This is a genomic window from Anabaena sp. CCY 9613 (genome assembly GCF_963920895.1).
Lineage (GTDB): Bacteria > Cyanobacteriota > Cyanobacteriia > Cyanobacteriales > Nostocaceae > Cyanocohniella.
Genome location: NZ_CAWUDE010000007.1, coordinates 57,672 through 246,760, shown reverse-complemented (window position 1 = coordinate 246,760; position 189,089 = coordinate 57,672). Strand labels below are relative to the sequence as shown.

Genomic DNA, 189,089 nt, shown 5'->3' with positions numbered 1-189,089 from the left:
CACTTCTTTGTCAACTACTTTTTTCTCAATTTGCCATTTCTTTTTTAAAAGTCCTCTGAAACTCCCCACAGTGCTAGGTTGTAGGAAACAATGGTTTATGCACTTTGCTGATTAAGAGAGGGTAGAGCGTGAATTTTCAGTCTGTTATTACTTCATTGCATCAGTTTTGGGGTCAACGAGGTTGTTTAATTGCCCAACCATACGATATCGAGAAGGGTGCGGGTACTAAAAATCCCCATACATTTTTAAGGGCATTGGGGCCGGAACCGTGGTCTGTTGCTTATGTTGAACCATGTCGTCGTCCTACTGATGGGCGCTACGGCGAAAATCCTAATCGGTTTCAACACTATTATCAGTACCAAGTTCTGATTAAGCCGTCACCCGATAATATTCAAGAGATCTATCTTGATTCTTTAAGGGCTTTGGGTATTCGTCCTGAAGATCATGATGTCCGGTTTGTGGAAGATAACTGGGAAGATGCAACGGTGGGAGCTTGGGGTACTGGTTGGGAAGTTTGGTTAGATGGGATGGAAATTACTCAGTTTACCTACTTCCAACAGTGTGGGGGCATTGATTGCCGTCCCGTGTCGATTGAAATTACGTATGGGTTGGAACGACTGGTAATGTATCTCCAGCAAGTGGAAGCAATTACAAAAATTCAGTGGACGGACAACATTACTTATGGTGATGTCTTCTTGCAAAGTGAGATTGAGCAGTGTACTTACAACTTTGAAGCGTCAAATCCTGAGTTGCTGCTGACATTGTTTAACTTATATGAGCAAGAAGCTACCCAGTTGACAGAGCGAGGATTGGTTATACCCACCTTAGATTATGTAATGAAGTGTTCACACACCTTCAATTTGTTGGATGCCAGAGGTGTGATTTCGGTGACGGAGAGAACTCGTTACATTGCTAGGATTCGTCATTTGGCACGGAAGGTAGCTCATTTATATGTTGAGCAAAGGGAAAAATTGGGTTTTCCATTACTGGAGGGAGTTGCTATTTAAGTGGTTTTGGCAATGTACAACACTAAGACAGAATCTCTTGTCAGGGCATAAGGTGGGCACAGTATGACTCATGGGTGTCAACTTAACGTAAAATCTCAGCTAGAAAAAGTTTTATTGTTCCTAGATTCTGACTGGGAATGCTTCTTGGTAGGTTCTGACTTTCTTGATTAGCGGCAGATCTGCTCATAGTGCATTTCCAGGTTTTACCTAGAAACGAGAGTTTTTAGGGGTTTTATTGAAGTTGACACTAATGACTGCCCTAGCAGCTACATGAATGGGTACAGTCCCAATGCCAAAAATCATAAAAATTGAGCCACATCTGAACTGGGAAGAGTTGGATACAGGTTATGGCAAAGCCAAAGAACCAGTAAAGCGGACACATTACAAAATAATCCAGAATTTTGAAAGTCTTGACGAGGTTCCTGTATCGCATCACGACTCTGAATAAAATGTTAAAATTTTTCTCTGCTTGCAAAATTAACTGACGAGAAAAGTTATCACATGTCAATTCCCGAAATTACGCAACAGCTTTTAGAAGCCAAACAAGAGAAAGGATTGAGTTTTGCTAATTTAGAAAAAATTATCGGACGTGATGAAGTATGGATTGCTGCTGTATTTTACCGTCAAGCTAGCGCCTCTGAGGAAGAGGCAAAATTATTGGTAGAAGCATTGGACTTAGCTCCTATCTATATTCAAGAATTGACTGCATACCCAGTTAAAGGATTAGGGCCAATTGTCCCGACTGATCCCTTGATTTATCGTTTCTACGAGATTATGCAAGTCTATGGCTACCCTATTAAAGAGGTAATTCAGGAAAAGTTTAGTGACGGGATTATGAGCGCCATTGACTTTACCTTGGATGTCGAAAAAGAAGTAGACCCCAAAGGCGATCGCGTTAAAATCATTATGTCTGGCAAATTTCTCCCATACAAAAAGTGGTAGAGTTTCAGCTATGCAGAGGGTGGGCTTTTACCCATCCTTTATTAGCTGGTAAATTATATATAATTTACTTTAATAAATATAAATTTATCCAATTTCTAACTAGCTATAACTCTTGCCAGAAGAAACCAAAAACTCACCAAAAGAGATAATCTTAACCCCTTATTACACCCAAAAGTTTGGACAAGCATATTTGGGCGATAGTCTAGAAATTCTTAAATCAATTGATCAAAATAGCATTAATCTTATCCTGACATCGCCGCCATTTGCTCTCACACGTAAAAAAGCATATGGTAATGAAAGTGCTGAAAAATATACTGAGTGGTTTCTACCTTTTGCATACGAGTTCAAAAGAGTATTAGTAGATAATGGCTCATTTATTTTAGATCTAGGCGGTGCTTACTTACCTGGTAACCCCGTACGGAGTATATACCAATATGAACTTTTAGTCAGATTATGTAAAGAAGTCGGGTTTTTTCTCGCACAGGAATTCTATCATTATAACCCTGCGCGATTACCTACTCCAGCTCAGTGGGTGACCATCAAACGAATTCGTGTGAAAGATTCAGTAAATGTCGTTTGGTGGCTATCAAAAACCCCACAACCTAAAGCAGACAATAGAAAAGTATTGAAGCCTTATAGCCAAAGTATGCAGAAACTACTGAAGAATGGCTATAAAGCCCAACTTCGTCCGAGTGGACATGATATTTCTCAGAAATTTCAAAAAGATAACCAAGGTGCAATTCCACCGAATTTGCTAGAAATCCCTAATACTGAATCTAATAGTGTGTATCTACGGAGCTGTAAAGCAGCAGGAATTAAACCCCACCCAGCGAGGTTTCCTCAAGGTTTCGCTGAATTTTTCATCAAATTTTTAACTGATGAAGGTGATATAGTGTTAGACCCATTTTCAGGTTCCAATACAACCGGGTTTGTGGCTGAAAATTTACAGCGCCGATGGATATCTTTGGAAATTAATGAGGATTATGTTGTAGGAAGTCGTTATCGATTTAGTCGATAGGCAGATGAATTTAAGGGTGAGGAGTGGAAAGCTAAAGTTAATAACTCATAAATACTCACTCAAATCTCTCCATTCACTTGCATTTGATGAACTTGGTCGGCTAACTCTTGACGGCTTTGATCATCTAGCTTGTCAATAGCTAACATCCCCATAAGAATAACTTCTTTGAGGGTTAAACGTGTTGAATGTGCCTGTTTTTGCACAATCTCCTTAATGATTGGACTAACACCAATTGCTGTACTCGCTCTAGCCACAGAATAACCGGGAAACATTAATACTTCGCCTAAATCTTAGCACTTCTTACAAAGTTGTTATATACAACTAGAGCAAAGTTCAAATGTGCTATAAACTACATACATATGTTTAAGCGCATCTGGAAATCTGAGATATGGAAAGTGTAATCTTATTTATCCTAGTAGGTTTTATACTCTAAACCAAAAGTTATAAATGAATAAATCTAAACTTTGTCGCTAAAAAAATACTTTTAACCAAAGAATTTTAATAAATAAAACTAGCTGAAGTATTGAAAGATATGTCTTAAAGAGATTGTAAATTGTCAAACATAATCTTGTTAAGCTGGTTTACACAACTATACAATACAGTGTAAATAAAAATAATAACTAAATCTCAGTAAAATTTTCCTGAACACAGCTAATTGATACTGTCATAGGGAAAAGCAGTAAAAATGAGGAGAGACAAAGTGATAAGGGATTCATATCTGTTGGCAATAGGCTTGTTAACAGGATTGGTAATACCAGCATCTGCGCCTCCTCATCTGTCGATCATCCTGCCAGAAAGTTCTCAATTTATGTGGAATTTCATACAGGGGTTACAGGTAACAGTGGATGAAAAAAACATTGCTAGCTTTGACAGGTCATTATCAGAGTTCAGCAATTCAGTATTAACATCTAGTCAGGTTTCCCAGTCAAAAACAGGTGATAAAAACATTGCCAACCTTGATATCTCCTTACCGCAATTGAATAAGCAAGGATTACCAGAATCACCAGATTCATTCCTGAATCCTCATCCTCATCCATCTAACCACCCACTGATATCAGGCAAGCAACTTTATTACCAAAGGTTGGCAGCTTTAAAAACAGGTCAGATTTATACACGTGTGGATAATGAGACTTCGCAATTACTGTGGAATTCAGCGAAGAAGCATCAACTAACTTATGAAGATTGGAAAAAGTTATTAATTTTAGAAGCTAAAGCCATCAGCCAAGGTCAAGGCGCAAATTATTTAGGTATTTTAGTTGGTGATTCCTTGAGCATGTGGTTTCCTAAAGAAAAATTGCCTACTGGTAAATTGTGGCTGAATCAAGGCATATCTGGAGATACTTCTGGAGGAATTTCCAAAAGATTGCAGGCATTTGCCGCAACACGACCGAATGTGATTTATATCATGGCTGGAATTAACGATTTACGAAGAGGCAATAGTGATGAAGAAATTTTGCGTAATCATCGGCAGATTATCCGTAGCTTGCAACAGGCTCACCCAAATACTCAGATAATTGTGCAATCAATTTTGCCAACGCGCCTGTCATCAATTTCTAATAGCCGTATTCGTCAAATTAATACACAACTGGCCTTGATTGCTCAACAAGAAAAAGCTAATTATCTAAATATTTATGATTGGTTTACAGATTTTCAAGGCAATTTGCGCCAAGAGTTAACTACAGATGGTTTGCATCTATCTCAAGATGGATATGATGTTTGGCGTGAGGCACTGCAAGAAACAGAATTCAAGCTCACGCAGCAAAATAATTGAGCGATCGCTATTCTAAAACCTATTTTAAAACCTATGGAAATCACCGACAATGACGCTATTGCCATCCGTTCCATAATTGAAAACCAAATTCAAGCTTTTCAACAGGATGACGCTCAAGCTGCTTTTGCTTTTGCCAGTCCCGAAATTCAAGAGCAATATACCGCGGACAACTTTATCCAAATGGTAAGAAATAGCTACCCGGCTGTTTATCGTCCCCGTTCTGTATTTTTTGAGAAAATCACAACCATCAAAGGCAATATTACTCAGACAGTACTGTTACTGAGTCCTCATGGTGTTCCCCTGAGGGGTTTATATTTTATGGCAAAACAGCCGGATAATACCTGGAGGATCAACGGTTGTGTTTTGGTGTCTGTGGAAGCAGAAATTATTTAGAACTGGGGAAATAAACAATGACTAATTAGTCATGACAACAGGCTGATTTAAAACTTGATTTAATTTGCCGCTACGATAACCTTCTAAATCGAGGGTGACGTAAAGAAATCCCAACTCTTGAAATTTAGAAACTACTGCTTGTATATCTGTAGTTAAGACAAAATCTTTGATTTGTGTTGGCAGTAATTCGATCCGCGCTGTATCGCCTTGCGAACGTACGCGCAAATTCTGCCATCCTAATTTTCGGAGATAAATTTCTGCTCTACCGACCCTTTGCAATTTGGCAACAGTAATTTCCTCACCATAAGGAAACCGAGAACTGAGACAAGGTTGAGCGGGTTTATCCCACCAAGGTAAACTAAGTTCTTGCGAAAGTTGCCGGACTTCAGCTTTAGTTACGCCAACTTCAGCTAAAGGCGATCGCGCGCCTCTTTCTTTAGCTGCTTGAATCCCTGGGCGATAATCGTGCAAATCGTCGGCATTCACCCCATCTACTACATAGGGATAACCTAACTGCAACGCTAAAGGTTTAAGAGTGTCATGTAATTCACTTTTGCAAAAATAGCACCGATTGACAGGGTTAGAAGTGTAATTGGGATTGTCCATTTCGTGAGTGTGGACAATTTTATGGGGAATCCCCATAGTTGCGGCTTGAATTTTCGCATCTTCCAACTCTTCTGGTAACAGCGAAGGCGAAACAGCTGTCACAGCCAAAGCGCGATCGCCCAACACATCATAAGCAATCTTGGCAACCAAAGTACTATCAATACCCCCAGAGTAGGCAATCAAAGCCTGCTCCATATCTTTAAATAAGACTTTTAATTGCTCAAATTTTTCTGTCAACATCACTTCCCAATCCTGGCAAAAGCCTACAGCACCCAATCAATTCTATTGTAATCACTCATCCACTGAGATTTTGGGGTTGCTATACTTGGACACCAGATTAGCTAATAGAGGTAAATCCAGCGGTTTAGAAAGATAATCATTAGCCCCAGCGGCCAAACAAGTTTCGCGATCGCCTTTCATGGCCATTGCTGTTTGAACAATAACTGGAATCATCTGATACTCTGGTTTGGCTCGTAGCTGCTTAAGCAAATTTAAACCATTAGCATCAGAAAGTTGGATATCCATTAAAATTACCACCGGGTTGATCTGTGTGAGAACTGCCCACATTTCAGCAGCATTCTTGACCCAAGTCACCTGATATCCCCGTTTACCTAGATAAATTCGCATCAATTCGGCATTAGGAAAATCATTTTCCACCAACAAAATCTCTAAAGAGGAACTGGGATTAATGATTGTCGATTCTACCTTTTCATCTGCCTCATCTGCCTCATTTTCCCCCACTTCCTCAAGAGGTTTTAGGGGCAGGATAATCGTAAACCGCGAGCCTTGATCAACGGATGATTCCACTGTCACTCGACCACCATGAAGTTCAGCCAACTTACGAGTCACTGTTAATCCCAAACCTGTACCTTCATTACGACTAGTGACAGCGTTGGCAATTTGGAAATAAGGTTGAAATAGTAGAGCTTGATTTTCTGGAGAGATCCCAATTCCTGTATCCCAAACTGTAAAATGCACAAATTCATCTTTGGGTAAAACTTTTAAGCCAACAGTACCTGTGCTAGTAAACTTCAGGGCATTAAACAGCAAATTCAACAGCATTTGTTTCAATCTTAAGGGATCAGCAACCAGGCTGTTGACATCGGCGTCTATTTCTAGGCACAATTTCAAATTCTTATTAGCGGCTTTCTCCTTCAGCAATGCGAAAACATTGCGGCACATCTCTGGCACATTCACATTTTCCCATTCAACTTCCAGCTGGTTAGCTTCAATTTTGGAAAGGTCTAAAATATCATTGATGAGGGTGAGTAAGTGCTTCCCACTAGACTGAATAATATTTAAATACTCTTGATGGCGTTCCCTGGTTGGATCGTAGCCTTGAGCTAGAAGCAGGTGAGTGAAACCAATAATCGAACTTAGGGGCGTACGGATTTCGTGACTGGTATTAGCTAGAAACTGGTTTTTAAGTTGATTAGTGCGCTTGAGTTGCTCATTAGAACTACCAAGCTGTTGAGAGTTTTGCTGCAAAGAGGCTATTTTTTTCAGTTGTGTGAGTGCAGCCATACACTGCTGAATAGCTTGTGTGAGCAATTGCGATCGCAGTTGAGTTTGGGATGCTGTAAGTGATTTACCATCAGTCCTGGGGGTGGCTTTAGCGATAATTAGCCAGCCCATAATATTGCCAGCATCATCACTTAAGCGCCAGACATATTGTGGTTGTTGGCTTTCAAGTTGATGTAAATCTTCGAGTGCGATGGCTTCGTGCAATTTTAATTGCAGTCTTTTTTGGGAATGTTGTAAAAGTGGCTGCTGTGCAACTCGATACGGTGACCCAGAAACATAACAAACTTCAGCAATTTTTGCCTGGGGTTGAAATAAAGCGATCGCTACCGTAATACTATTCAAAGCAATGTCGAGATGGTTCACCACAGTTTGGAAAATTTCCGCCTCTGTGGTTCTGGCTTGTGAGACAACGCTACAAACACAAAGCAAGCGATCGTTAAGGAGATTTTGCAACTGGTTCAAGCTACGTTCCAGCCACAACTCCGCACGAAGTTGCTGAATTGTTTTCAAAAGTGTGGGCGTGACATCTAACGATGAGTTCTGTTCTGGTAAGCTTGAATACTGCTGCATGGTCAACTAGACCGCTGAACAAGTTTGACTTGGCACAAAAATACGAACAAGATTCTATGTATATTAACTCACAATTTTCGTTTGTTTATAACTTATAACTTGTAGTGTCGATTGTCACTGGTAAAACCAACATTTTTGTATGCAATTAATTTCCTAAAATTTTTGGGGATTAACTATTTTAGTAAAAACTGATGGATACACAAATTGCTCAACTCATCGTCAACGGCATTGCAGTAGGAAGTATTATTGCTCTAGCAGCAGTAGGACTCACACTTACCTACGGGATTTTACGGTTATCTAATTTTGCTCACGGTGATTTTCTGACTTTGGGAGCTTATCTCACTTTATTAGTAAATACAGCCGGAATCAATATTTGGTTGTCCATGATTCTGGCAACAGTCGGGACTGTAGGGGCAATGCTGTTATCAGAAAAATTATTGTGGTCAAGGATGCGTTCTATTCGTGCCACTTCCACCACACTGATTATTATCTCTATTGGACTGGCTCTATTTTTACGCAATGGGATTATTTTTCTTTGGGGTGGACAGAACCGAAACTACAATGTGCCTGTAACTGCGGCGTTGGATATCTTCGGTTTAAAGATACCGCAAAATCAACTTTTGGTATTGGGGTTAGCTGTGCTGGCCATTTTAGCGTTGCACTATCTGTTGCAAAATACCAAAATTGGTAAAGCAATGCGGGCTGTGGCAGACGATTTAGATTTAGCGAGAGTATCTGGCATCAACGTAGAGCAAGTAATCCTCTGGACTTGGCTGATTGCGGGTACATTTACCTCATTGGGTGGCAGTATGTACGGGTTAATTACGGCGGTACGCCCCAACATGGGATGGTTTCTAATTTTACCTTTGTTCGCTTCAGTAATATTAGGTGGTATCGGTAATCCCTACGGAGCGATCGCCGCAGCCTTAATCATTGGTGTAGCCCAAGAACTCAGCACCCTCTGGCTGGGTTCTCAGTATAAACAAGGTATAGCTTTGTTGATCATGATTTTGGTGCTGCTCATTCGCCCCAAAGGTTTATTCAAAGGAACGATTTAAGCAGCACCATTCCACTTCTAATTATTCAATGATGTGGAAGTAGAAGGCTGCAACCAAAAAGTTAACAGCTAATAACAGCAACGCCCAACCCACACGGAAAGTGTATGGGGGTTTAGCTCCACTGTTCGCAACTGGGGAACTTTGAACTTTAGCCATAAATGGTTCTCCTCATGTCATAACTTTTTAAGAAATACCAAACAGATGTACCCAATGCCCAAATTCTTTAAAAATATTTTTGTGTTTGGGTATTAGGGATTGGGAATTGGTCAATATCTTTCTCATTGCCCTCATTTCCCCACTCATTCTTCACCCGCATGGTAAGAACTACGCACCAGCGGCCCAGAACGGACATGGTTAAATCCCATTTGCCGTGCTATGTTGCCTAGTTCATCAAATTCTGCTGGTGTCCAGTATTTTTGTACTGGTAAATGTTCTAAAGAAGGACGCATGTACTGGCCAATTGTCAAGCGATCGCACCCCACAGATCTTAAGTCTGTCATAGTTTCCATGACTTCCTCTCTCGTTTCGCCATGTCCCAGCATTAAGCCTGATTTAGTGGGGATAGTCTGGTCGATTTCTTTTACTATAGCCAACACTCGCAACGAGCGATCGTACTTGGCTCCCCGACGCACAGGGCCAGTTAGCCGCCTAACTGTTTCCACGTTGTGATTAAAACAAGCTGGTTTAGCTGTCACAATGGCGGATATTCTTTGTCGTTGCCCTGATTCTCCAGAACCAATACCACCCCAAAAATCTGGTGTCAGTACTTCAATATGCGTATCTGGGTTTAACTGACGAATTGTATTTATTGTCTTGACAAACTGCCCTGCGCCCTGGTCTGGCAAATCATCACGGGCAACAGAAGTCAACACTACATAACGCAATCCCAAAAGCTGTACGGCTTCTGCTACTTTTTGCGGCTCCTCTGGGTCAATAGGCATTGGTGCATGACCTTTATCTACTTGACAAAAAGCGCAAGAGCGTGTGCAAACAGGGCCTAATAATAAAAAAGTTGCAGTTTTTTGGGCATAGCATTCCCCGCGATTAGGGCAACGTCCTTCTTCACAAATCGTGTGAATTTGGCGTTGCTTAATAATCCGTTGTACGGTAGAAAGCTCACTAGCTTTAGCAATGGGGCGACGTAACCAGCTAGGCATTGCCGTTATTTCTGACTTGAGTTGGGCTGGTTGTAACGAAGTCATAGACATCCAAGCAAGATTCAAAAGTATTTTGGGGCAAATTTCCTCTGCACTGAAGCAAGGTTTAAGCCTTAAATATCACCATGACATAGATTTTCCCGAATATAAGCACTAGTTTTTTAAAATACCTCCAACAATGACATTTATACCGAAATATACTATCCCCCAATCAATAAAGAATTTGGATATAGTGGGAGGATTCTCACGGTCAATCGGCAATGCCGTTATTTACACTTAAAATTTCTGCTAGAGCAATAAGTCGTGGCAAGTAACAAAATTTTAGTTATCGATGACACTACAGTTGTCAGGGTAAAAGTACGAGAAATGTTGCCTCCAGGCAATTTTGAGGTATTAGAAGCCAAAGACGGTTTAGAAGGACTGAATTTTATCCGTCAGGAAAAACTCAGCTTGATTATGTTGGACTTTTTACTGCCTAAAATGAGCGGATGGGAAGTTTTTCAGCAAGTGCAAGCACAGCCTGAATTGAGAAAAATCCCTTTGGTTATCATGTCTGGTCGTAAGGAGGAGGTAACGGAAAAACTTACCGAACCTTTTGAATACTTTGAATTTTTAGGAAAGCCTTTTGATCAGAAGCAATTAATCAATGCTATTAAGTTAGCAATGTCTAAGGCTAAAAAGCCTCGCCCAGAAGCAGTTCCAATATCACTCGTTGCTGCCAAAAATGGTACAGCAACGGCCGTTGCTACTAAAAATGGCACGGTAGTTACATCTGGTGTCACAACTACTGCAACAACTATTTCTGATATTGAGTCAGATGCTTCAGCCGAAATCAATGCATTAAATGAAAAAATGATCAAAATGCAGGCGGAAATCGACGGCTTGAAAAAACAGTTAGCACAGGTAGTGACCTTTATCAAACAAAAGATCAAGTAGTATTTGTACTTGCTATAGTAATCCAGTTTGATTGCTAAATTTAACTAATCTTCCCATAAGTGGAAAAATGTAAAGATGCGATCGCGCTGTGGCACGATCAATTTTTTAAGACAATACAGTGGAATTATCTATCCCATAGCCCTGCCAAAATATACTCTATTTAAGGGTAAAGGCAGGCTTTTTACTGTTTCAATCAATTAATAATGGCTGTAAATTGAAATACCCCGTTGTTCCATCAGGGGACTAAGCTTGTCTAAATCACAATTAATTCACATTAGATATAATCTGCGTTCACATACGTAGTAGTCTGCTTTGATTTTTCATAGCTTGTATAAGCAAGCAAAAAAAAATTAGTTAATAGGCTAACGATAATTAGTTTTCTGTACTGGGAATAATGAAATATAGAAAGCAATATGTGAGCATAGGCAAGAATGTCAGTAGTATTAGATCCGCTATATCCCATACTTGGTTATCGCATTACTGAGCAAATTTATTCAGGTAGTAAAACTTTAGTTTATCGGGGCATTAGAGAACAGGATCAACAACCCGTCATCCTCAAACTGATGCGGAATGAATATCCTACGTTTGCCGAAATTGCTCAGTTCCGTAATCAATACACTATTACCCAAAACATAGAACTATCTGGGATTGTCAAACCCCATAGCATAGAAACTTACCGCAACGGTTATGTCCTAGTTATGGAAGATTTTGGCTGTATCTCTCTCAAAGATTGGCAACGACAGCAGTTAGCAAACGGGAAGAAGTCTGTTTCTTTAAGCGAATTTTTCCACATCGCCATTGAAGTTGCTTCCAGCCTAGAAGAACTACATCGCCATCGCATCATTCACAAAGACATTAAACCCGGAAATATTCTTATTCACCCCACAACTAATGAAGTTAAAATCATCGACTTTAGTCTAGCTACCTTGTTACCAAAAGAAATTCAAGTCATTACAAATCCCAATGTTTTAGAAGGTACTCTAGCTTATATTTCTCCTGAACAAACGGGACGGATGAATCGAGGTATAGACTATCGCACTGACTTTTATTCTTTAGGTGTGACCTTTTTTGAACTCCTAACTGGGCAATTACCCTTCAGTAACAATGAACCAATGGAGTTAGTTTACTCTCATATTGCTAAAGAAGCACCTAAAGTCAGTCAAATTAATTCTCATATTCCTTTAATTTTATCTGAAATAATTAGCAAGTTGATGGCGAAAAATGCCGAAGACCGCTATCAAAGTGCTCATGGACTCAAGCATGATTTAGAGATATGCCAAAATCAGTGGCTAGAGAAAGGACAAATTACACCCTTTGAATTAGCAGGTCGAGACATATCTAACCGTTTTGTGATTCCTGAAAAACTATATGGTCGTCAACGTGAAGTTGAAAACCTACTTGCTACTTTTGACCGTGTGGCAAACGGTAACAATGAAATGATATTAGTCACGGGTTTCTCTGGAATTGGCAAAACTGCTGTAGTAAATGAAGTGCATAAACCAATTGCACGACAGCGTAGTTACTTCATTAAAGGTAAATTTGATCAGTTTCAACGTGATATTCCTTTATCAGCATTGATACAAGCATTTAGAGACTTGATTGGACAAATATTATCAGAAAATGATGCTCAAATTAATCAATGGCAGGAAAAAATATTATCTGTCTTGGGTACACAAGCTCAAGTAATTATTGATGTAATTCCCGAACTTGAAAAGATTATTGGCAAACAACCACCAGTAGTGAAAATTTCTGGTAGTGCTGTCTATAATCGGTTTAGTTTATTATTTCAAAAATTTATTCAAGTTTTTACAACTAAAGAACAACCTTTGGTAATTTTTCTCGATGATTTGCAATGGGCAGATACGGCTTCTTTGAAATTTATTCAATTATTAATGAGTGAAGCTACCTCTTCTACTCTGACTGGAGAAATCCAGAAAATATCCGAAAAGCAAGGTAACTTATTACTGATAGGGGCATACCGAGATAATGAAGTATCGGCTGCACATCCATTGACTTTGACTTTGCAAGAAATTGCCGACAAAAAAGCAACTATTAATACTATTAATCTGGCACCATTAAACCAATCAGATTTAAACAATTTGATTGCCGATACACTTCATTGTCGAGACTTAGTTGCTGTTCCTTTGACACAAATGGTATTTGCCAAAACCAAAGGTAATCCATTCTTCATCACTCAATTTCTCAAGTCTTTACATGATGATGGATTAATTACACTAAACTTTGATATTGGTCATTGGCAATATGATCTTGCAAAAATCAAAGCATTGTCACTCACAGATGATGTAGTAGAATTTATGGCAATTCAAATTGAAAAATTGCCAAAAAATACTAACAAATTATTAAAGTTTGCTGCTTGTGTCGGGAGTGAATTTGATTTAAAAACTCTGGCTATTATCCATGAAAAAACTGTTGTGGATACAGCAGCAGATCTTTGGCCTGCTTTACTAGATGGATTAATTTTACCTCAAAATGAAAATTCATTAGCAGAAACAAGTAATAAACAACAAGCAATTTGCCATCAAGGAGAATTGCACACAACATCCTCTAATACTAACCATCAACTAACAAAGTATAAATTTGTACATGATCGTGTACAACAAGCAGCATATTCTTTGATTCCTCTAGACCAAAAAAAACCAATTCACTTAAAAATTGGGCTACTTTTGTTGAAAAATACTTCCATTGAAGAACAGGAAGATAAGATTTTTGAATTAGTTAATCAGTTTAACATTGCAGTGGAATTCATCACTAATCCAGCGCAACGAGATGAATTAGCTGCAATGAACTTAACGGCTGGATGTAAAGCTGTAGCATCAACAGCTTACTCAATGGCTATGAAGTATTTAACTACTGGAATTGAACTGCTGGCAGGTAATTGTTGGGATCATCAATATGAATTAACCTTAGCTTTGTATGAAACTGCGGCAGAAGCAGCATATTTGAATGGAGACTTTGAGCAAACAGAAGAACTTGTCCAAGTTGTGTTGGCAAAGGCTAATACACTGCTAGAAAAAGTAAAAGTATATGAAGTTAAAATTCAGGCATATGGGGCGCAAGGGAAAGCACAAGAAGCAGTTAAAGCAGCACTGGTATTTTTGAAGTCATTGGGAGTAGAATTCCCAGAATATCCTATTCAGACTGATATTCAGCAAGAAATGGAGATAGTCACTGCAACTTTGGCTAACCGTAGCATTGAGGAATTAATTGATTTGCCAGAAATGATGGTAATAGAAGCAAAAGCAATAATGCGTATTTTATCTGGTGCAATTGCTTTTGCTTATCAAGCTATGCCTGAATTGATGCCTCTGATTTGCTTAAAACAAATTAACTTATCACTTAAATATGGAAATTCTCCCTTATCAGCTTTTGCCTATGTTACTTATGGTTTAATGCTTTGTGGGTCACCAGGAGGAATTGAACTTGGTTATCAGTTTGGCAAATTAGGTACTAGTTTATTATCAAAGTTCAATATTAAAGAAATTAAAGCGAAAGTTAACCAGACATTTAATGCCCATGTTAGACATTGGCAAGAACCTATTAGAGAAACTCTCCAACCTCTTTTAGAAGCTTATACTGCTGGGCTAGAAACAGGCGATTTAGAATTCGCGGCGTACTCTTTATATTCTTACTCCTACATTGCATATTTTAGCGGCAAGGAATTGACAACTCTCGAAAAGGAAATGGCAAACTACAGTTATACCGCTAACCAACTCAAACAAGATGCAGTCTTTTTATGGATTGAAATTTATCGACAGACAGTATTGAATTTGATGGGTGCTGTGCTAAATCCTTGTCAGTTAATTGGGGAAGCTTATGATGAAGTAAAAATATTGCCAGAGCAAATCAAGGTTAATGATGGAATTGCACTTTTGTATGTTTATGTATGCAAACTAAATTTATGTTATCTATTTGGCAATTATACTGAAGCCGTTAAAAATTCTGTCCTAGCAGAGCAATATTTAATGAGTGGAATAGGACAGTTTGTTGTTCCACAATTTTATTTTTATGATTCTCTAGCATTGTTGGCAACATATCATAATGCTACTCCGGTAAATCAAGCACAAATATTAAGTAAAGTGCTAAATAATCAAAAGAAAATGCGTATATGGGCAGAATATATTCCCAGTAATCATTTGCATAAAGTTTATTTAGTCGAAGCTGAAATATTTAGAATATCCAAAAATTATCTTGAGGCAATAGAATATTTTGATCGTGCAATTTCTCTTGCCAAAGAATATGATTATATCCATGAAGAAGCTCTTGCTAACGAAATTGCAAGTAAATTTTATCTAGAATGGGGCAAGCAGAAAATTGCCCAAACTTATTTAATTGATGCTTACTATGGTTATGTTCACTGGGGTGCATTAGCGAAAGTAAATGATTTACAAAAACGCTATCCTCAATTATTGTCTTCTATTATCCAACAAGAACAACTGAGTTTACATCCTAGTGAAAAAATTACATCTGAACTTAAGCTTACTGGATCTACGCCTAATACTCAATCTATTGTGAGTACAAATGAAACTGTTGTTGGCTCTAATACTAGTATGTCAGATATGCTAGATTTAGCCGCCGTGATTAAAGCATATCAAGCACTGTCTGGAGAAATTGAGTTGCCGGAACTACTTTCAACCTTAATGGAAGTTGTGATGGAAAATGTCGGAGCTTCTAAGTGTGTTCTAATCTTGAGTACTGGAAATGAATCAGAATTAACAGTTACATCTGTCAGTTCTAGTTCAACATTCGCTTCTACCCAGACACAGTTTCCCTCAATTAGTTTAGAGTCGAGCTATGATGTGCCAATTTCCTTAATTAACTACGTCAAACGAACTAGGGAAATATTGGTTATTGATGATGCCAAAAGCCAAACTTCCTTAGTGGCAGATATCTATATTAACCGTGAATCACCAAAAAGTTTGTTGTGTATCCCCATGATTAATCAAAGTAAGTTACTGGGGATTCTTTACCTAGAAAATAATTTGACTACGGGAGCATTTACACGCGATCGCCTAGAAGTTCTCAAGCTTTTAACTACTCAAGCTACTATTTCTTTAGAAAATGCCATGCTCTACACAAATTTGGCAAAAGCTAAAGAAAAGCTAGAAGAATATAACCATACTTTAGAAGAAAAAGTAGCAGAAAGAACAGCAGAGCTTAATAAAAACAACCAAAGTTTACAACAGGCATTACAAGAATTACAACGCACCCAAACCCAATTAATTCAAAGTGAAAAAATGTCATCTTTGGGGCAAATGGTAGCGGGAGTTGCCCATGAAATCAATAACCCTATTAACTTTATTCATGGCAACATTGCTCATACTAGTGAATATGTTCAAGATTTACTAGAATTAATTGCTATCTATCAACAAGAGTATCCCCAGCCTTCACAGTTAATTGCCGAAAAAGCTGAAAAAATTGATATAAATTTTCTCGCAGCCGACTTGCCAAAAACTGTGGATTCCATGAAAGTGGGAAGTACGCGTATCCGCAATATTGTTTTAGGTTTGCGTAACTTCTCACGCCTGGATGAGTCAGAAATGAAACCTGTAGATATTCATGAGGGATTAGATAACACTTTAATGATTTTGCAACATCGACTTAAAAAAACTAGTTTTGATAAACATCACCGAGAAATTGCCATCATTAAGCAATACGGACAAATCCCAGAAGTTACTTGTTATGCTAGCCAACTCAATCAAGTGTTTATGAATATTCTCAGTAATGCAATTGATGCTTTAGATATTTCAGAAGTTAGCCAAGAAAAAATTGCCAGTCCGACAATTTGGATTAGCACTGAATTAGTAGGCTCAAATATCCTAAAGATTCGGTTTGTTGATAATGGACTAGGTATGACAGCATCTGTACAACAGAAAATTTTTGATCCATTTTTTACTACTAAACCAGTGGGTAGTGGCACAGGGTTGGGTTTGTCAATTAGCTATCAGATTGTTGTGGATAAACATCAGGGTCAGCTAACCTGTAATTCTGAAGTGGGTAAGGGGAGTGAGTTTGTAATTGAAATACCGATATGCTAATTAATCTCTTTTTTGAGGACTAAAGTCCTGATTACAAACCTTGAGGATTTATGTTGTCTGACTGAATATCGTAATTATTTACGGATGTCAGCCTTTTTCTCTGCAACTGTTGGCGAATATATGTGTAAGCAGATGGATTGACTGGCATCATGATTTCAGTAAATCGCTGCCAAGGGTTTTGGTGATTGCTAACTTTCATATCTTGAATCAGTTGCTCAAGATGATGAAAATTAAACGGTGATATACATCCGCCATTCCCTCCACCTGTAGGCCACTGAGTCTTTCTCCAGTGCAAGTCTGTTTCCATCTCCTGAGTCATTTCGGAGGATGACGGTAAAACTAAATTACCTTTGACATACTCTGCTAACCACCACGTTCCTACTTCAGATGTTAATTGGGAAAAGAAACTAGAGTTGTAACCCACAAAACCTAGTTGTGGGATATGAGGGTGAATAAGATTGCGGTACAAGTGGAAGTAGCCTTGATCATCAATGAGAAGTTGACGATACTTCTGTTCGAGAAAGGGAACATCCTGGCGAAAGCCTGTCCCAAAGATAACTATGTCTGCGTACAACTGTTCTCCATTTTCTAGTTCTACGCCGTTGGAGACAAACCGTGCGATCGCAGTCTTTTTGGCCTTAAGCTTACCAGAAGATAAATACTTATAAAAACTGGTGGGAGCGATCGCACTAGAACAGTTAACTGATTTATACAATGGCTTATCAGGTATCATTCCACAAGCATCAAGACCAAACTGTAGGCGGAGAATAATTTCATTAATCTTCCAAAAAGACCATACCAAGGGTTTTCCTATAGTATGTAGCCCCCATTCTATGCCTTGCAATTGGCGGTAGGGAAGCCAAGCTTCTGCAAAGCGAGTTAACAAAATATATTTTAAGTTAACCAAACCTAAGAAAAATTTCGGTATTTTCCACAGGGTGTGACGGAAAATAATCGTGCATTCTTTGGCTAAAGGAACAGCGTAGTTAGCTATATCAGTGGCAGACCTACCAAAGCCTACAATGATTATCTGCTGATCTTTCAATAGAGAACTGTCATTAAACTCTGTAGAATGTAGCACCTGCCCTCCAGATGCGATGAAATCCTCTTTACCAGGTAATAAAGGCATCTTGGGAATATTAAAAATACCGTTGCACACGACAACAAAATCAAACTCATGCTGCTCATATTTTGCCTTACCGTTAGCATCATCCTGGGAGTTGATATTAACTATCCATCCTGGTTGTATCCCGGTTTTTTTCTTTAGCTGAGTGACTTCTGTTTGAAAGCGAATTTTCGAGACAATGCCGAAGTGCTGTGCATAAGATTCCAAGTAATCCCGCATCTGCTCAGATGTAGGCCATTCGGGGTAGGATGCAGGCATGGGATAATCAGAGAAAGCATAAGTATCACGAGGATTCTGGGTAGTTAGTCCCACATAAGTCCGAGAAGCTTCCCACACCCCACCGAGTTGCTTCTGTTTCTCGAACACCGTGACTTCGTAACCTTCTTCTATAAATGTCTTAGCTGCGGCTAGACCACTAATACCAGCACCAATAATACAAATATGCTGAATTTCCATCTTTGTTTGAAGCTTTTTCAAAACGTAGTCAGCGCCATAGTACTCTGTAAAGTTTGAATTGAGAGATAAAGTCAGGGAAAATAATCTAAAAGTAATAGCCTCAAAAGACACTAAGCACTGATGCCGAAGAAAAAGTACATTGTCACCTTGACAACCGAAGAAAGCTACTTACGGTAAGCTGCGCTAACGCAACAAGAGGAATTAACTAATTTATGGGAAAGTTGATGAGGCTAATATCGGTATCACTACTTTGCTTGATAGCTGATTTTGCAAAAATTCTAGCAATGGCTGAACATGTACATCTTCCAACCATTCGCTGGCTATATCTTCAATCACATGGTGTTCACAAATCAAAGTAGAACCAGAGTAGCGACGAATAATTGGGTGAAGACTAGGGCTTTGAGCAGCATTATTAACATCATCTTTGTGGACACGTTCGATGGCAAACGGGTCTGGACTTGCATTGATAATATCTAGCCCAAATTCTAAAGTAATTATGTAATAGTGTTCATGCTGGCCTAAATCACTGTCATGTACGTAATCAGTCGGTATATCTTCATGGTATTTTGCTATCTTGTCATCAGAATTAATTACAAGTAAGTCACAGAGGAAACCAGTTTGTTGCCATAAACCGGAACTGATATTTATCCTCTTAATGATAGAATCTGTTAATTTCTCTGGAGTACAGTCTACTACTTGAAATGGTAACTCTTGATGATCATACTTATTAACTAAAATTTGATATAAAGCCTGGATATTGTAGCGAAATCCATGAATAAAGCCAGATTGCTTTTTCTTGTAATCCCGCATGTGCATAAGTACTCCAGCAAAATACAAGTCTTTGATGTTGGTTGATTCCCATGAACTGGTTTGTTCGGGAAAGCGATTATTGATAGTTAACTGGGGTTTACATAATTCGTCAAAAATAGAATCATCAAAACGAAATCCGGTACAAGCTATTACACGATCATAAACTAAATCTTCTTCTTCACCGTAGGCATGAGTATAAATCACAGAAACTACAAATTTATTATTTTGGCGCTCTATCTTTGTAATAGTTGCATCCAAAATTAGATTTTGTGATTTCAATTGATATGTATCTAAAAGGTTATTATTAACCGCCCGTAAATGTCCCACATATCTTGTCTTCCAAGCTAACGATACTGGGTTGGGACTAGCTATATGAATTAATGCTGCTGTAGCAACTAGATTATCAGCAGTTTCAAATCCTGAATTACCTTTACCGATAATTAATACTTTTTGATTGGCAAAATCTTCGGGGTTTATAGAGACATTAGTGTATTTTTCTACTAACTCGATACCAGGAATTGGTGGCAAATATAATTGAGAAAAACCTGTAGCGATGATGAGACGATCTGCTGAATAAACATTATCATTACTATCTACAACAATAAATTTTTCACTTTTAGCAATTTTGGACACTTGGCAATTATATTGAATTTTGAGCTTAAAGTGTGAGGCAAAATCACCAAGATATCTCACAAGGTCATCTGTATGAGGAAAGTACTGTCTACTGTAATTCTTAAACTTCATTTCCTCGCTATTACTTAAGAGAGAGTTCCAATCCCATCTGAGGTTAATCTCTGGGTTTTCATAACCTGTATGAACTTTATTAATCGAAATCAACTTTTTATGTCTGGGAAAATTTTTAAAGTAAGTTCCAGGAGTATTACCTGCTTCTAATATCAAGTAATTACGATTGGATTGTTCTAGAAAATAGCCTAACTGTAATCCAGCAGGACCAGCACCGATAATTAAGTATTCAATGTTTGCAACTACGTTCATGGTTTTACCTTTTTAATTCTGTTAGGTACGTTTGTACAATTAATTGACTAAATTTTTATTTTTTGCTTCATGCAATCTTTTTCTGCATAAACCAAAAGGTTGTCTGTGAATTTAGTGAAAACATCAAATACTGTTTCAACTAGTTCAAACGCTTCTTGACGAGTAGTTTCTGTTAGTTGAATTTCTTTAATAAATTCTTCTCCTCCAGGTGAGCCGGTAGTATGCCCAGTTTCTACATTTAAATGGAAATTAGCAAAATATAACAACTCTTTATGAGTAATTAACTGAATTTCTTTACCAACCTCAGATCCAATGGAAAACATAACATTACCTGTGGCTTCAATCACTTCAATTACTATTAGTTTTTGGATGGGTTTGGCTTGTAAAGTATATTTATAAAGTTGATAAACTAACCAGCGAGAGGGTTCTGTTTCTTCGCTCCAAAGAAATTTCAAGGCATCACTAAATTTTAATGATTGGTCAACACCTAAATTTTTAATATCTTCGATAAACCATCGCCAATGATGGTCATCTTCGTAAGTATGTTTGTTAATTATTGCCTGAATAGGATCAAGGCTTCCTTCTTCTCGGAAAACATATTTGTTCATTTCCCCAAAATTCATGATAAAAGGAGCGGCGTATGGTGCCCAAGCTAGTCTTTTTCTGGGATCTATGCTTTGATTTCGCATAAATTCAAATAAAGGTGCATTGGCAAATTCTTGCTTTTTATTTTCAATGAATGCAAGGACTTCTTTCATATTGATTACTTCCTCTGAATAATTACATTGACGAAATTAACTATTAAACTATGCTGCCTATGAGCAAAATGCACTAACATAATCTGCAACTATGGTAAATTAATCCTGTAAGTCAGATAGTTAATATGGTGAAATAATTGAATAATTACGTATATCTAGCCATAGAGAGTCAATATTGACTAGATTCGTTTAATTAGTTCGTCAGTAATGTCAGCAGGTTAAGGTTTATCTTCACATTACTTCTCTTTAGACTTTCAAGTGTGATTGCTATTTCACAAGTAAACATATTAACTATTGTTTATTTTTTTTATGAAAATGATATCCGTAAAAATTCTATAATTTTGATTATTGTCTTCAAGTTCCGAAAGTTATTAATAGTAAGTCATGAATAAGTGATTTCACGCATTTTTTATATAAAAAAATATTTTTATCTTTTATCGAAATCATCGATAAATCACATGAAACTATTCCTTTGCCAGTAGTTATTTGAATTATTATATGTCTATATATCATTCTTAAAGGGGATGACAAATCAGAAAATTAAAAAATACAGGATTAGGGAAAGATGTGGTAGATAGAATATCTGAGCTTGTTTCCTGTATTTCTTGAAAGAATCAATATATTTTTGGGAAAACTGATGAAGAAGGGTAGGCACTACCTAAGTGACTTCTCTCGATAAAACTCACAGAAGGTTGCCAAGTCCATCGGTGCGGACTTATTGGCAATCTAATGGTGTGAGAATTTGCCCGCGGGCTATGTAATCTAGCCTTACCAAATGATTTTAGATGCTCAAACATTTGACGGTTATTAGCATTCAGGAAAACTCAAGATGATAAACATCTCCATTTACCTACCGGGCTATCGCATCATTGAATGGATGCAGGGAAATCCTCTGGATATGAGTGAGTTTCTCTATATTGCTGAGAACATTGTTTCAATCATTGATCAACTACATCGTCAGCACGTTGTAGGAATGCGGGATATGTGCGATCGCTTCGTGATTCCCGAAAAACTGTATGGTAGAAAAGCCGAAGTTGCCAGTTTACTAGCTGCATTTGCCCGTGTCACCGAAGGAAACACGGAAATGATGTTAGTGGCGGGGTTTTCTGGTATTGGTAAAACAGTTGTTGTCAACGAAGTGCATAAACCCATCGTGCAGCAACGGGGTTATTTTATCAAAGGGAAATTTGACCAATTCCAGCGTAATATCCCCTTTTCGGCATTGGTGCAGGCCTTGCGGGATTTGATGGGGCAATTGTTACGTGAAAGGGATGCACAAATTGCCCAATGGAAAGCTGATATTTTAACAGCATTAGGGGAAAATGGTCAGGCGATCGCTGATGTTATACCCGAACTTGAATGTATCATTGGTAAGCAGCCTGCTTTGCCTGAATTATCTGGTAGTGCTGCTCAAAATCGCTTCAACTTATTATTTCAAAAGTGTATTCAGATTTTTACCACTCCTCATCATCCCTTAGTTATCTTTTTTAGGATTATCCATCACCAGGCAAATTATTTTAGAAAAACATGGAGGACTGCTAGAAATAAATGCAGTGTTGGGACAAGGTTCAGAATTTCTCATTACTATTCCCGTTCAAGCTGAAATATTAATTTAATATAGGCACAATATTTGATTTTTTTTGGCGTGGCGCACGCACTTATATTCAAATATAAATACACCATTAAAACTAAAATATCCTTACAATAAACCAAAAAAATGTCTAATTCCCCAGAAGACAGCTTAATTCTAATCGTTGATGATACTCATACAAATCTCGAATTTATCTCCGAAGTATTAATAGAAGCCGGATTTAAAGTTACTACTGCTTTAGATGGAGAAATAGCACTGAAGCAAATTAAAAATAAATTGCCCGACTTGATTTTATTAGATGTCATGATGCCGAAAATAGATGGCTTAGAAACATGTAAAAAAATCAAAGAAAATCTAGCAACTTGTGATATACCGATAATTTTTATGACGGCTGTTTCGGATATAGATACTAAAATCAGAGGTTTAGGTTTAGGAGCAGTTGACTATATCATCAAACCCTTTCACGAAGAAGAAGTATTAGCAAGAATTCATACCCATTTACAATTACGAAACCTCACCAAAACATTAGAACAACGCGTAAACGAAAGAACAGCAGCACTTTCCCAAGCCTTAAAAGACCTACAAGAATCACAAATCCAACTGGTACATAAAGAAAAAATGTCTGCTCTTGGTCAATTAGTCGCAGGAATTGCCCATGAAATTAATAATCCAGTTGGTTGCATTTATGGCAATCTTGGCCATGCTTCTCTATATTTCCAAGATATGATTAAGCTGGTTAACCTTTATCAGCAACACTATCCTCAACCAGTTGCAGAAATTCAACAGGAAATGGCAACTATAGATTTAGATTATATGCGTTCTGATTTACCTAACTTAATTGGCTCTATGAAAGAGAGTATTCAGCGCATTCGTAACATTAGTACCAGCTTACGCACCTTTTCTAGAGAAGATAGCGATCGCAAAGTTTCTTGTAATATTCATGATGGTATTGATAGCACCATCATGATTCTCAAACACCGCTTAAAATTATCAGAGGGTCGTCCTGACATTGAAGTAATTCAAGATTACGATAATTTACCTGAAGTAAAATGCTTTAGTGGGCAAATGAATCAAGTTTTCATGAATTTATTAGCCAATGCTATTGATGCTTTAGAAGAGTCTAACATCGGGCGTAGCTATAGTGAAATTGAAGCAAATCCCAATCAAATTAAGATTCAAACTAGGCTGACTGAAGACCAAAATCATGTCTTAATTCGCATTAAAGATAATGGTGTGGGCATGTCGGCTGATGTTCAGCAGAACATGTTTGATTATTTATTTACAACTAAACCTATAGGCAAAGGCACAGGCTTAGGCTTATCAATCGCCCGCCAAATTATTGTAGAAAAACATCAAGGAACTTTAGTAGTGAATTCATTACTAGGACAAGGATCGGAATTTGTCATCACGATTCCCATTTGTTAGAGTAATTAACATAAATTTTATGAACAAATGTATTCTTGTAGATAAGTAATAGTTATTTTGATGAATTTTTAGGGAAATATAATTATATCCTTAAAAAAATTTATTTATGCATCATACTGTTAGCCAATCAATGGAAACACTCAAATTACCTTTGGAGCGCGACGTATTTTTACGTACATTGATTCGAGAATTATCTGGTACTCTACAAGATATAGTTGGGTTAGAAGAAGCATCGGGATTTATTAGTGTAGTCGGTGAACGCATGGCTAGGGAGATGAACCAAGAGTATAAATCTGCCTTGGAAATATCAAAACTTTCCCGTGAACAAGTGGCTGATGTCTTGGTTGATTTAAAAAGACGCATTCAAGGCGATTTTTACGTGATTGAGCAGAATGATGAAAAAATTATCTTTGGCAACCGTGTCTGTCCATTTGCCGAAAAAGTGATTGGTCGTCCTGCTATGTGTATGATGACTTCAAATGTATTTGGAACCATAGCCGCTAACAATTTAGACTATGCCAAAGTTGAACTGCAAGAAACCATAGCAGAGGGTGCTTCCGGATGCAGAGTCATTATTTACTTAAAATCCACAGCCGAAACAGAAGACGTAGAAGGTAGAGAATATTTTGGGGGACTAGAACCTGAAGTCGGATCAAATCCTCACTTGTAGAGTGGGCACTTTCTGCAAGGTAAAAATAAGGGTTTGGCGCTGAGTATAAAGAGTACCCACCTGAGCAAATTTATCATACAGCCACCAGTGCAAGATGTCAGTTTATTAACTATAGTCAAACTCTGAAATTGGAAGCCTCATGACTCCTGAACAATTTCTTGAACTTGCCAAAGTTTTGCCAGAACCTTTACTTTTGGTAAATAGTGAGGGTAAGTTACTAGCTGCCAATCAACCAATGGCAAATATGCTAGGTTTACGCTGTCAAGAAATAAGAGAAAATATACTCTTTAATATCGTCACTGAGTCTTCCAATGAAATCACAAAGTACCTGCAAGCTTGTGCAAGCAGCAGAGCAATGGTTATTGGCACTTTGACTTTACGCAAACAAGATGGACAAATGTTAATCTGTCGTAGTCAGGGAGCAGTTATTCAACCTTGGTCTACTGAATCTCCCGCTTTAATTCTCCTCCGTTTAGAAAGTAGGGCTACAGCCAGTAATAATTTTGTCTTACTCAACAAAAAAATAGATGAATTAGCCAAAGAAATCCAGAAACGTAAACAAGCAGAAGCAGCCATCTTAAAAGCGAATGAAGAGCTAGAAATCCGCGTTGAAGAACGGACAATTGCTGTTAAAGAAACATTAAATAAACTGCAAATTACCCAAACTCAACTTATTCAAGCTGAAAAGATGTCTAGTTTAGGTCAAATGGTTGCTGGTGTTGCCCATGAAATTAATAATCCTATAAATTTTATTTATGGGAACCTGCATTATGCCCAGAAATATACTGAAGATTTACTAAAATTATTACAACTTTATCAACAGCATAGCCTGAATATTTCTCCAGAAATTCAAGAGCAAGTAGAAGTCATAGATTTAGAGTTTCTCATCCAAGATATGACTAAAATTTTCCAATCTATGAAAATAGGAGCAGAGAGAATTCAGAAAATTGTTAAATCTTTACGCAACTTCTCCAGACTAGATGAAGCAGAACTCAAACAAGTTAATATCCACGAAGGAATTGACAGTACTTTAATGATTTTGCAACACCGCTTGCAAGCTAAATATCCATATCCTGAAATTGCAGTCAACCGGAAATATGGAAAACTTCCTCATATCACCTGCTATCCTTCTCAACTGAATCAGGTGTTAATGAATATTCTTGTTAATGCCATTGATGCATTAGAAGATTCACCAGTTAATGGTCTGTTAAAGAATAGCCCTGAAATTCAAATTAAAACTGAAATAATTGATGAAAAATGGGTGTGTATAACTATTGCCGATAATGGTTTAGGAATAGATGAACAAGTACAATCAAAATTATTTGATCCTTTTTTCACCACTAAACCTGTAGGTAAAGGCACAGGTTTAGGATTATTTGTCAGCTATCAGATAGTAGAAAAACATGGCGGACAACTTAGTTGTTTTTCTACTCCCGGACAAGGGGCAGAATTTGTCATTAAGATTCCTATGAGTAGGGGCGCAACTTTTTGCACCCCTACAACATCAGCAATGAGTTAATCAGAATCTAATCTACAACTTTTTGGGTTGCTGTGTGACAATTGCACTTACCTGATTTCTCTCAGCAATTGTTGCATCTAGCATTGCAGTATGAGAAATGGAATTGTTAGCCAATGTAAATAGCGGATTGGACAAAATTCCGGCAATGGTCGTGGCAATTAAAGTTACTACCAATCCCACTTGCAAAGGTCTAAATCCAGGCAAATTCCACTGAATTTCTGGATAATTCTTCACGACTTCGGACATTTCTTGGGGTTCTTTGACTACCATCATCTTGACTACACGAATGTAGTAGTAGATGGAGACAACACTGGTTACTAAACCCAGCAAAACTAACCAATAAAGACCAGCTTGCCAACCAGCCCAAAACAAGTAAATTTTCCCAAAAAAGCCAGCTAAGGGCGGAATCCCACCCAAGGAAAGCAAAGAGATACTCAGTCCTAGTGTGAGCAGTGGGTCTTTTTGATACAACCCAGAATATTCGGCAATTTGGTCGGTTCCTGTCCGTAGGGAGAAGAGAATAATGCAGGTAAAACCGCACAGGTTCATGAACAGGTAAACCATCAGGTAAAACACCATACTGGCGTATCCGGCTTCAGTACCTGCAATCATGCCAATCATCACAAATCCAGCTTGAGCAATGGATGAATAAGCTAGCATCCGTTTCATACTGGTTTGGGCGAGGGCGACTACGTTACCCAACACCATACTGAGGACTGCAAGGGCAGTGAAGACAAATCTCCATTCGTTAGCAACGAGGGGGAAGACGACTGTCAACAAGCGAATAGCTAGGGCAAAACCTGCGGCTTTGGAACCCACAGATAAAAAGGCAATTACCGGGGTAGGAGCGCCCTCGTAAACGTCTGGTGTCCATTGGTGGAAGGGTGCAGCAGAAATTTTAAAGCCGATACCTGCAATGACGAAAATCAGCGCAATTACCAAACCTAAGGATTGACCAACGTTAGCTGCGGCAATACCGTTAGCGATCGCATCTAATTCTGTTTGTCCACCGGATAGACCGTACAGCAGCGAAACGCCGTATAAAAATATCGCTGTACTGGACGCACCAATTAACAGGTATTTCAGCGCTGCTTCGTTGGAGCGGGGGTCACGCTTAGTATACCCTGTGAGCAAGTAAGAGGAAATACTGAGGGTTTCTAGTGAGATGAAAATCATCACCAACTCACTAGCACCCGATAAAAACATTCCTCCCAAGGTTGCACTCAGCAAAATGGCGATGAATTCTGCTAAAGCAGTACCACTCTGCTCAACGTAGCGAATTGACATCAATATAGTGACAACCGCAGACAAGGCCACAATACCGCGAAACACGATACTGAGGTCATCACCCACAAAACCACCACTAAAGGAGATGGGATTAGTCGCATCCCATTGAAGATAAAGGGCGCCCACCGCAGCCATTAAACCTGCGATCGCCAGATATCCAATCCAGCGTGAAGATGTACGCCCCAAAATCAAATCCACAATCAAAACCCCCAAAAGGGTGACAATTACAATCCCCTCTGGCAAGATTGTTCCAGCATTGAGCTGGGATGTAAGATTAGCAAAATCCATGAGATATATAGGTTTTGGCGATTAGACATTAAGGCTAGTTGAGTTTATTTTATCTATTGTTCTTCACCAACGTTGCATTTATCTTTATTTCTACGTGTTTGGGAGTGGGGATATGGGGAAGTGAAGCACTTTTGCTGTTCTCTTTTAATAATGACCAATGACTAAAAAACAAGCAGCCCAGCGATTTACTGAACTGCTCATTTAAAAAAATTTTTAACTGGCAAATCTTTGTACGTCTGCCTTGATGGATAAACTTAAGACTTAATAGCGTTGTGAGTATCCACCACCAGAGCGGCTACCTTTGTCCTCCCGTGGTCTAGCTTTATTAACTTTCATTGCACGACCCATCCATTCGGCACCGTCTAGAGCCTCAATCGCAGCATCTTCTGCGGCATCTGATTCCATTTCTACGAAACCAAAGCCCCGTGCGCGTCCTGTTTCCCTGTCGGTGGGTAACTGAACTCGCTTGACAGAACCGTAATCGGAAAATACTTTGCTGAGGTCGTCTTCTGTGACGCTGTAGGATAGGTTCCCTACGTAGATTGACATGAAACTCTCCAGAATCCATTGATGCAGAGATGTTTATCCGGAGAGCCGCTTGCAATTATTACTAAAAACAAGATCCGTATCACCGAAATTAACTTCTCCGAAATTATCCTAACATAACTTTTATCGAGAAAAAGCTTAAATCTTTTAATTTATGCCAAATATATGGTATTATTTATCAAATTTAACTATATTATTAATTTTCCTAGCTTATTATCCAATTAAAAAATTTTGTCTAGCTCATACCTCTGGATAAATTCCCCCATTGACTCAGGTAATGTTCTGCGTTCCTAAATAATTTCTGTCAGCAAACCGCTTCACATTATTATCAATTCTTAACTTAACACAATATTTTGAGATAATCTTTTGTTTTTCTTCCTTAGAGGTGATTCCTCTAACACGTCTGCAACGGTGATATTTACCAAAAGATAAGGTTTAAAGCCGAGTGGAATTGTGGGCGATAGCTCCCCTGCTTTTTCACTCATGGAGAGACACTGCATTGGGCGGGTTAACTGACTTGTGGTAAATAATGTGGAAATCCCCAAGACCACAGTGATTCAGCTACACTCGACACCTTCTACCTCTGCCCTATCTTGTTGCTTCCTATCTCCAGTTGAATATAAAGGAGTTAAGGTAAGGTATCAACGTATTCACTTCAGGGGCATTTTGAAAACTCTATTCGCCAATCATGCCTGAGATAAGTTAAAGATTGAAGTAGCTGGCAATTCAGTTACAGAGTTCGTCTGACCTATCATCTAGGAAAGACTACGCTATTGATTTAGCGTATTTTCGCCCTAACAGGTAATTTGTGTGAGGATTAAATCACAGCCCTAAGCGTGACGTTTTATCTTGACATTTCACCGAAATTACTTCAATTTGACTGTTTAGCTTAGCAGCTACTTTTTTTCTTGAAATTTCCATGTCAACTCTCGTCATCGTCGAATCTCCGACCAAAGCTCGTACCATTCGCAACTACCTGCCAAAAGACTATCGGGTGGAAGCGTCTATGGGTCACGTCCGTGACCTACCCCAATCAGCTAGTGAAATTCCCGCCGCTGTGAAAGCGGAACGGTGGGCGCAGCTAGGGGTAAATGTAGACGCCGACTTTGAACCGGTGTATGTTGTCCCCAAAGACAAAAAGAAGGTTGTCACCCAGCTCAAAGATGCCCTCAAAGAGGCAGATGAACTGATTCTGGCAACTGACGAAGACCGGGAAGGTGAAAGCATTAGTTGGCATTTATACCAGCTGCTCAAGCCAAAAGTTCCCACCAAGCGAATGGTGTTTCACGAAATTACCCAAGACGCTATCAAGAAAGCTTTGAAAAACTGCCGCAATATTGACGAGCAGTTAGTTCGGGCCCAAGAAACGCGGCGGATATTGGATCGATTAGTTGGCTATACCCTGTCTCCCTTGCTGTGGAAAAAAATCGCCTGGGGGTTATCTGCTGGGCGAGTACAATCTGTAGCTGTACGACTTTTAGTGAAAAAGGAACGCCTACGTCGGGCCTTTCATGAAGGTACGTACTGGGATTTAAAAGCTAGCTTGTTACAGGAAAAAACTCCCTTTGGTGCCCAGTTGATTACATTGGGAGGAACTAAAATAGCGACTGGCAGCGATTTCGACCCAGCTACGGGACAAATTACCGCAGGTCGTAATGTTTTGTTACTCAACGAAGAACAAGCGGTAGCCCTCAAAGAACGCCTCACGGGAAAAACCTGGAATGTTGCCGACATTGATGAGCGTCCAGTAACGCGCAAACCTGCACCACCGTTTACCACTTCGACGCTGCAACAAGAATCCAACCGGAAACTGCGCCTTTCGGCCAGAGACACCATGCGGATTGCCCAGAATTTGTATGAGCAAGGGTATATTACCTACATGCGGACAGATTCGGTGCATTTGTCAGATCAGGCAATTACTGCGGCGCGCAGCTGTGTTGAACAACTGTACGGCAAAAACTATCTCAGCCCCCAACCCCGGCAATACACCACCAAATCCAAAGGCGCACAAGAAGCCCACGAAGCTATTCGTCCAGCGGGTAGCACCTTCCGCACTCCCCAAGAAACTGGTTTAAGCGGTCGGGAATTGGCTGTTTACGACTTGATTTGGAAACGTACCGTGGCTAGCCAAATGGCTGATTGTCGGCAAACCCAAATTAGTGTGCATTTGGAAGTTGAAGACGCTGGCTTTCGCTCTTCTGGTAAACGCATTGACTTTCCAGGATTTTTACGTGCTTATGTCGAAGGTTCAGACGACCCAGATGCCGCATTGGAAGATCAGGAAGTGATTTTGCCCAGTATGAAAGTTGGTGATCATCCGGATTGTACCGATTTGTCCGCCGTGGGTCATGAAACTCAACCACCAGCGAGGTACACCGAAGCTACTTTGGTGAAAACCTTAGAAAGTGAAGGCATTGGTCGGCCGAGTACCTATGCCAGCATCATTGGCACAATCATCGATAAAGGTTATGCCCAATTGGTGAGTAACGCTCTGATACCTACTTTTACCGCCTTTGCTGTCACCAACCTGTTAGAAAAGCATTTCCCGGATGTCGTAGATCCTAGTTTCACCTCCAAGATGGAACAAACTCTAGATGACATTGCCACAGGCGAGGCGAAGTGGTTACCCTATTTACGGGAATTTTATTTGGGAGATCAAGGCTTAGAAACTTTAGTCAAAGAACAGGAAAGTCAAATCGATGCCAGCCAAGCCCGAACTGTATTACTGGAAAATTTAGATGCCAAAGTCCGGATTGGCAAATATGGCCCCTACATCGAAGTTGACAATGATGGCACTGTTGTTACGGCCTCAATTCCCAAAGATCTCACACCATCTGACCTCGACCCCAAACAGGTAGAAGTACTACTGCGGCAAAAAACTGTAGGGCCTGACCAGGTAGGTCGGCATCCCGAAACTGGCGAACCGATTTATGTGAAAATTGGTGCTTATGGCCCCTACGTTCAATTGGGCGACAAGACCGAAGAAAATCCCAAACCTAAACAAGCTTCATTACCCAAAGGTGTCACCCCAGAAAATGTCACCTTGGAAATGTCTGTGGGTCTTTTAGCTTTACCCAGGACATTGGGAATGCACCCGGTAACCAACGGTAAAATCCAAGCTAGTTTGGGACGTTTTGGCCCTTACGTCGTTCATGACCAAGGCAAAGAAGGAAAAGACTATCGCTCGCTCAAAGCTGGTGATGATGTGCTGACAGTTTCTCTAGAACGGGCATTAGAATTGTTATCTGAACCTAAAAAAGGACGTGGTTCTAGTAGCAGCAAGTCTAAAGCAGCGTTACGAGAACTAGGCGCGCATCCTGAAGATGGTACGCCAGTGAATATTTATGATGGCCCCTATGGCCCTTATATTAAGCACGGCAAAACTAATGTCAGTATCCCAGAAGGGCAGTCAGTGGAGGATGTGACGCTAGCTACGGCGTTGCCATTATTAGCAGCCAAAACATCGACAAAGAAATCTACTCGCAAAACGAGTAAATCAACAACTTCTCGATCCAAGTCAACTGCTAAATCAACCAAGACTGGGGCGAAAAAAAATGATGCAGAAGTTTAATTAACGTCTAAAATCAAAAGTCCATAGTTAGTTGTGGTAAAACTTTCTACCTATGGACTCTTGACTCGGGATCAAGAATATCCATCATGCTTTACAAGCAGCTTGGTCGGTTTGTAATGTGATACTCTAATAAAGTAAGGGAGACCACAACACCAATTTTTCCCAGTAGCTCACTCCCGAAATGCGGAAGTTCGTATTAGCCCAGTTTCCAACTAGAGGTGCAAAAGTACGCCAGTTCTGCGTAACTGTTAGTCAAAAAATTGAGGTAGTATCTCAGGAGCCGTCAGTTCAATGGACTATATAGAAAAGGTACTAGAAAGACTGAAGGAGATGGCAGGCAAGCTCATTGAAGCTTTGCTAGGGCCCGAAGGTGAGCGGGAGCCGGAATTGATTCCGATTCCTGTAAATGAGCGATCGCGTCGTCGTTAAAAGCCTGAAGGTATTGAAGTTGTCGTCTCCTATAAGTATTTTAGTCCTGCACGGGCCAAACCTAAATTTACTAGGACAAAGAGAACCAGGTATTTATGGTTCCTTGACTTTGGCTGAAATTAATCACTTGTTAGCAGCAGAAGCTGTCAAGTTTCAGGCGAAGATTACCCCCGTGCAGTCAAATCATGAAGGGGTTTTAGTAGATGCTATTCATGGCGCCTTAGGAAAACATCAGGGAATCTTGATTAATGCCGGAGCTTACACCCATACAAGTATAGCTTTGCGTGATGCCATCGCTGGTGTTAACCTACCTACAGTAGAAGTGCATTTAAGCAATATTTACCGCCGGGAAGACTTTCGCCATCATTCTTATATAGCAGCCGTAGTTATCGGGCAAATAAGTGGTTTTGGCGTCCACAGTTATTTGTTGGGCCTACAGGCTCTAGTGCATCATTTAAGAAATAACGAATAGTTTTTTCTGAATATGCATTATTCACTAAATCATCGGTTTAGAGCTACTTTTGTCGGGACATTGCTGGGTAAAATTATTGCCCAGAATACTTATAAGCAATCACCAATTGACTCAGAAGTCGGCAAAATAGCCATTCTGGGTACTAAAAGTTTAATTGAGCTAGGTAAATTAGATGTAGATAACTGGCTAGAACGTTATCATCAAAAATCTCCTCATTTAGATATAACTGATCAAACCTCGCCAGCAGCTATTATTGCCACGTTACCAGTGGCTCTTTTTTTTCATGAAAATACAAGTAAACTGCGACAAAATTTATTACATGTATTGCAAATATGGCATGATGACCCAGTGGTAAGGGATGGGGCCCTAGCAGTAGGATATGCGATCGCTCAATCTCTCACAGAAAAACTTCACCCCCCCACCCTGATTCCCGAAATCATTGCTTTTATTGACGAAACACCGACACCCATAACACAAAAATTACTAAAAGTTCATGAATTGTTGCATGGAGGTTTTGGGTTAGCAACAGCGCAAGCAGAATTTTGTCGCGCAGCAGAGCCGAGTAATGTGATAGCGATGGCATTTTACTGCTTTCTCAGCACCAGAGAAGATTTTCGTCTGGCAGTTTTGCGGGCTAATCACAAGGACAATTTTGGGCGACAAACAACTAGGACTTTACATGATTCACAAATGATCAGTGCCATTACAGGTGCTTTGTCAGGAGCTGATAACAGCACTGCGGGAATTCCCATCAAGTGGCGCATTTTATTGTCTCCGGAAAACTTAGCAACTTGGGAATTAGCCAGTTTTTCCCAAATGCTAAAATTATCTGATGCACTTGTTGCGGTGTGGTCAGGAGTGTATGATATTGCCCTACATCCTAGGGAGTTTCCAGAGGAAGGATGTGTCAAGTCTGACGAACAGTCTGGGCTTTGCGTCTTTGCGGCTCCCCATGTCATCCGGTTGCGTTAATGCCATTGTCACTGTTCAACGTGTCAGTGTAAAACACCAGCTAAAAACTAGAAAATTTAGTAGTTTTGACTCTGTAACTTCCTCATCAACACATAACTTTAATCTGTAGGTAGCTATTGTGGCCCATCGGCTTCAACCAGATCCCACTGCTGGAACTTTTCTCAGGATTGTCTTGTTTTGAGTTATCAAAGTAAGCAACTGGGGTCATGAACAAGCAAAGGTTTTTTTGGTCTTTGACCAAGCAACTAACTCGCTGGCGACGACGCTACAAAGCACGACGCCGTAAAAGATATTGGCTAGGGACAGTAAGAAGTCAAAGCTGTATCAGGCAATCTGATGAACTTCAAAGTAAAATCCGCAGTCGTTTACAACTATATTTATCAAAAATCAACAATAAAAGCGAACACCAACAACAAGAATTAGCACTCAGAACAATGGCAAAATCGGTCAGAATTCAACGTAGGATTGATGCAGTAAGTCTAGGCTGGGTGCATGAAAAGCGTTCCTCTGTTGTTGTAGCGATCGCTGTAGTTTCCCTAACAGGGGTAATGGGGCATAAACTATATAATCAACCCCAGCTGACAGTAGGAACTCCTGCACCTCAAACAATCAGAGCGCCTTACACTGCTAGCATTGAGAATCAAGAAGAAACAGCAGCACAACGCCAAGCCGCCAGTAGAAGTTCTATCCCAGTTTTGATGATCGATGTCCAAAAGACTGAAAAAATCGACAAAACTTTACAGCAACTTTTAGACGAAGGCAATAAAATTCGCGCTATTGCTGGATCTTTTCCTTTTTTTGATACATCAGTTTTATCCATTCCGACCCAGCATTATCTTCGCTCTTGTTCTGTTTCAGAATGGCAAACGCTGCTGATAACTTTAGAAAATCATCCTACTAGCCAAAAACGATCCGGGTTTTTAGCTGCTAGGCAAAAAACTAATTCGAGTAGACATCAAAGTAGTACAGCACAGCCAGTACCCGCTGCTGCTTATTTGCCTTTATTTCCCACATCCACAGGTTCACCCCATGCAGAACAACAATCGCTATCCACTTTTATTAACTCCGGTAATTTACCTCTGTATCTGTCTCCTTTAGAAGTCCAACCGGTGAGTGTGGCTCCAACAACTTTCTTTACTCAAGCGGTAGAAGAACTCAAAGCTTATCGTGCCACAACTTCAGAGCCAAGCTTATCTGCACTCATTACCCAAACGGCCCAAGTCCGCAAAACATACGCCCAAGCCCAGCTACAATTGTTATCTAGAGAAAATCCCCTCTCTAAAAAAATTTACAGTGAAACAGCCCTCCTGGAATTATCAGATAACGAGTGGACAACCACAAAAAGCGGAATTCGTCGCAGCGCCGAGAGGATTTTGACACAGGGGATTCCCCCAGGATTACCATCAAGTATTTTACAGAGTGCGGTGAGCCTACAAGTACAAGCATTTGTACCCCAGAATGCTGAACCCTTGGCAAATAGGGTATTAATAGCTGTGTTGCAACCGAATTTAAAGCAAGATGAGGAAGAAACGCAACAACGCGTACAGCAAGCATCAGCTGGAGTCTCACCTGTGATGGTGGAAGTGCCTCAAGGTGAAGTAATTGTGATTAAGGGAGAGAATATTACGCAATGGCACTTTGATGTTCTAGAGCATTATCAATTAATCCGCCGGGAAAATAATTGGCTGGGGTTAACGAAATTAGCCAGTGTTGTCACAGCCGCCATTGGCATTTTTGTGCTGGTAGAAAGGCAGATGAAGTGTAAATTGCGACAACGTGATTACTTCTTAGTTCTACTACTGACCCTGAGTACGCCGGGAGTGCTAGCCTTTGGCATACCCTATACAACTTGGAGTGCTGTTGGTTTATTGTTGGGCAGCTTTTATGCGCCTGCTTTGGGTGTAACAGTAGTGGGACTATTGTTACTAATTTTACCCATGACTACAGAAATCAGCATCATTGCCCTTTTAGCTGGTGGGGCGGCGGGAATATTGGGCAGTAGTATGGCGAAAAGATTGCGATCGCGTGAAGAACTAGCATTATTAGGTGTTGCTATTGCCTTAACTCAAGGTGGTACGTACCTAATTATGAAGCTCCTCATTGGTGCTGTGTTTAGCGCAGGTTGGTATATGGTTCTGCAAAGCGCAGGCTTATTCGCTTTATCCGGTTTAGCCTGGAGTATTGTAGCGTTGGGCTTGAGTCCTTATTTAGAAAAATTCTTTGATTTAGTCACCCCCATTCGGTTAGCTGAATTGGCTAATCCAAATCGCCCTTTATTAAAACGACTAGCTACAGAAACCCCTGGTACTTTTCAACATACACTGTTTGTCTCTACCCTGGCTGAAGCTGCTGCCAAAAAACTCGCCTGTAATGTCGAACTCGTTAGGGCTGGCACATTATATCATGATATCGGCAAAATGCATGACCCCCTAGGCTTTATTGAAAATCAAATGGGGGGGCCGAATAAACACGAAACAGAAATTAATGATCCGTGGAAGAGTGCAGAAATTATCAAAAAGCATGTCAGCCAAGGGGTAATGATGGCGCGAAAACAGCTTTTACCCACAGCAATTCAAGCTTTTATTCCTGAACATCAAGGAACCATGCTGATTGCTTATTTTTATCATCAAGCCCAGGAAATGGCCCAAGAAGACCCTAGCTTAACAGTCGATGAGGCTGATTTTCGCTATGACGGCCCCATTCCCCAATCACGGGAAACCGGAATAGTCATGTTAGCCGATTCTTGTGAAGCCGCACTGCGATCGCTTAAAGATGCCACACCCGAACAAGCCTTAACAATGTTGAATAATATTCTCCGTGCTAGATGGCAAGATAATCAATTAGTAGATTCAGGGCTGACACGGGAAGAAATGACAGAAATTGCTCAAATATTTGTGGAAGTTTGGCAGCAATTCCACCATAAACGGATTGCTTATCCTAAATTAAAGGCAAGTAAGCATGGTAAGTAAAAATTTTGATGTAGTTACCTATGTTGAGCAAATGGCATTATTGTTGGATTTGCAGTTAACAGATGCCGAACATGATGGCGTGGTAGAAAATTTTGCGAAAATACAAGCGATCGCTCAACTGGTAAATGAGTTTCCTTTACCAGAAGATATCGAAGCTGCACCCGTATTTAAACCATGATCACAGAGGATAAGTGGTTGGTTACGTAAGTCCTGATAATATTAGCAAAATTACTGAGCATTATAAATTTTTCATGAAGCTTGCGTAATATTACATAAAATAGTATTAGGCTGTTATAGTGTTACTTGTTAAACTTTATATAAAGTACATTAAATATTTACAGTTTTATCAAAGAGTATTTACAGAGAAAAGGTTAAGTATATGGATCAAATTGCCTGAGTGGGAGATTTGTAGTCAAGAGATAAATACTGAGATCCTGTAGTTAAAGAGTTTGCCATAGGTCAAGCGATCGCGTCTTTTAAATAGGACGGCGTAAATAATTAAAGGTTTGTAGTGAGGACTTTAGTCTTCTGACTACGAAATGAATTTTAATTATTTTACATTGCTTAACATAGTTTGATTTTTTCTCGCCGACTTACTTAAATTATTTTCATTTATTTATTAGCAAAAATAGAAAGATTATCAGTATTTAAAAAATGGTTGAAACTACAATAAATAATATTAGTGATTTTTCATTTTTAAATGTAATTTTTGTAAATATCCTCAAAATAGAAAACCGTAGATAAATCATCGCTAACATCATCGATATTACCAAGGAAGGGCAAAAATATGAAACTGCTTTATTACCGAGAAAAGAATTTTGGTGATCAACTTAATCCTTGGTTATGGGACAAATTAATTCCTGGTGTCATCGATGATAACCAAACAACTACCTTTGTTGGTATAGGTACTCTCATTAATGATAGATTACCTCTCAAAACCAAAAATTCTCGCTTAAGAGCGATATTTGGTACAGGTGTAGGTTATGGAAAAGGAATACCACAGCTAAATGATACTTATAAAATTTATTGTCTGCGTGGCCCACTATCAGCCCAAGCATTAGGTGTTTCAGATAAATTAGCCGTAACAGATGGAGCGGTACTAGTTAGAAATTTATTTGATAATTATAGCCATAAAAAGGTATATAAATTTTCTTATATGCCTCACTTCGAGCTAGCCGGTACCAGTTGGAGTTTAGTCTGTGAAAGTCTAGGATTTGGATATATTGATCCACGCTGGTCAATAGAAAAAGTTTTATCATCTATTAACGAAACAGAAGTTTTACTAGCAGAAGCTATGCATGGTGCTATTATTGCCGATGCCCTGCGTGTACCTTGGGTTCCTATAATTACTAACCCTACTATTCTACAATTTAAGTGGCAAGACTGGTGCCAATCTGTAGGTGTAAACTATCAACCATCACATATAAAGCGTTTACATCATCCTAATCAAAAACGAGATATCTTATCTCCAATTCGTTTAGTTCGTGATTGGGCAAGACAACAAGAATCTAAATCACAATTAATGCATATTGCCAAGAATGCACAACCTACTTTAAGCAGTGATACATGTATAAAAAATCTGACTCAGGAAATGAACGCCAGACTTGATGCATTTAAACAGGATTTTGCACAAGGAATATATTCATAAAAGTTGACTTTTAGTTTTAATAATGAATATTCACTCAGCTGATGCTGTATCAATAGCTGCTGCTGTGCGTATAGGCCAAGTTAGCGCAGTGGAAGTTACCCAGAGTGCCTTAGCAGAAATTAATGCTCGCAATCATCAATTCAACTGTTTTACGGCAATAACTGCGGAAACCGCATTGGTAGATGCTGCCAAAATTGACGAAGAAATTGCCCAAGGTAATAACTCTGGTGCTTTGGCTGGCGTACCTTTTGCTGTCAAAAATCTTTACGATATTGCTGGATTAATAACTTTGGCAGGTTCAAAAATTAACGCCGAAAATCTCCCAGCTACCCAAGATGCCACCGCAGTAGCCAAGTTAAAAAAAGCCGGTGCAATATTGGTTGGCGCGTTAAATATGGATGAGTATGCCTATGGGTTTGTCACAGAAAATTCCCATTATGGTGCTACCCACAATCCCCATGATGTGCAACGAATTGCCGGTGGTTCTTCTGGTGGTTCGGCGGCGGCGGTGGCGGCTGGGTTAGTTCCCCTGACACTGGGTTCTGATACTAACGGTTCTATTCGCGTCCCGGCGGCTTTGTGTGGCGTGTTTGGTTTTAAACCAACTTATGGGCGCTTGTCTAGGGCTGGGGTAGTATTATTTTCTAGCAGTTTTGACCATATTGGCCCATTTGCGCGCTCGGTACAAGATATTGCTACAGCCTTTGATGTGCTTCAGGGAGAAGATCAGCGTGATCCGATTTGTACCCAGCATCCACCGCAATTATGTGTCTCACAACTCAATCAAGGTATATCTGGTATCAAAATTGCCATTGCTGGAGATTACTTTACTCAAGGTGTAGCATCGGAAGCCTTGGCAGCCGTGCAAAAGGTAGCTGAGGCTTTAAATGTAACTGAGTATGTAATGATACCTGAAGCCCAGCGTGCTAGGGCAGCAGCATTTGTAATTACAGCTAGCGAAGGGGCAAATCTGCATTTAAACAAATTACAGTCGCGTTCCCAGGATTTTGACCCCGCTACACGCGATCGCTTTTTGGCTGGCGCATTAATACCGAGTAGCTGGTACTTACAAGCACAACGTTTTCGGAGATGGTATGGCGATCGCCTGCGGGAAATATTTCAAAATGTCGATATAATTCTTGCTCCCACCACACCTATTTCTGCACCATTAATTGGTCAACAAACCATGATTTTAGATGGTGACGAAATTTTGGTGCGTCCTCATTTGGGGTTATTCACACAACCATTATCTTTCATCGGCTTACCTGTTTTATCAGTACCCATTCAGCGTCCTCATGACTTACCTTTAGGTGTGCAATTAATCGCTGCACCCCACAACGAAGCTTTAATTTTACGAGTTGCGGCTGTGTTGGAATCCCAAGGTGTAATTTCGGCAAAACTAGCTGGTGACTCATAAAATTCTGCCAATTTGAGGTTTGAGCAGCTATTCGCACCATTTAACTGTTCCTGATTAAGAATTGCTTGAATGATTTTTTCCTTTCGCTTCTTGGTCAGAATCCAGCCGAGTGTGGCTACAACAATGTGACTTAGACTCTGGAACCGGATCATAACCACCAGGATGAAAGGGATGACAACGCAAAATCCGTCGAATCGCCATCCACCCACCGCGCCAGACACCAAATTTCTCAATGGCTTGCATGGCATACATCGAACAAGTGGGTTGAAAGCGACAAGTCGGGGGGAACAAAGGCGAAATAAACATTCTGTAACCTTTAATCAACCAAATGAATAATAGTTTCATCACAATTACCCAGATCCTATAGATTAGTAATAAACCTAAAAATCTTATCTTGTAGATTCTTTGTTATCTTTAATTGTCGATTTAACATCTGTTTCATCTTCGTGGCTGCAAATTACTATAGTTGCAGTTTGGATGTCATGCATCCTGTTGATCGCATGGGTAGTACATCGCTTTGCTAAAGGCGATCCAGAAATAGTCAGAAAAATAGTTCACATTGGCACTGGCAACGTAATTTTGCTAGCTTGGTGGCTTAATATACCCGCCATTGTAGGCATTACAGCTTCAGTTGTTGCAAGTGCCATCACCTTATTATCATACCGATTTCCCATTCTTCCCGGTATCAATAGCGTGGGACGGCAAAGTTTAGGGACATTCTTTTATGCTGTTAGTGTGGGTATTTTAATAGCCTGGTTTTGGCATATTCAACAGCCCCAATACGCAGCTATCGGTATTATGGTCATGGCATGGGGCGATGGGCTAGCGGCATTGATTGGGCAACGCTTTGGGCAGCATAAGTATAAAGTTTTGGGAGCGCAAAAAAGCTGGGAAGGTTCGTTAACGATGGCCTTAGTCAGCTATTTTATCAGTAGTATGATTTTGCTGGGTGTCCAAGGTAACACGTGGACAACTTGGGTAGTATCACTAGCGATCGCTTTCGTTGCTACAAGTTTAGAAGCTATTTCATTTTTGGGGATTGATAATTTGACCGTTCCTTTAGGTAGTGCGGCCCTAGCATTTATGTTAATTGAGTTATTACCTTACAAATAAATAGGACTTACGCGCTTTGAGATTGCTTCCCTACGGTCACAATGACGAAAATATGTAGTTGGTTACGTAATTCCTGATAAATTTAAAATTATTCATCAATGGCAATTATTTACGCATATTTGTATCTCTAAAACCCTGAATATTTTTCAATTACGGATGAGCGATACCTACGGTAAGGTACGCTAACGCCGGGAACAAATCGAGTATTTGATGAGATACCTGCAAAAACATCTAATATTGACTATTTATTCTCTTGAGATATTAGTATATCTAGAAAAAATAAAAGATTTTGTATCTACTTTGAGGAGTAGATATATAATATCGATTTCTATCTAGAGATTTATGAATTCCTCACAAACAGTGCTTATAGTTGAGGTCTTAGGTAGTCACAGACCTATGTACGTAAGTGAGGCTAACAATCATGTCACATCAAATATTTGCTTGCGAATTGTTAATCACATTATCAGATGAGCAACAGGAGCTTTTAGCAGGCGGTGCCGATTTTGAATTAGCTGGTAGCAATTTCTCCCGCAGACAGGCAAACTTGCAGGGTACCACTAATGCCGGGCCAGATGGCAGTAATGCCAATTCTACAGGTGATGTTACCGCGATCAATACTGCGGCACAAGACTTGTTGGGATTGGGTGCAGACAGCGTTCCTTCGGTTGACCCCTTGGGCGCTGCGCCAGTTCTCAATGGCGTAGATACGGAATGAATGGTAACAATAATGGCGAATAGTCAACCAGTCCAACGTTTGACTTATGCCTAAAGTTTACCCAAAAATTTTTGATGCTTTTCTTAGTAAAAATCTGCAATTGTTACCCCGAATAACTTTCTCCATTGTAGAGGTCACTTAGGCATGGGAAGTAGGCTTGGATTCCAGAATTTTGTTACCAATTTGCTGTTTACCAAATCTAATGATCAAATTAAATACTTGGTAAAACGAAATTTACAAGTTAATTTCTGGAATCCTTTCTGGAAGAATTACGCAGATGAGGCTCAGAATCATGTTGTATCAAACTATTGAATCAAAATTTTTAGTCGCGTTATCTGATGATCAACAAGAACTTGTATCTGGTGGTGTTGATTTTGAACTAGCTGGGAGCAATTTTGCTAACAGAATTGCTAACCTACAAGGTTCAGCGACTTCTGGGCCAGATGGTAGCACTGCCAACTCCACAGGTCAATTGACAGTTGTCAACACTGCGGCACAAGACCTCTTAGGATTGGGTGCAGAAAGTATACCTTCGGTTGACGCTCTAGGTACAGCACCAGTTCTCAATGGTAGTGGTAATAATGATGAATGACCGCATAATTTGTCAGGGAAGGAAAAACAAATAATCTTGATCAGTTTAGGCGATAAGTGCCAGTTTCTGCATCTTTAGCTTTCAGGTTTCGCAACAACGCAGATTTTCATAGGTGTGAGGTAAGGATGAGATATCAGCCTGAAGCAGACAATTAAAATGTTCAACCAGGAAATAAATTTGCAATTGCAGAATTTGACTTAGTAATAGTAAATTTGGGTAACCCTCGTTGTCCGAATTAGCTAGATTTAGCTTTCCCAGACAAATTTTGAGTTGTTCCGGTAAGTGAGGCTAACAATCATGTCACATCAAATAATTACATTGGATTGGTTTGTCGAGTTAGAATTATCCACTAGACAGCAGCAGCTATTAGTTGGTGGTGCTAATTCTCACCGGAGTAATAATAATTTCACTCAAGGAATAGCAGCAACAAAAAAGACAAACAATAGTAGTCCCGAAGGAAATACTAGCGAATCTAATAGTCAAATTTCTGATGTAAATTCTGGGGCAACAGTGTTTTTATCTCGTGATGCGACAGAAATTCCTTTGCTTTCCAGCCTGGAATAACTAACATGCGATTTGTCAATGAAAAGGGGAGAGAGGAGTTAATTACAACTCACTCAACGTAAGTGAGGTCTTTGAGAGAGTTTGAGCTTACTCCTTTCTCGTTCCCCATCTCTAATTATAAAACATCATAAACCATGATGTGGGCTAACTTTAGCATCATAAACTACCATTTCACCTTTTATTCAGAAACAAAGCGATCGCTATGAATATTACTGACCATATTTATTCTGAATCAATGAGCTAAATACTTCTATTTACGAGCAAATTCTGAAAAATTGATCACACCAAGCAAAAATCTGGGTTTCACCACATTTTAATTATTTTCATTTAACACCAAGGTGTATTACCGTGAACTTCTTACCCCACCCAGAAAACCATTCGTGGCATAATTTCAATGAGCCTACGGCAGAAGAACTGCATCTAGTGGAGGCTAACGAGTTTTTGCCCCGTCTGAGTAAATGGACAAATATCGGAGCCTTATTTCTGCTGACTATATTTATAACCGGGGCTGGTCTGACATCTATTTTGAATTACAAAGTTACAGTTAAAGCACCAGCAAGTATCCGACCAAAAGGGGAACTGCGGGTTGTGCAATCTGCGGTGGTGGGAACCGTGCAAAAAATTACCGTGCGCGAAAATCAAGTGGTGAATCAAGGAGATCCGATTGCTTACGTTGATGATTCCCGACTCCAGACACAAAAAAGCCAACTAGAAAACAGTATTCAGCAGACTCAATTACAACTGAATCAAATTGATGCTCAATTCAGTGAAATTGGCAATCAAATTTTGGCGCAAAGAACCTTAGTTAACCGGACAATAATTGCGGCTCAAGCCGAACTGACTGCGACTGAGCGCCAATATGAAGATCAGCGAATTACAACTACAGCTGATCTGACACAAGCAGAAGCCGCCTGGAAGTTAGCGAAAGTACAACGCGATCGCTTGCAGCAAAATAATTTATTAACTGCAACTGTACAAGAAGCTGAATTAGCTTTGAATTTAGCCAAGGCCCAACGCGATCGCTTGCAGCAGGATAATTTGATAGCTGCGACTGTACAAGAAGCTGAAGTAGGTTTGAATTTAGCCAAGATACAACATGATCGATTACAGTCAGTAATGGCATCGGGAGCAATTTCCCGCAATCTATTTGAGGAAAAAAAACAAGCCGTTAAGTCTGCTCAAGCCAAGCTAGAACAAGCCAAAGCTAATGCGAAAAACTTAATGGAAGAAAGAGAACAAGCCGTTAAGTCTGCTCAAGCCAAGCTAGAACAAGCCAAAGCTAATGCCAAAGACTTAATGGAGGAAAAAGAACAAGCCTTACAAGTGGCGCAAATCAACCGAGAAAAAGCTAAAACCACTATCAATCCTAGTCAGGCTGCTGTCACCGTAGCATCTGAACGAATTAAGCAGGAACAAGCAAGTGGAGAAGCTACCTTAGCCAGTTTGAATCGAGAACGAGAAACCCTACTTCAGCAGCGTCTAGAACTGCAAAAGCAACTGAATCAGGCGCGCAAAGAACTACAACAGGTAGAAACTGACCTACATCAGAGTGTGATTCGCGCACCAATTACAGGTACTGTGTTGCAATTAAATCTGCGTAATCCTGGGCAAGTAGTGCAAAGTACTCAACCCATTGCTCAAATTGCCCCTTTCAATGCGCCATTACTGATTAGAACTTTTGTCCAAGCTCAAGATATCGACAAAGTAAAACCTGGTCAAAAAGTGCAAATGCAGGTTTCCGCTTGCCCTTATCCAGAATATGGTACTCTCCACGGGACAGTGAGAACCATTGCCCCAGATGCCTTACCAGTGGGTAACAATAGCGCCGAGCAAAAAACTACTCAGGTTGCCTATGAAGCAATTATTGAGCCAAAAACCACATATGTAGGTAGAGGCGATCGTCAATGTCATCTCAAAGCTGGTATGGAAGGTAGAGCTGATATTATTTCCCGTCAAGAAACGGTACTTCAATTCATTCTCCGCAAAGCTAGATTGCTTGTAGATGTTTAACTTTTAGGACTAGGGGCTAGGGATTAGGGACTGGGGACTGGGGACTGGGGACTACGAATTAAGAACATTTATCAGGTCTGGTGTCCATGTTTGGTCTATTCAAACCTCTTAATAATTACCCGTGCGTTTTACAGTTAAGTGAAGAAGACTGTGGTGCAGCCTGTCTAGCTTCAATCTGCAAACATTATGGACGGTTTTTAAGTATCAATCGCAGTCGAGAAGCAGTAGGAACTGGACAACTAGGAACAACTTTATTAGGTCTAAAACGTGGTTGTGAGAATCTGGGTTTTAGTGCCAGAGCAGTGAAAGCTTCGCCAGAAATCATAGACAGAATCAAAGAAGTACAGTTGCCAGCTATCATCCATTGGCAAGGCTATCATTGGGTGGTTTTATATAACCAACGAGGCAAAAAGTACGCCATTGCTGATCCGTCGGTGGGCATCCGTTATGTTACCCGCGACGAATTAACAGCTGCTTGGAATGGGGTGATGCTGTTACTGGAACCCGATCCAGAGCGCTTTTTTGATCAGCCCCAAGATAAACCAATGGGTGGTTTGGGACGCTTTATTAAGCGTATTCTGCCTTATCGTGGTTTACTAACTCAGGTTTTATTGATCAACATTGTCTTGGGTATACTCGCTTTGGGTACTCCCGTTTTAATTCAACTGCTGACAGATGATGTTCTGATTCGGGGAGATACTCAGTTACTAACTGTTGTGGTGGCAGCAGTTGTGGTAATGACTGTATTCGGCGGTACTCTACAATTCTTGCAATCTACGATGATTGCTCACTTTAGTCAAAGGCTGCAATTAGGATTAGTTTTGGAGTTTGGGCGAAAAATTCTCCAGTTGCCTTTAAATTACTATGAAGCCCGTCGTAGTGGTGAAATTACTAGTCGATTACGAGATATTAATGATATTAACCAGTTAGTATCGCAGATAGTAATTCTTTTACCTAGCCAGTTTTTTATTGCAGTGGTTTCTTTTTGCTTAATGTTGTTTTATAGCTGGCAGTTAACACTAGCAGTGATATTTTTTGGTGCTTTAATGACTTTATCCACCTTGCCTTTTTTGCCTATCCTCCAACAAAAAACCCGCAATCTTTTAGTTTTAGGAGCAGAAAATCAAGGCGTATTAGTGGAAACATTTAAGGGGGCACAAGTACTAAAAACTACAAATGCTGCACCTCAATTCTGGGAAGAATTTCAAAGTCGTTTTGGTCGCCTGGCTAATTTGACATTTAGTACTGTGCAAATCGGAATTATTAACAGTACTCTGGCAAGACTATTTTCGACAATAGGTGGTGTGGCTTTATTAGGACTAGGTAGTATTTTAGTAATTCGGGGCCAATTAACCATTGGTCAAATGCTGGCTTTTAATGCTTTGCAAATTAATGTTCTGAATTTGGTTAATTCAGTAGTTGGTTTAGTTGACGACTATTTTCGTTCTCAAACAGCCATTTCTCGCCTCTTAGAAGTAATCGATGCGACACCAGAAGTTGTGGGAGGTAGCCAAAAGCCTGTAGCGCAAATATCGGGGAGTGCAGATATTCATTGTTCCCACATGACATTTCATCATGCCGGTAGAATTGACTTACTAGAAGACTTTTCGATTAAGCTTCCCGGTGGACAGGCGATCGCTTTGATTGGTAAATCTGGTTGTGGCAAAAGTACTTTAGCCAAGCTGATAGCAGGCTTATATCAACCGACTTCTGGCAATATCCGCATTGGTTTGTATAATCTCCAAGATTTGGCCCTTGATTGTCTCAGACAACAAGTGGTGTATGTACCCCAAGAACCTCATTTCTGGAGTCGCTCAATTTTAGAGAATTTCCGCCTAGGAATGCCTCATATCCCCTTTGAGGAAATTGTCCACGCTTGCCATATCGCTGATGCAGACAGCTTTATTAGCCAATTACCCAATAAGTACCAAACGGTATTGGGCGAATTTGGGGCCAATCTTTCTGGTGGACAAAGACAACGATTAGCGATCGCAAGAGGCATTCTCACTAATCCACCTGTACTAATTTTAGACGAAGCCACCGCAGGGCTAGACCCAGTTAGTGAAGCTAGCGTCTTAGATCAGATATTAGAATATCGCAAAGGCAAAACTACAATCCTCATAACTCACCGTCCTAGTGTCATCCATCGAGCTGATTGGATTGTGATGTTAGAAAAAGGACAAGTTCAATTACAAGGGACTCAAGATACTTTTATATCGCATCAAGGAGAGCATTTAAAATTTTTAGCATTATGAAATTATTTTCGGTGTGATTAGGTGATGTCATGTCTAAAAATAACATTTACCATGATTCAGATTTCTTGCCATGTTTGTCTGAAGAAGAACAAGAAACTTTAGCTGGTGGACAGAGTATGAATGTATTGGGTAGCGCTGACTTTTTTTTGCAAAAAACTGACATTCAAACTGAAGCGGAGAATAACGTAAATCTTGCAGGTGGTGAATCTGGATCACAAACTACTAGATACAATTTATCACAGGTGACTATGGCATCTTCCATAACATTTGGCATTCCCAACTTTAGTGACACTAGTAATCGAGTTAATAACTTTGTTACTAATGTTTTGAGAGGATTATTTTCCCAAAATATTAATTCATGATTTTTAGATAATTTTTTTGGATTTTCACCAAGATGCTCATTTACATTAATCGAGATAAATGAGCAAAATAGGTTTCCGTACGAATTCAATATTAATAAAGTTAGGGAGTCACGATTGATGGCTCTCTATCGTGCTGAAAATGTTGAAAAATATATATAAAATATTATTATAAATCAAAAGAAATAGATCGTTTCTGTTATTTTCTATCTTGAGAGTAATTTAAATTATCAGAGAATAATTAATAATTAAAGCATAGGTAATTACACACCTATGTAAATAAGTGAGGTCAAGTATTTATGTTAAAACAAATCATCGCATCGGATTTACTAGAAGATTTATCCGCAGAAGAACAAGAACTTCTTTCTGGTGGACAAAATGAAATGGATGTGGAAAATGGGGAAGATGATGATGAGCTAAGTACAGAGTTTCCCTCAGGCGATCGCGTTCGTCGTTATCCCATCCGGCTTACTGGAATACTTGAAGTAGTTAAGCCAAAAAAAGATAAAGAAGACTAGTCACCTAGGTTAATATTTGCAAATTTTGGAGTGAGGAAAATAGCCATATAATTTTCTCCTAAATAAACCTTTTGTTAGGAGAATAGTGGCAGTTTCATTCTGTCTTTTCGAGGTATTAAAATACTAACTTAGAGAGAAAATAGAAACTACCAATATATGGCTACCATAAAAATACTTATCCTACACACTTTAATGCAAATAGTTGTGACTACTTAGCGACCACATTATTTACGGTATAACTGGAAGCCTTAGCCGTAAAACTGCACCTATTTAAGTTTTTTTCTAGCATAGGTGTTTTCTCATTTTATGTACGACATTGAGGCAATAAATTATGTCATCTTATATCATCAAATCCGATTTATTTGCGGAGTTATCCGCAGAAGAACAACAGAATTTATCTGGTGGAAGATTCTGGGGTGGTAAACCTCGACCTGATATTACCGTTGATGGTACCCTGACCGATTCTAGTGGTAACAGTTTCCCAGTTCGCATTTTAGGCTTCATTGCAGGACAACGTAGCAGAAGACCACAACCATACTCTTTTAATCGTTACTAAGAACATAGGCAAAGAATAGTCTTAGCGGTTGTTTAGTAATTATTCTACTAAACATTAAAGCCCTAGAAACATTATCATCTCATTCTTGCTTTATTAGACAAGAGTTAGAGCCAAAGCCTCTCTTCTACTAGGCTACGGTGTACACACCAGTCGTATCAAGTTGCCTAACAGCGTTTGTACCCCCCTAACCCTCTAAGCCCCTTTGGGGATGCGCCTTCGGCGTAGAAAAAGGGGGGAAAATTTCTTAAAGTCCCCCTTGATAAACGTGAGTTCGACGGAACCTAACCCCAACCCCTTCCCTACGAGGAAAGGGGCAAAAAATCTACAGTTTGGTACGAAAAAATAGTGTTTTTAAGCCTCTCCCCGCGTCGGGGAATGGAAGCGGGTTTTTTAAAGCCATCGAACTCACGTTGATAAGGGGAGCCACTGCTTTGGACAGGTTTCCCGACTTGTAGCAAGTGGCGTGGATTTGGGGTGATCAATCCAAATTTTGCACCGAGTACAGAGATGTGTGTACACGGTAGCTTCTACTAGGAGAGAGCTTTTTTTGCCTCTTACAATCTATTTGATGAGCTTGTTTTGAAATCACAGAAAATCAATAGATAAAAATATCAAATTATATTTACAGATGTTTTTCTTTAATAACAGCAACTTTAACTTGAATTAAATTTCAATTGATCATGAGTCAAAAGATAGAAATGTGGTTTATTTATTTATAGCTTTGGGATAATTTAATCTCCGGTAAATATGTTTAGAAATAAAAGTATAGGTAATACACACCCATATTCCTTTTTGCCTAAGTGTGTATGACTCACAAATAAAATTGAGGTGAAAAATTATGTCAAATCAAGTCATCCAATCTGATTCATTGGTGGATTTATCTACAGAAGAGCAAGAGAATGTGTCCGGAGGATATGGCTACTGGGGTGGTTACCGTGGTGGTGGTTACCGCAGAAGACCTTTCTGGCGTGGCGGCTTCTATGGCGGCAGACGCTTCCACGGTGGTTACCGCCGTGGTTGGTGGTAAATCAGCTAAGTCTACTTAATTCCATAGCTTCACCGTTAGCCACAAATCACAAGGTAACAAGAGCATATCAACTTTTTTTGGCACCTTAAAAGGTGCAGTTACAGTTACAAAACCTGATACAACAGGTTTTAAGGAACGAAGCCTCAACGGCTTCGTTTTTTAACTTGCTATCTCCCAAATCCAATCTTGTAAAATAGGATTGACTAATTCAGGTGCTTCATCTTGAGGGCAATGTCCCACGCCTTCTAAGGGAATGAATTTTAGCACTTGTGGGTAGTTGGCTAACTCTCTACCTAAGCTTATTGGTTCCCAAGGATCAGCTGTTCCCCATAAAATAATTGCCGGACAAGATAATAAAGGTAACAAATCCTCTGGTAATGGGCCTGTAGAATAAGCAGTAAAAGCGAGAAACACAGCTACAGCGCCTGGGTCTTTTGCCGGTGCGGTGAGAATATCCACTAACTCATCTGTTACTATCTCTGCATTCGCGTAGGCTTGCAGCAAAATCTTTCTGACTGTTTTCGGTTTAGCAACTTGATTGAAAAAAAAGTTACCCACTGGTTTGATAGATAATATTCGTTGGAGAATGGGCGCTCCGAAGCGACGAGACCATGGTAGTGTAGCCCGTTTGCGATCGTGTAACAACCGTAAGGAGCAGTTGAGTAAAGCCACTCCTAAAGCTATATCCGGGTTGCTCACTGCTGCTTGCATAACCACAATACAGCCAATGGAATTTCCTACTAAATAAGCAGGCCCACCCACTACTTCACGGCAAAAATCTGCTAACTGCTGTCCCCAATTTTCTAGTGTGTAAGCAATTTTTTCCCCCGGTTGAGGTTTAGCTGAAGCACCAAAGCCAATCAAATCAATAGCAAAGATACGACAATTTTCTGCTAAAACGGGGATATTTTTGCGCCAGTGCCACCAAGAAGCGCCAAAGCCATGTACTAAAACCACCGCAGGGCCATTATTTCCTTGACTCTGATAGCAAATGGGGAAGCCTTGCCACATCCAAGTTTTACTTGGGGTAAAAGTGTTTGTAGATGTCGTCATTGTTAATTATGTATATAAGGTTGGACTAAAAATTTATTACGAGACTTTACATTCCTTAATGTTAACGCGGTCTGGAACTAGTTATTACATGAACCTGATAACCGCTGGTTAGTACTTTAGGGAACAAGTCTTACCCTGACATCTTCTGTCAGTTTAGCCATTGCACTGCCAAAATAAACAGCTATCATTGCCAAATAATAAGGGCATACTTCTGTTATCTTTACTATTGAAGGCTCTCAAAAGCTATCCTCACCTCTGGAAAAAGGTTGATAATAAGTAGACAATCAATTTAACCAGCTGACATTAGCAGCATCAATGTGTACAGTAGTTGAAAGTCAAATAACTATTTTTTGTATTTAACGCATCCATCTATGGATAGAAAAACTAAACGCCTGTTACTGCTAGTTGTTTCCTGTAGTTTAACTGGTGTACTTCTCGGAGGTACATCAAGTTGGGCAGAAAGCAATATTTGCTTGCAATCTGATGAGGTTACAAGCGATTGTGTGACCAAAGATCCTGTACAAAAGACTGTACAAGGAATGAGTACTGGTTTATTAGCAGGGGCGGGCGCGGCTTGCTGTGTCGCCTGGAATGCACGTCACGAAAATTAAACAAATACATTTATTCCCACAAGCGGGCTACATTCAAACTGAGAGCTTGTGGGAATTTCTGTCTATTAAAAACGATAATTGCGATCGCGTACCCACAAACTCACCGGTACAGCGTTACCTTGAGGATCTACTCTGACTCTGACGGTAATGGGTCTAATTTGTCTACCTCTTGATCCTCTGATTTGCTGGGCAGATTCAAAGATATCGTTACTAATTTGCTGGCGTTCTTGTTCTGGTAGATAGTATGTTTCTACTCCATAAGTGATGGCATTATTTTGATACACACCCCTTAAGGCTACTTGATTACTAGGAAGAGACTGGGGTAAAGTACTATTTACTCGTACTGGTCTCCAAGCTCTAGGAACACCACCTTCTGAGAATTGTTGCTCTTGCAAAATCACGTACAAGTTGGTTCCTGGTAGTAATTGTCTATTTCTCCCTTGATTTCTCCTCAGTAAATCATCCCAACCGGGAAGCCTTCGCAAATTGTCCACACGAGATATGTTGTAATCCAGGTTGAGGGAAAAGTCTTGCACCACATTGTTAGGATTTTGAGGCAAGGTTTGCAAAATTACATCCCTACCGGCAATGTTGGTGTACATGGCTTGAGTGGGAACCGCCAAGATGATGCCTGTTTGAATTAATAGGGGAACTAATAGCCGCCAAATAGGTAGAGGCTTGTTCGCTTTTTGTTCAGTAGCAATCAAGTAATCTCGAAAAGTCAGCTTCTCTGAAAACTCGACTTCCGGAGGCAATGTTTTCTTTTTACTCGATTCAGAGGGATCACTTCTCATGAGCGTAGTCCTAAAATGAGGGGGTATTTTTCAAGATGTTGTCTGGGATTTCCAGAATTAGGACTGACGCAGAGATCCTCTAAACAGGATGAAGCAACGAGATTTTACAACCTAGTACAGTACGGCGTAAATATGGATAGCCTTTTAAACAGTTAAAAAGCCCAAAATAAAAGCTTTCTGACTTTTGGCTTCCGCGCAGCTGTACTAATACCGCTACAAAAAAGAAATTACGAATTACGAGATCCGGCAGGTAAGCGACGTTCAAACCACAGTCCAGCGCTAATTAATGCCGAACCGCAAAGAAAAAAGACCAAGGACTGAAAAAGGATATCAGTGTCGTATTCTATCACGCGGCTAATAATTTGCAGTGTTAGTAATAGCATACCTCCCCAAAAGGTGCGTCTGTCGTTTAATTTAATTCCTTCGCGAATTAATCCCGCAGCTAAAAACGCCAACAATACATTGAACATGAAACTGCCTAGTTCATCAATGCGGGTAATAGCTAGATGCCAGAAAGGTGTAATGATGATGAAAGCCAAAAACGTAGTCACAACTGCAATAGTGAAAATTACTTCCCGGCGAGGTGGGTTATTTCTCAACCGCAGCAGTGACAACCATTGTAATACTGCTAAACCACTCAAAATCCCTAAATCAATTACGGGCAGAGACATAAACAGGTTGCTTCTGTTTGTGGGTAGGAAAGAATTGAAACTTGGGGCTACCCATTGCCAACGAAAAGACAAGGCATAAAAAACAAGTCCGAAAAATATCAAAGCTAAGTTACGGGCTAGGGGTTGAAATAGCCTGTAATTTACTGTGGGAAAAAGCAGATCATCATAACTCCAGAATAATGCAGGTGGCAATGCTAAAGCAAAAGATGCCACCCAAGGAGCCATATCAGAGAAATTCAGCAGTGGTAGCGGATTGAGATTTAACTGCAATGTCACAGCAAAAACTACGGCTGCTAAGACAAATATCCAGCGTGAGCGACAAAAATATGCTAAGGGTACAAATAGCAACCATGACAATAAAGGCATATGTCGAACTGCCAACCGTACCCAATTCCAGTCGCTAGATGCATACCACAAGTCTCCTCTTCCTGTCCAATAACCAATTTGGATCAGGACAATGGCCATAATTCCCAGGGAATTTAAGGACAGAAAGTAAGCCATGACCAAAACACCAAATCCCCAAGCAAAAAACAGTTCGGGTATAGAACCGTTAATGTTGAAAATTTGTGCCATCAGCACTATATTTGTGCCAAAGATAAAAGCGCTGAGAATTAGCAATCCTTCTCCGAGTATGCGTCTGCCTTGTTGCTGTTTATTTCTTTCATTGTTGCTTTGTTTAACTGGTATCCATGTATAAAAACCAGTGATACTAGTTGACAGAAACAAACTCATCATGAGGATAAATTTGACTTCCCGTGACCAAACTTGCCAGTTGGCTGCAACAAAGGTAATTACACCTAGAAACAACAGGATACCACCTATAGATATCACCATCATGCCAAAGCGATCGCGTGCAGCAGCTTCCAAGTTATTAAATCGATAACGTTCTGCTAAGTCTTGGTACTGTGACGAACTAATCAATCCTTCATCTCGCCACAATTGTGCTTCTCGGCGTAATTTTTGCTGAAAATCATCTAACATTTATGACCATCTCCGGTGCAGTGGGTTAGCTTGGCAATCATTATTTAGAATGGGGTCATTATGTTTTCAGTATGCAGCCAATACCCTAGATAGCATTGTTCTTCTGTAACATTTTTACTAATGGAAAAACCATCAAATTTATTACTTAAACTCTCACGACGTTTGTTTGAAAACCCAGATAATCAAGAAAAATTCATCAATTCGTTAATTCATCCCCAATCTTTTGCATCTGCTATTATTTGGTGCCAAGACAAACCAGATATTTTGCCTTTTATGGCAGAAAAAACAACAATTTGGCAACCACAATTTGTAGACCGTTTAAGCATAGGCGAAAAACCCGGAAAAAATATCTTGCATGATCAAGGTTATTTCTATTGTTTAGATTTTTCTTCTGTTTTTGCAGCTTCGATTTTGTTAGCAATTCCTCAAGCTGTGCGGGTAGTTTTTGACATGTGTGCTTCCCCTGGTGGTAAAAGTATTTTCGCCTGGAAGGCTTTCCAGCCTGATTTACTAGTTAGTAATGAGGTGATTGGTAAGCGATTGGGGATGCTTATTTCTAATTTAAAGCGTTGTCAGATTAATCCTTGTACTGTGGTTAATCGAGATTCTAGTATTTTTGCTGAAAAAATACCATTGTCTAGTGATTTAGTCATGGTAGATGCGCCTTGTACTGGACAATCTTTACTGGCTAAGGGTGAAAAAGCACCTGGATGTTTTCATCCAACTGCTATTAATAAAAGTGCCAATCGGCAAAAAAGAATTATTGCTAATTCGGCTCAATTGGTGGCACCACAGGGTTACTTAGCTTATATGACTTGTACTTATTCCCCTGAAGAAAATGAGCAGATTTGTGAATGGTTTTTGTCAAGGTTTCCTCAATTCCGGGCCGTAGATGTGAGTTATTTAGAGAAGTATCAATCACATTTAAGTAATATTCCTTGTTATCGCCTGTTTCCTCAAGATCGGTTGGGTGCTGGTGCGTTTACAGTGCTATTTCAAAATACTGCTGAGGGGGAGAGGAATGAGTTAGATTTTGATACTTTGTCTGGGGTGTGGAAAAATACAAACTATAGAAACATAGAGGACAAAAAGGACACATATGACATTGCAGAAAAAATCACAGTAGAAACTTGAAAAATAGCTCATTTTTATCTCTTACTCTCTGCGCCTCTGGGTGAGATAAATTTATACTAATAATTGTACTGAAGTTAAAACTTGAATTACATTATTAAAATATACTTACTGGAGTTTAGACTAGTCTAAACTCCAGTAGTGACTCGATCATAAGTTTAAGTTAATGACCTTCGTTATCAGGAAAATCCTTAGCGAATAAGGCTTTTAAGCTTAACCCGATTTTCTGTTCTGATGATACTCATACCCCCATTCCAGAAAGCGTTTTAAGGGTGTTAACCCAAATATACCCAGTAATCGAACTGGGCGGACTAAATAATATAAACCAGAAAGCCAACTTGGTAGTGTCAAAAATACATAGTCTTTATCTTTTGGTGTCAGCGCAAATCGGAAAATAAACAGACACAATAAAACTCTCTGCCGGAAATTTTCCATAATTCGGAAATGAAAGGTTAAACGCCAAGACCAAAAAGACCTTTCAAAAACATCCGGGGATTCGTCAATTTGACTAAAAAGCCTTTCTTTAACTTCTGTGGCGAGTGAGTTGATAATTGGTGTTTTGTGAATTGCTTGCTCAATTTCTTCTGGCAGATTGGATGCTTGTATATCTTGTGCCAAAAATAACCCAAGTAATAACATTCGCTCACAATCTTGCTTTTTAGCCCGTTCTAAAATTGTTAGCCATTGCATTTGTGGATTAGCTTGAATCAATTGAGAAATATCACAAATCCAAGATAATCTTTGCCATAAATCCTTACATCCATGTACACACAAATACAAGACGGCATCTTCTGGAGATAGTTCAAGTATCTTTGTACCTGCCAGGGATACAGGCTGGAGACGTTTCCACAAACTATCAAAATCCGGCTTAAAAGGAAAGTAAGTTGGTGTTATTTCCCAATGCAAGTCTATACATACATTACCATCATTGCTTAAAAAGCTGTATTGGCAAAATACTTGTTGTAGTTCATTTTGTGTATCTGTTAAACATTCCTCTTGCTGGTATTGTTCAAAAATTAGTAATTCTTTGACTTTGGGAATATCATGCTTTTTCACTAAAATGTCTAAGTCGCTAAATTTCCGCAATGAAAGATTACCATAAGCTGACGTTGCTAAGACTGGCCCTTTAAATGGTATAACTGGTATGCCGTTAGATCCTAGTAAATGCAGGATATTAATCAGTTTATGAGACAAAAATAGGTTATTAAATGTGGTTTTTTGCCAATCGATATATAAATTATTAAGAATATTTTGAGGAACTTCATCTGGACAAGTATTTTTCAAACTCCAGTAAAGAAGTGGCTGAACTTTATGCCAATTTGCAATTTTGAGCAGGTAATTCCAGTCAATTTCTGCTTTTAATAATTCTCTAATTTTTGCTGCTGTTTCGGTGGAAATGTCCGTTCTAGCACAACAGAGCAATAATTCTATTTCTTTTGGTGTTTGGGCAGATATTTGGAGTGATGAGATCATTTTGTTGTCTCAAGATAAAAAATGTGCTTGTAGCTATCTTGTATGATTCTATAACTAAGTAGAGCGAGGTGAAAAAACCAAACTATGTAAAGATAAGTAAATACGTACAATGTGTCTACAAAGGTAACAGCGATATGGGCAATCGTTTAAGGGTATTTCTGACTAGAGAGCAAGATAAAACTCTGTTGAACCTGAGAATGGCAGATGTACCCCAGAAGGTGAAAGATAGAGCCGAAGTAATTAGATTGAGCGCACATGGTTGGTATGTAGAGAAGATAGCAGCACACTTTAACTGGACTGCCCAAACAGTGAGAGAAGTGTTGCATAGATGGGAAAAGTTAGGCGATAAGGGGCTTTGGGAGAAAGCAGGGCGGGGAGGAAAATCAAGATGGGTGGAAGCTGACATGATTTTCGCGCGAAGAATGTTTGAAGAAAGAGCCACGTACATATAACAGTGTTCAGTTAGCTCAAAAATTAGAACAAGAACGCTCCGTGAAATTGAGTCCTGACTGGTTAAGACAGGTACTTAAAAAAAGGGGGTCATTTGGAAACGAACCAGAAAAAGCCATAAGGGGAAATAAGACCCGGTAGTACAGCAAATCAAACAGGCAGACTTAGAAATGCTGGAATTATCTGCTGCTGTTGGCGAAATTGATTTAAAGTATGTGGATGAATCAGGGTTTTGTGCTTGGAGTGAACCGAGTTACAGTTATTACTTTCGAGGACAGCAAAAACGCTTGGAGCAAAGTAAACGCAGGGGGCGAAGGTTAAGTATTATTGGGTTCCTTCAACCCCTAGTTAGTTTTGTGTACGGTTTGGTGATTGGCGGCGTTTCACGCAAATCCTATATCCAAATGATGGAGCTTGAAGCAGCAGAAGCCAAACAATCAGGACGCATCAGAGTCATCGTGCAGGACAACGGCCCGATACATCGCTGTAAAGAGGTTCAGCAATTATGGTCAAAGTGGGAAGACATGGGTTTGTACATCTTCTTTTTACCCAAATATTGTTCAGAAATGAATCCCATTGAATTAGAGTGGCAACACCTCAAAAAAGATGAACTTGCCTCGAAAACTTTTGATGACGAGTTAGACCTTGCCTATGCTGTCATTGATGGAGTTCAAAGAAGAGGTGAAAAGAGAAACTACAGTACACAACGTGTAAAATTCAACTCTCATTCTTCTGCTTAATATTTTGTTACATACTTATAAATTTTCACCACGACTTACTTAATATTTTTTCCAATCAATGAATTTTCGTATCGGCTCCGGTAAGTGTAGCCCCGCTCCTCCAGCGGCGTACCGGGTCGATTCACTATCATATTATTCTCTCACGAGAGTGATAAAAGATGATGGATGATGGAGTGTTGAGTATTATTTTAGACAATAGAGCCTAAAAAAATCACACTATTTACTTCTTTCGATACATTTATAAATCAGTATGCGTAATGCATGATATTAACATCATTTTTTGGCATAGTTTTAGAAAACCTATTGAACGAAATTGGCAGATTTGTTTACATTCATCACGTCTGAACGCTGGTAAATAGCTGTGCTTGCATCTTGCATCCGCTCAATCTCCCGCCAAGAAATTAATTTCTTAGAGAATAACCCAAGTCCACTAAAGTGGACTGAAATTTATGGCATCAAGAGAGTTTATTCCTCTTGAGAAGACTTTTGTCATTAACCATAACGTGAGTTTGACAAGTTGAAAAAACCTCACTTCCATTCCTCTCCCCTGCAAAGAGAGAGGCTGCAAAAGCTTAATTTATCGTTGAGCTTTCAAGATATTTAAGCCCCTCTCCGACACGGATACTGTTGGGGACTGTTGGGGAGAGGTCATCAAAAATAACGATTTTGATACTCACACCAGCCAAAATCAAATAGACATGAGCATATGAACTCCAACAAACTAAAACACAAAATCTCAGAATCCTCAATAGTAGTAGCTGTTCCTGAACAAATCTCTTCAGATATTGGCGATGAAGTAGTGATTCTCAACTTCAAGTCTGGAGTCTATCAAAGTCTGAATGAAGTAGGAGCAAGGATATGGACTTTGATTAAGGAACCAAAAACTGTAAAAGATATCAAGCAGACTCTTTTACAAGAGTATAAGGTGACACCTGAAGAATGCGATCGCGATTTAATGGAATTGCTGTTACAGCTACAAGCCGCACAGTTAATTGAGATTAGTCATGAAAAGACTATATAAGCTACTACGTTTGACGAAGAATTTACCACTGCTGTTAAGAACTTTTATCATCATGACCATGATCAGGCTAGGGCTGAAGCTATTAGCTTGGAGAAATTTGCATAAACTTGTAGGAAAAATTGTTTCTGCATCTCCCAATATTCCAAAACCTGATGAAATAGTTTGGCGTAGAGTGGTTTGGGCAGTGGAGATTGTTAGCCAATATATGATTCCCAAACCTACGTGTCTCGCACGTGCTTTAGTAACTCATATATTACTGGCACAACAGGGTTATAGAACTGATCTGCGTATTGGAGTTGCTAAAACTCAACAAGAAAAGTTTGAAGCTCATGCTTGGGTAGAAATTCAAGGTCAAGTAATCATCGGCAACTCTAGAAATTTGTCATACTTTATTCCGCTTCCGCCTTTATACCAAAAAGTAGTTTGAGTTTAATCTTTTAAACGGGTATCAACTTGTGAGTGCAATTTTTGGAGTTTACTATCTAGACGGACAGCAAATAGACTCAGCCACTTTGGCAAAGATGGCTCAAGTTTTAGCTCATCGTGGTTCTGATGGTGCAGACATATGGATGCAGGAGTCTGTGGGGATGGGACACAGGATGCTGTGGACAACTCCCGAATCTTTGTTAGAAAAATTACCTTTAGTTCATCGCCCAGGAAATTTAGTTATTACAGCCGATGCTCGCATTGATAATCGAGATGAACTCATTTCTGCATTGCAGTTGAACGATCAGCCATCGGCAACAATTACTGATAGTCAACTCATTTTATCTGCCTATGAAAAATGGGGAGAACATTGCCCGCAGAAGCTATTAGGCGATTTTGCTTTTGTCATTTGGGATCAGCGCCAGCAGATACTTTTCTGCGCCAGAGATCCAATGGGTATCAGACCTTTTTACTACTATCGTTCGAGCCAGATTTTTGCCTTCGCTTCCGAAATTAAAGCTCTGCTGTGCTTACCAGAAGTACCTCGCCGACTCAATGAACTCAGAGTAGGACAATACTTATCTAGAGTGTTTGAAGACCGGGAGATTACCTTTTATGAAGATATTCTCCGACTTCCAGCAGCCCATAGTCTGATTGTTGGTTATGAAACTAAGCAAACCCGGCGTTATTGGTCGTTAGATCCATCACAAGAACTGCGATTAAGTTCAAATCAAGAGTATGCCGAAGCCTATCGAGAAATTTTTACTAAAGCGATAAGTTGCCGACTACGCAGCGCCTTTCCTGTAGGCTCAATGTTGAGCGGGGGGCTAGATTCTTCCTCTATTACCTGTGTTGCTCGTGATATCCTGACGCAACAGAAGTATGAAAAATTACACTCTTTTTCTGCTATTTTTCCCAACTTACAAGCAGAATACTTACGGCTGATTGATGAACGATTTTATGTTGACTTAGTTGTAGCTCAGGAGGGGATTATACCTCACTATATTGAGGCGGATGGGATTAGTCCTTTAACAGACCATGACAAAATTTTTTGGTATATGGATGAAGGTTTCTGTGCCCCTAATCTATACCTCAATTGGATAATTTATCAAAAAGTCCGAGAAAATAATGTTCGTATTGTCTTAGATGGTATAGATGGTGATACGACTATTTCTCATGGTCAGTACTATCTAACAGATTTAATCCGCACATTCAAGTTTAAGAGGTTTTTGAAAGAAACTAAAGCTTACGCATCCAGATTTCACCAGCCTTGGACGCAAGTAATTTGGCGATGGGGATTGCAACCTTTAATACCTGAATTTATTGGACGAATGGTTGATAAACCAATCTGGGCTGAAAAAGCAATTAATCCTGCATTCGCCAAACAGATAAACTTATCAGCATATTTTCAGGAACAGAAAAAAAGTATTGATATACCTGTGACAGCTAGAGAAATACATTGGCATAGTATTAACTCTGGCTTAATTCAATATGGGCTAGAAATAGCTGATAAATTATCTAGTGCTTTTGCTGTTTCTTTGGCGTTTCCCTTCTGCGATCGCAGGTTGATGGAATTTTGTTTAGCTATACCTCCTGACCAAAAATGTTCCTCTGGATGGACTAGGCTAATTGCTCGTCGTGCTATGGCAGGAATTTTACCGCCTGAACTGCAAACAAGAATTTCTAAAGCCAATTTAGGTGCGAGTTTTAAACCTAAGCTGATCGAATTTGAACAGAAAGTTTTAGAGGGAGTAATTATTAAGCAACCTGAAATTATTGAAAAGTATGTAGATATTGCAGAATTACGATCTACCTATTTTCGCTATTTGTCTAACCCTATGCACGAACAAGATGCTATGACAGTTTACACAGCAATTAACTTAGCAATTTGGTTGCAAAACACAACTTTTTTATAACTACAAAATTCGTTAAAGATTAGATGAAGTTGTTGCTTATGCATAGAGGAAATTGGAATTTTCAGTAATACTAATGATGTAGGTTTTCCTACTAATTAATCATTCAAAAAACTCTAAGGAGAAACAAAAATGCAAACACAAAAAGCCTGGTCTAAACCCGAATTAAATGTATACGGTTCCGTAGAAGATATCACTGAACAAACATTTAGTAAGGATGCCGGAACTAGCGATTCCATTGTTTTTATTATTGGTGGAGTTACCACTACTATTACTGCTGGTGAACAAGGAACACTGGCTCAAATTAGTTAATGTTTTGGTAAGCAGCAAATGCCTTACATGGTGAGTCATTTTTAGTATTTAGAATAGTTCAATAAATACGGAATTTGACTAAAAATGCGGATAAATATAACGAGCTTTAGTTGCATAAAGGACATTAGAAAAAGCTAATCTCCTGCCCATTGCCCCCATAAATATAGACTATATATTTATGGAAATACCAAGTTCTCTATTAATAAAGAGGTAGCAAGCATTCACTTAAGCTTGTCACAGAGGCATGGGTAAAAGCTTGAAATGTTTATCCATCCAATTGAAATCGCTATAGCTAAGAGTTGAGGTCAAAAAATAAGTTTATTTATCAATATAGACTTAATAATTTTGTTTACTCAACTCTAGCTATTTTTTCAATAGTTGATAAAGGTGAATTTTACAATTAACAAATATTAGACTCATTGACTAAATTATGTTTTCATACTTTGCTTATGGTCTGGCAATAAAATCTGAAATAGAGTTACTCGAATTTATTCCTGCACAATTACCTGGTGACATCACAATTCGATGGAATAGAAATGCTACCATCCCTGATGAAGTAAAAGGTAATCATACTTGCTTCATCAAAGTGACACTAGAAGAAGCGATTCTTTTTGATAAAAAGGCTGCTTTGTTTATCATTCGTAATGGATGCGAAATTATTGTTACTCCTTTAAATGATGATGAAAGATTAATTAGCCTTTACATCGTTGGCACTATCATGTCAATTTTGCTTTATCAACGAGGCTTGTTTGTATTACATGGGAGTGCAGTAGAGTTTGATGGTAGTGCTATTGCTTTTGTCGGTAAGTCAGGCTGGGGTAAGTCTACCATTGCCGCAGCACTCCATACCAAAGGACATCGCATTATTACAGATGATGTTGTCGCAATCAGTACAGAAACAGACACCATCACTGTATTTCCTGGTTATCCGCAGTTTAAACTGTTTCCCGAAGTAGCAGAAATCTTGGGTCACGACCAGTCTGAACTACTGCTGTTGCACTCTCAATTAAAAAAAGGTGGTTTCCGGGTGGCGAAAAACTTCTCTCAAACGGCCTTACCACTCAAGCGGATTTATATGCTGAGTAAAGACTCAACTGTGGGGATAAAACAACTGCGATCGCCTGAAAGTTTAACAGAATTAATGCGTAACTCACTGCCTACGCGATGGTATCAGGTTCACAACACAGCTCAATTCCTGCAATGCACCAAGATTGCCAAAAACATACCTAGCTACCGTCTGATTCGGTCTAGTGATTTGCGATCGCTACCTACTCTAGCTGAAATGGTAGAAGCACACCTGATTGGTAACCTCCAGTCATCCATAGCTTGAGAAAGTCATTGCTGAATACGAGTATGAAATGCCAAAATTCAAAAATTCAAACTCTCACTCTCCGCGTCTCTACGTAGCCCGACTAATTCATATTTTTATTCTGCAACGTCACAAATTTAATGAGCAAGTTACGTAATTCTCTAGCACAGTCATCCCATATCATGCAAACTTTGCATTTGATTTGGGCAACAGCTCCTATCTGGACTGTGGCTTGGTCATTCTTGCTGTTACTTCAAGGGTTACTACCAGGGGCAAATGTATATCTATCTAAACTGCTAGTAGATAGTTTAGTAGTTGCCATGAGGGCTGGTACCAGTGAAGAAAGTTTTAAAATAGTGCTGTTACCAGCAGGGTTGATGGCGACCGTTTTGTTACTGACACAACTATCAAATGCTGCCCTAATTTTCATCCGCAAGGTTCAGTCTGAACTCGTACTAGATAGTATTACAGCCTTAGTACACGAAAAATCTATTGCGGCTGATTTATCCTTCTACGAATTACCGGAGTACCACGACCGCTTACATCAAGCACGAAGTAATGCTAGTAGCCATTCTCTTGGTCTTTTGGAAAGTACTGGCAGTTTATTGCAGAATAGCATCACTTTACTAACAATGGTAGCTATTTTGCTGCCCTATGGAGTATGGTTACCTCTAGTGCTGCTTGCTAGTTCAATCCCTGCACTCTACATGGTAGTTCGCTTCAATAAATATTATCATCGCTGGTGGGAAAAAACGACACCACAACGTCGAAGGGCTGAATACTATGATTTTTTGCTCACTCAGGTGTATACTGCTGCGGAACTGCGGTTATTTGAGTTGGGCAATTATTTTCAACTATCTTATCAGGCTATACGCGATCGCCTGCGTACCGAAACCATCAAGTTAACTGGTGAACAAAGTTACACTCAGTTGGCTGGAGGTATCTCGGCTTTGTTGATTGCTGGTGGTGCGATGGTGTGGATGCTGTGGCGAGCATTACAAGGATTTTTGACCTTAGGAGACCTGGCTTTATTTTACCAGGCTTTTAATAGTGGCCAAAGTTTAATGCGTTCTGTACTGGCAAACATTGGTCAAATCTACAGCAATAGCTTGTTTTTGGGTAATCTCTTTGAATTTCTCCAATTAAAACCACAAATTCAAGATCCTCCTCAACCCTTACCCATTTCCCTACCTTTAAAACAAGGAATTTGCTTACGCCAAGTTACCTTTCGCTATCCTGGGAGCGATCGGGCGATTCTGCAAGATTTTAATCTCACCATCCCTGCTGGCAAGATTGTCGCCATTGTTGGGGAAAACGGTACTGGTAAAAGTACCTTGATTAAACTTTTGTGCCGTTTTTATGACCCTGAATCCGGCAGTATTGAATTAGATGGAATTGATATTAAAAAGTTTTCCCTGAGCGAATTCCGCCGTCTACTCACAGTTATGTTTCAGTTTCCTGCTACTTATCAAAAAACGGTAGCAGAAAACATTGCCATTAGTGATGTGTATTCAAAACCTAGCTTTGAGGAAATTCAGGCGGCTATTCAAGATGCTGGTGCTGAAGAAATTGTTGCTAGGCTACCGCAGGGTTACGATACACAACTAGGAAAAATGTTTTCTGGCGGTACTGATTTGAGTGGAGGTGAATGGCAGCGTATTGCCTTAGCTAGAGCTTTTTTACGGCAAGCACCGATTCTCATCCTAGATGAACCAACCAGCTTCATGGATTCTTGGGCTGAACATGACTGGCTAGATAGATTTCGCCGGATGGCAAAGAATCGTTCTGCTGTGGTCATCACTCACCGTTTTACTTTAGCAATGCGTGCTGATGTCATTCATGTCATGCAGGCTGGACAAATTGTAGAGTCAGGAAGTCATCACGAATTACTAGCTTTGGGTGGACTTTATGCCCAGTCTTGGCAAGCACAAACACAAGCTAATGTCAGTCTAACTATTAACGGCAGTAACCCTCTTCTGTCACTTTCCGAGTATTCTGATTGACATCCTCTCCCGCTAAATGCTGGTGCATTGTAACGGGATTCTTCTAGCTTGATTAGATAATAGGCAATTCAAAATTTTGAAAGTTATTCTTGGTAACTTTTTGAGATGAACTTGTGGAGGTATGAAGGATACTATCTTGGTACTGGAGGAGTTTAATATGGTAATTATGGACTTTGCCAAGCACAAAAAATTTCGTTTTGGCGAGGGGTTAGACAATGAATGATTTACAAACCCAGTTACCTACAGATATATGGATTTACACTTCTTGGGATGAGTATGAGCAAATAGTCGCCAACCTGCTCAATAATCAGGGAAAGAGTTACTACTACAAGGGATATATGAGGCTGGAGATGGCGCCAGTTAGTTTTGATCATGGTAAAGACCATGTTGTAATTATTTTTGCAGTAACTTTATTTACAGCACTTAAGGGAATTTTAGCCACAGGTTTAGATACCACTACTTTTCGGAAAACTGGCCTTCAGGATTGTCAGCCTGATGTGGCTTATTACCTCAGAGAACACGCCCAAACTATTCCAACTGGCACAGGGATTGTTAAACTTGATCAGTACCCTGCACCAGATTTGGTGATTGAGATTGCGAAAACCTCTTTGCTAGATGATTTGGGTACAAAGCGATCGCTCTATGAAGAGTTGGGTGTGGCTGAATATTGGGTAGTAGATGTCCAAAATGCCCAAATTATCGCTTATGCTATTGCCGATCAAGGTAGTAAACGCATTCAAGAATCACAGGTGTTACCTGGATTAGCGATCGCAATTTTAGAATCAGCTTTACGTCGTAGCCGTCAAATGAGTCAATCGGAAGTTGGAACTTGGTTATTAAGTGAGTTTCAGCAGATTTCCTAAATAGCTATAATTAAAAATTAATGGTGCATTGCCTTATACGACAACACACCATACAAATTTGATTTCCAGAAGTGGGAAGTTGTGTTTTTTACCTAATCAAATTTACTCAAAACATGACTGACATCAACGGCTAACTTTTGCCCTAACTTGAGTAATTGATGACATTGATTATTATCTTCCTGATTAGCTGATGCCGTAACACACAATGGCACAATTTCGCTGTGCAAACAGCTAAAGAATAGCTCTTGAGAACGGTGCAGAGAAATACCCAAATTTAACTGAGAAGCGACATCAATTAATCGTTCTAAACATTGGATTTCTATAGCAAAACTACCATTGGTATTGTGTAACAATTGCCAAAGTAATCGCATAACCAATTGCTCTAATATCTGCTTACCTTCGGGAATATTTAACTGACAATGCAGATGTTTAGCTTCAGTAGCGATCGCCTCTAATTCTCCAATGTGATTTAAGCTCAATCCCGATTCAGAGATATCTTGCTCAAGCGATCGCAATGTTGTCATACAACGAGATCCTAAAGCAATCTCGGCGGCTACCTGCAATTCTTGGGGAACCTCTAGTTCGTCCCGGTGAAAGGCCATGAGAATACCGTAATTATCTCGGTATGCTTGAGTGTAAAGCTGGTCTAAACGTGTTAAGGTTTCCTGACTCAGCAGCCGCATAATTCGATGACGTTCTTCAGCAAAGAGATTCTGCAAGCTGAATGTCTCTTCTTTAAATAGCTGTGTCATTACTAAGATCGCCTGAGCTGCACTCGCTTGTTGCAATGCCCCAAATAGCTTATCTTTCAATTGGCTGTAGTCACGTCTACCAGTAAACAATTGAGTACAGCAGTGGAAATCCCAGCCGCCCAAATGCAGAACAGCAAACACCAAACTTTCACTTTCCCAGGTAATTTCTGACACCAGTTGTAAATGTCCTACCGCCAGAGTCAATGATCCCATGCGTTGCATTTGGTAATCTATCTCATTGACGGTGTAACAATAAACACGCTTTTGGTGGGGATGCGGATATTTAGTAGCTTGTTCTCCTGTGAGGGGATTGAGTGTCTCGGCGGGTTTGTGATTGCCAAACAAAGAAGTAATCGCATAATGGGCAGCAACCTGCTTTACACTCACTTGGGCCGTTTGCACCATTTGCCGATAAATTTCTGCACCATGTTTGAAAAGATCCACATTACTGGGGGCTAATCCCAAGCGTTTGAGGAAACTTTTTTCTAACTGTACACCAGCCACATCTCCAGCCAATTCCAAAGCACGGGAGGCGTAGCGGAGAATTTGCGTACCTTCTGGACGAGAAATTTCTTCAAAAAACCACCCGCAACTGGTGAACATCAGTAAAGCATGACGCTGCATTTCCAATAAACGTAAAGCGTCTACTTGTTCTGCGGCTGTGAGTTTGTGGGTTTGATGGCGAGCTAGAAAACGGTTAACATTAGCAGGCGAGCGATCGCGCATCACTTGAATATATTCATCCCGTGCTAGCCAAGGCTCGCGGAATAACTGCCTAGCATTTTCTTCGTAGACATCAATTAATTGATCCCGCAGCCAATTTAAAGCATTTCGCAACGGGCGGCGCCATTTTTGATGCCAAACACCACCTTCACCACCACAACCACAGTCATCTTCCCATCTGCCGACACCATGGGCGCAACTCCAGGCTGTGACGGGTTTTAACTCTACTTCCCAAGTGGGAGTATTCAAACTCAGATAATGGGCAAAGTTGGTGACTGTCCAACCTTGCTTGGGAAACTCCTTTGTAAAAGCATAGGCTAAAGTTTTCTCTGTTCCCTTTTTATGGTGACCAAAGGTTTCGCCATCTGTCGCCACAGAAATTAGTTGCGCTGGACGGTGATCCCCACGTACCGCCGAACCAATGCGGCCAGCAAAGTGACTGGAATTATAAACCACATCACTAAAACCCATGTCCCGCGAAATCGGGCCATCGTAGAAGAAAATATCAATATAAGGACGGGAATCTGCATCATCCCCACTCCCTTCTGTAGTGCTGAGAGGTGAAGCAGCAGTACTCAATTGTGGCTTTAAATAACAACGATAAGGACGGGTGGGATCAATTTGACTACCGCCGACTTCTTGCCATTCATGATGATCCCCATCATGATTTGCTAGGGGACGACAACGTTGTGCTTGGGATGGTGCAAGGATAATGAAGCGAATGCCTTCAGCAACCAAAGCTTCTAAAGTTGCATAATCCACACCTGTTTCTGCTAGCCACATCCCTTCGGGATCACGACCGAAACGGGAACGGAAGTCTTCTTTACCCCAGCGAATTTGGGTGTATTTATCCCGTTCATTCGCCAAAGGCAGAATAATGTGATTGTATACTTGCGCGATCGCATTGCCATGACCTTGCAAGCGCTGACAACTTTTGGTGTCCGCCTCCAAAATCCGCTGATAAACCTCCAAATCGTAGCGTTCTAGCCACGACATCAGCGTCGGCCCAATATTAAAGCTGAAATATTCGTAATTATTGACGATCCCCACTATTTCGCCCCGGTCATTGAAGACTCTAGCAAAAGCATTTGGGCGATAGCATTCCCAATGAATGCGTTCATTCCAATCATGGAAAGGTGCAGCACTGGGTTGACGTTCAATGGCATCCAAATAAGGATTTTCCCGTGGGGGCTGGTAAAAATGACCATGCACCGTGACATACACACCAGTCGCCTGTTTTAGAGGATCAGTTTGATGCGTATCTTTGGGAGTGATATGTGATGTAAATGTTGAGCCAGAGCTAGCTGGCATTTCAGCAGCAGAAGTCATGTATATTTATCCAAACAAAAAACTTACAAGTGCGCCGAAAACTGTGTATTTAAACCTGACTACAGAGGTTTCAACACAAAATCCGGTATATATGAAAACTATGGGTATAGGATACAGTTAAATCTCCAAAAAAGCTGTCTGACTAGAGTGGGAAATCTGCGTTATCTCACAGCCATTTCCCTAAAGGCTGGAAGTCATCAGTCATTAAACAATGTTTTGATTAGGGTTTTTGTGTTGACTGCGCCAGTAAAAAATTTAATTGTCATTTAATCTATTAAACCCCATTTTTGGCGTCAAATCCTGGCTGCAATTGATAGTTTTGCTACGAAAGTTTGCAAAAACTCCATAAATTGCAACTTTATTTTACATATCTCATACAAACCGAGAAACAGTACAAACACAGAACAGAAGTATAGACAGTTGAGAGTATCCTAGAGTCTTGAAGTAGCTGGGCTTTAGGCCGTGCTGAGTGCTGAGAAAACACAACAGAGAAGATGGCATCATTTTGGTTGTTGTACTCTTCATGCAGAATGGAGAACTCAGGATCACCTTTTGTGAACAATAATCTTACCTTAAGGTAGCAAATGTCAGTTAAAAACGTTCTGTTTCTCGTTTTATTACTGTTTATTCCTGTTTCCCTAGCAGCACACTTTCTAGAATGGGGAGACTTAATAGTTTTTATCACAGCCGGTTTAGCAATTTTGCCCTTAGCCGCTTGGATGGGTACAGCCACAGAAGAAATAGCTGTTGTAGTTGGCCCGAGTTTGGGAGGATTACTTAACGCCACCTTTGGCAACGCTACAGAACTGATTATAGCTTTAGTGGCGCTGAATGCTGGGTTGGTGGATGTAGTCAAAGCCAGCATTACAGGTTCGATTATCAGTAACCTACTGTTGGTAATGGGTTTTTCGATGCTGTTGGGTGGACTGCGGTATAAGGAACAGACATTTCAGTCGGTTGTCGCGCGGGTGAATGCTTCGTCAATGAATTTGGCGGTGATTGCCATTTTGCTACCCACGGCGATGAATTATACATCTGTAGGCATTAACGAAAAGACTTTACAAAATTTTTCTTTAGCTGTGGCCATTGTGTTGATTCTGGTTTATGTCTTAACACTGCTATTTTCTATGAAAACCCATGCCTATTTATATGATGTGGGTGTAGCAGAGATAGAAGCCGAGGAAACTCCTGAAACCAAACCTAATGTTTGGCTATGGAGTGGCGTGCTGTTAGTATGTACGCTGCTGGTGGCATTAGAATCAGAAATGTTGGTAGATACTTTAGAAGTAGCTACATCTCAGTTAGGTTTGACATCACTGTTTACAGGGGTGATTTTAGTTCCCATCATTGGTAACGCTGCTGAACATGCTACTGCTGTCACCGTGGCCATGAAAGATAAGATGGATCTTTCTTTATCAGTGGCTGTGGGATCAAGTATGCAAATTGCCTTATTTGTCGCCCCCGTGTTAGTGATAGCCGGGTGGTTCCTCGATCAACCAATGGATTTGGACTTCAACCCTTTTGAATTAGTGGCTGTAGCGGTGTCAGTGTTGATTGCTAATAGCATTAGTTCTGATGGTAAGTCCAATTGGTTAGAAGGCACTTTACTGTTAGCAGCCTATACAGTCTTGGGCTTTGCCTTCTACTTTCATCCAGTCATCGATAGTGTTGGGTAGTTATAGTAGGGAACAGACTTGAAAGTACTTGAGGGTTAATAAAGTTATCTGTCGAGGTAACCAAGGAGCTACTGTGTACACACAAATGATCTAATCACCCCAAATCCTTCACAAGTAGAATGTTTGTTTTCCGGTGCGTTATAAAGTCCATAACACACTTCACTGGACTAACACAGCGCAACCAAACGCTGCCAATATGTTGGGTTTCCTGATGTCGATCCAAAATGGTCTAAGAGGGTGTTTGAAAAGTCCTCTTCTTGCTAGAAAAACGTTTTAGATCCCCCTAAATCCACGCCACTTGCTACAAGTCAGGAAACCCGCCCAACGCAGTGGCTCCCCTTAAAAAGGGGGACTTTGATTCCGGTTCCCCCCTTTTTCTACGCCGAAGGCGCATCCCCGAAGGGGTTTAGGGGGGTTAGGGGGGATTAATAAGTGCTTAAAATCACAACCAACCACTTTTCAAACATCCTCTAAGACGGTGGGTGATATTTTTTCCACTTTTGACAGGAATTAAGCTGACTCGCCGTCTTTTTGTGAGTTTTTGTACTGAGTTGAAACTCACAAATTTGTCTTTTATCAATTAATGTCTTGATTACGGTTAAAAATCGTACAAATTTTCATCATGTTTCTAATATTTAAATTGGTTACCAGGCATACAGTTTGGGATTAAACTTATCAGCTTTTTTAGTGATAAAGAGCTACTACATCAGCTTATTAAGCATCCATTAATTTACATCATTGTTTCAAATATTCTCAGTATCTAACACACGCTTACTGAATAAAATTTTTGATACCTATATTTATTTAACTTTTGAAATTACTGAGTATTTTGATGAGACTTTAGGAGGAAGAAAGTAAACAATAGGCTACTGTAAAGTTGACTTTCAGAAAATCAGATTGGGAAATTTTATTTATTAAATAATTCAAGGTGCCAACAAATAAAAAATGCTCAATTTTCTTGTGAAGCAGGAATTTTAAGCACTAATCAATGAGGCTAGACAAAATAAATATTCCATAAAATGTGGTAATTTATGCTGTTTATCTACTTCAGTAAGTAAAATTTTTATCAGGTAAATTGTATGTTTAATAACAAGATTAATGTTCAATTATCTATTTTTTCATAATTAAAAAAAATACTACATTGTTTTTTTACATTTTTCAGGAGCAACTATTCCGGACTAACAAGCAGTTTGTTTGTCAATAGAAATCAGGGTATTAGTAAAATGAATGACCATGAGTGAAATTGGCCTGCTGATGACGGGCATATTAATCACAAAACGACCATATTTGCCCAATAATTTACCGAAGCAGCAACCATTTCCAATGGAGAAAAGCTCGCAGAAGTTAATACAGCGCAAGTTAACTCAATTAGCTCCAAATCATCAAATCACACCACCTGAATTTATCCAGACAGATCAAGGTTACTCAGAAAACTTTAAAGACCGGAATTTTCAAATAAACACTACAAAAAGTTTATCCCCTGGTTCTTTTACCTTAGCTAAAGCTACAATCAAAGTTGCCAAAGTAGCAGCGCGACCCCAAAGGTTTAGGGCCCAATCTATGCCAACTTTGCGTTTTGGAAATTCTGGGACTTCAGTGAGAGTTTTGCAAAGACTGTTAGTGTCTAATGGCTATGCTATTGGAGTTGATGGGGCTTATGGGCCACTGACAGAAACAGCAGTCAAAGCTTTTCAAAATCAGCGGCGTTTGTCGGTAGATGGAATAGTGGGCCCAGTTACTTGGCTTGAGTTGACAATTTAGTCTGTTGTCAGTGGTCAGTTATTTTGGGGTTTAAAAAACAAATTTACAATCTGCCATCGCTTTGTGACAATTAATAACTAACACCTGACAACTGACTAATGATGATTTAGCGATGCTGATGCTGCTCTAATAGTTGTTGAGCTTTGGGTTTGTAAATTAAATAGAACAACGCTTCGAGATAGCGCAGCAAGTCTTCCCGATTTTCCTTGGAAGTAAAGTTCCAGAAGCCATAAATTCTCGCTAGGGATAACAGCTTAGTCGTATGAATTTTCCAAGTATATGTACTGTACACCCTGTCAATACCTTGCCGAGAAATTGCATCCCAATAATCAGGTTTTTGCTCACATTTCGTGACAAATTCGTAAATTTTGGTGGCTGTTTCTTCTAAATTCGTGGGGTTAATGTAAAAGCCATTTACCCTATCTTGAATAATTTCTAGCGGCCCACCGAATTGTGTAGCAAAAGTTGGTAGTCCCGAAATCATAGCTTCCAAGATTGTCAAACCGAAAGCTTCAAATAAAGCTGGTTGAACAAAGATACCTTTGCGGTCAGCAATTACGCGGTAAATTTCACCGGAATCAGACTTTGATAAACGTATACCTAGCCAGCGAATTTTGCCGTAGAGATTGTATTCTTCAATAATTTGATAGAGTTTAATAATTTCGTCGCGTTCTTCGTTGTCGCCTGACTCTTCAACACGCAATTTACCTGCGACTAAAATTAAGTTGCAATGCTCTTGTAGTTCTTTACTCTTACCAAAGCATTCTGCTAAACCTGTGAGGTTTTTAATGCGGTCAAGACGCGCTACTGAAAACAGCGGGCGCTTGCTGGGGTCGTCTAGTTTACCGAAGATTTGGTTAGGGTCTTCTAAATTAAAGAGTATTTCATCCAGGCGATCGCTATCAGTTTCTATGCGATCTTCTCTGCGGGTGTAAGGAAAATAGTAACTCTCGTTGACTCCCGGCGGTACCACGTTGAACTTGGGGCTAAATAGTTCAATGCCATTGACTACGTGATATAACTCTGGCATGGTGAAGCATTTGTAAGACTCATACTGGCCAATGCTGTCTGGTGTTCCCACAATTTCTTGGTAGGTGCTGCTGACAACGAAGTTAGCCGCATTCATGGCTATTAAATCGGCTGTAAATTGCAAAGAAAAATGATATTTCTCTTCCAAATCTTGCCAGTATAAGTTACTAAACAAGTATTTAGATTTTTCCAAAGCATGGGCGATGTTGCACTGGGTGACGTTCATCCGTCGTGCTAACAAAAAGGCTACCAAGTTACCATCAGAATAATTACCCACAATTAAGTCGGGTCTACCTTGAAATTCTGCGAGTAGTTCTCTTTCTGAGTCAATAGCAAAGGTTTCTAGATAAGGCCAAAACTCAAATCGGGAAATCCAGTTTTGCGTCATGTTGGGATTAAATTCCCGCAGGGGTACACGCAAAATCCAGGCATTTTCTGTACTATGGACTTTTTCTAGTCGTTGATTACACAAAGTGCCATCATTATTAGGAATTAAACGGGTGAGAATAATCACCTTTGGCTGGACGTTCAGCCCGTCTAAACCTGCTAAGTGGGCATCTTCTTGCAGCTGCTTTTCGAGATTTCTGGCTTGGTCGAGGACATACACTACCTGACCACCAGTATCAGGACGACCCAAAACACCTTCTTGGCCGAACCAACCATGAGCCGATACTAAGACGATTCTAAAAATCATCGGCACACGAGAGATAAAAGCTTCGAGCAATTGGGGGTCGGGAGAGTCAATTAAATCGTCAAGAACGTTGAGGCTATCTTGTACCCGCGAGGCTGTATTACCCCAACCAGGCTCAAAACCCATCATTTGTAAATCAAAGCGGAATTCTTCGTAGGATTCATCGCTGGGGCGTTCCTTAAGAAAGGAAAGGGCTTTTTTTACTTGGTCGGAAAGTTGCTGCTGTGATTTGATGCGCTCGTTAACTAGCAGCTGTACACCGTTGTATTGGTGTAGGCGTAAGAAATTCAATAATCTCTCCAGCAGCTGTTTAGAGTCTTGAAAGATTTTGCTGGAGAGATAACGGTTGAGAAACTGCACACCCTTACCAATATTTTTCGAGTCACGAATGACTGGGGTGTAGTCATAAAATGGGCCAAAATCTAACTCTAGCAGATCTCCTTCTTGGGGATGAAATTTATTTACCAGGCGATCGCGCAGATCCAGTAGTTCCTGTACTGTCATTGGCTCAACACTCAAATCCTCTGTTAGCCAGTAAACTTCTTGACTAGCAATCTTGGGACGGATGATAAAACAAAGGTTTGAGTCTTCTTGAATAATTTCCTGAGTATAGTAAATCAGTTTACCTAAGCGAGAAGACGCTGCAAAGGTAGAAGACTTTTCGTTCTTAAAGCAAAAGTTCACATATACACTCAAGATATCGTTACGCAGCAAGTATTTGCTTTCTTCCTGACGTAACAAACTAATGAAGGAACGCAAATCGCTCCTTTCTTCACTATCCAGGATTGCTTGGATCAATTCGGACATAATCACCCCTAACGTTGATTTTTTTTGTTTGACTTCCAGGGCAAAGCTAGCACCTCCCCTTTCATCTCATTGAGTACAAACACGAATAAACACAGAATAATTGTCTATCTGTGTTCTGAATCAGCCTTGATTTATCAGGCATCTAAATCCGTATTCCTCTTTACTCAAAATATCGACATCTCAGTATTTTTTCACTCTAACTAAAGGCGTACAATTTTTCATCCTGTTGATAGAGTTGATGTATGTAATGATTCTCTCACAAAGTTTGAGCCGGATTCTATTTTCAAAAAAATTGCATTTAATGCGCCATGAATCTGCTCTATATATCAGATTTTTTTGAGATAAAAGTAACTTTATTATCAAATCAATACTGAAATAAGTAAGCAGCACTATTGCTCATCATGTTCAAAAAATAAAATTTAGCTTTGAATGTGAGAAAATAACCTTAAATTCTGATATGTAACTAACTTTTGCAGCTTTTTTTCTGACGCATTCTAGCGTAAGTCCTTAAACGGAATGAACTACACAAAGTTATGGTGAATGACACAAATCTTTGGCAATAACTATAAATATTCTAGTAACTACAATAATTTTTTAATAGAATCAACAATCTATTTCAAAAAATTATCTGTAACACAATACTCAGAAATTACAAATAATTCCTGAGTATTCTAAATACAGTCGCTTAAACCACTAATAATTGTCGAAACCATAAGGGGCGAACGATGGGAATTGAACCCACGAATGGTGGTACCACAAACCACTGCCTTAACCACTTGGCTACGCTCGCCATCAACTTTACTCAATGCTCATTATAGCACTTGTTTTGTGAATTGATCCAAATTTTTTTTTCTGCCAGGAACGGACTTTGTAACTGGGCAGTCTTTGGAGTTCAATGATTATAGCAAATCTCAGTTAGGGAACATGAAAGTACTGAATATTGTGGCATATCTAGGAGCAGCCGGATTAGCAGTCTTAGGGGTGACTATGGCTAAAACTAATCCCAATCAGTCTGAATACGAAGAGTATGCTGTTGAAAGGCTCACACAATACTTAAAACAGGATGTTTGCCAGAAAACATCAAATTTCTTCGAGAATTTAATCAATTCCCAATGTGAAAGGCTGGTAGAACAAGCTAATCCGCAAATGAGGGAAATATTGTCACGGACTACGGAAAAGCAAAATCTGATTGTTTTTAGTGTTTACACTACGGATTTAAAACTGAGTTCCTTGTTACCTGCTTACCGATTTCAAACAGTGGGGGCATTTAATAACTTCTATACTTACACGGCTGAGGAGCAATAAGCCCAGAATTGGGAATACTACTTGTAAGCCCAAAACTCCACATTGTCATGAAACTCTGTCCCCACATTGGCTGTCTGTATTCACAAAATCCCGATACAGCGCAAATATGTACAAGATGTAGTGGCAATTTATTGCTGCAAGACCGCTATTACTTGCTTGGTTGTCTAGGACGCGGGGGCTTTGGCAGAACTTTTTTGGCTGTAGATGAACGCCTTCCCTCCAAACCCAGGTGTGTCATTAAACAATTCTGTTTTCCAGAGGAAGACAAAGAAAGCTTTCACAAGGCAGGGGAATTATTTCGTCAGGAAGCAATTCGTCTTCATGAGTTGCAGCATCACCAAATCCCCAAACTACTAGGATACTTTGAACAAGATCAACAGCTGTATTTGGTGGAAGAATTCATCGCTGGACAAACCTTGGCAGAGGAATTGCAACAGCAAGGAGTTTTTAACGCATCCCAAATTGGGGAATTACTCCAAAATTTGTTGCCAGTACTGCAATTTATTCATGAGCAAAAAGTAATCCATCGGGATATTAAGCCAGCAAATATTATGCGCCGCGTTCCCCAAGGGGATTTAGTGTTAATTGACTTTGGAGTGGCGAAACAGGTCACCGCTACAGCATTGCTACATACAGGTACAACCATAGGTAGCCCCGAATATATTGCTCCTGAACAAACACGGGGTAGAGCTATGCCAGCTAGTGATCTCTACAGTTTGGGTGTTACCTGCATTCATTTATTAACGGGGATTTCTCCTTTTGATTTGTTTGATGTGATTAGCGATCGCTGGGTATGGCGTGACTATATATTGCATGAAAATCGCTTAAGCCATGCACTCGGTCAAATTCTTGATAAACTCTTGCACAATGCCCTTTCCCAACGTTACCAATCAGCAGCGCAAGTGTTGCAAGCGCTAAATGTAGCTACTCAACAGCCGGATACTTTAGAAGTAGAAGTTGATTACAGCCAATTACGCGACTTACTGGCCTTCAAGAAATGGCAACAAGCAGACCAAGAAACGTGGGCGGTCATGTGTCAAGCACTCTCGAAGCCCATTGGTAGCTATCTGTTTTGTGGTGACTTGAAAAAATTACCGGATGAGATTTTACAGACAATTGACCAATTATGGATGCAGTATAGCCAAGGAAAGTTTGGGTTTAGCATCCAGAAGCAAATTTACGAAAGCGTTGAAGGTGATTATGGTCGGTTTTGCGCTGCCATTGGCTGGAATGTTCATAACTCCAGTCCTCGCTTCTTTTTTAATTGGTCAGCCCCTCTAGGACACCTACCTTCACGGATTTGGGCTGGTGGTACTCAGTGGTGGCAGCATACTCAGGTTTTAGTCTCCAAGTTGCCAACCTGTTACGCTAAAAATAGCTACTGAAAGTTACACATTTACTCATGACATCTGCATATTTACTGGTATCCCACGGCAGTCGTGACCCACGCCCAGAAGTTGCTATGCAGCAATTAGCAGGGTTGGTATCTCATAAACTGGGCAATACGAAACATTTGATAGGAATAGCTGCTCTGGAACTGAAACCTGAGCCTTTGCATCAGCAGATTAAATTATTTGCCCACAATAGTTTAGCTTTGGGGTGCGATCGCCTGAAAGTGATCCCGTTATTTCTCCTACCGGGTGTCCATGTGATGACAGACATTCCCGTGGAAATGGCCCTGGCACAACAAGCATTAGGTGAAGATATTATCCTTGACCTGCAACCACATTTAGGTATTCATCCTGGTTTGGTGACATTGTTGGCCCAGCAAATGGCTAATATGAAAGCTGAGACAACAATTTTATTAGCTCATGGTAGCCGTCGTCCTGGTTCTTTACAGCCAGTAGAAACCATCGCTACCAAATTGGGAGCCGTGACTGCTTATTGGGCTGTACCTCCTAGTTTAAAATCTCGAATCCAAGAGCTTGTAGCTGCTGGCAAGAGGGAAATGGCGATTTTGCCCTACTTTCTATTTACAGGCGGCATAACTGATGCGATCGCTCAGTCCGTAGAAACGCTAAAATTACAATTTCCCACTGTGACTTTCCAACTGGCATCACCTTTGGGAGCAAGTGCAGAATTAGCTGAGATAATTGGGGATTTGATACATACATGAGCCGCACAGATCAACAGGGGCAAGGGTGTTTGGGTAAGGTTTATTTAATAGGTGCGGGGCCAGGCGATCCAGGATTAATGACCCTCAAGGGTAAGGGTTTATTGGCATGTGCAGATGTAGTTATCTATGATGCCTTGGTGAGTCCAGCTATTTTGGAGATGATTAATCCCCAAGCTGAAAAAATCAATGCTGGTAAGCGCATGGGGCGACATTCATTATTACAAGAAGAAACCACCCACCTGTTAATTGAAAAGGCCCAGGATCATGCAATAGTGGTGCGACTCAAGGGTGGTGACCCGTTTATATTTGGTCGCGGTGGCGAAGAAATGGCAGATTTAGTCCAAGCTGGGATATCTGTAGAAGTTGTGCCAGGAATTACATCGGGTATTGCCGCTCCTGCCTATGCGGGTATACCTTTAACCCATCGATTGCATAGTTCTTCTGTGACTTTTGTCACTGGGCATGAGTCGGCAGGTAAGTATAGACCGAAGGTAAATTGGCAGGCGATCGCCCACGGTTCGGAAACCATTGTCATTTACATGGGCATTCACAATTTACCTTACATTGTGGAACAATTAAGTCAAGCTGGTTTGAGTGAAAAAACACCCATTGCCTTGGTGCGTTGGGGTACACGAGCCGAACAAGAAGAATTAATAGGGACATTGCAGACAATTATTCAGCAAGTCGCAGAAACAGGATTTAGTGCGCCTGCGATCGCAGTAATTGGTTCTGTCGTCAATATGCACAGTATTTTATCTGGTTGTCGTCCAGTGTAAGTTGTCTGGAAACTCCCCAGACCTTGACGGGTTTCGGCAGTTACTCCACTTGAGGAAACCCCCAAGACTGTACTGCCTCACCGCACTGATTCATCAATAACTGATAACTTACTCAAATAATCGGAAATAAGGGTAGCGCACAGGCACTCCAGGCTCTTTTTCCAAATCGAAATTAATCACTTCCCAACAGGGATCTTCTGAGGCGTCTGGACTAAACTCCACAGGTAAACCGTATAAACGTGCATAGCTAGCTTCTGGTTGTCCAGAACGCCAAGGTGTGCTGCGTTCTAAATAGCCACTCATTAATTCCTGATAACGTGCAGCAATAATTACCCGTGTTGCTCGGTAACCTTGAGTGTACAGCTTATCTAGTGCCTCGTGGATCTCAAATCGAATCCCATCGGGATGGGTATGCTGTCTATACCATTCATTATTCCATCTTCGCCAATGACGCCCTGACTGTAGATGAACTAACTCTCCATTTTTAGGATTAGCTTCAAAAGCGCCATGACGGGGACATAAATAGGTATCTGTAAGTGTCAACGCCGGAATAGTCTGGCGACAATGGGGACATTGAATGTCGGGGCCAAACATAGGGTACTGCAAGCCTGGATTCATCATGAAGTGCATACAAACATAATTTTGTCTTCACCAGCATCAAAGGGTTGGATTTTACACTTCGGCTCCTCCACTTTGAGGAACTTGCTCACTGCTGCAAGGACACAGTGTTGACGCAGGAACAACATCACTCATATCTTCCTCAGTCTAGAGACTTGACATCGTGATATCCTGGTTGTGCAACCAGCCTCAAAGTTAAGAGTTTCTCCAGTGTTCCTGGGTACCATATTTTTATTCTATCGTGTCTACCGCTTCTTACTGGCCATCTGTTGATTTTTCTCAAGCTGCCTTCGTCGCCGCTAACGCTGTTGTCATAGGTTCGGTAAATATTAAAGCCGGAGCCAGTATCTGGTATGGAGCAGTAGTTAGGGGAGACGTGGAACGTATTGAGATCGGTGAGTGTACAAATATTCAGGATGGAGCGATTCTACATGGTGACCCAGGTTTACCAACAATTTTAGAGGATCATGTCACCGTAGGTCATCGCGCTGTGGTACATTCTGCTTACATTGAACGTGGCAGCTTAATTGGCATTGGTGCAGTCATTTTAGATGGGGTCAGAGTCGGTGCTGGTAGCACTATTGGTGCGGGCGCAGTTGTGACTAAAGATATTCCCCCCTTGTCCCTTGTCGTCGGTGTGCCTGGTAAGGTGTTAAGACAAGTGACAGACCATGAAGCCACAGAACTTATCGAACACGCCGAACGTTACAAAAAGTTAGCATTAGTTCATGCTGGCAAAGATAGTGACATCGGCTTTCACTCCTAGGGACTGGGGAACTCGGTACCCCTCTAGGTATCAGGGGCAGTAATTGGGACTGGTGACTAGGGACTGGGAGAAATAACTATGACCAATAAAAACTAATAATTTAACGATTCTTTACAAATTGGTCTGGCAAAAATGACCAATTAAGCTAAAAATAAAAATGAGAGTAGTTGACAAAACTTTAATTTCTACTTAAAAGAGGGTTTCTAGATATGGATATCGATTACCGGATTGCGATCGTTTTTGCACCAGTAGCCATTGCTGCCGGCTGGGCTGCGTTTAACATTGGTGCTGCTGCTTTAAGACAAATTCAAGGCTTTTTAAACAAAGAAGCCTAAATTTAATTAACATCATCAATCATTAACCGGCTGTTTCCCTCATCAGAAGCAGTCGGTTTTGTTGATAATGAAACATCTCCCCCTCCTTATCCCCTTGTCCCCCTATCCCCTTCCACGCCCATTGGATATCAATTCTTTACTAAAACCCTTTCAACATTTCGGAGTTCATCTAGGGCTGTCGCGCATTGTCAAATTGTTGGCAAATCTGGGCAACCCCCATCACCAAGTGCCAGTAATTCACGTTGCTGGTACTAACGGGAAAGGTTCGGTTTGTGCCTATCTTTCCTCAGTACTTACCGAAGCTGGTTATCGTACAGGACGTTATACTTCTCCCCATTTAATCGACTGGACGGAACGCATTTGCATCAATGAACAGCCCATAGCCGCTGAGGACTTGGGTAAATTATTACAACAAGTCCAAGCAGCAATTCAAGCTGATGACGATTACCCGACTCAGTTTGAAGTCATTACCGCAGCGGCTTGGTTATATTTTGCCCAACAGCAAGTTGATGTAGCAATTATAGAAGTGGGACTGGGAGGGCGTTTAGATGCGACTAATGTCTGTGAACAGCCTTTAGTAACAATAATTACCTCTATTAGCCGTGAACATTGGCAGCAATTAGGCCCTACTGTGGCTGATATTGCCAGAGAAAAAGCAGGTATTCTCAAACCAGGGTGTCCGGCTGTGGTGGGACAATTGCCAGCAGATGCGAAAACAGTAGTGCGATCGCGCGCTCAAGAATTACAATGCCCACATATTACACCTCAACCTGCTCATCAAATCGCTCCAGGATGGGCTGAGTATGAATCAATTCAATATCCTTTGCCGTTGGCTGGACAAATTCAATTAACTAATTCAGCTTTGGCTTTAGCTGCTTTAGAAATTTTGCAACAACAAGGTTGGGTGATTTCTCCAGAGGCTATTGTTAACGGTATGGGGAAAACTCAATGGCCGGGGCGAATGCAATGGGTGACTTGGAAAGACCAAAAATTATTAATTGATGGCGCACATAACCCAGCCGCAGCTCAATCTCTCAGAAATTATGTAGATAGTTTAGATATCCAGAAGTTAACTTGGGTTATGGGGATGTTATCTACAAAAGAGCATACTGATATTTTTCAAGCTTTACTGCGACCAAATGATCAATTATATTTAGTTCCAGTCCCAGATCATAGTTCGGCTGACATAGGGGAATTGGCAAAGTTAGCTGGCGAAGTTTGTCCAGCATTGGGATCTGTCAGTACGTATTCAGATTTATCATCAGCGTTAGCAGCGGCTTTTGATTCTACAGATAATTTAGTAATTTTATGTGGTTCTTTATATTTAATTGGGTATTTTTTAGGCACTAAATAATCCGAGAGGCTCAGTTACCCAGGGCGAACACATCTTAATTGTTAATAATATTGAAAAATAAAATTCAATTATCTAGAGTTCAGAAATTCCTTTCATATCTATGATATGAAAGGAATTAGAAATGTATACCCAGATCCTTACTCTAATTCTTTATTGTTGGTGAAACGCTTGGGACAGGTAATGTTCGCTCTTGCTGAGAACTTGTTAATCCCAAGTATCCCAGGAGGAGAATCACTCCAATCAAGGCAACGATTTGAAGACTCCTTTCTATTTGAATGAAACTACGTACCAACTTATCCATTAGACTTTGCCTAACTTTCAATAACACTCCTATGATAGTTCATACCAATTCACACTCTTAGCCTACGGCACGCTTTTGCGTTAAGCGCAGCCATGCCCATCAGGGCTTTAAGCAATTAAAAAACTTAGATGCAGCAAGGCTTTTAGGGTTTACATTTCAATACCCTTGCCAAAATAAGAGCCTAGATGAATTTTGGCAAAAGTGGCAAAATCAAGCATACATAAGCGTTTTGATGAAAAGGTAGTTTGTCATCCCAAACCCTTATCCTGCTGTCAATACGTTAAAAAACAATTGTGGGAAATTTTAAAGGAATTTTTAGGACTGATTGTTTTTGTCAACCCTCAAAGAAATAGGAGTTAATGGTTAAAATATCATTATTTCACCCTCGTAAATTGGCAAAGGTATTGGTTTTAGTAACAGGCCATCTCTATCCATTGAAACTATGAAAACCTCTCTTTATTGGTATTCGGTGTGTGTTGTAGTGTTGTTTTTGAAAATGTTTGCTCTTTCAGCTTATCAAGGGTTTTACCGCATTGGCAGGCGTACATTTGTGAACCCTGAGGACGCGGAACTATTCAACAAGCCTCCCGCATTTGAGGAACTACCACAGGTTCAACGTGCAGCCAAAGCTTGGCTTAATGATTTGGAAAACATTCCTATATTTCTTGGTGTCGCCATAGCCTATGTGCTGACTGGAGCATCACCTATGGCAGCAAGTTGGTTATTTTCTACTTTTACAATCGCGCGAATACTTCATACATTAGCGTATCTTTTCGGTTGGCAGCCTTGGCGAACTATTACGTATGCAGTTGGAACCCTCTGTATATTAGTGATGAGTTGGAACATAGTTGTAGTCTTGTATAACAATAGTTAAATAAAATAGGTCGTTACACAAATGCCTGCTAAACACACAAATAGTAGAAGTCCACTCACATCTTGTGACTGGCCCATTGAGCAATTACCGGGATTAAGCCAGGAAGAAAAATCCCAATTCCAAAACTGTGGGATCAAAACCACCAAAGAGCTAATCAAACAAGCCCAGACTGCTGAAGCGAGGATGAACTTAGCAAATAAATTACAAGTAAATCTTCAGTATGTAAATAAATGGATGGCGTTAGCCGATTTAGCCCGGATTCCTAGCGTGGGAATGCAATATTGCGGTTTATTGCTCCATGCAGGAATTGGTTCTGTAGGACAATTAGCTCAAACTCCCACCCATAGATTGCATCAACAAATTATGCGCTTGCAAGTAGCAACAATGCAACGCCGAGATTTGTGTCCAGCTATTGAGCTAGTGCAACAATGGAGTCAACAAGCACAAAAAATCAATTAAAAAATAAAAATTAAATTAATTTCTCATTCTTTGACTAACACACCATTGAGAAATATATCAGCTAATCCTTCTGCCATCTGCTGCATTTCTTGAGGTGAAGCGTCTGGCGACATCAAGGTATTGTCAGAAAAACCGGCGATCGCAAACATTCCTAAGAAGACTTTAGCCACCAGTTTGGCATCGGTTTGGCGATAAATGCCTTTATCCATCGCCGTTTGGAAGAAAGCTTCGGCCACATCGGTCATTTTATTAATTACTTCGATTTGAATGCGATCGCGTAAGTCAGGATGAAACTGCACTTCCATAAAGCACACGCGCATTAAATCAACGTTTTTGTGTAGATTCCACATCCGGCGGCGCATTACCTGAGCAACAGCCTTATAGCTGCCCATTTCACTCAATTCTGTCAGCAAATCTGTTAAGATATCCACCCAACCACTAGTAGCGACTTCAACCAAAATTGATTTTTTATTGGGAAAATGACGAAATAAAGTACCCTCAGCAACTCCAGCTGCTTGGGCTAAATCACGGGTGGTAGTGCCATCAAATCCTTTAGAGGCAAACAAACGCTGTGCAGCCTGTAAAATGCGGGCGCGTGTTTGTGTCTCTGAGGGCGGGGGGGAATTAAAAACTCGCATAATAATTAGATGTGTGATCCTTAGAACACGACTTGTAACATGATTGTCTAACGTCAGGTACAAAAAACACAGAAAGCTTAATACAAGATTAACGCCCTATTTGCTAGTTAGCATGTTTCTCAGGTAGTGGAACTTTAGTTTTATCGTCGCTTATGCATCATTCCAACTGTTCAATTAGAAATTTGGGATTTTGGAGAAAGTCAGCCAACTTTCTGCAAAAAATTTCGCCTGGTTTTGCTCAAGTATTTATCAGGTTACGTCGGCTGTTAAGCATATTCATGGTGCTAGTAATTTTATCGTGGGGAGTAGCGCCAAAGGTCGCGCTGGCTCAGACTCAGACTGCACCGCCTCTGCAAAGAACCCTCCGTCCTCAAAAAACTGAAAGTTCGATTCAACCATATTTAGATCGGGTGATTGAGCAGTCAACGGAGTTTCGCCTTGACAATGGCATGAAGTTTATTGTTTTGGAACGCCATCAAGCTCCTACAGTATCGTTTGTTACATATGCTGATGTAGGTGGCGTAGATGAGCCAGATGGGCAAACTGGTGTCGCACATTTTCTAGAGCATTTGGCTTTTAAAGGCACAACGCGCATCGGGACAAAAGACTACAAGGCAGAAAAAGCCTTGCTAGACCAATTAGAGAAATTGGATACTCAAATCAGAGCAGCCAAAGCCAATAACCAACAAGATGATGTTGTCCGGTTGCAAACTGAGTTTCAGCAAGTAGAATCCCAAGCAGATCAATTAGTCACCCAAAACGAACTAGGGCAAATTGTCAGACAAGCCGGTGGTGTGGGTTTAAATGCCACAACTTCTGCTGAAGCTACCCGTTATTTTTACAGCTTTCCGGCTAACAAACTCAAACTGTGGATGTCACTGGAATCAGAGCGATTTCTGGAACCTGTAATTCGGCGTGAATTTTATAAAGAAAAAAATGTGATTTTAGAAGAACGCCGGATGCGGGTAGATAATTCGCCCATTGGGCAAATGATCGAAAAGTTTATTGATACTGCATTCACAGTTCATCCCTACAAGCGTCCAGTGATTGGCTATGAAGAAGATATCCGTAACCTGACACCAGAAAACGTCCAGAACTTTTTTGATACCCACTATCCACCAAGTAATTTAACCATTGCCATTGTCGGAGATGTGAATCCCGATGAAGTCAAAAGATTAGCAAACATTTATTTTGGCCGCTACAAAGCCAAAGAAAAAGCCCAAGCCAATATTCCCGCTGAACCACCGCAAAAACAAACACGGGAATTTAGTTTGGAATTACCTTCTCAACCTTGGTATTTAGAAGGCTATCACCGGCCAGCAATTACTCATCCTGATAATGCCGTGTATGACATCATTAGTAGTTTAATGAGTGACGGACGCACATCACGGTTGTATAAATCTTTAGTAGAACAAAAGCGCTTGGCGTTAAATGCTCAAGGTTTTAGTGGTTTTCCCGGTGATAAATATCCAAACCTAGTATTATTTTATGCTTTAACTGCTCCTGGTCATACAGCAGATGAAGTAGGAGTAGCTTTGCGTCAAGAAATCGAAAAATTGAAAACTGAACCTGTAGCAGCGACAGAGTTGGAACGGGTTAAAACCCAAGCACGGGCAGGTTTGTTACGTAGTCTCAATTCCAATATGGGCATGGCACAGCAATTATTGGAATATGAAGTCAAAACTGGCTCTTGGCGAAATTTGTTTCAACAACTAGATCAAATTGCTGCGGTAACAAATGCAGATATTCAGCGTGTAGCCAAGGCAACATTTACTACTGAGAATCGCACAATTGGCAAGCTGGTATCGAAACAAGGGTAAAAATGATGAAAGGCAAAGTCAGCAAAGGGCATGTTTGCCAAGGAAGGATACAAAGTGAAGAGTAAAGAACAGATGGCATTGAAAATCCCCAATTTTAAATTGACACTTCGTAAAAGCAAGCAACTATTTTATGCTGTGATGCTGGCTGTCACTTGTTTACTTGTAACTTTTAACTTTTCGTTAGCGGCGACAGCAGAAGCCCAGCATTACACTGAGTTAGAGTTGCCCCCACTGCCGGCAATTCAAGTACCCAAAAATGAAAGGTTTGTGCTGAAAAACGGCTTAGTTGTGTATTTGATGGAAGATCACGATTTGCCGTTGGTAAGTGGTATGGCTTTAGTGCGTACAGGAAGCCGCTTAGAACCAGCCGATAAAGTGGGGTTGGCTAGTTTGACAGGTGAGGTGTTACGTACTGGCGGGACAAAAAAGCATTCGGCAGATCAGCTCAATGATATGTTGGAACAACGCGCTGCATCTGTCGAAACTAGTATTGGTGAAGCTACAGGTAATGCTAGTTTTCAAGCACTGAGTGAAGATTTAGACACAGTATTCGGTTTGTTTGCTGAGGTGCTGCGATCGCCTGTGTTTGCTCAAGAAAAGTTAGATTTGGCCAAAACACAAGCGAAAGGTGGTATAGCGCGACGCAATGATGATCCCGATAGTATTGCGACGCGGGAATTTCAGAAATTGGTTTATGGGCAAGATAGCCCTTATGCCCGGACAACGGAGTATGCCACGCTGGAAAACATTAATCGGGAGGACTTGATCAAGTTTTACCAGCAATATTTTCATCCCAATAATATGATTTTGGGGATTGTAGGAGATTTTAACCCCCAGGAAATGCGATCGCTTGTGCAAGCAAAATTTGGTGACTGGCGGCGGAATTTTAATCTCACTAAACCCAAATTATCCGAGGTGAAACCCGCTCATACAGGTGGTGTGTTTTATGTGGATCAGCCACAGTTAACTCAAAGTAGTGTGTTGGTGGGACATCTAGGGGGCAAATTTGACAATCCTGATTATGCTGCTTTGGATGTGATGAACGGAGTGTTAAATGGATTTGGTGGCCGCTTATTTAATGAAGTGCGATCGCGCCAAGGTTTAGCTTACTCTGCATACGGCTACTGGAGTCCCCGCTTTGATTATCCAGGCATGTTTATTGCTGGTGGACAAACGCGATCGGATGCTACTGTGCAGTTTGTTAAGGCTTTGCAGACCGAAATTAAGCGTATCCAAGCTCAACCTGTCACAGAACAGGAACTAACCTTTGCTAAGGAATCTACACTCAACTCGTTTGTTTTCAACTTTCAAGATCCCAGCCAAACCTTATCACGGTTGATGCGATACGAATATTACGGCTATCCAGCTGATTTTCTGTTTCGCTATCAAAAAGCCGTAGCCGCTACCACAGAAGCTGATGTGCAACGGGTAGCCCGCCAATACCTCAAACCAGAAAATTTGGTAACTTTAGTAGTCGGGAATCAAAGCGCAATTAAACCACCATTGACGCAACTCGCTACCAAAGTAACGCCCATAGATGTCACAATTCCCGATGGGCGATCGCAGGCGAAGAGTTAAAAGATAGGGGAGATGGGGAGATCAGGAAGTATTTTGGTTCTTGTCCCCCTTCGGTTCGGGTATGCCTCCGGATGCCGCAGGCTGTACGCAGTCCCCTGGGAGTGGCTCACTCTCCAGCAGCGCTGTCTCACCTTCTCCCCTTCAGGAATTTAATTTTGCCCAATTGCTTAAGCTATATATAAAGATACTAAGAGACTGATATGTGACATATTGCGTCTCTAAATTTATGAAATCAAACCATATATCCCAGACTGATAATACTAGAAAGCAATCACATTTTAAGACATAAAAGCTTAGTTTTTGTCTATAAAATCTCGCAAAAATATTGACTTTTAAAAATTAAATTGCAAAATAGTAAGAGAGGTTTTGAAAATTTACATTGTATTCTTGTAGTTCGTATTAGTCAGGGAGCTTGTAAAATGGCAAACATCCAAATTATTGACCTCTATCTTAGAGATGAAAAATTTATTATTCATGAAATAGCGGATAGAGAAATAAAATCTGTTACAGGAGGCCAAATAACCAGAGGAGTATCAAATACGAATGACATGAATGAAGAATCTTTAGTCAATACATTTGCTCAAAATTTAGATGGTCTTCTTTGGAACTTGAGATCACAAATGAATGCAACAATTTCTACTGCCGGCAACCGAGTCGGTAGCAGCTTAGATTTTTTAATTTAATCTTATATTGATAATTATCGTGCATTTTGAGTCTAATTAGATTGAAAATGCACATTTTTTTTTGCGTAGCTTCCCGCAGGGAAGTCTTGCCTGCACCGGACGGGAGAAACTCCCATCCTACAAGATAAATTTAATGCAACATTTTAGCCTTGCCACGCCAGTAGAGTGGATTAAACTTTTTGCAGGGCATGGGTTAGAAGACATATAAGAATAATGACCAAGACTCTTAATCGTACAATCTATATTTGGTATGTTGAAATTATAAAAATATGTATTATTATCATTTAACAAAATTATTTAAATAATTAAAAGCTCTCTTCAATAAAGACAGAATTATTCAATATATGTCTTTTTTAACATGTTCTTATCATTGACTTACTAAGTTTTTCTAACTAACAATAGTAGTAACAGTTAAGCAAGAGATAGCTTGATTGTTCACCAATTTAATTTACAAGCAACAAATGCTTGAGGAGCAAACATATGGCGAATATCACTCTTTCTGAACTACACGTGGCTGGTTCTGAGTTGTTTCAAGATTCTGAAAGTTTTCTCAATGAACTCAGCGACGTAGATTCTATTAATGGTGGTAGCACCGACGGTTACGGCTACGGTGGCTACAGTGATATTTCAACCCTGACAAAGCTGGCTGAAGCATTTGTTACTGTTTATGCAATTGGTCACGTTACCTACCTAGCCAAGTCATTCAGTTCTGGATATTAATGACTTTAATGGCTTCAGGTAACTCCTGAGCCTGATGGTTCTTAGGGGTTTAAAGGTAAAACAAATCTCTGTGAAAAACACAAGATTTTTACTATTAATAACCTCTAAGATCCAAGCGGTTTGAACAATTTTTGGTGACTTGCTTAATTGCGATGAGACAAGTCTATTAGGAGTAAATTATGGCGAATATCACTCTTTCTGAACTACACATTGCTGGTTCTGAATTATTCCAAGATTCCGAAAGTTTTCTGAATGAACTCAGCGATATAGATGCTATCTCTGGTGGTCAAATTGGCAATGGCAATGGCAATGGCCAAGGTGCTGTCAGTGATCCTACAACACTGATGAAGTTGAGTGAGGCATTTGTGACAGTATATGCCATTGGTCACGTCACCGTGTTAGCTAAATCATTCAGTGCAAACTGAATTAATGGTTCTGGTTAACTACTGAGCTTCATATTGTCCAGGGATTAAATGAAAAAACTGATTTATGTGATCATCATGATCTTCTGTGATTACTAATAATCCCTGTGATATGGCTAATCTCAGCAATTTTCAATTTCATAGCACAAAGTCCTCACAAGTCTTTTAGGAGAAAATCATGGCTAAGATTACACTGTCTGAACTACATGCTGTTGGTACTGAATTGTTTCAAGATTCTGAAAGTTTTTTGAATGAATTCAGTGATGTAGATTCTATCTCTGGTGGTAACTACGGTGGCGGCGTCAGTGATCCTGCTATACTGACCAAGCTAGCTGGAGCTTTTGTCACTGTATATGCCATCGGTCACGTTACTGTATTAGCTAAGTCATTCAGCGCACCACAGTAATGAGTTTAGGTAATAGGTAACTACTGAAATAAACGGCTCTTTAGGGATGAACGGTAAACAGTTCTCTATGTGATTAACATAAGGTTCTGGAATTACCAAATCATCCCTAAGAGCCGAGTAGTCACCATCTTGATTTTCTACACAAAAAATAAGTCTCACAAGTCTTTTAGGAGTACATCATGGCTAATATCACTCTTTCTGAATTACACGCTGCTGGTTCTGAATTATTCCAAGATTCCGAAAGTTTTCTCAATGAATTCAGCGATGTAGATTCTATCTCTGGTGGTAACTACGGTGGCGGCGTCAGTGATCCTACCGCATTGACTAAGTTGGCTGGAGCTTTTGTGACTGTATATGCCATTGGTCATGTTACTGTTTTGGCTAAGTCATTCAGTCAGCCTCAGCCACCCCAGATAATTGAGCCTCCCGTTAAAGGTAAATTTTAGGTAATAGGTAACTGCTGCAATAAATGGCTCTTCAGGTATTAACTGTAAAAAGTCTCTATGTAATCGACATAAGTTGACTAAGTTACTCCTAATACCTAAGAGCCAGACAAATCAAGCAATATTGAGTTTAATTTCCACAAGTTTTGAGGAGCAAATCATGGCAACTATCAATCTTTTTCAACTATACGTTACTGGTTCTGAATTATTCCACGATTCCGAAAGTTTTTTGAATGAACTCAGTAATATTGACGCGATTTCTCAGGATCAAGATACTATAATCGGTGGGATATTTTCAATTAGTGCCTTGTCGGGAGCATTTGTTGGTACATTCGCTATTGGTCATGGTGGTTATGTAGCTAAATCATTCAGTCAGCCTAGGAGTAAATATAGTCATGGCTTTGGCTGGTAATAGCCTTTTTTAATGCTGCACTAGACGGCTATTTTGAGATTAAACATAAAAAGTAACTATAGCAATCCTATCTTCAGTGAAGACAGAGAGCGTAGATGCGAGCGAAACAAGAAAATTCATGAATGATTTAGGATTGCTATATTTAAAGGCTACTTTTTATTAATCAAAATCTCTGTTAACTAGGTGAAACAATATACAGTGTAAATTAACAAGTGATTTGTCAGTCAGTCAAGGTTATTACCGCAACATAATAGACTGAGATTGATTAATTATTCAATATTTCGTGAAAATCAAGCAAATGGCGGAAATCATAGTTTCTGATCTGTATTTTCCCGTCTCGGAAAGCTTTCTGATTGAAATAACTGATATGCATTTTCTGTCTGTATATGGTGGTGACAATTATGCATTTGACTACGCATTTCATCAAATGATTCACTTTGCTTATAGGCTTTTAGATTTTATGTTAACAGCATTTTCTATCTACAGCATTGTGTCCTTAACTAATTCATTTGGTGCTGCAAATATGTACTCTCCACCTTCTCCATTTATCCCTTTTTAATTAGTAAATTCCCATTGACATGATAACCAATAAGCTGTTGTGTGCAATCAATGCTTGGATAGCCTTTCTCTGGTTCTATAGTTTCTTGATTGACCAACAACAAGTTTTCACTTTACTGAGGAGCATTTAACGCCGTGCCATTTTTATTAAGCTATCAAAATGTTATTGATTACCTAATTCCGCTAGGATTGTGTACTGAAGAAGAACGTGCAGCGAGCAATATTGAGCTAAAACCTGCCAAAAACTTTAACTTATTACTCAGCTTACCCGATGGGCGGCAAATTTTAGTTAAGCAAGAGCGCCACAACAGAGAAGGGAAAACTGCCGGGGAATTTGTCAAAGAATGGCAAATTCACGGTTTTTTGCAAAAACAACCCGAAATTAGCTACCTGCGCTCTTCTATTTCCGAGGTAGTGCATTTTGATGCCGAGAATTCCATCATTATTTTCAATTATCTCAGTAACTATCGGGACTTATCAGACTTTTACGCAAATGAAAATATCTTTCCCACACAGATTGCAACCATAGTCGGAACTAATTTAGCATCCATTCATCGTGTCAGTATTCAACGTCCAGAATATCGGGAATTCTTTGAAGATTCCCCGGATGAATCGGGTGCAGATGCAGCAAAACTTAATCATCGCATTGATAGACTAACCCCGGAAATTTTTAGTACCGTTCCGGCTGACGGGTTAAAATTCTTTGCTCTTTATCAACGTTACGACAGTTTGGGTCAGGCGATCGCAGAATTAGGTAGCGCTTATACTCCCTACTGTTTGACTCATAATGACATGAAGTTGAACAATATCCTCATCTCCTTAAATTGGCAAGATGTGGTTTCTCATGGATATGTCCCAGACGAAAGCGTCATTAGATTGATTGACTGGGAACGTTGTTCTTGGGGAGATCCAGCTATTGATTTGGGAGCATTAATCGCTAGTTACCTGCAATTATGGCTTTACAGCGTAGTTGTTGGTAGAGGGATGGAAATCGAAGAATCTTTACGTCTAGCTACAATTCCTCTACAATCCCTACGTTCTTCCATGTCAGCCTTAATGACCGCTTATTTAGCGGAATTCCCCGAAGTTCTAGAGCATCGTCCCGATTTTGTCCGGCGAGTAGTACAATTTTCCGGTTTAGCCTTAATTCAAGCTATTCAAGCAACACTCCAGTACGAAAAAAGCTTTGGTAATCAAGGTATTTGTATGCTCCAGGTCGCCAAGAGTTTATTGTGTCGTCCAGAAGCATCTATCCCCACAATTTTCGGTATGGAGTCATCAGACCTCGCTCCCAAAAACTTATCTCGCGCTTAAAACACACTGAGGTGGCAAAGTTGGACAACATCCCAACGCCGGGAAATCTTTTCTTTCCCCCCACCTCCCCCATTCCTTATATATTCACAGGCAAAAGCTCTTATGCAACTATTAGATTCGCTACAAACTCAAATAGCAAGTATTCCTGAGCCATTGCAGACATCGCTAAAAGACATTATTCAGAAGGTTAAAATTGAGTCTCACCATTGTATTAAGCACTCAGACTATAAAACTTTAGACTTGACAGAGCAGGCAGTTTCCCGCTTTCAAAAATTGCCCTTGGATCTTCAAAATAAATATTTAAGTCTGCAATTGCGTAGTTTTCTCTATGGGATTTACTACAACGGTTCTTTGAAAGAGGAACTGACATTAAATGAAGAAACAACAAATTTAGCATTGAATCCCAATCTAGAAAATAACAGCTTTTTGGGTGTAGATATAGCTTTTTATGACCGCTTACATGAAAGCAATAGAGGTGGAGGTTATTGGAGCAATGATTGGCTGGTGGTGAACGAGGAAACAGATGGTGCGTTGGCTGTACATAAAACTGGGTTGACACTCCATATTGAACGCAATATTCACTTGCAACCAGAACATCAAGATGCCAATATCGGCAGTGTAGTTGCCATTAAAATGCCGAAAAATGTTGTACAACATGGATTTTATATGGCAGTTGCTAATGCAGGTTCTCATGGTGATGGTGAGATTGTGCGTATCTATTTCAATTTATCCCCAGATGGTGCCATAGCTGTCATGGATAGTTTGACTACTCAACTTAATGCGCTGCTCATTCCTTTCACTTTTAAAGCGCTATATAATCCTTCTGATTATGGACGTTGTGATTCAGCAGTACTTTATTTTGATAAACATAACTATCATACAGTTCACCCTGTACTAGAGAAGGTGTATACAGAACATCAATCTTTATTTGGTGATGCTGTTCCTTTGTTTACAAAATTATTAGCCCCAGGGTTAGCTCTAGCTGAAGAACCAAATAGCAAATTTACTGACAAAGAAAGTTTTGGTCTGAACCGTTGTCAAATAATTGCCAATGCTTTACTTGAGGTTTGGCATCAAGATAATGATACGCCAGAGACTCGGATGATATCAATTTTAAAGCATTTTTCTATGCATGAAATTGAATTGGAACGCCCATATCTTAATCCTCGTTCTGAAGATATTTATCCTTGTTTGAGGGTTTGAATTTCTATTTATTCCCTTTGAAAATAGGTATTTATTCAAGATATGAAATAGGGTAAAGGTTGAGAGTCAAAGTAAGACTAATTCCTTTTACCCTTTTTTAATGTTTATGTACAAACCTGAAAGAACGCAGTTATTTATCTGATAAGCTGCGTTCACTGTATTTTCTAGATACCAGGACTTACGCAAAATTATGGGAGAAAAAACCGCAAAGGATACAAAGAAATAAGAGTTTGAAAGAGTTCTGGCGTAAGTCCTACATACAGAATTTGTGCTAAAGAAAGTAAAGCTCACTGAAAAAAGAAACCTGTCAGCACAAGGGGTAAAAGTATTAAAACAGACACAATTAAAACCAGGGTTGCTGGATCAATTTTAATGTGATTTTTCTGTGGATCTCGCATTTGGCACCTTCCCACATGAGCTAAGTATATTAACTCAGCCTAAAGGATTTGTGCGCGTTTTTCCAAGTTCCATTCGGTTGAGATGTCGAAAATTTGCCGCTAGTTCCGTCTATAAGCTTATTTTTTCCCCGGAAGTTTAGTCCCCATTTCAGTCAAGGCTGAAAAAACCAGATAAATAATCAGGAACCCGACACCTGCAAAAAAAGCTAATAAATCGCTATCCATATAATTACCGCCGAGATCAAAATGCCTTTCTGTTTCTTGCATCTAAAAATTTCAATTGATGGTAAACACAGCTAATCTGTGGTAAATTTACCCCGACTGCTTGCGCTTTCCGTAAGGGGTTGCCGAAAATTGCTTCTACTTCTAAGGGACGATGTTCATCATAGTCAATTTTCATGCTAGTGCGGTAAGGTTTCATCTTCAGCGTGTAATTAAGCATGGTTTGAATAAAGCTATCAGGAATAACGCGACCCGAACTTTGCGCCCCAGTCGCCACTTCATTCATCAATTGTTCAACTAATGTGCGAGTGTCAATATCCGCCATTAATTCATCTGTTCTAGCGTTGAGAATCACAGATAGCCCATTGTAGGGAATGTTCCACACAAGTTTTTGCCAACGGGCGAAAAATAAGTCTGTGGCTAATTCGATGGGAATACCAGCATGGTTAAAGTCATCAGCAATTTCCTGCATTCTCGCTGTAATCCCGCTAGGATCATATTCAGGGTTATATTCCCCCAAAGTGATTTGTCCATAATCTAAGTGGCGAATATGTCCTGGCCCCACTTTATTGGAACACAGAAAACATAACCCACCGATAACTTTAGCGTTGCTGACAATTTGAGTAACTTCCTCTTCCATACCCAATCCATTCTGCAATACCAACACTATCCCCTGATCTTTAACTACAGGTGGTAACAATTTTGGCAGTAAATGGTTTTGTGTTGTTTTTAGTGCAACTACTACCACATCGCATTGTGGCATTTTGTCTACATTGTTATGGGCGTTAACCAGAGGAAGAGTAAAATCACCATCTTTCGATTCGACGAGTAAACCAAATTGGCTGACGTGTTCATAATCACTATTTAGCAAAAAGTGGACATCTAAACCAGCTTGTTGGAGCCTAGCACCATAAAATCCACCTAATGCACCAGTTCCGAGGATGGCGTACTTGCGATCGCACATTTGTTCAACACAGGAATTTTTTCAGGATTATCATAAAACGATGGCTGACAACAAGCTACCCTTGAGTCTATGTATACTTAATTTATCATTCTCATTTTTAATTAAATTTTTGTAATAAAACTTAAGTTTTTGATAAATATTTTAAGTAAAAAAGATAGCTGAAATGCCATATTTAATTCATTTGATAGATACAGTTTTTGCCTCCTTAATGTGTTTCCAGTGAGTAAACTGCCACCTGAATTTAAGAGTTTCTTATACTTACTATAGATAGTATGAGAAGTCAGTTTAAAAGTTTAATTTATGTTACATTAACGGAGTAATTACTTTAGGTATATGCTAATGTTATGTCAAATATCTAAAAATATGTTTACTTTACTTATTTTTAAGATGTTGACATTACCCCAACAAATTGATGCTTGATTTCAACGCCTTAGCTGAATTTTCTCGTGCCAATTGCGTAAGTATTTGTGCCTTTCTCATCCCAGCAAATTTGATTGCCTCATCACTTACAATCATTTTGACAATATTACATCGTCCGACACATCAAGTCTGGCCAGCTGCGGGAATAGCCAGCACTTTTGCTTCTGTGATGATATTGCATGTATATACTTGGTTTATCATTGGTGTGGTAATGGCCCCCACTTATATTTTGTTGTCTTTAGCAATCACTTGTTTGGTAACTAATTTGATTGCAGTTCTATTTCAAAGACGCCACATTAACAGCCATCATATTTGTGATTTAAAGCATAATATTGCCGCGCGTTAAGGCATAAACTTGCCGTTGACTAACCTCAAATGCTAATTCTTGTGTAAGCTTGTTTCCACCTAAAAGCACAGCTTTCAAGCATAATATTGCCGGAATTAAAATTTTAAATCGTAAGATTGCCGAAATTTGAACTATCTGATATTATAGCTGTTCTGTCAGGTGCAACAGTGCTACTAACGGATAGTTTGCCAACTATGCCAGAGTTTCCTTCGTCTGATGAGTTAGTAAAAATACTTGACCGTATCCTGGATGGTAGTCGAAATGAAAACGATATCAATTTACTACGGTACTTTCTGAGTACAGTTAATGGTAAAAGTCAGGTACAGTTAGCAAATTACATTGTTAACCTTCCTGAAGGAAATAATATTCATATTGGCGATCGCATCACCTACCAAGGTGGTATAGACGAAGAAGTAAAGGCAATTCTCCGGCAGTTACAACAAATCCTCCAGGAAAGCCAAGTTTCGATTTCGTCTAATTTTTCTCCTCAAACCCCAACTGAAAAGTTTTTAGTCAACACTAATTCTTATAAGCCAGTTAGCCCACCCCCCTCAGAGCTTAATATTTTCGAGTTTGAAGTGGTAACTGTAGATCATAAAGGAAAAGAAACAAAGCGTTACCATACACAAACTGAGTATTTTCTAGAAGACTTAGGAAATAGTGTTGTACTGGAAATGGTTTCTATTCCAGGTGGTAATTTTCCAATGGGTGCATCACGAGAGGAAGAAGCATCACAAGAAGATGAACGTCCTCAACATTTAGTTAATATAAAACCCTTTTTTATAGGTAGATATCCTATTACCCAAAGACAGTGGAGAGCTATTGCAAACCTCCCAAAAATAAACCACCACCTCAAACCTGACCCATCCTGTTTTAACGGCGATAATTTACCTATAGAACGAGTTTCTTGGTATGATGCACTAGAGTTTTGTGAGCGACTGTCGCAGGAAACAGGAAGGCAATATCGCTTGCCCAGTGAAGCTGAATGGGAATATGCTTGTCGTGCTAGAACTTCAACGCCATTCCATTTTGGTCAAATAATTACAGATAAATTAGCCAATTATTGCAGTAAAAACGACAATATAAATATCATTAATCGCCAATGTACAACAGAAGTTGGTAGTTTTCCAGCTAATACTTTTGGCTTATACGATATGCATGGGTTAGTTTGGGAGTGGTGCGCTGATTATGAACACGATGACTATCAAGACGCACCATTAGATGGCAGTGCATGGGTAGATGATGGAAATGAAGAATATAGAATTTTGCGTGGTGGTTCTTGGGGTCATCCTGCAAATTTATGTCGTTCTACATCTCGCTTTTCTGAAGCTGCAACCACAAAGGACAACCAAATTGGATTCCGGGTTGTCTGCTCTTTGATCTAAAAATTTTTGACTATTGTGAAATTAACTGATAAATTTTTGCTTTTATACTCTCAATAGACGATAAATCAGAAAATTGTACACTTGTTTCTTGGCGAATTTGAGGTTTAATATTTAACGATGTCCTGCCACATTGCGATCTGTAAGGGTGAGAAAGCCAATTCCAAGTTCCTATAATAGCCAGTTTCGTATCACGTACCAAAATTCTTTCATTTGTTCCTCTACTTTCTATATGTTTTTCTTCTCCTAAGCGAATTAATTGTGAACCAGGATATTGTGAGAATAAATGTCTCAGCTTATTCTCAATTGTGGGATCATTATTATCATTCTCCTCGTTACCTTTATTTCCGTAAACTACTGTTAATTTAGCTCCTCTTTCTAAAACTGAAACAACCTCTTTACTAAACAGTTTTGATTCACTTCCTCGAATCCAAGGAGTGACAATTATCAATTCTTCCTTTGCTTGATCGATAGCTTCTCTAAAAATTCTTAAATGATCGCAATCATAAACTGGAATAGTACCAGGTTCTGCTTTAGGAATTTCTGCTGCTGATTTATACTCTAATACAACTCCATACTCTCGAATATGTTCAACAAGTTGCCGAGTCAGGTTTCCTTTTTCTAGTCTGTAAAGATTACCAACTAAAATAAATAATTCTTTAGCTCTTGATACAGCAACATTTAAAAGATTTGGTCGTTTGTTAATCCAGTAAACATTATCTTGCGGTTGACATACTTTTGTAGATAGGATAATTACTTTCTTCTCAGAACCTTGAAAAGTGTGAACTGTGCCAACAGATTTTGAGTCTAATTGAGAGAATTTTTTTCTTAATTGTTCTCTCAACGCAGCAGCATGAACTTTAAAAGGTGAAATAACACCTATATCTTCTACTGAGTAACCTTGTTTAACTAAATGCTCAATTATCTCACATACAGCAGTAATTTCTTCCTCATTAACATTATTGCGGATCTTACCTTCAACATCATAAGCAATTAAGTGCGACTCTACTAAAGAATTGACTGGTTCTGTTTTGATTTCTAAATCATAGTCAGCAATATCATTGCAATATTGAATAATACTAGGCTGACAACGATAATGTTCTATCAGGCGAATTCCTTTACCTTTATCTTCTCCTTCTCCACTTGCTCCAGCAGCGCGGTGATAAGCCGTAGCACTATACTCCTCTTCTGGACTATAACGATGGTAATCAATGTCTGTTAATCCTCTATTAATAAACGCTGTTTGACGATAATCTTCACGTCTTTGATCGCCCAAAGTAATAATAGGTTCAATTTGTAGAGGATCACCAACAATAATAGCTTTGCGCGATCGCATTAATAACGGAAAAGCCTTATGCTGGTCAATCATTCCCGCTTCGTCTATGATTGTGCGGTCAACACATTCCTCAATCCAAGGAATCATTTTGCGGATTGAAAGCAATGTGCAAGTGATTACCGGAAAAATCAAGCTGAGATTTTTAATATGCTCATCTAGGTTTTCCACAATCTTATATTTCGACTTCCAATTTCCTGAAATAAGACTACAATAAATTTCTAGAGTTGGTTTGATGTTGTGTTTGTTGTAGAGTGCTTGTTGAATAAGAAACTCACGCGATAGCTTAAATAGGTCTTTGTACTTGTCATGAAATTTCTGGTGAAAGGATGTATAAAAATTTTCTGGTGGATTAGCCAAGCTAATCTCTAATAACTGCAATTCCTTAAAAGCATCTTCCCTTTGCTGATTTATCTGGTCTCTGTCTTTATATTTTCCCTCTAATCTTTTTTGTACATTTTTTAACTCACCTGCTTCATTTATTCTTTCTCTAACTAAGCCTGCTTTTTGAATTAAATCAGCGCGATTGGTAGGCGGTTCTATAGGAAAAATAGTTGTAGATGTTTGTTCTATAGCTGATTTACAAGCTGAATTTAGCTCACGCAAAATACGTTCTTCCGTTTTCCCAGTCAACCAACGCCAAAAGCGAACCCACCAATTTAATCTGCTTTCAGATAGAAGTGATTCAGCCTTGTTAAAATGCTTTTCTATGATATTATACGCTTGTATTGGTAGTTGATTGTACTGTGATAAATCTTTGGATCGTTGCTGAACAGGAATTAAGGTTGAGAGAATTTCGTCTAAATCCTGTTGCAGCGTTTGCATCTGTTGTGAAAGATGTTTATGCCTTTGTTTATCTATATCCCACTGTTGGCTTAATTTCAAATATCTAGACTCTTCTGCTAACAATTCTTCTTTAATTTGTTGAATTTTTCGTTTTAATGAATTATTTAGTTGCTCATTAAATTGATTCTTTTGTAAAAAATCAATAGCTTGCCGTAATTTTGCAATAGCTCCATTAGCTGATTCAATATTATCTTTGTTTCCACCTTTGAGATAAAATAACTCAGCTTGAAAAAATTCATCTAGCTTTTCAATGACGTTATCAACTGCTTTATTATTCGTGCTACTAACTACTGTTAAATTATCTATGTCCTGACCAATTTCAATTAAACTGAGTGCGCGTTTAACTACCTGTTGAGCAATAACATGAAGAATCAGAGTAGTTTTACCCGAACCAGGTGGGCCTTGTACAGCTGTTATCGGTTCACTTTGAGCGTGTTTGAGTGCTGTTGATTGTGAATTAGTCGGTGCGTGAGTTGGAAAAGCTCCCATGTAGATAACTTCTTCTTTTGCAGGCTTAGGTTCACCAAACAAATATTCAAACCCAGGATGTCCTTTTGAGCAATTTTTCGAGCCTGATTTAATCTCTTTTAAGTCTTGCCGGAGATTATAATTATATGCAGCCCCTGTAAACTCAAATAAATAAGGCTGACGTTGAATTTGTTCACGAGAGCGACGGGGAATAACAACCTGTTCCATCCAATTCTGATAGCTATCAAATGTTAGCTTAAAAGTAGTTTCTAGAAAACTTCGTAGCCCATCTTGAGTAATCAATTTTTCACACTGTTCATCATCTAATCCCAGAAAGGTGGCTAAGTTGTCTCCAGCTTCTATCAGTATTAAGCTATTTAAGTTCCACCCTTGTGCTTGATACTCCCCCTTGAGGATAGATGTAACGTCTAAGCTAAACAGAGGACAAAGATAAGATTTTCCCTTTTCTACATCTAAAACTTGGGGAAAGGATAAAACCCATACTGCTTCTTGTAGAGTATTTTGCCTTTGCTTAACTTTTTGCTGTAATTCTAAAAACGTGGCTTGCTCAATTAATAAATGGTCACGTACTAGCTTTACACCACGCTGTTTGACTTTATCGTTGTTGGTTTCAACCCTGGCTTTACTGTATTCATCTAAATTAATGTAGTCTAACCAAGCGTTGAGAATAGCATCTACCTTACTAGCTACGTTCAAAACTACCTCCAAGTTGCTGTACTGGCTTTAGCGTTGCATTATCCCTTTACTTAGATGCTAAGGTAATTTGTTACACAAAAAATGTTTAAACTTATACAATTTGGTTAAAATGCTTAAATCAGCAAGCAATGTTTACAACGGGCTACGCCTACGCACCTTTGAGCTAAAATCAAACTACTCATCGATTAACTTTCTGGCACTGCCATGAGCATCTCTCAGCCACCGAAACTATCCTGTCTGCCAACACAGCTACCCATTGATGGTGCAGTGCGGATTGATTTAGAGGAAGGTATTCCAGTTTTTCGAGCATCCAGCAGTGTCCAAGGTCGCATTGAAGAACTATTGGCAAAACAGCAAGAAACTTCACTGAGTACAGAAGAAGAACAAGAACTTGATTGCTACGAAGAAATTGATGATTATTTAAGCTTTGTCAATATAAATGTGATGCTCAACCCTCTTTTAATTTTGATTAACATTGAATTTTCGGTATAACACAAATTTTAAATACAAGATATAAGAGCATTTTTGATAAATTTTGGTTTATACTAAAATTTGTCAAAAATGCAGTTGCTGTAACTAAGGTAGTTCAGTATCCAAAACTTGGTAAACGCCGCTCAATTGTAACGAATGCAGAGCCTCATGTAGGGGCAGATGTAATTATTAATGTAGATATTAAAGATTTTTTTCATTCTATCTCTTATAGACGTGTAAAAGGTCTTTTTAGGTCTTTTGGATATTCAGAGTCAGCATCAACCATCTTTGCATTACTTTGTACTGTCACATTTGTAAACCATCGTAGTTATCTACCGCAGGGTGCGCCAACTAGCCCTATGATTACGAATCTAATATGTCGCCGTCTTGATCGAAGATTGACTGAGATGGCTGAACGCTTGGGATTTCGTTATACTCGCTACGCCGATGACTTAACCTTTTCTGCGTCTCATGAGAGTGTATGCAATATAGGAAAAGTTTTAAGGCATACAGAGGGAATTGTGAAGCATGAAGGGTTTGAAATTAATCCAGATAAAACCCGAATTATACGTAAATCTAATAGATTAGAGGTTACTGGCATTGTAGTCAACAGCAAACCTAGTATTTCAAGAGAAAAGCTGAAACGTTTTCGTGCAACTCTTTATCAAATTGAGAAAGATGGTTTAGAAGGTAAGTTCTGGGGTAACTCAACAGATGTTATGTCTTCAATTCAAGGTTTTGCAAATTTTGTTTACATGGTTGACCCCCAAAAAGGAGCTAAATTTCGAGACCAGATACGTATTATAAAAGAAAAATATGAATGTTGATTACTAAGCTTAAAGAAAAATTTTAAAAATTTTTAGTATGCTATGGTGCATCAATGAATTTGTTTTTTCGTGGGTAAAGTGGAATTAATTTATTATGCTCCTGGGTCATACTAACTCTAACTGCTAGTATTCTTGCCAACGTGTAAATATCAGGATCATCAAGGTCTATTGTAAAAGACTGAACAAGACTTTTTAGAACCTTTGAATTACCAATATGTTTGAGTGCTGCTATAGCTTCTTGTTGGACTGCTACATCTGGATGGCTTAGAGCTTGGATTAAAGCTGTAATCGATTTAGAACATCGAATTTTTCCCAAAGCTGCTGCTGCTCGTCCTCTAACATCACTATTTGGATCAACAAGCGATCTAATTAAGAATTTAACCGCTTCAGGACTACCTATTTCTCCCAATGCTGTTGCTGCCCTACATCTTATACTCTTGTCTGAAGGATCTAGCTTGCTGATTATGTCTGAAAATAATAGTACAGAGTCAGATTTTTTTAAATTAGAAAAATAAATTTTTTTAAAAATTAGCCTAATGATATGTATGTTCCATTGTATTTTTACTAGAATTGCAGCAGCAATCATTTTGAAATAGTTATCTGGAGACGTTAAGGCTGAAATTAAGGCTTTTGTAGCTCTCGGATCTCCAATTCTTTCTAAAGCTAATACTGCTTGTTCTCTAACTGAATTATCTTTATCTTGGATTTTACTAGCCAATGCCATGACGGCTGTAAAATGAGAGCTTCGACCTAATGCGATCGCCACATATTTTCTAACTGTAGCATCCGGATCATCTAAAGCAAGTATTAACGCTTTAACTGCATGAGGATGGCGAATCTTACCCAAGGCAACAGCAATCCATCGTCTAACATAACTGTCAGAATCATTAAGACTATCAATTAAGCTCTCAACTACTTCTAAATTCTTATAGTGCTTCAATTCTTGAGCAAACCATTTAATTTTTCCAAGTGCTGCTGCAACCCACTTTTTATCTTCATGCTTTTTTTGTTTAAGAGCATAAATTAAACACTCAATCACCTCTGGAGTGCTGATTTCTGCTAAAGCTGCAAAAGCTTCTCTTCTGACATCATTATCTGAATGGTTGAGATAGCCAATTAAAATTTTCACAGATTGAGAATTGCCAATTTCTCCAAGAGCAGTGACAGCACGCCATCGGATGTCCCTATCCTGATCTTCGATAAATTGAGTAAGTAACTCAATTGCCTGGGGTATATTCATCTTACCCAGAGCCATTATCACTGCCCTTTTAATGTTAGATGAATTATTGACAACTTGTTTTAATGTTTCAAAAGCTGGTAAACTGTTAATTTTTATTAAAGCTATAGCAGCTTCCACTCTGACTTCATCATCTAAATCATGAATGGCTTTATTCAATATATTTATTGCTTTTGCATGACCAATCTGCCCTAAAGAAATAATGGCTTTTTTCCTGACTTCAACACACCGCAAATAAATTTCTTTAATTGCCTGGTTAATTCTTTCCTGAGTATCAGTTTTCCTTAACTCTTGAATTATTTTTTGAGTTAATACATTGTATATTTCATCATCATAATAATGTTGATTATCTAGAAAAATCCCTAGTGAATCATTTCTGATTTCTAATATTTTTGATAACCATTGTTTAAATTTATCTTCTAATGGTTCTAATACTTGCATTAAGCAATCAACTACATCATTATCACCAATCTCTCCAAATAGAACTATAGTTTCTTTCATAAAAATACTATGTAAAAAACTAGAGCATTCTAGTAACAAATTAATAATGTTGAAATTATGGATTCTATAGAAATCATTTATATAAAATTCTCTATATTCGTAATTAATGCAACATTGTATAACATAATCTTGAAATTTCGATATAAATATTTGAAAACTTAATTCATTTATATATTTGAGGTATTTTTTAAGTATTTTTATGATTATTTTGGGACTTTGATTTATTTTAAAAGATGTAAAAATTGCTTTTATTACATTAGGATTATTTTCATTTATTGCTTGTATAATGCAAGCTTTGATTGCTGTTTCTTCTTCAATACATCCTAAACTTAAAGCACTCCAAAACCTGACAGAAATATCCTTATCATTAATGGTTTCCATAAAAGCTTCTACAACTTGTAAATTAGCTGTTTTTCCTAATATTTTTACTGCCTCACATCTGACCTCTGAGCAACTGTGCTTTAATGCTACATTTAATAATTTTTCTTGCATTATGTTGTTTGTATAAGCAATTCTTTCGACAACTACAGTAACAAAAACTATATGTGGACGAGATTGCCATAGTTCATAAATCTCTTCAATAATTTTTTGCATGAAGGGATAAGATTGCTCCCTGCATTCGGCAATACATTCACCTGATAGCAGTAGAAGACTATGAAAAATATCGTCTTTTTCTAGAGAGATAGCTTTGAGTAGAGGAATTGGATTATCTAATAATCCTGCTAATAGGCTTAATGTCTCATGCCATTCATATTTATACAAGTTTGTTTTTACTAGAGAAATACCTCTGTTAATGTCTGTTTCAATTAAATGCTTTAAGTGCAAAGCTGTGAAGTATTCTTGGAATGTTCGATGCAAAAAAAGATATTTTTTGTTATCCCCGCTCAGGTTTTGCAATATGCCATCTTGTTGAGATAGTTCTGCTATGAGTTGGGAAGTATTTTTATTTATAAAATCTGTTGATATAGAGGGATTTTTGAGATATTTTTCGATTTTACTGCGGAGGTCTTGTATCGTAAATATATCTTTCCTCTCAAAGCTAAATTGATAGGCAATTTCTCCTAATAAATCTTGTTTGGCTGCTATCCAACAACTATTAGGTATTTGTCTATTATTATGACTACACCAATTTCCCAGCATATATTCCACTACCATTTCATATATCTGGCAACGTCGTGTAGGAAGCTTTACACTTTTTTCTTGGTACAAACTACAAATCAACGATAACAACAGTGGATTTTGAGTTAAACTGCGAATTTGAGGTTTTTTGTACAACTCCCGCATCAATTCTGATGCAGTATTGCTATTGTTAAACCATTTTTTTAGATACTGCCCCGTATTTTGCAGGTCAAACGGAACAATTTCTACTTCTTTTACCCCATTTATAAACGTCCCACTGTGGTAGCCTACTATTCGGGAAGTGCCAACAATTTGACAAGGATAATTGTTAGCAAAACGATTTAGTTTCTATGAAAGAAAAATATGCTGTTCTACTAAAACTTCATCTAGTCCATCTAATAGCAATAGACATTGCCCCAGTTTCAACTTTTGCTGCAATAGCACTAAATTTATTGGTGCTGTATTGGGATAATCACGCTGTATAATTCGAGAAATACTGTCAAAAACTTCTTCATCTTTAGGACTATCGGCTAAATCTGCAAGCCTTAAATATAGTGGAAATACAATATTTTCTATATTCTGCCCATTTTCTATTTCCTGACGTGCTTGCTCGGCATTAGATATTGTTTCCATCCGCAATAGTGTAGACTTACCCATCCCTGGATTAGCCAACACCATGATAGTTTTATGCTGCTCTTTAAAAACCTGCCAGTCTACTTGTTCTTGCTGGGCTTCTTTGCTTTTATTTTTGTGCTTATAAAAAGATTTAAGATTATGGTCTAATTCTGCATATATATAAGTGCCTTCTACTTCATTTTGATAGTGGCGTTCCAAAGTTACTTGGACAGGAATATATTGGTCTTTGATAGAAATGGGTTGTTGTTTGTGAGATAGAGTAATGAATTTGAGGGAATTTTCTATCTCCTCTAGAAACTGTCTGATATTCTGCCTTTGAACTTCTGGACTAGGTGTTTGATTCTGATTTGCAAACCATTCATTATCAAGATGAAGGGTGTTGGTTATTCTCAGTGCTTTTAACGTTTCTTGGAAAAAAAGTTTAATAGCCTCAGTATCAGTACCTTGGGAAGTGACATCGCAAAAATAGCTATCCTGTGCATGATTAATATAGTTGATATACTTAGCTATGTGTAAATTTATTTTGTCGTTTCCTTCACAGGCTTTGCGAATGACTTCAATTTCATCATCGCTTAAATTCCTTCCTACAATTTCTTGAACAATAAATTTTAATTCATCCAGGGTAGGCATTAATAATTCCTTTATCGTTATTCCATCATTATTGGTTATAAGTAATTGGCTATAAAAAATGCTTGATATTAAATTTCTTAAATCTATAGAGACATTTATCTAATAGCAATATTACTGGTATACAAACATCTCCATAAGAATCAAATGTTATTTAATTAACGTTGAATAACATCCCCAATGTGAATACCCTCAGCTTTTTGTATATTAGTAATAAACTTACCGTGTTGATGTATTACATCGGCAATTTTGTAAATAGTCTGTGTCGCTTCAGGCTTCACTTCTTCCCATCCTTTATCGGGTAAACCCTTACCTCCGAGAAGCTTGGCAATGACAAAATCTCCTCCAGTCATATCGTTTTGAGGAACTTGCTCCACTTTATATAACTGACGCGCAGTTTCTGGTACTGCTTTGCCAAGGTGATTCATGATATTAGAAACTCTTACTTCTTTATCACCTGGTTTGTTTCCCGCACCTTGTAAAGCTTCCAGAAAATGATAAGTGTAAATACTAATTGTTTCATCCTTTATCCAAGATTTTTGCTCACCTTCAGAGGAAGTGAAAACTACTCTGCCTTTCCCTTGTTTCAACTCATCAATTAAACCTTTGGATGGTGCAACTCGGATAAAATCATCAAACTCTTCATCAAGTTCTAAATCGGCATCTTTAGAAGTTGCCATTCCTGCTGCGTGACAACTATCAATTACAACTAATAAACGTTCAGATTGAATTTGGCGTAATGCGGATGTAAAATCTTCTGCTGATAATGCTGAACTAGCGATTTTAGTGGGTTTAATGTCATGCTGCAATAAATAATATTGTTTTGTGGTTTTATCTATCCAGCCATGTCCTGAATAATAAACAAATACCGTAGCACCAGGGTCAGATTCTGCTTTTTCTTTTAACCACTTTAATCCATCCAAAATACCTGTCTTTGTTGCATCTTTGTTATTCAGTACCCGAATATGAGCCTTTTCATGGTCATGGTCATCAGGATAACCACATAGATCAGGATCAATTAAAGCAGCATAGATTGCCTGGGTATCTTTGACAGTCACAGGTAAAGATAATTTACTATAAGCAGACTCACCAACACCAATTAATAACGCATAACCGTCAGTAAATTTCTCAGTCATTTCCATCTTGTCCTATCAACTAAGTGGTTAATCCAACATAATCTGGTTATTCTTCGTACCGACTGATGCGGAATATTACATAGTTATAAGGTAGTTGAGAATTGTCTGCTTTATGGACAATTGCTCCTACCTCTGGTTTGTAAATCCATTTGTTCCAATCAATTACTGTTTCATCAGCAACTTGCACCGCAATATAATTACCTTCAGCTAAACGACAACCCATTGCAGAATCTTCAAAATCTAGTCCCAGGTAAAATTTTTGTACAACGACATTTTCATTACGTTGGGCGAGTAATTTTACAACTCCTAAAGTAATTTCTGTAAACGGTGCGATCGCAGGTTGAGTAGTGGTTAAAAGTTTGAGTCCACTTTGAAAAGGTGAAGACTCTAATGCTGCTAATATTGTCTTGTCTTCCTCATTTTTGACGTTTACTGTTGAGCATTCAAAGGCTATTCCCTGTGAACCCACATTTAAACCAATAAATACGGGGTAGCCAGCAATACCAGCAGATTGTCCCTCTTGCACCCGATAGGTTTGACTGAAGCTGACTGATTCTTGGGTATTAGCGAGTTGATTTCTCACAGCAAAAGTAATTAAGACATTGTGTGTCCCTCCACCGGGATACTTTTCAATGTGGAGGCGGTCTAAGCGAATATTGATGCGGTTGTTTTTAAGGCTATTGTCGGGTTGGATTGCACTAGGATGTTGGATGGCTTGGGGTTGTATTGAACCTGAGTTATAAGGCGCGATGTAACCAAACTTGTGTGTTGCATACATCCAGGGTTGGTCTTGCACTAAGTTTAAAAACTCTAAAATCCCTTTATCAAAACTTTCTAAATTAGAATCCCCCACAACAATGCTTTGCACATCAGGGTCTTTCATTTGTTGCAGTTTTGCAGCTATCCATTCAGGATCTTCAGATTCACTAATAGCCTTAATGTCCTCAAATACACTACTCAGCATCTTGCTTTCCCATTAAGAAATATAAACTTTGATAGCATAAGTTTTGTAGCAGCGTATTTCTACGGTTAGCTAACTGCTTAATTTTAGACCCTACAATGATGAATAAGGTAAACTAGCTCAATTTTTTTGATTTTTTTCAGATTTTGTTTGAGCTAGATACTTAAACATCAGGTGGTTTAAGATTAGACACTGGGTATGTAAAAAGCATGATTGTCATAAGTCTTTTTATATACAATCCATCACAACTATTTATAATCATTTATCCAACTGCAACAAAGTATTGACTAAATCAGTAGCAGTGACCACATAAATCTCACTAGCATTATTACCAGGAATATCGACATCACCCTTTGTAAAGCAAAGCAGTCCAGTCACTTGCTGAGTACCTTTTAAATACCTGACTTCTGTAGCTTGACCTTTTACCTTGCTGATTAAATCACCTTCCTCAAAATCATAGGTATTTCTGCCATAACGTTTTCGTAGATGACCTCTTTCATAAACTTTAGTACCACCATGTGACTTGACATCAATCACGTACCAATTGCCTTTGGGAGAGTGCAATACTACATCTGCATCTCCCCATCTCCTAATTCGTAGGTTGTATTCTACTTGCCATCCTTGACGTTGCAACGGGAACAATAATGCAGCTACTTGGGTTTCAGCTTTAGCACCGTTTTGAGCATCACCAGATCGTTTCATTAAGTATTGCCCATTGCTGTGTAGGCGGTAAGAAGCGATTAATCCCCCTAGCAAGACCATCATTGCCAAGGCAGAATTACTGAAGATACTGAACAAAAAAATTGTCCCAACAAGAACTACTACTGCAAGTGCATAATTTAGTAAAGCGGATTTTTGCCGATCCTTGCCCAGTTTACGGATATATTCTCCTGGCTGTCTTCTCTTTGGTAGCAATGTTCTATACTTAATAGAAAATTTTTCTTATCATGAGTGGTTTGAGATTTTTTGTAAACTGGATTGCCTACCAAACTATTGGTAGTCATTGCATTCGAGATTGATGTGCGATTTCTGCTGTCATGTTATAGCGATGAATATTTTATACTCTAATTTATGGGGCTGATGGTGTTATTTAGTGAAAAACATCAATTTCCTCATTGATCTGCGGAAACTAGCATCCAACAACTATGCCATCAGATAACCAATTGCAAATATGGGACAATAACCTCCCAAGACCGGAAGAGTTAGTCAAGATACTTGAGCGTATCCTCAGTAATACTGCTAGTGACGAGGATATGGCTGTATTGCAGAAAGTGATGAGCATACTTCCAGAACAAAATCGTGTGCAGTTAGGAAGTTACATCGTTAACATTGCTCAAGGAAATACAATACACATTGGTAATCGCATTACTTACCAAATAGATGCAGAAATCAAGGCAATTCTTCAGCAAATACAACAAGCAGTCCAACCAAATCATCAAGAACCTGCTGCTGATAACACTTTTGTTATTCCTAAATTGGAGTATCCAGATGGTCTAGTATCGCTTAACTCGCCTTTTTATATTCAGTATGCTGATATTGAATCTCTTTGCTATGAAACACTGGTTAAGCCTGCCTCCCTAATTCGGATTAAAGCACCAAAACTGATGGGTAAAACTTCTTTGCTCATCAGGATTCGTTATCATGCAGAAAATCAGAATTATCGCGCATTTTATTTAGATTTTGGCAGTGTAGAAAAAGCTGTATTAAGCAATCTCGATACATTTCTACGTTGGCTGTGTGGAAAAGTTAGTGATGAGCTAGACCTGGAAAATAAAGTCAAGAATGTTTGGAATACAGATTTTTTAAGTAGTAATGGTAACTGTACTGCTTACTTTAACAAGTATATTTTAGATCATATCAATTCTCCCGTAGTCTTAATGTTAGACGAAGTAGACCGATTGTTTCTGCCTGATAATCCAGAATTAGTGGTGAATTTCTTCGGAATGCTACGTTCTTGGCATGAAAAGGGAAAAATTTATCGGGATTGGGAAAAACTACGGCTAGTTTTAGCACATTCTACAGAAGCTCATATTCCCTTAGATATTCATCAATCACCTTTTAATGCCGGAGTACCCGTAGAGTTAAAAGAGTTTAATCGACAACAAGTAGAAGATTTAGCACAAAGGCATCAAATCCCAGAAAGTGATGCACTCACAGAACAACTAATGTCAATGGTCGGAGGACATCCATATTTAGTGCGGTTGGCAATGTATTATATTGCGGCAGGAAAAATTACCTTAGAAGATTTATTAGATTCAGCAACAACAGAAGCCGGAATTTACAGCAATCATTTGCGATCGCTATTGAATATTTTACAAGGAAAGCCAAAATTAGCTCAAGCACTAAAAAAGGTAGTTGATTCACCTGTTCCTGTAGCATTGGATTCTATGCAAATTTATCAGTTACACAGTCTAGGACTGGTGCAAATCCAGAAGAATGAAGTCATACCTCGTTGCCTACTTTACCGTGAGTATTTCCACCGTGTCCTGTCAGGAAGTTAAACAATGACACAAATCAATTCTAGCTTCTATCAGGTCGGAGCAAGCCTTCCAGTTGACGCGCCTAGCTATGTCAAGCGACAAGCGGATGAAGAGTTTTACCAAAAATTACAGGCTGGCAAACTTTGTTATGTGCTGAACTCCCGCCAGATGGGTAAGTCTAGCTTGCGGGTACAGACAATGCAAAGGTTAAAAGCACAGGGAATAGCTTGTGGCGTAATTGACCTAACCGGAATTGGTCGTAAAGTTACATTAGAGCAGTGGTATGGAGGTATTGTTTATGCTTTGGTAGAAAGCTTTCATTTAGAGACCAGATTTGATTTTGATTGGCTGACATGGTGGCAGCAAAAGCGGCAATCTCTTGATGCAGTAACGTGTTTGAGAGCCTTTATTAAAGAAGTCTTGTTAGTAAAAATTGACCAACAGATAGTTATTTTCATTGACGAAATTGACAGTGTGCTAAGTCAAGATTTTTCAGCAGATGATTTTTTCTCTCTTATTAGGTTTTTCCAGAATCAGCGTGTTGATAACTCTAGTTTAAGACGGCTGACATTTGCCTTACTAGGTGTAGCGACTCCTTCTGATTTAATTAGAGATAAAAAACAAACGCCATTTAATATTGGTGAAGCTGTTGAGTTACATGGATTTCAGTTAGCAGAAGTTGAACCTTTAGTCAAAGGATTAGAAGATAAATTCCGTAACGGAATATCACTGCTGGCAGAAGTTTTGTATTGGACTGGTGGACAACCTTTTCTCACACAAAAATCGTGTCAATTGATACGCAGTACAGAAACTGAAATTGCTGATGATAGTGCAACACAATGGGTTGAGAATCTGGTTAAGAAGCATCTGATTGAAAATTGGGAAGCACAAGATGAGCCAGAGCATTTACGGACAATACGCGATCGCCTCCTCAATAATAAGCAACGTGCTGGTCTTCTTCTTGGACTATATCAAAATATTCTCACCTCCCAACAGTTACAGCCAAATAACAGTTATGAAGAAACAGAATTACGTTTGTCAGGATTAATTGTTAAGGAACAGAGTCAATTAAAAGTTTATAACCAAATATATTCAACAGTTTTCGATGCCAATTGGATTAGGCAAGAATTAGCAAAACTACGTCCTTATGATGAATCCCTTAGTGCTTGGTTAGCGTCTAATCGCCAAGATTACTCCCGTTTATTGCAAGGTAAAGCACTACAAGAGGCACTCAAATGGGCAGAAAGAAAAAGTTTAAGTGATGATGATAACCAATTTTTGAGAGCTAGTCGAGAATTAGATATTGAAGAATTGAGAAAGGCCAATTCTGCCACCCTTAAAGGTTTACTTGGTAATAAATTTAGCAATCCTGACATCATAATTCAAGAAATTCTTTCCTGGACAGGTGGTCAACCTATTTTGAGCGAAAAACTTGGTCAGCTAATTACTAATGATAAATCTGTTATTATTGAAGATACTGAAGCTGCACACATTGAAGAATTAGTCCAAACTCATATAATTACCAATTGGGAAAACAAAGAAACAGCAGATTTTTTTAAATCCATTCGTAATCTTCTGCTCAAAAATAAAAAATTAGTCCCTAATATTCTGCAACTTTATCAACAACTTTTACAACAAGGAGAAATTGCAGAAGATAACTCAGCAGAACAAAGGGAAATTTTACAGTCTGGCTTAGTAATACAGCAACAAAATAAGTTAAGAATTTATAATCGGATATATGCCTCAATATTTAATTTGGACTGGGTCAATCAAGTAATAAATGATTGGCGACCATTTGCGCCACAGTTTGAGATTTGGATGTCAACTAAAGATGAATCATATCTGTTGAGTGGTCAGTCATTACAAGAGGCTTTGATTTGGGCAGAAAGCAAAAATTTAACTATTGAAGAACATGAATTTTTGATTGTGAGCCAAGTATTAGATACCCTGAAACTAACATTGATAATTCCCGATGATATCGAAAAAAATAAGCTTATAGCAGCAACTACAGAATTAGCCAAGAATGTTAATAAGCCTCAAGCCTTTATTCCAAAAATATTTTATTGGACTCACGGAAATATCAGTTTAACTATAAATTTATGTAACTTCATTATTAATAATGCAATTAAAGAGGTTGAAGAATTTGAAGGGTTCATAAAAACACAGATCATTGAAAACTGGAAAAATCAAGAGTTTTTAGAAGATGTGTGGAAAATTTATAATTGTTTACTCATAGAGCAACCACATTCTTTCTGGACATTGGAAGTCTATAAACAAATTTTACAACAAGGAGTAATAGTAGTAGATGATAGTTTAGAGCAATTAGAATTACTCAGTATGGGATTGGTGACTAAAGTACAGAATCAATTAAAAGTTGCTAATCCTATTTACGAGTCTATATTCAACAAAAGTTGGGTAAAAAATTGCTTAAAAGTATTGTGGCCTCATGCGGAAGCCGTAATTGCTTGGTTAGCTTCTAATTGTGAAGATGAATCAAAACTTTTATACGGAGAAGATTTACAACAGGCGTTGATATTTGTTCGAGAAAGAAACTTGAGTGTTCAGGAGCATAAATTTTTTGCAGCTAGTCAATTGTTAGATATCCGCAAAGTTCGCCTTGCTTTAGAGAGAGTAGAACAAGAAGCTATACAGGTATTTCAACAATTTGACAAACTAAGCATTAATTCTAAAGATTTACTTACCAGTATAGAGGTAAAACACAGACAAGCATGGCAGATAGCATCTAATTGGAGTCAAGAAATAAAAGATATTAAAGATAGAGAAAAAGAAATAGAACAACAAAGAGAAGAAGTTATAAACAATATGTTCCTAAAAGATATAAAACGAAAGGAAGAAAAACAAATTTTTGCTAAATTTATTCAAAACTTCCCTAAAACTGCTCTACCCGTTACTATTGTTACTGGCTTTTTAGGCAGTGGAAAAACTACATTTATTAACGAAATAATTAAAAATATAGCCCGAAAAAACGTAAAAGTTGGTGTTATAATTGCTGAGTTTGGAGAAGTTGGTATTGTTTCAGATATAGTTTTTGAGTATGAATCATCTACTTTATCTAATATAATTACTAGTAATATCATCAATTATATTGATGATAATCTTGTTGATGTAGTATATAAAGTTTTAGAAAATGAAGAAAGGATAGATTATTTAATTATTGAAACCACTGGATTGGCAGATCCTTTACCAATTGCGTTAACTTTCCTCAGCACAGAATTGCGTGATTTAATTCATCTTTCTTCAATTATCACTGTAGTAGATGCAGAGACATTTAATCAAGAAAATTTTGAAAGTGAAGCAGCATTAAAACAGATTACCTATGGAGATATTATTCTTCTTAATAAAATAGACCTTGTTACCCCAAACAAACTCCAAGAATTAGAAAATTTTATCTATGACGTGAAACACGGAGCGAGAATCGTCCGTACCCAGAACTCTCAAGTACCACTGCCTTTAATTCTTAATGTAGACTTGTTTGATTATGACAAAGTTTTTGATATTGATGATGATTTCACCTCAGTCTTCTTTGAGAGTAACAAGCCTTTCGATGTCCATAAGTTTGAAAATTTTTTAGACGAACAAATACTAACTAATGTATTTCGTGGCCAAGGAATTATGTGGTTCTCTGATAGTGAACTACGGCATATTTTTTATCTGAGTGGTCTACGCTACAATCTGTACGCTGATGAGTGGGAAGATAATCCCAAAAATGAGCTGTTGCTGATTGGACGAAATCTAGATCACCAGACTTTGCTTGAACAACTAGAAAATTGCTTGTGCGAACTGCCTTTAAAATCAAGTAAGGGTTTTAGTTAATTACAACCTAGATTTTCGCCAAAAAATAAAACGTCAAGATTAAAACCAGTCTTTCTTGTCCAGCAAGGCATATGAGCTAATTTATAGACGTTTTTAGGATAACAAGTAATTTAAAACCAAAATTTTTAAAATTTCTCACTATAGCAATCCTGTTTGATTTTGAATAATAGGTAAGCTTAGATACTCAACCTTTCAAATAAGTTGAGTATCAGTCTTGCAAGGAAGTGCAACAGATTGCTATTAGACTGTGTAATGAAGAAATTTATCCGACAGAAAACCTTGTATCTCAGTCTATGACCAAGCCTGGATACTTGAGATATAAAGAAGTCCGTGCTACATTGCAGCAAGCACAGACAAATTTCTCTGGGTAGGCAGATTCATCACTCAGAATGGTCAAAACCTAGTTTAATTGAATGTCAAATTTTTAAACCATAACTTTGCCGGGGAGGTTTTAAACCATAAGGTTGCCGTTGCGGCAACCTTATGGTTTAAATCACACACACAAACCCTGATGTATATTACCTTTGAGATGGACGTAACTGGATTCGAACCAGTGACCTCTACGATGTCAACGTAGCGCTCTAACCAACTGAGCTATACGTCCTTAACCACACGAATAATAAACATAGCATATATTTTACAGCAACGCAAATATTACTGTAAAATCGAGCATAAACACGATGCTGCTGGTCTTATCACAACCTATTTGAAGCAAATATCTATTGTTTGAGCCTGTTTTGTGCCGATAACAGTAGTGTTTGTGCTTCTGCGTAGGCTGTTGTCCCTGATTTGATGGTTTTCAGCTGATTGATAATGCCTTGTATTTGACCTTTTAGCTGCTGAGAGTCTGAGGGAGGTGCAGTGATTAAACTTTGAATTTGCTCATTAGCTTGTTGTAGAGACGTTTTTGACTCAATTTCAGCTTGCAGCCGAGTTTCAATAATTCCTAAGTTGGTTTGGTATGTCGCTAGCAACTTCTGCGCTTCTAGATAACCTGGTTCTTCTACACGAATTCTTTGCAGTTGCTCAATTGCTGTTGACCACAACTTGGCAATTTGTCTCCACTGTGTATCTGTATGCGGTGGATTTTGGGATGCTTGAGCAGCTGCTAGGGCAAATTCTTTAGCACCCTCGATTAACCTACCACTATGAGGATCAACAATACTCTGGAGTTTTCCTTGATAGGACGCTAACAATTTCTGTGCTTCTAGATACCGAGGATTTTCTAAAGGAACTTGGTTAATGCGGTTAACGGCCTGTTGCCATAATTGAGATGCTGTTTGGGGTTGTTGTTGTTTGGCTTTCTCCGCAGCCAAATCAAATTCTTGGGCGGCGGTGATGAAATTACCAATACGTGCATTTTCAAAATCACGTTTATAGACTTTGAGTTTGCTTTGTGCAGTTTTTGCGGCTAATGTTCCTTGGGGAATTTCTGCGAGTTGATCAATTCCTTCTTGCCAAGAGGCGATCGCCTGTTCTCTATCTTTAGTACTATTAGCCTGCTCATACTGCTGTTTTGCAGCTTTTAGTATCTGTTCGCCTTGATTGAATGGTGTAAAAGCATTTTGGTCTTGAAAAACAATGGCATCTATCCGTGCTACCCGCTGACGAGCTGTTTCAAATTCATCTAGAGTAAACCTCCAACTGCAACCAAATAGACCGCAATAAGCCTGAGGATAGTATCCTAAAAACCAAACTGGTAATTTTTCTAGATTTTTTTTTGCTGCTTGAACTTTCTTTGCACCCCGATTAATATCAGCCGGGCTAGTAGCTTTATTTACCAATTGGTCTGCTTGCTCAAGGTTATCAATTACTCCTCGATAGTGATAATCCATACTCATGTAGCTAGGCAATAGTAAAATTGGTATGGTTTTAGCTACAGGCCAACGAATCATGGGATAAGGCAAGTTAATTATCCATAATATCCCAGCTGAACTGCTTACGAGGATAGTTGCCCATTTAATTTTGGCAAAAATACCAGGTGGTTGATTCGCTCGTGCAGCTTGCTTAAGAGTAATCTCACTAAACTGCGGATATATATCTATAACGGTATCTCGCAGTTCATCTAACCCAGCAGGAGAGCCTTGTTGCGATCGCAGTTTTTTTAGTCGTTTAATGACAATTTCCTGCTCAATTTTACCCACTTGGTCATTACCACTGCATTTTTGAACTTCATCATGCAAAATTTGCCAAGCTCTTTTATTAAGACAATACATAGATATTATCTGTAACTTATAAATTTATTGTTCCCATTTCTCACGAGAAAAATATACTACTAGGATGTATAAGAAAAGTCTCTTAAACTCTTATCTCATAAGATGATTTACATGATTTATACTTAAATATAAAGCTAATTCACGTAAGTAGTAGATTTTTGTTATGTGTTAAATGCATCCTTTTTAAGGAAACTAGATAGTTAAAAGCAGTAAAAAGTATTGTTAAAATTTATAAGGTTAATAAGAAAATATTTACTTAAGAATGACCACTGCTTTAATTACTGGTGCTTCTAGTGGTATTGGCAAAGCCTTTGCCCAAGAATTAGCTGCACGCAAGATAAATCTTGTGCTTGTTTCTCGTTCTGAAGAAAAACTCCATCAGCTAGCAAAACAACTACAAGAGCAATATCAAATTCAAGTAGATGTGATAGTCAAAGACTTAACCGAATCTGATGCATCAGATGTTGTCTTTGATGCTACTAAGACAAAAAATTTAACAATTGATTTATTAATCAATAATGCTGGCTTTGGTGACTATGGTGACTTTGCCGAAAGAGATAGAGAACGGCAAATTAAAATCGTACAACTCAACATTTTAGCGTTAGTAGATTTAACGCATAAATTTTTGCCTTTAATGCGGCAACGTCGTTCCGGTAGCATTATTAATGTATCATCAATTACGGCATTTCAACCAATACCATATCTTTCTGTATATGCGGCGAGTAAAGCTTTTATTCTCAGCTTCAGCGAAGCACTGTGGGCAGAAAATCGTCCCTATGGTGTCCGTGTCTTAGTCACTTGTCCAGGGCCAATAGAAACTAACTTTTTTGCAGAAGCAAACTTTCCTCCCACTTTGCTAGGAAATGTAGACAAAGCTTATTCTTCTAAAGAAGTTGTTTGTCAATCATTACAAGCATTAGAGAATGGTCAGCCAACACTGATAATGGGTGATATTACTACTCAAATCAGAAGTACATTAGCTCGATTAGTACCACGAAAAATTCTTTTAAGTCTCTTGGCAAAACAGTTTAAAAATTAGAAATTGTTGAATTAAGTTAGAGGATAGTTATACATTACTTGGTTCAATATCAAAACTAATCTCATGTCAATTCACAAAATATTGGCGACAAATGCAGCTTGGATTGAGGTAAATTCACGTACTGTTGTGGAGGCATAATCCAACGCCAAAACCTCCGCTGTTATTGTGTTTTACTGCGTTCTAGCCCACCTGGTCATCCATAACATTCTTTTCGGAAATTGTTATCACTCATCAGCAGTATCATATTACAACTTATTTGGACACATCCTCGAGAGAGATGAACTTAAGCAAGCGGAAGTGTAAATTAATTTTGGTGTGTCGAATAACTGCTTTCTATGGAGGTTTAGCATTTGGCTAAACCTTTTTTGTGGTCATCAAGAAATTCCATATCAGTTCAGAGAATCTTTGTATACTGCCTATTGGATGATGAATCATTAATTTCTTAAAGTTAAATTATTCTGATAGATTCTACTTCTACTTTATGGCTTGGGTTCATACCAAGCCTTTTTTGTATATATAAAAATTATTGGATTTGCAAACTGCAAGAAATTCGGATACTGGACTTCTTGCAAAGCATAGGTAGGCGCTAAACATGACTAAAGTAGCTTTCTAATAGCTTATTTTATTTTTATTACATGACCTTAGATTTGCCTATAACTATAGATAGAGGAACTGAAGTAAGAAACTATTTAAACTAACAAAATATGGTAAACTCTTGGTATGTATGGGCTTGGCTAATAGTCAAGCCTCTTTTGTGAAAAAATATATGCTTTACATAATAAATAATAATTATATTTTTCAATAATTAGAATAAATAATTTTATCTTTCTAGACTCTTAATTGATGCTAGAAAATATATACTCTGGAATAAAAACCAGGGTATTTTTTGTATAAGAAAATAATTTTGAGGAAAGATAAATTAATATTAATCAAATAACATCTCACCAGAGTATGAATAAAATTATTATAACCATTCATGCTATGCTAGCTTTGCATAATTTTATTTACATATTATGTGCAATATCAGCTATCAGTTTTTAGAGGATTTGTACACATCTTTAAGGTAGATGGATTAATACTCAATTGGATATAAATTATCTAGATATGGTAAACACCTGGTATATACAAAGGCTTGGCTCTTGTCCAAGCCTTTTTCATATTTCACTACAATAGATTTTGGGATATTGTTTGATTTGACAGTTATGAAGTTTTATCTTTTACGTAACTTATAACAATCTGACACAATTGATGTGTGTTCGCTTCATGTATTTTTAGATACAATTAGCTAGACTGAAACCGTTCCACACTTAGTGGTATAGAGTCAAGCTAAGACCGATTACAGAAATCAACTCTGGGAAAAGATTCAGAAATTTATCAACTTGGCTACTCAAATCGGCATTTTTTTAGGATTAAGAATTACAAAAGTCTTTACAATTCCTTATATTGACTCAAAAAGCATTTCCTAAATTATGACGAATCAAGCTCCTATTCCGGTTATTGTCAACGGTGCGGCTGGCAAAATGGGACGTGAAGTAATTAAAGCAGTAGCGCAAGCACCAGACTTGAACTTAGTGGGTGCAATTGACACCAGCCCTGAACATCAAGATCAAGACGCCGGAGAATTGGCGGGTTTAAGTGAACCTTTAGAAGTACCGATTACTAACCAATTAGAGCCAATGCTGGGGTATGTGGCTGGCGATAGACAGTCCCCTCCAGGGGTGATTGTAGACTTTACCCATCCTGACTCAGTGTATAACAATATTCGTAGTGCGATCGCCTATGGGATTCGTCCTGTAGTCGGCACAACAGGGTTAAGTCCAGAACAAATCAAAGACTTGACAGATTTTGCCGAAAAAGCTAGTACTGGTTGCTTAATTATTCCTAACTTTTCCATTGGGATGGTGCTGTTGCAACAAGCCGCAGTTGCAGCCTCCCAATATTTCGATCATGTAGAAATTATCGAATTGCACCACAACCAAAAAGCTGATGCTCCCAGTGGTACAGCAATTCAAACTGCACAGTTATTGGCAGAAATGGGTAAAACTTTTAACCCCGCCCTTGTAGAAGAAACAGAAAAATTACCAGGGGCTAGGGGCAGTCTAGCAGCGGAAAATATTAGAATTCATAGTATACGCTTGCCAGGACTCATCGCCCACCAAGAAGTTATTTTTGGCGCACCTGGTCAAATTTATACTTTACGACATGATACAAGCGATCGCTCTTGTTATATGCCAGGAGTACTACTAGCGATTCGCAAAGTCTCTCAGCTAAAGTCATTAGTATATGGATTAGAAAAAATCCTTTAACTTCAAACTTAGCACTCTGCACTCAGTACTCAGCACTTATGTTAGTACCACTGACTCGGAAGAAATTTGAACAAATCATCCCGCTCATCGCCACCGGCGCCCAGTACAAGTACTACTGGGGGAAATTTTCAAATTTCTTGCAGCGCCTGTTAATCTCTGTAGTTACCATAGCCATAATTGTGCTGGGTAAAACATTATTGAGGCTAGATGTGGGCCCAATCATCTTTTTGGTGGGAGTAATGGGTGCTTTTTTTTGGCTGTGGTATCCGGTCTTTCAGGCAAGTATCAGAAATGCCAAATGCCGCCGTTATAAATATAGTGGCTTCTTTCGAGGAAGAATCCTCGATTGGTGGATTACAGACCGAATCATGGGCAAACAAGAAACCGTCAACAGCAGAGGTGAACTGGTAATAGTCGAAAATCGAGAAAAACGAATTAATTTAGAAGTGGGAGATGACACAGGTTTTACCGTCGAATTAGAAGCACCACTACGTAATTTTCACAAAGGTATTGTTCGCGGTCAAATTGCCGAAATGATCGTCATGTCAAATCGTTCAGATTTGAGCAGCATTGAAGACTTTAGTGATGTCTATATTCCTAGTCGTGACTTGTGGGTGAATGACTATCCATATTTACGAAGAGATTTCTTCAATGAAGTCAGTAGCCGTTTGCGGAGAAACCAACGGGAAAAACCGCCTCGCCGTCGCCGTAGAGTTGAGGAGGCTTAGAAGAAGCAGGGGTACCGGGGTGCAGGGTGCAGAGGGAAAATTTTTTGGCTATTACCAAAATCTTTCTAACTCATCTTTTTCATCTCCCCCATCAAACTCCCGTTGTTCTATCTTGTCCATAAGCTTGCCAAGCCAAGTCAACTAATCCATCAACAATTGCAGCAGCCACAACGGCATTACCCTTGCGACTGTCAATGATGATATGAGGCACTAAAGAATCTTGCAAACGCTCTTTAGCTTCATCCACATTCACAAATCCTACTGGAGTAGCAATAATCAAAGCAGGTTGAATTTCTTCCGATGCAATTAAGTCAACCAGTGCTGTTAAAGCTGTTTGTGCTTGACCAACTACAAAGATACCCTCTGGATAACGCTTGGCTAAAGTTTCAATTCCCCAAGCGGCACTAGTTTTTTCTTTTTGCGGGCGTGTTAGTGCTTCCAGGCTGCAATAGACTGGATTAGCAAAAGTATTTTGAATATCCTGGGCAATGCCTACCTGTACCATTGGGACATCAACCACAATTGTTGTGCGTGCCGCTAAAGCCGCTGCACCAGCTTGCAAGGCACGCTCAGAAAAGCGAATCACAGACTTATATTCAAAGTCAGCTGTAGCATATATCACCCGCCGGACAATCTCGTACTCTGCGGGTGAAAAAACATGATCACCTATTTCACTATCAATGATTGCCAAACTTTGAGCATCAGTTACATGCCATTCCATTACTATTCAGCCCTGAAATACCAGCTTTCAGCTTATCAGCTTAAGTGATTACTGAGTGCCGAGTTCTGGGTACTGAAATTTTTCTTTTTCTTCTACTAAGTTACCCTTAACAATAACCTTACTCCCCATTACCCCTTATTTCCAGCGGGGGCCCCGAGTTCCCCACCGAAGTTACTATCTGGGAGTGCAACTAAGTATCAGCATTAGAAGAAGGCCGATTAATAGTGGGAGATAAATAGGCAACTAAAGCGCCAATCAAAAAACCAGAGATATTGCGAACCAAAGGTAACCAATCGCTAGTTCGGGTTACAACTGGGCCAATACCGAAGGCAATAAACAAAATTCCCCACAAAGGCGAGAAAATTAAAGCCCATTGCCAAGCAAAAACCTGTCCTTTCTTTTGGGGATGAGATGCAAATCCACAAATTATGCCCCCAACTACCGAAGTAATTAGGGTGAGTATCCATTGCTCTTGTGGGAGTCCGGGTACTACGTTGCAACCACCCTGAATCAAACAACCTTTAACCGAATCTAAAGCTTGTAAGATAGCTTGATCTTCACCTTGTTCGCGCACAAAGTACAAATTTCCAAATCGAGTTTGCAATTCTATCCAAAAAGTCCGGGGTAGAAATTCATAAACTGCGTCCCCCACACTAAAGCTGAGAATATTACCTCCGCGAGAATCTGCAACTAGCAAAATACTTTTATCATCTAAACCCCAATAATTTATCACTGCTCTACCTGGGGTGCGGTCATATTGGGTTAATACACGCAGTTTCCAACCAGTTTCACCTTCAAATTGTTTTAAATCTGTGACCAGTTGTTCTTCTTGAATATCTGTGAGAGATTTAGCTAAATCTATAACTGGGGTTTGGAAGTTGGGTAGTAGGTCAGGATTATCATAAGCAAGCGCCTGGGGGGAATCCATTACCCAAATTGACCCAGCCAAGATAAATACCGCAATAGATACGAAAATTCGTCGCCAAAAACAAGACTGCATGGACGTTCTTATACAAATATCAAAAGTACAGAGTGAACAAGTTGCTTTAAAAGAGTACGGGAAAAGAGATACTTCTTTACACTTGTTTACTTTACTCTAATCTTAGGGATGAAAGCAAAGCTTATTTTTGGGACTAGGGGCTAGGGAAATTTTTACTTAACCTCTAAGCTCTAACCCCTGGACTCTCTCATTCTTCATTATTAGCAGCCTCATCATAGCTGCTGCTACGATATGCTTCTGCTTTGGTACGACGATTTTCTTGCTTGAGTGCTTCTCTTTCTCGCAAAGTGAGCGGTGGTTTTTCAGTGATGGGCAACCGTTCAACTCGCTTCGTAGGTTTTGGACGTGTAAAGGATTTCCAAGCAGTTTGTACACCAACAACGATACTACGTGTGCCTACTTGGACATTTTTTGCTTGCTTTTTGGCACCATCTAGGCCTTGGTCAACTTGCTTAACGACCTTACCTGCACTTTTTACGCCTTCACTAACATCATCAGTTAAATCTGTAATTTCTATCCCAGTTTTACGAATGGAATTTAAAGTAGGTGGTAACTCCCGTGAGAGAGTGTCAAATAGCTTTTCTGCACTGCGAGCAGCACGTGCTAACTCCTGCAAAGCGGGTATAGCCGCTACCAAAACAGCAGTTAAACTGGCGGCGACTAGGAGTATAGACAGTCCCAACCAAAACAGGGGATCAATCACGGTTATTTCATCTATGAGCGTTCTAATTGCTGGGAAAGGGGATCTGAGTCTTCTGGCGCTTGTCGCTGCTTCAAGATTTGGCTTTCGCGTTGGCTAGCATCTACACCAGCTGCGATCGCCTCTCGCAGTCTCTCCAATGTATCATCCCAGTTGCGTAGTGCGCTGGCAGATAAACGATCTGCCTGAATTTGCACACTTGTTGATAAATCTTCCGCCAATTCTGGAATGGCATTCGCCGATTTTTGCAAAATTTTACGCGTTTCTCGCCCTGAACGAGGAGCTACGAGTAATCCGGTCAAAGCACCGATAGTTGCTCCTAGCATCATTCCGCCAATAAATACACCAGAACGGTTATTAGACATCTTAATTGTTCCTCTCCTTACACCCATTTTAGGTGTGATTTCTCCCCTTGCAAGTCCCAAATGATTTTATCTAATTAATGCATTTTGACGATATATCATCTTGAAATATTGTTTTTATTTGGTAACAATTTTTCTTCCTCTTCCTAAGCCTGGTCTACCAAAAGGGCGTACCCAAAATCGTCGTCCGAAAAGTAGCAGGCTGATAATTTGACGCACTTGTAAAATTTGTAACTGTAGCCCTTGATTACCCTGGCGCAAGTTATGAATTTTCTGCTGGCTAATATCAATCCTTTCGGGTGCTGTATAAAGGGCAGCATGGACAGCACGTTCATAGTCAGATAATTTATCAGCTATTCGCCCTATTCGTCCCTTGAGTTTCCACATTTGCCAAGCGACAAAAAGTAGTACCAGTGAAATAAAGGTATTAATTACGACAACTGTCGTTACCATTGCTGACCTTGACTAGCTTGAGCCTTCAGAAATTGTGATTGATTGCTTTAACAAAGTTCTGACTTGATCATAGCGACAGTATGTTGATAGACACCATCAGGCATTTTCCCATCCCTTCTGTCTCTAATTTCAGTTGCCAGATCCTGGTTATCGAGCTAGTGTGGAGAGTTGCTATTGCTGTTGGCGTAGTAATTTGTCTTAGTGTCTTCAGATAACTCGAATGATGATTGAGCTTGGTTCACTGGTGCAGTCCCAGAGCAACTATTTGGGAATAGGAAAAGTTACTGAAATATCTCATCCTGATGTCAGCGTTGAGTATTTTTGCTCAGGAGGGCAGCGCCTCCAAAAAACTTTACCTTTAGATTCGCTGTCTCAAGTCAGGCTTCAGCCGCAAACTCGCTGCTATATTAGCTCACCCAACCAGGATACATGGATAATTGGCAGAATTTGTGCGTGGGATGAAGATACAGAGATGTATCAAATTGATTTACCTGATAAGAAAAGCACAATTGCAACTGAGCAAGAAATTTACGTTCGTTGTAATATACCTGTTTCTGACCCCATTGAAACCTTGGCAATGAAGGGTCATGAAACGCCTTACTTCCACGATAAAAGATTGGCTTTCGTCAAAAGCCTAATTCAGCAACGTGCCATGAGTCGGGGTATGAGAGGGCTAATTTCGGCAAACATTGATCTTTATCCACATCAAGTCGAAGTTGTCCGGCGGGTACTAGAAGACCCAATTCAACGCTATTTGTTAGCAGATGAGGTGGGACTTGGAAAAACTATTGAAGCGGGTGTAATCCTCCGTCAATACCTTCTGGATGAACCAAAAAAAGGTGCAGTGGTATTAATTCCGCAATATTTGCTGAAACAGTGGCAAACTGAGTTAGAAAATAAATTTTATATTTCCCATTTTGGTAAACGGGTAGTGGTGCTGGCGATTGAGGATATTCACCGCATTAACCCGAAGGCGAATATCGGCTGTTTAATTGTGGATGAAGCTCACCACATTGCGGCGATGGCCACTTCTAGAGATGCAGCAGTGCGACAGCGTTTTGAGTCTTGTAAAACTCTGGCGCATAAAAGCGATCGCTTGTTTTTATTATCGGCTAATCCGGTTTTCAATCACGAGCAGAATTTCCTCGCAATGCTGCATCTACTCGATCCGAAAACCTATCAACTGCATGATTTGGCAGGTTTTCATGCCAGAGTGGAAAATTGCCAGGAAATTGGCAGAATACTCCTCTCGTTGAGGGAAGGCGCAAGTACTAGTGTTTTGCAAACTCACCTCAAGCAACTACGAAGTTTATTGGCTGAAGATGAGTACCTCATGAAGCTGGCGGACAATTTGGCAAAATGTTTATCAACCAAGTCTACTGATACAGATGCCATTATCCGCGAAATTCGTAGCCACATCAGCGAAACCTATCGCCTACACCGCCGGATTCTGCGTAACCGTCGCGCTGCGGTAGAAGATGTGATCTTTGATCGGGATGTGACACCCAAAGAAGAATATGATTTAGACGAGCGATCGCTTGATATTCACGAAATCCTGGAACAATGGCGTAGTGTCGCCCCTAAAGAACATCAATATCAGCGTATTTTTCTGTTATTATTCTTAGCGGCTGGTACTTGGTTAGGGATTTTAGAACAGGTAGTTACTGCACGTGTCAGCGGTAAACCCCATAATCAACTCATCCCAGAGTTTAAAGAAGAAGATATTCGCCTATTGACAGTAACTCCTAAGTTTTCCGGAGAAGAAGAGATTTTACAATCTTTGCTCAAAGTAATTCGTCAGCCTGTGGAAGATGGAGAACGCACGGAAAATTTACAAACAGTACTGCTAAATCAGTTAGCCACGTACTTCAAAATTTCCCCAACTATTCGCAGAAATAAGCAAGAATTACTCACCAGAATACAGCATAGAATTCGCCGACCAATTCCTGGTGATGTTCTGCCCAAAATTGTTGTATTTACCAGTTTTACCCAATCATGTACAGCAATTGTCCAATGTTTATCTCGTAGCTTCGGTGAAGAGACAGTTGCTAGCCATCAATTAGGCGAAAAACGCGAAAAAGTTGAGGAAAATTTAACTAGGTTTCAAAATAATCCCAACTGCTTTATTTTGGTATGCGATCGCTCTGGAGAAGAAGGGCTAAATCTCCAGCTAGCCGATTGCTTAGTTCACTTTGATCTGCCTTGGTCGCCTAATCAATTAGAACAAAGAATTGGCAGATTTGATCGCATTGGCAGCAAAATTGGGATTCAATCTTCGGCATTAATTGGCCCCTACTTGGAAGATAGCCAGCATAATGCTTGGTATCAACTTTTGAAAAATGGCTTTGGCATCTTTGAACAATCAATTGCTAGTCTACAGTTTTATGTAGATGAGAAACTGACAGAGTTAGAAACAACTTTGTTTCAATCAAGTGCTGCGGGATTGTTAGCCATGATTGAGCCTATTAAGCAACAAATCACTGCCGAAACAGTGAAACTTAGCGAACAAACAGCTCTCGATGAAATTAATATTCTCGATGAAGGTACTACTCAGTATTTTCAAGACCTTGATGATTATGATGCTTGCCATGTAGACATGAAACAAGCAACTGAAGGTTGGGTTTGTGATGCGCTGGGATTTAAGTCGGCCATGAACCCCAATTCCCAAGAAATTAAACGTTATCAACCAACAACGCGCACTTTAGTTTCTGTAGATGAGTTAAAAACTCACTTTGCTAATAATAATACAGACCAATTTGGCACTTATAACCGCAGAGTTGCCAACCAAAATCCTGGTACCAAAATATTCCGCATTGGGGAAGGATTGATAGAAGCACTTGTGAGCTATATCAATTGGGATGACAGAGGTAAAGCCTTTGCTGTGTGGCGTACTGATGAATCTTGGGATGCTGCGCCAGGGAAGGAGTGGTTTGGCTTCCGGCTTAACTATCTAGTGGAAACAAATTTAGAACTAGCTAAGAAAGTTTTAACAACTCACCAACTAGATAATTCTCAAGCTAAAATTTTGCAGCGGCGTGTCGATGGTTTATTTCCCCCCATTATCGAAACGATCTTTATTGATGGTCGCAGTGATGCCATGAGCATTGTTGAAGATGATTTACTCTTAAACATTCTGCAACGTCCATATAAAGATAGAAACAATGATAGATGTAGAGATTACAATCTAGCTAAAGAACGCTTAGGCATCATTGATGATTTTGTTGAGCCTAGTAATTGGAAAAGTTTTTGTTATCAAGTGCGTAGCAGTTCTGAAAAATTACTTGCCAATCGTCCTGATTTTATTAACTTACACGAACAATGCGCTCAAGTTGCCCAGCAAAAATTAAGCAAAAGAGTAGAGCAATTGCGCCTGCGCCTAAATCGTCAACCAGGGGATTCTGCACTGGCTGAAGAATTACAACTAGAAACTGCTTTAAGTGCAGCAATTTTAGAAGGAATTCACCAGCCTTTGGTTCGGCTTGATTCTGTCGGTTTTATGATTGTATCCGGGCGATCGCCTATGTAGTAAATAGGGTTTCTCGGTTAGGGGTTAGGGATAATAGCGACTTTTTCCCATCTCCCTACTCCCTAATCTGCAAATACCCGTTCCCAAAATGTTACTATTTCTGACCAAGCAGCAGTAGCCGCCACCGCATCGTAGCGATAACCGTCATCGCGCATGAAGGTGTGTTCTGCTTCATACAACAGAACTTTGTGGGGTACGCCAGCACTCTCCAGGGATTGAATTAAAGTTTGACGATCATTTTCTGGGATGTGGGGGTCAAGAGTACCAAGCACCATTAGCATCTCACCTTTGATTTCATTTACCCGGTGAATGGTGTCAGCTATTCCCTGACCTAATTTTCCACTGGGAATACCAGTAGGGTAGCAACAAACTGCGGCTTTAATTTCGTTTTGAAAAGCTGCTCTAAAAGCTAAATGTCCACCAATACAAAAACCTAAAGTACCAATTTGTCCTGGAGAAACTGAACTTTCTGCTTGCAAAAATTCAATCACAGCCCGACAATCAGCATCATGACCAGCTATGGGAGTCCGCCGCGCATCATCATTACCCCGCATTCTCCCCAAATCGTCTGGTTCAATAACTGAACCAACTAACTCAAGGCGATGAAAAATCTCTGGTGCTGCTACTACATAGCCATATCCTGCTAAATAGTTAGCTAACCGAATCATGGGACTACCTAATTGATAAATATCGCTATAAAACAGAATACCAGGGTAATTGCCGGCAGGTTTGGGAGATGCTACATAAACATGCATTAAACTGTCGTCTACTCTTAATTCGACATTCCGTTGAGTAATTTGCACTTTTTTATCTCCAAATTAATGGTGTAACGCGTTCATGTACACCTTTAATTATTTCTCTGATTCTTTCTTAGCGATTTATATTAATATACGTTTTTATAATGTATTCAGTTCGACTGCAAAACTTTTTCTAGCTTTCATTGAGGTTTTTCGCAAAAAACATGAATTTAATCTAAAATTACTTGGCAAAACCTTGAAGGTAGCTGTAATGATATAAGTGAGATAAAAATTTATTTAATAATTAGTTACAAGGTGATATTCACATGCCTAAATGGAAACTAGTAACAGAATTCACATTTAATAGCGCTCATTTCATAAAAGATTACAATGGCCCTTGTGGTCGGATGCATGGACATAATTATACAGTCCATATTGAGGCCATATCGACACAGCTGCACTCTTCAGATTATTGTCCCCATCCAGTTATGGTCGCTGACTTTAAAACTTTACGCTGGGCTAAACAAGATGTGACTAAAGGAGGACTTGACCACTGTGTTCTCAATGAAGTTATGCCTAGTGAGTACGAAACTACTGCGGAAATGATTGCCCAATATATTCATGATGAAACTAAAAAACGGATACCTCCAGATGTACAGCTAAAAGTACATGTTTCCGAAACACCTAATAGTTGGGTTGAATATGAAGAATAGAAAAGTAATCAAGGCAGTTGGTGTTGTCAGTTTCATATAACAAAACTGCCTTTTTTCGTCTTGAAAGGCAACTTAATATACTAAAAATAAAGCTTTTACTTGTATCATACCAAGATAAACATAAGAATTACATTGGCTGTTTGTTGGCAGAGCCTCAGCTAGAAGCTTAAAACTCAGTACAACTTGCATAGCCTAATTTATTATTGCCTTCAAAGCGGAATGTTACTTGCTAATCCGTCCTTGTAGAGTTAAGATTTGGTTAATAAATAGTTACTCTTTTATTAGCTAATTGATTAAGGAATGTGGATTTAATAAGAAAATACAGAACCTCACCCCCAACCCCTCTCCTTGGTAAGGAGAGGGGAGACTTTGACGCAAGTCAAAGACGGGGTGAGGTCAAAAACTAGACTTGCATATTATTTAATTCATGTTCCTAAATTCATTTTTAATTACAATCGCCACATCACAAAAAGTAACTTAGTTAATTTTTATTAATTTGTAAATGTAGTAACTCAATGCTTAAACTTCATAAAGATATAAATCTCTCTATTAAGTTTTTAATAATACTTATCTCAGCTTGTACATTTTGGTCGTAAGTTGCCACCAGAATTGTGTAATCTGAAGAGAGCTAAGCTAATGATTAAATTGAGGTCTTAATGACTCCTAAGATGCTGCGTCAGCTTTGGTCTGTGGTTGAAAATTCCCAAACCAAGACACTTTTGCAAATGGACGATGCTAGCTTGGTAAAATGGCTGGTAAAACAAACTACAACTCAAGCGTTGTTAGATCCCAAAGAAACTGATTTTCTCAGTGACTACATTCAATCTCGGCTATCACTCATACGTGATCTCGCTTATGAACGCCAGTGTTAATAGCAACCAATTCACATGAGTCCACAGTCAATAGCAATAACTATTGGCTATGAACTTATTAATTATTGGGTTTTTTGAGGTAAATAACCTTCAACCAAGCAATCAGAACCCACAACCCGCCAACGAACTCGTTCTAAGGGCAAAGCTTCTGTCATAGTGGTAAAACCCAAGTCACCTACAGGTGTAGGAGCATGACTACCACCAATGATTTTAGGAGCAATAAAAGCCAGAATTTTTTGTACAGCACCTTGAGCGATCGCACTGGCGGCTAAAGTACCACCACATTCCCACAGCACACTACAAAAACCCCGCTCATATAAATGTGCCATTACCAAGTCTGGTGTCAGGGATGCTAATTCCATAACCTCAACTCCCTGTTTGAGCAAGAAGTTTTGCAACTCAGGTGAGCTACCCTTCTGTGTCAACACCAAAGTAGGAGCTTCCGCAGTTTGCCACAAACGAGCATCTTCAGGCAAGTTGAGATGACGACTCATCACCACCCTCAGGGGATTATGCACTCCCACCTGATGACTCGTTAAGTAAGGATTATCTTTTCGTACTGTATTACCACCGACAATTATGGCATCACACGCCGCCCGTAGTTGATGAACTTCACTGCGGGCATCTTGGTTTGTCACCCAAGCACTATGACCAGAGGTAGTAGCAATTTTGCCATCTAAAGTCATGGCATATTTCAAAATTCCCAAAGGTCTTTTATGCAGAATCCGATGAACAAAACCTTCATTTAGCTGATGACAGGCTTCGGCTTCTACTCCTACTAGCACCTCTACCCCAGCAGCACGTAAACGGGCAATACCACCGCCAGCCACCAAAGGATTGGGGTCAACCATACCCACTACCACCCTGGCCACACCAGCTGCTATTAACGCTTCCGAACAAGGGGGAGTACGTCCGTGGTGATTACAAGGTTCTAAGTTGACATAAACTGTCGCCCCACAAGCGCGATTTTCCTGGTTCGAGTCCGTACCCACACCCGCTGCTTTCAAGGCAAAAACTTCTGCATGAGGTTCACCAGCACGGGGATGAAACCCTTCCCCGACAATTTCCCCATCTTTAACAACCACAGCCCCCACTAGTGGATTCGGTGAAGTTCGCCCCAACGCACGGCGAGCCAGTGCTAAACACCGTTGCATCATAGCCCGGTCAAATTCACTGCCTACCCCCTGTATTGTGGGTGAATCAGATTCAACAGGCGATCGCAATATATGCCCATTTTCCTGAGTGTAATTGGGTAGAGATGCATCTGCTTGAGCAACCACTGGGAAATTATCCATAATTTTGGGCGGTACTATCAATATTTTGCACGCTAGCTGCTGTTGTCGTCATACTTCAGCAGTGATATCCAGGCGTTAGAGTTTGTTATTGAGTATCTTACTCAACTCTAGCTTGAATCAATATTGCCAGTACTTGCCTAAATTCTAGAAAAATTTAGCAGTGAAGATTAGGATGTCGAAAGCAGGGGAAAAGTATCTTCCCCATGACCAATGACTAACTCTAGTACAGTTCGGCGTAAATAGAGATTCAAAAAGTTCAAATGCCCAAAATAAAAACCTTTTGACTTTTGAACGCCAGTTGCTACAAGTCGGGGAACCCGCCCAACGCACTGGCTCCTTTTGACTTCCGCGCAGCGGTTAGCCTTGCTCTAAAAATTTCATTTTCTGCCACCACAGATTTAAGGGATAATAAACCACAGGCGCCCAAAGACTACTGAGAACGGCAGAGGCTAGAGCAACCTGTTGATAATATGCCCAAATGTATTCGGCTTGGCCATCGCCGAGCAAAGTCAATTGAAATGCAAATATAGTTTCTGCCAACACTGCCATGACAAAGACAATTAAGGCAATAGAAATAAAATCTTCTTGAATAAAACGCTGTTTCTGAAGCAAACCAGTCAAAAATCCGACCATGCCGAGAGCGATCGCATGGGTGGGGTGAGGTGATGTCATAGCATCTTGAAGTAGCCCTAAAACTACACCTGCTAATACCCCTTCCCAGACTGAGCGCTTGACACTCCAGGCTACCACCCAAATTAACAACCAATTCGGCCCAATTCCCAATAATTCCATTCCCGGAAACCGAGTTGGCAACATCAGGACACATAACAGCACCGAACCAACAGTTATAGCCCCATCCAGCAGTTTACGTGTACCGGGATGCCAACGAGCAAGGGGCTTATTCAACATTTTGGATTTTCTTGGTGACGATCTTGGCTGACTCCGCCTACTCTCGCCGAATAAAGGCATCTTCATTATGGTGAAGTTTTCTAGATAATCTGAATTCAAAACGTGCAAAGCGCTAACTAAAAAATATTAACCTTTCGCCTCTAGCCTCTAGCCTCTACTACCGAGACTTTTCGTTTTCCTGTTCTGGATTTATCGGCTTAGGATATACAGCTACCCAATCCAATGACAGTATTGGTGGAAACAATTCAACTGTGGCCACGGATGTTGGCAGTTTCTTTAAATCTAGAGACTTGATGCGTCCCACTGGTAAGCCAGCCGGAAATCTTTGACTGTAAGTAGATGTGGAAACTAAATCTCCTACTTGGACATTAGGCACTTTTTCGTAAAACTCCAGCACAGCTTCCGCCGAAGCATTTCCCCTCAACACCCCTTTGGCAGATGTGCGGCTAATTGTGATCCCCACTTGACTTTTGAGGTCACTAATTAATAACACGCGACTAGTATTAGGTGTGACATTCTCTACCAAACCCACTAATCCGCCGTCAGTTTTAACGATAAAGCCTTCTTCAATTCCCGCTTTTGAACCACGATTGAGAGTCACTTGTTGCCACCAATGGTCAGCACTGCGTCCTACTACCCGCGCGGGAATTGGGCGCGATGAAAGAGGTGCTGCCTGAACATAGCCTATTAAATTTTGTAACTTTTGATTTTGAGTTTCTAAATCAGCTATGCGCGTTTGCAATTCCCAGAAACGGGCATCATTCATCCGCTCTTCTGGACTTGGCCCTGTTTGTAACATTTGCAACGGCCGACCGATCACTTGATACATTTCTAGTAGCAGATGACCCTGAGTCTGTCGCAACATCCAGGCACTACTTACTGCTAGAGCCAGTAAACCGAGTTGTAGTGCTTTCCGATCCCACCAACGACGTAAAGTGACCATTTATACCTGTTTTTACACTCAAAAAGATATTGGATTCTATCTTTATAAAACCCAAATAGAACTCAAATAGAACCCAATATCCCATATTTTTTGACTACATATTGCGAGAACGTCCGCTGAATACACGTTCTAGCTGTTTAAAGTTTTCTAACACACGACCTGTTCCTAGCACAACACAACAGAGAGGATCAGCGGCAATGTGGGTAACAATTCCTGTTTCATGGCTAATTAAGGTATCTATACCTTTAAGCAAAGCACCTCCACCAGCAAGCATGATGCCTCTGTCGATAATATCTGAAGCTAGCTCTGGGGGTGTACGTTCTAATGTCCGTTTTACTGCTTCGATAATTACTGATAGCGGTTCTACCATGCTTTCACGAATTTCAGGACTTTTGATCGTCACAGTTCGGGGTAAACCAGAAAGCAAGTGTAAGCCTCGAACTTCCATCATGCTCTCTTCATCATCATTCGTGGGATAGGCAGAACCCATACGAATCTTGATATCTTCAGCAGTTCGTTCTCCAATCACCAAGTTATGAACTTTTTTGAGATACATAATGATGGCTTCAGTGAGTTCATCCCCAGCAACACGTACTGATTCACTGATTACAGTCCCTTGGAGACTCAGTACTGCGACTTCTGTGGTGCCACCACCAATATCAATAATCATATTACCTGTGGCTTCGGCAACCGGTAAACCTGCTCCTATTGCCGCTGCAATTGGCTCATCAATTAAATACACTTCTCTGGCCCCAGCTTGGGCCGCTGCATCCATAACAGCTCGTCTTTCTACCCCAGTAACGCCACTGGGAATACCAATGACAATCCGAGGTAATATTAAAGACCTACCTTCATTAACCTTCTGAATAAAATGTTTGAGCATCAGCTCGGCCGTATCAAAGTCAGCAATTACACCATCACGCAAGGGGCGGAGGGCAATCACATTTCCAGGTGTGCGACCGAGCATTTTCTTGGCTTCTTCTCCCACTGCCAATGCTACTTTTTCGTTTTGATCGATAGCAACTACAGAAGGTTCTTGGAGAACGATGCCTTTACCAGATACATATACGAGGGTGTTGGCAGTACCGAGGTCGATACCCATATCCCACGATGAGCGAAAGTTCCTAAAAAGACCCACGCGTCTCTACGCCCCTTATTTGCGATACTTTGTTGACTAAAAACTGTTAGAGTTAATAGTGCTGGATTTTATTACGTTTTCTATCCTGAGTCCAGTCAGAATGCCTATTTTGTATTTGGCAATCTTTACTCAGTGTCAAGCGTCCATGTTTTTGATATTCTCTAACCACTTCAATATATCCGTATATTTTTGCAATTTTTGCAAGTAGTTTCCTCCATTCTTATACCCAAAAAGGCTGTTAAGTTTTTAACACATTTTCAATAGCTTCACAATTCGCTATGATGAAAGTCAAAACAATTCAGTACTTGTGTACTAGAAGGTAACCTCTATGAGCATCAATATTGTCACCCTTGTTGGTCGTGTAGGCGGCGACCCGGATATTAAATATTTTGAGTCTGGTAGTGTTAAGTGTAGATTAACACTAGCAGTAAAAAGAAGAACTCGTAATAGCGATGAACCTGACTGGTTCACTTTAGAACTATGGGATAAGACAGCAGAGGTGGCGGGAAACTATGTACGTAAAGGCAGCTTAATTGGAATCAAAGGTTCCTTAAAGTTTGACACTTGGAGCGATCGCCAAACAGGAGCCAATCGTTCTACACCTATTATTAGAGTAGACCAACTAGAATTATTAGGTTCCAAGCGCGATGCAGAAGGCGCTATGGCAGATATGTCTTCAGAACATTTTTAATCATTAATCATTGGCCACAACCAATGATTAATGACCAATCACCCATGACTTAATAACTAATTTGCAACGTTACCGATGCTTCTACCTGCTGTTCACCACCAACTACAGGGGTTGAAGCATCTGCACTAGATAATTTAGCCATCTCAGCCCGCTGCAATATCGGTGGTGGCGGCGCACTTGCACCATTGATTTGCACACTTACCACTTCTTTAGCCTGAAAACCTAAGGTATTAAAAACAGCATCAGCTTGCAGTCGTGCATCTTCGGTTGCTTGTCTTAGTGCTTGTTTTTGTGCCGAGGCGATCGCTTCATCACTAGCAATAAAGCTGACACTACTAATTTCTGTTGCCCCTACCTTTACTGCTTCATCTAACAATATCCCTGCTTTATCAGTAGCAATCCGAAAACTCACAGTATTGCTAGCAGCATACCCAGTAATGCGTTGCACATTATCAGTGTAACTATAAACTGGATTCAGACGGATACCAGTGGTTTGTAATTTTTCTACATTGCGGCTTTTGAGTAAGGCTACCACCGCTGATGACCTACGGGCTGCCTCTTGTTGTACTTCTTGGGCAGTTTTACCTTGAACTACTACACCCAAACTCACCTGGGATAGGGTGGTCGGAATTGTTTCCACCCCACGACCACTAACTGTCAGCGTTCGCCACATTTTTGCTGTTTCTTGGGCTAACCCAGGTTGGATAGAAGTAACAGATAACAGCAAAGCTAATGGTAAAGTTTTCCACAAATTCCCAGTCACCAAAGGAGAACTCGATAAAGCGGTTCTATGCATAATATTTATACTCCTCAAAAAGTATCTACAGATGCTTTTATACAACGTATCTAGTAATTCTCAGTTATCAATAATCAACAAATCAACAGATATCTAGGAATTATCTATCATCAACGACTCAGCACGGACTATAACTGGCTGCACTCATAGCACTGTTTGTATGTTCTTACTTTGACACTGCCATAGTCAAAAGTAAGAATGGTTACATTTTTGGAAACTAAAAAAATTACACCAAAATTTATGGAGGTTTTTTGATGGCATACTGGCTACTAAAAACGGAACCAGATAATTATTCCTATTTTGATCTAGAGCGGGAAGGTAGTACAGTTTGGGATGGGGTTAACAATTCTTTAGCACTCAAACATCTGCGGATGATGGTTCCTGGGGACTTAGCATTGATTTATCACACAGGTAAAGAACGGCAAATTATGGGTATAGCAGAGATAGTCAGTCCACCTTATGCTGACCCAGCGTTAAATGATGCTAAACGGGTAGTTGTGGATCTCAAGGCTATCAAAAGAGTTTCTCAGCCTCTGACCCTGGCGCAAATTAAGCAGGATGGAAATTTCATCGACTTTGATTTATTGAGACTTCCCAGACTTTCTGTTGTCCCCGTATCTGAAGTTTACTGGGGGCGCTTGCAGGAGTTAAGCGATCGCCCAAGTTAGCCCAAGTTAATTTATGACTGGGGTCAGCAACCTGTATATATTGTAAAGATATGTTGCTTTCCCAAAGGAGTAAAAATAAAGAGAAGCTTTTTCGTAGAACACATTAGGATTTTTGCAGGACATAATGCAGTTTTTAGATGCAACAAACGTATATTTTCCCCTGTTGGCCAGTGCCACAGAAACAGCCGACAGTTCAATGGTAATGGCCGCAGTACTACTGAGTTTAGTGGTCATTTACCTAGCCAGTAAAGTCGGTGGGGAGTTATCAAACCGAGTGGGTTTACCTCCCGTATTAGGCGAACTCTTGGGAGGTGTGGTAGTAGGCATCTCGGTTTTGCATCTATTGGTGTTTCCAGAAGGTGGCACGGATAGTTCCAACTCTTTAATCATGGCCTTTCTGCAAACCACCGCTGGTTTAACGCCTGAAGCCACTCCAGCGGTATTCGAGGCTCAATCAGAGGTGGTTTCTGTTTTAGCGGAATTGGGCGTGATTATTCTGCTATTTGAAATTGGTTTGGAGTCCAACTTAAAAGACCTGATATCTGTGGGTCTCCAAGCCTGTGTTGTGGCAATAGTCGGGGTAGTAGTTCCCTTTACCGCTGGTACCGTGGGACTAATGGCTTTATTTGGTGTGAGTGCAGTGCCGGCAATTTTTGCTGGGGCGGCTTTAACTGCCACAAGTATTGGTATTACATCCAAGGTGCTGTCAGAACTAGGAAAACTCAATTCCAAAGAAGGGCAGATTATTTTAGGTGCTGCTGTAATTGACGACATATTGGGCATCATCGTTTTAGCAGTGGTTGCCAGCCTAGCTAAAGATGGCGTAGTAGATGTCAGCAAAGTCATTTATTTAATTATCAGCGCCAGTGCGTTTCTCATCGGTGCGATTGTCCTAGGCAATGTTTTCAATAAAACATTTGTGGCGATCGCCAATCAACTCAAAACACGCGGTGAACTAGTTATACCAGCATTCATTTTTGCTTTTGTCATGGCTTACCTGGCTTCGATTATCCAGTTAGAAGCTATTTTGGGAGCCTTTGCAGCAGGTTTAGTGCTAGAAGAAACCGATAAACGTAAAGAATTGCAGAAGCAAGTTATACCCATTGCCGATATATTAGTACCGATTTTCTTCGTCACTGTTGGAGCCAAAACAGACTTAGGAGTTTTGAATCCAGCCATCCCCAGCAATCGAGAAGGTCTAATTATGGCAACTTTCCTGATAGTAGTGGCCATTATCGGTAAAGTGATCACAGGTTTCAGCGTGTTTGGTCAACCCCAAATCAATCGTTTAGCAATTGGTGTAGGGATGATTCCTCGGGGTGAAGTCGGGTTAGTGTTTGCTGGTGTTGGTGCCGCCAGTGGCGTTCTCTCTAAATCACTGGGGGCAGCGATTATCATGATGGTCATCCTCACAACCTTTTTAGCTCCGCCACTGTTACGTTTCGTATTTCCAGAATCAGACAATTTGGCAACAGATGCCGACAACAAACTGATTTTAGACAGTGTGACTGGAACACCGTTAATGGTAGACCAACCTCAATCGATAGCATCTGCCGCCAATGATGGTGGGAATCAGGAAGTCCACCCCGATGCTGGGGATAATGTATCCAAAACCTAAGTAAATGTTAGGGGCTAGGGACTAGAGACTAAGGACTAGGGGAGAATACTTTGGTTTAGCACCACCATCTTTCTCCCCATCTCCTCATCCCCCTATCTCCCGCTCTCTTTCCGGGAAACTTCTATGCCTAAGTCTCCGTCCTTGAAGATTGTTAATTTGATAATTGGTCTCCTTACTAGTAACATTCTGTTTGTCTGTGTAAATTTAGATATTTTTCAGCAATTAGAAATTAGTGATTGCAATTTTTACCACATCAGTTAACCACATCAGTTAAAAGTAGTTGGAATTTTTTAATCAACACATTGATTGCCAGCAATTCAACAACTCGGCACCAATCTAAGGCTACGTCAATTATCACTGACTGGGATTGACTTTAATCAGTTAATTCTTCTGTGATATTGTTGTTGCATCCGATGCTTTATAGGTGTGATTCTTATGTCCTGAAGAACCGGCAAAATTAGAAGGCATACTAGTAATTTACGCCATTAATTGTGCTTTTATACCAGCAAACAATTTCCAGAAGTATCAAAGCGAAAGATGAGGTTGTGACAGTGTAACGATTTGCCAATATGTTGAAATATTGATGGCTTCCATGAACGCGAATCAGGAGAAAAGATTGTGAAATTACACTGGTTACTACCCAGTACTGTTGGAACTATCGTTTTACTATCGTCGCCGGCTTTGGCTGCAAAACTGGAATCTTGGCGTTTTGATCCTGTTCAAAATAGTCTAGAAATTAACACTTCCGGTGCTGTGCAACCCAGGGCAGAACTCGTCTTCAATCCGACGCGTCTAGTAATTGATTTGCCCGGTACAACCTTTGGGCGTCCGCAGTCCACGCAACAGTTTGGCGGTGCTATTCGGGCTTTACGTGTGGCACAGTTTGACCCACAAACAACACGCTTAGTCGTTGAACTCACTCCTGGTTATACCTTAGACCCCCAGCAAGTGAAATTTGAAGGCGTGACAGCCAGTCGCTGGAGGGTACAGTTACCAAGACCAACGGCACAGCCAACACAGTCTTCTGACAGAAATATTTACAATATATTGACTGTTGACTCTGATACTAATAACAGGCCAGAGTTTTCTAATCAGGTTGCTAGCGCCACGCCAGGAAAAGTTCAGATAGAAAACCTACAGGTAACAGGGGACGGTTTTTTTGTCCGTACCAAGGGCGATAACGCCCAAGTTAGGGTGAGCCGGAGCCGCGATCGCGATATTATCTTCATGGATATCGCTGATGCGAGTTTATCATCCAGTCTGGCGCAGCGAAATCAAGAAATCAACAGACATGGTGTAAGTCGTGTAGAATTTACTCCACTCACAGGCCAACCACCAGGAGTCCGCATGGCCTTGCGGGTAGATAGAAATAGCCCAGATTGGCGGGTAACCAATAGTAGTTCTGGTGGTTTGGTGGTTCTACCCTCTCGTGTTGTCACATTACCTGGAAATAATAATTCAGGCAACTCACAGAACAATCCACCACCTAATCAGCCAGTACCACCGGTAGCCACTCCCAATCCACCCGTTGTCAATAATTCTCCAGCGACAATTCAGGCTGTGGAGTTGGGTAGTAATGGCACACAATTACTAATTAGATCCGATAAACAAGTCAATGCTACCAGTGGATGGGATACATCCTCCGGATTGTTCCGTATTACTATTCCCAATGCTAAATTAGCTCCCAAGGTTACAGGCCCAAATTTTGCCGCCGGTAGCCCCATCCTCCGGGTACGTCTGCAACCCCAAAACAACACAGTAACTATTTTGGTGCAGCCAGCCACAGGAGTGCAAATTGGGCAGCTAAATCAAGTTAGTAACCAGCTTTTAGCTTTACAATTACAAGGTTCTCGGCAAACTACACCACCTGTAGCATTACCGCCCTTACCACCTGCAAATCAAGGGCAAATACCAGATCCTTCTGCTCCTCCTCGGCCCACACCTCAGCCAACGCCACGCCCAGCACCCAGAAGTAGAGTAGTCGTGATGATTGACCCTGGACATGGTGGTAAAGATCCAGGCGCCATTGGGATTAGCGGACTGCGCGAGAAAGGAGTAGTTTTGTCAGTCAGCAAAAAGGTGGCCGAGATTTTGCAGAAAAATGGCGTCCAAGCAGTCATGACTAGGGATTCAGATTATTTCGTCAGCCTGCCAGGACGCGTAAATTTAGCAGAACGAGCTAACGCTGATTTATTTGTCAGCATCCATGCCAATGCCATTAGTATGAGTCGTCCAGATGTCAATGGTTTGGAAACATATTATTACCAAAGTGGTCAAAGTCTAGCTCAGTCGATTCATCGCAGCATTCTCCAAAATGTAACTGTTAGAGACCGGGGCGTGCGGCGAGCTAGATTTTACGTACTTAGGAAAAGTGCTATGCCCTCTGTATTGGTGGAATTAGGTTTCGTCACCGGTCGGGAGGATGCTGCTAGACTGAAAACCACCGCTCACCAAAATCAAATGGCGGAGGCGATCGCCAAAGGTATTCTCCAGCATATACAACGCAGATAAGCAATTTCACTCACAGGTAGGAGGGTGGCTATTACTAACGTTGCATCACCAATGGATTGATATTAATGCGAATTTTTTGGGTACATTAACTATCAGCAATTAAATAACTCAACACCAAGATCCTGCCTGATTCTAAGTGCCATTAACAGGAAGTAACTGTGTGGTTAATTCTGATGAGCTTCTGTTTGGTGTCATCTGCTGCTTTGCATGTAAATGATACCTTCGCGGGATGGCAAAAGCACAAGTTAATGCTATAATATTACGCCATTAGCGGTGGTTGGAATACCAGCGAAAAAGTCTTTTGCTGCAAGAAAAGCTCTGATCTGTGGAAGCGCGGATCAGAATTTTCTTTGTAAAGCTAAAGTTTAGGCGGCGACGGTGTGAGGATTTGCCAATATAATCAACGCGAATCAGGAGCAAAAATTGTGAAATTACACTGGTTACTACCTAGTACCATTGGCGGTATTGTCTTACTATCATCGCCAGCTTTGGCAGCGAGACTAGAATCGTGGCGTTTTGACATTAATCAAAATCGTCTGGAAATTAACACTGCGGGTGCTGTTCAACCCCAAGCACAATTGGTATTTAACCCCACACGTTTGGTAATTGATTTACCAGGTGTCACCGTTGGCAATTCACCGTCAACGCAGCCAGTCGGTGGGGCAGTTCGGGTTGTGCGGGCGGCGCAGTTTGACCCCCAAACGACACGTATAGTTGTGGAACTGAATCCTGGCTATACTTTAGACCCCCAGCAGGTAAAATTTATAGGTATTACTGCTAGTCGGTGGACAGTACAATTACCGACTCCGGAATTGGAAACAGCAACTCCTAACAACGCAGTTACATCACAGCAAGAAGTCGCCACGCCACCAGATATAGACAGAACGACGGCATCAGCCCTTGCTCCTAGAAATATTTATAGTGTGGTGAGAACAGGCTCTAACACATCAAATAATAAAGAGTCAATTGTCAATCAAGTAGCAGCAGTCACTCAAATTGAGGATTTACGAATCACAGGTGATGGGTTTTTCATCCGCACTAGTGGGGGAAATCCGCAAATTCAGCTGAATCGCAGTCAGGACAAGCGGGAAATTAATATTGATATTGCTGGTGCGTCTTTGTCGCCTAAATTAGGGCAACAAGATTTATCGATTAATCGTTATGGTGTCAGCAATATTCAATTCACTCAACTGTCAGCACAACCATCCACTGTGCGGATGACCTTACAGGTAGATAAAAATAGTCCAGACTGGCGAACCAGCACCAGCAGTATGGGTGGGTTTGTAGTTTTGCCCAGTCGTGGTATTGCCAGATTGCCGGAAACTAATAAATCTAGCCCCAACCCGACACCACCACCTGTTACTACTGTTAGTAACTCTTTAGCTACCATTCAATCTGTAGAATTAGCAGGTAATGGTACGCAACTGTTGATTCGCGGCGACCAAAATTTATCCGCCACTGGTGGATGGGATAGATCCTCAGGTCTGTTTAGGATTAATATTCCTAATGCAAAGTTAGCTACCACTGTCACAGGCCCGGCTTTAGATGCCAATAGTCCTGTCCTCAGGGTACGTTTGCAAACACAAGCACCAAACTCAGTGAATGTTTTGGTTCAACCAGCCACTGGAGTGCAAATTGGCGAAGTTAACCAACTCAGTAGCCAGTTAGTCGTTTTACAATTACAACGCTCCCGTGCAGTTACTTTGCCAGTAAGTTTACCGCCCCTACCGCTACCCAACCGAGACTCATCACCCAATCTGGCTATTGACATTCCCCCACCCACACCTCAACCAGGGGCAAGCCCTACAAATCCCAGAGGCAAATTGAGAGTAGTAGTTGACCCTGGACATGGCGGTAAAGACCCAGGGGCTATTGGTTTGGGTGGATTAAGAGAAAAAGATGTAATATTACCTATTAGTAGACGGATAGCAGAAATTTTAGAACAAAATGGTGTCCAAGCAGTTTTAACACGGGATTCTGATTTTTTTGTCGAACTCCAGGGACGGGTAGATATTGCCGAACGAGTTAATGCGACTTTATTTGTCAGCATTCACGCCAATTCCGTTGGCGATCGCCCGGAGGTGAATGGATTAGAGACATACTATTATGAAAGCGGCAGTCGTTTAGCTCAAGCAGTTCACAATAGCATTCTGCAAAATATTAGTACTATTAAAGACCGAAAAACCCGCCAAGCTAGATTTTATGTTCTCAGAAAAAGCTCTATGCCTGCGATTTTAGTAGAAGTAGGTTATATGACAGGTCGAGAAGATAACCCCCGCTTGGGAACACCAGATTATCAAAATCGCATGGCAGAGGCGATCGCAAATGGTATCCTCAAATATTTACAGCAAAGGTAAAATCCAACTAGGGGCTAGGGACTAGCGGTTAGAGGTTAGAGGCTAGAGAAGATAGAAACATATGGGGTATTTAATCTTCAAGATCTCATTGAAAAATAAAAGGTAAAGCATTGCTTGACTTCAGCATTGAGTAATCAACCCTAGCCCCTAGCCCCTATATAGTAGTCAGTTAGCAAATTCTCTGCTAAATTCTGTATTTTATATCCCAATAACCTAATTCAATAATCTACCTGTGTATTCATCTTCCTTGTTTGAAGGCAACCTTGACGATGTTTCTGCTCAAGAGCCTCAACGCGCCCCAATCGGCGTTTTTGACAGTGGTGTGGGTGGGCTGACGGTACTGCGACAAGTCTATCGGCATCTACCCAATGAGTCTATTATTTACTTTGGCGATACTGCTCGGCTACCTTACGGTATTCGTTCACAAGCAGAAATATTACAGTATGTGCGCGAAATCCTGCACTGGATGCAACAGCAGCGCGTCAAAATGGTGATTATGGCTTGTAATACCAGTTCTGCCCTGGCATTAGAAATAGTCCGTGGAGAATTTGATCTGCCAATTCTCGGAGTAATTCTCCCAGGGGCGAAAGCAGCAGTCCAGCAGGGAAAGCGGATTGGTGTGATTGCTACCCCAGCCACAGCGAAAAGCAATGCCTATCGCCAGGCAATTCTGGAAATTGACCCCAGTGTCCAAGTCTGGCAAGTTAGTTGTCCAGAGTTTGTGCCACTGATTGAGCAAAATCGGATCAATGACCCCTACACTACTGAGGTAGCGCGCTCATATTTAGAGCCTCTCATCCAGCAAAATATTGACACCTTAGTTTACGGCTGTACCCATTATCCCCACTTGGCAGCAGTACTGCGATCGCTTCTGCCTGCTCATGTCAAATTAGTTGACCCAGCCGTTCATGTTGTGGCAGCTTGTACTCAAGAATTAGAACTACTCGGTTTAAGTAATACTCATCCCCCACTACCCACTCGCTTTGCGGTTAGTGGCTGTCCACAACAGTTTGCCCAATCCGGTGTGCAGTTGCTAGGCCATACCCCTATGGTTGAGGTTGTAGATTTTACTGATACAGCCGTTTCCCAATTCTAATCAAGCTTTGTTCAGCTATAGCTATTATGAAAAATAAAAACCCTGATTTCTTAAAGAAACCGGGGTTTTTACACATCACAGAAGATTACCACTCAAAATTCCACAAAATTGGACTGTTGACTGCCGCGCAATGGTAGTCTATTGGCTATTGACTGCCTCACTAACATTACTGACATGAGAGTTTGCTGACACATCTTGCTTGTATTTTCCTGGGTTTATTGTAGACAAATTTCTCGGAGCAGATTTTTGACCAGTTCGCTTTGCTAAAGCTAGTAATAGGTAAACTGTGAACAAATATCCAGCAGCTAAAATAAAAATCAACATAGGCATCTTCCCGTAAATCATTGTTCTACCAGCACCTTTTCTGAAAGGAATATGAAATTTTATAAAATTAGTAAAAATTCAACCGACCAAGAGATACTTGATGGCTGTAGTTTGCTATACTGAAATTTCGCCGTACAGTTATGATTCTCTACGGTTAAATAAATAGTTGTTTAACTAAGTTTTTGCAGACCAAACACCACAACAGCTAAATTGCTAGATAGCAATTTAAACTGCACTCCTCAGCAGTATACTTAGTCTGCATTATTTTGGGTTTACCTCTATGACAAGAGCAGCCTTAGCTACTAAAGTAAGCTAAAGCCTTGCAGTGATAACCATACGGATACCGCGAAGCTCCATCCCAGGAGGCTTTTTTGCCGAATTAAACAACTAAGGAATTATTACCTTAATTTTTAATTCTCGGCGAAGACTTATTTTAGACCCTCAAAACCCTATAAGTAATTTTACCTAAAGGCATCTTACCTGTTGGAGAATGAGTACCTGAAAAATTTAAAATCCCTAGATTTTAGCGTAACACAATGATCCTGAGTTTTCAGCAGACTTTGGAGTCAATTTTGAAATTTTTTTTGGGGCAAAAATCTAGTCTGGGAGAAGCTAATTTTGACTTTAATAGTTAAAAGTATAAATTTTAACTATTATCTAAAAAAATATTTGTAAACTATTGTGTTAAATACAACTTTTAATACTGTTGCCCAAAAATTTATTTTGGCTAAAAACCAGGAATATTTCTTTATTTAGACAAATTTACGAAAAATTTTGATTAATTCTACCAGTATAAAATATTACATAATTTTACATAAATTTTATGACCTTAATTTTTCGTAACACAAATAACACATAAAAAATTTTTCCTTGGCTTGACAAAAGATTTTCATGAGTAAGAGATAAGGCTGTAGAGCTTAACCACAGAGCTTTACGCTTGTGTGGAGACTGAACTATTTATGCAGAATAAATGTAGAATCAGCCAGTATTCTCTAATCAAAACTTTGCGCTGGCACAGGGTTATCTTAAAATGAGTGTAGGATATGTAAACTTTCGTAACCTAAGCCAGAGTCCGCCCATCCATGACCCCAGCCACCTCCCTGTTTACCCCTGTGGAAGCAGACCTGCAACTACTAGCAGAAAACCTCAAGCAGCTAGTTGGAAATCGCCACCCCATCCTCTTTGCAGCAGCCGAACATTTATTCGGAGCTGGGGGCAAGCGTATCAGACCAGCAATTGTGTTGCTGATATCGCGGGCGACAATGTTAGAACAAGACATTACTCCACGTCATCGACGCCTAGCAGAAATTACGGAAATGATTCACACGGCAAGCCTAGTGCATGACGATGTGGTAGATGAATCGCAGATGCGACGTGGTGTACCCACAGTTCATAGTTTGTTCGGGAATCGTATTGCCGTCTTGGCAGGAGATTTTCTCTTTGCCCAATCGTCCTGGTATTTAGCCAATCTGGATAATTTGGCAGTGGTGAAACTACTATCTGAAGTAATTATGGATCTAGCTACTGGGGAGATCCAGCAGGGACTGAATTGCTTTGACAATAGCATCTCCATTGAGACGTACTTAAAAAAGAGCTATTACAAAACAGCTTCATTAATGGCCAATAGTTCCAAAGCTGCTGGGTTACTTAGTGACGTCTCCCCAGAAACCGCTGACCATTTGTACGCCTACGGACGTCATCTAGGTTTAGCATTTCAGATTGTGGATGATATTTTAGATTTCACCAGTACAACAGATACTTTAGGCAAACCAGCAGGATCTGATCTCAAAAGTGGTAATCTGACTGCGCCTGTTTTATTCGCTCTTAAGGAAAAACCATACCTGGAAGTGCTGATTGAAAGGGAATTTACCCAGGAAAGCGATTTAGAGCAAGCGCTAGAGTTGATTCAAAATAGTCAAGGTATACAACAGGCACGGGAACTAGCAGACCACCATGCCAAGCTAGCAGTTGATCATCTGGCTGTGTTACCGCCATCGGCATCACACCAGGCATTGATTCATATAGCTGACTATGTACTGAGCCGACTTTATTAACCAATTTTAGATTTTTCATCATAAATTGGAACTTTTGCAGAAACTTTGCTACTCAAGAAAATTTTTTCTGGCAAAATTCCTCAGACGGAGATGGGATTTTAGATTGTATCTAATAAATCCTATCTCCGTAACTTATTTATGCAATATTTGGGGGTATGTTTTTACCCGATCGCTGTTGTTTTAGCTGTTGTTGCAAGAGATTTTGCAATTCTGAGCGTTTGACTTCCAAGGTATGAGTGGTCTTACCCGGCGTCTCCAAAAAAACGATACTATCTACGGGTTCTAATGCCACCAGTTGGAACAAAATATGGGTGACGGGAACAATTTTCGCTAGCATTTGAGGGTCAAGCCCAGCAGGTGAAATTAGGGAGACATCCTGTATGGTAGGAAAAGCGTAGATAACACGCTTCTCGAATCCTGCATTTGCCCGATTGCTCAATGTAGTTAAAACCCAGTTCTCTTCTGAATTTTGAAGAATATAGTATTGGGAATGACGTAATTTAAGAGCGATCGCGCTTAATACAGGAGCAATTGCTGAGACAAGATGTGGTGTTATGCCATCGCGGGGTGCATTATCAATCAGCAATTGAATTTGTGTTTTTAAATCCATAATGACTTGTAAACGGCATGGTGGGTAATGGCAAAAACATCTATCGACATGTGAACAATCCCATCAGACTTGGGAACAATGAAAGTATTCACATCCTAAATGCTCGATAGTCCTGCGTTTAGCTTATACGCAAATCCACAAAGCCAATACCCACGGTCGTAACAGGTTGTATTTAAGTATTTTAGGGTCTTTTGAAAACCGAGACTATGAATTCAGCCGCAACCGCAACAATTCCAAACACAACATTTCCCACCCCAGCAGTTCAGGGAGACAATTTTATCGGCGTGGAGGGGACATTTCAACTTTTGTTGAAGGAGCTTCAGGAGTCTACCAAAGCTTCCAAACAAAATTGCCACGATGTAGCAACCCGAATTACCACCGAAGTGTACCGGATTTGCAGCGAAAGTAAACGTATCCAAGCTTCCGGTGCTGTAGAAAGCTCTGCCATATCCCTGGCTCGGCATCGGCTGCAACAGTGTCTCAGGTACTATCAGTTAGGTTCCAGTCGAGGTAGGGTAGAGTTACACAGTACTCTCAGTGCCATTATTTATCGTTACATTAATCCTCCCCAACGGCAGTTGAGCTATCAAGGGCGACTGACCATTATTGAAGATTTTCTCCAAGGTTTTTATCTGGAAGCTTTAAATGCTTTCCGACGAGAAAATCAAATGGGTCCCACATATCGTCCCCAAACTCTCCTGGAATTGGCAGAGTATATGGCATTTACAGAGCGCTATGGTAAGCGGCGCATACCCTTACCAGGGCGGCAACAGCAGCTAATTATCCTGCGGGCCCAAACTTTTTCGCAACAGCAACCCCAGGAAACCAGCGTAGATATAGAACAAGCCGCAGAAGGTAGCTCTAACGACAATGACGGTTCTTGGGAAGAGCCAGCAGTACAGCAATTGCGTTCAGCAATGGCTACGCAAGCGGAACCAGAACCAGAAGAAGATACTTTACGTTCCGTTGTGATTACGGAATTAATGGATTACCTGGAACAAAGGCAACAATCTGATTGTGCTGATTACTTTGCTCTTCGTCTCCAGGATTTACCAACACAAGAAATTGAGTCAATTTTAGGTTTAACTCCCCGCCAGAGAGATTACCTACAACAACGATTTAAATATCATCTAATTCGGTTTGCTTTATTGCATCGTTGGGAATTAGTTCACGAGTGGTTGGAAGCCTCACTGCATACTAATTTGGGTTTAACTCCCCAGCAATGGCAAGATTATACAGCCCAATTAGATGATAAACAACGCTCGTTACTAGAATTGAAACAACAAGGGCAACCTGATGAAAAAATTGCCAAAGCTTTGGGTTTATCCACAGCACAACTGCAAAAACGCTGGTTTAAAATTCTGGAACAAGCATGGGAAATTCGTAACTCCCTAGTGTCCGGATCAGGTGCATCTACTCATGAATAGTAACTCAGAATCCTCACAAAACCATTTACTCGATGGGTTGTTGGCAAATAAAGTTAACATCCATGAGCCTAAATGGGTAGATTGTGAGGAAGATGACGGGGTATATGACCCTCTCAAGGAGGTAGCCGCCTTAACAGGCGGTGAGCCAGAATTGGGAGGAATCGCCCAAACCTTTCAATTGGGAGAAATTCCTACTGTGCAAGAACGTTTCCAAGCCGTCCTTAAACGTCGGCTACAAATCCAAGTCGAAGACCACCCTCCTCTATTTCCTTGGGAGTCTCAATTAGTAGAGTACCCAGATTTTGTAGAAGAGCGATCGCTAGCATTAACTCCCAGTTGGGGATGGATGGCACAACAGTCAAAACTGAATCTGCCCATCCCCTTACCGGAGAAAGTTTTCCAAGAACTTTTGGAAAGATGTCAAGGAATGATCACTTCTTCACTACCTCTAGGGGCAAAACTAGTACAGGTGGTGGAGAGCTTTTTCCCCAACGAGTCTCAAACAATCAATGATCTAGCTGGATTGGTGCTGAGAAGCACCTATAGATCTGTGGATACTCTGGAGACCATGCCGCAAATTCAGAGCGATTATTCAGATTTACAGCCGCGTCAACAGATGGCATTGTCACTAATGGCAGCTAAACAACTGCTAGACGATTTGACTTTACCAGTGTCATCCACTAATCCAGTAGTAGAAAGACAATGGCTAACGAACGAAGGAACTCTGACGCTGAGGGTAGAATACCAATCTCAGGGTCAGATGACGCATTTGCGTGTTCAAAGTGAGTTACCCGCTGCGGGAATTTTGCAGCTGCAAGGTGATGGCAACCAAGCAGTAGCAAAATCTTCGACTCCGGGAGCTTTGAGTGTTGAGTTATACTGCAATCAAGTTAACCCGACGTACACTTTGGAAGTTGAGTTTCCAGAGTTGGACGCACAGCCATTGTTATTTGTGATTAACCCCACAATTTAGGACAGCAAGGCGCAACAGGGATACATTCAAAATGTTCAAAATCTCAAAGCAAAAGCTTTTTGACTTTTGAATTGCGTGCAGACCACCGTAAGCATATGAGGTTGATTAACACTGATCAATCCTATGGTGATCGTGGTTTTGAACATGATTTGTTTTTAGCAACAGATCATTAGGGCTTCTACTTTTTAACAAGCGGTCATTAGGGTTTCTACATTAACCGCAATCAAAATGACACATGTATAAGATACCTAAACTCCCAAAGGCTGCCTTCGGGGAGTTCCTGTTTTCTTTAGAGGAACTCGCAAAAACAATATAAATGAGCAAGTAAGGTAGTCAGTTTATATCCCCAACATTGTGTCTATGGCATAACAACATCCCTTTGCTGACATCTCAATGTTTAACTTATCCAGGATCAATCAGGTTTGGCTTCTACCTTTAGGTCGTTACAAGCGGCAAAATGCCCAAGGATCGCCTGCGCTGGAAGTGGAAGATGCAATTTCCTTAAGATTGCTAGTGCTAGCGTTGGTAATCATGGGAATTGTCGCCACGGATATTTCTGCCGCAACTCGGTTTAGTCTGTGGGCGGTGCCGTTAAGTATGGTGGGTGCGGGTTGGAGTTATTATCGTCGCCGTAGTACCAATGTGCCAGTAAAGTTTTGCATCGCCATTGGCATGTTAATTGCTTTGGGTGCTTTCTTTGGGCGATTGCTGGGAGAATTGAATGATACTCGACTGGCCTTGGCGGAGTTATTGATTCAACTGCAAATACTCCATAGCTTTGATATGCCCCGGCGTAAAGATTTGGGCTATTCCATAGTTATCGGACTGATTTTATTGGGTGTAGCCGCAACACTCAGCCAAACTCTGGCTTTTGCACCAGTGCTGCTGTTATTTTTAGCGATCGCCTTGCCGACTTTAGGATTAAACTATCGCTCACAACTCGGTCTAAATCAAGCAGAAATCCCCAGTCTAAAATCAAAAAAACCAAAATTATCTTTTAATTTATCTGTTTATTTTTTACTGTTTACACTAGTTGTCGCCCTAGGGCTGACAATTTTTGCGATTTTACCGCGATTCCCTGGCTATCAGCTGCGGAATTTTCCTGTAAGTGCCCCGATTAATGTCCAGGATAATTTTACAGGTAGGAGCATTATTAATCCTGGTTATGTCCGCCCAGGTAATGCCAATGGTCAAGGTGATAGCAGTGGTGATGGACAAAGCCAAACAGGTCAACCAGGCAGTTTAGATCAAAGCTTTTATTACGGTTTTAATAGCCAAATTAACCAAAACCTGCGGGGAGAAATGACCCCCAAGGTAGTCATGCGGGTACGATCGCAAATCGAAGGATTTTGGCGCGTATTAGCATTTGACCACTACACCGGGAAAGGATGGGAGATTTCTCGCAATGAGGAAGTTAGTACCCATCGGCGATCGCCTTGGTCTTACCAAATTCGTCTGCCTTTACCAATATTTACTGGTCGTACTAGAGAAATCGTCCAAACTTACACGGTGGTGTCAGACTTGCCTAACCTGATACCGGCTATGGCGCATCCCAAGGAAATTTACTTTCCCACGCCAATTATTGCTGTTGATCAAGAAAATGGGTTGCGATCGCCTGTGAGTTTATCTGAAGGACTCACCTATACTGTGATTTCTGAAGTACCTTACCGCGATCGCACTTTATTAGGACAAACTTCTACTAAGTATCCACCGAATATTCAAAAATATTATCTGCAAGTTCCTCCAGAAATTAACGAAAAGGTCCGGCAACGCACTGAAGAAATTATCACTAATTATAATCAAGAACGAATATCACAGTCTTCTAAAATCTTAGATTCAACTTACGAAAAGGCTCTTTATTTAGCTCAGTATCTCAAACAAAACTACTCTATTCCCGAAAATCCCTTAGGACTACCGTTTTTAGGGGAAGACGAAGACCTAGTAGAGGCTTTTTTATTCAAGCATCAAGGCGGCTATCCAGACCATTTCTCTACAGTACTCACGGTGATGCTGCGTTCCATTGGTATCCCAGCGCGGCTAGTTGCAGGGTTTGGTGCAGGAGAGTTTAATCCCTTTACAGGAATGTACGTTGTCCGCAACACAGATGCTTTTGCGATGACAGAAGTGTATTTCCCCAGATATGGCTGGTTCGCCTTTAACCCCATTCCCAATCAGCCTTTGATTCCCCCTTCCATTGAGGATATTCAGACATTTAGTGTGTTGCGGCAGTTTTGGCAATGGGTGGCTGGCTGGTTACCTTCTCCAGTGACAGGATTCCTCAATCATGTATTTGGGATAATATTTAGCTGGTTGACTAGGGCGATCGCTTGGTTCTTGGCTTTATTTTCTCAAGGTTGGCTGGGTATATTGACCGGCCTAATTGTGGCGACAACAACAGCATTTTTGGGTTGGCTAGCTTGGGAACAGTGGCAAGAATGGCTGAAGCGCCGTTGGTTGAAGAAATTGCCACCTATGGAAAATTTATATCAACAAATGCTGGAATGGGCATCAATCAAAGGTCTGGCGAAGCATCCAGCACAAACACCTCTAGAGTATGCCAACGGATCACACCAGCATCATCCCCCAGCAACGGCTGAGGTAATAGATGAAATTTGCCAAGCTTATGTAGGCTGGCGTTATGGTGGTCATACACCTAACTTGAATCAACTGCGAGAAAGATGGCAAATACTGAAGAAGACAGCAAATTAATTTAAATACGGTCAAAACTCTAGGCGTTCATTATGCATTTCACCAGGATTTTCGTTACCGTAGGAACGGTGAGTCAACGCCTGCTAAAAAAGCTTTTGATTCTGAAAATTTAATAATTCATGCATTTCTCTTCTGTTTCTTGATCGTTTCTTGCTTATTCATACAGAACCTCTAGTTATTGTGTGATGCAGTATCAGCAGATCAATCTATATTTTCACCTAAAATTTCAGACAAAGCGGAATAGGTAATATCTAACTCGAAGAAAAAATATTTGCTACTTCTCAGTCTCCAGACTGAGAAAAATTCTGACGACATCCAGTTTTAATCAAGATTTTTACTCAAAGTAACATTACATTCGTTAATTAGATTGTATTTTTACGGTTTCGCATGTGTCTTGGGGAATATTTTCAGTATATTTAGCTATTTATTACCTAAAAAACCCATTTGTCCTTTAAAAACTCAGGTAAGCTTGTCGTAAAGCGTTGTAACTGCGATTTTTTGGGGATAACATGGGAATAAATACCTTACCAGTTTGTCACACCACATTTGGTGTCTGTTTTTTATGGAAATACAATTAATTAATATCGGTTTCGGTAACATTGTGTCTGCTAACCGAGTAGTTGCCATTGTTAGCCCAGAATCTGCTCCCATTAAACGGATCATTACCGATGCACGGGACAGAGGTCAACTCGTGGATGCAACTTACGGTCGTCGGACTAGGGCTGTAATTATCACTGATTCCAGCCACGTGATTTTGTCAGCGATTCAACCGGAAACGGTAGCGAACCGCTTTGTGATTTCTCGCGATCATCATGCTGTAGATAATTGACTTAATGTAGGTCAATAACCCTACCCCTATTTGCACCACATCGGCCGTACCATGTGAATTAGACAAGTTTTCTGTCACTCGTGCTACAAATTTGTTCGTCCAAGATTTCTCTGATAACGAACATAAAGCTAATGATTCATACATAATGTCGATTGATTAATTCACAGGTTAAACGGATGATGCAAGTTTTACCCACCCAGAGTAGCGCTACTACCAAAGAATGCCCGTCTCCAGGTAGGCTGATTATTTTAACTGGCCCTAGTGGGGTTGGTAAAGGCACTTTAATGCAAGCGCTATTAAAACGTCATCCGGAACTTTATTATTCTGTATCCGTGACGACTCGTTCTCCTCGTCCAGGAGAAACTGATGGCAAAAATTATTACTTTATTAGCCGCAGTAAGTTTGAACAATTAATTGCTCAAGGTGAATTCTTAGAGTGGGCAGAATTTGCTGGTAACTATTACGGTACACCCCGTGAAGCAGTGCTTAACCAGGTTCAATCTGGTAAGTTAGTGGTGCTAGAAATTGAACTAGAAGGGGCCAGACAAATCCGTGCTTCCTTCCCTGCTGCCCTCAGCATTTTTATTTTACCGCCTTCCCTAAATGAATTGGAACAACGGATACGTGGTCGCGCCCAAGATTCGGAAGAAGCGATCGCCCGTCGTCTGTACCGTGCCCAAGAAGAAATTCAAGCTGTGGACGAATTTGATGTGAAAATTGTGAATGATGATTTAGAAAAGGCTCTCAATGCCATCGAAGCGACTTTGTTTGGCTAATTGAGGGTCTTTAGTAGCATCATAAGCACTGATAATAACCTCCCAAAAAGGACACACAGAAAGGGCAAGACTTTTATCTTGTGTCCTTTTAAGGACTGTCATCCTAGCTAGAGTCGTCAACTACCAAGCAAGCAAAATTTCCACAATTTTATCTACGAATTAAGTAAGGCCTGAACGGATAAAACTTCGCTGCTGATTCAGCGGGTATGGGGCTGCTATTACAAATTTTGAATTAGCAGCATAGAGCAGAGGTAATCACATCACTGACAATCAGCAATTACCCATGCCCTATGCTCCATTAGCAAAAAATTAAATTAACCAACGAGACCTTGAATTAGTCCCAAGTTTGTAGTTAAGAAATAAGCAACTACTGCACCACCAATACCACCAATTAAGAAGGAACTGGCAAAATTATTCCAGCTTTCTTTGGAGTTAAAAGCGTCTACTGGAGGATTGGGTACAGTAACGCTGGCAAGTGCTTTGGCAGGATTACTATTGGCATATAGGGATAGACAGGCGGTGAGGATCACAACCAAGCCGATAGCTGCCAGTAATCCAGCTAAGTTAGCATTTTCTGCATTCCGTAAGGGGCCTAATTTGGCGAAAGGCCCAAATAGTAAGTAACCATGAGCCATGCCCACTTCTAGTCCCCGTCTCGAAGGATTAAGACCTTGGCGATAGGCAGGTAAATTATTAATGAACCACTTAACCAAGGGGGAAGAATTGATCGGGGTTTCTAGATTGCCTTGTTGGGGATCTCGTCCTGCTGGAGCAACAACTTCCCGATTTCTCGGATCGCTGGGGGAATTTTTTGATGAATCTACTGCTTGCGCCATATTGTATGTTCGCCTCTAAATTAGAATGGTGGCATTTTATATTATTAATAATAATTGTAGCTAAAGATGTATTTTGGCTAGTAAGTTTAAAAAAATTAATTTAGTAGCTTTTAAAAGCATGAAACTCGTAAGCTCGTTTGACAGCATTACGAGTTTCATAACTTAATTTCTTCTACCTATTTAAGCAATACTTAAACTTAAATAAGCTGAGAAAAATTACACAATATTAGGACTGAAATCCCATTTTCCACTTATGGTAGTGGGTGGAAAAGTAAGTCGGGAAAAAAGCGGTTGAATTCAATCAAAATACCTGCGGTGATTGTCAGCCAAATGGTAGCTGCAACTGGTGCGGTGGAAAGAAAGGTTACAAGGTAGGACGACTGATCGCCTTTGTCTGCCATAAATTTAGTCTCCAAAACAAATGAATTAGTGAGGACAAATTAGCGCGGAGAGACAGGAATTTCTGAATCTTTAGCTGTTAATTCGCCTGACAGGAGTTCTTTAATTGCTGCCGCTGGCCAAGCAAAGCCTGTAGCCATAATAGGCAGTGCTAAACCAAGATCAATTTGGATCTCTTTTTGCTCAGTATCTGATGATTTTTTGATGGCTTGGAGGTAAGAACGACCTACCCAACCAATCCAACCAGCAATATACAGGAACAGGATGCTAGGAATTAGGAAGTCGCCGGCACGATCCAGACGACCGTCAACAATCAAGTGAGGATAACCCTCAGGCCCACACAGTGCCTGAGAATAACGCTCAAACCGCTTTCTTCCTGATTCAGGATCAGCGGTGGTATTACGGGCATTTTTTGCTAGCTCTTGAAAGGCGGGAGAGTCTTTACAGGGTACCAAGTTAGCCCCAAGCGCTTGGGCTGGGGGGGCAAAATTGGACCAAAGACAAATCGCTAAAATCAAAGCAAACAATCGTCTCATGGAGTTGTTTCCTTTTATTACAAAACAAAAAGTTTTTTGTACAAAACGAAGCGGCTTGTACAGTCTTTATTTGCATAACTAGCAAGTCATCATACTCTTGGGCGGGAACCGAGTAAAGTTTAAGTAAATAAAAGTTAAAGCTTCTCAAACAAATCGTTATCTATCACAACCCTGGAATGGCAACCGTTTTAGCAATAGAAACCAGCTGCGATGAAACTGCTGTCGCAATTGTTAACAATCGTGAAGTTTATAGCAGTATCGTCGCCTCCCAAATTTTAGTTCATAGCCAGTACGGCGGGGTGGTGCCAGAGGTGGCATCCCGTCAACACTTGGAAACGATCAATGAGGCGATCGCTCAGGCCTTAGAACAAGCCAAACTCAACTGGCAGCAAATCGATGGGATCGCCGCCACCTGCGCCCCTGGTCTTGTAGGAGCGCTATTGGTAGGATTAACTGCTGCCAAAACTTTAGCAATGTTACACAATAAGCCATTTTTGGGAGTCCATCATCTGGAAGGCCACATTTACGCGACTTATTTGAGTGAGCCAACTTTAGATCCCCCATTTCTTAGCTTACTCGTTTCCGGCGGACATACAAGCTTGATTTACGTTAGGGATTGTGGTAAGTACGAAACCCTGGGAGAAACTCGTGATGATGCTGCTGGTGAAGCCTTTGATAAAGTAGCCAGGTTGTTAAATTTGGGTTATCCCGGCGGCCCCGTAATTGATCAGCTAGCACAAACAGGTAATCCCCGGGCCTTTGCCTTACCAGAAGGTAAAGTTTCTTTACCGGGTGGAGGATATCATCCTTATGACGGCAGTTTTAGTGGTTTAAAGACGGCAGTGCTGCGATTAGTACAGCAGTTAGAGAAAGATGGTAAACAAATACCAGTGCCAGATTTAGCAGCTAGCTTTCAGGAAACTGTAGCGCGATCGCTAACCAAAAGAGCGATCGCCTGTGCCCTTGATCATGGTCTTAATACTATTGCCGTTGGTGGAGGGGTAGCAGCTAACAGCAGCCTCAGAACCACCTTACAGGCCGCAGCCACTCAACATAACTTACGTGTTCTATTCCCACCCCTCAAATACTGTACCGATAACGCCGCCATGATTGCCTGCGCCGCCTCTCATCATCTATCCCTTGGTCACACATCACCTTTGACCTTAGGCGTTGAATCTAGGCTACCGCTTACCCAAGTAATGAAGTTGTATGGCAGGGAATAGAGAATAGGCAGAGAAGAGGTAGAACAGAGACATCTCCAGACCCCATCTAAGTATTGACAATTGACCGAATGTGACTAGCAACTACATCCGGCTGCTCTAACATTGCTAAGTGACCACAATCAGGAATTTCAATTACATTGTCACCACTGTATTGAAACAGCCGATGAAAACTAGCTAAATGGCGAACATACTTAGGTTCCATCACCTTGTCATCGGTACCAGCCAAAAAATAAACTGGTTGCTGCAATTGAGACACTAGTTGCGGTAATCGGTTAATTTCTTCTTCAGTTGTAGAATCTAGCAGCGCTCCCAGTGCTGCTTCTGGGTCAGCTACGACGAAATCAATCACTCGCTGACGTGCCCATTGGCGTTCTAACGGACGAGCTACACTGGCTCTGGTAAAAAGCAAATCAATCAAAGGTAGTTGAGACAGCCAACGCGGACGAACTTGCAAAAATTTTTGTCCAGCTGAACGAAACTGCTCAAAAGCTTCTTTGAGATAAATACCACCACCTGCGTTAATACAGATCACTCCTTTGACACAATCAGGCATCTGAGCCGCTGCCCATAGCGCAATTGTACCCCCCAAGGAATGCCCAATCAGCCAAGCGCTGGTAATATTCAGCTGTTGTAGCAGAGCGGCTAAATCCTGAGCATAAACAGCTGGCGTATAAAGAGAATCAAAGGGCAAACTCAACTCATCAATAGAGTGAGAACTCAAGCTGACAGAAGTTGGAGCCGAACTAAAATCTGTTTCTGGTTGGGACTGGGACTCACCAAAACCTCGCAAATCATAAGATAGGCACTGCAAATCAACTGACAACCGGGAAATTACAGGTTGCCAATATCCACGGCTATTTAGCCAACCGTGAATAAACACTAAAGCGTGTGGATAAGAGGTGGGAGCTGTTAGCTCGTATGCGTGTGGAACGCCTAAGATTTCGATGGTTGCCATACTTAATATCGTACCCCTAAGACGTGGGTGCGACTAAATACGCCATATGAGGAGTTAAAATTTGTTCATTTTTAATTCTTAACTTTTTATTTACCCAACAACCTCAACCGTACGCCTTCGGCAATTTTGTGTCCTAAATATTCTGGAATGAGGCTTTCATTCGGCCCCAATAAGTAGAGAATCAGTCGTGTGCGTCCTCGCCAAACCAGCAAATTAGCATTGACGACTAGCAGGTCTTCCTGCCAAATGGCGTACATGACTTTGTAAAATAATCCCGGTTGATTGTCGGCTTCAATTACCAGGGCAGGGAGATGAAATACTGGATCAACATAAAACTCTGTTTGTACTTGTTCTAAGCCAGTGTCCAGGTTAAATTCTACTGCCAGCATTTCTTCTACCTCAAACCTACCTCCTAGAGCCTCGCGAATGGCGCGGCAAACATTTTCTGCGGTTTTCTCGGTTAAGGCTTTACTACCACGAGATACTAATAGTTTGATAAAAACTAACATTGGCGGTCTAATCTGACCATATAGGCTCAGACCGTGGATGGTTAGCCCATAAGCAGCTAGCACACCAAAAATATCACTCAAGAGAAACGACTGGTTACGATAAGCAAAATGCAGCGCACTTTTGCTACCTTCCGGCTTCAACTCAATCACAGCGCGTTTGGTTTTATAAAGACGGTAGGCTAACCGCAAATTTTGCAGTTGAATCTCACTACTAACAAATTGCTCATAAAACTGGGGAAAGGCTCGATTAAAGCGCTTTAGGAGTTCCAGTGTTGAAGATTTTAAACCAGAAGCCATCGTTGGGGTAAGACTCACTTGCTTTTGTCACCTGGGGAACTCGGGACCCCTCTGGGAATGGGGTAATGGGCACTAGGAACTGGGTACTATGAATTGGGGGGTTACTTAAGATACTCACACCTTATGTGAAGACACATATTGTACAAGACAAAGTTTTTTCTTGTTCCCATCTTTAAAGATAGGGGCTTGTTACTTATTATTCCCAAATCCCAAAGTCCCAATCCCTGATCTTCACTCTCATGTTTTGCCTTTTGAGAAATTTCTCCTAGGCTTCACAACAAAATGCTAAAGTTGAAAATGATTGGTGTGAAACACGCCGTGAAAGGCTATTGCCATTAAAAATCCCGAAAACATATAAAAAAATTAAAGTTTAAAGGGTAGTTTATGGTACTAGCTTTGATAAACGTGAATCAACACTCCCAGAGAGTGGAAACCAATTCAGTTATACTACCCGAACCACGTTGGCATGGGTTTTTGGAAAACTTGGTTTAATACCTCTGATTCTGTAGCGACAAATAAAACAACCTCCTTTGATGAGCATACAGGTGCTGCGGGTTCTGTGCCCGGTAGTGATACCTCTGGTACTACGCGAAGTCAAGAACGCATCGTTTTTAGCACGGAGCGAGATATTGACCTGTATGAACTAGAAGAACTCTGTGATGCAGTCGGTTGGTCGCGTCGTCCATTAAGGAAAGTTAAAAAAGCCATTGAGCATAGTTTTCTCGTAGCCTCTATGTGGCAAGTTCGAGGAAACCAAAGACGGCTCATTGGTTTTGCGCGTGCCACCTCGGATCATGCATTTAATGCGACTATTTGGGATGTGGTAGTTCACCCAGACTTTCAAGGCAAAGGACTGGGGAAAGCGCTGATGAAATACGTACTCAAAAAACTGAGAAGTGAAGAGATTAGCAATGTGACTTTGTTTGCTGACCCTCATGTTCTAGATTTTTATCGGAGTATGGGTTTTATGTCAGATCCAGAAGGGATTAAAGGCATGTTCTGGTATCCGCACTAAATCTTCAACCAAAATACAGCATTTGGCAAAAAAGAAATCGGCGACAATCTTACCTAGGTGTCAAAAATCTGCTGTGTTTGGGCGCATTTCCGCTAATGGGTACTAAAAAGCTGATTCAGCGCCAAAGTCAGGGACTGACTAAATGGAAAAATAATCAATCGTTTTGGTGACCAAGGGGAGCAGGGGGAGAATAAATCTGATAGTCGTATTGGATGCAGAAATTGAGTAATTTAATTTTTGCATGTCCCTTACAGTCTTTGATCATCGAGCAATTAAGATTACTGTCGCCGGACAGAAAATTTGTTAGTCAAAATATGTTAAATATGGTATGATGCGTATATTGCTGTGACAAGATAGTTATTTGAAGATAAAACTCAGTTTTAGTTTATCCTCGACTAGCTAGATAATAAATAGCAGTCAGCAATTCATATATAACCGGGATGTAGCGCAGCTTGGTAGCGCGCCTGCTTTGGGAGCAGGATGCCGCAGGTTCAAATCCTGTCATCCCGATTTTAATTAATCGATACAAAAAAGTAAGTACAAAGTCCCGTAAGTTTTGAAAGCTTATGGAATTTTATTAAAATATTCACTCGAAGGAAAAAATTTAATAGGCTGTCATGAACTGTATACACCAATAATGGAATAGGGACTAGGTACAAATCCCGCTCATACCCTCCGTATTTCCGAGGCAGGGAATTACAGAGCAATTTTTTGGTAAGCTTTAAATTCAAATTAAAAGATTTGCCGTGAAACTGAAGTTTACGTAATTCTACTTAGGGACAAAATTGTCAGGAAAGATAGATAAACTTGTTGCCAGAAATTAACAAAATCTCAACACTGGATTTTGTATATATTTGAACATATTTAAAAATAAGATTAAGTGGAACGATTAATTATCTAATGCCGTCCTCTAGATTTGAGAAAGCCAATACAAGGTGTGGGATTGATCATCTCTAAAATCAGGGAAAGTTTTTGCCTGTGCGAGAGCACACTATAATAGGCATTTACATAATTTTGCAGTGCATAGCAAGGCGAAATTGCAAAAAAACAACCTGATAACGATCAATGGGCGATGGCCGCATCATAAAAATTCTTAAAGTGGGAAAATAGCACTTTTTGAGAATTGATTGTTAATATTTAACCGCCACCACAAATTTTTCACATTTTAAATGAATTGCTATATAACTAAGACTAGTTAGTGTGGTGCAAATCCAACGGTGTGTTTGACTTAATTTAACTATTGAAGCGAGGAGTCATTATGAAAGCATTAGTTCGCTGGAGCGCAACATTAGGTTTAGTCGGTAGTACTTTTCTGGGATCAGTTTTTGCCGGCAGTTTCCCAGCGCTGGCTTTGTCAGAACAACAAATAAAGGAAAAATTAGATTCAGTTCCTGTATACATAATAACCAATGAAAAAGGTTTACCATTGAGTCGTCCATTAACAGAAGCTCAAGGCGCTCAAAAACCTGGTGGTTCGGTAACAGGGGTTTATATGAGTCGGCAAGAGGCTCAAGGCTTTATCAAGGAACTACAGAGTGCCCAAGGAAAAGACCCGAAAACACAAGAAATGGTAAAAAGCCTACAGGTGACGGCTGTGCCTCTGGGGGTCATTTATCAGCAATTGCAACAAACTAAAAACCAGTCAGAACGTCTGCTATTTGCCTTTAAACCTGTAGAACAGGAAATTAAAGGAGCAATGGATTTACTGCGTCAAAGTGGTCAACAGGTAAATCAGTTTCCCAGTGTACCTGTTTTTGCTGTGAGATTTTCACCAGAACAAGGTTATGTGCCCATTCAACTGACATCTGAAAAAGAGCAATTAATTCCTTTGTTTTTAAGCAAGCAAGATGCACAAGGCTTGTTAACTCAGGTAAAACCGAAGTTTCCCAAGGCTGATATTCAGGTAATAGACATAGATGGAGTAATTAAAACTTTACAAGAAAAAAATGATCCTTGGCTCGACCAGGTTGTTTTAGTACCATCTCAGGAATCTAGAGAATATATCAAGACTTTGCCCAGAGAGAATGCACCCAATACTCAGGTAGCTCCCAACAGAAATAATACTCAGCCGGCGAAACCCCAGCAACGTTAAGGAATGACAGATAAACAGCTACAGGCAGTTTCTGGTTTACAGCTTTGGCAGTGGCGTCAGAGAGCGATCGCAGGTGCGATGGCATCTCATGTCTCACCAAATGAGGTAGATTGGCTGCTGCTAGAGGTAGCTGAATTAGACCGCTTGGCACTGCGTTTAGAATCTTTCAAAGACTGGCCGGAAATTCCGATGTTGTTGCCTTTAGAAGATTTAGACCAGTTGTGGCAAAGGCGATTAAATGAACACTTGCCGGTGCAATACATTGCCGGAGTTACGCCTTGGCGAAATTTTCAGCTTGCGGTGTCCAATGCGGTTTTGATTCCTAGACCAGAAACTGAGTATTTAATTGATTTAACGGTGGCTGCTACTACTAACAGTGGGGCAGCCTCATTTTTACAATCAGGACATTGGGCAGACTTAGGCACAGGTAGTGGGGCGATCGCCTTGGGACTAGCAGATACATTGCCAAAAGCCACAATTCATGCTGTCGATTACAGTCCAGAGGCTTTAGCGATCGCCCAATTCAATGCTCGTAATGCAGGTCTTGATCACCAGATTAACTTTTACCAAGGGTCTTGGTGGGAGCCATTAGCATCTATGAAGGGTCAGTTCAGTGGGATGGTGTCCAACCCACCGTATATTCCCACCAGTACCGTGGCTACCCTACAACCGGAAGTAGTGAAGCATGAACCACATTTAGCCTTAGATGGTGGTGCTGATGGTTTAGATTGTATTCGTCAGTTAATAGAAATTTCCCCTGATTATTTGCGCCCTGGTGGTGTGTGGCTAATTGAGATGATGGCGGGTCAGGCGGATATAGTAAAAAAACTTTTACAAAAGCAAGGTAGCTACTGTAATATTCAAATTCATCAAGATTTAGCGGGGATTGAGCGCTTTGCTTTAGCTTATGTAAGTGCTGAGATATGAAATAATTGTTAATTCATCACTTACAAGGCGGATACATGACCCAAGTTTCTTTAGTTGATTTGATAGCTGGCGCACGTGCTGGCTTATTAGTTAGTTTTCCCACAGATACTGTTCCTGCACTGGCCACCCTACCAGAAAAGGCCGGATTAATTTTTGCAGCGAAACAGCGTAGTCAGGATAAACCTTTAATTTTGATGGGGGCTAGTGCCGAGGATTTGTGGCCTTATGTCAAAGGTAGTGAGAATGAGTTAAAAATTTGGCAAGAGGTTGCTAATCAACATTGGCCGGGAGCATTGACTCTGGTATTACCCGCAAGTAATCGCCTACCACCACAAATAAACCCAACTGACCCCACAACAATTGGGATTCGAGTACCTAACAGTGCGATCGCCCAAACTATTTTGGCGCAAACAGGCCCTCTTGCTACCACTAGCGCTAATCTTTCTGGTCACCCGCCCTTACAAAAATTAATAGAAATTGCCGCGCAGTTCCCACAAGCGTTGACTTTGGCAACAACAGAATTGCCCGATGAAATTACAGGATTAGGTGTACCTTCTACAGTTGCTAAATGGACAGGAGCAGATTGGCAGACTTTGCGTCCCGGTGCCATTCAACTAAATTTTTAGATACAGAACTGGACAAGTAAATAATTAGGATTAATCTTTGATGTTTGCAAAGCCCAATAAATCCTACTCCTAACTAATACAAGTTCAAGATTCAGTATACTTAGCAAGACTCAAACCAGATTCCTATAGTTATAATGTTGTTTTCCTATTATTAGCCCCACTTTTAATAGTTAAGAATGCAAACAATCAAGGTAAGCTAGTTCATAACTTGTCCAAAATACAACATTCTATCAATGTAAGGAGCAATATAAAAAGGTTATATTACCTACTAATTTATTTGTCTTGAAGAATAGGTTATATAAACCTTCTTTTTTACCTTGATATTTGTTGATAAATAATCTTGGTAAAATTTTAAAACTCCTGATTTATTTATTCAAGCTCAGAATGAGTTGGACTAATGAGGAAGTCTGGAAATTTACTTTGGACTATTGTGGTTAGTTAACAAGATAATAATTGCCAAATTTATGAATTGGAGTAACTGGATATATCTAAGTGTAGGATTAATAATCGGTTGGAGCTGCCGTTGGCTATTTACACGGTCTTTAAATACTGGCTCTAACTCTTCTCCAGTTATATCAGGAGAGCAACAGCAAGCATCAAAACTCCAGCAACAGATCAAGGAAACGCAGCTGGCGTACCAAATGGCAAAAGAAATGAGCCAGTTTAAAGCGGGTTTTTTAGCACGGACTACCCATGAATTGCGATCGCCTCTAAATGGTTTAATTGGTTTGCATCAGTTAATTCTGTCTGATTTGTGCGACAATCCAGCCGAAGAGCGAGAATTTATTGGCCAAGCTCACGAACGGGCGCTGAAACTGTTACATCTTATTGATGAAATTCTCAATATAGCTAGAACAGAACACGGTACAAATAAATTAGATATTCAGCCGCATTCTCTAGCCGATATTTTGCAGGAAGTGAAAAAATTGACTTATCTGCTAGCCGCAAATCGTAATTTACCTTTGCAGGTGACGCTTCCTGATGCCGAAGTTTACGTTTTGGCAGATTACCGCTGGCTATGCCAAATATTAGTAAATTTAGTAGACACTGCCATTACTCAGATGCAGGAAGGCAGTATCTTTATTTCTAGTAACCCTTCATCTACTAGTTGTACTCTTGATATTCACTTGGATGTGCCTAATGATGCTGTCACCAAAAGTGAGCCAATTGATTTGATGCATTTATCAGAGCAGCAGCTTCAAATTAATCAAGACAACACGATCCTTTCACCAGGAATGAAACTATCACTCAACCAAACTCTACTGGAAGTGATGGGAGGAAAACTGGAAATTGTGCCATCTCCAACCACTGAAGCATTTACCAGGTTGCAAGTTTCTATCCCCCTAGTGATTCCTGAAGCTGGACTTCAGTAATAGAAAATTCATCAAGCTGGGATTGGTTATGTAGCACCATTGTTGTGGTGGCGTTAGTCTGGAAACCAATTTTTTCATAAAACTCTTGCTGATGAGTAGTCATCAGGTATACACGCTCAACCCTCCTCATGTGAGGATGACTCAAAACGGTTTCTACTAACTTACTACCCAAACCTGTACCCCGATACTCTGGGTGAATGACAACATCCCAGATAGTGGCGCGATAGATACCATCAGAAGTTGCTCTGGCAAAACCAATGATTCGCTCTCTATCCCAAATAGTAATCACAGGTTTGCTGTTGGCGATCGCTATGCCTAAATCCTCGATACTCCGCCCTTTGGCCCAAAAGGCTGCAATATTAAATAGTTCTTGGAGTTGGTAAAGGTCTATTTCCGAGCGATCGCTAAATTGAATTTGAGGATAGTTCATGTATTGCACCCCAATGTGGCAGTATCATAGCTGTCATCAATTCATATTGTGCTAGAAATTGCTGAATACGTGTATCTTTATGCAACGATTTTTCGTCATCATTTAATGACAAATCCATTTCCATAGGGGATGAGTGGGCCCTTGCTGCCTAATGCGAAAAACTTGTTTTTCTAAACGTTGTTGTTCAGGCTGTGGTAAACCCCACAAAATATTGCGGCTTTGCCAAACTAAGGTAGAAACTGTCACACCGATACAAAATGCTAAACCCAGGGTAGGTAGAGGATTATAAAATAACCCATATCTTACTGCTACCCAGGTAAAATATTGTCGCAAAATAGCAATTTCTCCCCGTAAATACCACAAGGCAACAGGTGCAATAGTCAGCCATAAACAACCAACAAATAACCATCTACCATATACAGTCAGCTGGTGCAGCCTTTGTACTTGTTGTCTAAAATTTGCGTCAGTGTCATGGGCATGGTTGCCATTTATTGATGGTTTTTCCGATTCATCCATAGGGGAATAAAGTAGCCACTTCTCAGCCATTGAGCAAATGCTTTCACCCAATTATGAATTACAAACAGCTTAACTATCTTGGGAACTAGTAGATGTATCCATTGCTTCGGTACTTTCTACTACTGATTTACCTCTAGTTTCTCGCCACCAACTGAGAAGAGTACTGGCGATGAAAATACTAGAATAAACCCCTGCTGTGAAGCCAATAATTAAAGCTAAGGCAAAGTTTTTTAGAGTTTCGCCGCCAAAGAGGAAGATCGCAACTAATGACAGCATCGTGGTTAAAGTCGTATTGATTGACCGTCCCAAAGTTTGGTTAACGGCATCATCTACTATCTCAGCAATCGGACGATTGGGATTGTTTTTAATGGTTTCCCGAATGCGATCATAAATTACTACAGTATCGTTAACCGAGAACCCTGTGATCGTCAATAGGGCTACGATAAAAAGACTATCGACTTCCGTACCCAGGACTAAACCGAAAATCGAAAAAATGCCTACCGTCACTAACACATCATGAAAAATAGCGACGATGGCGAATACGGCATAGTCCAACTGAAAGCGAATGCTCAAGTAAATAACGATGAATGCAAAAGAAACGATCAGAGCAATTACACCAGAGGTAAATAATTCTCTTCCTAAGGTGGGCCCTACAGTATCAATTTGGTTTCTTTGCTCGTCAAACGCACCAATTTTTTCGCTTAAAGCAGCTTGTAAATTCACACGCTGTTCACGCTCTAAATTTTTAGCGCGAATTAAAATTCCTGTTTCTGCACCCGTTTCTCTGTCAGTAACAATTTGAATGCTGCTATCGCCCAATCCCTCGGTTCTAGCTACGTCCCGGACGATATTGATATCAATGGGCTGATCACAGTTACCTGGTTGGGTACAATCTAATTCCAACTGCAATCGTGTACCACCAACAAAATCCAAACTGGGGCGTAAAGGTGCGCGGATATCAGGATTTTGCCAGGAAATCACCATTGAGATGATACCAGGAATGATGAGGGCAGCAGAAATAGCCCACCAAAGCGATCGCGACTTGTTAATACTCAGTTTCATCTAGCCACCTCTGCCTTATTGACGGTTGGCAGGTTGGGACAGAAAAGTTCTGGTTTCCGCAGTGAAGGAATGCTAATGGCCAAAAACATTAAACTGCGACTACAGGTAATAGCCGTAAACATACTTACGACTACGCCCAAACCCAAAGTTAAGGCAAACCCCCTAACTAAACCAGCCCCCAGCCAAAATAGTGCAAAACAGGCAATAACTGTAGTCACGTTGCCATCTAGAATGCTGGAAAAAGCTCGGTAAAAGCCAGATTCCACAGAACGATACAACGATTTACCTGCTTGCAATTCTTCCCGTGTCCGTTCAAAAATTAACACATTTGCATCAACTGCCATACCAATACTGAGAATAAAACCGGCAATTCCTGGCAAGGTTAGGGTCACACCCAACAAAGCAAAGCTAGCCCAAGTAAACAAGGCATAAATTACTAATGATACATCTGCAATTAGCCCTGGTAATCTATAGTACACCACCATAAATACCAAGACTAAAGCTAGACCGCCAATGCCGGCATAGATACTGCTATTAATGCTATCTCTACCCAAGGTTGCCCCAACGGTACGGATTTCAGCAATTTCTACAGGTAAAGGTAACGCACCACCACGTAACTGTACGCCTAAGTCATTGGCTTGTTGGGGTGTAAATGTACCTGTAATCACAGCTGCGCCACCAGTAATCCCGGTAGCGGCAAATTCTACCCCGACTACAGGAGCGCTGATTAGTTCATCATCTAGAAAAATGCCGATGCTGCGACCTGTACCCGCCAGGTTTTTTGTCAAATTGGCAAATAATTCACCACCCTTTTGGTCAAAACGAATGGCAACATTCCAGTTTTGACCTTGAGTAGGTTCACCATAGGCATCTTGTAAATATTTACCATCAAGTGGTGGTTCGATGCTGGTAAATAATTCCGCGATCGCTTGATTATTTTGTTGTAAATCTTCTTGATTCTTAGTAATTAAAGCTTTATCGTCGCTGTTTCTCAATTCTTCTTGCTTTGCTCTCAGTTCAGCGCGTGAAGCTTGAAAAGCAAACAATTGAGTTTCTGTACCAGGATTTTGTTGACGGAATTCTAACTGTGCTGTACCTCCCAGCACCCGTTCTGCTTGCTCTGGGTCGTTGACCCCTGGCAACTGGACTAAAATTTTGTCTGTACCCACACTTTGAATTACTGGCTCAGAAACACCAAGACCGTTGACCCGTCCTTCAACGACTCTTTGAACGCCTTCCAAATCTCGTTCAGTGATATTATTCATGCCTGGTGCTGGTTGCACCTGAATAGTAAGCTGTGAGCCTCCCCGTAAGTCCAATCCCAAAGGCACAGGAATTGTCGCAATCACCGCCACAGCGGCAATCACCAGCACAAATATCAAAGCTAATAGCGATCGCTGTCTTTGCATACCATAACTCGCATCTGACAAAGGCTATAATAGCGCTCTTTTGAGGAGTTATGAATGGCAGGGGTAGGTGGAGAGATCAGGGAAATGAGGAAATCTTTCTCTAGCCTCTTATCCCTACTCCCCACTCCCCACTCCCTACTCCCTATTAACTAAACTCGCATCGCCACCATTTTTTCCACAGCTTCAACTATTTGTTCTGGTTGGACAATTGTTAGTCGTTCCAGGTTACCGTTGTAAGGTGTGGGAATATCTTGAGAAGACAGGCGCAATACAGGTGCGTCCAATTCATCAAATAAGCGGTCATTAATTGAGGCGATTAATTCTGCACCAATTCCCCCGGTTCTCATACACTCTTCGACAATAATGACTCGGTGGGTTTTGCGTATGGATGCACCAATAGTATCAAAATCTAAAGGCTTGAGGGATATCAGGTCAATAACTTCTGGATCAAAACCTTGTTTTTCTAAAGTTTTCACGGCTTGTAATACATGATGGCGCATCCGTGAGTAAGTGAGGATTGTCACATCTTTGCCTTGACGCACCACTTCTGCTTTATCTAAAGGCAGCAGGTATTCTTCTTGTGGTAATTCTTCTTTTAAGTTGTAAAGCAAAACGTGTTCAAAAAATAACACTGGGTTATCATCACGAATAGCCGATTTTAGTAGTCCTTTGGCGTTATGAGGTGTGGAACAAGCGACAATTTTTAATCCCGGTACTGCTTGAAAGTAAGCTTCTAATCGTTGAGAATGTTCAGCCCCTAACTGTCTACCTACACCGCCTGGGCCGCGAATTACCATAGGAATTTTAAAGTTACCGCCGGAAGTGTAGCGAAGCATTCCCGCGTTGTTGGATATTTGGTTAAAGGCTAGGAGCAAAAAGCCCATGTTCATGCCTTCAATTATCGGTCGCAATCCAGTCATGGCTGCGCCCACTGCTATGCCAGTAAAACTGTTTTCGGCAATGGGGGTGTCGAGAACGCGGAGTTCGCCATATTTTTTGTATAGGTCTTTGGTAACTTTGTAGGAACCGCCATAGTGTCCTACGTCTTCACCCAAGACAAATACGCTGGAATCACGCGCCATTTCTTCATCAATGGCTTCCCTCAGAGCGTTAAAAAATAGTGTTTCTGCCATTTAAACCTTTTTGACAACTATTGTTTTAGAATCTTATCGTGCTGTCGATCGCGAATATCGTGAGCGATCGCACCAGTTAAAGATCAAAGATAATCCGACTTATAATTCTATTCTGTCTCTAAGGTGTAATAGCCGAAAAATAATTTTCTAGTTTCTGCTAAATTTATCAGTAACTATGAATGACAACATCTATCGTTGCCTGGCATCTTGTCATTATCAACTAATAATTAGCTGCAAACTGGCGAATCAGTGACTTGAGTAACATGATTTTCGGGGAAGCGTCTGGGTCTGCCTGGTTTGCGTTTATGCTGCTGATTGATCGATTTTTCGCTGGCTATGGCCAATTCTTCAGGTGTGCATTTAAACAAACGCAAAGCATCTAAGTATTTTTTGGGTGTCATTGTGGGTTCAGTACGCCCAGCTTCCCAGTTGCGAACACTGGTTTCACTGATTGCAAGCCTGAAGGCAACCTCTGCACGGGTAAGCCCCGCACGCTCTCTCAAGACTTGCATATCCATATCCCATGCTCCACTTGAAATATCAAAGGTTTTATTAAATCAATTGACAATAAATGTCGATCAGCAAAAAAATTTATTAACTACTTCTTTTATAAGCGATCGCCTTCCACTCTGGCAAACATGGAAATCGTCTATTTACGTATTATTACATAGCTAGATTCACAAAAATCTCACGTCTAGACACTAAAACACAAATAAATACTTTGCGTCTTTGCGCGCCAGTTGCTACAAGTCGGGGAACCCGCCCACGGCGCTGTCTCCCCAACGCACTGGCTTGCCTTTGCGTGAGATTTATTAAATTCTGATTATTCACTTACCTTACCGTAACCACCGCGCCGCTTCTTTAGCATGGTAAGTCAAAATTAAATCAGCGCCAGCACGTTTAAACCCGGTCAAAGTTTCCATCACCACGCGCTTTTCATCAATCCAACCATTAAGCGCCGCAGCTTTCACCATTGAATACTCACCAGACACGTTGTAAGCAGCAACGGGTAAATTACACGCCTCCTTCACACGCCAAATGATATCCATATATGCCAAGGCTGGTTTCACCATCAGCATATCTGCACCTTCGGCTATATCTAGTTCGATTTCTCTAATGGCTTCGCGGGTATTACCTGGGTCCATTTGGTAAGTTCTTCTGTCGCCGAATTGCGGTGTCGAATCTGCTGCATCGCGGAATGGGCCATAGTAAGCCGAAGCATACTTAGCAGCATAAGATAAAATCGGTATATCTTGAAATCCTGCTGCATCCAAACCTTCACGAATTGCGTGGACAAAGCCGTCCATCATTCCCGAAGGAGCAATGATATCTGCACCTGCATTGGCTTGGGAAACCGCAGTTTTTTTCAGTAATTCTAAGGTAGGGTCATTGAGGACTCTGCCTGTTAAATCACCAACTTGCAGATAACCGCAGTGACCGTGACTAGTGTATTCACATAAACAAGTATCAGCAATGACAATCAAGTCTGGTACTGCTGCCTTTACCGCAGTTGCCGCTTTTTGCACAATACCGCAATCATGCCAAGCACCAGTAGCATCGACATCTTTGTCTTCAGGAATGCCAAAAAGAATAATGGCGGGGATTCCTAGGTCATATACTGCTTTTGCTTCTTCGACAATTTTATCTACCGATAATTGGTAGACTCCAGGCATGGATTTGACTTCTTGGGCAATTCCTGAACCGGCTACAGCAAAAAGTGGGTAAATTAAGTCACTGGTTGTTAACACAGTTTCACGTACCATCCGGCGCAGTTGGGGATGGGTACGCAGACGACGGGGACGATGAGTGGGATACATAGAGTTTTGCAAAGAAAAATAACGCAATGGACACAAAACAAAGCGTCACAAAAGCAGGTAAAGTTGTTTCTGCTGTCGGACACACTACAAACAGTGCTTAACTGTCCTTGCCCTACTCTTTATGAAGTTGTGGGGCAATTTTGTATTTTACATCTGGGTCGATATCTATCCAACCCAACAAAAAAATTCATCAAATTCATCATGAGAAAATTGGATATTAGGTGTTGGGCAATCATCCCATTCTTAATCTCCTATTTTTGAGATCCAAATATGAGCATTGATGTTAAAAATTCGGAAAATTAAACGATAGTAAAAATTTTGTCTGTACTGCTAAACATTCAGACTATTACTTAAATATTATTAGTCTCTCATGCAGCAGATATCTGAATCATTGGTAACTAATAAAATGGTAATAGACCGCCTGACAGATACAAAGCTTTACCGAAAAAGGAGAATTTTTTGTATCTACCTTATACATTTTTTTTCACTAACTAAAATTGTTGGTGATATTAAGAGCCTATCATGATCGTCGTTGTTTTAAGATTAAAACACTCACTATAGTAGAAAAAAATTAAGATAAGTTAAGTAACAAGGAAACCACTACAGTTATGTCAACTGAAATTCAGACGGAACTGCATGATGCAGTGGAACTTCGTCGTAATTTTGCGATTATTTCTCACCCTGATGCGGGTAAAACTACACTTACAGAAAAGCTCCTGTTATACGGGGGTGCGATTCACGAAGCTGGCGCTGTTAAGGCCAGGAGGGCGCAGCGTAAGGCTACTTCGGACTGGATGGCAATGGAACAACAACGGGGTATTTCTATTACCTCGACGGTGTTGCAGTTTTCATACCAAAATTGTCAGATCAATTTACTAGACACACCCGGACACCAAGATTTTAGTGAAGATACTTATCGTACCTTAGCTGCGGCTGATAATGCAGTAATGCTGATTGATGTGGCTAAAGGTTTGGAACCCCAGACACGGAAATTATTTGAAGTGTGTAAGCTGCGGGGTTTACCTATCTTTACATTTGTCAATAAACTCGACCGTCCGGGTAGGGAAGCATTGGAACTGTTGGATGAAATTGAGCAAGAATTAGGTTTACAGACTTATGCTGTCAATTGGCCCATTGGTATGGGCGATCGCTTTAAGGGTGTCTTTGACCGACACGAACAAAAAATCCATCTATTTGAACGTAGCGCCCACGGTAGCCGGGAAGCCCGCGATACGACTGTAGATTTAGGTGACGCCAAAATTGAGGAACTGCTAGAAGAGGAACTGTATCACCAACTGAAAAATGATCTAGAACTGTTAGATGGTGTGGGCCCAGAACTAGATTTGGAATTGGTACATCAAGGCAAAATGACCCCCGTGTTTTTTGGTAGCGCCATGACGAACTTTGGGGTAGAGTTATTCCTGAATTACTTCCTGAAGTATGCACTCAAGCCTGGCGCTCATCAAAGTAGTGTGGGTGAAGTTCCCCCTACATACCCGGATTTTTCGGGGTTCGTCTTCAAACTGCAAGCGAACATGGACCCAAAACACCGCGATCGCGTGGCATTTATCCGGGTTTGCACAGGAAAGTTTGAAAAAGATATGACAGTGAATCATGCACGCACTGGCAAAGTCGTCCGTCTGTCTCGCCCACAAAAACTGTTTGCCCAGGAACGAGAATCCATTGATGTAGCTTATCCTGGCGATGTGATTGGGTTAAACAATCCTGGTGTGTTTGCCATTGGCGATACCATTTACACAGGGGTCAAACTGGAATATGAAGGGATTCCGTATTTTTCGCCAGAGTTGTTTGCTACCCTGAGAAACCCCAACCCCTCAAAATTTAAGCAATTCCAAAAAGGCATCTCGGAGTTGCGCGAAGAAGGTGCAGTACAAATTATGTATTCAGCTGATGAAGCCAAACGCGATCCCATTATGGCCGCAGTGGGTCAGTTGCAATTTGAAGTGGTGCAGTTTCGCTTACAAAACGAGTATGGTGTAGAAACCATATTAGACTTATTGCCCTACAGCGTCGCTCGTTGGGTTGAAGGTGGTTGGGAAGCTTTGAATAAGGTGGGACGTATTTTTAACACCACTACAGTCAAAGACAGTATGGGACGCCCAGTTTTGCTATTCCGTAATGAATGGAATTGTCAACAGTTACAGGGAGATCATCCAGACTTAAAATTAAGTGCGATTGCCCCGGTATATTCTGGTCAACAACCTGTGGAAGAATAATTCACTTGCTGGGACTAACCGGGGGCAATTGATGACCACGGTATCAGAGATTAGCGCTGTTGTACAACCGTGGATCAGTTAGCAGCGATTAAAGTGCCAAATTTTCTATGCCTTCTCTACGAGACGCTATGCCAACACATGTCGAATTGTCTTTGGAGGCCGGTTTAGTAGCCCTCAAGCAAGGAAATTATCAAACAGCGATCGCTAAACTCACACCCGTGGCGAGTAGCTCAGAAAATGCTACCGCTAGGTTACAAGCCCGTGTTGGTTTAGTGATGGCTTATGCACGCAGTGGTCAACTCCGCAAGGCGATCGCCCTGTGTCAAACACTCACTGAAAGCGAAAATCAACAAGTCCAGGAGTGGGCTAAAACTGCTCTGGCTCACTTGACAAAAGCTAAAAAAAGTAGTAAAGAGTCAAAAAAATCTCCAACGGGATTTGTGGCTTTTGATAATTCTCAAAACACCACGACATCAAAACCACAACCCAAAGATACAGTAGCAGAAACTACAAACTGTGGCAATTCATCGGTTGTGCCTTCAGGTGGTTGGCGCAATACAGCCATACCCTCGGCCAATTACCGCCCCAAAATCATCGAAGAATCATCCAGTAATACAGGGGGCTTCTTAGGTTCTGCTAGCTATACACAAGCGCCACAATCCAGTGTTTATTGGCGACAGGCAAAACGCGCCAAGGTATGGCAGCCGTTGCGGAAGCCTAAGTTAATTCCCTTGCGATTGTTAGCAGCCGGAACATTCATGGCTTTGTTTTGGGTACTGCGAGAAGTCCTCAAATTCGCTATGGGTGTGACTAACTATACTTTAGTCAAATTACCATATTTACAGCCATTACAGTTTCTCTATCGCAACCCTACTTCATTTTTGTTGATAGTTTTGTTCATCATGATCGGACTATCACCTTGGTTGCTGGATTGGCTCATGACGACCTTTTATGGTCAGCGAGAGTTATCCAAAGATGTCTTACATGGCTACAGTCGAGAAACAGCCAGGGTACTACAACGTTACTGCCAACAGCGTCGCTGGCAATTACCTAAACTCCGAATTCTGCCCATAGATGCACCAGTGGCACTGACTTATGGCTATTTATGCCGTAACGCCCGTATTGTAGTTAGTCAAGGGCTATTAGATCAACTGGCCGATGATGAAATTGCCACGATTTATGGCACACAGCTAGGGCATATTGCCCACTGGGATGTTGTGGTCATGTCATTGGTGTTGCTGGTGTCATTACCAATTCATGGGTTATATCAGCAAATATCAGCCTGGGGAAACAAAAAAGCCTCAGGAATTTGGTGTAGACCAATCACCATTTTGGCTAGCGTCATTTATGGATTTTGGTGTTTATTAACTAGTCTGGCTTTATGGCTGTCGCGGTTAAGGCTTTACTATAGCGATCGCCTGGCCGCAGAAATTACTGGCAATCCCAATGCCTTGACGCGTGCTTTACTCAAAATTGCTATGGGAATTTCTAGTGATATCCAAAGAACCGAACATACTAGTGGGTATTTAGAAAGTTTAAATCTCCTGTTACCAGTCAGTTATCAGCAAAGTCTTTCGTTGGGTAGTATTGCAGGTCATTTGCCCTTTGAATCGATTTTGATGTGGGATACTGTTAACCCCTATCGCCGCTGGTTTACCCTGAGCAATAGTCATCCCTTAATAGGCGATCGCATTCAACGCCTCAATCAAATCGCCCGTCACTGGCATATAGATACAGAATTACATCTGACTAGTCAACAAACCTCCAAAGTTAAGCGTCACGCCTTCTTATTAAACATTGCTCCTTTTGTGGGCATTCCCCTGGGTGCTTTGTTTGCCGGTTTAATTTGGCTAACCTGGCAGACTGCTTTCGCGCTGAAGATTTTAAATTTAAAGTGGATATACGAAGATTGGTCTTTTGTGACAGGTTGCCTACTGATTGGCTTTAGCATCGGTATGGTATTCCGGATGAATTCTTTTTTTCCCGATATCAAAACTGCCAGTGTGCAAAATGCTGAACTTCTACCCAGCTTATTAACTAATCCTTCTGGTATTCCTATTGATAGCATCAGCGTGTGTCTGGTCGGTAAACTCTTAGGTCGTCCAGGTATTGCCAATTGTTTAGGACAAGATTTAATTTTACAGTCCAGTACAGGGTTGGTAAAATTACACCACACTTACTTAGGACAGTCAGTTAATCCCCAGGATTTAATTGGTCGGCAAGTTATCGTCACAGGCTGGTTCCGCCAGAGTGCAACACCCTGGATTGATATCCACACGGTACAAACTCAAAGCGGTAAAACCATTCACAGCCCCCATCCCATCTGGTCTACTGTTGTGGCGATCGCTGCCCAGGCTTGGGGCGCATACATTTTTCTCACGGGCTAAACCTGATCTACTTGCTCCAATTCTCTACTCCACCTTTCCCACTCCCCAGTTAAATGTGAAGAAAAGTTGCAAAATTAGTTGACAGATGTTACATTTATTAACACGATTTCCAGTAAATGTAACTTAACACTATAAGTTGGTTTTCAAAATCAGCTATTTTACGCCAATATATCCGTTTTATTCTGCCAACACAGCAAAAAACCAACCAGCCGTCGGCTGGTTTTTGTTTCTAATATTCACTCTTGAGAAAAAAATGTATGTTGTGCTACGATTCCATCATGATATTATCGAAAATGTGTGCGTTGAACTAGCTACGTAGATAATACCGTGGTAATGTAGAGAATGGTATTTAATTCCGCGGGCAAGGTCATCAAAGAAGATATTCAATTTAGCAGGCAGTGGGCTAATAAATTTACAATTCTTAGAATTAAGCTGGTATTAGCTAAGCGTTGTGTGCGCTTTCATATTAAACAAGCTTGATCCCAACGAAAAACTGTATTGTATAGGTTGACAGTTTGGAGTAAAAAATTTGGTTTATGGCAGTCTTGGTAAATAGCATTTATTTAGCAACCAAAGCTAAAGCCAAAGCCAAGTTATTGTTTTCTTGCCTTGCCATGTTCATTCAACTCTGGAGGTATAGTTCATGTCCGTTCGCCTATATATAGGCAATTTGCCAAAAGAAGAAATAGACCGTCAAGATCTGCAAGCAGTCTTTGCGGAAGAAGGTGATGCTGTCACTACGAAACTGATTAAAGACCGAAAAACAGGCAAATGTCGTGGTTTCGGTTTTCTTACAGTTAACAATGACGAACAAGCTGATCAAATTATTGAAAAATATAATGGTCAATTGTTCAAAGAGACTCCTATTAAGCTAGAAAAAGCATTACCTCGAACCAAAGGTGAAGAGGGTGAGGAGCAACAAGCACCTAAAGTTGCTAGTAGTGCTGCGGGTAGTCATCCCGTTCCTAACACCAACAAAGAAAGCAGTCGTCGTGAGAAAGGTGCTAAGAAGTCTCGACGTGGCGGCGGCGGTGTCCGTGAAACTAGTACAAGTAGTGACTCAGACACCATTCGTCCAGATCCACGCTGGGCTTCTGAATTAGAAAAGCTCAAACAGATGCTAGCTGCACAAACTACAAATTGAGCCATTGGGGATAGGAGTTAAAACATTAAAAATCACAAAATTTTGGGTTTTAATTTTTAATTTCCAAAAATTCCCTAATTCCTCATTTACTCAATCCAATGGTCTTTATAGCCATTATTTTAGGTGCGATTACTTTTTTGGGTAAAACGCGGCTGCTTGCTAACTCTGTCTATAGTTACTGTTTCACAGTATAACTTTGGATAAATCATACTAGCAGCCGCGATCGCACTTCTACTCAACTCAGTCTTCCCCAGTCTTCTAGAGACGAAACAGCTATGTTAAGGGCCACATATAACTCTTCAACTGGATATAAATTTTTATTTTAAAAATACTTACCAAAAAATATCTTTATTCTCTCTATTAAGACATATAAAGTTAATAAAACAACCAAACCCTTTCACTACAAAGATTGCACACCATGCTAAGTCTGAGGGGGATTTGATTTTTGCTTCTCCTTCTCAGTTTTAAAGTACGGAAAGCCGCCCGGAAGGAATATGCACAATTTATTCTTTAAAATATCTTTAGGAGTTAAATAATTACCAGTTAATAACAGAGGATATTTGCTTGAAGTTCTCTATTTATCTACAGTTTAGCCATTATATATAAATAAAATTAAGCAGAAAATACCTTTAAAAAACTCTTACCTAAGCACAGTTTTTTCAGAAATTAGAACTTATTTACCTCTTAAATACAGAGGGATTTCCCTATATAAAACAGAAAATATATATATAGATTTAAGCATAAACTTGGTAAGAGAATGTTTAAGAATAATTTGTCTTGTTATTCAGTGTTTATTATTAAATGAAATTGATTCTAAACACTATTTAAACACAAAAGAACATTTTTTCATAAAGTCTAAATTTTTTAGAGGTTTGTGATGCGAATTGCTCAGATAGCTCCCTTATGGGAGAGAGTACCGCCCCCAGCTTATGGCGGCATTGAGTTAGTAGTAGGGTTGCTAACCAATGAATTAGTCAGACGCGGACACGAAGTAACTTTATTTGCATCGGGAGATTCTATCAGTCTGGCAAAGCTGATGTCAGTTCATCCCCGTGCCCTCAGACTTGATTCTACTGTCAAAGATTGCAGCATTTACGAGATGCTAAATTTAGCTTCAGCTTATGAACGGGCGGACGAATTTGATATTATTCACGCCCACACGGGGCTTGGGGCATTATCCTACGCGCATCTGGTCAAAACTCCCACAGTTCACACGTTGCATGGTATCTTCACCCCAGACAACGAAAAAATGTTTAAATTTGCGAAAGATCAACCCTACGTTAGTATTTCCCATACACAAAGGGAACCAAGGTTAGGACTGAACTACGTAGCAACCGTATACAACGGCATTGATGTCAACAGTTATGAGTTTCATGCCCAACCAAAAGATCCCCCATACCTAGCATTTCTAGGTCGGATATCTCCAGAGAAGGGAGCGCACTTAGCAATAGAAATTGCTAAACAAGCTGGCTGGCGGTTGAAAATGGCAGGGAAGGTGGATGTCGTGGATGTGGAATACTTTGAGAAGGAAATCAAACCGCACATTGACTCTCAGCAAATTGAGTATCTAGGTGAAGCTAATCATGCTCAAAAAAATGCCCTGATGGGCGGTGCAGTAGCAACTTTGTTCCCCATTACTTGGCGCGAACCGTTTGGGTTGGTAATGATTGAGTCAATGGCTTCTGGTACGCCAGTAATTGCCATGAAAATGGGAGCTACTGTCGAGGTGATTGAACACGGCAAGACGGGTTACCTCTGCAATAACATTCAAGAGTGCATTAGTGCTATTGATCAGGTAACTCAGTTAGACCGACATACTTGTCGGCAACATATCGAAGACTATTTCAGCACTCGGCAAATGACTGATGGCTATGAAGCCGTTTATCAACAGATTTTAACAGAGCGATTTGCTCAAAATGGGCATCTTCGCAGTTTGGTGGGTTTAGCTAACAATCTCACATAATTGTTCTAAACTAAAATGATTAGCGGGCAAGATGCCCGCACCACAGAAGTTTTGGGATATTTTTTATCAAATCCTATCAAAGCATTTTTAAATTTCGTCTCTAGATATCTTTATTTTCAGTAGTTATTTTCGTTACAAGTAACTCCTGAAGGAATAATACAAGTGATCAAAATGGAACCTGAAAAAAGTCAAAACCAACAGCAGCTAGATAACCAAGTTTTGTTAGCCAATGCAAAACTTGCCTTAAAAGGTGAATACCAAAGATCAGCCACTTTAATTTCACAACTGCAAGCTCTAAAAATCCAATTGGAGCAAGTTCAGGCGGAAAACAAAATTTTGAGAGAAAATGTTTCTGAAGATGTCATTAAGCACTTTGAGGAACGCACCCAAGCAGCAGAAGTGCGATCGCTAAAAACCGAAGTACGGCAAAAATTCCTGGAAGCTAATGGTTGCAAGGATGATGAGAGCTTCGATACTCTATGGGATAGCATTAAGAATAAGATAAAGCTCAAAGATGGTGAGGTGATAATTGTTGCTCCCAATGGTACCCCTAAGTTCACCTTAAATGGCAACCTATTAACTTTGAAGGATTTTGTTCAATCCCTGAAGGAAGACCCTATTTCAAGAAAATTTTTCTGTGAATAGCCTGGTAAATTAACAAACGCTACTCGTCTTCATCTCCTGGTGGTCGTTCGCTCCCACTTTGTTGGGCATCCCATTCCAAAATCATCCGCTCTAACATTTCCGATTGTGTACATTTATTAACCGCAGCGTAGGTTTTAATTAACTTTCTAACTTGAGGACTCATGTGACGTATCTCTAGTTGGTTACTCTCTGCCATGTCTATTAGTTATGAGTGTCTATTATTTATGTTGAACCATTAAACTGTGTCTGTGGCAATAAGCTTTGTGAATAGCGATCGCCTATCCCCAGTGACATTACGTGAATTTTGCGTAAGTACTAATGATTTTCATCCAGGCGATCGCTTATTTAGTTCAAGATTTTACAAGCATTGGTTCTGGCTCAGGTAGCACGGGCGCTCTCAGTGGGTCGTAGCCTATTTGTTGAGTAATGCGTTCTCTAGCTAAAGCGCGGTACTCCCAAAAATGTTCGCCAGCAGCGCATAGACCCAAGTACATGTTCAGAACTTGCGGTTTTTTCCACAAAATCGTCCATAGTTGTTGCCAAAACTGCCAGCGGATTTCCTTTCGCCGTAAGCCCTGATGCCAGATTAACTGAGCAACCAGCCGCAACCCTTTACCTGGAGAAAATTGCATGGTTTGCTTTCGCTCTACTGGCGAGTTAATACTCAGGCATTGCTGGAAACAGCGTCTGAGATAGTTACTGGGTTCATATAATTTCCAGAAGCCTTCTGCATACTCCTTAGCAATTTCAGCTACGGGGCGAGTAGGGACAAAATTCATCAAACTATTCTGATCTCCTAACTCAGTCACGCCAACACCCTCTAATAAACGCTCCTCTTTTTGCAGCCGATTCCATAAAGCCGTATTGGGCAAAGCTTGGAGGATACCTAACATAGGTTGAGGAATACTGGTTTGTTCTACAAAAGCTTGGATTCGTTCTCCTGCACCTGGGCGTTCGCCATCAAAACCAAGGATAAACCCGGCATATATCAGCATCCCTGCGTCATTAATTTTCCGACAGGCTTCGGTGAGAGGATTGCGAGTATTTTGCATCTTTTGGGTTAATTGCAGGCTGTCTTGGTCAGGAGTTTCAATACCGAGAAACACCGCATAAAAACCTGCTTCATTCATTAATTGTAAAAGTTCGTCATCTTCTGCCAAATTAACAGAAGCTTCAGTGATGAAGGTAAATGGATAATTGTGCTGCTTGACCCAAGGAATCAATTCTCTTAAGAAGCGTTTAACGTTACGCTGATTGCCAATAAAGTTGTCATCAACTATGAAGAGTGACCCTCGCCAACCTAAATCATACAGGGCTTGTAACTCAGCTATGGTCTGCTGGGGTTCTTTGGTGCGTGGTTTACGACCGTAAAGTGTAATAATGTCGCAAAATTCGCAATTGAAGGGACAACCTCGAGAAAACTGGATAGCCATCATTAAATAGGCATCTCGTTGTAGTAGGTCAAAACGCGGCATCGGGCTTTGACTGACATCAGGTTTTTCCAAAGAGCGAAATATTCCTTCCTCCTGACCTTGATTGAGGGCCTCCAGAAACTGGGGAATCGTGAGTTCCCCCTCATCCAAAACCAGGTAATGCGCTCCAGAGTTAAGAGCATCTTGGGGGACAGAGGTGGGGTATGGACCACCAACTGCAACTTTTTTGCCTAAGCGCACTGCTTTTTGAATCAGGGCGTGGAAGTCTGGCTTTTGTACCAGCATCGCTGAGAGGATTACTAAGTCACACCACTCCCAATCAGCCTCGGTTTCCAGATTGACATTGCGATCGCAAAATCTAATTTCCCAATCTTGGGGTAGAAGGGCTGCTACTGTAATGATTCCTAGTGGAGGCAAAACGGCTTTGAGTCCGGCGATTTTCATAAAGCGATCGTAAGACCAAAATGACTGGGGAAATTGAGGATAAATCAATAGTGCTTTCATAAAATCCTTTATGCAATTTTGGTTTACTTTGGTGTCGGCAAATGCATGAAAAGTTTCACCTAAATTTGCTTATTAGTCGGTATAGCTTAGTTTCTTTAATATGCTTCTAGATTGGCATTTAGCTATACTTACCTCATATAAAATGCTAGCCCAATTTTAAAAGGTAAATTATTTAAAACAATAAATGTCTGAAAATAACTATTTAGATAGATTTATCTTCATATAAGGTATGGATATGTGTAAATATATCTTAGTAAATATATTTTTAGACATTAGTAGCTCAATAATCATAGGTATGACTGCACTATTAATATTACCATCTATCTAAGGGTTTATTTAGGCATAAATCAACACCATGCCAATGATGTGGATAATATTATTATTCGTAGTAAAATCTGGTACTGCTTTACTGTGTATATTTTATACATAAAATTAGAAATTTTGAACTCTACTTTAATACTCAATTAATTATTAAGAATGTAACCCGGAGAAATTTTGATTAGTGATTTGAGTTTTAGAATAATTGGATGAATCAGTAACCATCAGTCATATAGGACTCCTAATTTAATTATTGAAAAAACTCTGTATACTCAAAAAGTCTTTTTTCGTAATCTCCACTCTACTCCCAGCCTACGCAAATAATTATAGCTACGCCACACAAGCTATTAAGTTGCTGCTATACTTTGTGCTGAAATGAAGGCATTTAATCGAGATGAAAATATATGTTTTCAAATTTGAGGACAAAAGGTATACGTAGTGAGTGTTAAAAGCCATTTTGCTAATTCTTTAGTACTTAAATCATGTATCAAATTAACTTCAAAAATCATAAAAACTAAGTATAAAGCCACAATAAAATAAGGAATTTTACCTGTATAAAGTATTTAATAAAATATAACTGCTATAATAAAAATTACAAAGAGAATTTATTTAATTATCGGTTCTTGCTTGAATAAAAAAGTTGAGAAGATTATAAGGAATTTATAGATATTAAGCCAACGCCTGAAACTTAGTTGGCAAAATCTAACTGAAGAACAAGCACATAAGAGTAAAAGGAACCCTCATTGTTTGGGAGGCCCATTCTAAACTTTCCATTCGTGAGTGAATCAAAAGAAGGTAAATCTTTAATTAGTAGTTTTTGTAAGTCTACTAATTAAGTAACCCCGGGAATCACTGTAGAGCGAAATAAGTTCATTATTTTGAAGGAGTTTGTTGATGAGCCTAATTATAAAGTCAATTTTACAAGCCGATGCTGAAGCCCGCTATCTCAATCCTGGAGATATGGAGCCGATTAAGAATTTTGTCAAGAGTGGTGAACGCCGTCTACGTCTTGTTCAGGTCTTAAACGAAAACCGGGAGAGGATTGTTAAACAATCAGGAAATCAGCTATTTCAAAAGCGCCCAGATATCATCTCACCTGGTGGTAACGCTTATGGTCAGGAAATGACTGCAACTTGTCTGCGTGATATGGATTACTACCTACGCTTGATTACCTACAGTGTCGTCACGGGTGAGTCTACACCAATTCAAGAGATTGGAGTTATTGGTGCTAGAGAAATGTATAGATCTCTTGGTACTCCTATTGAAGCTGTTGCTGAAGGTATCAGTGCAATGAAGAATATCGTCACCTCAATGATGTCAGCAGAAGACGCTAGCGAAGTTGGCGCTTACTTTGACTACCTAATCGCTGGTCTTCAATAGGATATAGCGTTTCTAACTTTGGTGTTAGATGCTAGAGGCGAAATTAGTGTAATCAATCAACAGTGAAAGCGTTGTAATGACCTTTCTTGACTAGATATCACCATATTGGAGAGCAATTATGTCTAAGGAAAAAAAAGGCAACAAAGAAGCTAAAAAACCTAAAAAAGATCCTGATAAAAAAAAGGAGAAAAAAGATCCCAATAGACATGATGGGTTAAGTCAATAACTGTAACAGTTGGCAATGTTAGCTGAGATTTGATATTACTTTAAACAGTAAATCTCAACATGAGCAGTACTTACATTACGGAAAATACTATTTAGGTATTTCTAAATTAGTAAAATAATGCTATCTCTACTGTAAATTTTAAAAATTTATGCGTATGGGTAGCGTTTCGTGTTTAAACTAAAATAGTCTGGATAATCATATTTCCAACTATTTGATACTTTAAAAAAATGGGGCTTTATGGGTGATGCCTCATTGCCAAAAGTTTAAACTGGCTGACTATACTGTATTTACCAATGCATCAACCAAAGTTAATTCAGATTTCTCAAGCGACTCGCTACCAAAATGCTGCGATCAATTACTATCTAGAACTTACAGGTTCATCCTATCTCCATTACGGATATTGGGAAACCCTTCCAGCCTCCACTGACAACTTGACACTAGCAGGGTTACGCATTGCTCAGGAAGCCTATATGGCTAAACTTTTGACTTTTATACCAACCGAAACAAATAGCCTGCTTGATGTCGGCTGCGGTGTTGGTGGTAATGCTGCTTACCTCAAAGATCGTGGCTTTGCTGTGGAGGGATTAGCACCCGATCCCTTCCAGCAAGAAAAGTTTATTGATCACACCAAAGGTCAGATACCGTTCCACTTAACAAAATTTGAAGATTTCCAGCCAACCCACTCCTACGACCTGATACTCTTTAGTGAAAGTAGCCAATACATTGCTGCTGATGACATAGCTCAAGGTGCAGCGCGTTTGCTGAATAATGGTGGCTACCTGCTGCTAGCCGATATGATCCGCGTTGACGCCAAATATAATGAAGGCATCTTTTCTAATTGTCATGTTGCTAGTGTTCTTCACGCTGCGTTAGAGCAAGCTGGCTTCAAATTAGTGAAAACTGAAGACATTTCGGCTCAGATTGCACCAACCATTGATTTGTGTCTTGAGAATTTCCGCACCTTTGGGCTGAGTACTATCAAATATATTGCCGATCTAGTGGCGATCGCAGTTCCACCAATACATTTACTTGGTCGTTGGATCTTTAATCGTTGGATTAAAAACCTGATTGTGGAAGGCTTAGAAGCACGCACAATTTTTGACCATCATCTTTGTTATGAAATCCAACTGTGGCAGTTATCGAAAACAGACCATATTTAACAAAGCATTTCTGCACGTCTACCACTAATTAAAGTGAAGTTCATCTATCATAAGCATTAGATATAAATATAGTTGTTTATGCATAGAGAGATTCAATGAATTTACTGAGCAAAGAAGTATAGACCAAGTAGTAAGTATTTTAAATTATTTGACATAATTAAATTAAAATAAAGATTATTCAACAATACAAAATACTTCAGCTAAGTTTGCACCTAGCAAATTTAGAAGCGTCTGATACCTTCTTAAAATCAGCAACACACAAACTATGAACGCTACCACGGAAAAACGTGTCGCCTTAATTTCAGTTCATGGAGATCCGGCAATTGAAATTGGAAAAGAAGAGGCTGGAGGACAAAACGTTTATGTGCGTCATGTGGGTGAAGCACTAGGGCGGCTAGGATGGCAGGTTGATATATTTACTCGTAAGGTAAGTATAAAACAAGACGAAATTGTTCAATTAAACCAAAATTGCCGCACCGTTCGTCTAGTAGCAGGCCCTGTGGAATTTGTACCGCGAGATGAACTGTTGGAACATATGCCAGAATTTTTGGATAACTTCCTCAAATTTCAAAAAGAAAATAATATTACCTATGAATTAGTGCATACAAACTATTGGCACTCTAGCTGGGTGGGGATGCAATTGAAGAAAATCCAAGGTACTCGGCAGATTCATACTTACCATTCTTTAGGAGCAGTTAAGTACAACACAATAGAAAATATTCCCCAGATTGCTAGTCAGCGATTAACAGTGGAAAAAGAAGTTTTGGAAACAGCAGAGCGGATTGTGGCCACAAGTCCCCAAGAGCAGGAACACATGCGATCGCTTGTTTCTACAAAAGGTAATATCGATATTATTCCCTGTGGTACAGATATTCACCGATTTGGTGCAGTTGAACGCCACGCCGCCAGAGCCAAGTTGGGAATTACTCCAGAAACTAAACTTGTATTGTATGTAGGACGTTTCGACCCCCGTAAAGGTATAGAAACTTTGGTGCGTGCAGTAAATGAGTCTCAATTACGTGACTCGAAGAACCTGAAGCTAATTATTGGTGGTGGTAGCACTCCAGGTAATAGTGACGGTATCGAGCGCGATCGCATTGAGAATATCATCAACGAGTTGGGAATGAATGACTTTACCACCCTACCCGGTCGTCTGAGTCAAGAAATTCTACCTACTTACTACGCGGCTGCTGATGTTTGCGTTGTTCCCAGTCACTACGAACCTTTTGGTTTAGTGGCAATTGAAGCAATGGCTAGTGGTACACCTGTAGTAGCTAGCGACGTTGGCGGACTTCAGTTTACTGTCGTTCCCGAAGTCACAGGTTTGTTAGCACCACCACAAGATGTAGCTGCTTTTAGCGCTGCTATCGACCGGATTTTGTTAAATCCCGAATGGCGCCACAAATTAGGTCAGGCTGGGAGAAAGCGTGTGGAAACAAAGTTTAGTTGGGATGGCGTAGCCACTCAGCTAGGTGAACTTTATACCCAAATCTTGCAGCAAACTGTCAAAGAACCAGCATTAGCTAGTAAATAAAATTCTCATGCCCTGAAGTAATAAGTAATAGGGAATGGGTAATACTAGAGGACAAAAAAGCAGAAAAAGCAGAAATATGCTGTTTTACTTACCTTTTCCCTTTTATTTTTTACAATAAAAACCCAGACATAAATCATCCTAGAGCGAGTAATTTGAGATTTTTTTCCGGGAAAATGGACTGAAAACTTTTTTGCGTTAATCCACCTTGAGCTAGACGAGATAGCATATACTGAGCATCGACCTTTGAAAGCCAGCGACTAATTCTTGTGCAACCAGTTGACTTTACTACTCTCACAGCTGCTTGTAGCGAACTACGCGCGCACTGGCTGCCATCTCGCTTAGAACAAGTTTATCAGCGCGATCGCTATACGATTGCAGTGGCATTACGTACCCTCAAGCAAAGGGATTGGCTTGAAATTTCTTGGCATCCCCAAGCGGCACGTATTTGTGTTGGCGATCCACCGCCACGATTACCCGATACTTTCACCTTCAGCCAACAACTAGTACACCAATTGGGTGGTTTGGCGCTGGTGGGAATTGAAGCGATCGCACCTTGGGAACGTGTTGTTGATTTACAGTTTGCCCGGCGTCCCGGAGAAAGCGCCCTATATCATATATATGTGGAAGTCATGGGCAAATACAGCAACGCCATCCTCACTGATGACAGCAAAATGATTATCACTGCTGCCCATCAAGTTGGTCAACACCAGTCTAGTGTCCGTCCCATTCAAACCGGACAGCCTTATGAAATACCACCAAAGCTCACTGGCCCTGTTCCCAGCTTGCACGAATCTCCAGAACGTTGGCAAGAAAGAGTCAGTTTAGTACCAGGAGCAATCAAGCGTCAGTTACTCAAAAGTTATAGCGGCTTGAGTGCAGCATTGGTAGAGTCCATGTTATTGGCAGCTAATTTAGCACCGGAAACCACAACCGATAATCTCAAACCAGAAGACTGGCAACAGCTGTTTACAAAATGGCAAGAATGGCTACAAGCTTTGGAAACCAGTAAATTTCAACCAGCTTGGACAGCAAATGGATATACCGTCATGGGTTGGGGCGCGGTTGCACCAGAAAAAGATATCCAAACCTTACTCAACAAATACTACACCGACCAACTAAATCAACAGGTATTTGCTCAGTTACGCCATCAACTGAGTCAGAAATTGCAGAATATCTTAGTAAAATTGCGAAATAAAGCGCAAACCTTTACTGAACGCTTGCAGCAATCAGATCAAGCAGATGAGTATCGGGAAAAAGCAGATTTGTTGATGGCTCATCTGCAAAACTGGCAACCAGGAATGAAAGAAATTACCCTGTCGGATTTTGAAACAGGTAAACCCATAGCGATCGCCTTACAGCCAGATAAAAATGCTGTGCAAAATGCCCAACGCTTATACAAACAGCATCAAAAATTAAAACGCGCTCGTGCTGCTGTAGAACCGCTACTTTTCGAGGTGCAGTCAGAAATCAGCTATTTAGAGCAAGTAGAAGATGCCATTGCTCAGATAGAGAATTACCAAACAGCAGAAGATTTGCAAGCCTTAGAAGAAATCCGTGACGAGCTAATTGGACAAAAATATCTCGAAGATCCAGGATACCGCAGTCGTAGCGTCAACGAAACAGCCAGTACTAATTTTCATCGTTACCGTACCCCTAACAACTTTGAAGTCTTAATCGGGCGCAACAATCGCCAGAACGACCAATTAAGCTTTCGTGTAGCTGGGGATTATGACTTGTGGTTCCACGCTCAAGAAATTCCTGGAAGTCACCTATTACTGCGTTTAGAACCCGGATCTGTTCCTGAAGCAGCGGATCTGCAATTCGTCGCCAATCTTGCCGCTTACTACAGTCGCGCTCGTCAAAGTGACCAAGTACCAGTAGTTTATACACAACCCAAGCACGTTTACAAACCCAAAGGAGCCAAACCAGGAATTGCCATTTACAAGCAAGAGCAAATACTCTGGGGACAGCCGCAATTAGTCATTAGTCATTAGTTACTCTCCCCATATCTATCTCTCGACATTCTGAAATTACTCTTTAAGATAGAGGTTCAACCTTTGGTCACATATCTTTTTTTTGTAGATCTTTACGAAAAAACTGTGTTGACTGTTACAATATTGTTAAGAAAAGTTGCCCGTTGCATTTTGGGAACGCGCAATTTGGTTTTGACTCTACTGAGAAGACAACGCGAAAAAACATTGTTCAGGCCAGCTGTGGGAGGCTGGCTTTTTTGTTGGATACTTTTCAGTAATTTCCATATGGTAGTTTTTTAACTTAGTGAAATACACCATCACATTTTCTTTATCCTCCTTCTGAAAGACTTAAAACTAGTAAATTATACTTAAAATTTTCTAGTTTATTAAAATAAAATATACAAATATACCTCTGTTTAGCGTAGATATAGTTTCTTCAAATAAGCTTTTTTGAGTATTTTTTTATCATCTTTATATTCAAATATATAAATACATTTTTTCTGTGAAAGCTCTATTAATTACTACACAAAAATCTGCTTCATATGCCAAATTGTTTACATCAATCATCTGTAAAAATAAAACAATGTCTCTTCTACAAAAACTATCATTGGCGTTAATCGGTACTTCTATTGTTTTCATGAGTGCTAACCCAGCTAGTGCTATTAGTCTGACTAAAGGAGGGTCTAGCCTTGTTTCTGGAGAAGGTCAATATACTAATATTCAAGGAGCTACAACCATTAACTTCAATGATGGGATAGCACCTACTTCTGGATATGTTAGTTATTCTGCAAACAGTGCCGTTGTCCAAGGAAATCGATCGGGAAAATATGCTACCCCTTTTGGTAATACCAGCAAATATCTCACAGTTTCTCCAGACACTGGTAATGTAACTATTAATTTTGCTGCGGCTATTGATTATTTTGGTTTCTACTGGGGGTCAATAGACAACTATAACTTTGTAGATGTTTATAGCGGAGGCACTCTACTCCAAACATTCACTGGAGCAAATGTTCCTGGTGCGCCCGCTAATGGTGAACAAAGTGGCAATGTGAATAATGTCTACGTTAATTTGTTGGGCGATAAAGGAGAGTTTTTTGATAAGATAGTTTTCCGGTCAACCAGTTTTGCATTTGAAACCGATAATCATAGTTACAGATTAGCTAGTGTTCCTGAACCGACTACTATCTTAGGTCTATTAGCCTTTGGTGCTATGGGTGCTGGATCGGTAATCAAACGGAAATCAAAAATAGCCTAAAATTTTAATCCTATGCAAAAGCTATAAGTAATCAAGAATGTCTAATTCAAAATTACTGCACCAAAGTTGGGAATTTTAAATGTGAGCAGTTAATATCATCCAAAAAAAGACGCAAAAAGATTCTTTGCGTCTTTTCTGTATTTATGGAAATTAGAAACTAAATGTAGTTCTTAACGCACCAATCACAACATCACTATTGTCGTTGTTATGGTCTGGAGATGTCAGCCAGATAACACCAGGGGTAATGGTGATATTGTCACTTACCTTGTACTGGTAAAATGCCTCAAGATGATAAGAAGTACCGCTATCTCTTGCCACTTCTGGAATGTTAGAACTGGTAACTCTAGGTTCTATACCAGCGATAATCCCCGCCAAGTTTCCTTGTTTACCCAAGTCAGGAAAGCCCAAGGTAACTGCATAGTTCCAAATGTCAGCC

The 189,089-nt window shown here is 40.2% G+C and carries 156 protein-coding genes, 3 tRNA genes and 2 pseudogenes (1 of these 161 only partly in view); 103 read left to right on the top strand and 58 right to left on the bottom strand.

Going from position 1 to position 189,089, the window contains the following annotated elements; translation table 11 throughout:
• Positions 1-128: 128 nt before the first annotated feature.
• The 4 genes from glyQ to ACM0OT_RS11125 all read left to right on the top strand — a co-directional run bounded on the left by glyQ (position 129) and on the right by ACM0OT_RS11125 (position 2,967).
• Positions 129-1,007, top strand: coding sequence for a glycine--tRNA ligase subunit alpha (gene glyQ, locus ACM0OT_RS11140; RefSeq protein WP_414564412.1), 879 nt, complete (start codon positions 129-131; stop codon positions 1,005-1,007).
• A gap of 289 nt (positions 1,008-1,296) precedes the next feature.
• Positions 1,297-1,455: a hypothetical protein gene (locus tag ACM0OT_RS11135; protein WP_414564411.1), complete on the top strand. Its 159-nt coding sequence runs from the start codon at positions 1,297-1,299 to the stop codon at positions 1,453-1,455.
• A 53-nt stretch (positions 1,456-1,508) separates the two neighbouring features.
• Positions 1,509-1,949: a cyanase gene (gene cynS, locus ACM0OT_RS11130; protein WP_414564410.1), complete on the top strand. Its 441-nt coding sequence runs from the start codon at positions 1,509-1,511 to the stop codon at positions 1,947-1,949.
• 112 nt (positions 1,950-2,061) lie between these two features.
• Complete coding sequence (locus ACM0OT_RS11125) at positions 2,062-2,967, top strand: DNA-methyltransferase (protein ID WP_414564409.1); 906 nt, start codon at positions 2,062-2,064, stop codon at positions 2,965-2,967.
• Positions 2,968-3,026: 59 nt separating this feature from the next.
• Here the strand turns inward: ACM0OT_RS11125 and ACM0OT_RS11120 are convergent, their stop codons facing one another.
• On the bottom strand, positions 3,027-3,239 hold the full coding sequence (locus ACM0OT_RS11120; RefSeq protein WP_414544897.1) for a hypothetical protein: 213 nt from the start codon (positions 3,237-3,239) through the stop codon (positions 3,027-3,029).
• Positions 3,240-3,670: 431 nt separating this feature from the next.
• Between ACM0OT_RS11120 and ACM0OT_RS11115 the strand changes: the two genes are divergently transcribed.
• On the top strand, positions 3,671-4,738 hold the full coding sequence (locus ACM0OT_RS11115; RefSeq protein ID WP_414564423.1) for an SGNH/GDSL hydrolase family protein: 1,068 nt from the start codon (positions 3,671-3,673) through the stop codon (positions 4,736-4,738).
• 33 nt (positions 4,739-4,771) lie between these two features.
• Positions 4,772-5,131, top strand: a complete 360-nt coding sequence (locus ACM0OT_RS11110; RefSeq protein WP_414564408.1) for a DUF4864 domain-containing protein — start codon at positions 4,772-4,774, stop codon at positions 5,129-5,131.
• Positions 5,132-5,152: 21 nt separating this feature from the next.
• On the opposite strand, the gene larE is transcribed toward ACM0OT_RS11110, so the two are convergent.
• Both larE and hrmK read right to left on the bottom strand, forming a co-directional pair.
• A complete protein-coding gene (gene larE, locus ACM0OT_RS11105; protein WP_414564407.1) occupies positions 5,153-5,977 on the bottom strand; it encodes an ATP-dependent sacrificial sulfur transferase LarE in 825 nt (274 codons plus the stop codon).
• Between the two features lie 51 nt (positions 5,978-6,028).
• Positions 6,029-7,831, bottom strand: coding sequence for a hybrid histidine kinase/response regulator HrmK (gene hrmK / locus ACM0OT_RS11100; protein WP_414564406.1), 1,803 nt, complete (start codon positions 7,829-7,831; stop codon positions 6,029-6,031).
• Positions 7,832-8,022: 191 nt separating this feature from the next.
• Here hrmK and ACM0OT_RS11095 point away from each other — a divergent pair, with 191 nt between their 5' ends.
• Entirely contained in the window at positions 8,023-8,889 is an 867-nt protein-coding gene (locus ACM0OT_RS11095; RefSeq protein WP_414564405.1) for a branched-chain amino acid ABC transporter permease, read from the top strand.
• A gap of 21 nt (positions 8,890-8,910) precedes the next feature.
• On the opposite strand, the gene ACM0OT_RS11090 is transcribed toward ACM0OT_RS11095, so the two are convergent.
• Complete coding sequence (locus ACM0OT_RS11090; RefSeq protein WP_414564404.1) at positions 8,911-9,045, bottom strand: photosystem I protein PsaX; 135 nt, start codon at positions 9,043-9,045, stop codon at positions 8,911-8,913.
• A gap of 143 nt (positions 9,046-9,188) precedes the next feature.
• On the bottom strand, positions 9,189-10,091 hold the full coding sequence (lipA, locus tag ACM0OT_RS11085; protein ID WP_414564403.1) for a lipoyl synthase: 903 nt from the start codon (positions 10,089-10,091) through the stop codon (positions 9,189-9,191).
• Positions 10,092-10,349: 258 nt separating this feature from the next.
• Here lipA and ACM0OT_RS11080 point away from each other — a divergent pair, with 258 nt between their 5' ends.
• Positions 10,350-10,982, top strand: coding sequence for a response regulator (locus ACM0OT_RS11080; RefSeq protein WP_414564402.1), 633 nt, complete (start codon positions 10,350-10,352; stop codon positions 10,980-10,982).
• 431 nt (positions 10,983-11,413) lie between these two features.
• Complete coding sequence (locus ACM0OT_RS11075) at positions 11,414-17,038, top strand: AAA family ATPase (RefSeq protein ID WP_414564401.1); 5,625 nt, start codon at positions 11,414-11,416, stop codon at positions 17,036-17,038.
• 31 nt (positions 17,039-17,069) lie between these two features.
• On the opposite strand, the gene ACM0OT_RS11070 is transcribed toward ACM0OT_RS11075, so the two are convergent.
• The 3 genes from ACM0OT_RS11070 to ACM0OT_RS11060 all read right to left on the bottom strand — a co-directional run bounded on the left by ACM0OT_RS11070 (position 17,070) and on the right by ACM0OT_RS11060 (position 21,184).
• Entirely contained in the window at positions 17,070-18,620 is a 1,551-nt protein-coding gene (locus ACM0OT_RS11070) for a flavin-containing monooxygenase (RefSeq protein WP_414564400.1), read from the bottom strand.
• 210 nt (positions 18,621-18,830) lie between these two features.
• Positions 18,831-20,426 carry an NAD(P)-binding domain-containing protein gene (locus ACM0OT_RS11065; protein WP_414564399.1) on the bottom strand — a complete coding sequence of 532 codons (1,596 nt, stop codon included), beginning with the start codon at positions 20,424-20,426 and terminating at the stop codon, positions 18,831-18,833.
• 47 nt (positions 20,427-20,473) lie between these two features.
• Entirely contained in the window at positions 20,474-21,184 is a 711-nt protein-coding gene (locus tag ACM0OT_RS11060; RefSeq protein ID WP_414564398.1) for a hypothetical protein, read from the bottom strand.
• A 967-nt stretch (positions 21,185-22,151) separates the two neighbouring features.
• On the opposite strand from ACM0OT_RS11060, the pseudogene ACM0OT_RS11055 reads away from it, so the two are divergent.
• The 4 genes and pseudogenes from ACM0OT_RS11055 to ACM0OT_RS11040 all read left to right on the top strand — a co-directional run.
• Positions 22,152-22,670: pseudogene (locus ACM0OT_RS11055) on the top strand (ATP-binding protein); the annotation flags it as partial.
• 231 nt (positions 22,671-22,901) lie between these two features.
• Positions 22,902-24,200 (top strand): response regulator, encoded by a 1,299-nt coding sequence (locus ACM0OT_RS11050; protein ID WP_414564397.1) that lies wholly within the window; start codon positions 22,902-22,904, stop codon positions 24,198-24,200.
• 106 nt (positions 24,201-24,306) lie between these two features.
• Positions 24,307-24,870, top strand: coding sequence for a methanogen output domain 1-containing protein (locus ACM0OT_RS11045; RefSeq protein WP_414564396.1), 564 nt, complete (start codon positions 24,307-24,309; stop codon positions 24,868-24,870).
• Positions 24,871-25,009: 139 nt separating this feature from the next.
• The gene (locus ACM0OT_RS11040) at positions 25,010-26,389 is read left to right on the top strand and encodes an ATP-binding protein (protein ID WP_414564395.1); all 1,380 of its coding nucleotides are present in this window, start codon (positions 25,010-25,012) and stop codon (positions 26,387-26,389) included.
• Between the two features lie 12 nt (positions 26,390-26,401).
• On the opposite strand, the gene ACM0OT_RS11035 is transcribed toward ACM0OT_RS11040, so the two are convergent.
• Entirely contained in the window at positions 26,402-27,964 is a 1,563-nt protein-coding gene (locus tag ACM0OT_RS11035; RefSeq protein WP_414564394.1) for an NAD(P)H-quinone oxidoreductase subunit N, read from the bottom strand.
• A 261-nt stretch (positions 27,965-28,225) separates the two neighbouring features.
• Positions 28,226-28,513, bottom strand: a complete 288-nt coding sequence (locus ACM0OT_RS11030) for an RNA recognition motif domain-containing protein (protein WP_414564393.1) — start codon at positions 28,511-28,513, stop codon at positions 28,226-28,228.
• Positions 28,514-29,429: 916 nt separating this feature from the next.
• Between ACM0OT_RS11030 and topA the strand changes: the two genes are divergently transcribed.
• The 8 genes from topA (at position 29,430) to ACM0OT_RS10990 (ending at position 39,988) form a co-directional block, all read left to right on the top strand.
• Positions 29,430-32,081, top strand: coding sequence for a type I DNA topoisomerase (topA, locus tag ACM0OT_RS11025; RefSeq protein ID WP_414564392.1), 2,652 nt, complete (start codon positions 29,430-29,432; stop codon positions 32,079-32,081).
• A gap of 291 nt (positions 32,082-32,372) precedes the next feature.
• Positions 32,373-32,510, top strand: a complete 138-nt coding sequence (locus ACM0OT_RS11020; protein WP_414542926.1) for a hypothetical protein — start codon at positions 32,373-32,375, stop codon at positions 32,508-32,510.
• Positions 32,488-32,982, top strand: a complete 495-nt coding sequence (gene aroQ / locus ACM0OT_RS11015) for a type II 3-dehydroquinate dehydratase (RefSeq protein WP_414564391.1) — start codon at positions 32,488-32,490, stop codon at positions 32,980-32,982. Before ACM0OT_RS11020 ends, aroQ begins: the two co-directional genes overlap by 23 nt.
• 12 nt (positions 32,983-32,994) lie before the next feature.
• Positions 32,995-33,954, top strand: a complete 960-nt coding sequence (locus ACM0OT_RS11010) for an ADP-ribosylglycohydrolase family protein (RefSeq protein WP_414564390.1) — start codon at positions 32,995-32,997, stop codon at positions 33,952-33,954.
• A gap of 206 nt (positions 33,955-34,160) precedes the next feature.
• Positions 34,161-36,923, top strand: a complete 2,763-nt coding sequence (locus ACM0OT_RS11005) for an HD family phosphohydrolase (RefSeq protein ID WP_414564389.1) — start codon at positions 34,161-34,163, stop codon at positions 36,921-36,923.
• A complete protein-coding gene (locus ACM0OT_RS11000; protein WP_414564388.1) occupies positions 36,913-37,101 on the top strand; it encodes a DUF4089 domain-containing protein in 189 nt (62 codons plus the stop codon). Before ACM0OT_RS11005 ends, ACM0OT_RS11000 begins: the two co-directional genes overlap by 11 nt.
• Positions 37,102-37,710: 609 nt before the next feature.
• Positions 37,711-38,571: a polysaccharide pyruvyl transferase family protein gene (locus tag ACM0OT_RS10995; protein ID WP_414564387.1), complete on the top strand. Its 861-nt coding sequence runs from the start codon at positions 37,711-37,713 to the stop codon at positions 38,569-38,571.
• A gap of 22 nt (positions 38,572-38,593) precedes the next feature.
• On the top strand, positions 38,594-39,988 hold the full coding sequence (locus ACM0OT_RS10990) for an AtzE family amidohydrolase (protein ID WP_414564386.1): 1,395 nt from the start codon (positions 38,594-38,596) through the stop codon (positions 39,986-39,988).
• Positions 39,989-40,042: 54 nt separating this feature from the next.
• On the opposite strand, the gene yidD is transcribed toward ACM0OT_RS10990, so the two are convergent.
• Positions 40,043-40,333 carry a membrane protein insertion efficiency factor YidD gene (gene yidD / locus ACM0OT_RS10985; RefSeq protein WP_414564385.1) on the bottom strand — a complete coding sequence of 97 codons (291 nt, stop codon included), beginning with the start codon at positions 40,331-40,333 and terminating at the stop codon, positions 40,043-40,045.
• 60 nt (positions 40,334-40,393) lie between these two features.
• On the opposite strand from yidD, the gene ACM0OT_RS10980 reads away from it, so the two are divergent.
• The 10 genes from ACM0OT_RS10980 to ACM0OT_RS10935 all read left to right on the top strand — a co-directional run bounded on the left by ACM0OT_RS10980 (position 40,394) and on the right by ACM0OT_RS10935 (position 49,697).
• Entirely contained in the window at positions 40,394-41,101 is a 708-nt protein-coding gene (locus tag ACM0OT_RS10980; protein ID WP_414564384.1) for a diacylglycerol/polyprenol kinase family protein, read from the top strand.
• A gap of 421 nt (positions 41,102-41,522) precedes the next feature.
• Positions 41,523-41,816 (top strand): CTB family bacteriocin, encoded by a 294-nt coding sequence (locus ACM0OT_RS10975; protein ID WP_414564383.1) that lies wholly within the window; start codon positions 41,523-41,525, stop codon positions 41,814-41,816.
• Positions 41,817-42,108: 292 nt separating this feature from the next.
• Positions 42,109-42,408 carry a CTB family bacteriocin gene (locus ACM0OT_RS10970; protein ID WP_414564382.1) on the top strand — a complete coding sequence of 100 codons (300 nt, stop codon included), beginning with the start codon at positions 42,109-42,111 and terminating at the stop codon, positions 42,406-42,408.
• A gap of 297 nt (positions 42,409-42,705) precedes the next feature.
• On the top strand, positions 42,706-42,972 hold the full coding sequence (locus ACM0OT_RS10965) for a CTB family bacteriocin (protein ID WP_414564381.1): 267 nt from the start codon (positions 42,706-42,708) through the stop codon (positions 42,970-42,972).
• 348 nt (positions 42,973-43,320) lie between these two features.
• The gene (locus ACM0OT_RS10960; protein WP_414564380.1) at positions 43,321-44,982 is read left to right on the top strand and encodes an HlyD family efflux transporter periplasmic adaptor subunit; all 1,662 of its coding nucleotides are present in this window, start codon (positions 43,321-43,323) and stop codon (positions 44,980-44,982) included.
• 86 nt (positions 44,983-45,068) lie between these two features.
• The gene (locus tag ACM0OT_RS10955; protein WP_414564379.1) at positions 45,069-47,237 is read left to right on the top strand and encodes a peptidase domain-containing ABC transporter; all 2,169 of its coding nucleotides are present in this window, start codon (positions 45,069-45,071) and stop codon (positions 47,235-47,237) included.
• Between the two features lie 29 nt (positions 47,238-47,266).
• Entirely contained in the window at positions 47,267-47,599 is a 333-nt protein-coding gene (locus ACM0OT_RS10950) for a hypothetical protein (protein ID WP_414564378.1), read from the top strand.
• Positions 47,600-47,895: 296 nt separating this feature from the next.
• Complete coding sequence (locus ACM0OT_RS10945; protein ID WP_414564377.1) at positions 47,896-48,114, top strand: hypothetical protein; 219 nt, start codon at positions 47,896-47,898, stop codon at positions 48,112-48,114.
• Positions 48,115-48,445: 331 nt separating this feature from the next.
• Complete coding sequence (locus tag ACM0OT_RS10940; RefSeq protein ID WP_414564376.1) at positions 48,446-48,670, top strand: hypothetical protein; 225 nt, start codon at positions 48,446-48,448, stop codon at positions 48,668-48,670.
• 838 nt (positions 48,671-49,508) lie between these two features.
• Positions 49,509-49,697 carry a hypothetical protein gene (locus tag ACM0OT_RS10935; RefSeq protein ID WP_414564375.1) on the top strand — a complete coding sequence of 63 codons (189 nt, stop codon included), beginning with the start codon at positions 49,509-49,511 and terminating at the stop codon, positions 49,695-49,697.
• Between the two features lie 159 nt (positions 49,698-49,856).
• Here ACM0OT_RS10935 and ACM0OT_RS10930 read toward each other — a convergent pair whose 3' ends face one another.
• The gene (locus ACM0OT_RS10930; RefSeq protein ID WP_414564374.1) at positions 49,857-50,750 is read right to left on the bottom strand and encodes an alpha/beta fold hydrolase; all 894 of its coding nucleotides are present in this window, start codon (positions 50,748-50,750) and stop codon (positions 49,857-49,859) included.
• Positions 50,751-51,121: 371 nt separating this feature from the next.
• Between ACM0OT_RS10930 and ACM0OT_RS10925 the strand changes: the two genes are divergently transcribed.
• Positions 51,122-51,361 (top strand): hypothetical protein, encoded by a 240-nt coding sequence (locus tag ACM0OT_RS10925; RefSeq protein ID WP_414542911.1) that lies wholly within the window; start codon positions 51,122-51,124, stop codon positions 51,359-51,361.
• A gap of 65 nt (positions 51,362-51,426) precedes the next feature.
• Here ACM0OT_RS10925 and ACM0OT_RS10920 read toward each other — a convergent pair whose 3' ends face one another.
• The gene (locus ACM0OT_RS10920; protein WP_414564373.1) at positions 51,427-52,155 is read right to left on the bottom strand and encodes a GDYXXLXY domain-containing protein; all 729 of its coding nucleotides are present in this window, start codon (positions 52,153-52,155) and stop codon (positions 51,427-51,429) included.
• Positions 52,156-52,382: 227 nt separating this feature from the next.
• Positions 52,383-53,807, bottom strand: coding sequence for a DUF2157 domain-containing protein (locus ACM0OT_RS10915; protein ID WP_414564372.1), 1,425 nt, complete (start codon positions 53,805-53,807; stop codon positions 52,383-52,385).
• A gap of 120 nt (positions 53,808-53,927) precedes the next feature.
• Between ACM0OT_RS10915 and ACM0OT_RS10910 the strand changes: the two genes are divergently transcribed.
• Positions 53,928-54,941, top strand: coding sequence for an RsmB/NOP family class I SAM-dependent RNA methyltransferase (locus tag ACM0OT_RS10910; protein WP_414564371.1), 1,014 nt, complete (start codon positions 53,928-53,930; stop codon positions 54,939-54,941).
• Between the two features lie 210 nt (positions 54,942-55,151).
• On the opposite strand, the gene ACM0OT_RS10905 is transcribed toward ACM0OT_RS10910, so the two are convergent.
• On the bottom strand, positions 55,152-56,411 hold the full coding sequence (locus tag ACM0OT_RS10905; RefSeq protein ID WP_414564370.1) for a nucleotidyltransferase family protein: 1,260 nt from the start codon (positions 56,409-56,411) through the stop codon (positions 55,152-55,154).
• A 134-nt stretch (positions 56,412-56,545) separates the two neighbouring features.
• On the opposite strand from ACM0OT_RS10905, the pseudogene ACM0OT_RS10900 reads away from it, so the two are divergent.
• The 8 genes and pseudogenes from ACM0OT_RS10900 (at position 56,546) to ACM0OT_RS10865 (ending at position 65,448) form a co-directional block, all read left to right on the top strand.
• Positions 56,546-57,601: pseudogene (locus ACM0OT_RS10900) on the top strand (IS630 family transposase).
• A 706-nt stretch (positions 57,602-58,307) separates the two neighbouring features.
• Positions 58,308-58,622 (top strand): PqqD family peptide modification chaperone, encoded by a 315-nt coding sequence (locus ACM0OT_RS10895; RefSeq protein ID WP_414564369.1) that lies wholly within the window; start codon positions 58,308-58,310, stop codon positions 58,620-58,622.
• Positions 58,606-59,049 (top strand): lasso peptide biosynthesis B2 protein, encoded by a 444-nt coding sequence (locus ACM0OT_RS10890; RefSeq protein ID WP_414564368.1) that lies wholly within the window; start codon positions 58,606-58,608, stop codon positions 59,047-59,049. The genes ACM0OT_RS10895 and ACM0OT_RS10890 overlap by 17 nt, the downstream gene beginning before the upstream one ends.
• Before the next feature lie 28 nt (positions 59,050-59,077).
• On the top strand, positions 59,078-60,964 hold the full coding sequence (locus ACM0OT_RS10885) for a lasso peptide isopeptide bond-forming cyclase (protein ID WP_414564367.1): 1,887 nt from the start codon (positions 59,078-59,080) through the stop codon (positions 60,962-60,964).
• Between the two features lie 129 nt (positions 60,965-61,093).
• Positions 61,094-61,273: a hypothetical protein gene (locus ACM0OT_RS10880; RefSeq protein WP_414564366.1), complete on the top strand. Its 180-nt coding sequence runs from the start codon at positions 61,094-61,096 to the stop codon at positions 61,271-61,273.
• A 430-nt stretch (positions 61,274-61,703) separates the two neighbouring features.
• Complete coding sequence (locus ACM0OT_RS10875; protein WP_414564365.1) at positions 61,704-62,603, top strand: hypothetical protein; 900 nt, start codon at positions 61,704-61,706, stop codon at positions 62,601-62,603.
• 119 nt (positions 62,604-62,722) lie between these two features.
• Positions 62,723-64,585, top strand: a complete 1,863-nt coding sequence (locus tag ACM0OT_RS10870) for an ABC transporter ATP-binding protein (protein WP_414564364.1) — start codon at positions 62,723-62,725, stop codon at positions 64,583-64,585.
• Positions 64,586-64,800: 215 nt separating this feature from the next.
• Positions 64,801-65,448 (top strand): Uma2 family endonuclease, encoded by a 648-nt coding sequence (locus ACM0OT_RS10865; protein WP_414564363.1) that lies wholly within the window; start codon positions 64,801-64,803, stop codon positions 65,446-65,448.
• A gap of 92 nt (positions 65,449-65,540) precedes the next feature.
• Here the strand turns inward: ACM0OT_RS10865 and ACM0OT_RS10860 are convergent, their stop codons facing one another.
• Positions 65,541-68,252, bottom strand: a complete 2,712-nt coding sequence (locus tag ACM0OT_RS10860; protein ID WP_414564362.1) for a DUF3536 domain-containing protein — start codon at positions 68,250-68,252, stop codon at positions 65,541-65,543.
• A gap of 584 nt (positions 68,253-68,836) precedes the next feature.
• On the opposite strand from ACM0OT_RS10860, the gene cax reads away from it, so the two are divergent.
• Complete coding sequence (gene cax / locus ACM0OT_RS10855; protein WP_414564361.1) at positions 68,837-69,928, top strand: calcium/proton exchanger; 1,092 nt, start codon at positions 68,837-68,839, stop codon at positions 69,926-69,928.
• Positions 69,929-71,161: 1,233 nt separating this feature from the next.
• Positions 71,162-71,689, top strand: a complete 528-nt coding sequence (locus tag ACM0OT_RS10850; RefSeq protein WP_414564360.1) for a peptidoglycan-binding domain-containing protein — start codon at positions 71,162-71,164, stop codon at positions 71,687-71,689.
• Positions 71,690-71,795: 106 nt separating this feature from the next.
• On the opposite strand, the gene ACM0OT_RS10845 is transcribed toward ACM0OT_RS10850, so the two are convergent.
• Entirely contained in the window at positions 71,796-74,216 is a 2,421-nt protein-coding gene (locus ACM0OT_RS10845) for a sucrose synthase (protein WP_414564359.1), read from the bottom strand.
• A 717-nt stretch (positions 74,217-74,933) separates the two neighbouring features.
• A tRNA-His gene (locus tag ACM0OT_RS10840) sits at positions 74,934-75,006 on the bottom strand.
• Positions 75,007-75,140: 134 nt separating this feature from the next.
• Here ACM0OT_RS10840 and ACM0OT_RS10835 point away from each other — a divergent pair.
• The 4 genes from ACM0OT_RS10835 to cobA are packed head-to-tail and all read left to right on the top strand — an operon-like array spanning position 75,141 to position 78,413.
• Positions 75,141-75,521 carry a DUF4359 domain-containing protein gene (locus ACM0OT_RS10835; protein WP_414564358.1) on the top strand — a complete coding sequence of 127 codons (381 nt, stop codon included), beginning with the start codon at positions 75,141-75,143 and terminating at the stop codon, positions 75,519-75,521.
• Positions 75,522-75,568: 47 nt separating this feature from the next.
• Complete coding sequence (locus ACM0OT_RS10830; RefSeq protein ID WP_414564357.1) at positions 75,569-76,906, top strand: protein kinase domain-containing protein; 1,338 nt, start codon at positions 75,569-75,571, stop codon at positions 76,904-76,906.
• 17 nt (positions 76,907-76,923) lie between these two features.
• Positions 76,924-77,637 carry a sirohydrochlorin chelatase gene (locus ACM0OT_RS10825; RefSeq protein ID WP_414564356.1) on the top strand — a complete coding sequence of 238 codons (714 nt, stop codon included), beginning with the start codon at positions 76,924-76,926 and terminating at the stop codon, positions 77,635-77,637.
• Positions 77,634-78,413 carry a uroporphyrinogen-III C-methyltransferase gene (gene cobA, locus ACM0OT_RS10820; RefSeq protein WP_414564355.1) on the top strand — a complete coding sequence of 260 codons (780 nt, stop codon included), beginning with the start codon at positions 77,634-77,636 and terminating at the stop codon, positions 78,411-78,413. The genes ACM0OT_RS10825 and cobA overlap by 4 nt, the downstream gene beginning before the upstream one ends.
• 108 nt (positions 78,414-78,521) lie before the next feature.
• Here cobA and ACM0OT_RS10815 read toward each other — a convergent pair whose 3' ends face one another.
• Positions 78,522-79,034 (bottom strand): TIGR02652 family protein, encoded by a 513-nt coding sequence (locus ACM0OT_RS10815; RefSeq protein ID WP_414564354.1) that lies wholly within the window; start codon positions 79,032-79,034, stop codon positions 78,522-78,524.
• Positions 79,035-79,272: 238 nt separating this feature from the next.
• Here ACM0OT_RS10815 and ACM0OT_RS10810 point away from each other — a divergent pair, with 238 nt between their 5' ends.
• The 5 genes from ACM0OT_RS10810 (at position 79,273) to ACM0OT_RS10790 (ending at position 83,120) form a co-directional block, all read left to right on the top strand.
• Positions 79,273-79,797 (top strand): gamma carbonic anhydrase family protein, encoded by a 525-nt coding sequence (locus ACM0OT_RS10810; RefSeq protein ID WP_414564353.1) that lies wholly within the window; start codon positions 79,273-79,275, stop codon positions 79,795-79,797.
• A gap of 209 nt (positions 79,798-80,006) precedes the next feature.
• The gene (locus ACM0OT_RS10805; protein WP_414542894.1) at positions 80,007-80,132 is read left to right on the top strand and encodes a photosystem II protein Y; all 126 of its coding nucleotides are present in this window, start codon (positions 80,007-80,009) and stop codon (positions 80,130-80,132) included.
• 121 nt (positions 80,133-80,253) lie between these two features.
• Positions 80,254-81,486: a bifunctional folylpolyglutamate synthase/dihydrofolate synthase gene (locus ACM0OT_RS10800; RefSeq protein ID WP_414564352.1), complete on the top strand. Its 1,233-nt coding sequence runs from the start codon at positions 80,254-80,256 to the stop codon at positions 81,484-81,486.
• A 743-nt stretch (positions 81,487-82,229) separates the two neighbouring features.
• Positions 82,230-82,661, top strand: a complete 432-nt coding sequence (locus ACM0OT_RS10795) for an MAPEG family protein (RefSeq protein WP_414564351.1) — start codon at positions 82,230-82,232, stop codon at positions 82,659-82,661.
• Between the two features lie 21 nt (positions 82,662-82,682).
• The gene (locus ACM0OT_RS10790; RefSeq protein ID WP_414564350.1) at positions 82,683-83,120 is read left to right on the top strand and encodes a DUF4332 domain-containing protein; all 438 of its coding nucleotides are present in this window, start codon (positions 82,683-82,685) and stop codon (positions 83,118-83,120) included.
• Between the two features lie 23 nt (positions 83,121-83,143).
• Here ACM0OT_RS10790 and ACM0OT_RS10785 read toward each other — a convergent pair whose 3' ends face one another.
• Positions 83,144-83,758, bottom strand: coding sequence for a TetR/AcrR family transcriptional regulator (locus ACM0OT_RS10785; protein WP_414542890.1), 615 nt, complete (start codon positions 83,756-83,758; stop codon positions 83,144-83,146).
• A gap of 278 nt (positions 83,759-84,036) precedes the next feature.
• Between ACM0OT_RS10785 and ACM0OT_RS10780 the strand changes: the two genes are divergently transcribed.
• The 10 genes from ACM0OT_RS10780 to ACM0OT_RS10735 all read left to right on the top strand — a co-directional run bounded on the left by ACM0OT_RS10780 (position 84,037) and on the right by ACM0OT_RS10735 (position 93,317).
• Complete coding sequence (locus ACM0OT_RS10780; RefSeq protein ID WP_414564422.1) at positions 84,037-85,578, top strand: M16 family metallopeptidase; 1,542 nt, start codon at positions 84,037-84,039, stop codon at positions 85,576-85,578.
• 72 nt (positions 85,579-85,650) lie between these two features.
• The gene (locus tag ACM0OT_RS10775; protein WP_414564421.1) at positions 85,651-87,156 is read left to right on the top strand and encodes a M16 family metallopeptidase; all 1,506 of its coding nucleotides are present in this window, start codon (positions 85,651-85,653) and stop codon (positions 87,154-87,156) included.
• A gap of 419 nt (positions 87,157-87,575) precedes the next feature.
• Positions 87,576-87,839 (top strand): hypothetical protein, encoded by a 264-nt coding sequence (locus tag ACM0OT_RS10770; protein WP_414564349.1) that lies wholly within the window; start codon positions 87,576-87,578, stop codon positions 87,837-87,839.
• 480 nt (positions 87,840-88,319) lie between these two features.
• On the top strand, positions 88,320-88,559 hold the full coding sequence (locus ACM0OT_RS10765; protein WP_414564348.1) for a hypothetical protein: 240 nt from the start codon (positions 88,320-88,322) through the stop codon (positions 88,557-88,559).
• Between the two features lie 179 nt (positions 88,560-88,738).
• Positions 88,739-88,984: a hypothetical protein gene (locus ACM0OT_RS10760; RefSeq protein ID WP_414564347.1), complete on the top strand. Its 246-nt coding sequence runs from the start codon at positions 88,739-88,741 to the stop codon at positions 88,982-88,984.
• Between the two features lie 175 nt (positions 88,985-89,159).
• Positions 89,160-89,387, top strand: a complete 228-nt coding sequence (locus ACM0OT_RS10755; protein ID WP_414564346.1) for a hypothetical protein — start codon at positions 89,160-89,162, stop codon at positions 89,385-89,387.
• Positions 89,388-89,566: 179 nt separating this feature from the next.
• Entirely contained in the window at positions 89,567-89,833 is a 267-nt protein-coding gene (locus tag ACM0OT_RS10750; protein ID WP_414564345.1) for a hypothetical protein, read from the top strand.
• A 157-nt stretch (positions 89,834-89,990) separates the two neighbouring features.
• Positions 89,991-90,242 (top strand): hypothetical protein, encoded by a 252-nt coding sequence (locus tag ACM0OT_RS10745; RefSeq protein ID WP_414564344.1) that lies wholly within the window; start codon positions 89,991-89,993, stop codon positions 90,240-90,242.
• A gap of 693 nt (positions 90,243-90,935) precedes the next feature.
• Entirely contained in the window at positions 90,936-92,114 is a 1,179-nt protein-coding gene (locus ACM0OT_RS10740) for a phosphotransferase (RefSeq protein ID WP_414564343.1), read from the top strand.
• A gap of 102 nt (positions 92,115-92,216) precedes the next feature.
• On the top strand, positions 92,217-93,317 hold the full coding sequence (locus ACM0OT_RS10735) for a T3SS effector HopA1 family protein (RefSeq protein WP_414564342.1): 1,101 nt from the start codon (positions 92,217-92,219) through the stop codon (positions 93,315-93,317).
• 515 nt (positions 93,318-93,832) lie between these two features.
• On the opposite strand, the gene ACM0OT_RS10730 is transcribed toward ACM0OT_RS10735, so the two are convergent.
• Positions 93,833-93,982 carry a hypothetical protein gene (locus tag ACM0OT_RS10730; RefSeq protein WP_414564341.1) on the bottom strand — a complete coding sequence of 50 codons (150 nt, stop codon included), beginning with the start codon at positions 93,980-93,982 and terminating at the stop codon, positions 93,833-93,835.
• Complete coding sequence (locus ACM0OT_RS10725; RefSeq protein ID WP_414564340.1) at positions 93,957-94,901, bottom strand: putative 2-dehydropantoate 2-reductase; 945 nt, start codon at positions 94,899-94,901, stop codon at positions 93,957-93,959. The genes ACM0OT_RS10730 and ACM0OT_RS10725 overlap by 26 nt, the downstream gene beginning before the upstream one ends.
• Positions 94,902-95,313: 412 nt before the next feature.
• Here ACM0OT_RS10725 and ACM0OT_RS10720 point away from each other — a divergent pair, with 412 nt between their 5' ends.
• Together ACM0OT_RS10720 and ACM0OT_RS10715 are read left to right on the top strand one after the other, a co-directional pair.
• Positions 95,314-95,667: a hypothetical protein gene (locus ACM0OT_RS10720; RefSeq protein WP_414564339.1), complete on the top strand. Its 354-nt coding sequence runs from the start codon at positions 95,314-95,316 to the stop codon at positions 95,665-95,667.
• A gap of 167 nt (positions 95,668-95,834) precedes the next feature.
• On the top strand, positions 95,835-97,052 hold the full coding sequence (locus tag ACM0OT_RS10715; RefSeq protein WP_414564338.1) for an SUMF1/EgtB/PvdO family nonheme iron enzyme: 1,218 nt from the start codon (positions 95,835-95,837) through the stop codon (positions 97,050-97,052).
• A gap of 10 nt (positions 97,053-97,062) precedes the next feature.
• Here ACM0OT_RS10715 and ACM0OT_RS10710 read toward each other — a convergent pair whose 3' ends face one another.
• Positions 97,063-100,425: an AAA domain-containing protein gene (locus tag ACM0OT_RS10710; RefSeq protein WP_414564337.1), complete on the bottom strand. Its 3,363-nt coding sequence runs from the start codon at positions 100,423-100,425 to the stop codon at positions 97,063-97,065.
• A 192-nt stretch (positions 100,426-100,617) separates the two neighbouring features.
• Between ACM0OT_RS10710 and ACM0OT_RS10705 the strand changes: the two genes are divergently transcribed.
• Both ACM0OT_RS10705 and ACM0OT_RS10700 read left to right on the top strand, forming a co-directional pair.
• The gene (locus ACM0OT_RS10705; protein WP_414564336.1) at positions 100,618-100,905 is read left to right on the top strand and encodes a hypothetical protein; all 288 of its coding nucleotides are present in this window, start codon (positions 100,618-100,620) and stop codon (positions 100,903-100,905) included.
• Positions 100,893-101,711 (top strand): reverse transcriptase family protein, encoded by an 819-nt coding sequence (locus ACM0OT_RS10700; protein WP_414564420.1) that lies wholly within the window; start codon positions 100,893-100,895, stop codon positions 101,709-101,711. The genes ACM0OT_RS10705 and ACM0OT_RS10700 overlap by 13 nt, the downstream gene beginning before the upstream one ends.
• 40 nt (positions 101,712-101,751) lie before the next feature.
• Here the strand turns inward: ACM0OT_RS10700 and ACM0OT_RS10695 are convergent, their stop codons facing one another.
• The 5 genes from ACM0OT_RS10695 to ACM0OT_RS10675 form a co-directional block, all read right to left on the bottom strand.
• Positions 101,752-104,604 carry a HEAT repeat domain-containing protein gene (locus ACM0OT_RS10695; RefSeq protein WP_414564335.1) on the bottom strand — a complete coding sequence of 951 codons (2,853 nt, stop codon included), beginning with the start codon at positions 104,602-104,604 and terminating at the stop codon, positions 101,752-101,754.
• A 312-nt stretch (positions 104,605-104,916) separates the two neighbouring features.
• The gene (locus ACM0OT_RS10690; protein ID WP_414564334.1) at positions 104,917-105,834 is read right to left on the bottom strand and encodes a hypothetical protein; all 918 of its coding nucleotides are present in this window, start codon (positions 105,832-105,834) and stop codon (positions 104,917-104,919) included.
• Positions 105,835-105,989: 155 nt separating this feature from the next.
• The gene (locus ACM0OT_RS10685) at positions 105,990-106,967 is read right to left on the bottom strand and encodes a caspase family protein (RefSeq protein ID WP_414564333.1); all 978 of its coding nucleotides are present in this window, start codon (positions 106,965-106,967) and stop codon (positions 105,990-105,992) included.
• A 46-nt stretch (positions 106,968-107,013) separates the two neighbouring features.
• Positions 107,014-107,931 carry a hypothetical protein gene (locus tag ACM0OT_RS10680; protein WP_414564332.1) on the bottom strand — a complete coding sequence of 306 codons (918 nt, stop codon included), beginning with the start codon at positions 107,929-107,931 and terminating at the stop codon, positions 107,014-107,016.
• A gap of 255 nt (positions 107,932-108,186) precedes the next feature.
• Positions 108,187-108,726 carry a nuclease-related domain-containing protein gene (locus ACM0OT_RS10675; protein ID WP_414564331.1) on the bottom strand — a complete coding sequence of 180 codons (540 nt, stop codon included), beginning with the start codon at positions 108,724-108,726 and terminating at the stop codon, positions 108,187-108,189.
• Between the two features lie 347 nt (positions 108,727-109,073).
• On the opposite strand from ACM0OT_RS10675, the gene ACM0OT_RS10670 reads away from it, so the two are divergent.
• Positions 109,074-110,429: an AAA-like domain-containing protein gene (locus ACM0OT_RS10670; RefSeq protein ID WP_414564330.1), complete on the top strand. Its 1,356-nt coding sequence runs from the start codon at positions 109,074-109,076 to the stop codon at positions 110,427-110,429.
• A gap of 3 nt (positions 110,430-110,432) precedes the next feature.
• Positions 110,433-114,242: a GTP-binding protein gene (locus tag ACM0OT_RS10665; RefSeq protein WP_414564329.1), complete on the top strand. Its 3,810-nt coding sequence runs from the start codon at positions 110,433-110,435 to the stop codon at positions 114,240-114,242.
• Between the two features lie 530 nt (positions 114,243-114,772).
• Here the strand turns inward: ACM0OT_RS10665 and ACM0OT_RS10660 are convergent.
• Both ACM0OT_RS10660 and ACM0OT_RS10655 read right to left on the bottom strand, forming a co-directional pair.
• Positions 114,773-114,846: transfer RNA gene (locus tag ACM0OT_RS10660), tRNA-Val, on the bottom strand.
• 115 nt (positions 114,847-114,961) lie between these two features.
• Complete coding sequence (locus ACM0OT_RS10655; RefSeq protein ID WP_414564328.1) at positions 114,962-116,458, bottom strand: hypothetical protein; 1,497 nt, start codon at positions 116,456-116,458, stop codon at positions 114,962-114,964.
• Between the two features lie 262 nt (positions 116,459-116,720).
• Here ACM0OT_RS10655 and ACM0OT_RS10650 point away from each other — a divergent pair, with 262 nt between their 5' ends.
• The 3 genes from ACM0OT_RS10650 (at position 116,721) to ACM0OT_RS10640 (ending at position 120,531) form a co-directional block, all read left to right on the top strand.
• On the top strand, positions 116,721-117,497 hold the full coding sequence (locus ACM0OT_RS10650; RefSeq protein ID WP_414564327.1) for an SDR family NAD(P)-dependent oxidoreductase: 777 nt from the start codon (positions 116,721-116,723) through the stop codon (positions 117,495-117,497).
• 1,469 nt (positions 117,498-118,966) lie between these two features.
• Positions 118,967-119,803 (top strand): 4-hydroxy-tetrahydrodipicolinate reductase, encoded by an 837-nt coding sequence (gene dapB / locus ACM0OT_RS10645; RefSeq protein WP_414564326.1) that lies wholly within the window; start codon positions 118,967-118,969, stop codon positions 119,801-119,803.
• A 38-nt stretch (positions 119,804-119,841) separates the two neighbouring features.
• Positions 119,842-120,531: a phosphate ABC transporter permease gene (locus tag ACM0OT_RS10640; protein ID WP_414542351.1), complete on the top strand. Its 690-nt coding sequence runs from the start codon at positions 119,842-119,844 to the stop codon at positions 120,529-120,531.
• A gap of 91 nt (positions 120,532-120,622) precedes the next feature.
• On the opposite strand, the gene ACM0OT_RS10635 is transcribed toward ACM0OT_RS10640, so the two are convergent.
• From ACM0OT_RS10635 to ACM0OT_RS10615, 5 genes are all read right to left on the bottom strand, one after another.
• Positions 120,623-121,252 carry a precorrin-8X methylmutase gene (locus ACM0OT_RS10635; RefSeq protein WP_414564325.1) on the bottom strand — a complete coding sequence of 210 codons (630 nt, stop codon included), beginning with the start codon at positions 121,250-121,252 and terminating at the stop codon, positions 120,623-120,625.
• 190 nt (positions 121,253-121,442) lie between these two features.
• Positions 121,443-122,252: a TPM domain-containing protein gene (locus ACM0OT_RS10630; RefSeq protein ID WP_414564324.1), complete on the bottom strand. Its 810-nt coding sequence runs from the start codon at positions 122,250-122,252 to the stop codon at positions 121,443-121,445.
• A gap of 187 nt (positions 122,253-122,439) precedes the next feature.
• Positions 122,440-122,955 carry a hypothetical protein gene (locus ACM0OT_RS10625; RefSeq protein ID WP_414564323.1) on the bottom strand — a complete coding sequence of 172 codons (516 nt, stop codon included), beginning with the start codon at positions 122,953-122,955 and terminating at the stop codon, positions 122,440-122,442.
• Between the two features lie 11 nt (positions 122,956-122,966).
• A complete protein-coding gene (locus ACM0OT_RS10620; protein ID WP_414542347.1) occupies positions 122,967-123,317 on the bottom strand; it encodes a YtxH domain-containing protein in 351 nt (116 codons plus the stop codon).
• A 114-nt stretch (positions 123,318-123,431) separates the two neighbouring features.
• Positions 123,432-123,767, bottom strand: coding sequence for a hypothetical protein (locus ACM0OT_RS10615; protein WP_414564322.1), 336 nt, complete (start codon positions 123,765-123,767; stop codon positions 123,432-123,434).
• Between the two features lie 223 nt (positions 123,768-123,990).
• On the opposite strand from ACM0OT_RS10615, the gene dpdE reads away from it, so the two are divergent.
• On the top strand, positions 123,991-127,293 hold the full coding sequence (gene dpdE / locus ACM0OT_RS10610) for a protein DpdE (RefSeq protein WP_414564419.1): 3,303 nt from the start codon (positions 123,991-123,993) through the stop codon (positions 127,291-127,293).
• Positions 127,294-127,355: 62 nt separating this feature from the next.
• Here the strand turns inward: dpdE and ACM0OT_RS10605 are convergent, their stop codons facing one another.
• Entirely contained in the window at positions 127,356-128,096 is a 741-nt protein-coding gene (locus ACM0OT_RS10605) for a dienelactone hydrolase family protein (protein ID WP_414564321.1), read from the bottom strand.
• A 260-nt stretch (positions 128,097-128,356) separates the two neighbouring features.
• Between ACM0OT_RS10605 and ACM0OT_RS10600 the strand changes: the two genes are divergently transcribed.
• Both ACM0OT_RS10600 and ACM0OT_RS10595 read left to right on the top strand, forming a co-directional pair.
• On the top strand, positions 128,357-128,743 hold the full coding sequence (locus ACM0OT_RS10600) for a 6-pyruvoyl trahydropterin synthase family protein (RefSeq protein ID WP_414564320.1): 387 nt from the start codon (positions 128,357-128,359) through the stop codon (positions 128,741-128,743).
• Positions 128,744-129,399: 656 nt separating this feature from the next.
• Positions 129,400-129,615 (top strand): hypothetical protein, encoded by a 216-nt coding sequence (locus tag ACM0OT_RS10595; RefSeq protein WP_414564319.1) that lies wholly within the window; start codon positions 129,400-129,402, stop codon positions 129,613-129,615.
• Positions 129,616-129,677: 62 nt separating this feature from the next.
• On the opposite strand, the gene ribD is transcribed toward ACM0OT_RS10595, so the two are convergent.
• The 4 genes from ribD to ACM0OT_RS10575 all read right to left on the bottom strand — a co-directional run bounded on the left by ribD (position 129,678) and on the right by ACM0OT_RS10575 (position 133,864).
• Positions 129,678-130,910, bottom strand: coding sequence for a bifunctional diaminohydroxyphosphoribosylaminopyrimidine deaminase/5-amino-6-(5-phosphoribosylamino)uracil reductase RibD (ribD, locus tag ACM0OT_RS10590; protein WP_414564318.1), 1,233 nt, complete (start codon positions 130,908-130,910; stop codon positions 129,678-129,680).
• Positions 130,911-131,267: 357 nt separating this feature from the next.
• Positions 131,268-131,885 (bottom strand): rod shape-determining protein MreD, encoded by a 618-nt coding sequence (gene mreD, locus ACM0OT_RS10585; protein WP_414564317.1) that lies wholly within the window; start codon positions 131,883-131,885, stop codon positions 131,268-131,270.
• A gap of 91 nt (positions 131,886-131,976) precedes the next feature.
• Positions 131,977-132,762, bottom strand: a complete 786-nt coding sequence (mreC, locus tag ACM0OT_RS10580; protein WP_414564316.1) for a rod shape-determining protein MreC — start codon at positions 132,760-132,762, stop codon at positions 131,977-131,979.
• A 94-nt stretch (positions 132,763-132,856) separates the two neighbouring features.
• Positions 132,857-133,864 (bottom strand): rod shape-determining protein, encoded by a 1,008-nt coding sequence (locus tag ACM0OT_RS10575; RefSeq protein ID WP_414542339.1) that lies wholly within the window; start codon positions 133,862-133,864, stop codon positions 132,857-132,859.
• A gap of 364 nt (positions 133,865-134,228) precedes the next feature.
• On the opposite strand from ACM0OT_RS10575, the gene ACM0OT_RS10570 reads away from it, so the two are divergent.
• Positions 134,229-134,591, top strand: coding sequence for a single-stranded DNA-binding protein (locus ACM0OT_RS10570; protein ID WP_414564315.1), 363 nt, complete (start codon positions 134,229-134,231; stop codon positions 134,589-134,591).
• A 49-nt stretch (positions 134,592-134,640) separates the two neighbouring features.
• Here the strand turns inward: ACM0OT_RS10570 and ACM0OT_RS10565 are convergent, their stop codons facing one another.
• Positions 134,641-135,387: an SIMPL domain-containing protein gene (locus tag ACM0OT_RS10565; protein ID WP_414564314.1), complete on the bottom strand. Its 747-nt coding sequence runs from the start codon at positions 135,385-135,387 to the stop codon at positions 134,641-134,643.
• 254 nt (positions 135,388-135,641) lie between these two features.
• Between ACM0OT_RS10565 and ACM0OT_RS10560 the strand changes: the two genes are divergently transcribed.
• The 5 genes from ACM0OT_RS10560 (at position 135,642) to murI (ending at position 143,637) form a co-directional block, all read left to right on the top strand.
• On the top strand, positions 135,642-136,055 hold the full coding sequence (locus ACM0OT_RS10560) for an EVE domain-containing protein (protein WP_414564313.1): 414 nt from the start codon (positions 135,642-135,644) through the stop codon (positions 136,053-136,055).
• Between the two features lie 124 nt (positions 136,056-136,179).
• Positions 136,180-137,673, top strand: coding sequence for a cation:proton antiporter (locus tag ACM0OT_RS10555; protein WP_414564312.1), 1,494 nt, complete (start codon positions 136,180-136,182; stop codon positions 137,671-137,673).
• Positions 137,674-138,291: 618 nt separating this feature from the next.
• Positions 138,292-140,184 carry an N-acetylmuramoyl-L-alanine amidase gene (locus ACM0OT_RS10550; RefSeq protein ID WP_414564311.1) on the top strand — a complete coding sequence of 631 codons (1,893 nt, stop codon included), beginning with the start codon at positions 138,292-138,294 and terminating at the stop codon, positions 140,182-140,184.
• Positions 140,185-140,609: 425 nt separating this feature from the next.
• Positions 140,610-142,541, top strand: a complete 1,932-nt coding sequence (locus ACM0OT_RS10545) for an N-acetylmuramoyl-L-alanine amidase (RefSeq protein WP_414564310.1) — start codon at positions 140,610-140,612, stop codon at positions 142,539-142,541.
• A gap of 232 nt (positions 142,542-142,773) precedes the next feature.
• A complete protein-coding gene (murI, locus tag ACM0OT_RS10540; protein ID WP_414564309.1) occupies positions 142,774-143,637 on the top strand; it encodes a glutamate racemase in 864 nt (287 codons plus the stop codon).
• A gap of 138 nt (positions 143,638-143,775) precedes the next feature.
• Here murI and ACM0OT_RS10535 read toward each other — a convergent pair whose 3' ends face one another.
• Positions 143,776-143,961 carry a hypothetical protein gene (locus ACM0OT_RS10535; protein ID WP_414564308.1) on the bottom strand — a complete coding sequence of 62 codons (186 nt, stop codon included), beginning with the start codon at positions 143,959-143,961 and terminating at the stop codon, positions 143,776-143,778.
• A gap of 1,082 nt (positions 143,962-145,043) precedes the next feature.
• On the opposite strand from ACM0OT_RS10535, the gene sds reads away from it, so the two are divergent.
• The gene (gene sds, locus ACM0OT_RS10530; RefSeq protein WP_414542330.1) at positions 145,044-146,015 is read left to right on the top strand and encodes a solanesyl diphosphate synthase; all 972 of its coding nucleotides are present in this window, start codon (positions 145,044-145,046) and stop codon (positions 146,013-146,015) included.
• Positions 146,016-146,151: 136 nt separating this feature from the next.
• Here sds and ACM0OT_RS10525 read toward each other — a convergent pair whose 3' ends face one another.
• A complete protein-coding gene (locus tag ACM0OT_RS10525; protein WP_414564307.1) occupies positions 146,152-146,625 on the bottom strand; it encodes a hypothetical protein in 474 nt (157 codons plus the stop codon).
• Between the two features lie 206 nt (positions 146,626-146,831).
• Between ACM0OT_RS10525 and hetZ the strand changes: the two genes are divergently transcribed.
• The 5 genes from hetZ (at position 146,832) to gmk (ending at position 153,339) form a co-directional block, all read left to right on the top strand.
• Positions 146,832-148,052 carry a heterocyst differentiation protein HetZ gene (hetZ, locus tag ACM0OT_RS10520; RefSeq protein ID WP_414564306.1) on the top strand — a complete coding sequence of 407 codons (1,221 nt, stop codon included), beginning with the start codon at positions 146,832-146,834 and terminating at the stop codon, positions 148,050-148,052.
• Positions 148,045-149,025 (top strand): PatU, encoded by a 981-nt coding sequence (locus tag ACM0OT_RS10515; protein ID WP_414564305.1) that lies wholly within the window; start codon positions 148,045-148,047, stop codon positions 149,023-149,025. The genes hetZ and ACM0OT_RS10515 overlap by 8 nt, the downstream gene beginning before the upstream one ends.
• 393 nt (positions 149,026-149,418) lie before the next feature.
• Positions 149,419-151,734, top strand: coding sequence for a DUF3488 and DUF4129 domain-containing transglutaminase family protein (locus tag ACM0OT_RS10510; RefSeq protein WP_414564304.1), 2,316 nt, complete (start codon positions 149,419-149,421; stop codon positions 151,732-151,734).
• A 562-nt stretch (positions 151,735-152,296) separates the two neighbouring features.
• Entirely contained in the window at positions 152,297-152,563 is a 267-nt protein-coding gene (gene remA, locus ACM0OT_RS10505) for an extracellular matrix/biofilm regulator RemA (protein WP_280793307.1), read from the top strand.
• 176 nt (positions 152,564-152,739) lie between these two features.
• Positions 152,740-153,339: a guanylate kinase gene (gene gmk, locus ACM0OT_RS10500; protein ID WP_414564303.1), complete on the top strand. Its 600-nt coding sequence runs from the start codon at positions 152,740-152,742 to the stop codon at positions 153,337-153,339.
• A 314-nt stretch (positions 153,340-153,653) separates the two neighbouring features.
• On the opposite strand, the gene ACM0OT_RS10495 is transcribed toward gmk, so the two are convergent.
• From ACM0OT_RS10495 to ACM0OT_RS10485, 3 genes are all read right to left on the bottom strand, one after another.
• Entirely contained in the window at positions 153,654-154,175 is a 522-nt protein-coding gene (locus tag ACM0OT_RS10495) for a photosystem I reaction center protein subunit XI (RefSeq protein ID WP_414543771.1), read from the bottom strand.
• Between the two features lie 251 nt (positions 154,176-154,426).
• On the bottom strand, positions 154,427-154,576 hold the full coding sequence (gene psaJ / locus ACM0OT_RS10490; RefSeq protein ID WP_414543770.1) for a photosystem I reaction center subunit IX: 150 nt from the start codon (positions 154,574-154,576) through the stop codon (positions 154,427-154,429).
• Positions 154,577-154,615: 39 nt separating this feature from the next.
• A complete protein-coding gene (locus tag ACM0OT_RS10485; RefSeq protein ID WP_414564302.1) occupies positions 154,616-155,110 on the bottom strand; it encodes a Photosystem I reaction center subunit III in 495 nt (164 codons plus the stop codon).
• Between the two features lie 176 nt (positions 155,111-155,286).
• Between ACM0OT_RS10485 and tsaD the strand changes: the two genes are divergently transcribed.
• Positions 155,287-156,333 (top strand): tRNA (adenosine(37)-N6)-threonylcarbamoyltransferase complex transferase subunit TsaD, encoded by a 1,047-nt coding sequence (gene tsaD, locus ACM0OT_RS10480; RefSeq protein WP_414564301.1) that lies wholly within the window; start codon positions 155,287-155,289, stop codon positions 156,331-156,333.
• A 46-nt stretch (positions 156,334-156,379) separates the two neighbouring features.
• Here the strand turns inward: tsaD and ACM0OT_RS10475 are convergent, their stop codons facing one another.
• Both ACM0OT_RS10475 and ACM0OT_RS10470 read right to left on the bottom strand, forming a co-directional pair.
• On the bottom strand, positions 156,380-157,288 hold the full coding sequence (locus tag ACM0OT_RS10475; protein ID WP_414564300.1) for an alpha/beta fold hydrolase: 909 nt from the start codon (positions 157,286-157,288) through the stop codon (positions 156,380-156,382).
• Positions 157,289-157,374: 86 nt separating this feature from the next.
• Positions 157,375-158,094, bottom strand: a complete 720-nt coding sequence (locus ACM0OT_RS10470) for a hypothetical protein (protein WP_414543779.1) — start codon at positions 158,092-158,094, stop codon at positions 157,375-157,377.
• Between the two features lie 466 nt (positions 158,095-158,560).
• Here ACM0OT_RS10470 and ACM0OT_RS10465 point away from each other — a divergent pair, with 466 nt between their 5' ends.
• The 6 genes from ACM0OT_RS10465 (at position 158,561) to ACM0OT_RS10440 (ending at position 164,127) form a co-directional block, all read left to right on the top strand.
• Positions 158,561-159,109 carry a GNAT family N-acetyltransferase gene (locus ACM0OT_RS10465; protein WP_414564299.1) on the top strand — a complete coding sequence of 183 codons (549 nt, stop codon included), beginning with the start codon at positions 158,561-158,563 and terminating at the stop codon, positions 159,107-159,109.
• A 436-nt stretch (positions 159,110-159,545) separates the two neighbouring features.
• Positions 159,546-159,619, top strand: a tRNA-Pro gene (locus tag ACM0OT_RS10460).
• 748 nt (positions 159,620-160,367) lie between these two features.
• Positions 160,368-161,201: a Tic22 family protein gene (locus ACM0OT_RS10455; protein WP_414564298.1), complete on the top strand. Its 834-nt coding sequence runs from the start codon at positions 160,368-160,370 to the stop codon at positions 161,199-161,201.
• Positions 161,202-161,204: 3 nt separating this feature from the next.
• Positions 161,205-162,128, top strand: coding sequence for a peptide chain release factor N(5)-glutamine methyltransferase (gene prmC / locus ACM0OT_RS10450; RefSeq protein ID WP_414564297.1), 924 nt, complete (start codon positions 161,205-161,207; stop codon positions 162,126-162,128).
• A gap of 35 nt (positions 162,129-162,163) precedes the next feature.
• Positions 162,164-162,754 (top strand): L-threonylcarbamoyladenylate synthase, encoded by a 591-nt coding sequence (locus ACM0OT_RS10445; protein ID WP_414564296.1) that lies wholly within the window; start codon positions 162,164-162,166, stop codon positions 162,752-162,754.
• Positions 162,755-163,218: 464 nt separating this feature from the next.
• The gene (locus ACM0OT_RS10440) at positions 163,219-164,127 is read left to right on the top strand and encodes a sensor histidine kinase (protein ID WP_414564295.1); all 909 of its coding nucleotides are present in this window, start codon (positions 163,219-163,221) and stop codon (positions 164,125-164,127) included.
• On the opposite strand, the gene ACM0OT_RS10435 is transcribed toward ACM0OT_RS10440, so the two are convergent.
• From ACM0OT_RS10435 to hemB, 7 genes are all read right to left on the bottom strand, one after another.
• Positions 164,090-164,557, bottom strand: coding sequence for a GNAT family N-acetyltransferase (locus ACM0OT_RS10435; protein ID WP_414564294.1), 468 nt, complete (start codon positions 164,555-164,557; stop codon positions 164,090-164,092). The genes ACM0OT_RS10440 and ACM0OT_RS10435 overlap by 38 nt on opposite strands.
• Positions 164,558-164,659: 102 nt before the next feature.
• Positions 164,660-165,073, bottom strand: coding sequence for a hypothetical protein (locus ACM0OT_RS10430; protein WP_414564418.1), 414 nt, complete (start codon positions 165,071-165,073; stop codon positions 164,660-164,662).
• A gap of 69 nt (positions 165,074-165,142) precedes the next feature.
• A complete protein-coding gene (gene secF, locus ACM0OT_RS10425; RefSeq protein WP_414564293.1) occupies positions 165,143-166,135 on the bottom strand; it encodes a protein translocase subunit SecF in 993 nt (330 codons plus the stop codon).
• Complete coding sequence (gene secD / locus ACM0OT_RS10420; RefSeq protein ID WP_414564417.1) at positions 166,132-167,544, bottom strand: protein translocase subunit SecD; 1,413 nt, start codon at positions 167,542-167,544, stop codon at positions 166,132-166,134. The genes secF and secD overlap by 4 nt, the downstream gene beginning before the upstream one ends.
• A gap of 149 nt (positions 167,545-167,693) precedes the next feature.
• A complete protein-coding gene (locus ACM0OT_RS10415; RefSeq protein ID WP_414564292.1) occupies positions 167,694-168,677 on the bottom strand; it encodes an alpha-ketoacid dehydrogenase subunit beta in 984 nt (327 codons plus the stop codon).
• A gap of 227 nt (positions 168,678-168,904) precedes the next feature.
• Positions 168,905-169,195, bottom strand: a complete 291-nt coding sequence (locus ACM0OT_RS10410) for a helix-turn-helix domain-containing protein (RefSeq protein ID WP_414564291.1) — start codon at positions 169,193-169,195, stop codon at positions 168,905-168,907.
• 318 nt (positions 169,196-169,513) lie between these two features.
• Entirely contained in the window at positions 169,514-170,494 is a 981-nt protein-coding gene (hemB, locus tag ACM0OT_RS10405) for a porphobilinogen synthase (RefSeq protein WP_414543755.1), read from the bottom strand.
• A gap of 608 nt (positions 170,495-171,102) precedes the next feature.
• On the opposite strand from hemB, the gene prfC reads away from it, so the two are divergent.
• The 5 genes from prfC (at position 171,103) to ACM0OT_RS10380 (ending at position 178,870) form a co-directional block, all read left to right on the top strand.
• Positions 171,103-172,731: a peptide chain release factor 3 gene (prfC, locus tag ACM0OT_RS10400; RefSeq protein ID WP_414564290.1), complete on the top strand. Its 1,629-nt coding sequence runs from the start codon at positions 171,103-171,105 to the stop codon at positions 172,729-172,731.
• A gap of 128 nt (positions 172,732-172,859) precedes the next feature.
• The gene (locus tag ACM0OT_RS10395; RefSeq protein ID WP_414564416.1) at positions 172,860-175,118 is read left to right on the top strand and encodes a M48 family metalloprotease; all 2,259 of its coding nucleotides are present in this window, start codon (positions 172,860-172,862) and stop codon (positions 175,116-175,118) included.
• A 643-nt stretch (positions 175,119-175,761) separates the two neighbouring features.
• On the top strand, positions 175,762-176,262 hold the full coding sequence (locus ACM0OT_RS10390) for an RNA recognition motif domain-containing protein (protein WP_414543752.1): 501 nt from the start codon (positions 175,762-175,764) through the stop codon (positions 176,260-176,262).
• 877 nt (positions 176,263-177,139) lie between these two features.
• Entirely contained in the window at positions 177,140-178,225 is a 1,086-nt protein-coding gene (locus tag ACM0OT_RS10385) for a glycosyltransferase family 4 protein (protein WP_414564289.1), read from the top strand.
• Positions 178,226-178,396: 171 nt separating this feature from the next.
• Positions 178,397-178,870, top strand: coding sequence for a hypothetical protein (locus tag ACM0OT_RS10380; protein ID WP_414564288.1), 474 nt, complete (start codon positions 178,397-178,399; stop codon positions 178,868-178,870).
• 19 nt (positions 178,871-178,889) lie between these two features.
• Here the strand turns inward: ACM0OT_RS10380 and ACM0OT_RS10375 are convergent, their stop codons facing one another.
• On the bottom strand, positions 178,890-179,066 hold the full coding sequence (locus ACM0OT_RS10375; protein WP_414564287.1) for a hypothetical protein: 177 nt from the start codon (positions 179,064-179,066) through the stop codon (positions 178,890-178,892).
• A gap of 154 nt (positions 179,067-179,220) precedes the next feature.
• A complete protein-coding gene (locus ACM0OT_RS10370; protein ID WP_414564286.1) occupies positions 179,221-180,807 on the bottom strand; it encodes a B12-binding domain-containing radical SAM protein in 1,587 nt (528 codons plus the stop codon).
• A gap of 1,212 nt (positions 180,808-182,019) precedes the next feature.
• Between ACM0OT_RS10370 and ACM0OT_RS10365 the strand changes: the two genes are divergently transcribed.
• The 5 genes from ACM0OT_RS10365 (at position 182,020) to ACM0OT_RS10345 (ending at position 188,653) form a co-directional block, all read left to right on the top strand.
• On the top strand, positions 182,020-182,505 hold the full coding sequence (locus ACM0OT_RS10365; protein ID WP_414564285.1) for an allophycocyanin: 486 nt from the start codon (positions 182,020-182,022) through the stop codon (positions 182,503-182,505).
• A 519-nt stretch (positions 182,506-183,024) separates the two neighbouring features.
• Positions 183,025-183,891 carry a class I SAM-dependent methyltransferase gene (locus tag ACM0OT_RS10360; protein ID WP_414564284.1) on the top strand — a complete coding sequence of 289 codons (867 nt, stop codon included), beginning with the start codon at positions 183,025-183,027 and terminating at the stop codon, positions 183,889-183,891.
• A gap of 265 nt (positions 183,892-184,156) precedes the next feature.
• Positions 184,157-185,425, top strand: a complete 1,269-nt coding sequence (locus ACM0OT_RS10355; RefSeq protein WP_414564283.1) for a glycosyltransferase family 4 protein — start codon at positions 184,157-184,159, stop codon at positions 185,423-185,425.
• A gap of 266 nt (positions 185,426-185,691) precedes the next feature.
• The gene (locus tag ACM0OT_RS10350; protein ID WP_414564282.1) at positions 185,692-187,419 is read left to right on the top strand and encodes an NFACT family protein; all 1,728 of its coding nucleotides are present in this window, start codon (positions 185,692-185,694) and stop codon (positions 187,417-187,419) included.
• Positions 187,420-187,981: 562 nt separating this feature from the next.
• Entirely contained in the window at positions 187,982-188,653 is a 672-nt protein-coding gene (locus ACM0OT_RS10345) for a PEP-CTERM sorting domain-containing protein (RefSeq protein ID WP_414564281.1), read from the top strand.
• 150 nt (positions 188,654-188,803) lie between these two features.
• Here ACM0OT_RS10345 and ACM0OT_RS10340 read toward each other — a convergent pair whose 3' ends face one another.
• On the bottom strand, positions 188,804-189,089 hold the end of the coding sequence (locus tag ACM0OT_RS10340) for an iron uptake porin (protein ID WP_414564280.1). The gene runs 1,313 nt beyond the window's last position; 286 of the gene's 1,599 nt are visible here — the last part of the coding sequence; its start codon lies beyond the right edge, outside the window; the stop codon is at positions 188,804-188,806.

Bases quoted from the DNA above. Each gene is read 5' to 3' on its own strand.
- ACM0OT_RS11135 (WP_414564411.1), top strand. From the start codon at position 1,297: ATGCCAAAAATCATAAAAATTGAGCCACATCTGAACTGGGAAGAGTTG.
- cynS (WP_414564410.1), top strand. From the start codon at position 1,509: ATGTCAATTCCCGAAATTACGCAACAGCTTTTAGAAGCCAAACAAGAG.
- ACM0OT_RS11120 (WP_414544897.1), bottom strand. From the start codon at position 3,239: ATGTTTCCCGGTTATTCTGTGGCTAGAGCGAGTACAGCAATTGGTGTT.
- ACM0OT_RS11110 (WP_414564408.1), top strand. From the start codon at position 4,772: ATGGAAATCACCGACAATGACGCTATTGCCATCCGTTCCATAATTGAA.
- larE (WP_414564407.1), bottom strand. From the start codon at position 5,977: ATGTTGACAGAAAAATTTGAGCAATTAAAAGTCTTATTTAAAGATATG.
- hrmK (WP_414564406.1), bottom strand. From the start codon at position 7,831: ATGCAGCAGTATTCAAGCTTACCAGAACAGAACTCATCGTTAGATGTC.
- ACM0OT_RS11095 (WP_414564405.1), top strand. From the start codon at position 8,023: ATGGATACACAAATTGCTCAACTCATCGTCAACGGCATTGCAGTAGGA.
- ACM0OT_RS11090 (WP_414564404.1), bottom strand. From the start codon at position 9,045: ATGGCTAAAGTTCAAAGTTCCCCAGTTGCGAACAGTGGAGCTAAACCC.
- lipA (WP_414564403.1), bottom strand. From the start codon at position 10,091: ATGACTTCGTTACAACCAGCCCAACTCAAGTCAGAAATAACGGCAATG.
- ACM0OT_RS11075 (WP_414564401.1), top strand. From the start codon at position 11,414: ATGTCAGTAGTATTAGATCCGCTATATCCCATACTTGGTTATCGCATT.
- ACM0OT_RS11070 (WP_414564400.1), bottom strand. From the start codon at position 18,620: ATGGAAATTCAGCATATTTGTATTATTGGTGCTGGTATTAGTGGTCTA.
- ACM0OT_RS11065 (WP_414564399.1), bottom strand. From the start codon at position 20,426: ATGAACGTAGTTGCAAACATTGAATACTTAATTATCGGTGCTGGTCCT.
- ACM0OT_RS11060 (WP_414564398.1), bottom strand. From the start codon at position 21,184: ATGAAAGAAGTCCTTGCATTCATTGAAAATAAAAAGCAAGAATTTGCC.
- ACM0OT_RS11050 (WP_414564397.1), top strand. From the start codon at position 22,902: ATGTCTAATTCCCCAGAAGACAGCTTAATTCTAATCGTTGATGATACT.
- ACM0OT_RS11045 (WP_414564396.1), top strand. From the start codon at position 24,307: ATGCATCATACTGTTAGCCAATCAATGGAAACACTCAAATTACCTTTG.
- ACM0OT_RS11040 (WP_414564395.1), top strand. From the start codon at position 25,010: ATGACTCCTGAACAATTTCTTGAACTTGCCAAAGTTTTGCCAGAACCT.
- ACM0OT_RS11035 (WP_414564394.1), bottom strand. From the start codon at position 27,964: ATGGATTTTGCTAATCTTACATCCCAGCTCAATGCTGGAACAATCTTG.
- ACM0OT_RS11030 (WP_414564393.1), bottom strand. From the start codon at position 28,513: ATGTCAATCTACGTAGGGAACCTATCCTACAGCGTCACAGAAGACGAC.
- topA (WP_414564392.1), top strand. From the start codon at position 29,430: ATGTCAACTCTCGTCATCGTCGAATCTCCGACCAAAGCTCGTACCATT.
- ACM0OT_RS11020 (WP_414542926.1), top strand. From the start codon at position 32,373: ATGGACTATATAGAAAAGGTACTAGAAAGACTGAAGGAGATGGCAGGC.
- aroQ (WP_414564391.1), top strand. From the start codon at position 32,488: ATGAGCGATCGCGTCGTCGTTAAAAGCCTGAAGGTATTGAAGTTGTCG.
- ACM0OT_RS11010 (WP_414564390.1), top strand. From the start codon at position 32,995: ATGCATTATTCACTAAATCATCGGTTTAGAGCTACTTTTGTCGGGACA.
- ACM0OT_RS11005 (WP_414564389.1), top strand. From the start codon at position 34,161: ATGAACAAGCAAAGGTTTTTTTGGTCTTTGACCAAGCAACTAACTCGC.
- ACM0OT_RS11000 (WP_414564388.1), top strand. From the start codon at position 36,913: ATGGTAAGTAAAAATTTTGATGTAGTTACCTATGTTGAGCAAATGGCA.
- ACM0OT_RS10995 (WP_414564387.1), top strand. From the start codon at position 37,711: ATGAAACTGCTTTATTACCGAGAAAAGAATTTTGGTGATCAACTTAAT.
- ACM0OT_RS10990 (WP_414564386.1), top strand. From the start codon at position 38,594: ATGAATATTCACTCAGCTGATGCTGTATCAATAGCTGCTGCTGTGCGT.
- yidD (WP_414564385.1), bottom strand. From the start codon at position 40,333: ATGAAACTATTATTCATTTGGTTGATTAAAGGTTACAGAATGTTTATT.
- ACM0OT_RS10975 (WP_414564383.1), top strand. From the start codon at position 41,523: ATGTCACATCAAATATTTGCTTGCGAATTGTTAATCACATTATCAGAT.
- ACM0OT_RS10970 (WP_414564382.1), top strand. From the start codon at position 42,109: ATGTTGTATCAAACTATTGAATCAAAATTTTTAGTCGCGTTATCTGAT.
- ACM0OT_RS10965 (WP_414564381.1), top strand. From the start codon at position 42,706: ATGTCACATCAAATAATTACATTGGATTGGTTTGTCGAGTTAGAATTA.
- ACM0OT_RS10955 (WP_414564379.1), top strand. From the start codon at position 45,069: ATGTTTGGTCTATTCAAACCTCTTAATAATTACCCGTGCGTTTTACAG.
- ACM0OT_RS10950 (WP_414564378.1), top strand. From the start codon at position 47,267: ATGTCTAAAAATAACATTTACCATGATTCAGATTTCTTGCCATGTTTG.
- ACM0OT_RS10945 (WP_414564377.1), top strand. From the start codon at position 47,896: ATGTTAAAACAAATCATCGCATCGGATTTACTAGAAGATTTATCCGCA.
- ACM0OT_RS10940 (WP_414564376.1), top strand. From the start codon at position 48,446: ATGTCATCTTATATCATCAAATCCGATTTATTTGCGGAGTTATCCGCA.
- ACM0OT_RS10935 (WP_414564375.1), top strand. From the start codon at position 49,509: ATGTCAAATCAAGTCATCCAATCTGATTCATTGGTGGATTTATCTACA.
- ACM0OT_RS10930 (WP_414564374.1), bottom strand. From the start codon at position 50,750: ATGACGACATCTACAAACACTTTTACCCCAAGTAAAACTTGGATGTGG.
- ACM0OT_RS10925 (WP_414542911.1), top strand. From the start codon at position 51,122: ATGGATAGAAAAACTAAACGCCTGTTACTGCTAGTTGTTTCCTGTAGT.
- ACM0OT_RS10920 (WP_414564373.1), bottom strand. From the start codon at position 52,155: ATGAGAAGTGATCCCTCTGAATCGAGTAAAAAGAAAACATTGCCTCCG.
- ACM0OT_RS10915 (WP_414564372.1), bottom strand. From the start codon at position 53,807: ATGTTAGATGATTTTCAGCAAAAATTACGCCGAGAAGCACAATTGTGG.
- ACM0OT_RS10910 (WP_414564371.1), top strand. From the start codon at position 53,928: ATGGAAAAACCATCAAATTTATTACTTAAACTCTCACGACGTTTGTTT.
- ACM0OT_RS10905 (WP_414564370.1), bottom strand. From the start codon at position 56,411: ATGATCTCATCACTCCAAATATCTGCCCAAACACCAAAAGAAATAGAA.
- ACM0OT_RS10895 (WP_414564369.1), top strand. From the start codon at position 58,308: ATGAACTCCAACAAACTAAAACACAAAATCTCAGAATCCTCAATAGTA.
- ACM0OT_RS10890 (WP_414564368.1), top strand. From the start codon at position 58,606: ATGAAAAGACTATATAAGCTACTACGTTTGACGAAGAATTTACCACTG.
- ACM0OT_RS10880 (WP_414564366.1), top strand. From the start codon at position 61,094: ATGCAAACACAAAAAGCCTGGTCTAAACCCGAATTAAATGTATACGGT.
- ACM0OT_RS10875 (WP_414564365.1), top strand. From the start codon at position 61,704: ATGTTTTCATACTTTGCTTATGGTCTGGCAATAAAATCTGAAATAGAG.
- ACM0OT_RS10870 (WP_414564364.1), top strand. From the start codon at position 62,723: ATGAGCAAGTTACGTAATTCTCTAGCACAGTCATCCCATATCATGCAA.
- ACM0OT_RS10865 (WP_414564363.1), top strand. From the start codon at position 64,801: ATGAATGATTTACAAACCCAGTTACCTACAGATATATGGATTTACACT.
- ACM0OT_RS10860 (WP_414564362.1), bottom strand. From the start codon at position 68,252: ATGACTTCTGCTGCTGAAATGCCAGCTAGCTCTGGCTCAACATTTACA.
- cax (WP_414564361.1), top strand. From the start codon at position 68,837: ATGTCAGTTAAAAACGTTCTGTTTCTCGTTTTATTACTGTTTATTCCT.
- ACM0OT_RS10850 (WP_414564360.1), top strand. From the start codon at position 71,162: ATGAGTGAAATTGGCCTGCTGATGACGGGCATATTAATCACAAAACGA.
- ACM0OT_RS10845 (WP_414564359.1), bottom strand. From the start codon at position 74,216: ATGTCCGAATTGATCCAAGCAATCCTGGATAGTGAAGAAAGGAGCGAT.
- ACM0OT_RS10835 (WP_414564358.1), top strand. From the start codon at position 75,141: ATGAAAGTACTGAATATTGTGGCATATCTAGGAGCAGCCGGATTAGCA.
- ACM0OT_RS10830 (WP_414564357.1), top strand. From the start codon at position 75,569: ATGAAACTCTGTCCCCACATTGGCTGTCTGTATTCACAAAATCCCGAT.
- ACM0OT_RS10825 (WP_414564356.1), top strand. From the start codon at position 76,924: ATGACATCTGCATATTTACTGGTATCCCACGGCAGTCGTGACCCACGC.
- cobA (WP_414564355.1), top strand. From the start codon at position 77,634: ATGAGCCGCACAGATCAACAGGGGCAAGGGTGTTTGGGTAAGGTTTAT.
- ACM0OT_RS10815 (WP_414564354.1), bottom strand. From the start codon at position 79,034: ATGATGAATCCAGGCTTGCAGTACCCTATGTTTGGCCCCGACATTCAA.
- ACM0OT_RS10805 (WP_414542894.1), top strand. From the start codon at position 80,007: ATGGATATCGATTACCGGATTGCGATCGTTTTTGCACCAGTAGCCATT.
- ACM0OT_RS10795 (WP_414564351.1), top strand. From the start codon at position 82,230: ATGAAAACCTCTCTTTATTGGTATTCGGTGTGTGTTGTAGTGTTGTTT.
- ACM0OT_RS10790 (WP_414564350.1), top strand. From the start codon at position 82,683: ATGCCTGCTAAACACACAAATAGTAGAAGTCCACTCACATCTTGTGAC.
- ACM0OT_RS10785 (WP_414542890.1), bottom strand. From the start codon at position 83,758: ATGCGAGTTTTTAATTCCCCCCCGCCCTCAGAGACACAAACACGCGCC.
- ACM0OT_RS10780 (WP_414564422.1), top strand. From the start codon at position 84,037: ATGGTGCTAGTAATTTTATCGTGGGGAGTAGCGCCAAAGGTCGCGCTG.
- ACM0OT_RS10775 (WP_414564421.1), top strand. From the start codon at position 85,651: ATGGCATTGAAAATCCCCAATTTTAAATTGACACTTCGTAAAAGCAAG.
- ACM0OT_RS10770 (WP_414564349.1), top strand. From the start codon at position 87,576: ATGGCAAACATCCAAATTATTGACCTCTATCTTAGAGATGAAAAATTT.
- ACM0OT_RS10765 (WP_414564348.1), top strand. From the start codon at position 88,320: ATGGCGAATATCACTCTTTCTGAACTACACGTGGCTGGTTCTGAGTTG.
- ACM0OT_RS10760 (WP_414564347.1), top strand. From the start codon at position 88,739: ATGGCGAATATCACTCTTTCTGAACTACACATTGCTGGTTCTGAATTA.
- ACM0OT_RS10755 (WP_414564346.1), top strand. From the start codon at position 89,160: ATGGCTAAGATTACACTGTCTGAACTACATGCTGTTGGTACTGAATTG.
- ACM0OT_RS10750 (WP_414564345.1), top strand. From the start codon at position 89,567: ATGGCTAATATCACTCTTTCTGAATTACACGCTGCTGGTTCTGAATTA.
- ACM0OT_RS10745 (WP_414564344.1), top strand. From the start codon at position 89,991: ATGGCAACTATCAATCTTTTTCAACTATACGTTACTGGTTCTGAATTA.
- ACM0OT_RS10735 (WP_414564342.1), top strand. From the start codon at position 92,217: ATGCAACTATTAGATTCGCTACAAACTCAAATAGCAAGTATTCCTGAG.
- ACM0OT_RS10730 (WP_414564341.1), bottom strand. From the start codon at position 93,982: ATGCAAGAAACAGAAAGGCATTTTGATCTCGGCGGTAATTATATGGAT.
- ACM0OT_RS10725 (WP_414564340.1), bottom strand. From the start codon at position 94,901: ATGTGCGATCGCAAGTACGCCATCCTCGGAACTGGTGCATTAGGTGGA.
- ACM0OT_RS10720 (WP_414564339.1), top strand. From the start codon at position 95,314: ATGCTTGATTTCAACGCCTTAGCTGAATTTTCTCGTGCCAATTGCGTA.
- ACM0OT_RS10705 (WP_414564336.1), top strand. From the start codon at position 100,618: ATGAGCATCTCTCAGCCACCGAAACTATCCTGTCTGCCAACACAGCTA.
- ACM0OT_RS10695 (WP_414564335.1), bottom strand. From the start codon at position 104,604: ATGGTAGTGGAATATATGCTGGGAAATTGGTGTAGTCATAATAATAGA.
- ACM0OT_RS10690 (WP_414564334.1), bottom strand. From the start codon at position 105,834: ATGCCTACCCTGGATGAATTAAAATTTATTGTTCAAGAAATTGTAGGA.
- ACM0OT_RS10685 (WP_414564333.1), bottom strand. From the start codon at position 106,967: ATGACTGAGAAATTTACTGACGGTTATGCGTTATTAATTGGTGTTGGT.
- ACM0OT_RS10680 (WP_414564332.1), bottom strand. From the start codon at position 107,931: ATGCTGAGTAGTGTATTTGAGGACATTAAGGCTATTAGTGAATCTGAA.
- ACM0OT_RS10670 (WP_414564330.1), top strand. From the start codon at position 109,074: ATGCCATCAGATAACCAATTGCAAATATGGGACAATAACCTCCCAAGA.
- ACM0OT_RS10665 (WP_414564329.1), top strand. From the start codon at position 110,433: ATGACACAAATCAATTCTAGCTTCTATCAGGTCGGAGCAAGCCTTCCA.
- ACM0OT_RS10655 (WP_414564328.1), bottom strand. From the start codon at position 116,458: ATGTATTGTCTTAATAAAAGAGCTTGGCAAATTTTGCATGATGAAGTT.
- ACM0OT_RS10650 (WP_414564327.1), top strand. From the start codon at position 116,721: ATGACCACTGCTTTAATTACTGGTGCTTCTAGTGGTATTGGCAAAGCC.
- dapB (WP_414564326.1), top strand. From the start codon at position 118,967: ATGACGAATCAAGCTCCTATTCCGGTTATTGTCAACGGTGCGGCTGGC.
- ACM0OT_RS10640 (WP_414542351.1), top strand. From the start codon at position 119,842: ATGTTAGTACCACTGACTCGGAAGAAATTTGAACAAATCATCCCGCTC.
- ACM0OT_RS10635 (WP_414564325.1), bottom strand. From the start codon at position 121,252: ATGGAATGGCATGTAACTGATGCTCAAAGTTTGGCAATCATTGATAGT.
- ACM0OT_RS10630 (WP_414564324.1), bottom strand. From the start codon at position 122,252: ATGCAGTCTTGTTTTTGGCGACGAATTTTCGTATCTATTGCGGTATTT.
- ACM0OT_RS10620 (WP_414542347.1), bottom strand. From the start codon at position 123,317: ATGTCTAATAACCGTTCTGGTGTATTTATTGGCGGAATGATGCTAGGA.
- ACM0OT_RS10615 (WP_414564322.1), bottom strand. From the start codon at position 123,767: ATGGTAACGACAGTTGTCGTAATTAATACCTTTATTTCACTGGTACTA.
- dpdE (WP_414564419.1), top strand. From the start codon at position 123,991: ATGATTGAGCTTGGTTCACTGGTGCAGTCCCAGAGCAACTATTTGGGA.
- ACM0OT_RS10600 (WP_414564320.1), top strand. From the start codon at position 128,357: ATGCCTAAATGGAAACTAGTAACAGAATTCACATTTAATAGCGCTCAT.
- ACM0OT_RS10595 (WP_414564319.1), top strand. From the start codon at position 129,400: ATGACTCCTAAGATGCTGCGTCAGCTTTGGTCTGTGGTTGAAAATTCC.
- ribD (WP_414564318.1), bottom strand. From the start codon at position 130,910: ATGGATAATTTCCCAGTGGTTGCTCAAGCAGATGCATCTCTACCCAAT.
- mreD (WP_414564317.1), bottom strand. From the start codon at position 131,885: ATGAAGATGCCTTTATTCGGCGAGAGTAGGCGGAGTCAGCCAAGATCG.
- mreC (WP_414564316.1), bottom strand. From the start codon at position 132,762: ATGGTCACTTTACGTCGTTGGTGGGATCGGAAAGCACTACAACTCGGT.
- ACM0OT_RS10575 (WP_414542339.1), bottom strand. From the start codon at position 133,864: ATGGGTATCGACCTCGGTACTGCCAACACCCTCGTATATGTATCTGGT.
- ACM0OT_RS10570 (WP_414564315.1), top strand. From the start codon at position 134,229: ATGAGCATCAATATTGTCACCCTTGTTGGTCGTGTAGGCGGCGACCCG.
- ACM0OT_RS10565 (WP_414564314.1), bottom strand. From the start codon at position 135,387: ATGCATAGAACCGCTTTATCGAGTTCTCCTTTGGTGACTGGGAATTTG.
- ACM0OT_RS10560 (WP_414564313.1), top strand. From the start codon at position 135,642: ATGGCATACTGGCTACTAAAAACGGAACCAGATAATTATTCCTATTTT.
- ACM0OT_RS10555 (WP_414564312.1), top strand. From the start codon at position 136,180: ATGCAGTTTTTAGATGCAACAAACGTATATTTTCCCCTGTTGGCCAGT.
- ACM0OT_RS10535 (WP_414564308.1), bottom strand. From the start codon at position 143,961: ATGTTGATTTTTATTTTAGCTGCTGGATATTTGTTCACAGTTTACCTA.
- sds (WP_414542330.1), top strand. From the start codon at position 145,044: ATGACCCCAGCCACCTCCCTGTTTACCCCTGTGGAAGCAGACCTGCAA.
- ACM0OT_RS10525 (WP_414564307.1), bottom strand. From the start codon at position 146,625: ATGGATTTAAAAACACAAATTCAATTGCTGATTGATAATGCACCCCGC.
- hetZ (WP_414564306.1), top strand. From the start codon at position 146,832: ATGAATTCAGCCGCAACCGCAACAATTCCAAACACAACATTTCCCACC.
- ACM0OT_RS10515 (WP_414564305.1), top strand. From the start codon at position 148,045: ATGAATAGTAACTCAGAATCCTCACAAAACCATTTACTCGATGGGTTG.
- ACM0OT_RS10510 (WP_414564304.1), top strand. From the start codon at position 149,419: ATGTTTAACTTATCCAGGATCAATCAGGTTTGGCTTCTACCTTTAGGT.
- remA (WP_280793307.1), top strand. From the start codon at position 152,297: ATGGAAATACAATTAATTAATATCGGTTTCGGTAACATTGTGTCTGCT.
- gmk (WP_414564303.1), top strand. From the start codon at position 152,740: ATGATGCAAGTTTTACCCACCCAGAGTAGCGCTACTACCAAAGAATGC.
- ACM0OT_RS10495 (WP_414543771.1), bottom strand. From the start codon at position 154,175: ATGGCGCAAGCAGTAGATTCATCAAAAAATTCCCCCAGCGATCCGAGA.
- psaJ (WP_414543770.1), bottom strand. From the start codon at position 154,576: ATGGCAGACAAAGGCGATCAGTCGTCCTACCTTGTAACCTTTCTTTCC.
- ACM0OT_RS10485 (WP_414564302.1), bottom strand. From the start codon at position 155,110: ATGAGACGATTGTTTGCTTTGATTTTAGCGATTTGTCTTTGGTCCAAT.
- tsaD (WP_414564301.1), top strand. From the start codon at position 155,287: ATGGCAACCGTTTTAGCAATAGAAACCAGCTGCGATGAAACTGCTGTC.
- ACM0OT_RS10475 (WP_414564300.1), bottom strand. From the start codon at position 157,288: ATGGCAACCATCGAAATCTTAGGCGTTCCACACGCATACGAGCTAACA.
- ACM0OT_RS10470 (WP_414543779.1), bottom strand. From the start codon at position 158,094: ATGGCTTCTGGTTTAAAATCTTCAACACTGGAACTCCTAAAGCGCTTT.
- ACM0OT_RS10465 (WP_414564299.1), top strand. From the start codon at position 158,561: ATGGGTTTTTGGAAAACTTGGTTTAATACCTCTGATTCTGTAGCGACA.
- ACM0OT_RS10455 (WP_414564298.1), top strand. From the start codon at position 160,368: ATGAAAGCATTAGTTCGCTGGAGCGCAACATTAGGTTTAGTCGGTAGT.
- prmC (WP_414564297.1), top strand. From the start codon at position 161,205: ATGACAGATAAACAGCTACAGGCAGTTTCTGGTTTACAGCTTTGGCAG.
- ACM0OT_RS10445 (WP_414564296.1), top strand. From the start codon at position 162,164: ATGACCCAAGTTTCTTTAGTTGATTTGATAGCTGGCGCACGTGCTGGC.
- ACM0OT_RS10440 (WP_414564295.1), top strand. From the start codon at position 163,219: ATGAATTGGAGTAACTGGATATATCTAAGTGTAGGATTAATAATCGGT.
- ACM0OT_RS10435 (WP_414564294.1), bottom strand. From the start codon at position 164,557: ATGAACTATCCTCAAATTCAATTTAGCGATCGCTCGGAAATAGACCTT.
- ACM0OT_RS10430 (WP_414564418.1), bottom strand. From the start codon at position 165,073: ATGGATGAATCGGAAAAACCATCAATAAATGGCAACCATGCCCATGAC.
- secF (WP_414564293.1), bottom strand. From the start codon at position 166,135: ATGAAACTGAGTATTAACAAGTCGCGATCGCTTTGGTGGGCTATTTCT.
- secD (WP_414564417.1), bottom strand. From the start codon at position 167,544: ATGCAAAGACAGCGATCGCTATTAGCTTTGATATTTGTGCTGGTGATT.
- ACM0OT_RS10415 (WP_414564292.1), bottom strand. From the start codon at position 168,677: ATGGCAGAAACACTATTTTTTAACGCTCTGAGGGAAGCCATTGATGAA.
- ACM0OT_RS10410 (WP_414564291.1), bottom strand. From the start codon at position 169,195: ATGGATATGCAAGTCTTGAGAGAGCGTGCGGGGCTTACCCGTGCAGAG.
- hemB (WP_414543755.1), bottom strand. From the start codon at position 170,494: ATGTATCCCACTCATCGTCCCCGTCGTCTGCGTACCCATCCCCAACTG.
- prfC (WP_414564290.1), top strand. From the start codon at position 171,103: ATGTCAACTGAAATTCAGACGGAACTGCATGATGCAGTGGAACTTCGT.
- ACM0OT_RS10395 (WP_414564416.1), top strand. From the start codon at position 172,860: ATGCCAACACATGTCGAATTGTCTTTGGAGGCCGGTTTAGTAGCCCTC.
- ACM0OT_RS10390 (WP_414543752.1), top strand. From the start codon at position 175,762: ATGTCCGTTCGCCTATATATAGGCAATTTGCCAAAAGAAGAAATAGAC.
- ACM0OT_RS10385 (WP_414564289.1), top strand. From the start codon at position 177,140: ATGCGAATTGCTCAGATAGCTCCCTTATGGGAGAGAGTACCGCCCCCA.
- ACM0OT_RS10380 (WP_414564288.1), top strand. From the start codon at position 178,397: ATGGAACCTGAAAAAAGTCAAAACCAACAGCAGCTAGATAACCAAGTT.
- ACM0OT_RS10375 (WP_414564287.1), bottom strand. From the start codon at position 179,066: ATGGCAGAGAGTAACCAACTAGAGATACGTCACATGAGTCCTCAAGTT.
- ACM0OT_RS10370 (WP_414564286.1), bottom strand. From the start codon at position 180,807: ATGAAAGCACTATTGATTTATCCTCAATTTCCCCAGTCATTTTGGTCT.
- ACM0OT_RS10365 (WP_414564285.1), top strand. From the start codon at position 182,020: ATGAGCCTAATTATAAAGTCAATTTTACAAGCCGATGCTGAAGCCCGC.
- ACM0OT_RS10360 (WP_414564284.1), top strand. From the start codon at position 183,025: ATGCATCAACCAAAGTTAATTCAGATTTCTCAAGCGACTCGCTACCAA.
- ACM0OT_RS10355 (WP_414564283.1), top strand. From the start codon at position 184,157: ATGAACGCTACCACGGAAAAACGTGTCGCCTTAATTTCAGTTCATGGA.
- ACM0OT_RS10345 (WP_414564281.1), top strand. From the start codon at position 187,982: ATGTCTCTTCTACAAAAACTATCATTGGCGTTAATCGGTACTTCTATT.